Source organism: Vreelandella hamiltonii, from assembly GCF_014651795.1.
In the GTDB taxonomy this organism is placed as follows: domain Bacteria; phylum Pseudomonadota; class Gammaproteobacteria; order Pseudomonadales; family Halomonadaceae; genus Vreelandella; species Vreelandella hamiltonii.
Genome location: NZ_BMXO01000003.1, coordinates 57,672 through 266,887, shown reverse-complemented (window position 1 = coordinate 266,887; position 209,216 = coordinate 57,672). Strand labels below are relative to the sequence as shown.

The 209,216-nt window shown below is 61.5% G+C and carries 190 protein-coding genes, 1 tRNA gene, 1 other RNA gene and 1 riboswitch (1 of these 193 only partly in view); of the genes, 61 read left to right on the top strand and 131 right to left on the bottom strand.

Annotated features, from left to right (window positions below):
• On the bottom strand, positions 1–351 hold a 351-nt coding region (locus IE061_RS05780; RefSeq protein ID WP_193461212.1), incomplete at its 3' end, for an electron transfer flavoprotein subunit beta/FixA family protein.
• Positions 352–708: 357 nt separating this feature from the next.
• Here IE061_RS05780 and IE061_RS05775 point away from each other — a divergent pair.
• On the top strand, positions 709–2,373 hold the full coding sequence (locus IE061_RS05775) for an electron transfer flavoprotein-ubiquinone oxidoreductase (protein ID WP_144983600.1): 1,665 nt from the start codon (positions 709–711) through the stop codon (positions 2,371–2,373).
• A 55-nt stretch (positions 2,374–2,428) separates the two neighbouring features.
• Here the strand turns inward: IE061_RS05775 and IE061_RS05770 are convergent, their stop codons facing one another.
• The 18 genes from IE061_RS05770 to IE061_RS05685 form a co-directional block, all read right to left on the bottom strand.
• Positions 2,429–3,823 carry a diguanylate cyclase domain-containing protein gene (locus tag IE061_RS05770; protein ID WP_157779984.1) on the bottom strand — a complete coding sequence of 465 codons (1,395 nt, stop codon included), beginning with the start codon at positions 3,821–3,823 and terminating at the stop codon, positions 2,429–2,431.
• 103 nt (positions 3,824–3,926) lie between these two features.
• Positions 3,927–4,352 (bottom strand): hypothetical protein, encoded by a 426-nt coding sequence (locus IE061_RS05765; protein WP_039177248.1) that lies wholly within the window; start codon positions 4,350–4,352, stop codon positions 3,927–3,929.
• A gap of 11 nt (positions 4,353–4,363) precedes the next feature.
• Positions 4,364–5,593, bottom strand: a complete 1,230-nt coding sequence (locus IE061_RS05760) for a porin (protein WP_039177251.1) — start codon at positions 5,591–5,593, stop codon at positions 4,364–4,366.
• Between the two features lie 140 nt (positions 5,594–5,733).
• The gene (locus IE061_RS05755; protein WP_039177255.1) at positions 5,734–7,941 is read right to left on the bottom strand and encodes an ATP-dependent helicase; all 2,208 of its coding nucleotides are present in this window, start codon (positions 7,939–7,941) and stop codon (positions 5,734–5,736) included.
• Entirely contained in the window at positions 7,938–8,498 is a 561-nt protein-coding gene (locus IE061_RS05750; protein ID WP_096923148.1) for a DUF1285 domain-containing protein, read from the bottom strand. Before IE061_RS05750 ends, IE061_RS05755 begins: the two co-directional genes overlap by 4 nt.
• A gap of 27 nt (positions 8,499–8,525) precedes the next feature.
• A complete protein-coding gene (locus IE061_RS05745; RefSeq protein WP_039177263.1) occupies positions 8,526–9,359 on the bottom strand; it encodes a TatD family hydrolase in 834 nt (277 codons plus the stop codon).
• Between the two features lie 37 nt (positions 9,360–9,396).
• Positions 9,397–9,732 (bottom strand): PilZ domain-containing protein, encoded by a 336-nt coding sequence (locus tag IE061_RS05740; protein WP_193461211.1) that lies wholly within the window; start codon positions 9,730–9,732, stop codon positions 9,397–9,399.
• A 24-nt stretch (positions 9,733–9,756) separates the two neighbouring features.
• Positions 9,757–10,740: a DNA polymerase III subunit delta' gene (locus tag IE061_RS05735; RefSeq protein ID WP_039177270.1), complete on the bottom strand. Its 984-nt coding sequence runs from the start codon at positions 10,738–10,740 to the stop codon at positions 9,757–9,759.
• Positions 10,731–11,384, bottom strand: a complete 654-nt coding sequence (gene tmk / locus IE061_RS05730; protein WP_193461210.1) for a dTMP kinase — start codon at positions 11,382–11,384, stop codon at positions 10,731–10,733. The genes IE061_RS05735 and tmk overlap by 10 nt, the downstream gene beginning before the upstream one ends.
• Positions 11,385–11,438: 54 nt before the next feature.
• A complete protein-coding gene (gene mltG / locus IE061_RS05725) occupies positions 11,439–12,446 on the bottom strand; it encodes an endolytic transglycosylase MltG (protein ID WP_039177276.1) in 1,008 nt (335 codons plus the stop codon).
• Positions 12,447–12,481: 35 nt separating this feature from the next.
• Entirely contained in the window at positions 12,482–13,282 is an 801-nt protein-coding gene (gene pabC, locus IE061_RS05720) for an aminodeoxychorismate lyase (protein ID WP_144983591.1), read from the bottom strand.
• Positions 13,283–13,288: 6 nt separating this feature from the next.
• Complete coding sequence (gene fabF, locus IE061_RS05715) at positions 13,289–14,527, bottom strand: beta-ketoacyl-ACP synthase II (protein ID WP_039177283.1); 1,239 nt, start codon at positions 14,525–14,527, stop codon at positions 13,289–13,291.
• A 195-nt stretch (positions 14,528–14,722) separates the two neighbouring features.
• Positions 14,723–14,956 carry an acyl carrier protein gene (gene acpP, locus IE061_RS05710; RefSeq protein WP_008956801.1) on the bottom strand — a complete coding sequence of 78 codons (234 nt, stop codon included), beginning with the start codon at positions 14,954–14,956 and terminating at the stop codon, positions 14,723–14,725.
• Positions 14,957–15,080: 124 nt separating this feature from the next.
• Entirely contained in the window at positions 15,081–15,824 is a 744-nt protein-coding gene (gene fabG, locus IE061_RS05705; RefSeq protein ID WP_039177293.1) for a 3-oxoacyl-ACP reductase FabG, read from the bottom strand.
• A gap of 51 nt (positions 15,825–15,875) precedes the next feature.
• The gene (gene fabD / locus IE061_RS05700) at positions 15,876–16,835 is read right to left on the bottom strand and encodes an ACP S-malonyltransferase (protein ID WP_081137096.1); all 960 of its coding nucleotides are present in this window, start codon (positions 16,833–16,835) and stop codon (positions 15,876–15,878) included.
• 149 nt (positions 16,836–16,984) lie between these two features.
• Positions 16,985–17,995, bottom strand: a complete 1,011-nt coding sequence (gene plsX, locus IE061_RS05695) for a phosphate acyltransferase PlsX (RefSeq protein WP_193461222.1) — start codon at positions 17,993–17,995, stop codon at positions 16,985–16,987.
• Between the two features lie 41 nt (positions 17,996–18,036).
• Positions 18,037–18,207, bottom strand: a complete 171-nt coding sequence (gene rpmF, locus IE061_RS05690; protein WP_009099300.1) for a 50S ribosomal protein L32 — start codon at positions 18,205–18,207, stop codon at positions 18,037–18,039.
• 36 nt (positions 18,208–18,243) lie between these two features.
• Positions 18,244–18,792, bottom strand: coding sequence for a YceD family protein (locus IE061_RS05685; protein ID WP_039177300.1), 549 nt, complete (start codon positions 18,790–18,792; stop codon positions 18,244–18,246).
• Positions 18,793–18,966: 174 nt separating this feature from the next.
• On the opposite strand from IE061_RS05685, the gene IE061_RS05680 reads away from it, so the two are divergent.
• Complete coding sequence (locus IE061_RS05680; RefSeq protein ID WP_039177302.1) at positions 18,967–19,569, top strand: Maf family protein; 603 nt, start codon at positions 18,967–18,969, stop codon at positions 19,567–19,569.
• Positions 19,570–19,590: 21 nt separating this feature from the next.
• Here IE061_RS05680 and sppA read toward each other — a convergent pair whose 3' ends face one another.
• From sppA to IE061_RS05665, 3 genes are all read right to left on the bottom strand, one after another.
• On the bottom strand, positions 19,591–20,706 hold the full coding sequence (sppA, locus tag IE061_RS05675; RefSeq protein WP_193461209.1) for a signal peptide peptidase SppA: 1,116 nt from the start codon (positions 20,704–20,706) through the stop codon (positions 19,591–19,593).
• A 137-nt stretch (positions 20,707–20,843) separates the two neighbouring features.
• A complete protein-coding gene (locus IE061_RS05670; RefSeq protein WP_039177308.1) occupies positions 20,844–21,494 on the bottom strand; it encodes an HAD family hydrolase in 651 nt (216 codons plus the stop codon).
• Between the two features lie 10 nt (positions 21,495–21,504).
• Positions 21,505–22,455: an RluA family pseudouridine synthase gene (locus IE061_RS05665; protein ID WP_039177310.1), complete on the bottom strand. Its 951-nt coding sequence runs from the start codon at positions 22,453–22,455 to the stop codon at positions 21,505–21,507.
• 699 nt (positions 22,456–23,154) lie between these two features.
• Here IE061_RS05665 and rne point away from each other — a divergent pair.
• Entirely contained in the window at positions 23,155–26,469 is a 3,315-nt protein-coding gene (gene rne / locus IE061_RS05660; protein WP_193461208.1) for a ribonuclease E, read from the top strand.
• A gap of 53 nt (positions 26,470–26,522) precedes the next feature.
• Here rne and murB read toward each other — a convergent pair whose 3' ends face one another.
• The 7 genes from murB to IE061_RS05625 are packed head-to-tail and all read right to left on the bottom strand — an operon-like array spanning position 26,523 to position 34,092.
• Positions 26,523–27,518: a UDP-N-acetylmuramate dehydrogenase gene (gene murB, locus IE061_RS05655; RefSeq protein WP_193461207.1), complete on the bottom strand. Its 996-nt coding sequence runs from the start codon at positions 27,516–27,518 to the stop codon at positions 26,523–26,525.
• Between the two features lie 25 nt (positions 27,519–27,543).
• Positions 27,544–28,011 (bottom strand): low molecular weight protein-tyrosine-phosphatase, encoded by a 468-nt coding sequence (locus IE061_RS05650; RefSeq protein ID WP_081137080.1) that lies wholly within the window; start codon positions 28,009–28,011, stop codon positions 27,544–27,546.
• On the bottom strand, positions 28,008–28,790 hold the full coding sequence (kdsB, locus tag IE061_RS05645; RefSeq protein ID WP_096923157.1) for a 3-deoxy-manno-octulosonate cytidylyltransferase: 783 nt from the start codon (positions 28,788–28,790) through the stop codon (positions 28,008–28,010). Before kdsB ends, IE061_RS05650 begins: the two co-directional genes overlap by 4 nt.
• Entirely contained in the window at positions 28,790–28,999 is a 210-nt protein-coding gene (locus IE061_RS05640) for a Trm112 family protein (RefSeq protein ID WP_026001654.1), read from the bottom strand. Before IE061_RS05640 ends, kdsB begins: the two co-directional genes overlap by 1 nt.
• Positions 28,992–30,008, bottom strand: a complete 1,017-nt coding sequence (gene lpxK / locus IE061_RS05635) for a tetraacyldisaccharide 4'-kinase (protein ID WP_039177325.1) — start codon at positions 30,006–30,008, stop codon at positions 28,992–28,994. The genes IE061_RS05640 and lpxK overlap by 8 nt, the downstream gene beginning before the upstream one ends.
• Positions 30,005–31,741 (bottom strand): lipid A export permease/ATP-binding protein MsbA, encoded by a 1,737-nt coding sequence (gene msbA / locus IE061_RS05630; RefSeq protein ID WP_096923158.1) that lies wholly within the window; start codon positions 31,739–31,741, stop codon positions 30,005–30,007. The genes lpxK and msbA overlap by 4 nt, the downstream gene beginning before the upstream one ends.
• A gap of 56 nt (positions 31,742–31,797) precedes the next feature.
• On the bottom strand, positions 31,798–34,092 hold the full coding sequence (locus tag IE061_RS05625) for a DNA internalization-related competence protein ComEC/Rec2 (protein WP_193461206.1): 2,295 nt from the start codon (positions 34,090–34,092) through the stop codon (positions 31,798–31,800).
• Positions 34,093–34,187: 95 nt separating this feature from the next.
• Between IE061_RS05625 and IE061_RS05620 the strand changes: the two genes are divergently transcribed.
• The gene (locus tag IE061_RS05620) at positions 34,188–34,739 is read left to right on the top strand and encodes a DUF2062 domain-containing protein (protein WP_039177335.1); all 552 of its coding nucleotides are present in this window, start codon (positions 34,188–34,190) and stop codon (positions 34,737–34,739) included.
• A gap of 11 nt (positions 34,740–34,750) precedes the next feature.
• On the opposite strand, the gene IE061_RS05615 is transcribed toward IE061_RS05620, so the two are convergent.
• Both IE061_RS05615 and IE061_RS05610 read right to left on the bottom strand, forming a co-directional pair.
• Complete coding sequence (locus tag IE061_RS05615; protein ID WP_039177339.1) at positions 34,751–35,461, bottom strand: ABC transporter ATP-binding protein; 711 nt, start codon at positions 35,459–35,461, stop codon at positions 34,751–34,753.
• 10 nt (positions 35,462–35,471) lie between these two features.
• Positions 35,472–36,713, bottom strand: coding sequence for a lipoprotein-releasing ABC transporter permease subunit (locus IE061_RS05610; protein WP_016913533.1), 1,242 nt, complete (start codon positions 36,711–36,713; stop codon positions 35,472–35,474).
• A 198-nt stretch (positions 36,714–36,911) separates the two neighbouring features.
• On the opposite strand from IE061_RS05610, the gene IE061_RS05605 reads away from it, so the two are divergent.
• Positions 36,912–37,982 carry an agmatine deiminase family protein gene (locus tag IE061_RS05605; protein ID WP_039177343.1) on the top strand — a complete coding sequence of 357 codons (1,071 nt, stop codon included), beginning with the start codon at positions 36,912–36,914 and terminating at the stop codon, positions 37,980–37,982.
• A gap of 66 nt (positions 37,983–38,048) precedes the next feature.
• Positions 38,049–38,951, top strand: a complete 903-nt coding sequence (locus IE061_RS05600; RefSeq protein WP_193461205.1) for a carbon-nitrogen hydrolase — start codon at positions 38,049–38,051, stop codon at positions 38,949–38,951.
• A gap of 146 nt (positions 38,952–39,097) precedes the next feature.
• On the opposite strand, the gene IE061_RS05595 is transcribed toward IE061_RS05600, so the two are convergent.
• The 4 genes from IE061_RS05595 to IE061_RS05580 all read right to left on the bottom strand — a co-directional run bounded on the left by IE061_RS05595 (position 39,098) and on the right by IE061_RS05580 (position 44,559).
• On the bottom strand, positions 39,098–40,054 hold the full coding sequence (locus IE061_RS05595; protein WP_230478387.1) for a Nudix family hydrolase: 957 nt from the start codon (positions 40,052–40,054) through the stop codon (positions 39,098–39,100).
• A 77-nt stretch (positions 40,055–40,131) separates the two neighbouring features.
• Positions 40,132–41,361, bottom strand: a complete 1,230-nt coding sequence (gene argJ / locus IE061_RS05590) for a bifunctional glutamate N-acetyltransferase/amino-acid acetyltransferase ArgJ (protein WP_193461204.1) — start codon at positions 41,359–41,361, stop codon at positions 40,132–40,134.
• Between the two features lie 30 nt (positions 41,362–41,391).
• On the bottom strand, positions 41,392–44,115 hold the full coding sequence (gene secA, locus IE061_RS05585) for a preprotein translocase subunit SecA (protein WP_193461203.1): 2,724 nt from the start codon (positions 44,113–44,115) through the stop codon (positions 41,392–41,394).
• 93 nt (positions 44,116–44,208) lie between these two features.
• Positions 44,209–44,559: a hypothetical protein gene (locus IE061_RS05580; RefSeq protein ID WP_193461202.1), complete on the bottom strand. Its 351-nt coding sequence runs from the start codon at positions 44,557–44,559 to the stop codon at positions 44,209–44,211.
• A gap of 110 nt (positions 44,560–44,669) precedes the next feature.
• Between IE061_RS05580 and IE061_RS05575 the strand changes: the two genes are divergently transcribed.
• A complete protein-coding gene (locus IE061_RS05575) occupies positions 44,670–45,131 on the top strand; it encodes a DUF721 domain-containing protein (protein WP_193461201.1) in 462 nt (153 codons plus the stop codon).
• Positions 45,132–45,256: 125 nt separating this feature from the next.
• Here the strand turns inward: IE061_RS05575 and lpxC are convergent, their stop codons facing one another.
• The 17 genes from lpxC to rsmI all read right to left on the bottom strand — a co-directional run bounded on the left by lpxC (position 45,257) and on the right by rsmI (position 64,305).
• The gene (gene lpxC, locus IE061_RS05570) at positions 45,257–46,168 is read right to left on the bottom strand and encodes a UDP-3-O-acyl-N-acetylglucosamine deacetylase (protein WP_193461200.1); all 912 of its coding nucleotides are present in this window, start codon (positions 46,166–46,168) and stop codon (positions 45,257–45,259) included.
• A 156-nt stretch (positions 46,169–46,324) separates the two neighbouring features.
• Complete coding sequence (gene ftsZ, locus IE061_RS05565; protein ID WP_016913524.1) at positions 46,325–47,506, bottom strand: cell division protein FtsZ; 1,182 nt, start codon at positions 47,504–47,506, stop codon at positions 46,325–46,327.
• Between the two features lie 33 nt (positions 47,507–47,539).
• Positions 47,540–48,829 carry a cell division protein FtsA gene (ftsA, locus tag IE061_RS05560; RefSeq protein ID WP_016913523.1) on the bottom strand — a complete coding sequence of 430 codons (1,290 nt, stop codon included), beginning with the start codon at positions 48,827–48,829 and terminating at the stop codon, positions 47,540–47,542.
• 304 nt (positions 48,830–49,133) lie between these two features.
• On the bottom strand, positions 49,134–49,856 hold the full coding sequence (locus tag IE061_RS05555) for a cell division protein FtsQ/DivIB (protein ID WP_016913522.1): 723 nt from the start codon (positions 49,854–49,856) through the stop codon (positions 49,134–49,136).
• Positions 49,857–49,878: 22 nt separating this feature from the next.
• The gene (locus tag IE061_RS05550) at positions 49,879–50,814 is read right to left on the bottom strand and encodes a D-alanine--D-alanine ligase (RefSeq protein WP_016913521.1); all 936 of its coding nucleotides are present in this window, start codon (positions 50,812–50,814) and stop codon (positions 49,879–49,881) included.
• Positions 50,811–52,223: a UDP-N-acetylmuramate--L-alanine ligase gene (gene murC, locus IE061_RS05545; RefSeq protein WP_193461220.1), complete on the bottom strand. Its 1,413-nt coding sequence runs from the start codon at positions 52,221–52,223 to the stop codon at positions 50,811–50,813. Before murC ends, IE061_RS05550 begins: the two co-directional genes overlap by 4 nt.
• Before the next feature lie 53 nt (positions 52,224–52,276).
• The gene (gene murG / locus IE061_RS05540) at positions 52,277–53,341 is read right to left on the bottom strand and encodes an undecaprenyldiphospho-muramoylpentapeptide beta-N-acetylglucosaminyltransferase (RefSeq protein ID WP_040460716.1); all 1,065 of its coding nucleotides are present in this window, start codon (positions 53,339–53,341) and stop codon (positions 52,277–52,279) included.
• A gap of 51 nt (positions 53,342–53,392) precedes the next feature.
• Positions 53,393–54,574 (bottom strand): putative lipid II flippase FtsW, encoded by a 1,182-nt coding sequence (gene ftsW, locus IE061_RS05535; protein WP_026001648.1) that lies wholly within the window; start codon positions 54,572–54,574, stop codon positions 53,393–53,395.
• Positions 54,575–54,585: 11 nt separating this feature from the next.
• Complete coding sequence (gene murD / locus IE061_RS05530; protein WP_016913517.1) at positions 54,586–55,965, bottom strand: UDP-N-acetylmuramoyl-L-alanine--D-glutamate ligase; 1,380 nt, start codon at positions 55,963–55,965, stop codon at positions 54,586–54,588.
• 74 nt (positions 55,966–56,039) lie between these two features.
• Positions 56,040–57,122: a phospho-N-acetylmuramoyl-pentapeptide-transferase gene (gene mraY / locus IE061_RS05525; RefSeq protein ID WP_193461199.1), complete on the bottom strand. Its 1,083-nt coding sequence runs from the start codon at positions 57,120–57,122 to the stop codon at positions 56,040–56,042.
• Between the two features lie 9 nt (positions 57,123–57,131).
• Entirely contained in the window at positions 57,132–58,490 is a 1,359-nt protein-coding gene (locus IE061_RS05520) for a UDP-N-acetylmuramoyl-tripeptide--D-alanyl-D-alanine ligase (RefSeq protein WP_193461219.1), read from the bottom strand.
• Positions 58,487–59,977, bottom strand: coding sequence for a UDP-N-acetylmuramoyl-L-alanyl-D-glutamate--2,6-diaminopimelate ligase (locus IE061_RS05515; RefSeq protein ID WP_193461198.1), 1,491 nt, complete (start codon positions 59,975–59,977; stop codon positions 58,487–58,489). Before IE061_RS05515 ends, IE061_RS05520 begins: the two co-directional genes overlap by 4 nt.
• Before the next feature lie 16 nt (positions 59,978–59,993).
• Positions 59,994–61,700, bottom strand: coding sequence for a peptidoglycan D,D-transpeptidase FtsI family protein (locus tag IE061_RS05510; RefSeq protein ID WP_193461197.1), 1,707 nt, complete (start codon positions 61,698–61,700; stop codon positions 59,994–59,996).
• Positions 61,697–62,032 (bottom strand): cell division protein FtsL, encoded by a 336-nt coding sequence (gene ftsL, locus IE061_RS05505; RefSeq protein WP_193461196.1) that lies wholly within the window; start codon positions 62,030–62,032, stop codon positions 61,697–61,699. Before ftsL ends, IE061_RS05510 begins: the two co-directional genes overlap by 4 nt.
• A gap of 2 nt (positions 62,033–62,034) precedes the next feature.
• A complete protein-coding gene (gene rsmH / locus IE061_RS05500) occupies positions 62,035–62,991 on the bottom strand; it encodes a 16S rRNA (cytosine(1402)-N(4))-methyltransferase RsmH (protein WP_193461195.1) in 957 nt (318 codons plus the stop codon).
• Between the two features lie 52 nt (positions 62,992–63,043).
• An RNA gene (gene rnpB, locus IE061_RS05495) (RNase P RNA component class A) lies at positions 63,044–63,415 on the bottom strand.
• Positions 63,416–63,447: 32 nt separating this feature from the next.
• Positions 63,448–64,305, bottom strand: a complete 858-nt coding sequence (gene rsmI / locus IE061_RS05490; protein WP_193461194.1) for a 16S rRNA (cytidine(1402)-2'-O)-methyltransferase — start codon at positions 64,303–64,305, stop codon at positions 63,448–63,450.
• 112 nt (positions 64,306–64,417) lie between these two features.
• Here rsmI and IE061_RS05485 point away from each other — a divergent pair, with 112 nt between their 5' ends.
• The 4 genes from IE061_RS05485 to IE061_RS05470 are packed head-to-tail and all read left to right on the top strand — an operon-like array spanning position 64,418 to position 67,523.
• Positions 64,418–65,926: a penicillin-binding protein activator gene (locus tag IE061_RS05485; RefSeq protein WP_193461193.1), complete on the top strand. Its 1,509-nt coding sequence runs from the start codon at positions 64,418–64,420 to the stop codon at positions 65,924–65,926.
• Entirely contained in the window at positions 65,916–66,287 is a 372-nt protein-coding gene (locus IE061_RS05480) for a YraN family protein (protein WP_193461192.1), read from the top strand. The genes IE061_RS05485 and IE061_RS05480 overlap by 11 nt, the downstream gene beginning before the upstream one ends.
• A gap of 23 nt (positions 66,288–66,310) precedes the next feature.
• Positions 66,311–66,904: a phosphoheptose isomerase gene (locus IE061_RS05475; protein ID WP_016913507.1), complete on the top strand. Its 594-nt coding sequence runs from the start codon at positions 66,311–66,313 to the stop codon at positions 66,902–66,904.
• Between the two features lie 46 nt (positions 66,905–66,950).
• Positions 66,951–67,523: a BON domain-containing protein gene (locus tag IE061_RS05470; protein WP_193461191.1), complete on the top strand. Its 573-nt coding sequence runs from the start codon at positions 66,951–66,953 to the stop codon at positions 67,521–67,523.
• A gap of 91 nt (positions 67,524–67,614) precedes the next feature.
• On the opposite strand, the gene IE061_RS05465 is transcribed toward IE061_RS05470, so the two are convergent.
• The 8 genes from IE061_RS05465 to zapE all read right to left on the bottom strand — a co-directional run bounded on the left by IE061_RS05465 (position 67,615) and on the right by zapE (position 73,963).
• A complete protein-coding gene (locus IE061_RS05465) occupies positions 67,615–68,085 on the bottom strand; it encodes a ClpXP protease specificity-enhancing factor (RefSeq protein ID WP_193461190.1) in 471 nt (156 codons plus the stop codon).
• 59 nt (positions 68,086–68,144) lie between these two features.
• The gene (gene sspA / locus IE061_RS05460) at positions 68,145–68,771 is read right to left on the bottom strand and encodes a stringent starvation protein SspA (RefSeq protein WP_026001643.1); all 627 of its coding nucleotides are present in this window, start codon (positions 68,769–68,771) and stop codon (positions 68,145–68,147) included.
• A gap of 149 nt (positions 68,772–68,920) precedes the next feature.
• Positions 68,921–69,688, bottom strand: coding sequence for a cytochrome c1 (locus IE061_RS05455; RefSeq protein ID WP_193461189.1), 768 nt, complete (start codon positions 69,686–69,688; stop codon positions 68,921–68,923).
• Entirely contained in the window at positions 69,688–70,947 is a 1,260-nt protein-coding gene (locus tag IE061_RS05450; RefSeq protein WP_193461188.1) for a cytochrome b, read from the bottom strand. The genes IE061_RS05455 and IE061_RS05450 overlap by 1 nt, the downstream gene beginning before the upstream one ends.
• Positions 70,947–71,537 carry a ubiquinol-cytochrome c reductase iron-sulfur subunit gene (petA, locus tag IE061_RS05445; RefSeq protein WP_016913501.1) on the bottom strand — a complete coding sequence of 197 codons (591 nt, stop codon included), beginning with the start codon at positions 71,535–71,537 and terminating at the stop codon, positions 70,947–70,949. The genes IE061_RS05450 and petA overlap by 1 nt, the downstream gene beginning before the upstream one ends.
• A 208-nt stretch (positions 71,538–71,745) precedes the next feature.
• Positions 71,746–72,135 carry a 30S ribosomal protein S9 gene (rpsI, locus tag IE061_RS05440; RefSeq protein WP_016913500.1) on the bottom strand — a complete coding sequence of 130 codons (390 nt, stop codon included), beginning with the start codon at positions 72,133–72,135 and terminating at the stop codon, positions 71,746–71,748.
• Between the two features lie 13 nt (positions 72,136–72,148).
• Positions 72,149–72,577 carry a 50S ribosomal protein L13 gene (gene rplM / locus IE061_RS05435; protein WP_016913499.1) on the bottom strand — a complete coding sequence of 143 codons (429 nt, stop codon included), beginning with the start codon at positions 72,575–72,577 and terminating at the stop codon, positions 72,149–72,151.
• A gap of 201 nt (positions 72,578–72,778) precedes the next feature.
• A complete protein-coding gene (gene zapE / locus IE061_RS05430; protein WP_193461187.1) occupies positions 72,779–73,963 on the bottom strand; it encodes a cell division protein ZapE in 1,185 nt (394 codons plus the stop codon).
• A gap of 237 nt (positions 73,964–74,200) precedes the next feature.
• Here zapE and IE061_RS05425 point away from each other — a divergent pair, with 237 nt between their 5' ends.
• On the top strand, positions 74,201–74,644 hold the full coding sequence (locus IE061_RS05425) for a ZapG family protein (RefSeq protein ID WP_193461186.1): 444 nt from the start codon (positions 74,201–74,203) through the stop codon (positions 74,642–74,644).
• 56 nt (positions 74,645–74,700) lie between these two features.
• On the opposite strand, the gene IE061_RS05420 is transcribed toward IE061_RS05425, so the two are convergent.
• On the bottom strand, positions 74,701–75,462 hold the full coding sequence (locus tag IE061_RS05420; protein ID WP_193461185.1) for a Nif3-like dinuclear metal center hexameric protein: 762 nt from the start codon (positions 75,460–75,462) through the stop codon (positions 74,701–74,703).
• A gap of 139 nt (positions 75,463–75,601) precedes the next feature.
• On the opposite strand from IE061_RS05420, the gene IE061_RS05415 reads away from it, so the two are divergent.
• Positions 75,602–76,846: a Do family serine endopeptidase gene (locus IE061_RS05415; RefSeq protein ID WP_193461184.1), complete on the top strand. Its 1,245-nt coding sequence runs from the start codon at positions 75,602–75,604 to the stop codon at positions 76,844–76,846.
• An 18-nt stretch (positions 76,847–76,864) separates the two neighbouring features.
• Here IE061_RS05415 and hisD read toward each other — a convergent pair whose 3' ends face one another.
• From hisD to IE061_RS05370, 9 genes are all read right to left on the bottom strand, one after another.
• Positions 76,865–78,184 (bottom strand): histidinol dehydrogenase, encoded by a 1,320-nt coding sequence (gene hisD / locus IE061_RS05410; RefSeq protein WP_193461183.1) that lies wholly within the window; start codon positions 78,182–78,184, stop codon positions 76,865–76,867.
• Positions 78,185–78,197: 13 nt separating this feature from the next.
• Positions 78,198–78,851 carry an ATP phosphoribosyltransferase gene (hisG, locus tag IE061_RS05405; RefSeq protein ID WP_193461182.1) on the bottom strand — a complete coding sequence of 218 codons (654 nt, stop codon included), beginning with the start codon at positions 78,849–78,851 and terminating at the stop codon, positions 78,198–78,200.
• Between the two features lie 29 nt (positions 78,852–78,880).
• Positions 78,881–80,143: a UDP-N-acetylglucosamine 1-carboxyvinyltransferase gene (gene murA / locus IE061_RS05400; RefSeq protein WP_039177440.1), complete on the bottom strand. Its 1,263-nt coding sequence runs from the start codon at positions 80,141–80,143 to the stop codon at positions 78,881–78,883.
• Positions 80,144–80,153: 10 nt separating this feature from the next.
• Positions 80,154–80,405, bottom strand: a complete 252-nt coding sequence (locus IE061_RS05395; RefSeq protein ID WP_016913491.1) for a BolA family protein — start codon at positions 80,403–80,405, stop codon at positions 80,154–80,156.
• Positions 80,406–80,541: 136 nt separating this feature from the next.
• Positions 80,542–80,874 carry an STAS domain-containing protein gene (locus IE061_RS05390; RefSeq protein ID WP_039177443.1) on the bottom strand — a complete coding sequence of 111 codons (333 nt, stop codon included), beginning with the start codon at positions 80,872–80,874 and terminating at the stop codon, positions 80,542–80,544.
• Positions 80,871–81,524, bottom strand: a complete 654-nt coding sequence (locus tag IE061_RS05385) for an MlaC/ttg2D family ABC transporter substrate-binding protein (protein WP_193461181.1) — start codon at positions 81,522–81,524, stop codon at positions 80,871–80,873. The genes IE061_RS05390 and IE061_RS05385 overlap by 4 nt, the downstream gene beginning before the upstream one ends.
• 39 nt (positions 81,525–81,563) lie before the next feature.
• Positions 81,564–82,028 (bottom strand): outer membrane lipid asymmetry maintenance protein MlaD, encoded by a 465-nt coding sequence (gene mlaD / locus IE061_RS05380; RefSeq protein WP_193461180.1) that lies wholly within the window; start codon positions 82,026–82,028, stop codon positions 81,564–81,566.
• 13 nt (positions 82,029–82,041) lie between these two features.
• Positions 82,042–82,845: a lipid asymmetry maintenance ABC transporter permease subunit MlaE gene (mlaE, locus tag IE061_RS05375; RefSeq protein WP_039177449.1), complete on the bottom strand. Its 804-nt coding sequence runs from the start codon at positions 82,843–82,845 to the stop codon at positions 82,042–82,044.
• Positions 82,846–83,667 carry an ABC transporter ATP-binding protein gene (locus IE061_RS05370; RefSeq protein ID WP_040460708.1) on the bottom strand — a complete coding sequence of 274 codons (822 nt, stop codon included), beginning with the start codon at positions 83,665–83,667 and terminating at the stop codon, positions 82,846–82,848.
• A 232-nt stretch (positions 83,668–83,899) separates the two neighbouring features.
• Here IE061_RS05370 and IE061_RS05365 point away from each other — a divergent pair, with 232 nt between their 5' ends.
• The 10 genes from IE061_RS05365 (at position 83,900) to IE061_RS05320 (ending at position 91,013) form a co-directional block, all read left to right on the top strand.
• Positions 83,900–84,886 (top strand): KpsF/GutQ family sugar-phosphate isomerase, encoded by a 987-nt coding sequence (locus IE061_RS05365; RefSeq protein ID WP_193461179.1) that lies wholly within the window; start codon positions 83,900–83,902, stop codon positions 84,884–84,886.
• 34 nt (positions 84,887–84,920) lie between these two features.
• A complete protein-coding gene (locus IE061_RS05360) occupies positions 84,921–85,463 on the top strand; it encodes a KdsC family phosphatase (RefSeq protein ID WP_193461178.1) in 543 nt (180 codons plus the stop codon).
• Positions 85,464–86,048: an LPS export ABC transporter periplasmic protein LptC gene (gene lptC / locus IE061_RS05355; RefSeq protein ID WP_100730779.1), complete on the top strand. Its 585-nt coding sequence runs from the start codon at positions 85,464–85,466 to the stop codon at positions 86,046–86,048.
• Entirely contained in the window at positions 86,045–86,548 is a 504-nt protein-coding gene (lptA, locus tag IE061_RS05350; protein ID WP_193461177.1) for a lipopolysaccharide transport periplasmic protein LptA, read from the top strand. Before lptC ends, lptA begins: the two co-directional genes overlap by 4 nt.
• Positions 86,549–86,569: 21 nt before the next feature.
• Positions 86,570–87,316 (top strand): LPS export ABC transporter ATP-binding protein, encoded by a 747-nt coding sequence (gene lptB / locus IE061_RS05345; protein ID WP_193461218.1) that lies wholly within the window; start codon positions 86,570–86,572, stop codon positions 87,314–87,316.
• 105 nt (positions 87,317–87,421) lie between these two features.
• Positions 87,422–88,837, top strand: a complete 1,416-nt coding sequence (locus IE061_RS05340) for an RNA polymerase factor sigma-54 (protein ID WP_193461176.1) — start codon at positions 87,422–87,424, stop codon at positions 88,835–88,837.
• A gap of 97 nt (positions 88,838–88,934) precedes the next feature.
• The gene (gene hpf / locus IE061_RS05335) at positions 88,935–89,243 is read left to right on the top strand and encodes a ribosome hibernation-promoting factor, HPF/YfiA family (RefSeq protein ID WP_016913479.1); all 309 of its coding nucleotides are present in this window, start codon (positions 88,935–88,937) and stop codon (positions 89,241–89,243) included.
• A 4-nt stretch (positions 89,244–89,247) separates the two neighbouring features.
• Positions 89,248–89,715, top strand: a complete 468-nt coding sequence (ptsN, locus tag IE061_RS05330; RefSeq protein ID WP_016913478.1) for a PTS IIA-like nitrogen regulatory protein PtsN — start codon at positions 89,248–89,250, stop codon at positions 89,713–89,715.
• 70 nt (positions 89,716–89,785) lie between these two features.
• A complete protein-coding gene (rapZ, locus tag IE061_RS05325) occupies positions 89,786–90,718 on the top strand; it encodes an RNase adapter RapZ (RefSeq protein WP_193461175.1) in 933 nt (310 codons plus the stop codon).
• Positions 90,719–90,743: 25 nt separating this feature from the next.
• A complete protein-coding gene (locus IE061_RS05320) occupies positions 90,744–91,013 on the top strand; it encodes an HPr family phosphocarrier protein (RefSeq protein ID WP_016913476.1) in 270 nt (89 codons plus the stop codon).
• A gap of 6 nt (positions 91,014–91,019) precedes the next feature.
• Here IE061_RS05320 and pmbA read toward each other — a convergent pair whose 3' ends face one another.
• On the bottom strand, positions 91,020–92,360 hold the full coding sequence (gene pmbA / locus IE061_RS05315) for a metalloprotease PmbA (RefSeq protein ID WP_193461174.1): 1,341 nt from the start codon (positions 92,358–92,360) through the stop codon (positions 91,020–91,022).
• 96 nt (positions 92,361–92,456) lie between these two features.
• Between pmbA and yjgA the strand changes: the two genes are divergently transcribed.
• Positions 92,457–92,978 carry a ribosome biogenesis factor YjgA gene (yjgA, locus tag IE061_RS05310; protein WP_193461173.1) on the top strand — a complete coding sequence of 174 codons (522 nt, stop codon included), beginning with the start codon at positions 92,457–92,459 and terminating at the stop codon, positions 92,976–92,978.
• Between the two features lie 35 nt (positions 92,979–93,013).
• Here the strand turns inward: yjgA and tldD are convergent, their stop codons facing one another.
• The 7 genes from tldD to IE061_RS05275 form a co-directional block, all read right to left on the bottom strand.
• Positions 93,014–94,468, bottom strand: coding sequence for a metalloprotease TldD (gene tldD, locus IE061_RS05305; RefSeq protein ID WP_193461172.1), 1,455 nt, complete (start codon positions 94,466–94,468; stop codon positions 93,014–93,016).
• On the bottom strand, positions 94,465–98,346 hold the full coding sequence (locus IE061_RS05300; protein ID WP_193461171.1) for a YhdP family phospholipid transporter: 3,882 nt from the start codon (positions 98,344–98,346) through the stop codon (positions 94,465–94,467). Before IE061_RS05300 ends, tldD begins: the two co-directional genes overlap by 4 nt.
• A complete protein-coding gene (rng, locus tag IE061_RS05295; protein WP_016913471.1) occupies positions 98,346–99,809 on the bottom strand; it encodes a ribonuclease G in 1,464 nt (487 codons plus the stop codon). The genes IE061_RS05300 and rng overlap by 1 nt, the downstream gene beginning before the upstream one ends.
• 76 nt (positions 99,810–99,885) lie before the next feature.
• Positions 99,886–100,500: a Maf family protein gene (locus IE061_RS05290; RefSeq protein WP_193461170.1), complete on the bottom strand. Its 615-nt coding sequence runs from the start codon at positions 100,498–100,500 to the stop codon at positions 99,886–99,888.
• Positions 100,497–100,991, bottom strand: coding sequence for a rod shape-determining protein MreD (gene mreD, locus IE061_RS05285; RefSeq protein ID WP_081137005.1), 495 nt, complete (start codon positions 100,989–100,991; stop codon positions 100,497–100,499). The genes IE061_RS05290 and mreD overlap by 4 nt, the downstream gene beginning before the upstream one ends.
• On the bottom strand, positions 100,991–101,923 hold the full coding sequence (gene mreC, locus IE061_RS05280) for a rod shape-determining protein MreC (RefSeq protein WP_193461169.1): 933 nt from the start codon (positions 101,921–101,923) through the stop codon (positions 100,991–100,993). Before mreC ends, mreD begins: the two co-directional genes overlap by 1 nt.
• A gap of 23 nt (positions 101,924–101,946) precedes the next feature.
• Positions 101,947–102,984: a rod shape-determining protein gene (locus IE061_RS05275; protein WP_016913467.1), complete on the bottom strand. Its 1,038-nt coding sequence runs from the start codon at positions 102,982–102,984 to the stop codon at positions 101,947–101,949.
• A 229-nt stretch (positions 102,985–103,213) separates the two neighbouring features.
• Here IE061_RS05275 and gatC point away from each other — a divergent pair, with 229 nt between their 5' ends.
• Genes gatC through gatB form a run of 3 tightly spaced genes read left to right on the top strand, consistent with a single transcriptional unit; the run spans position 103,214 to position 106,475 of the window.
• Positions 103,214–103,501, top strand: coding sequence for an Asp-tRNA(Asn)/Glu-tRNA(Gln) amidotransferase subunit GatC (gatC, locus tag IE061_RS05270; RefSeq protein ID WP_016913466.1), 288 nt, complete (start codon positions 103,214–103,216; stop codon positions 103,499–103,501).
• A 59-nt stretch (positions 103,502–103,560) separates the two neighbouring features.
• Positions 103,561–105,021, top strand: coding sequence for an Asp-tRNA(Asn)/Glu-tRNA(Gln) amidotransferase subunit GatA (gene gatA, locus IE061_RS05265; protein WP_193461168.1), 1,461 nt, complete (start codon positions 103,561–103,563; stop codon positions 105,019–105,021).
• Complete coding sequence (gatB, locus tag IE061_RS05260; RefSeq protein WP_081194179.1) at positions 105,021–106,475, top strand: Asp-tRNA(Asn)/Glu-tRNA(Gln) amidotransferase subunit GatB; 1,455 nt, start codon at positions 105,021–105,023, stop codon at positions 106,473–106,475. The genes gatA and gatB overlap by 1 nt, the downstream gene beginning before the upstream one ends.
• 62 nt (positions 106,476–106,537) lie before the next feature.
• Here the strand turns inward: gatB and sixA are convergent, their stop codons facing one another.
• The 4 genes from sixA to IE061_RS05240 all read right to left on the bottom strand — a co-directional run bounded on the left by sixA (position 106,538) and on the right by IE061_RS05240 (position 110,655).
• A complete protein-coding gene (gene sixA, locus IE061_RS05255; RefSeq protein ID WP_193461167.1) occupies positions 106,538–107,056 on the bottom strand; it encodes a phosphohistidine phosphatase SixA in 519 nt (172 codons plus the stop codon).
• On the bottom strand, positions 107,049–108,149 hold the full coding sequence (locus tag IE061_RS05250; RefSeq protein ID WP_052196376.1) for an NAD(P)H-dependent glycerol-3-phosphate dehydrogenase: 1,101 nt from the start codon (positions 108,147–108,149) through the stop codon (positions 107,049–107,051). The genes sixA and IE061_RS05250 overlap by 8 nt, the downstream gene beginning before the upstream one ends.
• A gap of 138 nt (positions 108,150–108,287) precedes the next feature.
• Positions 108,288–110,192: a molecular chaperone HtpG gene (htpG, locus tag IE061_RS05245; protein WP_193461166.1), complete on the bottom strand. Its 1,905-nt coding sequence runs from the start codon at positions 110,190–110,192 to the stop codon at positions 108,288–108,290.
• Between the two features lie 127 nt (positions 110,193–110,319).
• The gene (locus tag IE061_RS05240; RefSeq protein WP_193461165.1) at positions 110,320–110,655 is read right to left on the bottom strand and encodes a YkvA family protein; all 336 of its coding nucleotides are present in this window, start codon (positions 110,653–110,655) and stop codon (positions 110,320–110,322) included.
• Positions 110,656–110,785: 130 nt separating this feature from the next.
• Here IE061_RS05240 and IE061_RS05235 point away from each other — a divergent pair, with 130 nt between their 5' ends.
• A complete protein-coding gene (locus tag IE061_RS05235) occupies positions 110,786–112,735 on the top strand; it encodes a transglycosylase SLT domain-containing protein (RefSeq protein WP_193461164.1) in 1,950 nt (649 codons plus the stop codon).
• A gap of 28 nt (positions 112,736–112,763) precedes the next feature.
• On the opposite strand, the gene IE061_RS05230 is transcribed toward IE061_RS05235, so the two are convergent.
• Positions 112,764–113,417: a LysE family translocator gene (locus IE061_RS05230; protein ID WP_081136993.1), complete on the bottom strand. Its 654-nt coding sequence runs from the start codon at positions 113,415–113,417 to the stop codon at positions 112,764–112,766.
• Positions 113,418–113,558: 141 nt separating this feature from the next.
• On the opposite strand from IE061_RS05230, the gene IE061_RS05225 reads away from it, so the two are divergent.
• Positions 113,559–113,762, top strand: a complete 204-nt coding sequence (locus tag IE061_RS05225) for a cold-shock protein (protein WP_016913457.1) — start codon at positions 113,559–113,561, stop codon at positions 113,760–113,762.
• Between the two features lie 79 nt (positions 113,763–113,841).
• Here IE061_RS05225 and IE061_RS05220 read toward each other — a convergent pair whose 3' ends face one another.
• From IE061_RS05220 to IE061_RS05205, 4 genes are all read right to left on the bottom strand, one after another.
• Positions 113,842–114,552, bottom strand: coding sequence for a hypothetical protein (locus tag IE061_RS05220; RefSeq protein ID WP_100730767.1), 711 nt, complete (start codon positions 114,550–114,552; stop codon positions 113,842–113,844).
• A gap of 49 nt (positions 114,553–114,601) precedes the next feature.
• The gene (gene yegS / locus IE061_RS05215) at positions 114,602–115,561 is read right to left on the bottom strand and encodes a lipid kinase YegS (protein WP_193461163.1); all 960 of its coding nucleotides are present in this window, start codon (positions 115,559–115,561) and stop codon (positions 114,602–114,604) included.
• 40 nt (positions 115,562–115,601) lie between these two features.
• The gene (gene pepN / locus IE061_RS05210) at positions 115,602–118,232 is read right to left on the bottom strand and encodes an aminopeptidase N (RefSeq protein WP_193461162.1); all 2,631 of its coding nucleotides are present in this window, start codon (positions 118,230–118,232) and stop codon (positions 115,602–115,604) included.
• Positions 118,233–118,310: 78 nt separating this feature from the next.
• On the bottom strand, positions 118,311–118,796 hold the full coding sequence (locus IE061_RS05205) for a YajQ family cyclic di-GMP-binding protein (RefSeq protein ID WP_193461161.1): 486 nt from the start codon (positions 118,794–118,796) through the stop codon (positions 118,311–118,313).
• Between the two features lie 130 nt (positions 118,797–118,926).
• On the opposite strand from IE061_RS05205, the gene cobO reads away from it, so the two are divergent.
• On the top strand, positions 118,927–119,526 hold the full coding sequence (gene cobO / locus IE061_RS05200; protein WP_100730764.1) for a cob(I)yrinic acid a,c-diamide adenosyltransferase: 600 nt from the start codon (positions 118,927–118,929) through the stop codon (positions 119,524–119,526).
• 70 nt (positions 119,527–119,596) lie between these two features.
• On the opposite strand, the gene IE061_RS05195 is transcribed toward cobO, so the two are convergent.
• The 11 genes from IE061_RS05195 to IE061_RS05145 all read right to left on the bottom strand — a co-directional run bounded on the left by IE061_RS05195 (position 119,597) and on the right by IE061_RS05145 (position 132,798).
• Positions 119,597–120,892, bottom strand: a complete 1,296-nt coding sequence (locus IE061_RS05195) for an adenylosuccinate synthase (protein ID WP_039177535.1) — start codon at positions 120,890–120,892, stop codon at positions 119,597–119,599.
• Entirely contained in the window at positions 120,892–122,085 is a 1,194-nt protein-coding gene (locus tag IE061_RS05190) for an ATP phosphoribosyltransferase regulatory subunit (protein WP_081194203.1), read from the bottom strand. Before IE061_RS05190 ends, IE061_RS05195 begins: the two co-directional genes overlap by 1 nt.
• 195 nt (positions 122,086–122,280) lie before the next feature.
• Complete coding sequence (hflC, locus tag IE061_RS05185; protein ID WP_016913449.1) at positions 122,281–123,165, bottom strand: protease modulator HflC; 885 nt, start codon at positions 123,163–123,165, stop codon at positions 122,281–122,283.
• Positions 123,166–124,446 (bottom strand): FtsH protease activity modulator HflK, encoded by a 1,281-nt coding sequence (gene hflK / locus IE061_RS05180; RefSeq protein WP_100730762.1) that lies wholly within the window; start codon positions 124,444–124,446, stop codon positions 123,166–123,168.
• A gap of 145 nt (positions 124,447–124,591) precedes the next feature.
• On the bottom strand, positions 124,592–125,902 hold the full coding sequence (gene hflX, locus IE061_RS05175) for a ribosome rescue GTPase HflX (protein WP_193461160.1): 1,311 nt from the start codon (positions 125,900–125,902) through the stop codon (positions 124,592–124,594).
• Positions 125,903–125,938: 36 nt separating this feature from the next.
• Entirely contained in the window at positions 125,939–126,187 is a 249-nt protein-coding gene (gene hfq, locus IE061_RS05170) for an RNA chaperone Hfq (RefSeq protein WP_016913446.1), read from the bottom strand.
• A gap of 161 nt (positions 126,188–126,348) precedes the next feature.
• Complete coding sequence (gene miaA / locus IE061_RS05165) at positions 126,349–127,287, bottom strand: tRNA (adenosine(37)-N6)-dimethylallyltransferase MiaA (RefSeq protein ID WP_193461159.1); 939 nt, start codon at positions 127,285–127,287, stop codon at positions 126,349–126,351.
• Between the two features lie 47 nt (positions 127,288–127,334).
• Positions 127,335–129,245, bottom strand: coding sequence for a DNA mismatch repair endonuclease MutL (gene mutL / locus IE061_RS05160; RefSeq protein ID WP_193461217.1), 1,911 nt, complete (start codon positions 129,243–129,245; stop codon positions 127,335–127,337).
• Between the two features lie 78 nt (positions 129,246–129,323).
• On the bottom strand, positions 129,324–130,805 hold the full coding sequence (locus IE061_RS05155) for an N-acetylmuramoyl-L-alanine amidase (RefSeq protein ID WP_193461158.1): 1,482 nt from the start codon (positions 130,803–130,805) through the stop codon (positions 129,324–129,326).
• A complete protein-coding gene (gene tsaE, locus IE061_RS05150; RefSeq protein WP_016913442.1) occupies positions 130,796–131,293 on the bottom strand; it encodes a tRNA (adenosine(37)-N6)-threonylcarbamoyltransferase complex ATPase subunit type 1 TsaE in 498 nt (165 codons plus the stop codon). Before tsaE ends, IE061_RS05155 begins: the two co-directional genes overlap by 10 nt.
• Before the next feature lie 11 nt (positions 131,294–131,304).
• Positions 131,305–132,798: an NAD(P)H-hydrate dehydratase gene (locus IE061_RS05145; RefSeq protein ID WP_193461157.1), complete on the bottom strand. Its 1,494-nt coding sequence runs from the start codon at positions 132,796–132,798 to the stop codon at positions 131,305–131,307.
• A 127-nt stretch (positions 132,799–132,925) separates the two neighbouring features.
• Between IE061_RS05145 and queG the strand changes: the two genes are divergently transcribed.
• Positions 132,926–134,035: a tRNA epoxyqueuosine(34) reductase QueG gene (queG, locus tag IE061_RS05140; protein WP_193461156.1), complete on the top strand. Its 1,110-nt coding sequence runs from the start codon at positions 132,926–132,928 to the stop codon at positions 134,033–134,035.
• A gap of 6 nt (positions 134,036–134,041) precedes the next feature.
• Here the strand turns inward: queG and orn are convergent, their stop codons facing one another.
• Complete coding sequence (gene orn / locus IE061_RS05135) at positions 134,042–134,635, bottom strand: oligoribonuclease (RefSeq protein WP_193461155.1); 594 nt, start codon at positions 134,633–134,635, stop codon at positions 134,042–134,044.
• A 146-nt stretch (positions 134,636–134,781) separates the two neighbouring features.
• On the opposite strand from orn, the gene rsgA reads away from it, so the two are divergent.
• The 3 genes from rsgA to asd are packed head-to-tail and all read left to right on the top strand — an operon-like array spanning position 134,782 to position 137,595.
• Positions 134,782–135,807, top strand: a complete 1,026-nt coding sequence (rsgA, locus tag IE061_RS05130) for a small ribosomal subunit biogenesis GTPase RsgA (protein ID WP_026001635.1) — start codon at positions 134,782–134,784, stop codon at positions 135,805–135,807.
• Between the two features lie 53 nt (positions 135,808–135,860).
• Positions 135,861–136,700 (top strand): sulfurtransferase, encoded by an 840-nt coding sequence (locus tag IE061_RS05125; RefSeq protein ID WP_193461154.1) that lies wholly within the window; start codon positions 135,861–135,863, stop codon positions 136,698–136,700.
• Between the two features lie 52 nt (positions 136,701–136,752).
• Positions 136,753–137,595: an archaetidylserine decarboxylase gene (gene asd, locus IE061_RS05120; RefSeq protein WP_016913436.1), complete on the top strand. Its 843-nt coding sequence runs from the start codon at positions 136,753–136,755 to the stop codon at positions 137,593–137,595.
• A 22-nt stretch (positions 137,596–137,617) separates the two neighbouring features.
• Here the strand turns inward: asd and epmA are convergent, their stop codons facing one another.
• Both epmA and efp read right to left on the bottom strand, forming a co-directional pair.
• Positions 137,618–138,598 carry an EF-P lysine aminoacylase EpmA gene (epmA, locus tag IE061_RS05115; RefSeq protein ID WP_016913435.1) on the bottom strand — a complete coding sequence of 327 codons (981 nt, stop codon included), beginning with the start codon at positions 138,596–138,598 and terminating at the stop codon, positions 137,618–137,620.
• Between the two features lie 70 nt (positions 138,599–138,668).
• Positions 138,669–139,235: an elongation factor P gene (efp, locus tag IE061_RS05110; RefSeq protein WP_193461153.1), complete on the bottom strand. Its 567-nt coding sequence runs from the start codon at positions 139,233–139,235 to the stop codon at positions 138,669–138,671.
• Positions 139,236–139,347: 112 nt separating this feature from the next.
• Here efp and epmB point away from each other — a divergent pair, with 112 nt between their 5' ends.
• The 10 genes from epmB to atzF all read left to right on the top strand — a co-directional run bounded on the left by epmB (position 139,348) and on the right by atzF (position 152,247).
• Positions 139,348–140,370 (top strand): EF-P beta-lysylation protein EpmB, encoded by a 1,023-nt coding sequence (gene epmB / locus IE061_RS05105; RefSeq protein WP_193461152.1) that lies wholly within the window; start codon positions 139,348–139,350, stop codon positions 140,368–140,370.
• 209 nt (positions 140,371–140,579) lie between these two features.
• Positions 140,580–140,698, top strand: a riboswitch (guanidine-I (ykkC/yxkD leader).
• A 58-nt stretch (positions 140,699–140,756) separates the two neighbouring features.
• Positions 140,757–141,830 carry a putative urea ABC transporter substrate-binding protein gene (locus tag IE061_RS05100; protein ID WP_193461151.1) on the top strand — a complete coding sequence of 358 codons (1,074 nt, stop codon included), beginning with the start codon at positions 140,757–140,759 and terminating at the stop codon, positions 141,828–141,830.
• Between the two features lie 73 nt (positions 141,831–141,903).
• Complete coding sequence (locus tag IE061_RS05095; RefSeq protein ID WP_081136957.1) at positions 141,904–142,731, top strand: ABC transporter permease; 828 nt, start codon at positions 141,904–141,906, stop codon at positions 142,729–142,731.
• On the top strand, positions 142,728–143,534 hold the full coding sequence (locus IE061_RS05090) for an ABC transporter ATP-binding protein (protein WP_193461150.1): 807 nt from the start codon (positions 142,728–142,730) through the stop codon (positions 143,532–143,534). The genes IE061_RS05095 and IE061_RS05090 overlap by 4 nt, the downstream gene beginning before the upstream one ends.
• Positions 143,531–144,253, top strand: coding sequence for an urea amidolyase associated protein UAAP1 (locus tag IE061_RS05085; protein ID WP_016913429.1), 723 nt, complete (start codon positions 143,531–143,533; stop codon positions 144,251–144,253). The genes IE061_RS05090 and IE061_RS05085 overlap by 4 nt, the downstream gene beginning before the upstream one ends.
• Positions 144,254–144,263: 10 nt before the next feature.
• Positions 144,264–144,902 (top strand): urea amidolyase associated protein UAAP2, encoded by a 639-nt coding sequence (locus tag IE061_RS05080; protein WP_193461149.1) that lies wholly within the window; start codon positions 144,264–144,266, stop codon positions 144,900–144,902.
• A 79-nt stretch (positions 144,903–144,981) separates the two neighbouring features.
• Positions 144,982–148,608 carry an urea carboxylase gene (uca, locus tag IE061_RS05075; RefSeq protein WP_193461148.1) on the top strand — a complete coding sequence of 1,209 codons (3,627 nt, stop codon included), beginning with the start codon at positions 144,982–144,984 and terminating at the stop codon, positions 148,606–148,608.
• The gene (locus IE061_RS05070; protein ID WP_193461147.1) at positions 148,605–149,684 is read left to right on the top strand and encodes an isopenicillin N synthase family dioxygenase; all 1,080 of its coding nucleotides are present in this window, start codon (positions 148,605–148,607) and stop codon (positions 149,682–149,684) included. The genes uca and IE061_RS05070 overlap by 4 nt, the downstream gene beginning before the upstream one ends.
• A complete protein-coding gene (locus IE061_RS05065; protein ID WP_096923192.1) occupies positions 149,681–150,397 on the top strand; it encodes a hypothetical protein in 717 nt (238 codons plus the stop codon). The genes IE061_RS05070 and IE061_RS05065 overlap by 4 nt, the downstream gene beginning before the upstream one ends.
• Positions 150,398–150,435: 38 nt before the next feature.
• Positions 150,436–152,247 carry an allophanate hydrolase gene (gene atzF, locus IE061_RS05060; protein ID WP_193461146.1) on the top strand — a complete coding sequence of 604 codons (1,812 nt, stop codon included), beginning with the start codon at positions 150,436–150,438 and terminating at the stop codon, positions 152,245–152,247.
• 38 nt (positions 152,248–152,285) lie between these two features.
• On the opposite strand, the gene IE061_RS05055 is transcribed toward atzF, so the two are convergent.
• From IE061_RS05055 to IE061_RS05035, 5 genes are all read right to left on the bottom strand, one after another.
• The gene (locus tag IE061_RS05055; RefSeq protein ID WP_193461145.1) at positions 152,286–153,338 is read right to left on the bottom strand and encodes a hypothetical protein; all 1,053 of its coding nucleotides are present in this window, start codon (positions 153,336–153,338) and stop codon (positions 152,286–152,288) included.
• Positions 153,339–153,443: 105 nt separating this feature from the next.
• Positions 153,444–153,854, bottom strand: a complete 411-nt coding sequence (gene vapC, locus IE061_RS05050) for a type II toxin-antitoxin system tRNA(fMet)-specific endonuclease VapC (protein ID WP_016913422.1) — start codon at positions 153,852–153,854, stop codon at positions 153,444–153,446.
• Positions 153,854–154,084, bottom strand: coding sequence for a type II toxin-antitoxin system VapB family antitoxin (gene vapB / locus IE061_RS05045; protein ID WP_016913421.1), 231 nt, complete (start codon positions 154,082–154,084; stop codon positions 153,854–153,856). Before vapB ends, vapC begins: the two co-directional genes overlap by 1 nt.
• Before the next feature lie 219 nt (positions 154,085–154,303).
• Positions 154,304–155,983: a 2-isopropylmalate synthase gene (gene leuA / locus IE061_RS05040; RefSeq protein WP_193461144.1), complete on the bottom strand. Its 1,680-nt coding sequence runs from the start codon at positions 155,981–155,983 to the stop codon at positions 154,304–154,306.
• Positions 155,984–156,034: 51 nt separating this feature from the next.
• Positions 156,035–156,877: an ion transporter gene (locus IE061_RS05035; protein ID WP_193461143.1), complete on the bottom strand. Its 843-nt coding sequence runs from the start codon at positions 156,875–156,877 to the stop codon at positions 156,035–156,037.
• A gap of 159 nt (positions 156,878–157,036) precedes the next feature.
• On the opposite strand from IE061_RS05035, the gene IE061_RS05030 reads away from it, so the two are divergent.
• Positions 157,037–157,879, top strand: coding sequence for a DUF6694 family lipoprotein (locus IE061_RS05030; RefSeq protein WP_230478386.1), 843 nt, complete (start codon positions 157,037–157,039; stop codon positions 157,877–157,879).
• Positions 157,880–157,952: 73 nt separating this feature from the next.
• Here IE061_RS05030 and serB read toward each other — a convergent pair whose 3' ends face one another.
• The 4 genes from serB to pgi form a co-directional block, all read right to left on the bottom strand.
• On the bottom strand, positions 157,953–158,897 hold the full coding sequence (serB, locus tag IE061_RS05025; protein ID WP_193461142.1) for a phosphoserine phosphatase SerB: 945 nt from the start codon (positions 158,895–158,897) through the stop codon (positions 157,953–157,955).
• A 3-nt stretch (positions 158,898–158,900) separates the two neighbouring features.
• Entirely contained in the window at positions 158,901–161,153 is a 2,253-nt protein-coding gene (parC, locus tag IE061_RS05020; RefSeq protein WP_016913416.1) for a DNA topoisomerase IV subunit A, read from the bottom strand.
• Positions 161,154–161,159: 6 nt separating this feature from the next.
• Positions 161,160–163,055, bottom strand: a complete 1,896-nt coding sequence (gene parE, locus IE061_RS05015) for a DNA topoisomerase IV subunit B (protein WP_193461141.1) — start codon at positions 163,053–163,055, stop codon at positions 161,160–161,162.
• Between the two features lie 121 nt (positions 163,056–163,176).
• The gene (pgi, locus tag IE061_RS05010; RefSeq protein ID WP_193461140.1) at positions 163,177–164,886 is read right to left on the bottom strand and encodes a glucose-6-phosphate isomerase; all 1,710 of its coding nucleotides are present in this window, start codon (positions 164,884–164,886) and stop codon (positions 163,177–163,179) included.
• A 114-nt stretch (positions 164,887–165,000) separates the two neighbouring features.
• Here pgi and cmoA point away from each other — a divergent pair, with 114 nt between their 5' ends.
• Positions 165,001–165,744: a carboxy-S-adenosyl-L-methionine synthase CmoA gene (cmoA, locus tag IE061_RS05005; protein WP_039177622.1), complete on the top strand. Its 744-nt coding sequence runs from the start codon at positions 165,001–165,003 to the stop codon at positions 165,742–165,744.
• Position 165,745: 1 nt separating this feature from the next.
• Positions 165,746–166,756: a tRNA 5-methoxyuridine(34)/uridine 5-oxyacetic acid(34) synthase CmoB gene (gene cmoB / locus IE061_RS05000; RefSeq protein WP_193461139.1), complete on the top strand. Its 1,011-nt coding sequence runs from the start codon at positions 165,746–165,748 to the stop codon at positions 166,754–166,756.
• Positions 166,757–166,763: 7 nt separating this feature from the next.
• Here the strand turns inward: cmoB and IE061_RS04995 are convergent, their stop codons facing one another.
• From IE061_RS04995 to IE061_RS04980, 4 genes are all read right to left on the bottom strand, one after another.
• A complete protein-coding gene (locus tag IE061_RS04995) occupies positions 166,764–167,438 on the bottom strand; it encodes a zinc metallopeptidase (protein ID WP_016913411.1) in 675 nt (224 codons plus the stop codon).
• 158 nt (positions 167,439–167,596) lie between these two features.
• Positions 167,597–168,715, bottom strand: coding sequence for an App1 family protein (locus IE061_RS04990; protein WP_016913410.1), 1,119 nt, complete (start codon positions 168,713–168,715; stop codon positions 167,597–167,599).
• Positions 168,715–169,278: a type 1 glutamine amidotransferase domain-containing protein gene (locus IE061_RS04985; protein ID WP_100730734.1), complete on the bottom strand. Its 564-nt coding sequence runs from the start codon at positions 169,276–169,278 to the stop codon at positions 168,715–168,717. Before IE061_RS04985 ends, IE061_RS04990 begins: the two co-directional genes overlap by 1 nt.
• Positions 169,279–169,347: 69 nt before the next feature.
• Positions 169,348–170,238: a helix-turn-helix transcriptional regulator gene (locus tag IE061_RS04980; RefSeq protein ID WP_040460695.1), complete on the bottom strand. Its 891-nt coding sequence runs from the start codon at positions 170,236–170,238 to the stop codon at positions 169,348–169,350.
• A gap of 216 nt (positions 170,239–170,454) precedes the next feature.
• Here IE061_RS04980 and IE061_RS04975 point away from each other — a divergent pair, with 216 nt between their 5' ends.
• The 3 genes from IE061_RS04975 to IE061_RS04965 all read left to right on the top strand — a co-directional run bounded on the left by IE061_RS04975 (position 170,455) and on the right by IE061_RS04965 (position 172,763).
• Positions 170,455–171,153, top strand: coding sequence for an ABC transporter permease (locus tag IE061_RS04975; protein ID WP_016913407.1), 699 nt, complete (start codon positions 170,455–170,457; stop codon positions 171,151–171,153).
• Positions 171,150–171,875: an ATP-binding cassette domain-containing protein gene (locus IE061_RS04970; protein WP_081136925.1), complete on the top strand. Its 726-nt coding sequence runs from the start codon at positions 171,150–171,152 to the stop codon at positions 171,873–171,875. Before IE061_RS04975 ends, IE061_RS04970 begins: the two co-directional genes overlap by 4 nt.
• 72 nt (positions 171,876–171,947) lie before the next feature.
• The gene (locus tag IE061_RS04965; RefSeq protein WP_193461137.1) at positions 171,948–172,763 is read left to right on the top strand and encodes an ABC transporter substrate-binding protein; all 816 of its coding nucleotides are present in this window, start codon (positions 171,948–171,950) and stop codon (positions 172,761–172,763) included.
• A gap of 64 nt (positions 172,764–172,827) precedes the next feature.
• On the opposite strand, the gene IE061_RS04960 is transcribed toward IE061_RS04965, so the two are convergent.
• The 8 genes from IE061_RS04960 to IE061_RS04925 form a co-directional block, all read right to left on the bottom strand.
• Positions 172,828–174,414 carry an ABC transporter substrate-binding protein gene (locus tag IE061_RS04960; RefSeq protein ID WP_096923203.1) on the bottom strand — a complete coding sequence of 529 codons (1,587 nt, stop codon included), beginning with the start codon at positions 174,412–174,414 and terminating at the stop codon, positions 172,828–172,830.
• 36 nt (positions 174,415–174,450) lie between these two features.
• Positions 174,451–175,353: a homocysteine S-methyltransferase family protein gene (locus IE061_RS04955; protein ID WP_193461136.1), complete on the bottom strand. Its 903-nt coding sequence runs from the start codon at positions 175,351–175,353 to the stop codon at positions 174,451–174,453.
• 189 nt (positions 175,354–175,542) lie between these two features.
• A complete protein-coding gene (cysN, locus tag IE061_RS04950) occupies positions 175,543–176,988 on the bottom strand; it encodes a sulfate adenylyltransferase subunit CysN (RefSeq protein WP_193461135.1) in 1,446 nt (481 codons plus the stop codon).
• Positions 176,988–177,944: a sulfate adenylyltransferase subunit CysD gene (gene cysD / locus IE061_RS04945; protein WP_193461134.1), complete on the bottom strand. Its 957-nt coding sequence runs from the start codon at positions 177,942–177,944 to the stop codon at positions 176,988–176,990. The genes cysN and cysD overlap by 1 nt, the downstream gene beginning before the upstream one ends.
• 195 nt (positions 177,945–178,139) lie before the next feature.
• Entirely contained in the window at positions 178,140–178,874 is a 735-nt protein-coding gene (locus IE061_RS04940; RefSeq protein ID WP_193461133.1) for a phosphodiesterase, read from the bottom strand.
• On the bottom strand, positions 178,874–179,320 hold the full coding sequence (locus IE061_RS04935) for a DUF1249 domain-containing protein (RefSeq protein WP_039177649.1): 447 nt from the start codon (positions 179,318–179,320) through the stop codon (positions 178,874–178,876). Before IE061_RS04935 ends, IE061_RS04940 begins: the two co-directional genes overlap by 1 nt.
• Positions 179,321–179,329: 9 nt before the next feature.
• Entirely contained in the window at positions 179,330–179,977 is a 648-nt protein-coding gene (locus IE061_RS04930; protein WP_193461132.1) for an NUDIX domain-containing protein, read from the bottom strand.
• Between the two features lie 90 nt (positions 179,978–180,067).
• The gene (locus tag IE061_RS04925; protein ID WP_193461131.1) at positions 180,068–180,712 is read right to left on the bottom strand and encodes a TRAP transporter TatT component family protein; all 645 of its coding nucleotides are present in this window, start codon (positions 180,710–180,712) and stop codon (positions 180,068–180,070) included.
• A 225-nt stretch (positions 180,713–180,937) separates the two neighbouring features.
• Here IE061_RS04925 and greB point away from each other — a divergent pair, with 225 nt between their 5' ends.
• Complete coding sequence (greB, locus tag IE061_RS04920) at positions 180,938–181,483, top strand: transcription elongation factor GreB (RefSeq protein WP_081136895.1); 546 nt, start codon at positions 180,938–180,940, stop codon at positions 181,481–181,483.
• A gap of 13 nt (positions 181,484–181,496) precedes the next feature.
• Here the strand turns inward: greB and IE061_RS04915 are convergent, their stop codons facing one another.
• From IE061_RS04915 to IE061_RS04890, 6 genes are all read right to left on the bottom strand, one after another.
• Complete coding sequence (locus IE061_RS04915) at positions 181,497–182,486, bottom strand: class I SAM-dependent methyltransferase (RefSeq protein WP_193461130.1); 990 nt, start codon at positions 182,484–182,486, stop codon at positions 181,497–181,499.
• Complete coding sequence (locus IE061_RS04910) at positions 182,483–183,301, bottom strand: methyltransferase domain-containing protein (RefSeq protein WP_193461129.1); 819 nt, start codon at positions 183,299–183,301, stop codon at positions 182,483–182,485. The genes IE061_RS04915 and IE061_RS04910 overlap by 4 nt, the downstream gene beginning before the upstream one ends.
• Positions 183,302–183,350: 49 nt before the next feature.
• Complete coding sequence (locus tag IE061_RS04905) at positions 183,351–184,868, bottom strand: amidase (protein WP_193461128.1); 1,518 nt, start codon at positions 184,866–184,868, stop codon at positions 183,351–183,353.
• A gap of 148 nt (positions 184,869–185,016) precedes the next feature.
• Positions 185,017–186,699, bottom strand: coding sequence for a methyl-accepting chemotaxis protein (locus IE061_RS04900; protein ID WP_230478388.1), 1,683 nt, complete (start codon positions 186,697–186,699; stop codon positions 185,017–185,019).
• A gap of 214 nt (positions 186,700–186,913) precedes the next feature.
• The gene (locus IE061_RS04895; protein ID WP_193461126.1) at positions 186,914–188,689 is read right to left on the bottom strand and encodes a GGDEF domain-containing protein; all 1,776 of its coding nucleotides are present in this window, start codon (positions 188,687–188,689) and stop codon (positions 186,914–186,916) included.
• Between the two features lie 31 nt (positions 188,690–188,720).
• Positions 188,721–188,969, bottom strand: a complete 249-nt coding sequence (locus IE061_RS04890) for a putative hemolysin (protein ID WP_230478385.1) — start codon at positions 188,967–188,969, stop codon at positions 188,721–188,723.
• A gap of 91 nt (positions 188,970–189,060) precedes the next feature.
• Here IE061_RS04890 and IE061_RS04885 point away from each other — a divergent pair, with 91 nt between their 5' ends.
• The 4 genes from IE061_RS04885 (at position 189,061) to IE061_RS04875 (ending at position 193,730) form a co-directional block, all read left to right on the top strand.
• The gene (locus tag IE061_RS04885) at positions 189,061–189,681 is read left to right on the top strand and encodes a DUF2201 family putative metallopeptidase (protein WP_230478384.1); all 621 of its coding nucleotides are present in this window, start codon (positions 189,061–189,063) and stop codon (positions 189,679–189,681) included.
• Positions 189,682–189,729: 48 nt separating this feature from the next.
• Positions 189,730–190,743 carry a helix-turn-helix transcriptional regulator gene (locus IE061_RS04880; protein WP_193461125.1) on the top strand — a complete coding sequence of 338 codons (1,014 nt, stop codon included), beginning with the start codon at positions 189,730–189,732 and terminating at the stop codon, positions 190,741–190,743.
• A gap of 146 nt (positions 190,744–190,889) precedes the next feature.
• Positions 190,890–191,258: a GAF domain-containing protein gene (locus tag IE061_RS18010; protein ID WP_230478383.1), complete on the top strand. Its 369-nt coding sequence runs from the start codon at positions 190,890–190,892 to the stop codon at positions 191,256–191,258.
• A 42-nt stretch (positions 191,259–191,300) separates the two neighbouring features.
• A complete protein-coding gene (locus IE061_RS04875; RefSeq protein ID WP_230478382.1) occupies positions 191,301–193,730 on the top strand; it encodes a PAS domain-containing protein in 2,430 nt (809 codons plus the stop codon).
• A gap of 164 nt (positions 193,731–193,894) precedes the next feature.
• Here the strand turns inward: IE061_RS04875 and IE061_RS04870 are convergent.
• Together IE061_RS04870 and IE061_RS04865 are read right to left on the bottom strand one after the other, a co-directional pair.
• Positions 193,895–193,971 (bottom strand) — tRNA-Arg (locus tag IE061_RS04870).
• Between the two features lie 52 nt (positions 193,972–194,023).
• A complete protein-coding gene (locus tag IE061_RS04865; protein WP_193461124.1) occupies positions 194,024–194,971 on the bottom strand; it encodes an AEC family transporter in 948 nt (315 codons plus the stop codon).
• 127 nt (positions 194,972–195,098) lie between these two features.
• Here IE061_RS04865 and IE061_RS04860 point away from each other — a divergent pair, with 127 nt between their 5' ends.
• Positions 195,099–198,173, top strand: a complete 3,075-nt coding sequence (locus tag IE061_RS04860; protein ID WP_193461123.1) for a bifunctional diguanylate cyclase/phosphodiesterase — start codon at positions 195,099–195,101, stop codon at positions 198,171–198,173.
• Here the strand turns inward: IE061_RS04860 and IE061_RS04855 are convergent.
• Positions 198,170–200,074: a sensor domain-containing diguanylate cyclase gene (locus IE061_RS04855; RefSeq protein ID WP_373294946.1), complete on the bottom strand. Its 1,905-nt coding sequence runs from the start codon at positions 200,072–200,074 to the stop codon at positions 198,170–198,172. The two genes, IE061_RS04860 and IE061_RS04855, sit on opposite strands and share 4 nt — an antisense overlap.
• A gap of 542 nt (positions 200,075–200,616) precedes the next feature.
• Here IE061_RS04855 and IE061_RS04850 point away from each other — a divergent pair.
• The 5 genes in view from IE061_RS04850 to IE061_RS04830 are tightly spaced (at most 1 nt apart) and all read left to right on the top strand, a layout consistent with a single transcriptional unit that may run on beyond the window.
• Positions 200,617–202,644: a capsular polysaccharide biosynthesis protein gene (locus tag IE061_RS04850; protein WP_193461122.1), complete on the top strand. Its 2,028-nt coding sequence runs from the start codon at positions 200,617–200,619 to the stop codon at positions 202,642–202,644.
• Position 202,645: 1 nt separating this feature from the next.
• Complete coding sequence (locus IE061_RS04845) at positions 202,646–203,881, top strand: capsule biosynthesis protein (protein WP_193461121.1); 1,236 nt, start codon at positions 202,646–202,648, stop codon at positions 203,879–203,881.
• Entirely contained in the window at positions 203,878–204,675 is a 798-nt protein-coding gene (locus IE061_RS04840; RefSeq protein WP_193461120.1) for an SDR family NAD(P)-dependent oxidoreductase, read from the top strand. Before IE061_RS04845 ends, IE061_RS04840 begins: the two co-directional genes overlap by 4 nt.
• Entirely contained in the window at positions 204,672–206,315 is a 1,644-nt protein-coding gene (locus IE061_RS04835) for an LTA synthase family protein (RefSeq protein ID WP_193461119.1), read from the top strand. The genes IE061_RS04840 and IE061_RS04835 overlap by 4 nt, the downstream gene beginning before the upstream one ends.
• Positions 206,312–209,216 carry the 5' portion of a type I polyketide synthase gene (locus tag IE061_RS04830; RefSeq protein ID WP_193461118.1) on the top strand. Its footprint extends 4,418 nt past the window's final position, so 2,905 of the gene's 7,323 nt are visible here — the first part of the coding sequence; it begins with the start codon at positions 206,312–206,314; its stop codon lies off the right edge, out of view. The genes IE061_RS04835 and IE061_RS04830 overlap by 4 nt, the downstream gene beginning before the upstream one ends.

The window sequence follows — 209,216 nt, the reverse complement described above, 5'->3', positions numbered from 1 at the left end:
CTTGCCAAGAATCACCAGACCAGGCTGCTCTTCATCCACCACCTTGGCCAGCAGTTTGGCCACCGCCAGCGATTCGACGCGCTCGTCGGTCTCGATGTGGATGGCCCGATCAGCACCCAGCGCCAGCGCGGTGCGCAGCTGCTCCTGAGCAGCCTTGGGGCCTACCGTCACGGCGACCACTTCACTGGCCGCTCCCTTCTCTTTCAAACGCACGGCCTCTTCCACGGCGATTTCGCAGAAGGGGTTCATGGCCATCTTGACGTTGGTCAGATCCACATAGGAGTGATCCGCCTTGACGCGGATCTTGACGTTATAGTCGATGACGCGTTTTACCGCGACCAATACTTTCATAGGTTCCTCGCTTGGCCTGGATGACAGCCGTTGACCTGAACAGACGCTGCTCGGATGGCAGCGTAAAAAAATTCATGCAAGCGTTTGATAGGCTAGTAAATGAAAAACCCTATCAATTTGCCACAGCCTACCTTTATGCAACAACACCTAATCACTGCGGCCTTGGTCGTAGTCGCTGCGGCTTTTACCGTAAAGTGCGCTTTTGCCATCGTAGGGGTTACCTGACACAGGTATTATGCCTATCATGGGAGACAACCAGAAGCAAACGACCGTTTTAAATTAAGGCCATCTTTTCATAAGCTAGTGCTCAATCGCTAGCATCGGCGGGTGGCGCTTATGAGAATAAGGAGAAACCAGGTGGAAACCGTTGAACGCGATGTAATGGATTTTGACGTGGTCATCGTGGGCGCAGGCCCCTCTGGCTTGGCCGCCGCCTGCCGTTTGATGCAGCAGGCCAACGAAGCGGAGCAAGAGCTGACCGTTTGCGTGGTCGAGAAAGGGTCTGAAGTGGGAGCGCATATTCTGTCTGGCGCGGTATTCGAACCCCGTGCCCTGGCGGAGCTGTTTCCCGACTGGGAAGAGCGCGGCGCTCCCCTGAATACGCCCGCCACGCGCGACGATGTCTATTTGCTGAAGGATGCCGAAAAGGCGCAGAAAATCCCCAATGCGCTGGTACCCAAGAGCATGCACAACACCGGCGGTGAACTGACTCGCTACGTGATCAGCGCAGGCAACCTGTGCCGCTGGCTGGGTGAGCAGGCAGAATCCTTGGGCGTCGAGATATTTCCGGGCTTCGCCGCCCAGGAAGTGATCATCGAGGATGACGTGGTGCGCGGCATCCTGATTGGTGACATGGGCATCGGTGCCGATGGCACACCCAAGGATGGCCATATGCCCGGCATGGAGCTGCGCGCCAAGTATACGCTCTTTGCCGAGGGTGCCAGAGGCCATCTAGGCAAACGTCTGATCAAGCAGTTCTCGCTGGATGCTGGCCGAGACCCCCAACACTACGGTATCGGGCTAAAAGAGCTGTGGGATGTACCCGCCGACAAGCACGAGCCCGGCCTGGTGGTTCACGGCTCTGGCTGGCCACTGGACAGCAAGACCCACGGCGGCTGGTTTCTCTACCACGCAGAAAACCAGCAGGTCGTGGTAGGGCTGATCATGGACCTTGGCTACCAGAACCCGTGGCTCTCGCCCTTCGACGAGTTCCAGCGCATGAAGCATCACCCGGTGCTCAGCCAATATCTGGAAGGCGGCAAGCGGGTGGCTTATGGCGCGCGCGCGATTGCCAAGGGAGGCTTCAACTGCCTGCCCAAGATGACCTTCCCTGGTGGCCTGCTGATTGGTTGTGACGCGGGCACGCTGAACTTTGCCAAGATCAAGGGGCTGCACACTGCCATGAAATCAGGCATGGTGGCGGCAGAAAGCGTCTTCGAAGCCATCAAGGGCGGCGACGAGGGTGGCCAGACGCTGGCCAGCTTCGAACGCTTGTGGGAGGCCAGCTGGGCTTACCAGGAGTTGAAAGAGAGCGCCAGCTTTGGTCCGGCGATCCATAAATATGGTACGGTCGGCGGCGGGGCTTATAACTTCGCGAACCAGCTGCTGGGCAACAAGCTGCCCAACGTGCACGACACCACCACCGACCACGGCGCCCTGAAACCGGCGGCTGAATTCGAGAAGATTCAGTATCCGAAGCCGGACGGCAAGCTGTCCTTCGACAAGTCCACCTCGGTATTTCTCTCGAACACCAACCATGAGGAAGACCAGCCCTGCCACCTGCGCCTGGCTGACCCGGCGTTGCCGATTCGCGACAACCTGCCGACATACGCCGAGCCCGCACAGCGCTACTGCCCAGCGGGTGTCTATGAAGTGGTGGAGGATGACCAGGGCCAGCCACGCTTCCAGATCAACTTCCAGAACTGCGTACACTGCAAGACCTGCGATATCAAGGACCCGGCCCAGAACATCACCTGGGTAGCCCCCGAAGGCGGTGGCGGCCCGAACTATCCGAACATGTAACGCTTGCCTGTCTCGTGCTGCCCCTTCAGGGGGCAGCACCGACTGCGAATCTTCGCTAAACCGATTCAGCGTAAAAAAATGCTGCGTTCTTGCCCGCCTGCTTGGCTCGATACATTGCTATATCGGCACACTTCATCAACGTTTGCTCATCGAGCCCATCGTCGGGAAAGAAGGCGACGCCAATACTGACCGAAATCGAGCACGTCTCTTGGTGAAGTATGAAAGGCTCCTGGATCGTTGCCACCAACTGATCGGCTATGCGAGCCACCGGCTCACGCTGGGTGACGCTTCTTACCAGAATGACAAACTCATCGCCGCCCAGGCGAGCGACGACATCCTGTTCACGCACTGCCGCCACCAAGCGCTTCGCCACGAGCTCCAGCAGCCTGTCCCCCGCCTCATGACCCAGTGAATCGTTGACGTTCTTGAAGCGATCCAGATCGAGGAACAGCAGGGCAAAGCCCCCCTCATCACGCTTTTGCTCCAGCGCTTTGCGCATCACAAAACTCAAATAGACTCTGTTGGGCAAATTGGTCAGCGTATCGTGAAACGCGAGGTGCTCGATATGATGGGCATGTCGCAAGCGTTCGTCTGTCGCCCGCTGTCGCTCGCGCTGCAGTTGCAGGCTCTGCCAGGTCAGCACCCCAAGGATCAACAGCGCCACCACACTCGCGATCACGGCGCGTAGCCAGTAACGACGTATCATCGGACTGGCACTGGCCAGCTTCTCATCAACGGAGATACCCACCACGACAGACAAGGGGAAGTTATACAGCGGCTTCACCAACGTCATTCGTTCGCTACCAAGCCAATGGGCAATAAAGGGCGCATCGCCGCTGCCCAAAGCGTCCTCATCGTTACTCAGTTCCATGGCAACGCCCGAATACAGGCGATCCCCACTTCGTGCAACACGAGTGACATGTGAGGCATCGACTAACGCCAAAACACCCCGCTCACCCAACGCGGCAGCGTCATAGCCACTGACAAAATAGTCTGCACTCACCGCCAAAATGCCCCATACGGGAGCATTGCCATATCCAACGTCGCTCAACAATCTTGCAAAGAGAAACAGCTCGCGCCCCTCGTCCGAAAAGGCCTCGATGAACAATCCAGGAGCCAACGACAAGGGAGGCAATACGATGCTCGCAGCTCCATCCCAGACACCGGAGCTCTCCATCACCTGCCCTTGCGCATCGACGATACCCACGGAAAAGATCAGCTCGGGCGGGAGCAAGGCATACTCTTGAAGCGCATCCAGGATGCCTGTTTGCTGCTGGCTGGCGACCAGGTCGACGAGCTTCAAGGTGGAATCAATTTCTCTCAGCGAGCGCAACACTCGCGCTTCATAAGTATCCGCAACGTCCAAAATGGACAGCTCGACCTGCCGCTTGATGGCAGCTTGCTCACGCGTGACCAGATAATGAGTACTGCTCCAGATGATGGCCAGCATGAGCATGACAACCGTTCCGAACAGCACACGAGGGTCGGCCAACCATTGGTGCCAAACACCCTCGCTCTGCTGAGTCGCCCTGCCGGGTTCCGGGCCTTTGAGGCTACTCAACCGTCACCACCTTGAGCCGCTCATCCAGAAAGCGGGCATCTATGTACCCCAAGGCTCTTGGATCACCAATCAGCCTATCCACGACGGCTTGGCTATCGGGCAATGTGAGCGGCGGCTGGCCGCGTCCGGTAAAAATCAACCTGGCCCAATGAGCCCGCAGCTGCGCGGGCGTTTTTTCAATATAACGACGATAAAACTCGCTATGCTCGGGTGTCCGCTCGGACTGATCTATAGGAACCATATGCGCCTGCCCTCGGAGCGGGGAGCGACTTTCCAAATAGAGATCTTTTAGCTCTTGGCGCTGTATGCGATCCAGCGTCGCCTCTGCGGCCACTACCACAAGAAGGTCAGCCATCACCGTGCAGGGAAGCACACAGAGCATGACAAGGTAACAGACCCGAGTTAACCGCTTAGTCATGTTCACGCCCCCTAAAATACAAAGTCGAGCGCAAGGCTGAACACGTTGACAGCGCCACCTGGCTGAAAGCCGGGCTGCTGGTTGATGAGCCCTCCTGGGGAGCCCGAGCGAAAATCCAGATGATCATATTGTGCGGTCAAGGCCATGCCGGGGCGAAAGTCCCAGCGTACCCCCAAGGTCTGGCTATCCTGCTGAAGCCCGGAGGCCAGCAACGCATTGAGCGTGCCGTTCAGCAATAGGGCCCCCTCTGCGAAAGGAGAGGGATAAAGCGCAGGATCCAGCCCCGGCTCGAAGGTGTCGCTCAATACGCGCGCGCTGCCAAACGCGGCAAAAGGCGTCCAGCTACCAAAACGATAACCTGCAGTGACATGAACACTTTCTCCACGCCCCACCAACGATGCTGAAGAGAGCCGGGCCCACTCTGCCTGAGCAAACCAGGGGCCAGGGTCATAGCCAACACCAATGCCAAGTACTCGCAACGCCTTGCCATCCACCTCGTAGCGATTGGCAAGCGATTCACCCGGTGGGCCAAAGAGCCGGTAGATGTCAAAAAACCGGGTCAACTCTTCAGCGCTGACGCTGAGCTCACCATAGCTGGCGAAGAGCGTGACATCGCCCCATTGGGTGCGTTGCGATATACCCCACGAGTCGGAGGCCTCGATATCGCCAGACGAATACTCCACGTTGCCGCCACCGTAGCTGAGCCGCAGATCATGCACGACCGTGCCTGTAGAGTAGCGGTAGCGCAGATCGACACCGTCAAAGTTGGCAACGGGCACGAGGCGATAAACCTCAGAGGGAGGCCTGACCCACGGCGTGGCGTAGTTGACCTTGCGGTATTCGGAGTTTAGAAAATTGCCCTGCACCATACGACCAGCGCGAAGGCTCAGCTGTGGCGTGGCATCAAACTGGAGATAAGCCCACTCGAACTCAGGCGCATAAGAGCCATCGAAGCGCTTTTCACTGACCACCTGTACGGTGGCGGAAAGCGTTGACGTCGCCGACACCATTGCCTGCAGGCCAAGGCGACTATCGACTTCGGCACTCCAGTGTCCACTGAAACCTGCCCCCGAAGAAGCGAGTGGGTCAGCAACAAAATCGGCATTGGAGATATCGGCATGCACTACTCCAAGAGTGCCAAAGCCGTTCAAGGTGGCGCTGGGTAGCGAGCCGTCAGCCGTCGTAGTGCTGCTGTATATCACGAGGAAGATGGCGAACGACCTGACGAAATGCCTTGGCATGCCGATTACCCGCAAGGTAAATAGTTAACTTCAAAGCATTTAATCGGCAGTATCAGGGTAAGTCAAACACCGGATGGAGACCTTGCGTCGTATACAGTTAAAGGTGGACTATTGACAAGGTCGGCAGGCACTCAAGAGCGTCAGCCAATGGCGCTGCCAGCAGGTTCCACGACTTCGATGGGCGCACGCCGTGCGATCAGCCGTCGACGCCCCGCTTGCACGAATCTCACGTCGATGACGGGGTCCGACGGGTTGCCCTCCACGGCCGCCACCTCCCCTTCCCCAAATACGGCATGTCGCAGACGCTGGCCCGGGTAGAACGACATGGTCACTTGATAGTCCGCAGGCGCTTCCTTGAGCTGCGCGGCGGCCAGAACGATATCACTGCGCCCCAACCGGTCGAGGTAGCGTCTCACCAGGCTAGGTGACGATACCTCCAGCGGCTCGGCGCTACCGCCCTCATCATGCAGGCATTCAGCAATACGCACGGCATCCTGCCAGGCGCTTTCACCAATGAACCGGCTGGGGCGATGAGCGCCACCGTCGTGCAGCACCAATAGCTGCTCTTTGGCGCGGGTGATGGCCACGTAAAACAGTCGCCGCTCCTCTTCCAGACGATCATCGCTGAGCGGGTTGTCACGGCTGTAGTGGGGAAAGTCCTCTTCATTGACGCCGGCCACTGCCACCAGCGGCCACTCCAGACCTTTGGCACCATGCACCGTGGTAATCAACACGCCCTGGGCCTGATTTTCCACTGGGCGCTCCAGCAGCTCGATGAAGGCATCAGGATCCTGGACGCTCTCCGCCTGTTCGATCAACACGTCCAGCAGACGCACGTCTTCCTCGCCTTTATCGCGCCGAGCAGCCGCGCGCTTGAGGGTTTTCTCGGCATCGATGGTATCCACTACGTGATGCAGCAGCCGAGCTGGCGGCCAGCCAGCCAAACGCGGCAGCTCGCACAGCAGTTCCCAGCGTTTTTTCAGCGTACGCCGCTGCAAGGGTTTGAGCGTTGACAGCACGGCATCATCTCGCTCTGGCCAGCGCTGGGTGGCCGCCAGCTGAGACGCCAGGCGCTGCAGGCGCTCACGGGCCACGAAGGGCGTGGGCTGGGACAGCAACAGCAGCAGATGCTCGGGATCGTGCAGCAGTTCGGCCCGCCGCGACAGCTTCAAATAGCCTGCCAGTGCCTGTACCAGCGGCAGGCGAAACACGAAGCGATCCTCACGCAGCAGCCGAAAAGGCACCCCGGCCTGAAGCAGCGCCAGCTGAAAAGGCACCGAAAGCGCCCAGCTGCGCACCAGCAGGCTGGCATCACTCAATGCCCGCCCCTGGGCCTGCCAGTCCATCAGGGCATCCAGCAACAGGCGGCTGCCCAGCCCCACGCGGACCTGAGTCTTCGGATTCTGGGCAGCCGCCAAGCATAGCTGGTCGGGGCGGCGCTGGTTCGCCATGATGGCGTGGTTGGCCGTCAGCGCCAGCGCGTGCCCATGGCGAAAGGTCGTGGAGAGCGGATAATCCGTGGCGGTGCCGAACGTGGCGGTAAAGTTTTCCAGCATGGTGTCCGGCCTGGCACCCCGCCATTCATAGATGCACTGATTGGCATCTCCCACTGCCATGACGCTGGCATCAGGGCCTGCCAGCACGGCCAGAAGCCGCTGTTGAACGGTATTGATATCCTGGTATTCATCTACGATGACGTGGTCGAGGAACCCTTCGACCCGCTGACGCAAAACAGGTTCGGCCTCCAGCGCTTGCAGCGGGCGGTAGAGCAAGTCCGCGTAAGTCATGACGCCTTCGGCTTCCAGCAGGCGCTCGGCCTCGCCGAAGGCCGCCGGAAAGTAATCAGTGTCAGGCTCGTAGCTCAGTTGCTCATACAGCGTGGCAGCAGGCAACATTTCTGCTTTGACCAGAGCACAAAAATGGGCCAGCGCTTCCAGGCGGTCCCCTTCCAGGGCGGCATCGCGTTGCTCGGCATCGTCCAGCACATTGAGGCTTGCCTGGCGCAGCAGACGCTCCATCTGCCACTCGGCAGAGAGCAGACGCCGCGGCGCCAGCGCCCCCCAACGACACAAACTTTGCGTGAGCCGATGCCCGAGCGAATGGAAGGTACGCACATCCGGCAGGGCTTGCCCCTGCGGTGCCATTTTGGCAAGGCGGCGCTGAAAATCATCCTTGGCCGAGCGGTTGAACATCAGCACCAGCATCCGACGTGGGGAGACTCCCTGCGCCAACAGGTGCAGCACGCGTGCGGCCATGGTGGTCGTCTTACCGGCTCCTGCTACCGCCGCCACCCGCGCATGCCCGGCACCATGACGAACGACGGCCTGCTGTTCGGCGGTCAGTTTCACGATACCTCACCCGCCACGCCGTTATCCCACATGCCCAACCGATGCCATTCACCCGCACTGTAGAGGCGGCATTCGCTGCGGCCACCGGCCAGCTCGTGTATCTGGGCCTGCTCGACCAGCCGATAGAACACGTTGCGATGCAGGCGCGCGGCCAGGCCAAAGCGCACCGCACACTCGGGGGCCAGCTCTCCGTCGGGGGTGGCGGTCAGCGTCAGCGGGTGCTGGTGGTCCAGCCGCACCACATCGTCGAACTGAGTCTTGAACCACCAGGCATCATCGTAGAAATCCGCTTCCACGATCAGCAGCGGACGATCCACTACTTGAACGCGCCAGCGCTCTGCAGGTGTCACCAGGCAGTACCCCTCATCGTCCAGGCGTAGCAGGCTTGCCAGCAGCTTCGCCACCGCCGGACGCGCAAACGGCTGCCCCTCGTGCTGCCAGGTGCCGTCTGGATGAATCACGATATCCATGTCGCCAGACAGCGCAGGGTGCCAGGTATCCAGCGGGGGAATATCTGCCGCGTCACCCCGTTGCTGCAGTAGCCGATCCAGCGTCATCGCCCTTCTCCTGAACTGCGCCGAGCGCTATACCAACAGACCCGACTGGGCCAGCGCTTCTTTGACATGAGGCGGTGCATCGGGAACGGCACCACGAAACAGATGGTAGAAATTGGCGGTGGTCTGCATGGCGACCTCGTCGGTGGTGATACCGCGCTGCTGAGCAATGCACTCGGCGACTTCGACGACCCAGGCAGGCTCATTGGGCTTACCGCGATGAGGCACGGGGGCCAGATAGGGACTATCGGTTTCAATCAGCAGCCTGTCGAGGGGCAGTTGTCGAGCCAACTCTCGCAATGGCGCGGCATTACGAAACGTGATGATTCCCGACAGCGAAATGTAAAAGCCGAGCCGAACCGCCTCTCGGGCCATGTCCAGATCTTCGGTGAAGCAGTGCAGTACCCCACCGACGTGAGGATCGGCATATTCACGCAGCAGGGCCAAGGTGTCCTCCTTGGCCTCTCGCGTATGCACGATGACCGGCAGCTCCAGCTCGGCAGCAGCCATCAGGTGACGCTTGAAGCGTTCGTGCTGAACGGCCTGAGGTACGCTCTCCTGATAGTGGTAATCCAGCCCGGTTTCCCCGATGGCCACCACGTCGTACTGCTGGGCGGCCTCCACGATCTGCTCCACGCTGGGCTCTACCGGAGCCTGATGCAGTGGATGCAGCCCTGCCGATATCACCACGTCCTCATGTTCTCTGGCGATGGCGGCCAGACCAGGCAACTCTTCCAGCGAGGTCGAGATGGCCAGAAACTGATGCACGTGAGCAGCACGCGCTGCTGCCAGCGTGGCAGCAACGTCGCCGCCGTGAGTAAGCTCGGATAGGCGGTCCAGATGACAGTGTGAATCAACGAACATGAAAATCTCGCAGGGGATGAGTGGCGTGACGACGATGTTACAACGTGAACGAAGGCGGCGCCTTGTCCAACTGACCGGCCAGCAAAGTCTCGATCCGGTCGCGAACGGGATAATCCTGTTGGCTGAAGTGCACCCCGATGCCCGGCATCCGCCGACCGCTGACACCTTCGGGCGAAATCCAGATGACCTGACTGCTGACAGAAAGGCGTTCGGTCTCTCCCGGCAGCGTCAACAGCAATACCATCGGCTGCCCGAGACGATAGAGCGAAGACGTGGGGACAAAGATCCCGCCGCGATCCAGAAAAGGCATATAGGCAGCGAGCAGCGTAGGCACATCCGGTATGGTCAAGGAGAGCGCTTTTTGAGCAGCCATCACCACCTCGTCAGAAACACGTTGTCATGAGCGCAGCAGGGCCGACCAACGTACCAGCCAGGCCTCCAGCACCAGTTGCGGATTGGGGTTGGCTCCCACGGCCAGTAGCCGACGTTGCTCGCGGGCGTAATCGAGCAGTCGAAACCAGTCCTGAACCCGGCCATTCTTGACGGCTTGTCGATACAATGGCGCAAGATCGGGATTGTGCAACGCGCTTTGCTCGCCCGACAGCCCCAGCCGGATCAAGTCTTCAAGCCAGGCGATACCGTACCACAAGATCGAATCGATCGCCTGACGATCCAACCTCGCCGCCTCCGCCACCGGTTCGGCACCCCTGACCAGCTGCTCGAAGCAGTCATGAATCTGATGGCGTAGTGCCCGCTCCTCCGGCGCCGCCAGCTCCACCGCCAGCAAGGGCAGTCCGCCTGAAACTTGCCACCAGAAGTGTGCCTCGTCACCGCCCAACTGCTGGGTCAGCCAGCCACGGCACTCGTCGAATGCCACGCTGGGTAGCGCCCACTGCTGGCAGCGCGAACGGATGGTGGGCAGCGTGCGAGAGGGTACATCGGAGAGCAGAATGAACAGCGTCTTTTCACCTGGCTCCTCGAGGCTCTTGAGCAGCGCATTGGCCGCCGCGATGTTCATGGCCTCCGCCGGTGACACGACGATGACTCGGTAGCCGCCCTGCTGCGCCGTTTGTGACACGAAACGGTTGACCTCGCGAATGGGGTCTATGCGAATTTGACGCTTGCCCTCCTCCGGCGACACCCTCAGCAGGTCGGGGTGATAGCCTGACGCCAGCATATGGCAGGCATGGCAATGACCACACGCCTGGTCACCGGGCTGCGCGCACAGCGTGCGTGCGATCAGCGCTTCGGCAAGCTGCTGCTTGCCCACCCCATGGGCGCCGCTGAGCAGCAGCGCATGGGGCATGCGACCGCTGTCGGACAGGCGCACCAGCTGCCGCCACGTCGCCTGGTGCCACGGCAAGACATCATTCACGACCATTGCGCCATCCGTGCTTCCAGTGCGCGCGCAATGGCCGCCTGCACGCCTTCGAGAGGCTGTGCCGCATCGACCACGGCAAAGCGCTGCGGTGCCGCCTGGGCCCGCGCCAGGTAAGCCTCACGCACGGCGCTGAAAAACGCGGCATGCTCCTGCTCGAAACGGTCGCGCTGGGTGTTGAGATCACGCAACCGCCCTTCCAGGCGTTGGCGGGCAGCCTCGACGGGCATGTCCAGCAGCAGCGTCAAATCCGGAGAAAGCCCTTGCTGAACGAAGCACTCCAACTGAGCAATGCGCGCCGGATCGATGCCACGCCCGCCACCCTGATACGCAAAGGTGGCATCGGTGAAGCGGTCACACACCACCCAGGCCCCGCGCTCCAGAGCCGGCACGATTTTTTCGGCCAGATGCTGTGCTCGGGCCGCGAAAACCAGCAGTAGCTCAGCGTCCACGCTCAGCGGCTCCTGAGGTGCAGGATCCAGCAGCAGCTCGCGAATGGCTTCGGCACGCGGCGTGCCACCGGGCTCACGGGTTCGCACTACGTCGAGCCCCTGCTCGTTCAGCCAGGCCTCCACGAACGCCACGTTGGTAGATTTTCCGACGCCCTCACCACCCTCCAGGGTGATGAAGCGACCACGCTTGCTCATTGCTGCCCCTTACGGAATAGATACGCCATGATAATGCTCGCCATGATCTGTGTGTCAGCGGTTGCGAATATAGCGATTCACCGCATTGTTGTGCTCGCGCAGGGTGCGCGAAAAGTGGTGCGTACCATCGCCACGGGAAACGAAATAGAGCGTTTCACCCGGCAACGGATTCACCGCCGCCTCCAGCGAGGCGCGCCCCGGCATGGCGATGGGCGTGGGCGGAAGGCCATCGATCACGTAAGTATTGTAGGGGGTTGCCTCGCGGATGTCGGCGCGAGTAATGCGCCCCTGATAACGCTCGCCCATGCCATAGATGATGGTCGGGTCGGTCTGCAGCCGCATGCCCTGCTCCATACGACGCTTGAATACTCCGGCGATTTCACGACGCTCTTCCGGCGCACCGGTTTCGCGTTCGATCAACGACGCCATGATCAACGCCTCGTAGGGGGTATCGATGGTCAGGTCGTCATCACGCTGCTCCCAGACCTCTTCCAGGATTCGCTCCATGCGGCTCAGCGACTGGCGCAGAATATCCACATCGCTCATGCCCAGGTGGTAGCGGTAGGTATCCGGAAAGAACCAACCCTCAGGAAACGTGCCTTCACGCCCCAATAAGGCCATGACCTCGTCATCGCTCATCTCGGCGGTACGATTTTCCAGCTTCGGGGCACTGTCCAGCAAAGCGCGCATCTGGCGGAAGGTCCACCCTTCCGGGATGGTCAACGGGTACGTCACCACGTTGTTGCTGCCCAGCAGTGCCACCAACTCCATACCGCTCATGCCCGGCACCAGCTGATATTCGCCTACCCGCAGACGCGGCACTTGCTCGGGCTCCAGCCGCGCCAGCAGTTGGAAGGGCCAGCGCGCCTGGATAATGCCTTCCGCTTCCAACTGACGAAGCACCTGATTGAAGCCTGCACCGGCAGGCACCTGGTAAAGCGCTGGCTCATCCAGCGCAATAGGCGCCGCCAGACGATGCTGCCAATAGGCGTAGCCACCGGCCACTGCGGCAACTCCTAGCGCAATGATCAGCCCCACGGCGATAAGAAACCGTTTCACGATGTCACCTCAGTGATTTCAAAGTCGTTGTTGGCTATTCAGGCTGGATAGCCCAATAGCGGATGGGCCACCCGCTGTAACGGGTCGGGGCCTTGCACCTCCGGCCAGGTACGCAAGATGCTGCCCTGCGGGTCATCCAACCGATGTACGGGCCACACGCCTTGCACAGAGTTGCCCACCCAAAGGCGCTCGACGCTGGAGAGCGCGCTCACAGGCAGCTTGCTCTCCCTGACATGTCCCAGCTCCAGTAGCGCAGCCCGCAGCGTTCCTGCGACGCCACAGCCATCGACGAAGGGCGTGAACAACGCCTGACCCGATTGCCAGAACAGGTTCATGCTGGTCGCTTCGATGACGTTATCGCTGTGATCGAGCAGCAGCCCTTCAGCAATGGCACTTGCCCGCCATTCTCGGCGGGCAAGCACGTTTTCGAGGCGGTTCAAGTGCTTGATGCCCGCCAACTGCGGCTGGTGACCCAGCCGCAGTTGGCATAAGCGCACGCGCACCCCCTGCTGCCAGCGCTCGGGGCTGGCAGCAAAGGGCGTTCTACGACTCAGCAGCCTTGGCGCTACTTGATCGGGGAGCGCGTAACCACGCCCCCCGCTGCCCCGGGTCACGATGACCTTGAGCACCTCCAGAGGTGCCTCTACTGGGGTTTTCCACGTATCGGCAAGTGCTGAATCAGCAGGCATCGGGATACCAAGCCGCTGGCACCCCGAGGCCAATCTTGCCTGATGGTATGACCACAGCACGGGCTGCCCTTCACGAAGCAGCACCGTTTCGAACAGACCATCCCCATACGCCAGCCCTCGGTCATCGAACGGCACCCAAGGCATGGTCATGACGCGCTATACCCGCTTGAACAGCAGCGAACCGTTGGTGCCACCAAACCCGAAGGAGTTGGAGAGCGTGATATCGATGCGCATGTCGCGGGCAGTGTGGGGCACGTAGTCGAGGCGACAGCCCTCCTGGGGGTTATCCAGGTTGATGGTGGGCGGTGCCACCTGGTCACGAATTGCCAGGATACTGAACACCGCCTCGACCGCACCGGCCGCGCCCAGCAGGTGGCCAATCATGGACTTGGTCGAACTGACCGCCACGTCTTGAGCAGCGCTCCCCAGCACCTTCTCGACGGCACGACTTTCGGCCAGATCGCCTGCGGCCGTCGAGGTACCATGGGCATTGATATAATCCACGTCGGAGGGGTCGATACCCGCGTCCTTGATGGCGTTGCTCATGGAAAGCGCAGCGCCTCGACCATCTTCCGGCGGGGCAGTCATATGATAAGCATCATCACTCATGCCAAAGCCCGCCAGCTCCGCATAGATATGCGCCCCGCGTGCCTTGGCGTGCTCATACTCTTCCAGCACCAGAATACCTGCCCCATCGGACAGCACGAAACCGTCCCGATCCCGATCCCAGGGGCGGCTGGCCGCTTGCGGATCGTCATTACGAGTGGACAGGGCACGCGCCGCTGAAAAGCCCCCCAGGCCCAAAGGCGTGGTGGCCATTTCCGCGCCACCACACACCATCACGTCGGCATCGCCATAGGCGATGGTACGCGCACTGTAGCCGATATTGTGAGTACCCGACGTACAGGCCGTGGTAATCGCGATATTGGGGCCCTTGAAGCCATGCTGAATGGCCATGTTGCCGGAAATCATGTTGATGATGGATCCCGGAACGAAGAACGGCGACACGCGACGAGCGCCCCCCTTGAGCAGCGCACTGTGGTTCTGCTCGATCATCGGCAGGCCGCCAATGCCCGAGCCTACCGCCACACCAATCCGCTCGGCATTCTCTTCGGTGCACTCGATGCCAGAATCCTTAATGGCCTGGGCTCCGGCTGCCATGCCGTACTGAATGAATAGATCCATCTTGCGGGCATCTTTCGGATTCAGATAAGGGCTGATATCGAAGTCCTTGACCGAACCGCCAAACCGCGTGTTGAAACCGCTGGTATCGAAATGCTCGATGGCTGCGATTCCACTTTTACCGGCGACGATATTCGCCCACGATTCAGCCACGTTGTTGCCCACTGGGGTCACCAGGCCTAACCCAGTTACCACTACCCTTCTTCGCGCCATCAGCTTTCCTCCAGGCATCCTTGGTGACACGACCCGTCCGGGTCATCTTGCAGCACAAAATTGGTGACTAGTATAACGGAGATTGCACGTTATATTCATTGTGACCGCAAAGCAAAAAAGCCGCCCCATATCAGGACGGCTTTTTTAACATGGGTGGACAGCTTGCCACCCTGGTTCACAGCGTCGACCGAGCCCTTACTGGTGGGCGTTCACGTAGTCGATGGCTTCCTGAACCGTGGTGATCTTCTCGGCTTCTTCGTCAGGAATTTCGGTGTCGAATTCCTCTTCCAACGCCATCACCAGTTCAACGGTGTCCAGAGAGTCAGCACCCAGGTCTTCTGTGAAAGAAGAGCTATTCTGGATATCTTCTTCTTTTACGTTCAGGCGCTCTGCCACAACTTTTTTAACGCGCTCTTCAATAGTACTCATCAACGTACTCCAGTCGTTCACATTAGCCGTTATAGATAACCAGCTATTTGGAAACCGCAAGCCAAAAGCTGCGGGGTAGTTTATAGACGCCCTCAAGCTGACGCAACCGCCAGTCTCAAGGCCATCAACGCATATTCATACCGCCGTTGACATGCAGGGTTTCACCCGTGATGTAACCTGCAGCATCACTGGTCAAGAACCCTACTGCGGCGGCGATCTCTTCCGGCCCACCCAGGCGAGCGAGCGGAATCTGCTTGAGCAGCATCTCGTGCTGCGCCTCCGGCAGCGCTTCGGTCATGTCGGTCGCGATGAAACCCGGTGCCACGGCATTGACCGTGATCGCACGCGAGGCAACTTCACGGGCCAGTGCACGACTGAACCCTTCCATGCCCGCCTTGGCAGCCGCGTAGTTGGCTTGCCCCAGGTTGCCCATGGTCGCCACCACCGAGCTGATCGACACGATACGACCAAAGCGTGCCTTGGTCATGCCGCGCAAACAAGCCTTGCTGACACGATAGACGGACTTGAGGTTGGTATCCATGACGGAATCCCACTCCTCTTCCTTCATGCGCATGAGCAGGTTATCACGAGTGATACCGGCATTGTTGACCAGAATGGTCGGCGCACCGAAACGCTCGGTAATGCTCTTCAACACCTCATCGATGCTGGACTGATCGGTCACGTTCAGACACAGGCCAGCGCCTTCGATACCATTGGCTTTGAGATCGGCATCGATTTTCTCGGCACCCGACTCACTGGTGGCGGTTCCCACCACGATGCGCCCTTGGCGACCCAGCTCGTGAGCAATGGCTCGCCCGATACCTCGGCTGGCGCCAGTGACCAGCGCCACTCGTTTTTCTTGCGTCATTACGTTTATCCTTTCACCAAACTAGCAAAGGTAGCAGAAAACAACCGCTGGTCACGCACCATCTGCCAACGCTTCGCGAGCCAACTCCAGCGCGGCATCCAGGCTATCCGGGTCATTGACCGCCAACCCCTTGGCACTGCGCACGATCCGCTTGTTCAAGCCGGTCAGCACCTTACCAGGACCACACTCGATAAACACGCTCGCCCCTTGCTCGGTCATCGCTTCGACGCAGGCAGACCAGCGCACCGGCTGATAAAGCTGTTCGATCAGCCGCGTGCGCAGCGTATCGATATCGGCATGCGCCTGGGCATCTACATTCTGAACCACCGTATAGCGAGGTGCACGCAGTTCAATCTTCTGCATGGCCTCGGCCAACTGCTCGGCCGCAGGCTTCATCAGCGCACAGTGCGAAGGCACAGAGACCGGCAGGGACAGAGCACGCTTGGCACCCGCCTCCTGGCAGGCAACGATAGCACGCTCTACGGCTGCCTTGCTGCCCGCGATGACCACCTGGCCAGGCGAATTGTAGTTGACCGCAGCGACCACGTCGCCCTGGGCTGCTTGCGCACAGGCGTCTTCTACCGCCTGATCATCCAGCCCGAGGATGGCCGCCATCCCCCCCTGACCAGCGGGCACCGCCTGCTGCATGGCTTCACCGCGCAGGCGTACCAGCTGCACACCCTCGGCAAACCCCATGACACCGGCACACACCATGGCACTGTACTCGCCCAGGCTGTGGCCAGCCATCATGTTGGGGCGCGGTCCTTCCAACTCCTGCCATACACGCCAGATGGCCACGCTGGAGGTCAGCAGCGCCGGCTGGGTGCACGCGGTCGCGTTCAATGCATCTTCAGGTCCTTCCTGGACTACTTTCCACAAATCGTAGCCCAACGCATCTGACGCTTCCTCAAAGGTCGTTCCCACTACGCTGTAGCGCTCGGCCAGCTCTCGCAGCATTCCAAGCTGCTGAGAGCCCTGCCCGGGAAAAATGAGGGCAAGGGGTTGAGACATGTCGTTCACCTTTGCTCTTGTAGGCATTTGCTCAATTGAGCGATAGGCGTAGCTATTGTCCCCGTTTGACAACGGGTGTCGGCATCTCCTGCTGCCTCCAATAACCCGCAAAGTCGTATATCGTTTATTGTCATACAATCACGGCGGCATCAGCAAAAACGCTTTGCCAATTGGGCAGGCAGGGCCTGCTCCACCTCATGCAGTGCCCGCAAAATGGCATAATAAAAGCCGTCTGCCTGGGCTCCGCCATGACTTTTCACCACGATATGCTTCAACCCAAGCAGGCTGGCTCCGTTATAGCGCACCGGATCCAGCTCTTGCTTGAGGCGCTTGAGTACAGGCTTGGCCAGTAGACTTGCCAGCCGCCCAGTGAGGCGCGATTCAAACGCCATCTGAACACGCTCGACCAGCATACGAGTCAAACCTTCACTTGCCTTGAGCATCACATTGCCGACAAAGCCATCACACACGACCACGTCCAGCTGGCCCTGAAAGACATCCCCCCCCTCAGCATAGCCACAATAGTCGAAACCAGGGTCTGCATGACGACGAATCAAGGCATCTGCCTCGCGCACCGTGGCACTGCCCTTGGTGGCTTCCGAGCCAACGTTCAATAACGCCACGCGCGGACGTTCGATACCGTCCATGCATTGCGCCATGGCCGCCCCCATGACGGCAAAATCTAGCAACCGTTCTGCGGGGGAATCGACGTTGGCACCCAGATCAAGCAGATAGCAACGCCCCCCTGATCGTGCAGGAATGGCGGTGCTGATCGCTGGCCTGGAAAACCCCGCCAGCATGCCCAGCTCACGCCTTGCAAGCGCCACCAGCGCTCCGGTATTGCCTGCGCTGACCCCCGCAACGGCGTGCCCAGCCGACACATGGCGCAGCATGGAGGCCATGCTGGTGTGCTGGCCGCGGCGCAACGCCCAGGCGGCGGTAGCGTCGGGCGCCACGCTATCAGGCGCGTCGATGACCGCCAAACGTGACACTGCCGCAGCCAAGGGCTGCGGCAAGCGCGAAAGCTCAGCGACAATGCGCTGATGCGGGCCAAACAGAGCAAGTTCGAGAACAGGATTTTCCACCACTGCCCTCGCAGAGCCTTCGACAATGGCACGGGGGCCTTGGTCACCCCCCATGACATCAATCGCCAGGCGCACTGCACTCACGCTGACTGGCCGCGCGAAAGGTCGAGAGAGGCTTAAACCTCAACCACCTTGCGACCACGGTAGAAACCGTCCGGAGAAACGTGGTGACGCAGGTGAGTCGTGCCGGTTTCCTTGTCCTGAGACAGGGTCGGGGCGCTCAGCGCATCGTGGCTACGACGCATACCGCGCTTGGAACGAGTTTTACGGTTCTGTTGAACTGCCATGGGTGTTTACTCCAAGGTATGTAGGGTAAGTGATGCTTACTTTTTGCCTTTCAAAGCGCCACTGCTTTTCAAAGCATTGAGCACCGCGAAAGGGTTTTTGGCAGGAGCGGACTCGTCCGCTGCGCCTTCGGTCTTGCTGACCAGCTGCTCCGCCGAGACATGGCATTCGGTCTCATCGTGATAGACCACCTGCGGCAAGCTGAGGATCAACTCATCCTCGATTACCGTCAGCAAGTCCAGCTGTTCGTTTTCCACCAGCACAGGCTCATGACTGGCAGGCAGCTCGGCAGCCAACGCTTCGTCTGAAATCATTCCCAGAAGGAATTCACTCGACACGTCTTGGCTCAGCGGCACCAGACAACGACGACAAGGCAGCGCCAAAGTCGCTTTCAGGGAACCACGAATTTCGCGACGACCTTGGGCATCGACACCAAACTCAAGAGTGACGTGGCAGTCACCCGTTTGGTCACCGGCTTCTTCAGCCAAACGAGGCAGCTTGTTCAACGCTACCAGGCCTTCGAGTCGTTCGCGGCGGGCTGCAAGCTTATAAGGCTCAACCCGGCTGGGGAGTTGTGAGGTCAACATAGGCGCGCAATGATAGGCACTCGCCCCGCCGGTGTCAAAGCCAGCGGCATATTTCTTGACAGTTTCTGTTCGCAGACAGCCTCTGCAGGCATGCGCCAAGGCTTTTCGCTACACTGTCCGCGATGCGTTTTTTCTTTTCGATCACCCAAATCTTGCCCTTCACAGGAGAGTATCGTGCCCCTCGCCCCCAATGCCACGCTGGTACTGGCCTCCAGCTCACGCTCGCGACAAGCCCTGCTCGACCGATTACAGCTACCCTATCAGTGCCAATCGCCGGATATCGATGAGACACCGCTGCCCCATGAAACACCAGAAGCCCTGGTGCATCGACTATCGCTGAGCAAGGCACACGCCGTCGCCGAATCGTTTCCGGCACACTGCATCATCGGGTCGGATCAAATTGCGCTGTTCGAAGGCGACGTGCTGGGCAAGCCTCATACCGCCGAGCGCGCCTGCGCCAACCTGAAACGCTTTTCAGGCCAGCGCGTCAGCTTCCTGACAGGCCTGGCACTACTGGATACCCGCCAGCAGCGCCACCTGGTGCATATCGAGACGTTCGATGTCGTGTTTCGCCACCTGCGCGATGCCGAAATCGAACGCTATGTCGCCCTGGAGCAACCGCTGGACAGTGCGGGCAGCTTTCGCATGGAAGGACTCGGCATCACGCTGTTCGAGCGCCTGGAAGGACGCGACCCCAATGCGCTCATCGGCCTGCCGTTGATCGCTCTTTGCGACATGCTGCGCCAGGCAGGCCTGGACCCGCTCGGTGCAGCATAGTCACGACCTGAAGGCTTACCACTAGGGGGCCTGGAAGCGCAGCGGCGAGCGGGCGCTTTCCACCCCCAGCACTTCCGCTGCCGCCTGGGTGAAACGACGCGTCAGGCGCTCGAAGGGGTCCAGCCGAGGCGTGTAATTCTCCCACTCGGCTTCTCCGATACGCGCTCGCGCCACTTGCTCGAGACTGGCCAGCTCATCCACCAGCCCCAGCGCCAGCGCCTGCTCACCGCTCCATACCAGCCCGGAAAAAATCTCAGGATTGCCACTCAATCGCTCGCCTCTCCCGGCCCGGACGTCTGCTATGAACTGCTCATGGGTCTGCGCCAGCACCGTTTGCCAGAACTGAACCACCTCCTCATCGAGCGGCTGAAACGGATCAAGAAACGCCTTGTTCTCCCCAGCGGTCATGACACGCCGCTCCACGCCCAGCCGACCGATCGCCTCCTGGAAACCAAAGCCTGCGTAGATGACGCCTATGGAGCCCACCAGGCTGGCGGGAGAGGCAATGATCTCATCCGCCGCCGACGCGATATAGTAGGCACCGCTGGCCCCCACGTCTTCGATGACCGCCAGGATGGGTTTGTCTCCCAGGTCACGCAGCCGCATGATTTCCGCATGGATGCGCTGGGATTGCACTGGGCTCCCGCCGGGGCTGTCGATATGCAGCACGACTGCCGCCGCGCTCTCGCTCTCCCAGGCACGATTCAAGCCGCGAATGATGCGTTCGGCATTGGCGGGCGCATCACTGGCAATGACGCCCTGCACCTCGACCAACGCCAGATGCTGCTGCTCCGGCACGCTTGAGGCCGGCTCTGCGACGAACACGCGGTAAAGCGTCGTGGTGATCGACACCAGCACCAGCGTCAAGACGACGAAACGGAAAAACAGCTTCCACCGCCGCGTCCGGCGCTGCTCGGTCAAGACGCCACCAATCCAGCGGTCCATCATTTCCAGCTGGGCCAGACGCTGACGTTCGCGCAGCGTTTCGGCATCGTCGCTCGGCTCACCTGCGGCCGATGCTTTCGATTCGGTCGCAGCGACTTGCGGGCCCTGTGTCCATGGATCCTGCGCGCTTCCCGACGACGCTTCGTGGGAGGGAACGCTTCGCTCTCTATCGCGTGACTGGTCGTCGCTCATGCTATCTCCCTCATATCGATTCCCCTCATACGACGTCTCTCATACTGTCTGTCTTCCTGACCCAAGCTTGAAAGTGGCCATGTACAAGTGGCTATACAGAGTAGCCATGCAGAACTCAGCCCCTTTGTCACCCAGCGTCAGCCATGCAACCATTCGAACAGCGCGGGAATGTCATCCGCCATCCACACAGGCTGGCACGCCGCCAGCCGCTCGGCAGAGTGCACCCCATAGGTCACACCGACACGATCCATGCCGATGGCACGTGCCATCTCCAGGTCGTATTCGGTATCACCCACCATCACCGCACGCTCTACCGGCGTATTCAGCTCGGCGAGCAGCTCCAGCAGCATCTGCGGATGGGGTTTGGAGCGGGTTTCGTCTGCGGTACGACTGGCATCGAACCACTGGCCGCTATCGGTTTCTCGAAAGACACGATCCAGGCCGCGACGACTCTTGCCCGTGGCCACGGCCAGCCGCTGCCGGGGACGCTGGCGCAGCTTGGCCAACTGCTCCTCGACACCGTTGAAAAAAGGCATGGGCGTCGTGTCGCCACTCACAAAGTGATGCGAGTAGCGCTGGCGCAAGCGCTCTGCCTGCTCCGGAGAGATGCCTGGGCACAGCGTTGCAATGGCTTCAGGCAGGCCAAGACCAATGATGTTTTCGATGGCGCTGTCTTCCAGGGGCGGCCAGCGTACATCCGCCGCAGCGGCATGCATGCACGACACGATCTTGGGCACCGAATTCATCAGCGTCCCATCCCAGTCGAAGATGATCAGTTCGTAACGCATCAGGCTCCCCCTACTTGCTCGGCTGACGCGCACGCGCCAGCGTCTCTTCCAGCGCTTCAGGCAGCGGCGCCTTGACCGTCACCGGACGACCGTTACCAGGCTCGGGAAAGGTCAATGAGCGCGCATGCAGGAACAAGCGCCCCAAACCCAGCTGCCTGGAGAGCAGTTCGCTTTCACGCGTCGCGTATTTGTCATCGCCCAGCAAAGCGTGCCCCGCGTGAGCAGCGTGCACACGAATCTGATGGGTACGCCCAGTCACCGGCTCGGCCTCGATGAGCGTCACTTTCTCGAAGGTTTCCACAACGGAAAAGTGAGTACGCGACACCTTGCCGTTGGGATCCACCCGTACACGGCGCTCGCCATTTCCAGCATCGAAACGGTCCAGCCGAGCACTTTCATAGGTCTTTCTGGCAGGCCAGCGCCCTGCCACCAACGCCAGGTAGCGCTTGTCCATACCGTGCTTCTTGAGCGCCTCGTTGAGGGTCACCAGCGCCTCACGCGACTTGGCCAACAGCAGGCATCCAGAGGTGTCACGATCCAGACGATGGACCAGCTCGAGAAAGCTCAAGTCGTCACGCACCTGACGCAATGCCTCGATCAGACCGATCTTGACGCCACTCCCACCATGCACCGCCAAGCCAGAAGGCTTGTTCAACACCATCCAGTCCGGCCCTTCCATGATGACACTCCCCACCAACACGTCGCGCAGGTTATCGCTGACCTCCTTGACCGCCTCCTTGGGCGCCAGGCGCAACGGCGGCACGCGAACGAGGTCTCCACCCTGCAGGCGATAGTCCACTTTCACGCGTTTCTTGTTCACTCGAACTTCACCCTTGCGCACGATACGGTAGATAAGCGCCCGTGGAGCGCCCTTCAATCGAGTCATGAGAAAATTGTCGATTCGTTGACCCGCCTGCTCCGGGGCGATTTCCACCCACTGTACTTCACGCCCTTCGGACATTACCGTGCACTCCTAGTGTCATCCACGCCACATGATGGCCAGTGACCTTGATTGAAAAGCGGCATTCTAGCGTAGACCTTACCCCATTGCGTCAATTGCTGGCGCTTCTCTTTACTGTTATATTCCAAGACGCTCATCGGCCAACGTGACTTGCTGATCTGAAACGCAATAAGCCGCCTTGCATGGCAAATTGTCGTCTAGCGAATTGTCCGTCACGTCAGCCTAGGCACCTGCCCGACCAACATGCAGGTCAGAGCAACGAAGCCTTCGGCAGTGTACGCATTGCCTGCTTCCTACGTAATGAAATGCAGCAACTCTGTCGCTTGACCGCGGCAGAGCGAAAAGAATATCGCCAGCCACGACTGGCAAAAAAACGTTACGCCCCTGCCAGGCAGTTACCTTATTCGTCACAAGGCGCTGTCATGCCGGGGCGCAAAGATCAACGCTGTGCCGACAGCCGGCGTTGACGAATCGATGAATGCCAGGTGTAGGCGGTGTCAGCAGAGCCGGATGGACGTGACAGCCACCGAAACACGTTCTGCCTCCGCCACGTACTCAACGCCCTATTTGGCCGGGTCGGCTACGATGCCTTCCCGGCTTGATGCGTCAGCATAGCCATGCGCCGAGCACAAGCACGCAGCACACAGCGGTTCGTCGACGACTCCTCGTTTGACGGCACGACATGCTACGTGAGACCACATGAAACGGATGCTTATTAATGCGACCCAGCCCGAAGAGCTGCGGGTCGCCCTGGTAGACGGACAGCGCCTTTACGATCTGGATATCGAGTCCGGCGCACGCGAACAGAAGAAAGCCAACATCTACCGGGGCAAAATCACCCGGGTAGAACCCTCACTCGAAGCCGCCTTCGTCGACTTTGGCGCCGAGCGCCACGGCTTTCTGCCGCTGAAAGAGATCTCTCGCGAATACTTCATCAAGGATGTTTCGGGCCGCCCCAACATCAAGGAAGTATTGAAAGAGGGCCAGGAAGTCATCGTCCAGGTAGACAAGGAAGAGCGTGGCAACAAGGGCGCTGCCCTGACCACCTTCATCAGCTTGGCCGGACGCTTTTTGGTACTGATGCCCAACAACCCTCGTGCCGGTGGCATATCGCGGCGTATCGAAGGCGATGACCGCAGCCAGCTCAAGGATGCCATGGGCCAGCTGACGGTACCCGACAAGATGGGCCTGATCGTGCGTACCGCCGGCATTGGCCGCAGCTCCGAGGAGCTGCAGTGGGACCTGGACTACCTGGTACAGGTGTGGGAATCGATCACCACCGAGTCCGCCAAGCGCCCTGCGCCTTTTTTGATCTACCGCGAATCCAACGTCATCATCCGCGCCATGCGCGACTACCTGCGCCAGGACATTGGCGAGGTGCTGATCGACAGTCCCGATATCCACGCCGAGGCGCTGGCGTTCATCCGCCAGGTGATGCCTTCCTACCAGCAAAAGATCAAGCTGTATGCCGATGAAGTGCCGCTGTTCTCGCGCTTCCAGATCGAATCTCAGATCGAAACGGCCTACCAGCGGGAAGTGAAGCTGCCCTCCGGCGGCTCCATCGTCATCGATCACACCGAAGCGCTGGTCTCCATCGACATCAACTCGGCCCGCGCCACCCGCGGCAGCGATATCGAAGAGACCGCCCTGCAGACCAACACCGAAGCCGCCGACGAGATTGCTCGCCAGCTCCGCCTGCGCGACATTGGTGGGCTAGTGGTCATCGATTTCATCGACATGGGCCCTGCCCGCAACCAGCGTGAAGTCGAAAACCGCATGCGTGATGCGCTCAAGCTGGATCGCGCCCGCGTACAGATCGGCCGCATTTCGCGCTTCGGCCTGATGGAAATGTCGCGCCAGCGCCTGCGCCCCTCGCTGGGTGAAACCAGCGGCGTGGTCTGCCCGCGCTGTAACGGCCAGGGCACCATCCGCGATGTGCGCTCGCTGTCGCTCTCCATCATGCGCCTGATCGAAGAAGAGGCCATGAAAGAGCGCAGCGCCCAGATCCGCGCCATCCTGCCCGTGCCGGTCGCCACTTATCTGCTCAACGAAAAGCGCAGCGTGCTGGCGGATATCGAATCACGCCAGGGCGTACGCGTGGTCATTCTGCCCAGCCCGGACATGGACACCCCGCACTACGACGTTCAGCGCCTGCGCGATGACCACCTGGACGAAGACGACAGCCACACCCTGTCGAGCTTCGAGCTTTCCACGGACACCGAGATTGGCAAAGAGCCGCCTCCCAGCTTCGCGGCTCCGGCTCAGCGGGCAGAAGCCGCGGTCAAGAGCATCGCTCACAACGCTCCGGCCCCCGAGTCGCTGCAAACCGAAGAAGCGCCTGCCAAACCAGCCCCAGCCGTGGCGCCCGCAGAACAGCCCAGCGTACTGGGCCGCTTCATTCGCGGTTTTGCCAAACTGCTGGGTGGCGATGAGACCAGCACGACAGCCTCTCAGGAAGCCAGCTCGACGAACCGCAAGCCCGAGCAGCCGGCAGCCCCAAGCCGCCCGCCGCGCAATGAGCGTCGCCAGAAGCCTGCGCAAGAGCGCCAGCCCCAGGAGCGTTCAGCACCCGAGCGTCAGGAAAACAGCGCCTCACGCGACCAGCGCAACGAGACCGCCAAGGCACCTGCTGCCCGCAACGACGATGCAAACGACAAGCGCAGCGGCCCTAGCCGCACACGCAACCGTCGCCGTCATCCGCAGCAGGACGACGGCCGGGCTCAGGAAAGCACGCCCCGCAACGCGCGTCAGAAAGAGACTGCCAAGGAGTCGTCGCAGAACGATGCTGCCAGCAGCGCCCCGCAGCCGGAACAGCGTCGCGAGAAACCCCGCGACAACAAACCCAAGCACGACGATAACCGCCCGGAGGCCGCTCAGCAGGACGAGCCGCAAAAGGATGACGGCAAGCCGAAGCGCACGCGCAACAACCCGCGCCAGCGTTCACGCAAGCAGGCACTGAGCCCACAGGCCGAAGCCGAGCAGTTGAAGCTCCAGGCAGAAGCCCAGCAGGCACCCGAGGAAGCTCCTGCCTCAGCGGCGGCAGACGCTGAAACACCTGCAAAGAAAGCCGCGTCAGCGCCAGAAACGGCGACTCAAGCAACCGCTGCTCAAGAGACAGCCACGCAAGAGCCAGCGGCTCAATCGCCAAACGACGCGGCAGAAGCGCACACTGACACACGTCAGGAGGCCACCGAAGAGACCGCGGCAGAAGACACCACGGCCACCGCTCGCGCCAGCAGTGCGGATAAAGCACGCAAGTCAACGCGCCAGCGCCGTCAACCTGCCATTCGCGACGAAGCGGCCAAGGAAGCCAACGCGTCTGGAGACGACAACGGCACCCCCGCCGCATCCGCCATGGAGCCTCAGACACCGGCGGCCACCCATGAGCAGCCCGCTGCGGCCACAGAAGAGCCGACAGCGCCACGCGAGGAACAACCAACCTCGGCGGCTGATCAAGAGCCTTCAGCGGCGGTTGAAGAGAAGCCCTCAGCGGTTTCTGAAGACAAGCCCTCAACGACCGTGGCAGAAGCACCTTCTGCCGATGAGAGCCAATCTTCCGCCACTATTGAAGAGCCCTCAGCAGTGGTTGAGAAAGAGCCCTCAGCGGCGCTAGAGAAAGAGCCTTCGGCGGTGGTTGAAGAAAAATCTTCTGCAGTAGTTGAAGAAAAAGTCTCAGCGGCCGTTGAGGAAGAGCCTTCAAAAGCGTCTTCCGCAGTAGCAGCAGAAGACACCTCAGCAGCCACTGAAGCGCAATCTTCCGTCACCTCTGAGGAAAAGCCCGCCACGGCCGAGGAGCAAGCGCCCACGGAAGCGACTCAGGAGCGCTCGACGCCTGCTGCACAAAACGCAGCAGCAGAGAAAGCCTCCGAAGCCCCTCAGGCAGCGGCCGACGCCAACGCCAGTGGCGAGCCTGCCGCTGACGAAGAGGCCTCCAAGCCACGTCGCCGCCGCCGGGCTCATAACGACCCGCGTGAACAGCGCAAGCAGCAGGCCCAGCAAAACTCACCCGAGTAATGCTGACAGCCGTAAAAAACCCCGCCTCGGCGGGGTTTTTTTATGCGCTAGCGTCAAGAGATCACTCGTGGCTCCGCTTCCAGCCTGACGCCAAAACGTTCGGCGACCGCATCTGCAACGACATCCGCAAACGCCAGCAGCTCTGCACGGTTACCGCCACCAAAGTGCACCAGCACCAGCGCCTGATGCTGGTGCACGCCAAACGCTCCCTGGCGGTGCCCTTTCAGGCCACACTGGTCGATCAGCCACCCGGCCGCCAGTTTCACCTGCCCATCGGGCTGGGGAAAATGCGGCATACCAGGATAGTCGTTCAACAGCCGCTGGGCATGGTCACCGCTCACGAGCGGGTTCTTGAAGAAGCTGCCGGCATTGGCCAGCACGGCGGGGTCCGGCAGTTTCTCCAGGCGAATGGCGCAGACGGCACGCGCCACCTCCAGCGGGTCAGGCGCGGCAGACACACGTGCGGCCAGGTCGCCATACCCCAATTGCGGATTGGGCGTTTCCGAGAGCCGCAAGACGAGCTGCGTAATGACCACCTTGCCTGCCAACTCACGTTTGAAGAGACTGTCTCGATAACCAAACTGACACGCCTCGGCATCCAGCCAGCGCACTTCCCCCGTGGCCAGCTCGACCACCTGCACCGCCGCCAGCACGTCGGCCAGTTCGACACCATAGGCACCTATGTTCTGCACCGGAGCGGCCCCACAGTCACCGGGGATCAGCGCCAGATTCTCACAGCCCCACAGGCCACGCGCCGCCAGCGCCATCACCAGGGCGTGCCAATTCACCCCCGCCCCTACGTAGGCCAGCACCTCCCGGCCACGCCGCTCCAACCACCACTGCCGGAGCGAAGGACGAATGACCACTCCTGACAACTGGCTCGGCAACAGGACGTTACTGCCCCCCCCGAGCAGCGTCATCGGCCTCCGCTGCTGCCGTGCCTGATGCAACACGTCCTGCAACGCCGCCAGCGTGGTCGGCGCCGCGTACTGTTCGGCCACACAGGGCAAGCGCAGCGTATTGGCCTGGGTCAGATCCCAGGATGCCATCAGAACCTCAGGGCGGGAGACAGCGCTAGCGTTCACGCTGCAACTCATCGAGCAGACCCTGCGATGCACGCTCGATCAAGTCCAGCACTTGCTCGAACCCGTCGTCGCCACCGTAATAGGGGTCAGGCACATCGCTCTGCGGCAGCCCGGCGTAATCGAGCAGCAGCCCTACTTGGGCCTGGCTATTGGCCGGTTGCAGAGCACGCATGGCGGCGAGGTTTTCGCGATCCATGCCCAGCACGTAGTCGAACTCGTGGAAGTCACTGACTTTCAATTGGCGAGCGCGAAGATGGCCAATCTCGATACCTCGTTGTCGCGCCGCCGCCTGGGAGCGGGGGTCCGGGGCTTTCCCTACGTGCCAGTCACCTACTCCGCAGGAGTCGATGGTGATGCGGTCATCCAGCCCTGCTCGCACCACGGCCTGCTGAAAAACGCCTTCCGCGGTGGGCGAGCGGCAAATATTGCCTAAACAGACGAACAGCACGCGCTTCATGCACGATCCTCCGATGACGTCAACAAGGCGCGCACCCGTGCCAGGTCCTCAGGGGTATCGACCCCCGCCGGGTTCGCCGCCGCGGCCAGCGCCACCTGAATGGCATGACCGTGCTGCAATACACGCAGCTGCTCGAGCTGTTCCAACTGCTCCAGGCTGGACGCCGTCAGATCACGGTAGGTGGCCAGAAAGCTGGCACGGTAAGCGTAGATGCCAATATGGCGCAGCCAGGCATCGGTGGTGAGCAAATCGGGCTGAGTCTTGAACTGCTCTCTGTCCCAGGGGATAGGCGCTCGGGAAAAATAGAGCGCGCGCCCTTGCAGTGAACGCACCACCTTGACCACGTTGGGGTTGAATAGCGTATCCACATCGCCGATGGGCTCGGCCAGGGTGGCCATGGCCGCCTCAGGATCGTCTGCCAGCCGCTGGGCTACCTGGTCGATCAACACGGGAGGGATCAATGGCTCGTCACCCTGCACGTTGACGACCAGCGTGTCGCCCGCCAGCGAGAGCTGTTCGGCCACTTCGGCCAGCCGGTCCGTGCCGGAGGGATGGTCGGCCCGAGTCATGACCACTTCCGCGCCGTAGGCCTGCATGGCGTCACGGATACGCTCGTCGTCAGTGGCCACGATGACTCGCTGCGCCTGGCTCTCGCAGGCACGCCGCCACACGTGGGCTACCATGGGCTCACCGGCGATATCCAGAAGCGGCTTGCCAGGCAGCCGTGAAGAGCCGAACCGCGCCGGGACGACCGCGATGAATTGCGCCGCAGAGCCCATCACACCTCCCCAGTACGGCCAGGTGAAGTGGCCAGCTTCTCATCGGCGTCCATCTGCCGCGCTTCTTCAGGCAGCATCACCGGAATCCCGTCTCGGATGGGATAGGCCAGACCATCATAGTGGCAGCACAGCTCCTGTGCATCGCGCTGATACTTCAGCTTGCCGTTGCAGAGCGGGCAAACCAGCATTGCCAACAGTTCCTTATCCATCGGTGCTTCCCCTTTGTGTCAGTTCTGCCAGCCTGGAAGCCAGCCAATCTTCAAACTCTTCTGGAAGCCGTGCTTCCACCTCCAGCACCCAGCTGTCCGCCGGGGCCAGCTCACGGCATTTGACCGCATCCTTGGCCGTCATGACCACCGGCCCGAAGGCCATGGGCTTGAAGGTTCGCTCATCGAAAGCGTGATGATCCGCCAAGGGGTGCTGTTCCCCATGGACCCCCAGCGTTTCGAGGGTCTTGAAAAAGCGTTGCGGATTGCCGATCCCCGCCAGCGCATGTGCTGGCAGCGTAAAGGGCAAGGGAGCCAGCGGGTAGTGCTGGCCACTGGCCAGCTTGCGCCAGCCCTGGGGTACCAGTTGCATGGCCACCGAAGGCACCGGCAAGGGAGCCGTCAGCGTGCCATTGACGATCACCGCATCCACTTGTTGCAAGCGAGCAACGCCTTCGCGCAGCGGTCCTGCAGGCAGGCAGCGCTGGTTGCCCAGCCCACGGCTGCCATCGACCACCACCAGTTCAATATCGCGCCCCAGTGCCAGGTGTTGCAAGCCGTCATCGCTGATCACGATATCGCAGCCCATCTCGACCAGCGCTCGGGCGCCCCGAGCACGCTGCGGGTCTGCGATGACGGGCAGCCCGGTCTGCTGAACCAGCATGAGCGGTTCGTCACCGCTATGCGCGGGGTCCGTGGTGGGCGTGACATGAAGCGGATAATGGGGTGCGGTGCCACCATACCCCCGGGTCACGATGCCTGGCGAGTAGCCCTGCGCGACCAGCCAGCGCCCCAACCAGGCCACCAGCGGTGACTTCCCGGTGCCGCCCAGGGTGATATTGCCCACCACGATCACCGGCACCTCCGCCCGCCAGACGGGCTTGTGCCCCCGTCGGTAATCGCGCGCTCGACGACACATGAGATAACGGTATAAATTACCTAGCGGAAACAGCGGCGCCAGCCACGGGCTTCCGCCGTAGGCGGCGTCGAGCCAGCGCTTCGCCAGGCTCACTCGTGCTCCTGAAACTGAAGCTGGTGCAGGGCCGCATAAGCACCTGACTTTTCCAACAGCGCCTGATGGGTGCCATGCTCCACGATACGCCCCTGGTCCATGACCAGAATGCGGTCGGCACGCTCGATGGTCGACAGGCGGTGGGCGATCACCAGCGTGGTGCGCCCCTCACAGACCCGCTCCAGGGCTTTCTGGATATAGCGTTCGGATTCGGTATCCAGCGCCGACGTGGCCTCGTCCAGAATCAGAATCGGCGCATCCTTGAAGATGGCTCGGGCAATCGCCAACCGCTGGCGCTGCCCGCCCGAGAGCATGACCCCATTTTCGCCTACCACGGTGAGATAGCCTTCCGGCAGTTTCTCGATGAACTCACTGGCGTAGGCGGCTTCTGCGGCAGCCTTCACGGCGGCCATGTCCGGATTTTCCACGCCATACGCGATATTGTCGGCGATAGTGGCATTGAACAGGGTGACCTGCTGGGAAACCAGCGCTATCTGCTGCCGCAGCGGCCCCAGCGCGTAGCGGTCGGCATCGATGCCATCAATCAGGATCTGGCCTTCGGTGGGTCGATAGAAGCGCGGCAGCAGGCTCACCAGGGTAGACTTGCCGCTTCCCGAGCGCCCTACGATAGCGACCAATTCGCCGGGAGCGACGCGCAGCTGAATATCGTGCAGCACGTTGGGCTGGTCGTCGGCGTAGCGGAAGCTGACATGGTCGATGACCACCTCGCCAGTTAAACGGCTCGGCACCACGTCGCCCTCATCGCGCTCTGGGGTCAGGTCCATGAGACCGAACAGCTCGGCAGCAGCAGCAATGCCCTTCTGAATCTCACTGTTCACTTCAGTGAGCTGACGTACCGGCTTGATCATCAGCGCAGCGGCAGTAATGAAGGCAACGAATTCACCGGGCGTCATGTTGGCCATCAGACGAGGGGCCATGGCCAGCCATACCAGCAGGGCCATGGAAATGGCCACCAGCATCAGAATCACCGGCGAGCTGACCGCCCGGGTCATGGCTTCTTTCATGCTTTGCCGACGATTCTCTTCGCTGACACGTTCGAAACGCTGCTTTTCATAGGCTTCGGCACCATGGGTGCGCACCACGCGATACCCCGAGAGGGCTTCCGAGGCCACGTGCGTCACATCGCCCATGGAGTGCTGGATGCGCTTGGAGATGCGCCGAAAGCGCTTGCTGACGTAACTCACCACACCGGCAATCAACGGCGTCACTCCCATGAACAGCAGAGTGAGCATCCAGTTGGTCCAGAACAGGTAGCCAATCAGGCCCACCACGAAGAGTCCTTCACGGAGAATGATGGTCACCGCGTTGGTCGCTGCCCCGGCAACCTGCTCGACATGGTAGGTCACCCGCGACACCAGATGCCCGCTGGAGTGGTGATCGAAGAAGCGCCCCGGCAGATGCAGCATGTGATCGAATACGTTACAGCGCAGCGTATGAATCACATAGCGCCCTACGTAGGCCATGAAGTAAGTACTGAGGAAAGTGCCCAACCCTCGGGCTGCGAACATCAGCACGACGAACAAGGGCAGGAAAAGCCGAAACGCGGCATCGGGATTCTGAATGCCATCGATGAGGCGCTTCATCATCTCGGCCAGCGCAGTGCTGGACGCGGCGTAAATCAGAAACCCGACCACGGCCAGCGAAAAAGCGCGCCAGTGTGGCTTCACATAACTCAACAAACGTTTATAGAGTACCCAACCTGAATCAGTCACACGCGCTCCCGGCAGTAGTGTGCAGTGGGGGCGATTCTACCCTATGGTGGCCCGCTTCAACACCGCTTCTGGCCACTGGGGACACGCCGCTGGGTATCTATCTGCACGGGCACCCCCGGTTCCAGGCGGATACGCACCGCGCCATCATGGGCGGTACTCCACAGGCAGCTGTGCTGGCGGCGGAAGCGCCGTACCACCTCATCGGCCGGGTGCTGGAAGGCATTATCGCGTCCGGCACTGAAGATGGCATGCCGAGGCATCGCTTCACGGACGAACTGCACACCGGAGCTGGTGTGACTGCCGTGATGGCCCGCCACCAGCACCGTGACGTCACCGGCCAACAAGGGCAGCAAGTGGCGTTCCACCTGACGCCCCACATCACCGGTGATCAGCAGCCGATGCTCTCCCACCTGAACTTCCAGCACGCAGGAGCGGTCATTGGAAGAGAGCTGCTGATGTTCTGCCGGGGGCCAGAGGAAACGATAAATGACCCCCTCCTGCTGCCACTGCTGGCCCTGCTCACAGGGCGTGCTGGCAACGATCAGCGGCTCGTCCAGCGGAGCACGCCAGTCCGCCACCTGATGTTCGTCCCGCAACGCTTCGACGCCGCCTGCGTGGTCGGTATCGGCATGGCTGACCACCACTAGGTCGAAGGCCTGACCAGGCGGCCAGAGCGTTTGCAAGGGCATGAAACCGCTGCGAAAACGCGGCCCCGTGTCGTAAAGCATCCGATAATCGGCGCTGCGCAGCTCGACCAGCTGGCCCTGCCCCACATCGTGCACGGTGACGACCAGCCGACGCTCTTCGACGCGTTCATTTGGCCACCAGGGAGCGCTCAGCGCCAATAGCGTGACCAGTATGCGCACCCCGCCAGGCGTGGCGGGCAATCCCCAGCCAAGCGCCAGCAGCAGCCAGGCCAGTGCCAACGGGTAAACGTGCTCGGGCGGTGGCTGCCACAGCGGTGCCAGGGCCAACGAGGCCTCCAGTAGATAATGGAACAGCGCCAGCGCCTGTGTGAACACCCACCAGGCTGCCAGCCCAATGCCCGGCAGCGGCGCGAGCAGCCACCCCAGCAGCGCCGAAGGCACCATGATCGAGCTGACCCAGGGTACGGCCAACAGGTTGACCAGCGGAGCCGCGGGCGCCACTCGGCCAAATGCCAACAGCACCGCCGCCGCCATCAGAGGGGCCAGCAACAGCTGGGAACGCAGCAGCGCCCAGCACCAGCCTTTGATACCCCGAGGGCGAGGGCGCCCCTGCCAGATCACGATCAGCCAGCCCACCGCCACGAACGACAGCCACAAGCCGGGCCGCCATAGAGAGAGCGGGTCGGCCACCACGATAACGGCGAGGGCCAACCACCAGGCCTGCCAGGGGCCTGGCGCATGGCGCCCGCTCAACACCCATAGCCCCAGCAGGGCCATGATCATGGCGCGCATGGCAGGAGGTGCCAGCCCTGCCAGCAGTGCATAGCCCACGGCAGCCGCCCCCGCCACCCACCAGGGCCAGACGCGCAGGCGCCAGTCACCGGGAGTCATCAGCCGTGCTGCCAAGCGGGCCAACAGCAGCGTAAAGGACGCCACCAGGCCAACGTGCAAACCGGAAATCACCACCAGGTGCGTGGTGCCGGTGGCATTCAACAGCGCCCAGTCCTGCTGCGTCAGCTGGTCGCTATCGCCCAGCGTCAGCGCGGCCAGCCAGCGCTGGGTACGCGCCTCTGGCGCACTACTCTCCAGGTAGGCCACCGCCTGCTGGCGTAGTTGGAAAGGCGCCTCCGACAAACGTTCGGGCGCAGGGTCGTTGCGTACATAGCCAGTGGCATGAATACCTTCACGCCACAGCCACTGGGCATAGTCAAAGCTGTTGGGGTTGGCAAAGCCTCTGGGTGGGCGCAGCCGAACGGTCAGCTGCCAGCGCTCGCCAACGGCGTAAACCGCACTGGACTGGGTGGCAGACGAGGGAAAAGCCGAGTAGGCGCTGACCCGCACTTGCTTCAGCCGATCACAGGGCAGCAGGGACTCCGGCGAGCGGCACGCTTCTACCGCCAGCCTCAAACGTTGGCTGCCGCCGTCCTCTCTTTGCACGTGGAGCACGCGGGCCTCCAGGGTCAGGTCCTGGCCGCTCAAGCCGTCGGGCAGTCGCTTGCCCCACTCCTGCTGAAGGGTCAGCACCATCAGTGCCACCAGCGCTAGCCATATCAACCCACGAGGGCGCGTCGTCGCCATGACTACGGCCGCCACCATCAGCAGTGCCAGCGCCAAGGTGGCGTCTCGCTCGGCCCCCAGCCAACCCGCCAGCGCACCGCCCAACAGCGCAGCCAAGGCCGCTGGCACCGCACTCCCTCGCCCCATTCCACCTCCCTGGCCGAGACTCTTCGCCTCAGTAACGTAGCCTAAGCCCTGCGCTATGTGGATAATAGCCTGCACCAATAGCAAGAGTACCTGACATGCCGCGCCGTTTCCTGCAGCGCTACATGCCTAAACCGGACACCATCCGACGCCAACGATCGCTACGTTTCATGGCGCCGTTGATTGCCGATCCAGGTTTGTGGCTACTCACTCGACGCAGCGTTGCCAACGCATTCAGTGTCGGGCTTTTTTGTGCCATGCTGCCCATTCCTTTTCAAATGGTCGTGGCCGCGCTGGGGGCACGGCTGGCTCGCTGCAATCTGGCGCTCTCGGTAGGCCTGGTGTGGGTCACCAATCCGCTGACCATGCCGCTGATCTTCTACATCAATTACCGGATCGGTACTTTTTTGCTGGGCGCTCCGGTACGCGAGGCGCCATCACGCATTTCGACCCGCTGGATAGCCGAGCAGATGCACGACATCCTGCCGCCCCTCCTGCTGGGCTCACTGATTACTGCCATCGCACTGGCCCTCATCGCCAACGTCGCAATTCGGCTCATCTGGCGCTGGCACGTCTCCCATAACTGGAAACGCCGCCGCCTGAAAAGGCGACGGCGCAGAGCCTGCATAGAATCGCAGTTCGACGATTAACCCCTGAGCGATTAACTCTGGAGCTGCTCGACGAGCCGCCCACCATCCAGCTTCATGACCCGATCCTGATGAGCTGCCAGGCTCACATCGTGAGTCACGATCACGAAGGCACAGGCGCTCTCCTTGGCCAGCTCATCCATCAAGTCCAGAATGGTGCTGGCGGTGGTCTGATCGAGATTGCCAGTGGGTTCATCCATCAACACCAGGCTCGGATCGGTCACCAGCGCCCTGGCAATGGCCACACGCTGGCGCTCGCCGCCCGAAAGCTCACCAGGCTTGTGGTCGGCACGCGCCTTCATGCCCACCCGGTCGAGCAGTTGCAAGGCGCGCTGTTCGGCGACCTTTTTCGCCTGGCCGCGAATGATCAGCGGCAGCGCGGCATTTTCCAGCGCAGTGAACTCGGCCAGCAGGTGGTGGAACTGGTAAACGAAGCCAATGTAGCGGTTGCGAAATTTGCCAAGTGCGGCTTCGTTCAGCTCCGACAGCGGTTCGCCAGCGATCACCACGCTGCCTTCGCTGGGGCGATCCAACCCTCCCAGCAGGTTCAACAGCGTGGTCTTGCCGGAACCGGAGCTGCCCACGATGGCCACGCGCTCTCCGGCATGTACCTGAAGGTCCAGCTGGTCCAGCACCGTCAAATCCTGCGGCCCTTCGCTATATACCCGTGTCAGGCCACGGCATTCCAGCATGACGGCGGGTGGTTGAGTAATCGTCGAAGTCATCGGAGCATCCTTATTCATAGCGCAGTACGTCAGCCGGTTGAACCCGAGCTGCTCGCCAGGCAGGGTAAAGTGTCGAGAGGAACGTCAGGCCGAAGGCGGCCAGCACGATGTCCCGCACATCGCTCCACTGCAAGCGCGAGGGCAAGTCGCTGATGAAGTAGACCCCGGCATCGAGGAACTGGATGCCGAAAGCACTCTCGAACCAGCCGATGATGTCGGAAATGGTCAGCGCCAGCGCAATGCCGACCGCTACGCCGACGGCAATGCCGATCAAGCCGATGGCCAACCCCTGGACGATGAAAATACCCATGATCGAACGCGGCGTGGCACCGATGGTGCGCAAGATGGCAATGTCGGCACGCTTGTCGGTCACTACCATGACCAGGGTGGACACGATGTTGAACGCCGCCACCGCAATGATCACCGTCAGCAGCAGCGCAATCATGCGCTTTTCCATCTGGATGGCCTGGAACAGGTTGCCGTGGGAGAACGTCCAGTCGGTGCCACGATAACCCGAGCCCAACTCCCTGACGATGGCCTGGGTTTCGCTCCCGGCCACGAACAGGTCATCCAGCTCGAGTCGCAGCCCACCTACGGCGTCGCCCATGCGCGCCAGGGTCTGCATGTCTTCGATGTTGGCATAGGCCAGATTGGCATCCAGATCCGCGCCCACGCTGAAGATTCCACTGACCGTGAAACGCTTCAGCCGGGGAAAGACCCCAGCGGGCGTAATCGACGCTTCGGGCACCAGCAGCGTGACGCGGTCACCCACCCCGACGCCAAGACGCCTGGCCAGCATGGAGCCCAGCACCACATTCCACTCGCCGGGCACCAGATCGGCCAGCTCACCTTCCCGCATGTGCTGGCCAATGATCGATACCTGGCCTTCCCAGTCGGGGTGGATGCCGTTCACCATGGCCCCCTGATTACGCCCACCCGACGAAAACATGCCCTGCTGTTCGACATAAGGCGCCGCGCCAATCACTCGCTCGCGCTGCGTCAGCCGGTTGGCCAAGGCCTCCCATTCGACCAGACCCTCCTGCGCTTCGATCTTGGTGTGTGGCACCATGCCGAGGATGCGCGTACGCAGCTCATGATCGAAGCCGTTCATGACCGACAACACCAGAATCAACACCGCCACGCCGAGCATCAATCCGAGCATCGAGGTCAGTGAAATGAACGAAATAAAATGGTTCCGGCGTTTAGCGCGCACATAGCGCAGCCCCACCAGGAAAGGCAAACGATCAAGCATGGCTTCATTCCTTAATAATGAGCGTCCATGGTACGGTTTTTTCAGCATGGCTGCATGTACAAACGCAGCCTTAGAGTAGCGAAAGCAGCGGCTGTTCCCTGGCACACGGTAACGCTTGCAAGTTGCGTGGCAACCCCCTAAATTGCGGCCGTTCCTCTTGCCCGCTGGGCGAGCCCTCTTACCTCGACACGAGTACCCGTGACATTGGCTATCAAGACGTATCGCTTGCTCCCCGAATGGCATCCACAGGATGGCCTACAGTTGACCTGGCCCCGCCCAGACGGCGACTGGGCGCCCATGCTATCGCGGATCGAAGCGACCCTTGAGCGCATTGTGTTGGCCACCGCACGCTATCAACGCGTCATCATCAGCGTGCCGGATGAGGCGACCCGGCTACGCCTGCTCGCCACGTTCAGCGCTTATGGCATCCCCGACGCGCAGCTGCAGCTGATTGTCGCACCCACCGACGATACCTGGGCACGCGACCACGGCCCCATCACGGTGCTGGACGAAGAGGATCAGCCCCTGCTGCTGGACTATACCTTTACCGGCTGGGGCGGCAAATTTCCTGCCGAGCACGACAACCAGCTCACCCAATGGCTGGCCGACGCCGGAGTATGGGACTGCCCCGTCGCCTCCCGGGCCATGGTGCTGGAAGGGGGTGGCATCGAGACCGACGGCGAAGGCACGCTGTTGACGACCGAAGCCTGCCTGCTGAACCCCAACCGCAACCCGACCCTCAGCCGCGCCGACGTGGAAGCCCGGCTGGCTGACGATTTCGGCGTGGACCGCTTTCTGTGGCTGGCTCATGGCCACCTGGAAGGCGACGACACCGACAGCCATGTGGACACGCTGGCACGCTTTTGTGACCCCTCCACCATTGCCTACGTGCGCTGCGACGATCCAACAGATCCGCATTATCCGGCATTGCAGGCCATGGAACAGGAGCTCAAGGCGTTCCGCCAGCGCAATGGCGAGCCCTACCGCCTGATCGCCCTGCCCTGGCCACAGGCCTGCTTCGACCCGGAAGATGGCCACCGGCTGCCGGCCACCTACGCCAACTTCCTGATCATCAACGAGGCGGTGCTGGTGCCCACCTATGGTGACCCCGCCGACGTGGTTGCCCTGCAAGCCCTGGCCACGGCGTTTCCGGAGCACACGCTGATCCCGATCGAGTGCGTCAGCGTGATTCGCCAGCACGGCAGCCTGCACTGCCTGACCATGCAGCTACCCAAAGGCACACTCGCCCCGCTTGTTTCCATGTCTTGAAGATAATGTCTTGAAGCTAATGTCTTCAAACTAACGTCTTGAAGTGAACGTCTTGAGGAGAACGGCATGTCACACACGCTGAACGTTGCGGTCATTCAACAGGCTGCCTGGCCTGACAAGGCGCGCAGCCTGGCAGAGAGCGAAGCCGGTATTCGCGAAGCAGCCCGTCAAGGTGCCCAGCTGGTGCTGCTGCAGGAGCTGCATGCTACCCACTACTTCTGCCAATACGAAGACCCGGCGCTGTTCGATCTGGCCGAGCCGCTGGATGGCCCCACCGGGCAGCGCCTGGCCGACCTGGCAAAAGAGCTGGATATCGTGCTGGTGGGCTCGCTGTTCGAGAAGCGCGCCGCAGGCCTCTACCACAATACCGCCGTGGTGTATGACCGCGCCCAGGGTCGCGTGGGCCAGTATCGCAAGATGCACATTCCCGACGATCCCGGCTTCTACGAGAAATTCTACTTCACCCCCGGCGACGCCGATGCCGCCCGTGGCGATGGTTTCACCCCCATCGACACCTCGGTGGGACGCTTGGGCATCCTGGTGTGTTGGGATCAGTGGTATCCGGAAGCCGCACGACTCATGGCCCTGGCGGGCGCGGAGCTGCTGCTCTACCCCACGGCGATTGGCTGGGACCCCAGCGACGACCCTGCCGAAAAAGCTCGCCAGAAGGAAGCCTGGACGCTGATTCAGCGAGCCCATGGCGTCGCCAATGGCCTGCCGGTACTGGTCGCCAACCGGGTGGGCTTCGAAGCCGACCACTCGGGCGTCGGCGCTGGTATCGAATTCTGGGGAGGCAGCTTCATCTGCGGCCCCCAGGGGGAACTGCTGGCCCACGCTGGCGAGCAGCGCGAGCAGTTGGTGGTGACCCTGGACATGGCGCGCAGTGAAAACACGCGACGCATCTGGCCTTATCTGCGCGACCGCCGTATCGATGCCTACGGTGACCTGACGCGCCGCTACCGGGATTGAGCCAAGCGTTCTTTCAACCACCGCCATCATAAAAAAACGCCTGCCCGGGTAACCCGAGCAGGCGTTTTCATTTGCATCACGAGGCGTCCCTTCCTCACGCCATGTCGCCCGTCGCCTGCCAGCAAGCAGGGCCGGACGTCACGGGCTCACTTCCAGAAATCGCGGATCGACGCGATCCCCTGAGCCCCCACGGCGCGGGCATGGTTGGCATCGAAGCGCGTCATGCCACCCAGCGCGAACACCCGCATGCCCGCCCGCTCGACCAACTGCTGGAAGTCGTGCCACCCCATGGGGGCCACTTCCGGGTGGGAGGGCGTGGTACGCAGGGGTGACAGCGTCACGAAATCGCAGCCCAGCACGGCGGCTTGAGACAGCTGCGTCTGGTCATGGGTCGAGGCAGAGAGCCACTTGTTTTCGGCAATGGGGCGGCGGTCCAGCGACATCAAACGCGCACTGGTGAGATGAATACCGTCGGCATCCACCTGCTCCAGCACTTCCGGTTCGGCATTGAGCAGCAGCTTGGCGCCGTACTGGCGGCACAGCGCCAACGCACGCTCTGCCCGCGCCAGGTAGGCCGCTTTATCCAGCGACTTGGCCCGCAGCTGCACCAGGCGAACACTATCCTCACGCAGGGCGCGCTCCAGCAGCGCTGCAAACCGCTCATCATCGGCCTCTTCACCGGTAATGAGGTATTCGGTAGGCAGCATCACTGCGCGCAGGATGGGCAGATTGGCGGCGGGGAACGGGTAGTTCACCAGCTCGTCCATGGGTACCCAGCGCACGGCCTGACCTTCACGCCCGAAAGGTTCACCGGCAAACTCATGCACTTGCCACACGTCCAGCAGAATGTGCTTGTCCGGGTACTCGTGGTGCACACGAATCAGAGGCTGGGCGCGCACGATCTCCACCCCCAGCTCTTCATGCAGCTCACGCTTCAGACCTTCCAGACCCGTTTCATAGGGCGCCAGCTTGCCGCCAGGAAACTCCCACAGGCCGCCATGATCGACATTGGACGGCCGACGCGCGATCAGCACGTGCTTCTGATCAGCGCTGATGATGGCCGCTGCCGCGACATGAACCCGTCGTTTTACCATTACACTCATTACGTCTAATCCACTCTGTGCGCGCCGCACGGGACAGGTACGGCGCTATCTGGCTTTGTTGAGCACGATGCCACAGCCTAGCTGCGGTAATCCGCATTGATGGACACATAGTCATGGGAAAGGTCGGAGGTCCACACGGTAGCCCCCTCCTCACCACGACCCAGCGTGATCCGAATGGTGATCTCCTCCTGCGCCATGACCGCACTGCCAGCGGCCTCGGTATAGCTGCTGGCGCGACCGCCCTGCTCCACCAGGCGCACGTCCCCGAGGTCGATGACCACTCGGCTGACGTCGAAGGCCTCAACTGGCGCACGGCCCACTGCGGCCAGAATACGCCCCCAGTTGGCATCCGAGGCATACAGCGCGGTTTTCACCAGCGGTGAGTGGGCGACGGTGAAGGCGACATCCAGTGCCTCCTGGCGGGTACGCGCCTCATCGACCTGCAAAGTGACGAACTTGGTCGCTCCTTCGCCATCACGAATGATGGCCTGTGCAAGCTCGGTCATCACGCGCTGCAGGCCGTTGCGGAAAATCGCCACCTGCTCATCGCTTTCGATGCGAACGCCGGTACCCGTGGCCGCCAGCATGCAGGCGTCGTTGGTGGAGGTGTCGCTATCCACCGTGATGCAGTTGAACGACCGGTCGACGGTCTCACGCAGCAGGGTTGCCAACAGCGTTTGCTCGATGGCCGCATCGGTGACCACGAACCCCAGCATGGTGGCCATGTTGGGCTTGATCATGCCCGACCCTTTGGTAATGCCGTTGATGGTGACCTGCTGGTCCCCCAGCGCTAGCGTCACCGTTGCCCCTTTGGCGCGGGTGTCCGTGGTCAGTATACCTTCGCCGGCGTGTTGCCAAGCCTGACTACTGGCCGCCAGGGTGTCCAGCGCTGGCGGCAGACCCGCCAACAGCCGCGCCATGGGCAGCGGCTCACCGATCACACCGGTCGAAAACGGCAGCACCTGCTCCGCCGAAACGCCTGCCTGCGCGGCCAGTGCCGCGCAGCTCTCACGCGCATCCTGCAGTCCCAAGTCGCCGGTACCCGCATTGGCATTACCGGTATTGATCAGCCAGTAACGAGGTGCCTTCCCCGCCGCCTGACACTGTGCCATATGCTCCTTGGCCACGATGACCGGCGCTGCGCAGAACGCATTGCGGGTAAACACGCCCGCCACACTGGCGCTTTCGGGCAGCTCGATCACCACCATATCGCGGCGGCCCGGTTTCTTGATGCCCGCCATTGCAGTGCCCAGACGCACCCCTTCAAGGGGTGGCAACTCCGGAAAGGGAAGGTTACCCACCGCCATGTTTCTCTCCTTAACGTGCGCTAACGATAATCAGCTTAGTTTGCCGCAGCACTGCTTGTATTTCTTGCCGGAACCACAGATACACGGATCGTTACGGCCGACTTTCGGCCCCTCACGGCGCAGCGGGCGCCCATCGGCACCAGGCGCGGTTGCCTCACCACTTTCGCTGGGCGCATCGTGGCGGCTGGCCGCCGTGGCCTTCTCACGCGCCAGCTCTTCGCGGCGCTTCTGCTCCAGCGCATCCACTTCTTCTGGTTGGCGCACCTGGACATGACTCAGGATGCGGGTGACATCGGCCTTGATGTTGGTCAGCAGATGCTGGAACAGTTCGAAGGACTCGCGCTTGTACTCCTGCTTGGGGTTCTTCTGGGCGTAGCCACGCAGATGGATACCGCGACGCAGGTGGTCCATGGATTGCAGGTGTTCTTTCCAGCGCGTATCCAACACCTGCAGCATGACCTGCTTCTCGAAGCGACGAATCAGTGCCGCGCCCGCCGTAGCAATCTTGGCTTCATAAGCTTCACGATGCATGGTCTGCAGGCGCTCACGCAGCTTCTCTTCACTGAAGCGCTCATCCTCTTCCGCCCACTGAACCACCGGTGCGTCCAGATTGAACTCGGTTTTCAGATGCGACTCCAGGCCATGCAGATCCCACTGCTCGGCCAGGCTCTGCGGCGGCACGTAGGTGCTGATGGCCTCTTCCATCACCTCCTCACGAATACCCAGCACGGCGCTCGATACGTCGTCAGAGGCGAGAATTTCGTTACGCTGCTCGTAAATGACGCGGCGCTGGTCGTTGGCGACGTCATCGTACTCGAGCAGCTGCTTACGAATATCGAAGTTGCGCCCCTCGACTTTCTTCTGGGCACGCTCGACGGCGTTGGACACCATCTTGTGCTCGATGGCTTCGCCACGCTCCAGACCCAGCGCCTGCATCAAGCGCTTCACTCGGTCCGAGCCGAACAGTCGCATCAGGCTGTCTTCCAGCGAGAGGAAGAAGCGCGTGGAGCCAGGGTCGCCCTGACGGCCCGCACGGCCACGCAGCTGATTGTCGATACGACGCGATTCGTGGCGTTCGGAACCGATCACGTGCAGCCCGCCAGCTGCCAGTACCGCATCATGACGCTCCTGCCACTCGGCTTTCAGGGCATCGAGCTGGGCCTGGGTCGGGTTCTGCAGCTTGGCGGCATCGGCTTCCCAGTTGCCGCCCAGCATGATATCGGTACCACGACCGGCCATGTTGGTGGCAATGGTGATGGCGCCAGGGCGCCCGGCCTGGGCAATGATTTCGGCTTCGCTCTGGTGCTGCTTGGCATTGAGCACGCTGAATTTGAGGCCCGCGTCACGCATCAGGCGTGCCAGATATTCGGAGGTCTCGATAGAAGCCGTACCGACCAGCACCGGTCGACCCGCCGCGGTCTCGGCAGAGACGTCCTTGATGATGGCTTCGTACTTCTCTTCGGCACTCAGGTAGACGAGATCGTTGAGATCCTTACGGGCCAGAGGCCGGTTGGTGGGAATGACGATAACGTCGAGGCCGTAGATCTGACGAAACTCGAAGGCCTCGGTATCTGCCGTACCGGTCATGCCCGCTAGTTTTTCATAAAGGCGGAAGTAGTTCTGGAAGGTGGTCGATGCCAGGGTCTGGCTTTCACGCTGAACGGTAACGCCCTCTTTGGCCTCGACCGCCTGGTGCAGGCCTTCCGACCAGCGGCGGCCAGGCATGGTGCGCCCAGTGTGTTCATCGACGATGACCACTTGCCCGTCGGCGACGATGTAGTCGACGTCAAGATGATAGAGGTGGCGCGCCCGCAGCGCCGAGTGCATGTGCTGCAACAGGTTGAGGTTTTGCGCCGCATAGAGCGAATCGCCTTCGCCCAGCAAGCCTTCGGCGCGCATCAACTCCTCGACCTTGTTATGGCCTTGCTCGGTGAGCTCGACCTGCTTCTGCTTCTCGTCCAGCACGAAGTCGCCTTCGACAGGCGCGTCTTCGTCTTCGGACACTTCCGCCTGCTCCAGCTGCTGGGCCAGACGGTTGACGATGGTGTACAGCTCGGTGTTCTCGTCCACCGCACCGGAGATGATCAGCGGCGTACGCGCTTCGTCGATCAGGATGGAGTCCACTTCGTCGACAATGGCATAGTGCAAACCGCGCTGTACCTTGTCCTCCAGCGAGAACGCCATGTTGTCGCGCAGGTAGTCGAAGCCAAACTCGTTGTTGGTGCCGTAGGTGATGTCACACTGGTAGGCGTGGCGCTTCTCTTCACCGGTCTGGCCAGCAAAAATCACCCCTATCGACAGCCCCAGGAACTCATACAGCGGGCGCATCCACTCGGCATCACGGCGGGCCAGATAGTCGTTCACCGTGACCACGTGTACCCCTTTGCCCGTCAAGGCATTCAGGTATACCGCCAGCGTGCCCACCAGGGTCTTGCCCTCGCCGGTTTTCATTTCGGCGATACGGCCGCGGTGCAGTGTCATGCCACCGACCATCTGCACATCGAAGTGACGCATGCCCATGACTCGCTTGCTGGCTTCGCGCACTACCGCAAAGGCCTCAGGCAGCAGTTTGTCCAGGCTTTCCCCAGCCTCCAGACGCTGGCGCAGCTCGGCCGTCTTGGCCTGCAGCTCGCCATCGCTCAAGCCGACCAGGGTCTCTTCCAGCACGTTGACACTCTGTACGCTCTTGAGCATGCGTTTGACTTCACGGTCGTTCTTGGAGCCAACGACTTTGCGTAACAAGGAATTAATCATGAAATATCCACATCAATAGGAGCGACCTCTTCAGGCGCACTCTTTCATAGGGTCAATTAACGTCGGGTAAATGAACGTACCGCTAGCGGCAGGTCAGCGGGCTGGCGGCCCCCGAGGAGAGCATACATCCAGAGCAACCGTCTGGCGGGGCATGACGGACAAGAAAGAGATAAAGCTTTTCAGAACAGGAAGTTGACGCTGCTGGCGTGCTACCCAGCGCCTTAGCGCGCGGCGCTTTTTGGCGATCCACTGCGACTGGGCACGCAGCATGGCGGGCACCCAAAAGCAGATACACACGCTCCGGTCGCTGCTGCGCAGATCGGAAGGGTGTAAACTGGCGGGCAGCAGACAGCTCACCAACAGGCCCGCAAGCCACCAACGCGCCAGCCCATGGCGACGATGTCGCCGAGGCAGAGCAGATAATGTATCGAGCGTTGATGGCATGCTGTGGCGTGGCTCCTGAGCGTGTTAGGCTCTGTCGATAGACGAAAAACATGGGTGCTGCGCGCACTCGTCAGCACGATACTATCCGCAACACCTCAGGAATCAGGTAAATGAGTATAAAGGTTAAGCGTTCCCGCGCACAGCCCATTACCCAATTGCTGAACACGTCCGCTGGCGCAGGCCAGCTGATGCGTCAGTCGCGCCTGATCGATCAAGCCCAGACCCATCTGCGCGCCCACCTGCCTGAAGAGATGCGCGAGCATGTCTTCGTAGGCGGCTTCAGCAACGGGCGGCTGACCCTGATCAGCAGCCAGGCCAGCTGGTTGACCTGGTTACGCTACGAGCAACCGCGCTTGTTGAACCTGCTGCACCAGCTCCCCGGCTTTACAGGGGTAACGGGGTTCACGTTAAAAGTGCGCCCGGTACGCACCGTGGCGCCACCAGCACGCTATGCGCGCACTCTTTCCAGCAGTGCTGGCACAACGCTCAAGGAGTGCGCCGAGGATACCGAACACCCCAGACTAAAGCAGGCCCTGGAGCGCCTTGCTTCGCACGCTCAGCGTACGACATGAACCCTACGCACAACAGGCCGCTCGCCCACCATTAGACCAAACGCAATAAAGCACCGCATGGCGGTGCTTTATCTTTAGTGGGGGGACACTACCCGATTTTCAAGCGGCGACCCTTAAAAACCACCTCAGGCCATGGCGGGTGCCGCATAGGAGATAGGCGCAACGGCCTTCTCTTCTTCGAAGGTCACGATTTCGTAGGCATCGGGCTGCGCCATGAGTTCACGACACAGACGATTGTTAAGGGCATGGCCGGATTTCACGCCACGGAACTCACCAATCAGGCTATAGCCCAGCTGATAGAGATCGCCGATGGCATCGAGCACCTTGTGCTTCACGAACTCGTCTTCGTAACGCAGGCCACCCTCATTCACGATACGGTAGTCATCCACCACGATGGCGTTGTCGAGACTGCCACCCAGCGCCAGATTGTTGGAGCGCAGGTACTCAAGGTCACGCATGAAGCCAAAGGTTCTGGCCCGCGAGACTTCCTTGACAAAGGATGTCGTGGAAAAGTCGATCAATGCCGTCTGCTTCTGTTGCTCGAAGACAGGGTGGTCGAAGTCGATGGCAAACGACACCTTGAAGCCTTGATGGGGCAGGAATACGGCCTCCTTCTCACCATCACTGACCGCCACACGACGCTTGATGCGAATGAATTTCTTGGCCGCGTCCTGCTCGAGAATACCCGCAGACTGAATCAGAAAAACGAACGGGCTAGCGCTACCGTCCATGATCGGCACTTCGGCAGCACTGATATCCACGTAGGCATTGTCGATGCCCAGCCCCGCAAAGGCCGACATGAGATGCTCGACGGTGGCTACCTTGACGCCTTCATGGGAAAGTGCCGTGCACAGGGTGGTGTCTTCCACCAGCTCGGCGCGGGCAGGCACGTGAACCACTGGGTCCAGATCGGTTCTGACAAACACAATACCCGTGTTGGCCGGCGCCGGGCGCAAAGCCAGATGGACTTTCTTGCCAGAGTGCAGACCCACTCCAGTGGCGCGGATGACGTTTTGTAGTGTGCGTTGTCTGATCATGGGCAGTGGTCAAGCTCTAATATCGGCGACGTGTAACAAGATGTTACCCAGTCGCAGGGGGGAGAAAAGTTATCAAACAGTGTTCACTTTAACAGCAAACGAGCGTTTTACCAATAAAACTCTCGTTTGCTACCTCAATAAACCTGATAGCGCAAGTCAATCTGCCTGGCGGCGCAGGAACGCGGGGATATCCAGATAGTCATCGGCATCGGCCGAACGACGTTTTTCAGGGCGTGGTTTGGCTGCTGCTTCCGGCGCTTCGGCACGCGCGGTAGCCTGTTGCCGCATGACGGTGGGCTGCTGCAATTTACGGTAGTCGGAGCCACCGGCGTCTGCAGCGGAGCGGCGCGCCGGTTCGCGAGACACGGCCTTGGCCTTGCTGCCATCCAGGCCAGCCGCCACAACGGTCACGCGCAGCTCGTCGGACATTTCCATATCGATGGAAGTACCCACGACGATAGTGGCTTCCTGGGAAGCGAACTCCTGCACCGTGGCACCCACGTCATTGAACTCGCCAATGGAAAGGTCGGGGCCAGCCGTGATGTTGACCAGAATGCCGCGTGCGCCGTGCAGGTCGATGTCTTCCAGCAGCGGGCTGCGGATGGCTTTTTCTGCAGCTTCTCGGGCACGGTTTTCACCAGTGGCACCGCCAGTGCCCATCATCGCCATACCCATTTCTGACATGACAGTACGCACGTCTGCGAAGTCGACGTTGATGATGCCCGGGCTGGTGATCAGCTCGGCAATGCCTTGCACCGCCCCCAGCAGGACGTCGTTGGCAGCACTGAACGCGGTCAGCAAGGTCGCGTTCTTGCCCAGCACCGACAGCAGCTTTTCGTTGGGGATGGTGATCAACGAGTCGACATGCTCGGAAAGCTCTTTCATGCCCTCCTCGGCCGCTCGCATGCGCTTTGGCCCTTCGAATGGGAAGGGGCGCGTGACCACGGCAACCGTCAGGATACCCAGCTCCTTGGCGACCTGAGCAACCACAGGCGCGCCTCCCGTCCCGGTACCGCCGCCCATGCCTGCCGTAATGAAGACCATATCGGCGCCATTGAGCAGCTCGGCGATGCGATCACGATCTTCCATCGCGGCCTGGCGGCCCACTTCAGGGTTGGCTCCCGCGCCAAGCCCCTTGGTGATTTCCCCACCCAGCTGAAGCACCGTTTTAGCCGATACGCGCTTGAGTGCTTGCGCATCGGTGTTGGCGCAGATGAACTCGACGCCTTCGATGTTGCTCTCGACCATGTGGTTGACTGCGTTACCGCCGCCACCGCCAACACCGACGACTTTAATGACCGCACTGCTCGAGGGTGCGTTATCTACCAATTCGAACATAAGCCCCGTCTCCTGAACCGCGTCGCGGCCCTATCAGAAATTTCCTTTTAACCAGCTTTTGATTCTTGCCAGCGTCGAATGGCCATCCTTGATATCACGTCGGACAAGCTCGCTGCGACCCTTGTGGCCCCCAGCACTTCCCACGTGGCTTTCCAGGCCTTGCCCATGACGCGTTTCCTGCAGTGCATAGTGGAGTAAACCCACGCCCGTCGCATAGATAGGATTGCGAACCACATCCGCCAGGCCTCTGACATTTTGTGGGCAGGCAATACGAACCGGCATATGAAAAATTTCTTCAGCCAGTTCGCTGACACCTTCCATGCGTGAGGTGCCACCGGTAAGCACCACACCCGCAGCCACCATATCTTCATAGCCACTGCGGCGTAATTCGTCTCTGACCAGCGTGAAGAGCTCTTCATAACGAGGCTCCACGACTTCCGCCAGTGCCTGGCGCGACAGATCTCGTGCCGCGCGATCACCCACGCTGGGCACCTTGATCATTTCATCGCTGGCCGCCAACTGCGTCAATGCGCAGGCGTATTTTACCTTGATTTCTTCCGCGTGCTGAGTGGGCGTACGCAGCGCCATGGCGATATCGTTGGTGACCTGATCACCGGCGATCGGAATCACTGCCGTATGGCGGATGGCGCCCTCACTGAAGATGGCCATGTCGGTGGTACCTCCACCGATATCGACCATACATACTCCCAGCTCGCGCTCGTCTTCGGTAAGCACTGCCATGCTGGACGCCAATTGCTCCAGGATAATGGCATCCACATCGAGACCGCACCGCCGCACGCACTTTTCGATGTTCTGTACGGCATTCAAGGCAGCCGTGACCAGATGCACTTGCGCCTCCAGACGAACCCCGGACATACCCAGCGGTTCGCGGATACCCCCTTGCGCATCGATGGAGAACTCCTGGGGCAAGACATGCAACACGCGTTGCCCTTCAGAGATAGCCCGAGCCCGTGCGGAATCGATGACCCGCTCGATATCGTAAGGAGTGACTTCACGCTCCTTGATGGCCACCACGCCGTCGGAGTTCATGGAGCTGATATGACTGCCTGCCACACCCACATAGACAGAGTGGATATCGCAGCCCGCCATCAGCTCTGCCTCTTCGACAGCACGCTGAATCGACTGCACCGTGGATTCGATATTGATGACCACTCCTCGCTTCATGCCGCGAGAAGGATGAGAACCGATACCGGCGATTTCAATCCCACCATCATCGGTGGGTTGACCGACTATCGCGACGACCTTGGACGTTCCAATGTCCAGCCCGACAACCATATTGGATGCGTTGGGTGAGCCTGCCATGAGTCGGTAAATCTCCTTGTCGTCGTTTTATAAGAGCGGGGATCGCCTTTTAACGCTTAAACGAAAAGCAGGCAAAACCCGAAGATAAAATAAATAAGTTGACTAAAACTGTATAACGCCGCTAACCGCGACCGAACAATAAATACTGACCCACAGCATCGTCTGGGACATAGTATAGAAACAATAGCCACAATACGACTAGCCCAAACCCACGATAATTGGCCAGGAAAGCATTTTATACCCCATAAGCGGTTTTTTTAGCGGGCCTGCCTGCCCATTTACCCGCTTTTTTGCACATTGCGCCTTATCGTGACTCGTCCTCCTCCTCCGGAACCTCGGTTTCACCATGCCAGGCCACTGCCACACCATTGGGGTAGCGCAGGTCGATGTAGCGGATATGCTCGCCCACGCTGCTCAGCTCACGCTGCCAGGAGGCCGATAGCCGGGCTAGTCGCTCCCCATGGTGACGACGCCCCAGCATTACCCAGGTACCCTGGTCGAGCTGAAGCCGCCAGGCGCCTCGGGGCTCCAAGCGCAATTGCGCCAGGGTCAACGACAGCCCGGCAAAGTGCGGCGTCAAACGCTGATAGTAGGCCAGCACTTCCGCACTGCTTTCCTGAGGCCCCGCCAGGTCGGGCAATCCGGCTGGCGCATCAAGGGGCGCGTAGGAGAAGGGTTCGCCTCTTGGGTTAAGCAGGAAATCATCATTCCAGCGGGCTACCGGCGTTTGCTCTATCAACTCGAAAACCAGCGCGTTGGGCCACTCTCGGGAAATTCGCACTTCATCCAGCCAACCAATCTCCAGCGCATCGCGGCGCAGCTCGCCCAAATCTGCCGACAGCCAAGTGATATTCTGGACCAGCGGGGCCAGCTGTGAGCGCAGATAGTCCGCGCTCAAATACTCCCACTCGCCTCGAATGGACACTCGCTCGATCGGGCGATCCAGCCAAAGCCATAGCGCTCGACTCCCCGCCCCCAGCAGCAATGCCAGTAGAACGATACCGAGCCACGCATTGCGCTTCTTCATAAAAAACTCATGCCATGCCCCGTCACGAATCGCGCGCCAGTGCCGTGGTTAAAATACGCATCACCAGCTGGTCGAAATCGATGCCAGCGTGGGCTGCTGCCTGTGGCACGAGGCTATGATCGGTCATCCCGGGCACGGTATTCACTTCGATCAGCCAGAAGTTGCCTGCAGCATCACGCATGACATCGATACGCCCCCAGCCTTCGCCACCCACGGCAAGGAAGGCCTCCTTGCACAGCGCAGCCAACGTCTGCTCGTCTTGTGCAGACAGGCCACAGGGCAAGTGGTACTGGGTGGTATTGGTCAGATACTTGGCTTCATAGTCATAAAACCCACCGGGCACCTCGACACGGATAGCAGGCAACACGTCATCGCCCAATAGTGCGACGGTGTATTCATCACCGGTAATAAAGCGCTCGGCCATGACCCTGGCATCGAAGGTAGCAGCCTGGGCATAGGCGGCTTTCAGCTCATCGAGACTGCGGACGATACTGATACCCAGAGTCGAGCCTTCGTGTACCGGCTTGACCATCATGGGTAGCCCTAACTGGGCTACCACCGCCTCCCAGTCCGAACCGGCATTCAGCATGATGCACTCCGGCGTGGGCAGGTCGACGGCTTGCCACACCTGCTTGGTACGCTGCTTGTCCATGCCCAACGCCGAGGCCAGCACGCCACTGCCGGTGTAAGGCAAACCAAGCAACTCCAATGCCCCCTGCAGCGCACCATCTTCACCGCCACGCCCATGCAGTGCGATGAACACCGCGGTGGGGTCGAGGCGCTCGAGGCCCGCTAGCCCACCCTCCTTGAGATCGTACCCCTGCGCCTTCACGCCTTGACGCTGCAAGGCATTCAGTACTGCAGCACCACTCTTGAGCGACACCTCGCGCTCGGCGGACGTGCCGCCGTAGATCACGACGACACGCTCCAGGCCTGCCTGCTGCGCTTGTCCTGTCATAGCACCACCTCTTTCATGGCCAGCCGGGCCTGGGCAAGGCGCAGTGAAATGCCACCGACGTCGCCCGCCCCCTGAGTGATCAGAATATCTCCCGGACGCAGCACGTTGTTGAGCAGGGCGGGCAGTTCGTGCTTGTGCTCCACGAACAGCGGATCGACATCGCCACGCTGACGGATAGAACCGGCCAATGTCTTGCCTTCGGCGCCCGGCACCACCGCCTCGCCAGCGCTGTACACATCGAGCAGCACCAGCGTATCCACCTGAGACAGTACGCGCACGAAGTCTTCGTAGAGATCGCGGGTCCGGCTGTAGCGGTGGGGCTGATAGAGCATCACCAGGCGGCGATCGGGCCAGCCGGCACGCACCGCCTGAATGACCATATCCACTTCCCGCGGGTGGTGGCCGTAATCGTCGACCAGCATGATCTCGCCTTCGCCGACCGGTGCCGGATAGTGGCCATGCACCTGAAAGCGCCGCCCTACGCCTGCAAACCCCATGAGACCGCGCTGGATGGCGTCATCACTGACCCCGGCGTCGGTCGCCACCACGATGGCCGCCATTGCGTTCAAGGCATTGTGGCGGCCCGGCATGGCCAGTCGAATGGCCAGCGGAGGCACGCCACCGGGCCGCAGTGCCGTGAAGGAGACTTCCCCGGCCTGCTGACTAAAATCCACGATGCGATAGTCAGCGTCTTCATCGAAGCCGTAGGTCACGAACTGGCGCTTGATACGCTCGCACAGCCCGCGCACGTGGGGATCATCGATACACAGCACCGCCAGGCCGTAGAAAGGCAGATTGTGCAAGAACTCGATGAAGGTGTTTTTCAAACGCTCGAAGTCACCCCCATAAGTGGCCATGTGGTCAGCATCGATATTGGTGACGATCGACACCATGGGCTGAAGGTGAAGAAACGACGCATCGGATTCGTCGGCCTCGGCCACCAGATAGTCGCCCTCCCCCAGGCGAGCATTGGCACCTGCGCTGGTGAGTTTTCCACCGATCACGAAAGTTGGGTCCAGGCCGCCCTCTGCCAACAGGGTAGCCGTCAGGCTGGTCGTGGTGGTCTTGCCGTGGGTACCAGCCACGGCAATGCCGTGACGAAAGCGCATCAGCTCGGCGAGCATTTCCGCACGCCGCACCACTGGCACGCGGTGGTCGTGCGCCCAGCGAATTTCAGGGTTGGCTTCATCGATGGCACTGGAGACGACGACCACATCCGCGCCTTCCACGTTCTCCTTGGCATGCCCAATGAATACATCGACGCCGCACTGACGCAAACGCTCCACCACACTGGACGCTTTCATGTCACTGCCGCTGACCTGGTACCCCTGGTTAGCGAGCACCTCGGCAATGCCGCACATGCCGGCACCGCCAATACCGACGAAATGAAGCCGCTGGATACGGCGCATACCCGGCCCGCTCGGGCCACTCAGCTGCGGCGACGTATGGTTGACTGACTCGGTCACGCAGTTTCTCCTTGCTTCACCAGCGAGAGGCAGCCTTGGGCCAGGCGCTCGGTCGCGTTCAAGGACGCCGCTTGACGCGCCTTGGCGGCCATCTCTGCCAGGGTCTCTGGGTAAAGTAATTGGTCCAAAAGTTCACTTAAATAGTCAGCCGTCAGCTCAGCCTGTACGACACATAGCGCCGCACCCGCCCGGACCAGCACCTCGGCATTCACCCGCTGATGGTCATCCACGGCAAAAGGAAACGGCACCAGCAACGCGGGCTTGGCCGCCGCCGCCAGTTCGGCAATCGTCAGCGCACCGGCTCGGCAAACGACCAGATCCGCCCAGGCATAGGCCGCGGCCATATCATCGATGAACGGCGAAACCTCGGCGACCACCGCCTGCTGAGCATAGGCGTCTGCCGTGGCGATATCGCGCTCCTTGCCTGCCTGATGACGCACCTCGGGACGTCGCTCCGGCGGCAGCGCAGCCAAGGCCACAGGCAGGCGCTCGTTCAGCGCTACCGCGCCCAGTGAGCCGCCTACCACCAACAGGCGCAGCGGCCTGCCCTGCATGTCGGCCACCTGCCGGGGCTGCTCGCCCAGCGCGGCGATCTCTTCACGTACCGGGTTGCCAATCACCTCGGCACGCGTGCCAAATGCATTCTCGAACGCGGCATAGGTACGCGTGGCCAAGCGCGACAGCACCTTGTTGGTCAGCCCTGCCACGGCATTCTGTTCATGAATGACCAGCGGAATACCGGATAGCCGGGCCGCTAGACCGCCAGGCCCGCTGGCGAATCCACCCAGCCCTACCACCACATCCGGCTTGAAACGCTTGATGACGCCACGTGCCTGGAGCACCGCCCGCGACAGGTTGAGCGGCGCCTTGAGCCAGCCATCGGCGCCATTGCCGCGCAAGCCACTGATCGCAATGGTATGTAGCACGATGCTCGCCTCGGGCACCAAGCGGTTTTCAATTCCCCGCGGGCTGCCCAGCCACTCCACGGCAACCCCTTGGGACTGGAGAGCACGCGCCAGCGAGAGCGCAGGAATGACGTGCCCTCCCGTTCCTCCCGCCATGACCAAAACCCGTCGACCCGCATGTATCGCCACAAACAGCTCCTTGAATAATTACGTCAACCGCGGCTCTCGGCGAGCACGATAAGGCGTCGACAAACGACGCGGGCGATGCCGAGTTTCTGCATCCACCCGGAGCAACAGCCCCACCATCATGCCAGTGACCAGCAGACTGGAGCCTCCGTAGCTGATCAGCGGCAGGGTCAGCCCTTTGGTCGGCAGCAAGCCAGCACTCACCGCCATATTGATAAACGCCTGAGCCGCCACGATAAAGCCGATCCCGTAGCTCACGTAGGCACCGAACAGATGCCCAGCCAGCTCTGCCCGTCGACCCACCCACATGGCCCGCACGATGAACAGGGTGAACAGCAGCACCACGGCTATCGCTCCAATCATGCCCAGCTCTTCGGCCACCACCGCAAAAATGAAGTCCGTATGGGCTTCGGGAAGATAGTGCAGCTTCTGCACGCTGTTGCCCAATCCGGTGCCAGTCACATGGCCACGTCCAAACGCGATCAATGCCTGCGTCAGCTGATACCCGGTGGCGAACTGGTCGGCCCAGGGGTCCAGGAAGCTGGTCCAGCGCGCCAGTCGATACGGCTCCATGACGACCATCATCACGGCACCAAACCCCAGCACCCCGCCACTGCCCAGCAACAGCGTCAGCGAAGCGCCGCTCATCATCAGCATGCCGATCACACACACGGCATATACGACCATGCCGCCGAAATCCGGGGCAAGAAACAGCAGGAAGGCAGGAATGGCCAGTACCGCCAAGGGGCGCCACATGGTAAAGGCGCGCTGGCGCAGTTCATAAGTGAATCGCGACATGAAGGCGGCCATGTAAAAGATCAGCCCCAGCTTGCCAAATTCCGAGACTTGCAGGCTGGGAAGCGGCCCTGGCAGGGCAATCCAACGCTTGCTGCCGTTGACCTCCTGGCCTACGGCCAGTACCACGACCAGCATGACAATGCTCAGCAACAACAGCAACGCCGCATTCTGGCGCCATAGCTCCAGCGGCACGCACACCATGAACAGGCATGCCAATATCGCCAGCAGCAAAAAAATGCCGTGCTGGCGAGCATAGTGATAGCTGTTTTCCAGTAGCCCTATCGACGCGGAGCTGACCATGACCCAGCCCAGTCCTGCCAACGCGACGGCGGCGACAATCAGCCAGACATCGCAAGGCAGGTGGCGGGTCGCCAGCGCTTCACGCAGTCGCTGCATCCTACTCATGGTTTCGTCGCTCATGGGGCACTCTCACGCTGTTTCTGCTCGATCCAGTCGCGAAACAGGTCGCCCCGCGCCTGGTAGTTGGCGAATTGGTCCAGGCTGGCACACGCTGGCGAGAGCAACACACAATCCCCTCGCTCGGCCAGCTGCCATGCGGCTTCCATCGCCTGTGTCAGCGTTTCGACACGCTGAGTGTGAAGGCAAGGGCCAAGCACGTTGTCGAGACGCTCGGCGTCTGCGCCGTAGAGCAGCGCGGCTTTTCCATGGTCCGCCAACGGCCCGGCCAGCGGCGTAAAGTCGGCTCCCTTACCCACGCCTCCCGCCAACAGAATGATCTTGCCAGTGAGCGCGACGCCAATACCATTGATGGCGGCCAGGGTCGCACCCACGTTGGTCCCTTTGGAGTCGTTGACCCAGCGAACCCCGTTCACCTCAGCAACGGTTTCGCTACGGTGCGGCAGCCCCTTGAACGTGGTCAACACCTCACACATGGCCTGACGATCAAACCCCAGCGCCCGGCCCATGGCCAACGCTGCCAGCGCGTTCAACTGATTGTGCTGACCAGTAATGGCCAGCTCATCCACCGCCAGCCACGGCGTCTCGCCGTGCATCAAATAGCGGCGTCCATCGATATCGGCCAGCCCCCAGTCACTACCGGCCGGAACACCCACACCAAAACGCTCGACACGGTCGAGGGCATCCAGAGGCCAGGTCATGGGGTCATCGGCGTTGACCACCGCGTGCTCGGCGCCCATGAAAATGCGCTGCTTGGCCTGACGGTAACCCGCCAAATCGCCATGACGGTCCAGATGATCATCGCATAAATTGAGAAACGCAGCCGACGCCGCTCCGAGGCGAGGCGTCGTTTCCAGTTGAAAGCTGGAGAGTTCGAGGATGAAGAGCTCGGCACCGGGATGGTCGGCCAACAGATCCAGAGCCGCCGTGCCCAGATTGCCCCCCACGGCGGCATTCACCCCCGAGGCCTTGGCCATTGCACCTAATAGCGTGGTCACCGTGGACTTGGCATTGGAGCCCGTAATCGCCGCCACCGGGGCACGCACCAGACGCCTGAACAGTGCCGTTTCACCCACCAGCATCGGCTCGCCGGTGGCAGGGTTGACTCGCTCCAACAGCCCGTCGAGGCCTGCCAAATGCGGGTCGACCCCCGGACTGACCACCACCTCGTACGCATCGCTGAAATCCAGCTCATTCAGCGGCCCACAGTGGCAATCAATCGCCGGATAACGCTGCTGGAACGCGGCGAGTCCAGGCGGCATCTCGCGGGTATCGGCCACCATGAAAGGCACTCCATGGCGGTCCAAATGGCGACAGATCGCCTGACCGGAAATGCCCAGTCCAACAACAACGGTAACACCCTGAGGTACCTTCACCATGAACGACTCCTTGGCCCGGGCTAGAGCGGCCTTGGCCACCGTGACACGACTACCCTGACACGACTACCCAATGACTAACGCACTTTCAGTGTGGCCAGTCCCAGCAGAACGAGGACAACGGTGATGATCCAGAAACGCACGATCACGCGCGGCTCAGGCCATCCCTTGAGTTCGTAATGGTGATGCAGCGGAGCCATGCGGAAGATACGGCGCCCCGTCAGCTTGTAGGAGCCGACCTGCAGAATGACCGATACGGTTTCCAGCACGAAAATACCGCCCATGATGAACAGCACGATCTCCTGGCGCACGATGACCGCCACCACGCCCAGGGCGGCCCCTAACGCCAGCGCACCCACATCGCCCATGAACACCTGGGCGGGATAGGTGTTGAACCACAGAAAGCCCAGGCCAGCACCGGCAATCGTGGCACAGAAAATGGCCAGCTCGCCGGTTCCCTGAATGAAGGGAATATGCAGGTAGTTGGCAAATACGGCATTGCCGCTGGCATAGGCAAACACCGCCAGCCCCATGGCTACCAGCACGGTGGGCATGATGGCCAGACCATCCAGGCCATCGGTCAGGTTGACGGCATTGGAGCTACCGACAATCACAAAATAGCTCAACACGATGTAGAACAAGCCCAACGGCAGCGCAACGTCCTTGAACAGCGGAATGAGCAGGCTGGTTTCGGCGGGCGTGGTGGCCGTGGCGTACAGAATGATGGCGGCTCCCAGGCCGACCACCGACTGCCAGAAATATTTCCAACGTGCTGGCAGCCCGCGGGGATTCTTTTCGACCACTTTGCGATAATCGTCGACCCACCCGATGGCGCCAAAGCCCAGCGTCACCAGCAGCACGATCCAGACGTAATAGTTGGTCAGGTCACCCCACAGCAAGGTGCTGATCGCAATCGCCAGCAGGATCATGGCGCCGCCCATGGTCGGCGTACCTGCCTTGGAAAGATGCGACTGTGGGCCGTCATCGCGAACGGCCTGGCCAATCTGCCCTTCGACCAGACGACGTATCACCCAGGGCCCCAGCCAAAGGCACAGCATCAGCGCGGTGAGCGCGGCGAGAATGACGCGTAGCGTCAAATAATTGAACACCTGAAACGCAGATTGAAATTGAGTTAGAAAATTCGCCAAATGAAGTAACATGAACGGCGCTTACCTTGTGTCATCCGCACGCAGCGCAGCAATGACTCTTTCCATGCCGGCACTGCGCGATCCTTTCGCCAGCAGCGTGGCGTCGGGTGGCAGAGAATTAATAACATGACGCACTAGCGTCTCGTGGTCGTCGAAGTGCAGCCCGCGACCAAAGGCATCCGAGGCAGCCCTGGCTGCCTCGCCAACCGTCAACAGCATGTCCAGCCCCAGCGACGCAGCATAAGCGCCCACGTCAGCATGTAGCCGGTCGGATTCATCCCCCAGCTCCCCCATCGCGCCCAGGGCGCACCAGCGAGGGGCAGGAAAGCTCGCCAGGGCATCCAGAGCAGCCTTGACCGCGCCAGGGTTGGCGTTGTAAGTATCGTCCAGCAGCGTCGTGCCACGAATACCGGGCACCACGCTCAAGCGGCCCTGCAGTGCCGACAACCGATTCAGCCCAGCCACGACCTGCGAGGCAGGGACACTCAGCGCCAGGGCGGCGGCGGCGGCGGCCAAGGCGTTACTGACGTTATGCTTGCCGATCAGAGGTAGCGCTACGCGCCCCAACGGCTCACCTCCGACAACGAGCGTGAAAGCATAACGCCCCTGTGAGTCGCAGGAAAGAGCCGAAGCGTTTACGTCCGCATTGCCCTGCACCCCGTAGCTGACCACTCGGCGGGGGGCCGCACAGGCCGCCCAGAAAGGGAAGTAGCGATCATCGGCATTGATGATGGCCACGCCATCCTGATCGAGCCCTGACAGAATTTCGCTCTTGGCCTGGGCAATCTGACCCATGCCACCAAACTCACCTACATGAGCGCCCGTCACGTTGGTGATGATGACCACCCTGGGGGCCGCCAAACCAACGGTCCAGGCGATTTCACCCAAATGATTGGCCCCCAGTTCGATGACACCCGCCTGGTGCTGCGGCCCAAGACGCAACAGCGTCAGCGGTGCCCCAATATCGTTATTGAGGTTGCCGATGGTCGCCAACACCTCACCGAGTGGCGCCAACAGGGCTGCCACCATCTCCTTGACCGTGGTTTTTCCGCTATTCCCCGTGACCGCCACCAGCGGCAGTGTAAAGCGTCGCCGCCATGCGCCCGCCAACAGCCCCAGCCCCAAGCGCGTATCCGGGTAGCGCAATTGCGCCAGCGGGCTATCCACGGGGTGCTCCACCAGGGCCGCTACGGCGCCCTGCTCTCGGGCTTGCTCGACGAAATCGTGGCCATCGAAGCGTGGGCCCTTCAAGGCAATGAACAGGCAACCCGGCACGATCTGGCGAGTGTCCGTCACTACCTGGCTGATCGACACGTCAGTCGCATCGTCTGCCAACGGAACACCCAGCGCCGCAGCCACTCCGCCAAGGGTCCACATCAGCAGCCACCTCGTGCCCGAATGGCTTGCTGCACCTGCTCGTCATCCTGGTAGGCGTGTCGAACACCCTCGACTTCCTGATAAGCTTCATGGCCCTTGCCAGCCACCAGCACCACATCCTGAGGACCTGCCTGAGCCACGGCATGCAGGATGGCCTGACGCCGATCACCAATCTCTTTCACCCGCTGCAGCTCGTGAAAACCCGCCAAAATTTGCTGACGAATCTGGGCGGCAGATTCACGGCGAGGATTGTCGTCGGTCACCACCACACGGTCGGCCAGCCGCTCGGCTACCTTGGCCATTTCCGCGCGCTTGCCGGTATCGCGCTCACCACCACAGCCAAACAGGCACCAGAGCTTTCCTTGGTTGCCCAAGTGATCACGCAGTGCTTCCAGCGCATTTTGCAGCGCGTCAGGGGTGTGGGCATAGTCCACCACCACACAAGGTGCTTCGCCCCCGCCAAAGCGCGTCATACGACCCGGCACCGGGCTCAACTTGGCTGCCGCCTCGAATAGCGCGTCCAGCGACTCGCCCAGCCCGTACAACACGCTGATGGCCAGCAGCACGTTATCCAGGTTGAAGCGCCCCAGCAGCGGTAATTCGAGCGCTTTCTCGCCCTCGGGCGTGGCAATCAGAGCCTGCTGACCGGCTTCCAACGGATGCCAATCGAGGATACGCAGCGTTACCGCCTCATCGCTGCCCGTCGCCAGCACACGCACATGGGATTCGCACCCTGCCAGCATCAGCCGAGCCAGGGGGTCGTCACCGTTGACCACCGCCAGGGTCAGCTCAGGACGACGGAACAGCTTGGCCTTGGCGGCAGCATAGGCCGCCATGCTGCCGTGATAGTCCAGATGATCTCGGGTCAGATTGGTGAACACGCCGACCGTCACGTTCACTGACTCCAGACGGTGCTGGTCCAGCGCGTGGGAGGAAGCCTCCAGCGCCACGCGCTGGACACCTTGGCGGCCTAACTGCCCCAGAGTAGCCTGCAACGCCAGCGGCCCGGGCGTGGTCAGCCCGGTATCCATTAGCTGCCCCGGGCGTCCAACGCCCAGAGTACCTATCACTCCAGCCGGAGTGCCCAGGAGCTCACTCAATGCCGCGATATAATGCGTGACCGAGCTTTTGCCGTTGGTTCCCGTAACTGCGATTACCTCCAGGCCATCAGACACTTGATAAAGCGAGCGCCCCAGCTCACCCAGCCGCAGTGCCAGATGAGGCAACGAAAGCACCCTGCCCTGCAGCGTCAACTCGGCCTGCCGCGTATGCGCCAGCACCAGCGAGGCACCTCTCTCCAGGGCTTGCTCGACATACTCGCGGCCATCCCCTTGACTACCGGGCACCGCCACGAAGACACTCCCTTCTGCCACCTTGCGCGAATCGGTCACCAGATCGAGCGACACGGGCAGCGGCGGTAGATCTGGCAACCCGGCATCTGGCCACACCACCTTCAGGGCGGCCCGAAACTGGTCGAGGCTCACAGTCATGCCTACTCCTTGAAAGCTATTCAACGTCATGATCGGGCGGCACATCCAGCAAACGTAGCGCGTTGCCAGTGACACTGGAAAATACGGGGGCCGCCACCGCCCCGCCATAAAACTGCCCCGCCTGGGGGTTATCGATCATCACCACCGTGACGATGCGCGGATCAGAGATAGGGGCAATGCCAGCAAAGACGCTGCGGTAGGCATCCGTGGCGTAACCCTGCTGGCCGCTCTTGCGCACCGTACCGGTCTTGCCACCCACCCGATAGCCCTCGACCCGCGCACGCCGCCCACCAGAGTAGGCTCCCACGGACGTTTCCAACACGTCCAGAAGATCATCTGCAACGCTGGGCGAAATAGCCGGAATACCAGGAGGAGGTTCGGACAACCTCAATAGCGAGGGCGGCAGGCGCTCACCGCCGTTGGCCAATGCCGTGTAGGCACTGGCGATCTGTAGCGCAGAAGTCGATAAGCCATAGCCATAGGAGAGCGCCGCACGCTCACTGCGCGACCACCGCACCGGCGCCGGGAGGCTGCCCGTGGACTCGCCAGGAAAACCGGTGCCCGGTCCCTGCCCAAAGCCCAACTGATTGTACTTTTCCCAGATCGCCGTATCGCTGAGCTGAAGCGCCAGCCGCGACATGCCGATATTGGAGGACTTTTCCAGAATACCCGCCAGATCCAACTGCCCGTAATTACGGATATCACGGATGGTGAACTGGTCGATACGCATCCAGCCAGGTGAGGTATCGACCACCACATCGCGGTCGAACACGCCGCTTTCGAGAATGGCTGCCATGGCCAGTGGCTTCATGACCGAGCCAGGCTCGAAGACATCCACCAGAGCCTGATTACGCAGCCCCCGAGGGTCGAGTCCGGCGCGGTTGTTGGGGTTGTAGGAGGGCAGGTTGGCCATGGCCAGCACCTCGCCCGTGCGTGCATCCATCATGACCAGCACGCCGCCGTCTGCCTCATGTTCGGTCACGGCAGCGCGCAGCTCACGATAGGCCATGTACTGAATGCGCTGGTCGATGGAAAGCGTCAGCTCGCCCCCTGGCTGGGCATCACGGATCACCCCCAGCTCACGCACCAAACGACCCCGCCGATCCTTGATGACGCGCCGCTGGCCGGGGTGACCTGCCAGGTAAGGCTGGTAGGCAAGCTCCAGCCCCTCCTGGCCCACGTCATCGACGTTGGTGACGCCCAGCAGTTGGGCCACCACTTCCCCTGCCGGGTAATAGCGCTTGTACTCCCGCTGCTGATACACCCCGGGGGTACGCAGATCCAGCACTCGCTGAGCAGCTTCCGGGGTCATATGGCGACGCAGATACATGAACTCTCGACTGGCAAAGCGCGCGACCCGGGCATCGAAATCATCCAACGACATCCCCAGCGCCTGGGCCAGCATGACTCGCTGAATGGCATCGCCAGGCAGCTCTTGCGGATTGGCCCACAGGGTCACCACAGGCGTGGAGATGGCCAATGGCTCCCCATTGCGGTCGGTGATCATGCCGCGGTGTGCTGGAATGGCTTCATGACGCAGGGTGCGCGCGTCACCTTGGCTTTGCAAAAAGGGTCGGTCGATGACCTGGAGCAGCGTGATACGGCCAATCAGAATGGCAGAGGCCAGCCCTACCACCAGCAAGATGAAAAAGAAACGACCGCCAGCCAAGGGCGGTGCAATGGGATATTGACGGGACTTCCCTCCCCGACCTTCGCGTCTCATGGACGAATAACCTCAACATCGTTGACGTCTGGAATACGCATTTCTAGCCGTTCCGTGGCAATTTGCTCGATGCGTGCCGGTGTCGACCAGGCACCCTCTTCCAATAACAGCTGCCCCCACTCGGTTTGCAGCTGGTTCTTCTCCTGTTCCAGACGCTGCAACTCGGCAAACTGCACCCGAGTCATGTGGGTGGTCATCACCACCGACAACGCCGTCAGCAGACATAAGGCAAACAGGGCGAGCAACAACAGCGGCCAGAGGCGCAGACGCACTTGAAATGGCCACTCGGCCTGCAACGTGGACAGCCATCGTTCGAAGCGATCAAGGCTCATGGTCACGCTCGCTTACGGGCGGCACGCATGACGGCACTGCGGGCCCGGGGATTGGCATCCACCTCTTCATCGCTGGGACGGCTCCCCTTGCCCAAGGCCTCGAGGCGGCGATTCAACTGATCATCACGGATGGGAACACCACGCGGCAGATGGGTATCTCCGCGGACATGGTGGCGAATGAAGTGCTTGACGCGACGGTCTTCCAGCGAATGAAAGCTGATGACCACCAGATGCCCACCCGGCGCCAAGGCCTCCAGGGCCGCCTCCAAAGCGCCATCCAGCTGTTCCAGCTCGCCGTTGAGGTAAATACGCAGCCCCTGAAACGCCTTGGTCGCCGGGTGCTTGCCCTTTTCCCAGGCGGGATGGGCTGCCTTGAGGACGTCGGCCAGATCCACGGTGTGCGTGAAAGGTTGCTCGACGCGCCGCTTGACCACGGCATTGGCCAACCGCCTGGCGTAGCGCTCTTCGCCATAGGTCTTGAAGACGCTGGCTATCTCGGATTCGCTGGCACGGGCCAGAAAGCTTGCTGCACTCTCGCCTTGCGTGGGGTCCATGCGCATGTCCAACGGGCCATTGCGCATGAAGCTGAAACCACGCTCGGGATCGTCCAACTGCGGCGACGACACGCCGATATCCAGCAGGATGCCCGACAACCGGCCATGGACGCCCTGCTCTTGGGCGAACTCCGCCAACCGCGCAAATTCACGCCGAGTGATCTCAAAACGCGAGTCGGTGATTTCCGCAGCGGCGGCAATGGCCTGTGGGTCGCGGTCCATGGCCAACAAGCGGCCCTGTTCACTCAACCGCGACAGGATGAGACGCGAGTGCCCCCCGCGGCCGAACGTGCCGTCCAGATAGACACCGTCGGGATCATGGATCAACGCATCGACGGCCCCGTCCAATAACACGCTGGTATGACGAAAACGGGAAGCGACCTGATCGGCGTCGGCAGAAGGCATGTTACTCTCACACAAAATTTGGGAAGGCGTGCCCTGCACGCCTTTCATGGAAATGGGGAGTCGGCCGATAAGCCGGGTTCTGTCGTGGACAGTCATTCCTCTAGGCGCTGCGTCACCACAGCGCTCAAGCAACCTACCCGGACCCAGCGCGGGCCACGCCATTGGGTCCCTATTTGGTCTTGCTCCGAGTGGGGTTTACCATGCCACGCACTGTTGCCAGGCGCGCGGTGCGCTCTTACCGCACCCTTTCACCCTTACCGGTTCCTGAGGTTGATGTCAGAAACTTAGGCGGTCTACTCTCTGCTGCACTTTCCGTCGGCTCTCGCCGCCCAGGCGTTACCTGGCACTCTGCCCTGTGGAGCCCGGACTTTCCTCCCCCAACGGCTCTTGCGAGCATATTAGCGGCGACTGTCTGGCCAACTCCGGCGGCAAGCATACCAGCGCCCCGCCCTGGCCTCAATGCTCGCCTTTGATTGCCTGCAATCTGGCATACCACTGCTGCTTGCGCCCCCCCATCAATCGCGTCGCCACCGCCGCTCCCTGCTTGACCCCGACCCCTTCGGCCAATAGCGCCGCCAGCAGAGCATCTGCCTCCACGGACTGCTCATCACCCCGCTCGACGGGCGCCGCTCCGGCAATGACGATCACGAACTCACCACGCGCCTGATTGGCATCCTGCTCCATCTGTTCCAGCAGCTGCGCAGGCGTTCCCTGCAAAAACGTCTCGAAAGTCTTGGTCAGCTCCCTGGCCAGCACCACGCTGCGCTCGGGCATCTGCTCTGCCAGCGCCTCCAACGTCGCCAGGATATGATGAGGCGACTCGTAAAACACCAGCGTCTCCTCCCGGGCCACCCACCGCTCCAGCGCCTGGCGCCTGCCACTGGACCTGGCAGGCAAGAAACCGCCAAAAGTGAAGCGATCCGTGGGCAGGCCAGCCGCCGACAGCGCCGCGATCAAGGCACAAGGACCGGGCAAGGGCACCACATGACGGCCACGCGCACGCAGCTCGCGCACCAGCACGAATCCCGGATCACAGATCAGCGGCGTGCCGGCATCACTGATCAGAGCGATGTCCTCCCCCGCCATGAGATAACGATCCAGGCTATCCACGCGCTGCGCCTCGTTATGCTCATGCAGTGATATCATGGGCGTATTGACCCCCAGATGGGCCAACAAACGCCCGCTATGCCGCGTATCCTCAGCGGCGATGCGTGCCACACTGGCAAGTATCCGAGCGGCGCGAGGCGACAGATCGTCCAAATTCCCAATTGGCGTAGCAACCACGTACAATGTGCCCGGAGGTTGGTGTGTCATCGTGACTCCCGATTTATTAATAGCTTGCCCTGACGGTGCGCTATGCTTACTCAACGTGAGATCAACCTGCTCATAGGCCGCGACAGCGCAAATGGAAACTAAGGAAGGATACATGAAACAGTCACTTCGTGGCCTGTTGGCCACTGCCTTCATGGCACTTCTCATCACCGGGTGTGCCATGCAGCCGCCCAGCGTCGTTGACCGAGCCCCCGACCAGGACGCAGGACGACTGCTCAGCCAGGCAGAGCAGCAGGCTCCCGAACAGGCTGCCCAAACGCGCCTGGAAGCGGCCAACATCCTGGCCCGCCAGGGTCAGCGAGAGAGCGCTTTCGAGGCCGCCAGCAGCATCGATGAAGCCCAACTGGGCGATACCGATCGCTTGCGCTGGGCCATGCTGTTCTCGGAACTGGCCCGCGGCATGAACGACCCCCAAGCGGTCCTGCGCGCCACGCAAGTACTGGATGACGAACTGCCCATGCAGGCCAATCAGCAGCAAACGCTGGCAGAGCGCCGTCAATGGGCCCAGGAAGCGCTGGACCAACGCCCTGACGACGTGCAAGTCGCGCTGCCGGAGCTGGAAGGCACCGACGTGCGACGCATCGCCGTAGCCCTGCCGGAATCCGGCCCTCTGAGCAGCGTGGCCGGCACGCTGACCACTGCCATGCGCCGCCACAACGAAATCAGCAATGATGGCGTACAGCTGACCTTCATCGACGCCTCCCAGTACTCTCTGGATGAAATCTACAGCCGTGCCGAACAAATGAACGCACAGCTATTGATCGGCCCACTCGACAAGGAGCAGGTGACCCAGCTGGAGGAGCGCGACAGCGTTCCACTTCCTACGCTGGCGCTCAACTATGGGCACAACTCCAGTAACCAGGCCCAGCGCCTGCTGCAGTATGGCCTGTCAGCGGAAGACGAAGCGCGCCAGGCAGCTCGCCGTGCTTATCAGGACGGGCACCGCCAGGTAGCCGTCATGGTGCCGGATAATGACTGGGGCCGCCGAGTAGGCGAAGCCTTCTGGAACGAGTACCAGCGTCTGGGCGGCGAAGTCACCAACGCCGTGCGCTACAACCCGAGCAGCCCGGTGTCCAATGCGGTACAAACAGCGCTGAATGTCAGCGGCGAACGGGCTCGCCTGGGCAACATCGACGCCCTGTTCCTACTCGCCCTACCTGACTATGCACGCCAGGTACCGCCCACCATGGATTACTACTACGCCCCTGACCTGCCGATCTACGCCACCTCGCACCTGCATGAAGGCCGCCGGCAAACGCGCCTGGACCAGGACCTCAACGACGTCATGTTCATGGACATCCCCTGGCAGATTCCTGACGCAGCCGTCGGCGGAGAAGAAGCCCTGCCCTTCTACACCACCTACCAACAGCTGCGCGACGAGTCCGACGCCTCCATGTTCCGTCTCATGGCCATGGGCGTCGATGCCTACGAGCTGGCCAAACGCATGTCGGATCTGGCTGACATCAACGGCCTGAACGGCAGCACCGGTCGCATGTCATTGGCCAGCGACGGCCGCATCCACCGTGAACTCCCGTGGGCAAAATTCCAGAACGGCACGCCCGCGCCCATCCTGACCCCTGGCCTCTTGGGCAATGCGCCGTAGCCCGCAAAGCGCACGCTACCGAGGAGCAGCCATTGAGCGAATCGCCGCTCAATGGCTGCAGGAGAAAGGCCTTCGGCTGGTGGCCAGCAACCACCACGTGAAGGGCGGCGAACTGGACCTGATCATGTATGATCGGGATATTCTGGTGTTCATCGAGGTCAAACACCGCGCCACCACGGAGCACGGGCATCCACTGGAGACCGTGACGGCACAGAAACGTCGCCGCCTGGTAAAGGCTGCCACGCTTTATATTGCAAGGCATGGCCTCGACTGCCCCTGCCGCTTTGATATTCTAGCGATCACAGGCATGCCACCCGAGCTGACGTTCGAATGGGAACAAGCGGCTTTTGACGCTTATTAACACTCTATAACCGGGAAGCCCTGATGGACTTTCAATCTCGCATTCTCAACCACTTCAATGCCAGCATTGACACCAAAACCTATGCCAGCGAGGTGCTACCACCGTTTATCGAAGTGGCCAGCCAAATGATGGTTCAGTGCCTGGTCAATGAAGGCAAGATCCTGGCCTGCGGCAATGGCGGCAGCGCAGGCGACAGCCAGCACTTCTCTTCGGAACTGCTCAACCGCTTCGAGCGCGAGCGCCCCAGCCTGCCTGCGCTGGCATTGACCACCGACACGTCGACGCTTACCTCCATCGCCAACGACTACAGCTACAACGAAGTATTTTCCAAACAGATTCGTGCGCTGGGTCAACCAGGCGATGTCCTGCTGGCCATCTCGACCAGCGGCAACTCCGCCAATATCGTGCAAGCCATCCAGGCCGCCCATGATCGCGACATGACAGTGGTGGCTCTCACAGGGCGTGACGGTGGCAACATGGCGTCGCTGCTTGGCCAGGATGACTGTGAAATACGCGTGCCCGCCACCTCGACGGCCCGCATACAGGAAGTCCATCTACTGGTCATTCACTGTCTGTGTGATTTAATTGACGAACAGCTGTTTGGCGGCGCTGCCTGACAGCGCGCTCAGGTCAACGAATTATATCGATAAAGGAGTCATCTCAATGGCCCTACGTTTTTCTTCTCGCTCCCTCCTGGTCGCTACGCTGTGCGGCGCGGTTCTGCTCAGCGGCTGTGCCAACAACAGCGGCTCCAACCCCTCCAACTACGGCCAGCGCAGCAGCGATGTCCAGGCCGTGGATGCCACCATCGAACGCGAAGTGGAGCGCTCTCTGTCACGCTCCGATGCTCGGCTGGGCGACGCGCGGATTCGTGCCCATAGCTACAACGGCACCTTGCTGCTGGTCGGCCAGGTACCTAGCGATGAACTGAAAACCATGGCAGGCAACGTGGCCTCCAATTTGCGCGGCGTCAATCAGCTGCACAACGAACTGACCATTGCAGCCAACCTGCCCGCCAGCCAACGTCTGGTCGACACCTGGTTGACCACCAATGTCATCAGCCACCTTGCCACCAATGATCAGATCGACTCTTCCAAGCTGAAAGTCACCACTGAGAATGCCACCGTGTACCTGATGGGCATGGTCACTCGTGAGGAAGCCGACCGAATCGTCAATGCGGTGTCCGGCGTCGCCGGCATTCAGCGCATCGTCAAGGTCTTCGATTACCTGAACTGAGCTTCATCCTGGCAATAAAAAGCCTCGCCAGCGTGACTGGCGAGGCTTTTTTAGTCATGGCCACTTAGCCATAACCAGGCTAAAAGCCCGGCTACTTGACCACTCTGAGAGCCGGTTTCTTCCTGGGCTTTTCAGTTTCAGCCGGTGCATCTGACACCTCTTTGGAAGGCGCTTCCGTCAAGGTCAGCTCGGGCCGTGCAGCCTCATCAGCAGAGGATTCGTCACCCCCCTCCAGCTCGTCGGCATCCAGTTCCGGCTCATGGCCAAAGACCATGCCCGCCCCGTTTTCACGGGCGTAGATAGCGATGAGCGCAGGGATGGGGATCATCACCTGCATGGGCTGACCCCCAAAGCGAGCGCTGAAACCAATCGCCTGGTTCTCCATGAACAGATCGCGCACCGCCGTTGGCGCTGCATTGAGCACGATCTGACCGTTCTGAACGAACTGACGCGGCACTTCCACGCCCGGCTGCGTGGCATCCACCACCAGGTAAGGCGTTAGCTCGTTATCCAGAAGCCATTCGTACAAGGCTCGGGCGAGATAGGGACGGCTCGACTTCATAAGTCTCCCTCCTCCTGACAAGTGAGGCCCCTGCCCATCAGGCTAGGGGCCATATGAATTCAGGCGCGCATCTCTTTTTCACGCTCGTTCAAGGAGGCCTTGAACGCTTCACGCTCGAATACGCGCGACATGTAGTTCAGCAGCGGCTTCACCTGCTTCTCCGGCAGCTCGATATTGAGCTCGGGCAGACGCCAAAGGATGGGCGCCAGACAGCAATCCACCAGCGTAAACTCTTCGCTCATGAAATACGGCATATCTTCGAAGATGGGCGAAATGCCGATCAGGCTTTCGCGCAGCTCTTTACGCGCCTTGTCTGCCTCTTTCTTGCCACCCGTGCGGATCAGCTCGAGCATCGGGCACCATTCGCGTTCGATACGGTGCATCCACAGCCGACTTTGAGCACGTGCCACTGGGTAGACGGGCAACAGCGGCGGATGAGGAAAGCGCTCATCCAGATACTCCATCATGACCTTGGACTCATAGAGAACCAGATCACGATCCAGCAGCGTGGGAACACTGTTGTACGGGTTGAGGTCCGCTAACTCTTCAGGTGGCTGTTCCTCAGCAACATCGACGATATCGACCGCCACTCCCTTTTCAGCCAGAACAATGCGCACACGATGACTGAAATGATCATCATTACCTGAGTAAAAGATCATTGACGACCGCTTGGCCACAACACCCATGAAAGCATCCTCGCATCAAAACAATAGACGATAGTAACACGCCCGCCGCCTTTTATGGTAAAGCGACGCAAAGCCCCTGGGGGCACATAAACAAACAAAGGGCGCACGGCTTTCGCCGTGCGCCCCGCCCACCAAGCATAGGCTAATGCTTAGTGAACATCCCGCCAGTACTCACGCTTGAGCAGGTAGGCGATCACACCAAAGATAAAGATGAAGATCAGCACCTTGGGCGCCAGTGCCTGAGCCTGCAGCTTGGAAGGCTCACCGACGTAGGCCAGGAAGTTGGTCAGGTCATAGACGGCTTCCTCGAACTCGGCAGGCTCCATGGAACCTGGCTGAGTGACTTGCAGCACTTCACAAGACTGGTACTTGCCAGATAGCGGGTCGGGCGACTGCCCTGCTACCGGCTGGTCGGTTTCCGAGCAGACCATCTCCTGAACACCCTGCAGCGGCTCCAGCACGTTGGGCATGGCCACCAGATCAAATACCGCGTTATTGACGCCCAGTGGACGGCTCGGGTCACGGTAGAAGCTCAGCAGGTAGGAGTAGATCCAGTCGGGACCGCGCAGACGACCATGCAGCGTCAGATCAGGCGGCGCAGCGCCGAACCAGCTTTCACCATCTTCCGGCAGCATGGCGATGTGCATCAGGTCGTTGTAACCCAGCGATGAAGAGAAAATCAGGTTCTCTTCGACCAGGTCCTGCGGCATGCCCAGATCATTTGCTGCACGGGAGAAGCGCTGATGCTCCAGCGAGTGACATCCCATGCAGTAGTTGACGTAGAGCTGCATACCACGCTGCAGAGACTCCTGATCATGCAGATCCGGCGTCATGGAGTAAGGCACATCAGGCCCTGGCGCTGCGACCGCCATCAAAGGCAGCAGCGCGAACAGCAGTGCGAACAGTTGCTTTTTCATTAGCCAGTCACCCTTTCAGGAACGGGTTTAGTCTTCTCGATACTGGTGTACACCGGCATCAGAATGAAGAAGGCGAAGTAGAGCACCGTACAGATCTGGGCAACCAGCGTACGCAGCGGAGTCGCCGGAATGGCACCCAGAACCCCCAGGATCACAAAGCTGATCGCAAAGATGATGAGCGCAATACGCGACAACCAACCTTTGTAACGCATGGACTTGACCGGACTACGATCCAACCAGGGCAGTACGAACAGGATGGCGATAGCGCCACCCATGGCCAGCACGCCCAGGAACTCGGCACGCAACCCCAGGAAGTCGAAGGTAATGGCTCGCAAGATGGCATAGAACGGCGTGAAGTACCACACCGGCGCAATGTGATCAGGCGTTACCATCGGGTTCGCAGGCTCGAAGTTGGGACGCTCGATGAAGTAACCACCCCCTTCCGGGAAGTAGAACAGCACCACCGCAAAAACGAACAGGAAGACCGCCACACCCACCAGATCTTTCACGGTGTAGTACGGATGGAAAGGAATGCCGTCCAGCGGTTTGCCGGTTTCGTCTTTCTTTTCCTTGATCTCGATGCCATCGGGGTTGTTGGAGCCAACTTCATGCAGGGCAATGATATGCAGCACGACCAGCGCCAGAATTACGATAGGCAGCGCCACCACGTGCAGGGCAAAGAAGCGGTTCAACGTGATACCGGAAATCAGGAAGTCACCGCGAATCCACTGTGCCAGATCCGGGCCAATGCCGGGAATGGTCGCGAACAGCGAGATGATGACCTGAGCCCCCCAGTAGGACATCTGCCCCCAGGGCAACAGATAGCCCATGAAGGCCTCTGCCATCAGCAGCAGATAGATGGCCATGCCGAAGATCCAGACCAGCTCACGCGGAGCCTTGTAAGATCCGTACATCAATGCACGGAACATATGCATGTAAATGACGACAAAGAAGGCAGAGGCGCCGGTCGAGTGCATATAGCGGATGATCCAGCCGTACTCGACGTCACGCATGATGTATTCCACGGAGCGGAAAGCGCCTTCCGCCGTGGGGTTGTAGCTCATGGTCAGCCAGACACCGGTTAGAATCTGGTTGACCAGCACCAGCAACGCCAATACACCAAAGATGTAGAGGAAGTTGAAGTTCTTCGGTGCGTAGTACTTGGTGAGGTGGTCTTGCATCATTTGCGTTGCGGGGAAGCGGTCGTCCACCCAGCGCATGATGCCGCGTTCAGCCTTGACTCGATTAGGATTACCCATTACGCGGCCTCCTCGTCTTCACCAACGATGATGTCCTCACCCTCGAAACGATAGGGCGGCACTTCAAGGTTGGTGGGTGCAGGTACGTTATTGAAGACGCGTCCGGCGAGATCGAAGTACGAACCATGGCAAGGACAGAAGAAACCGCCCGGCCAGTTGTCGGTAACTGCGGCCTCGGGCTCGGGACGGTACAGCGGAGAACAACCCAGGTGGGTACATACACCAACCATGACACCGACCTCGGGGCGCACAGAGCGCAACGGACCGGTGATATAAGCAGGCTGCTGCTCCTCCTCGGAATCCGGGTCCCGCAAGCGAGACGGGTCCAGACTCTCTGTACGCTCAATCATCTCAGGCGTACGGTTGATGATCCATACCGGCCGCCCGCGCCACTCGATGGTGACACGCTGCCCCGGTTCGAGCTTGGAAAAGTTAGCTCGAACCGGCGCACCGGCCGCCAACGCACTGGCACTAGGCTGCCAGGATGCCACAAAGGGGACCGCAACCCCGACAGCGCCCACCGCCCCCACAACGGAGGTGGCGCCCACGAGGAAACGGCGCCGGCCTTTGTTTACGCCGTTATCTGCCATTTCTGGTTTCTCCCATCAGCTTACCCGTTTCGCCGCAAAGGCGTCTTGCGGCGACGAATATCAAATACGCCCTATGTTAAAAAAACAAAGCGCTCTGCACAAGAACAACCGCCCCGGACCATGGTGGTACAGGTACTATAATTTTTTGATATTCCAATAAAAAACGCCCAGGTCCTGGACCTGGGCGTTTTTGCCACATAGCGTAAAATTAACGCTTGGAGAACTGCGGACGACGACGCGCCTTGCGCAGACCGACTTTCTTACGCTCCACCTGACGTGCGTCACGGGTGACGTAGCCAGCGGCGCGCAGAGTCGGGCGCAGGTCTTCGTTGTAGTTCATCAGGGCACGCGTAATGCCGTGACGGATGGCGCCAGCTTGTGAAGAGCCACCACCACCTTCGACGGTCACATACACGTCGAACTGGTTGAGAGTCTCGGTCAGCTCGAGGGGCTGACGAACAACCATGCGACCGGTAACGCGACCGAAGTACTCGTCGAGCTCACGGTTGTTGACGGTGATTTTGCCGGAGCCCGGCTTCAGGAACACACGAGCGGTGGAAGTCTTGCGGCGCCCGGTACCGTAATACTGCTGTGTCATGGCGAAGATTTCCTCAGATGTTCAGTTCAAGCGGCTGCTGGGCAGCATGCGGATGCTCGGCACCGGCGTACACTTTCAACTTGGAATACATGGCGCGACCCAGCGGGCCTTTCGGCAGCATGCCCTTGACAGCAGACTCGATGATGCGCTCGGGAGCGTGATCCAGCATCTTGTCGAAGGTCATGGAGCGCAGACCGCCCGGGTAGCCAGTGTGGCGGTAGTAGGTCTTGGCCTTCGCCTTGTTACCGGTCACCTGGACTTTCTCGGCATTGATGACAACGATGTAGTCGCCGGTATCAACGTGAGGGGTAAATTCGGGCTTATGCTTGCCACGCAGGCGGCGAGCAATCTCGGTTGCCAGACGACCGAGCGTTTTGTCCGTAGCGTCGACAACATACCAGTCGCGCTGGACGGACTGCGGCTTAGCACTGAACGTCTTCATGGATGAAATCACCAGATTAAGTGTGTTGGGCAACTTGCGCCACTTGATAGCGAAGCACCATCCCTATTCTTTTTGGTTGCAGCCAGAAAAAGACTACAACGTACAGCGAGGCGGCATTCTACAGCAAGTGAGTGGACAAGTTAAGTGCCATCTTCACTTTTCTCGCACGCCCTTGGCATCGCACTCAGGCAACAGAGGCGCTCAGGGTTTGTGCGGCAGCGCCAGATACTCCCGCGACTGCATCTCCTGCAGGCGAGACAGCGTCCGCTGAAATTCGAAGGTCAGCTTGCCGTCACTGTAAAGCGACTCGACGGGCACTTCTGCCGACATCAAGAGCTTGACGCCCCGATCATAAAACTCGTCCACCATATTGATGAAGCGGCGCGCCTGGTCGTCGCGCTTGGCATCCATGCGCGGCACATTGGCCACCAGCACGGTATGAAACTCTCGAGCAAGCTCGATATAGTCGTTCTGACTACGCGGCCCGTCACACAGTTCGGCAAATTCGAACCAGACGACATCCTCATGCAGTCGACGCGTTTTCAGCACACGGCGGTTGATTTCCAGCGGCGCGCCCTCTTCTCCCGCCTGACCGGCAATCTCCTTGAAGCTGCGCGCCAGCTCTTTGTCGGCAGCCTCATCCAGCGGCGCATGGAAGATCTCCGCACGCTCCAGCGCCCGTAACCGATAATCGATGCCGGAGTCTACATTCACGACGTCACAGTGGCGATTGACCAGTTCGATGGCGGGCAGGAACCGAGCGCGCTGCAGACCATCCTTGTAGAGATCGTCGGGCACGATATTGGAGGTCGCCACCAGCACGACACCACGCTCGAACAGCGCCTCCATGAGATTGGCCAGGATCATGGCATCCGTGATGTCCTTGACGAAAAATTCGTCGAAGCAGATCACCCTGGCTTCGGTTGCAAACTTGCCGGCAATCAGCGTCAGCGGGTTCTTCTCGCCCTTGTAGTGCGTCAGCTCGTTATGCACCCGCTGCATGAACCGATGAAAGTGCGTGCGCATTTTTTCAGGGAAGGGCAAGGCGTCATAAAACGTATCCACCAGGTAGGTCTTGCCACGTCCGACCCCACCCCAAAAGTAGAGCCCCTTCACCTGGGGCACCGGGGGCTTGTCTGGCTCGCTGCGCTTGCCCAGCAGCCCCGCCATCTTCGCCTTCAAGCCTTTACTGGCGACCACTGCTTTGGGCACGGTGGTGGTGGTGGTCGACAGCAGGTCATCGTAAAGACGCTGAAGATGCTTGACCGCCTGCTCCTGAGCCGGGTCGTATTGAAAGTCACTGCGCGTCAAATCCTGCTGATAACGCTCCAGTGGCGTCAGGCGACGGGGGTGTTCAGACGCCTGACGTGCAGATACTGATGACATGAAGATGCTCCCGCAGCGCGTAGCCAGGCGTATGCATCGACGCGCACCTGCACATCCGCCGAGCACCGGCCTGACCGATAAAAAGAGCCTAATTATACGCCGACTGAGCGCTAAGCGCATGAGCGGATTGACCCAACCAGCCGTGACGCGCCTATAATGGGGCTGACCATGCAGCCATGCGATCGGTGACGCCATGCCATCGATGACATGGCGCGCACCACTATCAGGGAGAATACCGTGGAAGCAAGCTCGCCAATCATTTTTGCCGTTGTAGGTCTCGTCGTTGGCTTTCTCATTGGCCTTGCCTGCTATCGCCTGTTCAGCAAGAGCGAGAAAGACATGGCTGCGCTGAAGCAAACGCTACTGGAGCGCGAGCACAAGATCGCGGAACTGAAAAAAGCCATGGGCAGCAGCCTGACGGGCATCCAGCAACGTCTTGACAGCATTCGTCAGGAGGCGGACCAAATCGAAGTCCGGATCGCCGACGAGGCGGCTCAATGGCAGCTCACCAGCGTCAAGGCCTCCCATCACAAAGCAGCGGCCACGGCAGAAAACGATGCCGACCTTGCCATGCCCCGCGATTACGCGGCTGGCAAGAACGGCACGCTTTCCGAAGACTTCGGGCTGAAAGAGCATCAGAAATCAGACAGCGATACACTGGTGCAACCTCCACGCTACTGATCTACGCTCACCAGGGCGCCCCTGAGCGCCCTGGTCGCACGTCACTTTTCTCCGAGTCAGGCCGGGTTGTCGATATCCACGAAACGATGCTCGATATCGAACTGGCCCGCCAACCACTCGCCCAAGGCCTGCACCCCGTAGCGCTCAGTGGCATGGTGCCCTGCCGCGATGTAATGAATACCCAGCTCACGCGCCAGATGCGTAGTGCGTTCGGAAATCTCCCCTGATACGAATACCTGAGCACCCGCCTCGTGGGCAGCAGTGATCATGTCCTGCGCCCCACCCGTGCACCAGGCAATTCGCTCCACCGGCCCCGCCAGCGGTGCCTCGACGACCAGCGCCTGACGCTGCAGGGTATGGCTCAACTGATCGGCCAACGTGGTCAGCGGCTGCGGCGTCACCAGACGCCCGGACCACAGCAACCCTTCGCCCAGCTCGCCGTCCAGACACCCCTCGACCTTCCATCCCAGGCGCCGCGCCAATTCGGCGTTATTGCCCAGCTCTGCATGGGCATCCAGCGGCAGGTGATACGCCAGCAAACTCATGTCGTGGGCCATCAGCGTCTTGATGCGCTTCTGCTTCATCCCGGTAATCGCTACTGGCTCGTTCTTCCAGAAATAGCCGTGATGTACCAGTACCAGATCCGCCTGCCAGGCCACCGCCTCGTCGAGCAACGCCTGGCAGGCCGTCACGCCGGTCATGACCCGCCGCACTTCCTCTCGCCCTTCGACTTGCAGGCCATTGATGGTGTAATCCTTGAATTGGCCAGCGCGGAGCTGGTGGTCACAAGCAGCGACGAGTTGATCGCGATGGTTCACGTGGTCTCCTTAATAGTTGCCGCTGCCCCGTGGGGAAGCGCAGCGTAAAGTGTTACCATATCGTCTATTGTAAACTCGCTGCACGTTATCGCGAACCTCGCGACCTGCTGAAGACCGCCATCCGCTGAGGAATGCTTGCATGCACCGCTTTGTGCTGCCCTATCTCTGGCCCATTACCACGGGCCTTCTGCTGGCCGCAGTCATTCTGCTGGCCTTCCCCCAGCAGATTCCCAACCCGTTTCGTCAGGCGACGCCCACCACCGTCGAGCCACAGCCTGCACTGGTCGCGACTGGCAACCAACCAACGGCCAACCGCCCTGCCCCAGATATCCGTCAGGCAGCACCGCTCTCTCGCAGCCAGGGTCCGGCCAGCTACGCCAACGCTGTCAATCAGGCCGCGCCAGCGGTGGTCAACATCTACTCGTCGCGCATCGTGTCACGGGACCAGCACCCGCTGATGTCCGACCCATTCTTCCAGCAATTTTTCGGCGGCGACGATGCGACGACCCACCAGCGCATGCTGTCCAGCCTGGGCTCCGGGGTCATCGTCAGTGACGACGGCTATGTGCTTACCAATCATCACGTGATCAGCGGCGCCGACCAGATACAAGTGGCGCTGCGCGATGGCCGCGAAACCCTGGCCCAAGTGATTGGCACCGACCCGGAAAGCGATCTGGCAGTGTTGCGCATTCAACTGGACAACCTGCCCGTGATCGAACTGGCCGACTCGAAGGAAGTGGCCGTGGGCGATGTGGCGCTGGCAATAGGCAACCCCTTCGGCGTGGGGCAGACGGTGACCATGGGCATCATCAGCGCCACGGGACGCAGCCACCTAGGGCTGAATGCCTACGAAGATTTCATTCAAACCGACGCGGCCATCAATCCGGGCAACTCGGGCGGGGCGCTGGTCAATCCTGACGGCGCACTGGTGGGCATCAATACGGCGATCTTTTCACGCTCGGGAGGCTCACAGGGAATCGGTTTCGCCATTCCGGCCAACCTTGCCCACAGCATCCTCGACGAACTGGTCACCCGCGGCCGGGTGATTCGCGGCTGGCTGGGCATCGAGGCTCAGGCGTTATCGCGGGAACTGGCCGCCTCGTTTGGGTTACGCACTCCCCAAGGCGTCATCGTGGCTGGCGTGGTCAGCGGTGGGCCAGCAGCAGAGGCAGGGCTGCAGCCCGGCGATGTGCTGCTTTCCATCGACGACCAGGTCATCATGGATGCACGCGCCACCATGAGCGAGATTGCCTCTATCCCACCGGGTACCAAGCTACCGCTGACCATCGTGCGCAGCGGTGAGCGCATGGAAGTCACCCTGGAAGTGGGCGAGCGCCCCGTGCCCACCAATGCGACGTCCGAAGATCGGCAGAGCGGCTCCTGAAGCCGCTCCACCCATACCTCACTTGCTGCGAATACGATACTCGGCCGAGCGTGCATGCGCCGTCAGGTATTCGCCTCGGGCGAGGATCGACGCCACTTTGCCCAGTTCGGACGCTCCTTCAGGAGAGCAGTGAATGATCGAAGAGCGCTTCTGGAAGTCATAAACCCCCAGCGGTGACGAGAAACGCGCCGTGCCGGACGTCGGCAGCACGTGATTGGGACCCGCGCAGTAGTCGCCCAAGGCCTCCGACGTATGACGCCCCATGAAGATGGCGCCTGCATGGCGGATCTCCTCTAGCCACGCCTCGGGCTCGGCCACGGAGAGCTCCAGGTGCTCCGGCGCTATGCGATTGATCATCTCGACGGCGTCGGCCGAGTGCTGACAGAGAATCAGCGCCCCCCGGCGCTTGAGCGAAGCACGCGCAATCTCCTCGCGCTCCAGCGTAGGCAGCAGCCGTTCGATGGAAGCCGCGACGGCATCCAGATGCTCGGCGTCCCAACTGACCAGAATCGCCTGGGCATCTTCATCATGCTCGGCCTGGGAGAACAGATCCATGGCCAACCAATCAGGGTCGGTCTGCCCATCGGAGACCACCATGATTTCTGACGGCCCGGCAATCATGTCGATGCCTACCTGCCCGAATACCGCACGCTTGGCGGTGGCCACGTAAATGTTGCCAGGGCCCACGATCTTGTCGACACGGGGTACGCTCTGGGTGCCATAAGCCAATGCTGCAACGGCCTGCGCCCCACCGATGGTGAAGACATGATCGACACCGGCCAAGTGTGCCGCCGCCAGCACCAGATCGTTCAGCACACCGTCAGGGGTCGGCACCACCATGACGATCTCACGCACGCCAGCCACGTGGGCGGGTATCGCATTCATCAGTACCGAAGAAGGATAGGCCGCCTTGCCGCCCGGCACATAGATACCAGCGCGGTCCAGTGGCGTCACCTTTTGTCCCAGCACCGTGCCATCGGCCTCTTGATACTGCCAGGACTCCGGCTTCTGCCGCTCGTGGTAGCGACGAATGCGCTCCGCTGCCACGGCCAGCGCTTCACGCTGTTCCGACGGCAGGCCCTCATACGCCGTTTTCAACTGCTCGGGCGACAGGCGCAATTGCTCCATGGAATCGACGGCCAGCCGATCGAAGCGGTTGGTGGCATCGATGACGGCCTGATCACCGCGCTGTTTGACGTCCGCCAGTATTTCATCGACACGCGCCTGCACGGCGCTATCGGACACGCCCTCCCAGTCCAGCAGCGTATCCAGCTGACGATGGAAGCCCGGCTCAGTGGTAGAGAGCCGAGCAATGGTGGCAGTGGTTGTCTCACTCATGGCAAACCTCGTGTCATTCGGCAGGCTGCAATTGACGTTGCTTTACGGCACTTTCCAAACGCGCCAACAGCGGCTTGATACGATCATGCTTCATGGTCATGGCCGCCTTGTTGACCACCAGACGGGTACTGATATGGGCAATCAATTCCCTTGGCTCCATGCCATTGGCACGCAGCGTATTGCCGGTATCGACGATATCGACGATTTCATCGGCGAGGTTCATCAACGGCGCCAGCTCCATGGCGCCGTACAGCTTGATCACCTCTGCCTGAATGCCCTGCTCGGCGTAGTAGCGGCGCGCCACGTTGACGAACTTGGTCGCCACCCGGCGACGAGCTCGTGCCGGTGGTTGCCCGGTCACGCCTGCCGTCATCAGCTTGCAGCGAGCAATGTCCAGATCCAGCGGCTCGTACAGCCCATCGGCACCGTGCTCCAGCAGCACATCCTTGCCCGCCACGCCCACATCGGCAGCTCCTAACTGCACATAGGTAGGCACATCGGTGGCGCGAATGATGACCAGTTTCACATCCGGCAGGTTGGTATCGAACAGCAGCTTGCGACTCTTGCTCAAATCTTCTGCGGGCGTTATGCCCGCATCTGCCAACAGCGGCAGCGTTTCGTCCAGAATACGCCCTTTCGAAAGGGCCAGGATCAGTTGCTTACTCATGATGTAAGGCCAATGGTTGGTCACATGGCTTAGCCGGGAATGCGACGAATCTTCGCCCCCAGCAGCTGAAGTTTTTCCTCGATACACTCATAACCGCGATCGATATGATAAATACGATCCACCAGCGTCTCGCCTTCGGCCATCATGGCCGCAATCACCAGAGACGCCGAGGCACGCAGATCCGTCGCCATGACCGGTGCACCGGACAGCTTGTCGACGCCCTGGATGAGCGCAGCGTTACCTTCCAGCACGATATTGGCGCCCATGCGATTGAGCTCCTGCACATGCATGAAGCGGTTCTCGAAGATCGTTTCCACGACACGCGAGTGCCCTTCTGCCACCGCGTTCATGGCCACGAACTGCGCCTGCATGTCGGTGGGAAATGCCGGATACGGCGCCGTGCGAATGTTGACGGCCTTGGGGCGCTTGCCGTGCATATCCAGCGCGATCCAGTCGTCACCACTGGTGATCTCGGCACCGGCCTCTTCCAGCTTGGCCAACACCGCTTCGAGGATATCGGCGCGAGTGCGCTTGACCTTGACACGCCCACCGGTCATGGCGGCCGCCACCAGAAACGTTCCGGTTTCGATACGGTCCGGCATCACATCGTGTTCACAGCCGTGCAGGGAAGGCACCCCATCGATGATGATGGTATCGGTGCCATGCCCCTTGATCTTCGCGCCCATCTTGATCAGGCACTCGGCAAGGTCCACGACCTCGGGCTCACGAGCAGCATTTTCAAGAATGGTACGGCCATCGGCCAGGGTCGCGGCCATCAGCAGGTTCTCGGTGCCTGTCACGGTCACCGTATCGAAGAAGATCGTGGCACCCTTGAGGCGTCCATCTACGCGCGCACGAATATAGCCCGCTTCCACGTGGATTTCGGCACCCATGGCCTCCAGACCACGCAGATGCAGATCCACCGGGCGCGAACCAATGGCACACCCGCCAGGCAGCGAGACGTCGGCCTTGCCGAAGTGCGCCAACAACGGACCCAGCACCAGGATCGAGGCGCGCATTTTCTTGACCAGCTCGTAAGGCGCATGGCACTGGGTCACTTGAGAGCCATCCAACTGAATGCTCAGCTTCTCGCCCATGACGGGCTCGACGCCCATCCGGCCCAACAGCTCCAGCGTCGTGGTGATATCCTGCAAGTGCGGCAAATTACCGATCACGACGGGGCCATCGGCCAACAGGCTGGCACACAGAATGGGCAGCGCCGCGTTCTTGGCGCCACTGGCCCACACTTCTCCGTCAACGCAACCGTTGCCGGTAATAATCAGCTTATCCATGGGCAGGCCGTTACTCAGCGCTTTGCGATGCAGTTTGCCACTGCGTCGGGGTAAACGTTTTGATGCTGATAGCGTGGAGGGCACCGGACGCGATTTCATCACTCAGCGCGGCGTAGACCAGTTGCTGGCGCTTTACGGGTGAAAGACCTTCAAAGGCTTCGCCAACCGCAATAACCTGAAAATTGCAGCCTTCTCCCTGGATGTGAAACTCACACCCATCGATGCGGGATTCAAGCAGTGCTTTGACCTCGTTGGGTTGCATAAGCCAGGAAACTCCTTTGGGGTCATGAAAAGAATGTGCGGAAAGGCCACATGATAAAGAAAAGCATCACGCTTGGCGATGTTGGCAGCATGACGGATAGAAGAAAGCAGCCCGTAGGCTGCTTTATGGAGAAGGATTACTGTACGGGGCTGTGCTGAGCTATCAAGGGCTCCAGCTCTGCCAGCGTCGCCAGACGCTGGAGCGGCGGCGATAGCACGATCGCGCTCACCGGCAACTGCCTGACCTGGCTCGCTCTCAGCCACTCGAACATCACGCTCAAGGCAGCACTACTGGCTCCATCGACACCGCTGAAGTCGAACTGAACCGACGTGGCTCGGGTGGTTCGCAGCCAGCTTACTCCTGCCGCCGCCACATCGGCGGCGGCGTTCATGCTCAAGTCACCGGACACCACCAGCCCATCCGGTTGCTCGGCCAGTGAGACATTCGGGCGGTCGAGCAGCGTGCTCACGCATCGCCCCCTTGCTCCAGCTCTTCGACGCCGATATCCGGCGACCAGCCGCGAATGACCGCATCGTAATCGCGATTGTTTTCACGCATGGCCTGATCGAACTGATTGCGGAACGTGAGGCCCAGGTTGATACCATTGACGATCACGTTGACCACGCGCCATTCACCATTGGCCAGGCGCAGGCTGTAGCTGACCGGGTAGACCTGACCATTGTTGGCCACCACTTCCATATCGACGCTGGCCTGATCTTCGTGACGCTGGGCACGCTGTTGGCTCAACACACGCAGCTCGTCGTAGTCGAAGGTCACCAGACCACGCGTGTAGGTATCGATCAGCGTCTGACGGAAGACATCCGCAAAGCGGCTGCGCTGCTCTGGCGTGGCATTGCGGAAATAGCTGCCCATGACGCTGGCACCGATATAACGGAAATCGGCAATGTCATCCAGGCTATCGTTGACCAGCGCCTTCAGCTCATCGAGATTGTTGGCATAGTAGTCTTCACGCCCTTCGATTTGCGCCATGAACCCTTCGATGTTGTCGCGAATCATCTGTTCGGGCGACTGAGACTGCGCCTTGGCCAAGGCAGGCAAAGCCATCAATAGCAGGGCCAGGGCAAACCAGCGGGAAAAAGTTGCTGCCATCTTTTGCATCGTTACACCTCTGTAATCACGCACCATCACCATGGATGCTTAGTTGCTGACCATATTGGACACAAACTGCTGAATAAGTTCTTCCAGCACCAGGGCCGATTGCGTGTCGCGAATCGTGTCACCGTCTTCCAGCACCTCAGGGGCACCGCCCACACTCAAACCAATATACTGCTCACCCAGCAGCCCAGCCGTCAGAATGGCCGCCGTGGTATCCTGCGAAAGCTGGCCTTCCAGGTCACTGTTCAGGCTCAGCACCACGCGTGCGTCGTACCACTCCCGGTCCAGCTCGATGGCCTCGACACGTCCAACGGTCACGCCCGCCATGGTGACACGGGCACGCGGCTTGAGGCCGCCGATATTGGAGAAGTTGGCTTCCAGGCGGAACGTGTCAGACGCGCCCGAAAGCGTCAAACCGCTGACTCTCAGCCCCAGAAAGACCAGGCCGATGATCCCCGCCAACATGAACAGACCAACGCCAAACTCCATGGTTTTACTGCGCTTCATGACACCACCCCAGCTATTGAAGGCCGCCGAACATGACGGCGGTTAAAACGAAATCCAGCCCCAACACCGCCAGCGATGAGTACACCACCGTACGGGTGGTCGCCCGAGAAATGCCTTCGGACGTGGGAATCAGATCATACCCTTGGAAAACGGCGATCCAGGTCACCACCAGGGCAAACACCAGACTCTTGATCATGCCGTTACCGACATCATTGATGAACGAGACGCTGGACTGCATGTTGCTCCAGTAAGAGCCTTCGAAAACGCCCAGCCACTCGACGCCGACCAGATAGCCGCCCCAGATACCGACCACACTGAACCCCACCGTGAGGATCGGCAGCGCCACGAATCCGGCCCAAAGCCTCGGGGCCACTACGCGACGCAGCGGGTCAACGCCAATCATTTCCATGCTGGTCAACTGTTCAGTGGCCTTCATCAAACCAATTTCGGCAGTCAACGCCGAACCGGCCCGCCCTGCAAAAAGCAGCGCTGCCACCACCGGGGCCAGCTCTCGCAGCAAGGACAGCGCCACCATCTGCCCCAATGCCTGCTCGGCACCAAAGTCCACCAGAATGGTGTAGCCCTGAAGCGCCAGCACCATGCCGATGAACAGTCCAGACACCAGCACGATAGCCAGAGAAAGCACGCCGACAAAATGCATTTGACGAAGCCACAGAGCCCACCCTTCACGGGAAGGCACCCCGACCGCCGACTGCGCGAGAAACACTGCCGCGCGCCCCAGCGCTTCCACCATCTCGCATCCCTTGCGCCCCAATCGCGTGATAGGCGCTACCCACTGTAAGAGTCTTGACTGCATTTACCCTGCCCCGCTTGCTGGATCGTGACCGAGAATGTCTCGGTAAAGGGTGTTGCCAGGATAGTGAAACGGCACAGGGCCGTCCGGCTCACCATGCATGAACTGACTGACTCTGGGGTCCTCATTGACATCCAGTGACGCCGGCGTGCCATGCGCCACCACCTGGCCATCGGCGATCAGGTAGAGATAGTCGGCAATGCTCAAGGTCTCCTTGATGTCATGGGAAACCACTACAGAGGTCAGCGACATGGCCTGGTTCAAGCGCTTGATAAGCTGCACCAGTACGCCCATGGAAATAGGGTCCTGGCCCACAAAGGGCTCATCATAGAGAATCAGCTCCGGGTCCAGCGCCACGGCCCGTGCCAGCGCCACCCGGCGGGCCATGCCCCCTGAAAGCTCGGCGGGCGACAGATGACGCGCGCCGCGCAGGCCCACGGCCTGCAGCTTCATCAACACCAGATCTCGAATCATGGTATCGGGCAGGTCGGTATGCACGCGTAGTGGAAAAGCCACGTTCTCGAAGACATCCAGATCGGAAAACAGCGCGCCACTCTGAAACAGCATGCCCATTCGCTTGCGCAGCGCAAACAGCGCTTTGCGAGACAGCCGATGCACATCCTGCCCATCAATCAGCACGCGCCCCCGGTCAGGCACCAGTTGCCCGCCGATCAATTTCAACAGGGTGGTCTTGCCGGTTCCGCTGGGCCCCATGATGGCAGTGACTTTGCCACGCGGAATGCTCATGCTCACGCCACGAAAGATATCGTGGTCGCCGCGGGAAAAGTACACATCCTCCACCTGGATAAAGGGCATATCCGTCATGGGCATCACACCCCTCGTTCGCTCGCTGACGCGGGCATGTCAAGCCCGGATCGGCGGTTTAAAAAAACAGTGTTTTCGAAATATTATCGAACATCGTATCCTAACGCTACCCACAGGAACAGCCACGCGCACCTGGCCTGCTGCCCAGCGCCTGCCCGCAGTTTGGCTAAAAGCCGCCGCAAGGTGTTATTCTTGAAGGCTATCAACCGTGATGACGAGAACGAGACCGATCATGCCCCAATCTCCCACCCCACCCAGCTTACTGCGTGAAAGCGCGCTGCGGACACTGCAGATAGAGCAAGCGGCCATTGGTGGTTTGCAAGCCAAGCTGGACGAGAGCTTCGACCGCGCCTGCCAGCTTATCCTGGCTTGCAAGGGTCGCGTGGTGGTGACCGGCATGGGCAAATCCGGCCATATCGCCGGCAAGCTGGCAGCCACCCTGGCCAGTACCGGCACGCCCGCGTTCTTCGTTCACCCCGGCGAAGCCAGCCACGGCGACCTCGGCATGATTACCCGGGGCGATGTGGTGCTGGCCCTGTCGAACTCGGGTGAAACCGGCGAAGTCACCGCCCTGCTGCCGCTGCTCAAGCGCCTGGGAACCCCCTTGATCAGCATGACGGGGCGCCCGGACTCCACCCTGGCACGCCATGCCGAGGCCCACCTGGACAGCGGCGTCGAGCGAGAAGCCTGCCCTCTGGATCTGGCCCCCACCAGCTCGACGACGGCAGCGCTTGCGCTGGGTGACGCGCTGGCGGTCGCACTGCTGGAAGCACGTGGCTTCACAGCCGAAGACTTCGCCCTGTCACACCCCGGCGGCAGCCTGGGCAAACGCCTGCTGCTAAGGGTACGCGACCTGATGCACGACGGCGCGCGGCTGCCTCGGGTGGCGCTGGGCAGCCCGCTGCGCGATGCCCTGCTGGAAATTACCCGCCAGGGGCTCGGCTTTACCTGTGTCATCGACAATGAGGGTCGGCTTGCCGGGGTCTATACCGACGGCGACCTGCGCCGCACGCTGGACCAGTTTCACGACCTGCGCAACGTCAAGGTAGACGACGTCATGACGCGGCCCGGCAAACGCATCGGCCCCGACGTCCTGGCGGCCGAAGCCGTGCGTATAATGGAAGATAGTCGTATCACGGCGCTGGCCGTGGTCGATGAACAGCAGCGCCCGATTGGCGCGCTACATATGCATGACCTGCTGGCAAGCGGCGTTATCTAACCCATGATCCCATGATGAATGATACGGAGGCTCTATGGCCCTACCTGACGCGCTTTTAGATCGTATACGCCGTGTAAAACTGCTGGCCCTGGACGTGGACGGCGTGCTGACCGATGGTCGCCTTTACTTCCAGGCCGACGGCGTCGAAATCAAGGCCTTTCATACCCAGGATGGCCACGGCTTGAAGCTGCTCAAGCGCGCCGGCATCCATGTCGCGCTGATTACCGGCCGTGACTCGCCCATGGTGAGCCAGCGCGCCGCAGCGCTGGGCATCAGCCATGTTCATCAAGGCTGTGAAGATAAGCTCGCCACCCTGCGTGGGCTCTGCCAGCGGCTCGGCATCACCCTGGAGCAGGTCGCCTTCTGCGGCGATGACCTCCCGGACCTGGCGCCGATCAAACGCTCGGGCGTCGGCATCACCGTCCCCAACGCACCGGACTACATGCATACCCACGCCGATTGGATTACCGACCGTCTGGGCGGGCATGGCGCCGTTCGCGAAATTTGCGACACGCTGCTGACCAACCAGGGGCACTGGGACGCCGTGCTCGACACTTACCTACACGGCTCCACCTGAATGGGCATCAGGGTGAAAAAGCGCGTCTGGCTGACGGGGCTGGTCATCACCCTGGGGGGACTGCTGGTTTGGCTGGACCCCCGCGCGCCCCAGCAGCGCGAGGTAGATCCTGAGGCTCAGGCTCAGGAGCCCGGACACGTGCTGGAGAGTGCCGAGATCACTCTGTTTGGTGAAGATGGCACTCTGCAACAGTCGCTGGTCGCGCCGCGACTGGTACATACCCCGCAAGCGGCGATGACCAACGTCACGTCACCGCGCGCCACGCTGTTCGATAGTGAACAGCGTGAGTGGTTGGCGGTTGCCGATACCGGCACCCTGAACACGGACACCCAGGCGCTGACGCTGGCCGGATCGGCACGGCTATTGGCACCAGACGAAGGCTGGCAGCTGGATACCGACCTGCTGCATTATGATGGCCTGGCACGTCATGCCTGGAGCGACACCCCCGTAGTGCTGCAGCAGCCACCCCAGCGTATCGAGGCATCCCGTATGGATGTCTGGCTGGACGATAGTCGTGTCAGCTTGATCAATAACGTGCGCGGCGTGCACCCGCCCGCCCCCCACCCTTCTCAGGAGTCGCCATGAACGCCCTGCTTCGTACGGCACTGCTCGCCCTTGCCGTCCCCATGGTGGTAGGCGTACTGCCTGCTACTGCTCAACAACAGGCCCCTATCGAAGTAGAGGCCGACCGCCTGGACCTGGACCAGCGCGCGGGCACGGCGGTTTACTCTGGCAATGTCGATATTCGTCAGGGTGAAATGCAGCTGCGCGGAGAGCGTGTCGAAATTCACCGCAACCAGGCCGGCGAACTCTCCCGGGCCGTCGCCACGGGCGAGCGTGCCTACCTGCGCAATCAACTGGAAGACCAGACGACGCCCATGGAAGGCTGGGCGCGACGCATCGTCTACCATGTGTCCGAGCGGCGTGTAGAGCTGATCGACCAGGCCGAACTGACCCAGCAAGGGGACCGCTTCCAGGGGGGACGGCTCGAATACTTCATCGACCGCGGGGTGGTCCAAGCACGCTCCGATGTCAGCGGCAGCGCACCGCAACGCATCCGCATGACCTTACAGCCCGAGCAATAGAGAGAGCCCCTCGTGACAGCCATCAGCCCCGACACTGCAGCGGTCAAGACGCTCCATGCACAGCATCTGGCCAAGAGTTACAAGCGCCGCCGCGTGGTCAAGGATATCAACCTGGAAATTGCCCAAGGCAGTGTCGTTGGCCTGCTCGGCCCCAACGGCGCAGGCAAGACCACCTCGTTCTACATGATCGTCGGCCTGGTGAAATCCGATGCTGGCAAGGTGGGCATCGACGATCTCGACCTGACCCGGGCGCCGATGCATGAACGCGCGCTGGCGGGTATCGGCTACCTGCCCCAGGAAGCATCGATCTTTCGCAAGCTGTCGGTGGCCGACAACATCATGGCCATTCTGGAAACGCGCCGGGAGCTGGACCGCAGTAGCCGAGAAGCGAAGCTCGAATCCCTGCTGGAAGACTTCCACATCACCCACATTCGCGACAACCTGGGCATGAGCCTGTCGGGCGGCGAGCGGCGACGAGTGGAAATTGCCCGCTCGCTGGCCACCGAGCCCGCTTTCATTCTACTGGACGAACCTTTTGCTGGCGTCGACCCCATTTCCGTGGGCGATATCAAGTCGATCATACGCGCGCTCAAGAAGCGCCATATTGGCGTGCTGATTACCGACCACAACGTGCGTGAAACCCTGGATATCTGCGATATTGCCTATATTGTTGGCGACGGACACATCATAGCCAGTGGAAACCCCCAGGAAATTCTCAATAACCAGAAGGTGCGCGACGTCTACCTGGGCGCCGACTTCCGCCTTTAAATAATGGCCCACGAAGGCATTTTATTTAGTGGCATGCTTATTGCACTTGCACCAAACGGAGAGTCGCTCTAGGGTGGAGCTTTCTGATTAACGAGTGGTTCTCAGATGGTCATGAAAGCTTCTCTTCAACTGCGTATCGGCACACAGCTGACCATGACACCTCAGCTGCAGCAGGCCATTGCGCTGCTTCAGCTATCGACGCTGGACCTTCGTCAAGAAATTCAGCAGGCGCTGGATGGCAACCCCATGCTCGAACAGGAGGATGAGTTTGGCGAACAGGCGGTCAGCGAGCCTCAGGAAGCCGAGTGGGCAGACAGCATTCCCAACGAGCTCTCCGTGGACAGCGACTGGTCCGACACCTACCAGGACATGGGCAGCGCGGGCGGCAGTAGCGAAGGCCCGGACTTCGAGCGCCAGGCGGCCGGTCAGAGCCTTCATGGGCACTTGCTCTGGCAACTGGCCATGACCGACTTCTCTGCGCGTGAGCATGCCATTGCCGAGAGCCTCATCGATGCGCTGGATGCCAACGGCTATCTGACCCAGCCGCTCAACGACATCCGCGAGGGGCTCAAGGCGCAGGGCCACGATGGCCTGAGCCAACGCGAGGTCGAAAACACCTTGCTGCGCCTGCAGCAGTTCGAGCCTACTGGCGTGTTCGCCCGTGACCTGCGCGAGTGCCTGATGCTGCAGCTGGCCGCGCTACCCGAAGACACTCCGCTGTTGATGCCCGCCAAGCGCCTGGTACGCCAGTTTCTCGAAGCGCTGGGCAAGGACGACATGCGCCTGCTGAAACGACGCCTGAGCCTCGATGACGAGCAGTTGGACGATGTCATCCGTTTAATCCGCAGCCTTGACCCTCGCCCCGGAAGCGCCTACGGCGTCACCGACGACAGCTATGTGACGCCGGACCTGGTGGTACGTCACAATCACGAGGGCTGGCATCTGGAGCTCAACCCGGAAGCGCTGCCTCGGCTACGTATCCAACCCGACTACGCCAGCCTGATCAAGCGCGCCGACAAGAGCCAGGACAACCAGTTTTTGAAAGAGCACCTCCAGGAGGCTCGCTGGCTGATCAAGAGCCTGTCGAGCCGCAACGACACGCTGCTGCGCGTGGGGCGCGAGATCATTGCCCGCCAGATAGGCTTCCTCGAGCAGGGTGAAGAGGCCATGAAACCGCTGATTCTGGCCGATATCGCCGAAGCGGTAGAGATGCATGAATCGACTATCTCCCGAGTCACCACCCAGAAATACATTCATACCCCGCGCGGGGTCTTCGAGCTCAAGTACTTCTTCTCCAGCCAGGTCAGCGGCCAGGAGGGCGGCGACAGCCACTCCAGCACGGCCATTCGAGCGCGTATCAAGAAACTGATTCAGGACGAGCCGCCAGGCAAGCCACTCTCCGACAGTCGCCTGGTCACCCTGCTGGAAGAGGGTGGCATTACCGTGGCACGCCGCACCGTCGCCAAGTACCGAGAGTCGATGGGTATACCTTCGTCGAGCGAGCGACGCCGTTTGCGCTAGTTAAACGCTCTTGCCCAACAAACTCGCGGCGAGGGCTTTGCAATGGCCCAAAAAGGGTTACAATCGAAGTACAGTCCGATGGATAAGGAGCACGTCAATGCAAGTAAACATCACTGGTCATCACGTTGAACTGACTGACGCCTTGCGTGACTACGTAAACGAAAAGCTGGAACGCGTTGAGCGTCACTACGACAACATCACGACCGTCCAGGTCACCTTATCTGTCGAAAAGGAGCGCCAGCAAGCGGCTTGCACGCTGCATGCCGCAGGAGCAGACCTGCATGCGGAAGCGCAGGATAATGACATGTACGCGGCCATTGACGCCCTGGCGGACAAAATCGACCGTCAGCTGGTAAAACACAAGGAAAAAGCACAAGCCCGCGCCCAAGGCGCTGGCGTGCGTTAAACCGATGACGTTGGAAACCATACTCCCCCCGGAGCGCGTGCTGTACGACGTGCCCGGGGGCAGCAAAAAAAGGGTGCTGGAGTTTTTCAGCACCTTTATCGCTCAGAACACGCCCAGCCTGGACAGTCAGGAAGTCTTTAGCCGCCTGATTGGCCGTGAACGGCTGGGCAGCACTGGTATCGGCAATGGCGTAGCCATCCCCCATGCACGCAGCCCTCACTGCAGCACGCCCATTGCTGGCTTTCTCAAGCTGGCCGAGCCCGTCGACTTCGACGCCATCGATGGTGACCCGGTCGATCTGGTCTTCGTGCTGTTGGTTCCCGAAGAAGCCGATGACACGCACCTGGCCCTGCTGGGTCAGGTGGCTACGATCATGAACGACGCTGCCACGCGCCAACAGCTGCGCAATGTCAGTAGCCAGCGCGCATTGCTCGAGCTGCTGACCGACAAGATTCGCGAGCAGGCTGCCTAGCGCAGCCATTGCCAGGCAGCAAGGCACACGGCAAGCCCTCTATCCCTTTGATACCCAAGAGAGATGCGCTATGCAGCTGGTGATCATTAGCGGCCGCTCAGGGTCCGGCAAGTCCATCGCCCTACAGGCGTTGGAGGATCTTGGCTATTACGCCATCGACAACCTGCCCGCCATGCTGCTGGGCTCGCTGGTCGATGAATTGCGCGAGCAAGGGGGGCGAACTCACCTGGCGGTCAGCATCGATGCGCGCAACCTGCCCACGGCGCTGGAGCAGTTGCCTGCGCTACTGGGAGAGCTACGTCAACGCCAAATCCGTTTTCAGGTCATCTACCTGACCACGGACGCGCGCATTCTGCTGGAGCGCTACTCGGCCACCCGGCGGCGCCACCCGCTGACCCGGGATAGTGACATGACCCTGGAAGAAGCCATCGACAAGGAAGAGCAGACGCTGCTCGACATTCGCGATCTGGCCGACCTGCTGATCGACACGTCACGCCTCTCGGTGCACGATCTTCGCCGTCGCATCACCGATCAGGTCGCTCACCAACGGCGTGACCAGCTGACCCTGACGTTTGAATCCTTCGGCTATAAGCGGGGCGTGCCCATGGATGCCGATATCGTGTTTGACGTGCGCTGCCTGCCTAACCCTTATTGGGATCCCAGCCTGCGGCAGTTCACCGGACGCGATGCCAATATTCAGGCCTTCCTGGGCGGCTACCCCATCGTCGATGACATGCGTGACGATATTCATGCCTGGTTGGACAAGTGGCTGCCCGCCTACCAAAGCAGTCAACGTAGCTATATGACCGTGGCCATTGGCTGCACTGGCGGCCAGCATCGCTCTGTCTACATGGTGGAACAACTGGCGCAGGCGCTGGTCAAGCGCACTGGCGCCATTCAGCTCAGGCATCGGGAATTGGGCTTGCAGTACACGCTAAGCGAATTACCCGCTACCGTCGATGCCACTTCTTCCACCCCCCCCAGCGACACGACGTCGCCCTGATCTCACTCGGCAAAAAGGAACCAGAGTGCCTGAAAGAACCTTAACGCTGACCAATCAACGCGGCCTTCATGCCCGCGCTGCCACCAAGCTGGTCACGTGCGGCCAGCAGTTTTCAGCCCGTATTCATGTTTACAAACAGCAGCAGAAAGCCGATGCCGCCAACATCATGTCGCTGCTGATGCTGGCGGCCCCTTGCGGCACTTCGCTGACCATCACCGCAGAGGGCGAAGATGCCGACCAGGCCCTGGATGCCATCCAGGCCCTGTTCGACGCACGTTTCGACGAGGATCAGTAACCCTCGTTAGCTGCCCGCCACCGTCATGGCATCCACCAGCCAGCTGCCGGTATGGATGCTGCCCCGCGTATCGGTATCGTCGCCAATGCCCACCAGGCCAGCGAACATGGTGTTGAGATTGCTGGCAATGGTGAACTCTTCGATGGGGTACTGCACCTCGCCATTTTCTACCCAGAATCCGGCGGCACCGCGAGAGTAGTCCCCCGTTACGCCATTGACCCCCTGCCCCATCAGCTCGGTCACCCAAATGCCCTGCCCCATTTGCTGCAGCAGCTCATCACGCGATGTCAGCGGGGCCAGAAGACGCAGGTTGCGCGCTCCTCCGGCGTTTCCGGTCGACTGCATGCCCAGGCGGCGGGCACTGTAGGCAGACAGCATGTAGCTGGCGACCCTGCCCTGCTCGATGAAACGGTTATCCCGGGTCTGCACGCCCTCGGCATCGAAGGGCGAACTGGCGGTGGCACCGACTTCCATGGGGCGTTCTTCCAGTCCCATCCACTCCGGGAAAAGCGGGCTACCCAGACGATCACACAAGAACGATGCTTCACGGTATAGTGCGCCACCCGCCAACGCGCCCATCAGGTGCCCTATCAGGCCAGCGGCCAGGCTGGGGTCGAACAGCACGGGAAAGGTACCGGTAGGCGGTTTGCGCGAACCCAGCCGTCGCAGGGTGCGTGCAGCCGCTTCGCGCCCGACCTCCTCCGGGTCACGCAACTGTAGAGGGTTACGCGCCGACGTGTAGTCATAATCGCGCTGCATACCCTTGCCATCCTGGGCAATCAACATGCATGACAACGAATGGCTACTGCCCTTTTGGGTGCCTAGAAAGCCATGGCTATTGGCATAGACCCGAACGCCCTCGCCACTGGACAACGAGGCACCTTCCGACTGGTGAATACCGTCCACGCTGCGCCCCGCCTGTTCACAGCGCAGCGCCAGCTCGATGGCCTGTTCGGTCGAGAGCGCCCACGGGTGATGCACCTTGAGATCCGGCAGCCGGGTCGCCATCAGCGCAGCATCTGCCAACCCGGCAGCAGGGTCTTCACCGGTATAACGCGCAATTGCCAGAGCCTTTTCCACCGTGGCGCGCAGCGAGGCGCTGCTGGCATCCGTGGAGGAGGCGCTCCCCTTGCGCTGGCCAACGTAGACCGTAATGGCGATTCCCTGGTCACGGGAAAGCTCGACGGTCTCGACCTCGCCGAGCCGTACGCTGACGCCCACCCCCTGGTCGACACTGGCGCCTACTTCAGCGGCATCGGCGCCCAGCGTTTTCGCCAGGCCAAGGGCTTCTTCCGCCCGCTGCGCCAGTAGCGCCTGTTGCGCTGCTGCATCAAATGCCTGTGCCATGTGGTCTCCTTTTCGCCTCAATTGCATTGGCGAATCAATGTTATGGTCGCAGCCTGATATAATGCTGCCGACGAATCCAAATCAGTGAGTGTCTGTATGCCTAAGCAACGCCCCGAGCCCCTCGATATTGACGAGCAGGAAGAGCGTCCCAGTAAATCCCAGCTCAAGCGTGAAATGCATGCTCTTCAGGCGCTTGGCGAAACCTTGATTGCCATGAAACCCGCCGAACGGTCGCGTTTTCCGCTGTCTGACGACATGCTGCGGGCCATCGAGGAAACCTCGCGCATCCGCTCCCATGAAGGCCGCCGCCGCCACATGCAGTACGTGGGCAAGTTGATCCGCAAGGAGGATCTAGCCGCCATCCAGGGGGTATTCGATGCCATCGAGCAAGAGAAAGAGCAGCGCGACCATGCCTTTCATCGTCTGGAAAAATGGCGTGATCGGCTGGTCGACGAGGGTGATGACGCCGTCGACCTGTTCCTTGCCGACTACCCCGGTGCCGACCGCCAGACCCTGCGTCAGCTGGTGCGTAACGCCCGCAAGGAGCGTGAGCAGGGCAAACCGCCGACCAGCGCGCGCAAGCTGTTCAAGCACTTGCGCGATACGCTGGCGCTCTGACCCCCACACCAACGATGACGAGCTGCGCTGTCTGACTAGCCGGATTGCGTGCCACCGACGGTCAGCTCGTCCAGCTTGAGGGTAGGCTGCCCAACGCCTACCGGCACGCCCTGGCCCTCCTTGCCGCATACGCCAATCCCGGTATCCATGGCCAGGTCATGGCCAATCATGGACACTCGTCCCATCGCCTCAGGGCCATTGCCGATCAGCGTGGCGCCCTTGACTGGCGAGGTGATGCGGCCATCTTCGATCAGGTAGGCTTCGCTGGCTGAAAACACGAACTTGCCCGACGTGATATCTACCTGCCCGCCACCGAAGCTGACCGCGTAAAGGCCGCGTTTGACGCTCTTGATGATGTCTTCCGGCGCATCTTGCCCGGCCAGCATCACCGTGTTGGTCATACGTGGCATCGGCAGGTGGGCAAAGGACTCACGCCGCGCGTTCCCGGTTGGCGCCATGTTCATCAATCGCGCGTTCAGCTTGTCCTGCATGTAGCCGGTGAGAACGCCATCCTCGATCAGAGGGGTGTACTGGCCCGGCGTGCCCTCGTCATCGACGCTGAGCGCCCCGCGGCTATCCATGACCGTGGCATCGTCTACCACAGTGACGCCCTTGGCCGCCACGCGCTGGCCCATTCGCCCGGCGAAAGCCGAGCTGCCCTTGCGATTGAAGTCACCCTCCAGGCCGTGCCCGACCGCCTCGTGCAAGAGGATGCCAGGCCATCCAGCGCCAAGCACCACGGGCATCTGTCCAGCAGGTGCATCCACCGCTTCCAGGTTGACCAGCGCCTGACGCACGGCCTCTTGGGCATAGCGCTCGGCCACCCCCTCATCGCGCAGGCGAGCCATGGAGTAGCGCCCACCGCCACCGGCGCTACCCCGCTCCCGACGGCCATTCTTGGCCGCGATCACGCTGACATTGAAACGTACCAGCGGTCGCACGTCCGCCGCCAGGGTACCGTCGCTAGCGCGTACCAGCACGACTTCGTAGGTGCCGGACAGCGAGGCACTGACCTGGCTGATGCTGGGGTCGGCAGCGCGCGCGACGCGGTCGGCCTGCTTCAGCATGGCCACCTTCTCCTCGGCGCTCAGCCCTGCCAGCGGGTCGATACCTGCATAGCGCGCCGCTGCGCTTACCGGCACGACACGCTGGCCAGGTAACTGCTTGCCACTGCGCACGATGCCCGACGCGGTGCGTCCGGTATCCATCAGAGCATCGGCAGTAATCTGGTTAGAGTAGGCAAAGCCGGTTTTTTCGCCTGCCAGCGCCCGCACACCGACCCCGCCATCGATGTTGTAGCTCGCCTCCTTGACTTCGCCATCTTCCAGCACCCACCCCTCCTGCCAGGTACGCTGGAAGTAGAGATCGGCATAATCGATGCCTGCGCCCATGGCGTAGCCAAGGCCCGTCTCCAGGGCTTCCAGATCGAGGCCACCCGGCGTTAGCAAAATGGCAACTGCAGACTCTATATCGCTTGTGTGTGCGGTCATTGAGGGCCTTCTAAAGTAACCTGCGGCGAGGTCCAGGGACCCCGCACGCGATAATGGATGGTGGTGGCCTGCGCCAGTGCATCACCAAAAAGTCGGTCGGCAATGAAGAGCGCCCCGCCGACGATGGGGGCACCCACCGCGAGTGCCGCGATAGGCAGACTTTGGCTCACTGGCAGTGTGACGCCAAGACGCTGATTGAGTTCGCGCTGCAAGAGGTTAACATTTCCTGTCAGCGTAAAGGTCGTGGCAGGGGCATCAATTTGTAGGGGGCCACGCAGCAATAGCTGCCCCTGGGCCACGTCCGCCGTGCCATGCACCCGATCGAACGCCGTTCCCTGCCCGGTGACATCCGAAAAATCCAACCGCAGCCTGCGCAGAATGTTATCGAAATTGAGTAGCCCCACCAGCCGTGCAGGTGCCGAGTCGAGCATCACGAAGCGCCCGTCACGAATATCCGTGCTCAATTCTCCGCCTGCGCGGGCCAGCGCAAACTGCCAGGGCGTCCCCGGCCAGGCAAGCTCAGCGGCAACGTTGGTGGTACGGCTGCGCATGGCCACGGGTTGGCCCAGGCGCTCCAGGGCGGTGCCCAGATCGCCGCCCTGAATCGTCAGGTCAGCGCGGGTGCGACTGGTCACCGGATTACCCTCCCAATGCAGCTCCCCACGCGCTGAGAGCTGCCCCAGGGTCAGGCCCACCGGCGCAATGGAAAGCCCCTGAGCGCTGGTCTGCCAATAAGCGGTCAGGGGGCCATAAAGCCCGTCACCCACACTGAGCTCGGCCAGTCGCAGCCGTCCATTGGGTACGGATGCCAGCCAATCGGGGATAGCGGCTGGGGCGGCGTATTCGGTAGTGATCTCGTCGACCCAGGAGCCCGGCGTGGGCACCTCTCTCGACGACGCCTCGCTCGCGGCCTCTTCGCTGGGCAAATCAAGCAAACGGTCAGCGGCCAGATAGCTCACTACCACATCCAGTGGGCGCGACTCCCGTGGCTGATAGTGCACACGACCGGAGAGCAGCTCACCGTTGATTTGCAGCTGTGCCCGATCCGTCTCGGCGCTACCGGAAGCCGTCATGGCGCCCAGACACTCGTCGCGATAACGCAAGCAGGAGGTTCTCAGCACGGCTTCGAGGGTCGGCAACGCCCCGGACGTCGGCGGACCACCCGCCCCATTGTCGAACAGCGGCGACAAGGCCTGCTGCCAGGCCAAGGGATCAATGGTGTTTAGAGACGCATCGATTTTCCAGCCTGGCTGCTGGGGCCATTCCACCAGCGGTGCCACGCTGCCCAGCGCGACCTCGCCCATCAGACCTTCTGGCTCTCTGAGCGCCAGACGCATGGCCAGCAGATCAGCTATCCGCACCTCTCCTCTGGCACTGGAAAAATCAGCGCGCACCCGTAACGGCCAGGGCTGCTCGGCGCGTTTATCGAACGGCTCGGGCAGCTGACTGGTCAGCCCAACCAGCTGGCTTTGCACACTCAAGGTCGGGGTGTCTTCCCAGTTCACCACGCCTTCCCAGGCCGTGCGCCCGCGCAGCACCTCTTGTGCCGTGTCCGGCATACCCGCCAGCGCCCAGAGCGCCGCGCTATCCACCTCACCACTGAGCCGCACCCGCTGCTGACCTTCATCAAAGTCGGCGCGGATCCCCCCACCTTGCCAACGCCCCTGCAGATTGCCCAGCAGCGCCCGCTGCTCACCCGACTGCTGCCAGCTCACCTCGCCTTCGACCTGGCGCAGTGACACAGGCATCGGTTGGTAGCGCACGACCTCCAGAGAAGGCACCACGTTGATATCCAGCGACAGCCCTTCTGGATGCTCCAAAGGCACCGCCGCCGCCAGGCTGCCGTCGACCACGCCTTCAGCGCTGAGCTCGTCGAGCGGCAGCTCGCCCGCTTCTGGCATGGCCTTGAGAAAGCGCAACAGGGAGGCGCCATCGCTGTGCAATTGCCCCGACAGCCGCAGCATGTTGTCTTCACCCAGCTGGACGGCTCCATCAGACAGCTGGACCCCTTGACTCTGGGCACTCGCCACCTGCGCCTTCAGCTCTCCCCCCTGCCATATCAAGCGGCCATCGATCTCTTCCAGCAGCGGCCAACCGTCAGCTATCGGCAAGTAGCCCTCGCGCACCAGCAGTGCCAGCGTGGCAGAGAATGGCGGCGCGCTACCGGGCTCTCCAAACGGCAGACTCATTTTGAGCGCCCCCTGCGGCACTCGGCCACCGATGTCTTTTTGCAACCATTCCCGCAACTCCGGCCCCAACACACCCAGCGGCAACCATTGCCCTAACGGGCGCTCCACGGCATCGACATTCTCGAAGGCGAGGTCGAGACCAAATTGACCACGCTGCTGCCCCGTGATCAGGCCAAAGCCACCCTCGATTCGGGCGCCATCCCAATCGACTTTAAGCTCACGCCCGCTGATCATGGTACGTGGGCCATCGTAGACCCACTCCACCACCCCCTCGGCATGCCCCAGCTGCATGGGCGCTTCGAAGAGCTGCGGGAAGTAGAGTTCGCTGCTGCCCGCACTGCTGAAGGTCACCCGGCCACGCAGGTCACGCGCCTGCACCCAGGCATCCAGAGGGCCTCCACCGGGTGCCTGCTGCCACGGGTCGACCGCGACGTTGGTCAGCGCGGCATCGACCCCCCAGCGCCCTTCACGCTGTCCTAGCCGCAGCCCCTGCACCTGCCCTCTGGGGGCCAGGGTTTGCAGCACCCGCGTCAGCGACTCGGGTAACAGGGCGTACTCGCGCCAGGCGGCCAGCGAGGCCAGTTCGAAGGCGCTGGTGCGCAGTTCCCAACGGCCGGGCTCGTGGGCCAGATACCAGTGGTAAGGTAGGGCAGGACCGTCACTGATGCCCTCTGGCTGTGCCCACTCGACGCTTTCTGCGTTGCCGCTCAGCCAGGCTTCACCGCCCTCCCCGTTGCGCTGCCACTGCCCGGAGGCCTGGATGTTGCGCAGCACGGCATACTCCACATCCCGGCGCAGGGTCAGCTCGGGCATATCGACCGCAAGTCGGGCATCCTCAAGGCGCCCTTCTCGCCAGCGTCCCCATAGCTGCACCTGACCGCCCGCCTGCTCCAGATACGGCATCTGCTCGGGTCGAAACAGCGCTGCCAGCACCACCAGATGATCCAGCTGCATATTCATCTGCAGCGCGGCCGAAAAATCACTCAAGCCACGCGCACCTGGCTGCATCTCGGCGCCCATGGTGATGGCAGGCAGCGCCGCGGCTTGCTGGTCGGGGTCTTCCACCACCGTCAGCTCGCCAGAGAGCCGCGTCCGACGCTCATCGCCATCCAGCACCAGCGACGGTGCATGCAACAGCACCGTCTGCTCACGCCCATGCAGCAGCACGCGGCTGTTGTCTACCCATAGACGCTGCCGGAGCAACAACCCTGCCCAGGCGTCGATCAACGCCAGATCGATATCCGGCTGCGGGGCCATGCCCAAGGGAAGCCTGGCGGGCGCCGGCCATCCCCAAGTGGTTCCAGGGGTTTGATAGAGGTGGAACTCGAGGCCCGCCATGCGGGCATCGCTGAAAATGGGTGCCCAATGGCGCAGGCTCGCCAAACCATCCAGGCGTAAATGCACGCGCTCGACGGCAGCCAGCGGGTCGCCTTGAGGGGTATCGATACGCAGGTCTTCGAGCAGGAAACGCAGATCATTGCGCGCCAACGAGAGCGATACTTGCCCGATACTCACCGGCGCACCGATTCTGGCTTCCAGCACGGCTTCGATGCGTGGCGCGAGTGCATCGCTCTGGCTGAGGGCCACGCGCAGCGTCACCAGCAGTAACGCCAGCAGGCCCAGCAGTACTGCCAGCGTCACCAGTACGACGCGAAGCAAGAGGCGGAGTAAGGAGCTTGACGCAGCCATCACATGAGTACGATATCGTACTGCTCTTGGGAGTAGTGCGCCTCGACCTGAAAGCGAATGGTTTTATTGATGAAGGTTTCCAAGTCAGCCACGGCCGCCGACTCCTCATCCAACAAACGATCCACCACCGGCTGAGAGGCCAGCACCATGTAGGTTTCTGCACTGTAGGCACGCTCTTCACGGAGGATTTCTCGGAAGATTTCATAACAGATGGTTTCGGGGGTCTTTAGCGTCCCGCGCCCGGCACAGGTCGGGCAGGCTTCACACAGGGTTTGTTCGAGACTTTCTCGGGTGCGCTTACGGGTCAACTGCACGAGCCCCAGCTCGGTTACCCCGGTACATTTGGTTTTTGCATGGTCACGCTCCAGCGCCTTTTCCAGTACGCGAAGTACCTGACGCTGATGCTCGACATCCACCATGTCGATGAAGTCGATAATGATGATACCGCCCAGGTTGCGCAGCCGTAGCTGACGGGCAATGGCCGTCGCGGCTTCCAGGTTGGTCTTGAAGATGGTTTCTTCCAGATTGCGATGCCCAACGTACCCACCGGTATTGACGTCAATGGTGGTCATGGCCTCGGTAGGATCGATGACCAGATACCCACCAGACTTGAGCTGCACCTTGCGCCCCAGGGCTTTCTGAATCTCGTCTTCGACGCTGTAGAGATCAAAAATCGGTCGCTCGCCCGGGTAGTACTCGATACGGTCCACCGCATCAGGCATGAACTCTTCGGCAAACTCGACCAGCTTGATGAAGTTTTCCCGGGAGTCGATGCGTACTTTTTCGATATCATCACACATGACGTCACGCAGGGTGCGCATGAACAGCGGCAAGTCGTCGTAGATCACGCTAGGCGGGGAAGCGGTGATCTTGCGCTCGCTGACCTTGCGCCAGATACGCAGCAGAAAGTACATGTCGCTGGCCAGCTCTTCATCGCCCACGCCTTCTGCCGCCGTGCGCACGATGAAGCCACCCGTCACGTCGATGGTCTGTTCTGCGATGCTCTTGTCCAGCAGCGCTTTCAGCCGCTCACGCTCGCGTTCGTCTTCGATGCGCTGGGAAACACCATGGTGAGGCGAGTCCGGCATGTAGACCAGGTAACGCGAAGGAATCGAGAGATGGGTAGTCAGCCGCGCCCCTTTCGTGCCGATAGGGTCCTTGGTGACCTGCACGACCAAGGCCTGGCCTTCGTGCAGCAACTGCCCGATGGTCTGCTGCTCATCGCTGGGGGTGCCGGGCGGCATCACTTCATGGGCATGAATGAAAGCGGCGCGTTCAAGGCCAATATCGACAAAGGCAGCCTGCATGCCAGGCAGTACGCGAACCACTTTGCCTTTGTAGATATTACCCACGATCCCACGTCGGCGGGAGCGCTCGATGAGCGCCTCCTGCAACACGCCATTTTCTACCAGCGCAACGCGGGTCTCCATGGGCGTCAAATTGATGAGGACTTCACCGCTCATGCACAATTCCTTATTGAATATCCGGTTCCTTGCCAGCGCAGCGGTCGTCGCTCGGTAGCCAGTGCAGGCCCAATGACTACGTCGGGTAGTGTCCCGTCCAGACGGGCACACCCTGCTGGACAAGCAAGCGCGTGGTTTCAAATAGCGGCAGCCCCACGACGGCAGAGTGGCTGCCCTGAATCTCTTCGACGAACACCGACGCAAGCCCCTGTATGGCATAGCCACCGGCCTTGTCCACGGGCTCCCCGGTCTGCCAGTAACAGGCGATCTCCTCGCGGCTCAGTGACCGCATGGTGACATGCGTCGTGACACAACATGAGAGTATACCCAGCGGCCCACTCACCGCCACTGCGGTCAGCACTTGATGCGTGCCCCCTGAAAGCCGCCTCAGCATCTCGGCAGCGTGCTGTTGGTCCCGAGGTTTGCCCAGAATCTCTCCTGCTACCACGACCGCCGTGTCCGAGCCGAGCACCGGCAAGGAGGTGCGGTCCATGGCCGCGCTGGCCTTGGCCACGGCCAGCCGCTCCACGTAGGCGCGAGCCGACTCGTCGGCCAGCGGCGTTTCATCGATATCGCTGGGCAGCACGCTCACCGGCACGCCAATCGACGCCAGCAGCGCCTTGCGACGCGGCGACGCAGACGCCAGACAAAGCACCGGCGGGGAGGATGCACCGCAAATCACCTCGCTCATGATCCACTGCTCATCATACGCCGCTCCAGAGCCACCAGCATGGTGGCCAGCCAGGGCCACAGCAACGCGCTCATCAGCGAGGGAATCAGGAAAGAGAGGTGGATCGAAAACTCGCCGGTCAAGGTACGCAACCACTGCTCGACCAGCTGCACCAGCCCCAGCAGCACCAGCACCAGCACGGCCTGCTGCACCAGCGAGTAAGCGCGAAAACGTGGATAGACCATGGCAGCCAGAAACGCCAACAGCGACAAGATGAGCGCGTGTTGGCCCAGCGCGGTCCCTTCGATCAGGTCCAGCAGCAGACCCACCACGAAGCCGTGAAAGACCCCCACTCGATCCGGTGAGCGCATGCTCCAGTAGATGAGCATCAAGCCAACCCACTCGGGGCGAAACACCTGCCAGCCATCCGCCAAGGGCATGACCTGCAAGCATAGGGCCAACAACAGGCTAAGCCAAACGGCCAACAACGGCACAACGGGAACCCTGGCCATCAAGGCGCCTCCTGTGAATGAGACTCAGCCAGACGCTGAGCGGCATGCACGGCCTGCGCCGAAATATCCATGGACTCATCCCAGCCCAACGCGTCGAACTCTTCGCGGGGCGTTGGAAAGAGCATCAGGAAATGCCGTGAGCGCTGCAACTGCGCAGCAGGTTCGGCCATGACACGAGCAAAAGGCTGGCCGGGGTCGTGATACACCTCGGTGACGCGCGCCACGGGATACCCTGGCGGAAAACGGCCCGCCAACCCGGAGGTGGTCAACAAATCCCCTTCACGAATGTCGGCGGTATCCGGCACGTGCAGCACGCTGACGCTGCCATAGCGCCCAGTGCCTTGCACGATGAAACGCAGGCCGTTGCGGTTTACCTGCACGGGTAAGGCGTGACTGGCATCGGCCAACAACAGCACGCGGCTGGAGTAGGCCGATACCGCGGTCACCTGCCCCACCAGCCCAGAGGCATCGATCACCGGCTGCCCGACGTAGGCGCCATTACGATGCCCTCGGTCGACCACCATTTGATGAGTAAAGGGGTCATTGTCCAGCGACAGCAATTCGGCCGTGATATAAGGAATCTCACGACGCTCGGCCGCCTTAAGCAGCGTGCGCAGTTCGGCGTTTTCGGCGGTCAGGTTGGCGAGCCGCTGCCCACGATGGGACAGCGTCAGGATCTGCTCACGCAGGCGGCGATTCTCATCCACCAGCGCTTGCTGGTCGGAGAGCGCCAGCGCCCCCCAGTTCAAGACGTCGCTGGGCACGCTCACCACCCACTGAATGGGGGCAACGACCATGGTCATCTGGGCGCGGATATCTTCCATGCGCGTGAAACGCTGGTCGACAAACATCAGCACGCTTGCCGCCAGCACACAGAAGAAAAGCCGATAACCGGGTAACGGCCCATGTGAAAACAGCGGTTTAATAGGCAATCCCCCGCGTCAAACCGCTGCGATCAATCGCTCGACAGTAACTCAAAGGTATGCTGGTCAATCATCTCCAGCGCCTTGCCACCGCCACGCGCCACGCAGGTCAGCGGATCTTCGGCCACGATGACCGGCAGGCCCGTCTCTTCGGCGATCAGCTTGTCGAGGTCACGCAGCAGCGCGCCACCGCCGGTCAGCACCAAGCCGCGTTCGGCGATGTCCGAGGCAAGCTCAGGGGGCGACTGCTCCAGTGCGCTCTTGACGGCAGATACGATAGAGCCCAGCGTTTCCTGGAGCGCCTCGAGAATCTCGTGGGAGTTGAGCGTGAAGCTGCGCGGGATGCCCTCCGCCAGGTTACGGCCGCGCACGTCGATCTCGCGCAGCTCGCCACCCGGGTAGGCACACCCGATCTCTTCCTTGATGCGCTCGGCCGTGGCTTCGCCGATCAGGCTACCGTAATGGCGGCGCACGTACGCGGTGATCGCCTCGTCAAAACGGTCACCGCCTACGCGGATCGATTCGGAATAGACCACCCCGTTGAGCGAGATGATGGCGATCTCGGTGGTACCGCCACCAATGTCCACCACCATCGACCCCTGCGCTTCTTCTACCGGCAGGCCTGCGCCGATGGCCGCAGCCATGGGTTCTTCGATCAGGAAGACTTCCCGGGCACCCGCCCCTTCGGCGGACTCACGGATGGCGCGGCGCTCCACCTGGGTCGACATGCAAGGCACGCAGACCAGCACACGCGGACTGGGCGTCAGAAACGTGCTCTGGTGCACCTTGCGAATGAAGTGCTGGAGCATCTGCTCGGTAACGGTGAAGTCGGCAATGACGCCGTCCTTCATGGGTCGGATAGCCGTGATATTGCCAGGCGTTCGGCCCAGCATGCGTTTGGCATCGGCACCTACCGAAGCGACGCTACGCATGTTGCCCGACTGGCGGATGGCGACAACGGACGGTTCATCGAGCACGATGCCACGACCGCGTACATAAATCAGTGTGTTGGCCGTACCCAAGTCGATCGACAGATCGCTGGAAAACAGCCCCCTCAAACGTTTGAACATGGATGTTGTTACCTAGTGCAGACCGGGAACCCTGTGCGGATGCAAACGGTATCACCGCAACCCCTTGGCAGCAAGCACGAGTCGTGCCCAATGGTGCCCGTGGGGCGCAATATGTGGTACCTTTTGCGGCTATTTTCCACGTCTGTTCCACAAGACGAATTCAAGATGACCGTATGTATACCGCTCAAAGCGGAATATGTTCCATCACGTTTGCGAGGAAACCTCGATCATGGCGCTTGAAGAATCTCATGTGCGCCGGGCCGCGCATCTGGCCCGACTCGCCGTCAGCGATGACCAAGCCAGTGGCTTCGTCGACGACCTCAGCCGCATTCTGGACATGGTCGACCAGCTCCAGAGCGTGGATACCGAAGGTGTGGCGCCATTGGCCCACCCGCTGGATGCCACGCAGCGCCTGCGCGCCGACGAAGTCACCGAAACCAACCAGCGCGACGCTTTCCAGCGCTGTGCTCCGGCAGTGGAAAACGGCCTGTACCTGGTGCCTCGGGTGGTTGAGTAACCGCCGCACCCCGCTCGTTTCTGCTTATTTCATTCGCCCCCGAACGGAGCTTCCGGGTCATGCACGATAAAACCGTAACGCAGCTCGCCGCCGCCCTGGGTAGCGGTGACCTCTCCAGCCGAGAGCTGACCTCCCATTTTTTACAGCGCATCGAAAAAACCGATGACAAGCTCAACAGCTTTATCACGGTGACCGCCGAACAAGCGCTGAATCAGGCCGAAGCCGCCGACCAGGCACGGGCGGCAGGCACAGCAAGCAAGCTGGCAGGCATCCCCCTGGCGCTGAAAGACATCTTCTGCACCCAGGGTGTCAAAACCACCTGCGGCTCCAGAATGCTCGATAATTTCATCGCGCCTTACGATGCCACCGTGGTGGAAAAACTGGCGGCCGCAGGCACCATCAGCCTCGGCAAGACCAACATGGACGAGTTCGCCATGGGCTCGTCCAACGAAAACAGCCACTATGGCGCGGTCAAGAACCCCTGGGACCTGTCGGCCGTTCCCGGCGGCAGCTCAGGCGGCAGCGCGGCAGCGGTAGCGGCAGGGCTAGTACCCGCAGCCATGGGCACCGACACCGGTGGCTCCATTCGTCAGCCGGCCGCGTTCTGCGGCATCACCGGATTGAAGCCCACCTATGGGCGCGTCTCCCGTTACGGCATGATTGCCTATGCCTCCAGCCTCGACCAGGCAGGCCCGATGGCACGTACGGCTGAAGATTGCGCCCTGCTGCTCAACGTGGTTGCCGGGCACGACCTGCGCGACTCCACCAGCGTCGCCCGTGGCGTGCCTGACTACACCGAAACCCTCAACGCGCCGCTGTCAGGCCTGAAAATCGGTCTGCCCAGGGAGTATTTTGGCGACGGCCTCGACCCGGGCGTCGAGCAAGCCGTGCGTGACGCCATCAAGGTCTACGAATCGCTGGGTGCCACGGTGCGCGAAGTCAGCCTGCCGCACACGCACTACGCCATCCCGGCCTATTACGTGATTGCCCCCGCCGAAGCTTCCTCCAACCTGTCGCGCTTCGACGGCGTGCGCTTCGGCCACCGCTGCAAGGCGCCTGCCGACCTGATCGATCTTTACACCCGCTCGCGGGCCGAAGGGTTTGGCGAGGAGGTCAAGCGGCGTATCCTGATTGGCACCCACACTCTGTCGGAAGGCTTCTTCGACGCTTATTACACCAAGGCCCAGAAGGTGCGTCGCCTGATTCGTCAGGACTTCCTCGACGCCTTCGAAGATGTCGATGTGCTGATGGGACCCGCATCGCCCACGCCCGCCTTCGACCTGGGCGCGAAGAAGGACCCGGTGTCGATGTACCTGCAGGATATCTACACCATTGCCGTGAACCTGGCGGGCATTCCCGGCATCAGCGTTCCGGCCGGATTTGCGGGCGGCCGCCCGGTGGGCCTGCAAATTCTCGGCACGCACTTTGCCGAAGCGCAGCTACTCAACGTCGCTCACCAGTTCCAGCAAGCCACCGACTGGCATCTCAAACAGCCTGCCTTTGCCGAGGAGAACGCCTGATGCAATGGGAAACCGTGATTGGGCTCGAGGTCCACGTTCAGCTCGCAACGCGTTCCAAGATATTTTCCGGCGCCTCGACGGCGTTTGGCGCCGAGCCGAACACCCAGGCCTGCGCCGTTGATCTGGGCCTACCTGGCGTACTGCCCGTCTTGAACGAACAGGCGGTCGCCATGGCCGTTCAGTTCGGCCTGGCCGTCCATGCCGAGATCCCGGAAGTATCGGTCTTCGACCGCAAGAACTACTTCTACCCTGACTTGCCCAAGGGCTACCAGACTAGCCAGATGTATCACCCCATCGTGGGCGCTGGCGAGGTGGAAATCACCCTGGACGACGACACCACCAAGCGCATCCGCATCCACCATGCCCACCTGGAAGAAGATGCAGGCAAGTCGCTGCATGAAGACTTCCACGGCATGACCGGCATCGACCTGAACCGCGCAGGCACCCCGCTGCTGGAGATCGTCTCCGAACCGGACATGCGCAACGCCAAGGAAGCGGCGGCCTATCTGAAGGCCATCCACTCCATCGTGACCTACCTGGGCATTTCCGACGGCAACATGGCCGAAGGCTCGATGCGCTGTGATGTCAACGTCTCGGTGCGCCCCAAAGGGCAGGAAGCGTTCGGCACGCGTGCGGAAATCAAGAACGTCAACTCGTTCCGCTTCGTGGAACGCGCCATCGCCTTCGAAGTCGAGCGTCAGATTGAGCTGATCGAAGATGGCGGCAGCGTGGTGCAGGAAACCCGCCTGTACGACCCGGAGCGCGATGAGACCCGCAGCATGCGCACCAAGGAAGAAGCCAACGATTACCGCTACTTCCCCTGCCCTGACCTGCTGCCCGTGGTTCTCGATGAAGCCTACCTGGAGCATCTGCGCAGCCAGCTGCCGGAACTGCCCGCCGACAAGCGCGCTCGCTTCCAGGACGCGCTGGGGCTATCGGCTTACGATGCCAACGTACTCTCGGCCAGCCGCGAAATGGCGGAGTTCTTCGAGGAAGTCCACCGGGTGTGTGGCGATGCCAAGCAGGCGGCCAACTGGGTTCAGGGCGAGCTGTCCGGCGCCTTGAACCGGGAAAACCTGAGCATTCAGAACAGCCCCGTCTCGGCCCAGCAGTTAGGCGAAGTGGTACGCCGCGTGCTCGATGGGACCATCAACGGCAAGGCTGCCAAGCAGGTCTTCCAGGCACTGTGGAATGGCCAGGGGGAGAGCGCCGACGCCATCATCGATGCCAAAGGGCTGAAGCAGGTGACCGACACTGGCGCCATCGAAGGCATGATCGATCAAGTCATCGCCGAGAGCCCGGCCCAGGTCGCCCAGTACCGCGATTCGGAGCCCGAGAAGCGCGGCAAGATGATAGGCTACTTCGTGGGCCAGGTCATGAAGGCCTCTCGCGGCACCGCCAATCCTCAACAAGTGAACGACCTGCTCAAGACCAAGCTGGACGCTCTGCTGTAACGCGCGCCCATTGCCAGCGCATCAACATGAGCGGCTGCTTCGGCAGCCGCTACAACCAGCCGCTACAGCTGGCTGGGCTGGGTGAAGCGCTGCAGCTGAGCGCATCCTGCCGCCCAGACATCGGCCTCCAGCTCGGCAATGGCCGCCGTGGGGAAACCCAGCCCCTGGCTCGGCGCACCTTCGACCAATAATCCTGCCAACTCGCCCACCAGCGGCATATGGCTGACCAGCATGATGGGCCCTTGGGACTGTTGTGCCATCAGCCACTCGGCCACGTCGCTGGCGGAATCGTCTGGCGTGATGAACGTCAATGTATTCAAGGGAATGCCCAAGGCATCACGGATATGCTCAGCGGTTTGCTGCGCACGCACATACGGGCTGGCATACAGCACGGGGGTGGCAAGCTCCCCCTCACTGACCCGCGCTGCCAGCCAGCGCGCCATGGCGCCCGCTTCCTGTTCGCCGCGGCGAGTCAGCGCACGCACCGGGTCTGGAAAGCCAGGAACGGCCTCACCATGCCGCATGATCAGCAGAGGGCTCGCGCCGCCATGGCGCAGCGCCTGATTTCCCTGGTCACTCATGAACATCTCCTTTGCTGACCGCCACCCGAGGGGGCGATGTCTGTTCCCGGTGCGCCTGCTGTACGGCCTCACGGGGCAGAATGAATTCGACGTCGCTGCTTTGCTCACCCAGCATCAGCGTGCGCGCCATTTCCTGGGCGGGCACGCCATCGAACAGCACCCGCTTCAGCCCTTCCGCCAGCGGCATGTAAACGCCCAACTCCTCAGCCTTGGCGCACACCAGCTTGACGGTATTGACCCCTTCCGCGACCTGCCCCAGCGCTTCTACCGCAGCCTCCAGGTCACGCCCCTCGCCCAGCGCATACCCCACCCGATAGTTACGCGACAGATTCGAGGAGCAGGTCACGATCAAGTCACCGACTCCCGCCAACCCCAGAAACGTCATCGGATTGGCCCCCTGGGCCACGGCAAATCGGCTCATCTCCGCCAGTGCACGGGTCATCAGCATGCTGCGGGTGTTTTCACCCATGCCCAGTGCCGCTGCCATGCCTGCGGCGATGGCATAGATATTCTTGAGTGCCCCGCCCAGCTCGACGCCGTGCCGGTCATTACTGGCGTAAACGCGGAAATAGCGACACCCCAGCACCTGCTGCACCCGAGTACGCGTCAGGGCGTCGGCGCTGGCAATCACGGTCGCGGTCAGCTGTTTATCGGCAATCTCGGAGGCCAGATTAGGGCCCGCAATCACGCCAATATGGCTAAAGCCGGTCTCCTGCTCCAGCACCTGGCTCATCAGCAGAAAACTCTCCTGCTCGATCCCCTTGGTGGTACTGACGAGAATCTGCTGGGCGGTCAGCCACGGTTTGGCCGCCTGCACCACGCTGCGAAACGCCTTGGAGGGAATGGCGATCAGCACCAGCTCCGCGCCCACCAGGACGGCTTCCAGGTCAGTGGACGCCTCGACGGCAGGGTTGATCGGATAATCGGGCAGGTAGCGGCCATTACGGTGCTCCTGATTGATCTGCGCCACCAGCGCTTCGTCACGCATCCACTGGCGCACCTGGGCACCGTTGTCTGCCGCAATGCTGGCCAGGGCGGTACCAAAACTCCCCCCGCCCAGCACGGCGACCTTAATCTGTTGCTCATCCGCCATGAGGATATCCTGATCGTTTAGCATTCATAGTGATCACCTACTTTATCACCAACGGCCGCCTGCGCCGTTCAAAACAGGCCGAAAAACAAACGGCCCGCCTGGCAGGCCAGGCGGGCCGCATCCCTCAACGGATGGGCATCACGCGGTCAGCACGCTGTTCAGCCGCTTCACGTAAGCCGCCGGGTCGTCCAGGTGGCCACCTTCGGCGATGATCGCCTGATCGAGCAGAATATGCGCCAGCTGGGCAAACAGCTCGCCTTCGCTGCCTTCGAGTCTTGCCACCAGCGGATGATCGGGGTTGAGCTCGAGAATGGGCTTCACGTCGGGCAGTTTCTGCCCCGCGGCCTCCATGATGCGCCGCATCTGATAGCCCATCTCATGCTCCGGCAGCACCACACAGGCAGGCGAGTCGGTCAGACGGTGAGTGACCTTCACCGACTGCACGTGCTCGCCCAGCGCCTCCTGAACGCGCTTGACCAGCGCCTCTTTTGCCTTGGCGGTCTCTTCTTGAGCCTGCTTCTCGGCTTCGTCTTCGACATCGCCCAGGTCCAGCTCGCCTTTGGCCACGTCGGCGAAAGACTTGCCGTCGAACTCGGTCAGGTGGCTCATCAGCCACTCATCGATACGATCGGAGAGTAGCAGCACCTCGATACCTTTCTTGCGGAAGATCTCCAGGTGAGGGCTGTTCTTCGCGGCATTGAAGCTGTCGGCCACCACGTAATAGATCTTCTTCTGACCTTCCTTCATGCGCTCGACGTATTCGGCCAGAGAATGCTCCTGGGCGGACGTGTCGGTATGCGTGGAAGCAAAGCGCAGCAGACCGGCGATTTTCTCGCGGTTGGCGAAGTCTTCACCCGGCCCTTCTTTCAGCACGCTGCCAAAGGTGTTCCAGAACGTCTGGTACTGCTCGCTATCCTTGGAAAGCTTCTTGAGCATGTCCAGGGCACGCTTGGTCAAGGCGCCCTTGATCTTGTCGACCTTGGGATCCTGCTGCAGCAGCTCACGAGAGACGTTCAGCGACAAATCGCGGGTGTCCAGCACGCCCTTGATGAAACGCAGGTAGAGCGGCAGGAACTGTTCGGCGTCATCCATGATGAATACCCGCTGAACGTACAGTTTGACGCCCCGGGAACCGTCACGGTCGAACATGTCGAACGGTGCACGGCCCGGCACGTAGAGCAGGCTGGTGTACTCCAGCTTGCCCTCGACCTTGTTGTGGCTCCAGGTCAGCGGATCACTGAAGTCGTGGGCCACGTGCTTGTAGAACGCCTTGTACTCGTCGTCCGACACGTCGCTCTTGGGACGTGCCCACAGCGCCGTGGCTTCGTTGACGGTTTCCCAGGTGGTGACTTCACTGCCTTCGATCTCGTTACCCTCGTCGTCACGAGCGGACTCGGTCTTGGGCATGCGCACCGGCACCTCGATGTGATCGGAGTACTTGCGCACCAGGCTTTGCAGGCGGTAGTCGTCGGCAAACTCCTTGGCATCTTCTTTCAGGTGCAGGGTGATCTCGGTGCCGTGCACCTCGCGCTCGATATCGGCCACGGTGAACTCACCTTCGCCCCGCGAGCGCCACTCGACGCCTTCCGAAGTGGCGGTACCCGCCTTGCGAGTGCGTACGGCGACTTCGTCTGCCACAATGAAGCCAGAGTAGAAACCGACACCGAACTGACCGATCAGCTTGGCATCCTTCTGCTGTTCACCGGAAAGCTGCTTGAGAAACTCGGCGGTGCCTGAACGCGCGATGGTCCCCAGGTTGGCGATGACATCTTCGCGGTTCATGCCGATACCGTTGTCACGCAAGGTGATGGTATTGGCATCACGGTCGTGCTCGATTTCGATGCGCAGCTCGCTGTCACCTTCGTACAGGGCGTCGTTGTCCAGGGCTGCATAGCGCAGCTTGTCGCAGGCATCCGCTGCGTTGGAAATCAGCTCACGCAGGAATATCTCCCGGTTGGAATACAGGGAGTGGATCATCAGGTTCAGAAGCTGCTTGACTTCGGTTTGAAAGCCAAGAGTTTCTTCGTGGGTCGCCGTGGTCATGCGCTTAGCCCTCATCTATTTCGTGTGGCGTGTCGCCTCTGCCAGCCAGGCAGAGGCGTAGAACAGGATGAAGGCAATATGGGGATAAGTGATGGGATTTCAAGCGCTAGCCAACCAGCTGCGCCGATCAGGCAGCCGTCGACGCTGCCTCGTTCTCGGCCTTCCAGGCGCGATATTCGGCCAGGTGGCGATCCACACGATTCAACAGCCAACCGACGATCAGCACATCGTCGACCAGGCCGATGATGACCAGGAAATCAGGAATAAGATCAAAGGGCATGACCAGATAGGCCAGTGCCAAGGCCATGGTACCGAAGGCAGCCCAGGGCACCGGCCTGAAGCTGCCTCGTAGTACGTCGCGGGTCATGGGCATGAAAAGCGTGAGTGCACGGGCCACTCGCTTGATGGCCCAGGCCCGACCTTTCAAGCGACGAAACAACCACCAGCTAGATAATCGTGCCATCGTCAGGGAATCCTCTCAGGGTACAATGGTCAGAACGTCATTTGGCCAAATAGTTCATGATCGCGGCTGCCACGCGACGGTGGCCATCATCCACTCGACCGTCATATCCGCCAGTTAAAGAGGGAGTGCCATGCAGGCAACGCCATTTCGTTCTACCCTTCGCACGCTGTGTGCCGCGGCACTGATCGGCCTGCCATCTGCGTCCTGGGCCGCCTCGGACGAGGCCATGCGCGATGCGCTGAACGCCGCCCGTCAGCAGCAGTGGCAGCAAATCGACCAGAGCGCCATCGACGGGCATATCCTCAGCGGCTATGTGGAGTATCACCGGCTACGCCAGCAGCTGCCCAACGTCTCTGTCAGCCAGGTACTGCAATTCATCGAGCGGCACAATGACTCCCCCCTGGGCGAGTGGCTGCGCGGCCAGGCCATTGCCAACTACGGCTATGCGGGCCGTTTCAGCGACCTGCTGGCCGTTGCCGATGGCGAGCCTGCCGGGACGGCACGGCAGTGCTACTACTACACGGCGCTCCTCGATCGCGCCCCCGAACAGGCACGCACGGCAGGCCTGGCGCTGTGGCGTGTGGGCAGCTCACAGCCGGACGCCTGCAACGCCCTGTTCAGCCGCCTGCGCGCGGATGGCACCATCGATGCTACCGCCATCTGGGAGCGCAAGATGCTGGCCTGGCAAGCAGGCGAGCAGCGTTTGAGCACTTACCTGGGAGGGTTGCTCAGCGGCCAGTGGCAAACGGCCATCGATACGGCGGAGCGGGCCAACACAAGCCTCGGCAGCCTGACCACGGCCCCTACTTGCCTGGGGCCTGAATGCGCCGCCACGGCAGCGTTCTATCAGGCGGCCATGCAGCGCTATACCCGCGAAGACACACCCCGCGCCTTTGCCGCCTGGCAACAGATCGCCCCGCGCCTGACGCTGGCGCCCAGCGACCAGCAGGTCATCGAGGAGGAGCTGGCCTTCTACGCCCTGGTGCGCGACGTGCCGGGTACACTGAGCTGGGTAGACAGCGTGCTGCCCTCCTTGCAGAGCGAGCGGGTGCTGGAGCTTCGGGTGCGCCGCGCCCTGGCGGAGCGCCAATGGACCGACGTCATCCACTGGATTGCAGAGATGCCCGCCAGCCAGCAGGAGAGCAGCCGCTGGCAGTACTGGCTGGGACGCGCCAACGAACAGCTGGGTAATCAGGAAGCCGCTCAGGCACGCTACCAGCAGGCTGCCCAGGACCGTAGTTTCTATGGCTTTGCCGCCGCTGAGAAAATCGGCCAGCCGTACCGGCTCAACCACGAACGCCACCACTTCGACGAAGCCACCCGTGAGGATATCGCGCGACTGCCCGCCGTACAGCGCACGCAAGCGCTGCTGCGGATTGGTGAAGAGGGCCTGGCCAACAGCGAGTGGCTGCATGCCGTGCGCGAAGCGTCGCCTTACCAGGCTCGCGCCCTCGCCGACTACGCTGCCCAGCAGCAGTGGCATGCCCGGCTGGTACAAACCACGATTGCCGGTGAGATGTGGGATGCCCTGGAGTGGCGCTTCCCACCCGCCTACCGGGACAGCTTTCTGCATTGGGGCCGCATGACCGGCGTAGACCCCTTCCTGCTGATGGCGATCACCCGTCGGGAGAGCGCCTACAACCCCGTGGCGCTGTCACCGGCTGGCGCGCGCGGCCTGATGCAGCTGATGCCCGGCACCGCCACGCAGGTCAGTCGCCAATTGGGACTCAGCGACCCCGGGCCTTACGGCGTACTCGACCCCGAACTGAACATTCGCCTGGGCAGCACCTACCTGCGTGACAAGCTCGACCGTTACCGTGGCAACCGCCTTGCCGCGACGGCAGCTTACAATGCCGGCCCTGGTCGCGTAGACCAGTGGCTGGGCAGTAACAGCATGGAGTCGTTCGACCTGTTCGTGGAGAGCATCCCCTTCCGCGAAACCCGCGATTACGTGCAGGCCGTGCTGAGCTATCGGGTCATCTTCGAGAGCCTGGCCAACGGCGGTAGCAGCGAAGGCGTCTCGCTATTGAACGACAGCGAGCAGAGCGTTCGCTACGACCGCGCGCTGGTTCAACGCTAAGCCTGTCTCCGCCCCCTCCCGCGCCCGGTCACACCGGGCGCTGCTCCAGCGCCAGCCGCAGCCCGAACATGACCAGCACCGCCCCCGTGGCCGCATTCAGGGTTTGTGCAAAGCGCGCGCTGGCCAGCCATTTGCTGGCGCCCCCGACCATCAATACCACGCTGATCTGCCACACATTGGCAATCACGAAGTGAATGCTTGCCAGCCACAGCGACTTCAGCAGGGCGGGGTCGGTGGGCGCGATGAACTGCGGCAGAAAGGCCATGTAAAACACCACGGTCTTGGGGTTCAGCACGTTCGACAGCAACCCTTCCTTGATGGGCTGCCAGAGCGGGACAGGCGCAGCGTTCTGCATGACGCCTTTGACGGGCAGCGGCGTTCCTCTACGGGCGGCCATCAAACTGGAAACCCCCAGCCAGATCAGATAGGCCGCCCCGGCCAGCTTGAGCGCATTGAATGCCCAAGCCGATTGCAGAAGAATCAGCGAAATGCCCAGCGCCGACACCGTTGCGTGCACGAAGAGGCCGCAGCAGATGGCCACGCTGGTGGCAATACCGTCGCGCAGGCCACCGCGTGCCGTATTGCGAATCACCAGCAGGGTGTCCACCCCAGGGCTGATAGAGAGCAGCGTAATGGCCACCAGAAACGGGATGAACTGCGCGTCGATCAAGGTAAAAGGCATGCGTATCAGGCTCGCGAAAAGGCGTTATCGGGAAGGGCTTCGGGGCCACTGGACGACCCGGCTATTTGCTTCTAAAGTGAATTTGGCGGGCAAACACCGTGAATGTCCGCCTAATCATCAAGCACGTTAAGGATATGAATGATGGCAACTGGTACTGTCAAGTGGTTCAACGATACGAAAGGTTACGGCTTCATCTCTCCCGATGACGGCGGTGACGATCTCTTTGCCCACTTCTCCGAAATTCAGGCTGAAGGCTTCAAGACCTTGCAGGATGGTCAAAAGGTCAGCTTCGAAGTGACTCAGGGTAAGAAAGGCCTTCAGGCGTCCAACATTCGCCCGGTATAACCCAGGCCAATGTAGAAGGCCCGCTCCGGCGGGCCTTCTTTTATGCGCTGCCATGAAGCCAGCTTGATCAGAGGTAGTATCAGGGCGACGTGGTATCGTTGCCAGCGCCTGATGTCTCCAGCCGTTCCCGCTCCAGCTCTTCGAACTGCTCTTCCAGGCGGCGCTGGGCTTCTTCAAAACGGCGCTCGGTATCTTCGATCAGGGCATCCACGTCGGTCACTTCCAGACCATCGTCCAGCGGCGCTCCCTCCGTAATGGCGCTGTCCGTTTCCCAGTCGCTCGATGAGGTCTCGCTCTCCATGGGCTCCAGCTCGGGACGCTGCTGCTCCACCTCCTGAAACTGCTCTTCGAGCTGGCGCTGGGCCTCTTCGAAGCGGCGCTCGGTTTCGGCGATCATGTCGTCTACGTCAGAACGCGTGGTTTCCCCCGGCATGGCACTGGCTTCATCCAGAGCGTCGTCGGGGTCGGCCCCCAGCGTCTCTTCACCGGCCTGCAGCTCGCTGGCTTCCGGCACGCCGGGTTCTTGCTCATCGCCCTCGCGCATCGCTTCGGCGGCTTCCAACTGCTCCGCGGCCTGACGCGCTTCAATATCGTCCTCGACCTCCTGCGGGTCCGGCACCTCGTCCTCCCCGTCGTCCTGCGCCGCCTCCGTGGTGGCAGCCCCCTCCTCCTCAGTCAGCGTGGCAGGGGTCTCTTCCGGGGAAACGTTGGCTTCTTCCTGGCTGTCGCCACAGGCACTGAGTAACAGCGCCATGCTGGCCAACACAGGCATCCAGAGTCGATTCACCATTGCGTGTAGCTCCTTAAAACATCGTATTCAATGACTCAATTATGACAGGCTAGTGGCGTTCATTGGCCGACAACAGCGCACACCCTTCGGGTAGCAGCACCTTGAGCGCCAGCGGCACCACTTCGGCCGTAAAGCGCTCGTAGCGCTTTGCTTCGCCGTCCAGGGTCAGCGGCCAGGGGTCATCGTCCGGCCTGGTGGTCACGGTCAATTGGCTGGCCGTGAAGTAGCGCACGTAGCGGCCGTCCGGCGGAAAATGCTGCAGCTCTCCTAACAAGGCAGGCAGTTCCAGCACCGAACGGAAATCCTTGACCAGCAGGACATCCAGACGCCCATCATCCAACCGGGCCCTGGGTGCCAGCACCTGACCGCCCCCCGATTGACGCCCGTTGCCCAGCGCCAGCAGCAGCAGCGAAGCGACCTGTTCGCTGTCGGCCCAATGCAGCGTGCCGCGATAACTGCGGTGCCGCCACGCCTTGAGCGCGCCCATCAGCGAGTAGGCACCCCCGCCCAACATGCGTTTGAGGGTTTTCGGGGTCGAAGAGGTAATTTCGGCCCCAAAGCCACCGGTGGTCATGTTGACGTAGTAGCTGACCGACTGCTCGCCGTTGGCTTCCGCCGTCATGCGAATCACGTCGATGGGCGCCGCTGCGAGCGAGATAGCCGCTTGCAGCGCAGGTCCGGGCTCCAGAGGCAGCCCTACCGACGTGGCGAAATCATTGGCACTACCCAACGGCACGATACCCAGCGGGGGGCGGTGGTCATGGGGTAGGCGCATCAATCCATTGACCACCTCGTTGACCGTGCCATCACCGCCACAGGCCACCACGTGGGTCGCCCCCAAAGCCTCTGCGTCGGCCGCAAAGTCGGCGGCATCGCCCCCTTCCCAGGTGGCACGTACCGTGATGGCAACGCCTGCCTTGCGCTGGGCGGCTACCGCCTCGCGCAGCTCAGGGTCGCCCGCTGATTTTCCGTTGATGATCAGTAGATAGTGCTTGTTCGGATCTGTCACTGGCGCGTTTCCTTTCCCTGGTTAAACCGCAAGAACGATCTTAAGCCAATGCTTTTTCGACCACCTCGTAGACGTTCGCCGAAAGCGGCTCCTGGCGAATGCGCATCAGCTCCTGGCGCATCAGCTCCTGGCGAGCCTCGTCAAAGCGCTGCCAGCGGGTCAACGGCGTGATCAGCCGTGCAGCAATTTCCGGGTTGAGTCGATTCAACTCGATCACCACATCGGCCAGTAAAACATAGCCCTGCCCGTCCAGGCGATGGAAGTTCACCCGGTTCTGAGCAAATGCCCCCACCAGCGCACGCACCTTGTTGGGGTTCTTGATCGAGAAGGCCGGGTGCTGCATCAAGTAGCGTACCCGCTCCAACACATCCGCCTGAGGCCGTGTAACCTGGATGGTAAACCACTGGTCCATGACCAGCGGGTCGTGGGCCCACTTTTCGCCAAACGTTTTCAGGGCAGGTGCCGCCAGGTCGTCACGGTCGCTGTGCGCCAGCAGCGTCAGGGCGTGCCGAACATCGGTCATGTTGTGTCCCGCCGTGAACTGCGCTTCGCACAGCGCCACGGCTTCGTCATCCTCGATCGACATCAGATAGGAGAGCGCCACGTTTTTGAGGCTGCGCTGGGCAATTTGTTCAGCCGAAGGTGCATAGGCCGCATCACTGAGATTATCCTGGTAGACCGCCAGGAACTCCTCGCGTAGGGCCAGCGCCAACGACTGGCGAACGAATTCTCGCGCCGCATGGATGGCATCCACATCGACGATCGGCTGCAGCTCGGCAATGTAGGCCTCGGAGGGCAGCGTGAGCATCTCGGCCAGCACGGCCTTGTCCTGCATGGGGCCCGTCAACAGGGTTCTGAAGGCCTCCACCACGCGACCGTCCATGACTTTTTCGACCCCATTGCGATGAGCGGCGATCAGATCGTCCAGCGCCAGCATGGCCAGCCGCTGACCGGCATCCCAGCGATTGAAGCCATCGCTGTCGTGGGTCAGCAAAAATGCCAGCTCTTCCCGTGAATAGGGGAAGTGCAGCTTCACCGGGGCCGAGAAATCGCGCAGCAGCGAGGGTACTGGCGCTTCAGGAACGTCGGTGAACACAAACGTCTGCTCATCGTCGGTCAAGTGCACCACGGCATCCTTGCCCAGCGACTCGCCGTTCAGCGTCAGGGTCAGGTCATGGCCCGACTTGGTGCCGACCAACCCCATACGCACGGGGATGTGCAGCGGCTGCTTCACCGGCTGGCCGGGCGTCGCCGGGGTACGCTGGCGCAGCGTCAGGCGGTACACGGCATTGGCATAGTCGTATTCGCCGTTGGCGTCTATCTCGGGGGTGCCTGCCTGGGCGTACCAGCGCATGAACTGCTCCAGATCCAGCCCCGAGACCTCGGCCATGCAGCCGACGAAGTCTTCGATGGTCACGGCCTGACCGTCGAAGCGCTCGAAGTAAAGGTCGGCACCGCGACGGAACGCCTCCCAGCCCAGCAGATTGCGCAGCATCCGCACGATCTCAGCACCCTTTTCGTAAATGGTCAGGGTGTAGAAATTGGTGATTTCGATATAGTGGTCTGGGCGTACGGGGTGAGCCGTGGGGCCTGCATCTTCAGCAAACTGCGCCGTACGGAAAAACGACACGTCCTGAATACGCTTGACCGGCGCCGAGTTGACGTCCGCCGAAAAGCACTGGTCCCGGAAGACCGTGAAGCCCTCTTTCAGCGACAGCTGAAACCAGTCCCGACAAGTGACCCGGTTACCCGACCAGTTGTGGAAGTATTCGTGGGCCACGATGCCTTCCACGTTCTGGAAAGCCGCGTCGGTAGCCGTATCCGGGTGGGTCAACACGGCTGCCGAATTGAAGATGTTCAGCCCTTTGTTCTCCATGGCCCCCATGTTGAAATCGTTCACCGCCACGATCATGAACAGGTCCAGGTCATACTCACGCCCGTAGGTCTGCTCATCCCAGGCCATGGAGCGCTTCAGCGATGCCATGGCGTGATCGGTCTTGTTCAGGTTTTCCTGCTCCACCCACAGCTGAAGGGTCACGCGACGACCGCTCAGGGTCGTGAAGTGATCCTCGACCTTGTGCAGATTGCCCGCCACCATGGCAAACAGGTAGCAGGGTTTGGGATGCGGATCTTCCCAAGTGACGAAGTGACGCCCGCCAGGCAGCTCGCCACGCTCGACGGGGTTGCCGTTGGCCAGCAGCACTGGCTCGCTTTCGGCATCGCCCACCACCGTGACTCTGTAAGTGGCCATGACGTCGGGGCGGTCAGGATAAAAGGTGATACGCCGAAACCCCTCAGCCTCGCACTGGGTACAGTACATGCCGTTGGATTGATAGAGCCCTTCCAGAGCGGTGTTGGTGCTGGGTGAAATCTCGACCTCACTCTCCAGCACGAACGCTTCGGGCACCTCACCAATGGTGAGCTGGGTATCGCTCAACTGGTAATCGCTCTCTGCCAGCGAGCGACCGTCGAGTTCAAGCGAGCGCAGGGTCAAATGCTCGCCATTGAGCACTAGCGGCGCCTGCGGCGCGGCCTGGGCATGGCGCTCAATGGTCAAACGTGCCTTGACACGGGTCGCGGTGGGGTCAAGATCAAACGTCAGCTCGGTATGGGTGACCTGATAGTCGGGCGGCTGGTAGTCGCTTAAATAGACCGGCTGCGGATCAGACATGATTCGTGACTCCTGTGGGCAATAAAGTGAACGCGCCATGGCAGCCTTCGGCTGCACGACGCGGCTATGCGGTTGTGATCAGTCGCGGAAATTATCGAACTGAAGCGGCAGGTCGGGCCCCTCTTCGCCTCGCAGCAGGGCCATTACGCTTTGCAGGTCGTCGCGCTTCTTGCCCGTCACGCGCACCTTTTCACCCTGAATCTGGGCCTGCACCTTGAGCTTGCTGGCCTTGATACGCTTGACGACGTCCTTGGCTTCGGCCTGGTCGAGCCCCTGCTTGAGCACTACTTCCTGACGAGCTTTCACTCCGGAAAGCACCGGCTCCTTGACGTCCATGCAGCGCGCATCGATACCCCGTGCGATCAGCCGACTGCGCATCACATCGAGCATCTGCTTGAGCTGGAAGTCGACTTCGGCTTCCAGCTGTACCTTGTCGCCTTCCAGCGCAAAACTGGCATCCACGCCTTTAAAATCAAAGCGCGACTGCACTTCGCGGTTCGCCTGATCCACCGCATTGGCGGCTTCGTGTTGATCGAACTCTGACACAATATCAAAAGATGGCATGACCTGTTTCCTATCGAGACATAGCCTCCTATTCTAGAGCAGCAAGGCACTCAGCGGCCAATTCTGTTACCCGAAGTTTTTACTCAGCGTAAATTCGACAGGGCACGACACCCCATCACGAGGAGATTCGATGAGCGATCGCGAGACGCGCCACAAGGCGGCCATGGAAAAACTCAAGGCCCGTGTGGACGAGAAAGTCGCCAAGGCCACCGAGCAGCGTGGCCTGCTGCTGGTCAATACGGGCAACGGCAAAGGCAAGACCACGGCTGCCTGGGGCACCGTGACCCGGGCGCTGGGCTACGGCTATAAAGTCGGCGTCGTGCAGTTCATCAAGGGGCTATGGGAGTGTGGCGAGCGCAATCGCCTGGAAGAAGACCCGCACTTGAGCGTTGCCATCATGGCCACCGGCTTCACCTGGGATACCCAAAACCGCGAGGCCGACACCGCCGCCTGCCAGGCCGTATGGCAGCAGGCCGAGGCCATGATGAGCGACCCCGACACCTACCTGGTGGTGCTCGATGAAATCACCTACATGCTCAAGTTCGGCTATCTCGACATCGCCACGGTCAAACAGGCCTTGGCCAATCGACCGAGAGAGCAAACCGTCATCATCACGGGGCGCAACGCCCATCGCGAGCTTGTGGCCATGGCCGACACGGTGACGGAAATGCAGGAGGTGCGTCACGCCTTCAATAACGGCCTGCAGGCGCGGCGCGGCATCGACTTTTGAGCGTGCGCCAGGGCTGCAAACAAAACGGGGCGACGTCACCGTCGCCCCGTTTGGCTGGCATCGGCAGGTATTAGCTGTCGAAGGGATTGCGCAGCACGATGGTTTCCACGCGGTCAGGGCCGGTAGAGATGATATCGATGCTGGTGCCTACCTGCTCTTCCAGGTAGCTGATGTAGGCACGGGCGTTGGCGGGAAGATCTTCGACCTTCTTGGCGCCCAGGGTCGACTCTTTCCAACCCGGCAGGTCGTGATAGACCGGCTCGACGGCTTCGTAGCCCTCTGAGTCCACCGGATTGTCGAGCACTTCACCGTCCTTGCTGCGATAGCCGACACAGACGCGAATGTTCTCCAGGCCATCGAGCACGTCCAGCTTGGTCAAGCAGATACCCGAGACCGAGTTGATCTGCACGGCGTGGCGCAGGGCCACGGCGTCGAACCAGCCACAGCGACGCGGACGCCCGGTGGTAGCGCCGAACTCATGGCCGCGCTCGGCCAGGTGGCGGCCGTGGTCGTCGAACAGCTCAGTGGGGAACGGGCCAGAGCCTACACGCGTGGTGTACGCCTTGGTGATACCCAGCACGTAATCCAGGTACAGCGGACCCACGCCAGAGCCGGTGGCGGTACCACCGGCCGTGGTGTTGGAGCTGGTCACGTAGGGGTAGGTACCGTGGTCGATATCCAGCAGCGAGCCTTGAGCCCCTTCGAACAGAATGTTCTCACCGGCCTTGCGCAGGTCGTGGACCATGCTGACGGTATCGCTGACCATGGGGCGCAGCTCTTCGGCCATCTGCATGGCGCTGTCGAGCACTTCCTGGAAATCCACCGCCGGTTCGCCGTGGTAATTCACCAGGACGAAGTTGTGGTAATCGAGGACTTCGCCCAGCTTGGAGGCAAAACGCTCGCGATGCAGCATATCGCCCAGGCGCAGGCCACGACGGGCGACCTTGTCTTCATAAGCCGGGCCGATGCCACGACCGGTAGTGCCGATCTTGGCCACGCCGCGGGCCTTTTCACGCGCCTGATCCAGGCGCACGTGGTACGGCAGGATCAGCGGGCAGGCTGGCGACAGGCGCAGACGCTCACGCACCGGCACGCCCTTGGCTTCCAGCTCGCGAATCTCCTTGATCAAGGCTTCCGGAGAGAGCACGACGCCATTGCCGATGACGCAGGTCTTGCCCGGACGCAGCACGCCGGACGGAATCAGGTGAAGAACGGTTTTCTCACCATCGATGACCAGCGTATGGCCAGCATTGTGGCCACCTTGAAAACGAACCACGGCAGAGGCGGATTCGGTCAACAGATCGACGATCTTGCCTTTGCCTTCATCGCCCCACTGAGTCCCTAGGACTACGACATTCTTACCCATTATGCACTCGTCTCTTGTGTCAGGGCCGCTGTCTGCCAACGGCCGTCGATAAACTCAAGACGGCGGTCACAGTTGTGTTCCGCCGGCCCAGTACGCTGCCCAGGCAGCGCTTGAATTACGCGTTCACCCTGCTCGCGCAGTGCCACGATGGCAGCATTGAGCGACTCATCCTCCTGGGCTGGCGCCCACACCGCTTTGCGGTCAGGAGACGCTGGCGCCAGGGAGGCCAGCTGTTTCAGATCCATCGAAAAGCCCGTCGCCGGGCGGGCACGCCCAAAGGCACGCCCGGTATCATCATAGCGCCCCCCTTTGGCCAATGCGTAACCATAACCGGGAACATAGGCCGCAAACATCATGCCGGTGTGATACTGATAGCCACGCAGCTCGGCCAGGTCGAAGTACAGGGCCACGTCGAAACGCGCCAACACCCCTTTGTACAGCGCTTCCAGCTGATCTAGCGCGGCGTTGACCGGCGCCGGTGCGCCCGCAAACCGCTCACGCGCTTCGCTCAGCACGTCGGCATTACCGTGCAGTTCGCCAAGCGCCATCAGCATATCCGCCAATACCGGATCCTTGACGCTGGCCGCCACTTGCTCGGCCAACTGCCCAGGCGATTTGAGCGCCAGCGCCTCGAACAGCGCCCGCTCCTGCTCTTCGCTGAGCGCAGCGGCTTCGACCAGGCTGCGATAAATACCGATATGCCCCAGCGCCAAGTGGATCTCACTGGCACCGGCGGCATGCAGGCTGGCAAGCGCCAGGTGAATGATTTCGCTGTCGGCTTCAAGCCCCGCATGGCCAAACAGCTCGACACCCACCTGCACGGGGCTGCGCCCCCCTTGATGCTGGTCGGCCTTGGCACGCAGCACGTTGGTGCAATAGCACAGGCGTACCGGCCCCTGACGCTTCAGCGAGTGCGCATCCATTCGCGCTACCTGGGGCGTGACGTCTGCCGAGGCGCCCATCATGCGCCCCGTCAGCTGGTCGGTCAGCTTGAAGGTTTGGAGGTCGAGGTCGGTACCGGTACCGGTCAGCAGCGAGTCGAGAAATTCTACCGGTGGCGGCATTACCTGGTCATAGCCCCAGGCGTGATAAAGATCGAGCAGCGCACGGCGCAGCTCTTCCATGCGGCTTGCCTGAGGCGGCAGCACCTCATCCATGCCGTCGGGCAGTAGCCAGCGGTCAGCGATGGTCATGTGAACAATCCTGCAAGACGATGAAGGCCCGGCCGACGGCACCAGGTGGGCATCTTGACCTGCCCGGCCTGATAACGCACGTAACATGGGGCCACAAAAAAACCGGGCGACGCCCGGTTGATAAAGTCTACCACGTTTGGAGCCCAGTTGAACCCCGCCGGGCGCATCGCCCAGCGGGAAACCAGCATCCTTCGCTTACTCGTCGCTGGCCGGCATGGCGCTGCGCAGGTAGCGGAAGAAGTCGCTGTCTGGCTCCAGTACCAGCAGGTTGCCGTCGCCGGAAAAGCTCTGGCGATAGGCGTTCAGGCTACGCCAGAAGGCGAAGAATTCCTGATCCTGGCTGTAAGCCTGGGAGAAGATCGCGGCGGCTTCGGCATCCCCTTCACCACGCAGGGTCTCGGAACGCTCGTTGGCTTGCGCCAGCAAGACCTGACGACGACGGTCGGCGTTGGCGCGAATACGCTCGGCCTCTTCCTGACCCTGGGCACGCCACTCGCGCGCTTCACGCTCACGTTCTGAGCGCATCCGCTCGAAGACGGCAGCGGATACGTCTTCCGGCAGGTCGATCCGCTTGATACGAATATCACGAATCGCCACGCCCAACTCTTCACGCATCAGCTCGTCGAGTTCGCCGGTGGGTCCGGTCATCAGGTCATCACGGCGTTCGGCAATGATTTCCTGAAGATTGAGACGACCGAACTCATTACGCAGGCTTTCGTCGACACGGGGCTGAATCAGGCGCACCGCCATCATCTCGTCACCCGCAGTGGCCTCGTAGTAACGGGTGGGGTTGACCACCTGCCACTTGACGTAGGAGTCGACGATGACCGCTTTCTGCTCGAGGGTCAGATAACGGCTGGTATCGGTATCGAGGGTCAACAGACGCACGTCGAACTTGCGCACGGTCTGGGCAATCGGAATCTTGACGTGAAGCCCGGGCTGAATGTTCTCTTCGATGACTTCACCAAAGCGCAGCTTGACGGCACGCTCGGTCTCATCCACCACGTACAGGCTGTTGCTGGCCAGCCAGGCAACTGCGGCCAGACCACCCACGATCAGCAGGGAACGGTTATTAATCATTTAGCGACCCTCCCTGCGAATGGACGAACTACTGGATGATGACGAAGCGCCACCCTGACTGGTACGCAGCGAATCGAGCACGCGCGGGTCGATGGCGTCACTGCTGTTACTGCTGCTGTCGCTGCTGCTGGAGCTGCTCGAACCGCTGCTGCTTCCACTGCGCATCTGATCCAGCGGCAGGTACATCAAGGGCGCATTGTCGCTGATATCCAGCAGCACCTTGGGCGTGTTCCCAAAGACTTCTTCGATGGCATCCAGGTACATACGCTCGCGCATCACTTCCGGTGAGTTCTGGTATTCGGTCAACAGCGCATTGAAGCGGTTGGCCTGACCCTGTGCTTCGGCAACGACCGATTCACGGTAACCCTGCCCCTGCTCTACCACGCGCTGAGCCTGACCTTGTGCAGCCGGGATGATCGCGTTGGCATAAGCCATACCTTCGTTGATGGTCCGCTGGCGATCTTCGCGGGCACGGATAACGTCATCGAAAGCATCGATCACTGGCGCGGGCGCCGAGGTGGACTCGATGTTGATGGTCTGCAGACGAATACCGGCACCATAGGCATCCAGATAGGTCTGCAGGCGGCTGGCCACAGAGCTACCGAGAATTTCACGACCCGAGGTCAGGATGTCGATCATGTCGGTGCCGCCCACCACGTGACGCAGAGCCGAGTCCAGCGCATTCTCGATGGAGAGTGCCGGATCGCGCACATTCAGTACGAAATCACGCGGATTGGCCACCTGATACTGGGCAGAGATTTCGACTTCGACGATGTTTTCATCGCGAGTCAGCATCGACTGGGTCTGTGCAACGGAGCGAACGCGGGTGACGTTCACCATACGCACATCGTCGATCAGCGGCGGATTCCACTGCAGACCGGGACTAACAATGCCCTGGAACTCACCAAAACGCAGCACGACGCCACGCTCGGACTGATCGACCAGATAGAAACCGGACGCACCCCAAATGGCCAGCGCCACGATCAGCAGCAAGCCGGGCAGTGCAAACGAGTTGCGCGGCTTGCCGCCGCCCTTGTTGCCGCCGCTACCGCCACCGCTCTTCTTGCCGCCGCCCAGCATGCCGTTCAGCTTGTCTTGAAACTTCTTGAGCGCTTCATCAAGGTCGGGAGGCCCCTGGTTGTTACCACCGTTCCCACCATTGCCTCCGCCGTTGTTGCCGCCGTTATTACCACCACGGTCACCGCCGTTATTGTTGCCACGACGCCCCCCGCTGCTCCAGGGGTCGTGCTGGTTGCCACCACCGGGCTCATTCCAGGCCATACTTCGTCTCCACTAAGGTGTTCACCTGCACCGTACCTTACGCTCAGGCAAGGCCGAGTGCTTTTGATATTATTGCTATATCAATCTTGTACCACACTTCCACAATACTGCACCATGGGCAGCAAGGGAGTCGGCACTTGAAGGGCTACCATTCGTCAGATTCGCGTAATGCTTCTGGTAAATAGGTATTGGCGCGCTCGCCCAGCTGGGCCATCAGCTGATTGAAATCACGCCGCGGCAGGCGCACGTCCAGTACGGAACGCCCCTGCTCGTCGAAACTCTCTTCGCGTACGGCATTCAGCTCGTGTAGACCAGCGCGCAGCCTGCCCTGCTCTGGCGCCAGGGTCAACGAGAAGCCGATCACGTCATTGGCCAGACGCTCTGACAGCGCCTCGTGCAGCAGCTCCAGACCCTGCCCCTGCTGAGCAGATAGCCATACCGCGCTCGGCACGCCGTGACCGTCGTACTCGATGCGCGGCGCGCTATCCAGCTTGTCGATCTTGTTCATGACCTTGAGCACCGGCACGCCGTCAGCGCCGATCTCCTTGAGCACTTCGTCCACCTGCGCCACGTTCAGTTCGCGGTCCGGGTCAGCGGCATCGATCACGTGGACCAGCAGCGTGGCTTCGGAAGCCTCTTGCAGAGTCGCCTGAAACGCCTCCACCAGCTTGTGGGGAAGATGGCGAATGAAGCCTACGGTATCGGCCAGCACCACAGGACCGACATCCTCTATCTCCAGCCGTCTCAGCGTCGGATCCAGCGTCGCGAACAGCTGGTCGGCGGCATACACCTCTGCGCTGGTCAGCGCGTTGAATAGCGTCGATTTACCCGCGTTGGTGTACCCCACCAGCGACACGCTATGGATTTCGGCCCTGGCTCGGGCGCGGCGATTCTGCTCACGCTGGCTGCGCACCTTGTCCAAACGCTTGTGGATGGACTTGATGCGGCCACGCAGCAAACGCCGGTCGGTCTCCAGCTGTGTTTCGCCAGGACCGCGCAAGCCAATGCCACCTTTTTGACGCTCAAGGTGGGTCCATCCGCGTATCAGGCGGGTGGACATGTATTCTAGCTGGGCAAGCTCGACTTGCAGCTTGCCCTCATGGGTTCGTGCCCGCTGAGCAAAAATATCGAGAATCAGCCCAGTGCGATCCAACACACGGCACTTGAGTTCCTTCTCAAGATTACGCTGCTGGGAAGGGCTTAAACTGTGGTTGAAGATCACCAGTTCTGCTTCATGGGCTGCGAGCATTGCCCGCAGCTCCTCCAGCTTCCCGGTTCCGATGAAGGTTCGGGAATCGGGTCGCTGGCGGCTGGCTGTGAGCAATGTCGCGGGCTCTGCACCGGCAGAGCGCACAAGTTCCAGGAACTCACCCGGGTCTTCTCGTGCCTGTTCATCATAAAAATCTACGTGAACAAGGACTGCCGTTTCACCGGCTTCAGGGCGTTCAAAAAACAATCAATACCTCATGGACTCTCTTGCCATCCAGCCGTCTCAGATGTCAGCGTCTGCCGCTGAGGGATCCTGTGCTGGCAGGCGCACATTGCGCGAGGGCACGACGGTGGAAATGGCGTGTTTATAAACCATCTGACTGACGGTATTGCGCAACAAGATGACAAACTGGTCAAACGATTCAATCTGGCCCTGCAGCTTAATGCCGTTTACCAGGAAAATAGAGACCGGAATGCGCTCCTTGCGCAAAATATTCAGGTACGGGTCTTGAAGGGACTGCCCTTTGGACATGTTGCTCTCCCTAAACTGTCGTTGGGGTTGGTTATCAAATGGCGCGCCCTACTGGTGCTGCGCCGCAATCTTGTTGCCCGAAAGGCCTAGTGTCGATTCGAGAGCCAGAGGCCACTCTAACACTCACTCTAAAACACTTGTTACGAAATCACTATCTTACGCTAAGCACCGCTTTCACGCACGAATTTCAGCAGCTTATCCAGCGCATCCGGCTGCTGCGTATCTATCCAGCGCAGTGCTGGCCAGCTACGCAGCCACGTCAGCTGCCGCTTGGCCAGTTGACGTGTAGCGATCACTCCCCGGGACACCAGCTCGTCCCGGTCATACTCACCATCCAGATATTCCCATACTTGACGGTAGCCAACACTTTTCATCGAGGGCAAGCCCGCATGAATATCTTTACGCTTTTTGAGGGCGGCGACCTCATCAATCAAGCCCTCATCCAGCATGGCGTCAAATCGCTGGGCAATACGCCGGTGCAATACCGAGCGATCGAGCGGCGACAAGGCTATCGACAGCACCCGCCAGGGAAAGGTTTCCGTTTCCTGTTCAGCCCACAGCTCGCTCATGGGCCTGCCGCTGGCATGGAACACTTCCAGAGCACGCATTAGCCGCTGCGGGTCGTTGGGATGAATGCGCGCCGCCGAGACCGGATCCACGCTGGCCAGTTCGCGATGCAGCGCTGCCAGCCCTTGCTCTGCCTGCATGGCCGCCAGCCGCTCACGAATGAGTGGGTCTGCGGCGGGCAGATTGGCCACCCCTTCCACCAGGCGTTTGAAGTAGAGCATGGTACCGCCCACCAACAGGGGGACTTTGCCTGCCGCGCTGATTTGCCGCATCTCGCGCAGCGCATCTTCACGAAAATCAGCGGCGGAATAGGGGTCTGCCGGGTCCCGCAGGTCGATCAGCCGATGGGGCGCGCGGGCCAGCTCCGCAGCACTCGGTTTGGCGCTGCCGACATCCATGCCACGGTACACCATGGCAGAATCGACGCTGATCAGTTCGTGCCCCAGGGTTTCGTGCAGCGCAATGGCCGCATCGGTCTTGCCTGCTGCGGTAGGCCCCATCAAGAAAATCGCCAAAGGGCGCTGGTCAACCATCGGTCTGGCCTGCTTCACGGAATAGGTTCATAGGGGGTGTCTCAAGGCTACTGGCCACGCAAGAACAGACGATCGAGCGCCTTCATGTTCATTTGCGTCCAGGTGGGGCGACCATGGTTACACTGGTCGCTACGCTCGGTGCGCTCCATGTCGCGCAGCAGCGCATTCATTTCATCCAGAGTCAGGCGGCGATTGGCGCGCACGCTGCCATGGCAAGCCATGGTGGAGAGCAGCTCGTGAATGCGCGCCTCTACCTGATGAGTGCGGCCAAAGCGCGACAGCTCCTCCAGCATTTCACGCACCAGTGCCTCGGGGTCTGCCTGGGCCAGCAGGGCTGGCAACTGGCGAACAAGCAGCGTTTCCGGCCCTGCCACGTCCAGCTCGATACCTAGCTGAGCAATGGCCTCGCGCTCGCTTTCGGCCGTCGCCACTTCGCTGCGGCTGGCGGCCAGCGACACCGGCACCAGCAGCGGCTGAGCATCGATCCCCTGCGCGGCAGACCACTGCTGCTTCATGCGCTCATAGACGATGCGCTCATGGGCCGCATGCATATCCACCAGCACCAGCCCCTGGGCGTTCTGAGCCAGAATATAAACACCATGCAGCTGACCCAGCGCGAACCCGAGCGGCGGCGCGGCCGTGGCATCCTCCTGGGGCATGACGGGCGGCGCCTCGCGCACCTGATGGGCTTCAGGCATCGTGGCCGATGGCGGGCTGGGCTGAGGCGTCAGTAGCGTCTCTTCATGGTCGGGGTGAAGCGCCTGGTAGCCCTGCATGAACCGCCGCACCCGCTCGGCTCCTGGGTGGCGACCCTCACTCTCCGCTAACGCCATGCCCTGCTGCTGCCAGCGTGGCGCCGGGGCCGCAGGCGGCTCGGCATCAGACGTAATCGACTCGGCTTGCGGGGCTTGGTCAACCTCGGGCTCGGCACCTTCACTGGGCCGAGACACTGCCAGGCAGTGATGCAGGCTGGAGTAGAGAAAATCGTGCACCATGCGCCCATCGCGAAAGCGCACTTCATGCTTGGTGGGGTGAACGTTGACGTCCACCACGTCCGGGTCCAGCTCCAGGTAGAGCACGAAGACCGGATGCCGACCGTTGTAGAGCACGTCTCGGTAGGCCTGACGCACCGCGTGGGCCACCAGCCGGTCGCGCACGACGCGCCCATTGACGAAGAAGTACTGCTGGTCCGCCTGGGAGCGCGAGTGCGTCGGCAGGCCCACCCAGCCACTGAGTCTTAGCCCACCGGCTTCCCGCTCGATATAGCGGGCATGCTCGATGAAGTTCTTGCCCAGCAGCGAAGCGATGCGCCGCTCTCGCGCGGCGGCGGTATCCCCGGGCGGCAGTTGATGCACCACTTTCTGATTATGGCGCAGCACCCAGCCAATATCGTAACGCGACAAGGCCTGGCGGCGGAACGCCTCTTCCACATGGGCGAACTCGGTCTTCTCGGTGCGCAGAAACTTGCGTCTGGCCGGCGTGTTGAAGAACAAATCACGCACCGCCACGCTGGTACCACGCGGGTGCGGCGCAGGCGTCACTCTGGCCTCCATGCCACGCCCTTCCGCCACCACCCGCCACCCTTGGCGAGGATCGTCTTCAGCATTGGATACCAGCTCCAGCCGGGAGACCGAGCTGATGGAGGCCAGCGCCTCCCCACGAAACCCCAGCGAACTGACGCCTTCGAGATCTTCCAGGCTGGTGATCTTGCTGGTGGCATGACGCGCCAGGGCCAGCGGCAGGTCCTGCTCGCCGATACCGATGCCGTCGTCGCGGATCTTGATCAAACGGGCGCCGCCCTGCTCGATATCCACCTCGATGCGCTGGCTGCCCGCATCGATGGCGTTTTCGATCAACTCCTTGGCCACCGACGAAGGCCGCTCGACTACTTCTCCGGCCGCAATCTGGTTCGCCAGACGGGGGTCCAGTACCTGTATCCGCCCAGCGGCAGAAGTCAATTCAGCCAACCTTCACCTCACCTGTTTCCGTTGCTTCGTTTCCATAGCGCTGTTGCCTCGGCCTGCTCGTCATCCGTTTCAAGAGCTGGGAATGCGCAGCACCTGACCCACACGAATCACGTCGCCGTTCAGGTCATTGGCCTGCTTGAGCTGGTTCACCGGCACGCCATGGCGAATCGCGATGGCCGACAGGGTATCGCCAGACTGGATACGATACTCGTTGCCCGTGGGGCGGCGCTGATTGTCGCGCTGCCAGGCCAGCAGGCTGGCCGGTGGCGGGTTGCTCTGAAAATGCTCGCGCAGGCCGCTGAAAATCGCCGTCGACAGGCCTTGCTGATGCACCGGGTCGCGTAGCCGTCGCTCTTCGTCGGGATTGGAAATGAAGCCCACCTCGATCAACAGCGACGGAATGTCCGGCGACTTGAGCACCATGAAACCGGCCTGCTCCACACGACTCTTGTGGAGTCGATTCACCCGGCCTAACTGCTCCAGCACCTGCCCACCGATGGAGAGCGAGTCGTTGAGCGTGGCGGTCATGGTCAAGTCGAGCAGTACGCCACGCAGCACCTGGTCCTTGTCGCGCAGCGACAGACTGCCGTCGACACCGCCTATCAGGTCGGCGCGGTTTTCGCTGTCGGCCAGCCACTGAGCGGTTTCCGAGGTGGCCCCCCGCTGAGAAAGCGCATACACCGAGCTGCCTTGCGGCCGGGGGCTGGTGAAGGCATCCGCATGGATGGAGACGAAGAAATCGGCTTTCTGCTCTCGGGCCAGCTGGGTACGCTGGCGCAAGCCAAGATAGTAGTCACCGTCACGAATCAGCACGGCCTTGAAGCCTTCGGTTCGATTGACATCAGCGGCCAGGCGACGGGCTATCTCCAGCACCACGTCCTTCTCCCGAGTACCGGCAGGCCCGATGGCACCGGGGTCTTCCCCTCCGTGCCCGGCATCGATGGCGATGATGATGTCGCGACGCGGGTGGGGCTGCGCAGGCTGAACATCGACCGGCTGGGTGGGTGCTTCGGGCACATCGGCCACCGCACTGGGCACATCTGCCTGCTGGGCCTGGGCACTACGCTGGGCCATGATCTCCTGGTCGCGGATCATCGCCTCGATGGGGTCGATGGGGTTTTCGACGGCACTTTCACCGGGGTACTCCAGATCCACCACCAGCCGATGACCGTACTGGTCGTTGGGCGGCAGGGTAAAATGACGCGGGGAAATATCGCGATTGAGCTCCAGTACCACGCGCAGGCCGCCACCATCTCGGGAGCCCGCGCGCACGGCGGAAATCGCGCTGCCCTCCAGGGGCAGCGTCGAGACATCGGTATCGAGCTGGCTGTCGTCGAGGTCGATGACCAACCGCGCCGGATTGTCCAGGGTAAACACATTGGCCTGCGCAGCGGCACTCAAATCGAACACCAGCCGCGCATGATCGGGGGCCGCCCACAGGCGCATGCTCTCGATGGTCGCCGCCTGCAACGATGCACCGCTCATCAAGAGCAGCGCGCACCCGGTGGCCAACCTGCCGGCCCAGGCAGCCAATGACTGTCTCATGTCCATTGAACCACACCACACTCCTGTTGCTGTTCGGCCGCCAGCGTTTCGAGCTGAGCCAACGCCGCAACTCCATGCGGCGTCTCGGCACTTAATGTCAGCAAGCGGCCGGGTGACGCCACCTGCAAGCGTATCCATAGATCGGGCGCAGGCAGCCAGCCAGCGCCCTGGCTGGGCCACTCCACCAGGCACAAGGCCTGGTCGGACAGCACCTCTCGCCCGCCGATGAACTCCAGCTCTTCCGGGTCGGCAAGGCGGTAAAGATCCAGGTGATAAATCCGCTGCTCGCCTAGCTCGTAGGGCTCTACCAGCGTGTACGTGGGACTTTTGACCGCCCCCTGATAACCATAGGCACGCAAGATGCCTCGCGTCAGCGTCGTCTTGCCTGCCCCCAGGTCGCCTTCGAGATACACTCGCCCGCGACCTTCCAGCGCCTTGCCCAACGCTTCTCCAAAGGCAACGTGGGCCATTTCGTCACTTGATTGCACCTGCATGTGGGCTGCCTTCACGGGTTGATAAACGCTCGTGCATAGGATGCCAGATCACTTGCCAACAGGCCACGCTCTCCGCTGGCTTTCGCGGCGGCATCGCCCGCCAGGCCGTGTACCATGACGCCCAGCCAGGCGCTCCACTCCAGACGATCGTGCTGGCCTGCCAGGGCTCCCAGCATGCCGCTCAGCACGTCACCCATGCCGCCGCTGGCCATGCCGGGATTCCCATACGGGCATACCACCAGCCCACTGGGGCCGACGATCAGGCTGCCTGCGCCTTTCAGGACCACCACGCCGCCACGGGCACGCTGCAAGGCCCGCGCCGCCTCAGGGCGGTCTGCCTGTACCTCGGCCACCGTGCACCCCAGCAGCCGCGCGGCTTCCCCCGGGTGCGGGGTCAGTATCCAGTCATCGCGGCGCACGTCAGGCCAGCGGCTGGCCAGCAGGTTCAGGGCATCGGCATCCACCACCAGCGGCGTCGCCCCCTGCAGCGCACTTTGCAACAGCGCCTGACCCCAGGCGTCCTGCCCCAGCCCCGGGCCAATCACCACCACGTCGGCGGTGTCGGGCAACCCGGCGGCCTCCGCCCCGCCGCGCACGGCTCGGGCCATGACTTCCGGGCAGCGTACCAAACTCGCGGTAATGTGCTCCTCGGCCGTCGCCAGGCTGACCTTGCCCGCGCCTAGCCGCGCCGCGGCCTGGGCGGCCAGCAAGGCGGCTCCACCAAAGCCGGGCGCGCCGCCCATGACCAGTACATGCCCCAGGTTGCCCTTGTGGCTGATCCGCGAACGCGGTGCAAAGGCGTCGGCCAGCAGCGCTTCATCCAGCCGCCAAGCCGTGGGCGGAATATCGAAAAAGGCCTGAGCCTTCACGCCCAACGGGCGAAAATCGATCTCGCCGGTATAGGCTGGCGCGTCGCCGGTATGCAGCCCGATCTTGTCGCCAATGAAGGTAACGGTGCCATCCGCCACCACCGCACTGCCCAGCACGGCCCCGCTATCCGCCGACAGACCCGAAGGAATGTCCAGCGCCAGCACCGGCTGGTGCGCACCATTGATGGCCTCGATGGCCTGGCGGATGTTGCATTGGGGCTCACCGGCAAGCCCGGTACCCAGCAGGGCATCGACGATCACTTCCCCCACCAGCGTCGTGGCGGGCTGCCACTCGTCGAATCCCACCCCGGCGGCCGATGCCAACCCCGCCGCCTTGGCAACGTCCCCCGTGAGCGCCTCCAGGGGTTTGCTCGAAAGCCGCTGAACCTTGAGCCCTGCCTGCATGGCCAGGGCCGCCAGCACATGGCCATCGCCCCCGTTATTACCGCTTCCACATAGCACCGTGACGCTGCGGGCCTGGGGCCAACGCGAGCGAAAGCTGTGCCAGGCGCTGGAGGCCGCACGCTGCATCAGCGCGAAGCTGTCGATGCCACTGGCAATGGTGCGTCGATCCAGCTCACGCACCTGGGCTGCCTTGTACAAAGGGCGTAACGATGAGGTACTCAGTGTGGACACGGTCTCTCCTTAGCGGTTGCCATGGGCCGAGGCACCGCCGTATTCATTGACACGGCAGCACCGTGGATATCGTATGAAAGCGTAATGGGTTAGCATAGCGCGCCTGTCGCGCCAACGTTGATCAACCATGCCACCTTCCTCTGATTTTTCACTCTCTGCCGAGCGACTCCAGCAACTCGCCGTGCTGATCAAGCGCTGGGGGCGCGAGCTGGGCTTTCAGCAGGTCGGCATCACCGACACCGATCTTGCCGTCCACGAGCGCCATCTCGAGCGCTGGCTGGAACAGGGCTATCACGGCGACATGGGCTTCATGGCCAAGCATGGCACCAAGCGCACCCGCCCGGCCGAGCTGGAGCCCGGCACACAGCGGGTGATCAGCGTGCGCATGGACTACCTGCCCGCCGACGTTGCCACCACCAAAGTGCTGGGGCAGCCCCAGCGTGCCTATGTATCGCGCTATGCGCTGGGGCGCGACTACCACAAACTGATGCGCAAACGGCTGGCCCAGCTGGCGCGGCAGATCGAGCAAGAGGTGGGTGCCTTTGGCTTTCGCGCTTTCGTCGACTCGGCCCCGGTCATGGAGCGTGCCCTGGCCCAGAAGGCAGGGCTTGGCTGGTTCGGCAAGAACGCCATGCTGCTCAACCCCCAGGCTGGCTCGCTGTTCTTTCTCGGCGAGCTGTATACCGACCTGCCCCTGCCCGTGGATCCGCCCTTCGAGCGAGAGCACTGCGGCAGCTGCAGCGCCTGCCGCACGGCCTGCCCCACCGGCGCCATCGTCGATGACAAGGTGGTCGATTCGCGCAAATGCGTCTCCTACCTGACCATCGAACTGCACGGCGCGATCCCCGTGGAGTACCGTCGGGCCATGGGCAACCGTGTCTATGGGTGCGATGACTGCCAGCTGGTCTGCCCGTTTACCCGCTTCACACGCCCGACCCAGGAGCAGGATTTTGCCCCGCGCCACGATCTCGACCGCGCCTCGCTCGTCACCCTGTTCGGCTGGAGCGAGGCGGAGTTTCTCGACAAGACCGCCGGGAGCCCGATACGCCGCATCGGCTACGAGCGCTGGCTACGCAACCTGGCGGTGGGCCTGGGCAATGCGCCCTGGAGCCGTGATGTCGAAACCGCCCTGTGGGCACGCCGCGCCTACCCCAGCGTGCTGGTCCGCGAGCACGTGGTCTGGGCACTGGCAGAGCAGCACCAGAAGCGTGCAGCGCGCATCGCGACGCAAGGCTGAAAAACGTCAGCGCGGATCAATGCTGCTGTCGCTGCCGGGCGCCACGCGCAGAAAAGTGCTGCGATAGTGGGCAAGCTCGGCAATCGACTCCTTGATGTCGTCCATCGCCAAATGTACGTTGCGCTTCTTGAACCCTTCCAGCGCGCTCGGGTTCCAGCGCTTGGCCAGTTCCTTGACGCTGGACACATCCAGGTTGCGGTAGTGGAAGAAGCTCCACAGGGCGGGCATCTCGCGCTCCAGAAAGCGGCGATCCTGATGGATGCTGTTGCCACACATGGGCGATGAGCCGGGTACCACGTAGCGGCTCAAAAACGCCAGCGTCTGCTGCTCGGCCTCTTCGGTACTCACCTGGCTGGCCTTGACCCGCGCCACGAGCCCCGACTCACCGTGGGTTTTCTGGTTCCACTCATCCATGGCGGCCAGCAGGCTGTCCGGCTGCTTGACGGCAATCACCGGCCCTTCGGCCACCACGCTGAGATGCGCATCGGTGATCAGCGTGGCCACTTCGATGATGCGCTCCTTGTCCGGCTCCAGGCCGGTCATCTCCAGGTCGATCCATACCAGCAGGTCGCTGCGCGGGGTGACGGCTTGCTCACTCATTCGTCTCATTCCTTGGCCAAAGTCGCTCCAACACGAGCGATGTGCATAAAAGTGTCGCTTATATTGCCTTGCACCGCACCCCATAGGGGACAGTGGGTGGCTCAGGTGGTTACAATGCCTGCTATTGTAACGATCATCGGGTGGTCATGAGCAAACGTAAATTAAGCCGTCAGCAGCAGTGGCGCGTCGAAAAAATTCAGGCCGAGCGCGCTCAGCGGGCGGAAAAACGCGACGCGCGGGATGCCGAAAAGCTCTCCGCCGGGGAGTATGGTCCCGAACAGCCAGGCCGTGTGATGGCCCACTTCGGCCGTACCCTGGAAGTTCGCGATGCCGACGGCACCCCGGTACGCTGCCATCTGCGCGCCAACCTGGAAGGGCTGGTGACCGGCGACCGGGTGATCTGGCGAGCGGGTCAGGATGGCTCTGGCGTCGTGGTGGCCCGAGAGGAGCGCGACACCATCCTCAAACGCCCGGATGCCAGAGGGCAGCTCAAGCCGGTGGCCGCCAACATCGACCAGCTGCTGATCGTCTTTGCGGTGGAGCCCGCGCCGCACCCCAACCTGATCGACCGCTACCTGGTCGCCGCCGAGGCCACCGGCATCACGCCCGTACTGGTGCTCAACAAGACCGACCTGCTGCCGGAAGGCGGTGGCGAACTCGGCCAACTGCTGGAGCGTTACCGCCAACTGGGCTATCGGGTGGTGCGTACCACCACGGCCAACCCTGACGGCCTGAACGCCCTGCGTCAGCAGTTGGAGGGCCGTACCTCGGTGTTCGTCGGCCAGAGCGGGGTAGGCAAATCCTCACTGATCGATCTGCTGCTGCCGGACGAGACCCTGCGCATCGGCGCCCTCTCGGAAGATTCGCGCAAGGGCACTCACACCACCACCACCGCCAGGCTTTACGCCATGCGCAGCGACGAAGTGCACGACGGCGAGCTGATCGACTCCCCCGGCATCCGCGAATTCGGGCTGGTGCACCTCGATGAACAGGAAGTGACCAACGGCTTCATCGAGTTTCACCCTTACCTGGGCCAATGCCGCTTCAGGGATTGCCGCCATCGCAATGAGCCCGGCTGTGCTTTACTCAATGCCGTCGAGGCGGGCAAGATTCACCCAGAGCGCTTTACCAGCTACCGACGCATACTGGATAGCCTGAACACCCAGGCCTGACGGCTGACGCCGATGGCTCAGATTACTTTCATTGCAGGGACAGGGAGCCGACCATGACCAACAGCCACTCCTCCGAAACCAACGTGCTGCCACTGATCGTCGAACCAGAACAGCTCGTCGAGCATCTGGGCGACCCTCAGCTCTTGATCGTCGATGTGCCACTGAATGGCGACAGCTACCGGCAGGGGCACGTGCCCGGCGCCATTTACCTCGACTACCGCTATCTGATGCGCGGCGAGGGCCCGGTCCCCAACGACGTGCCTTCCGTGGCGTTTCTCTCGCAGCTGTTCAGCGCCATGGGCCTGACCCGTGATACCCACGTGGTGGCCTACGATGACGAGGGTGGCGGCTGGGCCGCTCGCCTGCTGTGGACGCTGGAGCTGATTGGCCATACCCGCTACTCCTACCTGAATGGCGGCATTCATGCGTGGCGCGACGCGGGCCTCGAAGAGAGCACCGAGCCCACGGCCCCCACGCCCAGTGACTATCAGGCCGACATTCTCAATCCTCAGGCCGCCATCAGCCGCGACGAGATTCTCGACAAGCTGAACGACAAGCAGTTCGCCATCTGGGATGCCCGTTCGAAGGCCGAGTACGACGGTGAGCGTGGCAACAACAAGCACCTGGGCCACATCCCCGGCGCGGTGAACATGGATTGGGTAGATGCCATGGATCGTCAACGCGCGCTGCGCATTCGCGACTACGCCGAACTGATCACCGAACTGGGCGCGCTGGGCCTGACACCGGACATGGAGATCGCCACCCACTGCCAAAGCCACCACCGCAGCAGCTTTACCTGGCTGGTGGGCAAGGCCCTGGGCTTCAACATTCGTGGCTACGCGGGCTCCTGGGCCGAATGGGGCAATCGCGACGATACCCCCATCGAACGCTGATGCCTGCCATGCGCCAACGACACTCAACCGACATCGAGACAAAGACACCACTGTGACCGTTTCTCAAAAAGCCTTTTCGCTACTGCAGTACCCACTGCCCCATCACGCGCTTTCCCGGCTGACGGGCAAGGTCGCCGCGTGCGATCAACCACGGGTCAAGAACGCCGTCATCAAGGCGTTCATCAAACGCTTCGACGTGGACATGAGCCAGGCACTGGAACCGGACCCTACCGCCTACGCCACGTTCAACGACTTCTTCACCCGGGCGCTGAAGCCCGATGCCCGCCCCCTGGGCGACGGCATTCTCAGCCCGGCCGACGGCACCCTTTCGCAGTTTGGCCGCCTGTGCGCAGGCGACATCGTGCAAGCCAAGGGGCATCGCTATTCGGTGCATACATTGCTGGGGGGGGACGATGCGCTGGCCCAGGAGTTCATGGCAGGCAGCTTTGCCACCGTGTACCTCTCCCCACGGGATTACCATCGCGTGCACATGCCGGTGACCGGCACATTGCGCGAAATGATCTACGTGCCGGGGCGGCTGTTCTCCGTCAATCAGGCCACCGCCAACTACGTGCCTGGCCTGTTTGCGCGCAATGAGCGTCTGGTCTGTATCTTCGATACCGAGCACGGCCCGATGGCCATGGTGCTGGTGGGTGCCATGATCGTGGCCGCCATCGAGACCGTCTGGGCAGGCCAGGTGACCCCGCTGGCGGGCACGCCCCAGCGGATGGTCTTCGGCCAGCCCATCGTGATCGAAAAAGGCGCCGAGATGGGCCGCTTCAAGCTGGGCTCCACGGTGGTCACCTGCTTCGCCAAGCCGATCACCTTTGCCGAGCATGAGCTGGGCGCCAAGGTGGCCATGGGCCAATCCCTGGCAACACCGCAGGCGTCATAGCCAACGCCCGGCACAGCCAACCTCAACAGGCAGGGGTAGCAAACGCCAGTACTTCCTCCAGCTTCCCCTTACCCAAGGCCTGCTGTATCAACCGGTCGATGCCCAGCGCGACACCGGAGGCAGCAGGCATTCCATGGGCCAGCGCGGCCAGCAGCCGCTCGTCCACGTCCACTTCGCTCAGCCCCAACCGACGACGCTCCTCGTTATCGCGGGCAAACCGCTGGCGCTGTTCATCGGCATCGGTCAGCTCATGGTAGCCGTTCGCCAGCTCAACCCCGTTCAGATAGAGCTCGAACCGCGACGCCACCCACTCCCCATCGCTATCCTGATGGCGCTGCGCGAGTGCCGCCTGGCTGGCCGGATAATCCACCACCACGCTCAGCTCCTGCTGGCCCAGGCGCGGCTCGATGACCATGCCCATGAGCAGATCGAGGCACGTATCACGCCCCTCCTCGGCCAGCGCCTTGGCGGGCATGCTGCCCCGCTCGGCCGCCACCAGACGCAAGGTGTCCAGCGAGGTGGTGAAAGGGTCCACTTCCAGATGCGTATGAAACAGCTCACGGTAGCGGTAGTGCACCACCGGCCCAGGGGCATTGGGCATCACATGGGCGACCAGCGCCGTGGTCTCTTCGATCAGCTGGGCGAGCGAATAGCCCGGCTGATACCACTCCAGCATGGTGAATTCGATATTGTGCCGCGACCCCACCTCTCCATCACGAAAGCTGCGAGCCAGCTGAAAGATCGGCCCACTTCCCGCCGCCAAAAGCCGCTTCATGTGAAATTCCGGCGAGGTTTGTAGCCACAACTTGCGCTGGCCCTTGTCCGTGCGTGCCCGGGTCGCCAGCGACACGAGGTTGACATCGGTACTGCCCCCTTGCCCGAGGACGGGGGTCTCTACTTCCATGACATCGCGTGATACGAAAAAATGGCGCACTGCCGCCAGCAGGCGCGCACGCTCACGTAGCGTCTCCATGGATGCTGTTGGCTGCCAACTGGCCGTCATTCCCTTCTCCCTGACAACATAAAGCCACGCAGAGTGCGTGGCTTTGCTTACCGCTTGCAAGTGACGCCGATCAAGCGCGTGATACGTACTCGCCGGAGCGGGTGTCGATCTTCAACACTTCGCCCTGGTTGATGAACAGCGGTACACGTACCACGGCACCCGAGGAAAGCGTAGCAGGCTTTGAGCCGCCCTGAGCAGTATCGCCTTTCAGGCCGGGGTCGGTTTCGACGACTTCCAGCTCGATGAAGTTGGGCGGCGTGACCGAGATCGCCTTGTCGTTCCACAGCGTCAGAGTGTAGGGCACCTGCTCCTTGAGCCACTTTTCGGCCTCGCCCAGTGCTTTTTTCTCTACCGCGTACTGCTCGAAAGAGCCGTCGGTCTTCATGAAGTACCACATGTCACCGTCGGTGTAGAGGTACTCCATCTCCAGATCCATGACGTCAGCGCCTTCCAGCGAGTCGCCAGACTTGAACGTGCGCTCACCGACACGGCCAGTCATCAGGTTGCGCAGCTTGACGCGGTTGAACGCTTGACCCTTGCCAGGCTTGACCAGCTCGTTCTCGACGATCGAACAAGGATCGCCATCAAGCATTACTTTCAAACCCGCTTTGAATTCATTGGTAGAATAGTTCGCCATACTGCCTCTCAATGGTTCTATGGTGTGTTTCAGTCGGTGACGCGCGCTGCCCTGCTTCGCCGTCGTTAACCTTGTAGCCAAGTGCGCGCATGATAACCCGAAGGAGGGCTTTTTGCAGGAGAACATCATCATTGCCGATCACTCGATATCCGACGAGGCACCCGCCTCCTGGCAACGGCAACTATCCCACGCCATTCGCGACCCGCAAACCCTCTGCCAGCGCCTTGGCCTGGACGCCCAGTGGCAGCAAGAAGCCCAGGCGGGGCATCGCCTGTTCGATATCTGCGTGCCCGAGGCGTACCTGTCACGCATCGCGCCCAACGACCCCAGCGACCCGCTGCTGCGCCAGGTCCTGCCGCTGGCCGAAGAAGCCCTGTCGCCGCCCGGCTATGTCACCGACCCGCTGGAAGAAGCCGAGCACCGTCCGGCCAAAGGCCTGATCCATAAATACACCAACCGCGTGCTGTTGATCGCCAGCCCAGCCTGCGCCATCAACTGCCGCTACTGCTTTCGCCGCCACTTTCCCTACCAGGAGCACGCGCCTTCGCGAGCCCAGTGGCAGGAGGCCCTTGGCTATATCCGCCAGGACAGTGCCATTCGGGAAGTGATTCTCTCCGGCGGCGACCCGCTGGCCGCCAACGACAGGCAATTGAGCTGGCTGGTCGCGCAGCTGGAAGAGATTCCCCACCTGCAGCGACTGCGGCTGCATACGCGCCTGCCGGTGGTCATCCCGGACCGGGTGGATGACCACCTGCTGGGCTGGCTTGGCAACACTCGGCTGAAAAAGGTAATGGTGCTGCACATCAACCACGCCAACGAGATCGACCAGGCCGTGGTCGCAGCCTGCGCGCGCCTCAAGCAGGCGGGCGTCACGCTGCTCAATCAGAGCGTCCTGCTGCGCGACATCAACGATGACGTCACGACCCTGGCCACGCTCTCCGAACGGCTGTTCGAGGCGGGGATACTGCCCTATTACCTGCACGCCTTCGACCCCGTACAAGGCGCAGCCCACTACGACGTCACCGACGAACGCGCCAAAGCGCTGGTCCAGCAGTTGCTCGAACACCTGCCCGGCTTCCTGATGCCCAGGCTGGTGCGAGAAGTACCGGGCAGGATGAGCAAGACGCCGCTGTAAGCGCTGACAACCGATACAGCCTGGTGCAAGCCCAATGATAACGCACCAAAAAAATGCGCAGACAAAAGCGACGCTGCATGCCCTGTTCGTCAGAAACGTCGCCAAACGCATGACTCACCGTCATTTTTAAGCAAGCGGCCAATATTTTGCTGTGTTCATGGTGTTACACACGGGGTATTGGCCGCTATCGCAGCCGCACAATCGAGTTTCCAATAGATCGCTAGGGTTCCGACACCATCAACGAAACGCCCCTGATGGCTGTGGCTGGTCCGAGAGCGATCGACCTTGCAAGCGCAAGGTTACACGGCGGGATAAAAGCCCGGGAGGATAAGGCACAGTGATGCGCCGATGCCCCCTGAGTTTTTACTTAGCCGCTGGAGGCTCTCATGACCCGTTCCATCCGCACCCCTGGTAAATATCTGCTGGCCCCGCTCTCTGCCGCCCTGCTGGCCACCTCGCTGGCCCCCTCTTTCGTGCATGCCCAGGAGCGTGACCAATTCAGCGTCTGCTGGTCCATTTATGCAGGCTGGATGCCTTGGGCCTATGCCGATGTCGAAGGCATCGTCGACAAATGGGCCGAGCAGCACGACATCGCTATCGACGTGATACAGGTCAATGACTACGTCGAGTCCATCAACCAGTTCACCTCGGGCAACGTCGATGGCTGCGCCATGACCAACATGGACGCTCTGACCATTCCTGCCGCCAGCGGCGTCGACTCCACCGCGCTGATCATCAACGACTACTCCAACGGCAATGACGGCATCGTGCTCAAAGGGGGCAATGAGCTGGCGGATATCGAAGGCCGCCGAGTCAATCTGGTGCAGTTCAGCGTGTCTCACTACTTTCTGGCACGCGCCCTGGAGAGCGTTGGGCTGACCGAGCGCGACATCGAAACGGTCAATACCTCCGACGCCGATATCGTCGGCCTGTTTTCCAGCAGCAGTACCGAAGCCGTAGCCGCCTGGAATCCGCAGCTCAGCATCATCGCCGAAATACCGGACAGCCAAGTGGTATACACCTCGGCGGAAATCCCCGGTGAAATTCTCGACATGATGGTGGTGAATACCCAAACCCTGGCCGACTACCCCGCCCTGGGTCACGCCCTGGTGGGCGCCTGGTACGAGGTCATGGCGCTTGTCGAGGCCAATGACGAGCACGCGCTGACGATCATGGCCGACGCCGCTGGCACCGATCTGGAGGGTTACCGTGCCCAGCTAGAGGCAACCTACCTGTATACCGACCCCGCCGAAGCCGTAGCGCTGATGGAAAGCCCCGAGCTGTTGGACACCATGGAGCGAGTGGCCGACTTCAGCTTTACCCACGGGCTGTTGGGCGACATGGCACCCAGCGCGGGCGTGGTGGGCATCGAAACGCCCAGCGGTATCTTCGGTGACGAGAGCAACGTGCAGCTGCGCTTCGATCCTTCCTTTACTCAGGCGTACCTCGACGCGCAGTAACGAGGCCACGGTATTCGCCCCATGAAGCGGCGGCTCGCCGCTTCTGCCCCTTACTTACCTGGTGGACCCTGCCATGAAGCGCTTGATTAACCTGTCGCCCTCGCGCGGCGGCCGCTGGCTGCTGGGACTGGTGCCGTTTCTGGTACTGGGCATGCTCTACCTGAGCGCCTCCAGTGCTCGCCTGGCTGACAACCCCAACGACCGCCTGCTGCCTTCCCCTGGCAGCATGGCGCAGACCTTTCATCACCTGGCCACGGCCGAAAACGTGCGCACCGGCCAGATCGTATTGTGGACCGACACTTTCGCCAGCCTCGAAAGGCTGCTGATCGGTGTCGGCATCAGCGCGCTGATCGGCCTGGTGGTGGGCATCTTGAGTGGCGGCATTCCGCTGCTGCGCGCCAAGCTCTCGCCGCTGATCACGGTAACGTCGCTGATACCGCCCATGGCCATTCTGCCGATCCTGTTCATCGCCTTTGGCACCGGGGAAGCGGCCAAGATCGCGTTGATCGTGATGGGCGTGACGCCCTTTCTGATTCGTGACCTGCAGGGCCACGCCCTGCGCCTGCCAGACGAACAGTTGATCAAGGCCCAGACCCTGGGCGCCAGCTCCTGGCAAGTGCTGCTGCGAGTGCTGTTGCCTCAATTGACGCCTCGGCTGCTCAATGCCACACGGCTGGCGCTGGGCAGCGCCTGGCTGTTCCTGATTGCAGCAGAAGCAATTGCCGCCCAAGAGGGCCTTGGCTATCGCATCTTTCTGGTGCGCCGCTACCTCTCCATGGACGTGATTCTGCCCTACGTGGCCTGGATCACCCTGCTGGCCTTCGTGCTGGATCAACTGCTGGCCTGGGTATCACGGCTGGCCTTCCCCTGGTATCACGCCGATGAAGGAGACAAATCATGAGCCTGCTCTCCGCCCACCGGTTGGAAAAGCATTATGGCCAGCACGTGGTGCTGGAAAACCTCAACTTCTCCGTCGAGGAAGGCGAGTTCGTGACGCTGGTGGGCGCGTCAGGTTGCGGCAAGACCACCTTCCTGAAAATGCTGCTGGGCACCGAAAAGCGCTCCAAAGGCAGCCTGCTGCTGGATGGACAGCCCATTCCTGACGAACCCGGCCCTGACCGAGGCGTCGTGTTTCAAAAGTACTCGGTCTTCCCCCACCTGACCGTCCTGGGCAACGTCATGATCGCCGAAGAGCTGCGGATTGCCCCGCTGCTGGGCAAGCGCTTTGGTGCATCCCGGCGGCGCGCCATCGAAGTGGCCACGGCGCGCATCGAAGAGGTGGGCCTGGGCCATGCGCTGCACAAGTACCCTCACGAGCTCTCCGGCGGCATGCAGCAACGCCTCGCCATTGCCCAGGCGCTGATGATGAAACCTCGGCTACTGCTGCTGGACGAGCCGTTCGGCGCGCTCGACCCCGGCATTCGCCAGGACATGCACGCGCTGATCACGCGGCTTTGGCAAGAACAGTCGCTGACCATTTTCATGATCACCCACGACCTCACGGAAGCCTTCGCCCTCGGCACGCGGCTGTGGGTCTTCGACAAGACTCGCCACGACCCCCAGGCCCCCGAGGCCTATGGCGCCACCATCACCTACGACCTGCCCATCGGCAAACAGGCCAACCGCGCACACTCCGCCCAGGCACTGAGTGACACGCTGGCGGAACGCGGTCTGACCACCCACGTACAGGAGACGCTGTCATGACAACCCACGCGGACTACGCCACGCACCTGCCCGGCGGCCATCACTGGTCCCTGCGCCTGCGCCGCGGCACCACGCTGACCCTGTCAGCCCAGCAGGCCAACAGCAACGTAGGGCTGCTCTGCTACAACCCGGAAAACCTGCTGGAGCGCCTCAACCTCCCGGACACCCTGAAGTGCCAGCACACTTTCAAACTCACCCAGGGCCACTGCCTCTATTCCGACATGGGCCGCATCTTTGCGTCGATCACCCACGACACCCTGGGCTGGCACGATAGCGTGGGCGGCAACCTGATGCCCCACCACCTTCTGGCCAAGGGCTGGCAGCCGGTGAGCTACCAGCAGGCTCACAATGACTGGACCCGCACCGGCCACGATGCCTTTCTCGTCGAGCTGGCGAAATACGGCCTGGGCCGACGCGATCTGGCGGCCAACCTCAACCTTTTTTCACGGGTCGAGAGCGATGACGCAGGCAAGCTGCGCTATGTCGACAACCACTGCCAGCCGGGCAGCCGCGTCACGCTGCGTTTCGAGATGGATACGCTGGTGCTGCTGCACACCTGCCCGCACCCCCTCGACCCCAGCCCGCACTACCCCCGTCGCGGCGTCGATATCGCGCTAGGCACGGCGGAGCCTCCCACCGAGGAAGACCCCTGCTACCGCTCACGGCCCGAAAACGCACGTGGCTTTGCCAACAATCGCCTCTACCACCTCGGCCTCTAAGGGGGACACCATGATCATCGAAAGCACCTTACGCCCTGAAAACGCCGTCCGCCGCACCACCGTCGAGGCCGGTGACCACTACATCGGCACCGTGAAGCGCGGCCAGACCCTGCGCATTCTGGACCTGGAGGGCAACCAGGCCGCCGACACCTTGTTCTTCAATGCCGACGATACCGCCGAACGCTACAGCGCCATGGATACCGTGCGCGAACAGTGCGCGGTTTACCTGACGGCGGGCACCCGGCTGATGTCCAGTGAAGGCCGCACCATGCTGACCATCACCGCCGATACCTGTGGCCGCCACGACACCCTGGGCGGTGCCTGCGCCAGCGAAAGCAATACCGTGCGTTACGATCTCGAAAAGCGCCACATGCACTCCTGCCGCGACAACTGGATGCAGGCCATTGCCCGCTATCCCGAGTTCGGGCTGACCAAACGCGACATCACCCACAACATCAACTTTTTCATGAACGTGCCGGTGACGGCCGACGGCGGGCTGACCTTTGCCGACGGTATTTCGGCCCCCGGCAAGTACGTCGAGATGGAAGCCAACATGGATGTCATCGTACTGGTCTCCAACTGCCCTCAGCTCAACAACCCCTGTAACGGCTACCACCCGACGCCCATCGAGCTGCTGGTCTGGGAGTGAGGTCACTTTTCCTCCTGGGGACGACCCCAAGGGGCTGATTCATCTGCGGGACGGCCCGCCCTTCTTTGCAGGCACCACCATGTCCACGACACCGTTATTGTCCAAGGTACTGATTGCCAATCGCGGGGCCATTGCCGCGCGTATCCTGCGAACGCTGAACGCCCTCGGCATCCAGAGCGTCGTGGTATACGCCGACGCCGACCGCGATGCGCCCTACGTGCACCAGGCCGACGAAGCCTATTCGCTGGGTGAAGGCGGCGCCAGCGAGACCTATCTGAACATCGACAAGCTCATCGCCATTGCGCAGCAAAGCGGCGCCCAGGCGGTTCACCCAGGCTACGGCTTCCTGTCGGAAAACACCCGCTTCATCAGCGCCTGCGATACGGCCGGGCTGGTCTTCCTGGGCCCGACCGCCGAGCAGATCCGCCAATTTGGCTTGAAGCACGAAGCCCGCGCGCTGGCCGAACAGGCCGGTGTGCCGCTGGTCCCCGGTTCACCGCTGTTGGCCTCGCTGGAAGACGCCAAGGCTCACGCCGAGCGTATCGGCTACCCGGTAATGCTCAAGTCCACCGCTGGCGGTGGCGGCATCGGCATGCAGGTCTGCCACTCCCAGGCAGAGCTGGCCCGCGCTTTTGATTCGGTGAAAGGTCTGGGCGAGCGCAACTTCGGCGATGGCGGCGTCTTTCTCGAAGCCTACATCGCCCGTGCTCGCCATCTGGAAGTGCAGCTGTTCGGCGATGGCCAGGGGCAGGTGATTGCCCTTGGCGAGCGGGACTGCTCCACCCAGCGGCGCCATCAGAAAGTCCTTGAGGAGTGCCCTGCTCCCAACCTGCCTGATGCCGTGCGGCGCTCCCTGCACGCCACGGCGGTGCAGCTTGGCCAGGCGGTCAACTACCGCAGTGCGGGCACCGTCGAATTCATCTACGATGCCGAACGCGAGGCGTTCTACTTTCTGGAGGTCAATACCCGCCTGCAGGTCGAGCACGGGGTGACCGAACTGGTCTACGGAGTCGATATTGTCGAGTGGATGGTACGCCTCGGTAGCCAGGCACTCCCCCCGCTGGCAAACCTGGCAGAGGGCCTGCAACCCCGTGGCCATGCCGTGCAGGCCAGGCTATATGCCGAAGACCCAGCGCACGATTTCCGCCCCAGCGCGGGGCTGCTGACCGAAGTCACCTTCCCCGAAGCCCAGGGCCTGCGTATCGACCACGCCCTCGAAGCAGGCCTGGAAGTCACCCCATTGTTCGACCCCATGCTGGCCAAAGTGATGGTCCATGCCGACACTCGCCAACAGGCCATTGCCCGGCTGGCCACGGCCCTGGAAGACGCCACGGTATATGGCATTGCCACCAATCGCCGCTGGCTGGCCCATGTGCTGAGGGACGCCCGCTTCGACGCCGCCCAGATCGACACGCACTGGCTCACCCAGCTGGCATGGGCCCCTCCCGCCATGGAAGTGCTCAGCCCGGGCACGCTGACCACTGTGCAGGATTACCCGGGGCGTCAAGGCCACTGGGACGTGGGTGTTCCCCCATCCGGTCCCTTCGACGACTGGTCGTTTCGCTTGGGCAATCGGCTGCTGGACAACCCCGACGAGGCCGCCGGGCTCGAAATCACCCTGAATGGCCCCACGCTGCGCTTTCATCGCGCCACCCAGATCGTGCTGGCGGGCGCCGAGCTGCCTGCCACCCTCGATGGCACCGCCATCCCTGGCTGGCAGGTCATCGACGTGCCAGCCGGCGCCACCCTGACCCTGGGCAAGGCTGCCGTGGGCGCCCGCGCGTACCTGCTGGTGCGGGGCGGCATCGACTGCCCCCGCTACCTGGGCTCACGCAGCACCTTCACGCTGGGCCAGTTTGGTGGTCACGGTGGTCGCGCCCTGCGCAGTGGCGACATGCTGGACCTGCCCGCGTTTTCAGCTGCGCCCGTCAAGACGCTGGACCCAGCGCTGATCCCCACCTTTGGCGGCCCGGAGGTGACCCGCATTGCGGTTCTCTACGGCCCCCACGGCGCCCCGGACTTCTTTACCGACGAGGATATCGAGCGCTTTTTCGACCATGAGTGGGAAGTCCACTACAACTCCAGCCGCACCGGCGTCAGGCTCATCGGCCCTCGGCCCACCTGGGCACGCGCCGATGGCGGCGAGGCGGGGCTTCACCCCTCCAATATTCATGACAACGCCTACGCCTTCGGCACCATCGACTTCACCGGCGACATGCCGGTCATCCTGGGCCCCGACGGCCCCTCACTGGGCGGCTTCGTCTGCCCGGCCACGGTCGTGCGCGCCGAACGCTGGAAGCTGGGCCAACTGACGGCAGGCGACAAGGTGCGCTTCGTGCCGATCCGCCTGGAAGATGCCCGCGCCCTGGAGGCGCATCAGTTGACGCAGTTGCAGCAGCTGTCCGCCTCCGCCCAGCCCGCGCCCGTTTGTGAGGCCGAGCGCGGCTCGCCGCTGCTCCGCGAGGTCGATGCTGCTCAGGCAGGCGAGCGCATCGTCTACCGCCGCGCAGGTGACGACTTCCTGCTGATCGAATTCGGCCCCATGGAGCTGGATATCGCGCTGCGCTTTCGGGTCCACGCCTGGATGCTGTGGCTACGCGAGCACCCGGTGGTGGGGCTGCGCGAGCTGACGCCGGGCATTCGCTCCCTGCAGCTCCACTACGAGCCCCGCGAGCTAAGCCTCGACCAGCTGCTCGACCACCTGCGCCAGGCCGAACAGGCGCTGGTGGATGTCGAGTCGCTGGAAGTGGAGTCCCGCGTGGTGCACCTGCCGCTCTCCTGGGACGACCCTGCCTGTCAGGAAGCGGTGGACAAGTACCAGCGCAGCGTGCGACCCGACGCCCCCTGGTGCCCCAGCAACCTGGACTTCATACGCCGCATCAATGCGCTGGAAAGCGAGCAGCAGGTGCGCGATATCGTCTTCAACGCCCGCTATCTCGTCATGGGGCTAGGGGACGTCTACCTCGGCGCACCGGTCGCCACGCCCCTCGACCCGCACCAGCGGCTGGTTACCACCAAATACAACCCGGCCCGCACCTGGACCGCCGAAAACTCGGTGGGTATCGGCGGCGCCTACCTGTGCGTCTACGGTATGGAAGGCCCTGGCGGCTACCAGTTCGTGGGGCGCACCCTGCAGATGTGGAACCGCTATCGCACCACGGCCCACTTCGAGAACCCCTGGCTGCTGCGCTTTTTTGATCAACTGCGTTTTCATGAGGTCAGCCACGAGGAGCTGGCGCAAATTCGCCGCGACTTCCCCCATGGTCGTTACGAGTTGTCCATTGAAACGACTCGCTTTCGCTTGGCGGACTACCAGGCCGACATCGACAAACATGCCTCGGCAATTGAGACCTTCCGCTCAAAACGTGAAGCCGCCTTCCAGGCCGAAATGGCCGCCTGGCGTGCCAATGGCCAGTTCACCTTTGAAGATCAGGCCCCGGAAGCCACCGAAGTCACCGCGTTGGATGATCACGAAATAGGCATCGAAAGCCCCGTCACCGGCAGTCTGTGGAAATTGCTGGTGGAAGAAGGTGATCTGGTAACGGCTGGCCAGCCAGTGGCACTGGTGGAGTCGATGAAAATGGAAGTTGAGATCACCGTCCACTGCGCTGGCCGTGTTGCTCGCTTACCCCTTTCTGAGGGCGCTTCCATTGCGCCGGGGCAACCACTTGTGGTGCTCACCAGTGAACAGGAGGTAAACGCATGAGCCAGATCACCGCCGACCAGCGCTTAGCTGACTTTCAAGCAATCCCCGTTATCGACATTAGCGGTTTACTCCATGGTGATGCCGCTGCACGCCAAGCGGTTGCGGATAACCTTGGTCGCGCCGCACGAGACGTGGGGTTCTTTCAAATGGTGGGCCACGGAATCGACCTCCCACTTCGCGAGGGTTTGATTACTCAAGCCAAACGCTTCTTTGCCCAACCTGAAGCCATCAAAATGGAGCGCTACATCGGCCTCTATCACCACCACCGAGGCTATGTTCCTCCTGGTGAAGAGTCGCCAGACCCTAACAAGCCGGACATGAAAGAGGCGTTTGATCTTGCCTTTGAACTGCCCAGTGACGACCCAGAGGTGTTGGCAGGTACGCCACTCCTCGGCCCCAACCCCTGGCCCGACCTTGACGGTTTCCGCGAGCCTATCGCCGCCTACTACGAGGCTGCCTACCAAGTGGGCCGGGCACTCATGGGCGGCTTTGCCCGAGCATTGGGTCTTGATGAGCAGCAGCTACTGCGCCACGTCACCAAGCCGCCCAGCCAACTGCGATTGATCCACTATCCGTATAACCCTGATGCCGAAGACGCCCAAGGCATCGGTGCCCATACCGACTACGAGTGCTTCACGCTGCTGCTACCCACTGCACCGGGGCTCGAGGTAATGAATGGTGCAGGCAAATGGATCGATGTCCCCTATCAAGAGGATACATTAGTCGTCAATATTGGCGACATGCTGGAAATTTGGAGCAACGGCGAATTTGTGGCGACCTCCCACCGAGTGCGCAAAGTTAAACAGGAGCGCTACTCTTTCCCGCTGTTTTTCGCCTGCGATTACCATACTGAAGTGGCACCGCTGCCTGAATTGGTCGAGCGCCACGGCAAAGCTCATTACGCACCGCTCAAAGCGGGCGATCACCTCTACGCCCAAACGATCCAGACCTTCCGCTACCTCCGCGAGCGTTTGGCAAAGGGTGAGATTACGCTTCCCGAAGGTGCCCGAGAAGTGGGTAGCCTGGGCCAGCACGGCAAGCACTCGGCTGCCCAAGACGGGAAGCCCGCCTCATGACCCTACCACTCCCCGCCACACCAACCGAGTTTCGGGGCGTCTGGAAGCGCACGCTCTATGCCGAGCCCGCTCAGCCGCCCTACCAGTACACGGATACCGGCACCCAGGTGGTCTGGCTTCAGGGCGCTCAGTGGCATGCCGACCTGCGCCTTCCCGCCCGTCACGATGCGCTGGCAGGCATCGAGCACCTGGGGGCGTGCAGTCGAGCGCAGCTCGAATGGCTCGCCCACCTGACCGGATTCGTCGGCATCACCCAGATCGACGGGCCGGTATGCACCTGGCACCGCCTGCAGGACCTGAACCCCAGCCTGGAGAAAGACGTCGGCCAGCTGGCCTGGCTCGATGAACACCTGCTCGAAGAACAGCACCCCCACGGGCGCTACGTCGAACACTGGCAACGCCAATGCACCCCCGACCAACGCGAGCTAGTGCGCACCGACGCCCAAGGGCGGCTACGCTGGTTACAGATTGGTGACCATGCCATGGCCATCACTCCGCGCCCAGCACCAGGCCACCAGAACTCGCTATACACGCCACTGGAAAAGGCCAGCGACGACGCCCTGCGCTGGCGAGCCAGCCTGTGCATGGACTATCTGGAGCGCGATGGGCAAGGGTGGCAGATTCGTCTTTCGACCCACCCCTGGCGCATAGGTCACCCAGCCACGCCAATGAACGACACGCCACTCAAGCTCGACACGACCCAGAACGGCTAGGTAAGACCACTAGCTCAGAACTAGATTAGGAGACCACCATGGCACTCACCCAAGCGCTGGATATCGCCAGCCTGCACAGCGCCTATCGGCAGGGCAACCTGACACCTGCACGACTGGTAGAACACCTGCTCGATACACACGGCCATGACCCTGCCTGGATCACCCGGCTGACGCGTGAGCAATTAGCGCCCTACCTCCAACGCCTGGAAGGCGAATCGCCGGAGACCCTGCCCCTGTACGGCATTCCGTTTGCGATCAAGGACAATATCGACCTGGCGGGCGTTCCGACCACGGCGGGGTGTCCTGCTTTTGCCTACACGCCCAGCGAACACGCTTTCGTCGTGCAGCGGTTGATCGATGCGGGGGCGATCCCCATGGGCAAAACCAACCTGGACCAGTTTGCCACGGGGCTGGTCGGTGAACGGGCGTTGGAGGTTTACGGCACGCCCGCCAATGCCTTCGACCCGACGCGGGTGCCGGGTGGCTCCAGCAGCGGCTCGGCGGTGGTCACGGCGGCGGGCATGGTCAGCTTTGCTCTCGGTACCGATACGGCGGGCTCAGGCCGTGTGCCGGCCTGTTTTCACAACTTGTACGGGGTCAAGCCAAGCCTGGGCCTGCTCAGCGCCCGCGGCGTAGTACCCGCCTGCGCAACGCTGGACACCATCAGCCTGTTTACCTTCACCGCCGACGATGCCGCGAAAGTGCTCAGCATTACCGCTGCCTATGATGATCAGTGCGCCTGGTCGCGAAAGCACGATTTTGCCGTGCACGCCAGACGCTATGGAAAGGCCCCTTCCGCGTTCCGCTTTGGCGTACCGCCCGAAACCCAATGGCAAACGGATGCGGCCTACACCCAGGGCATGCACCAGGCCATTGCCCACCTTGAAGCGCTGGGCGGTGAAAAGGTCGAGCTGGACTGCGCGCCCCTGTTGGCGGCGGCGCGCCTGCTTTACGAAGGCCCCTGGGTGGCCGAGCGCTACCACGTGATTCGTGAGCTGATGGCCAGCCACCCCGAAGCCGTTCACCCTGTGACGTTTCAGATCACGCAAGGCGGGGCCACCCCGCTGGCGGTCGATGCCTTCGATGCGCGCTATCAGCTCGCCGAATTCAAGCGCCAGGCCGATGCGCTCATCGCCCAGGTAGATGTGATGCTCAGCCCCACCACGGTGACCCACCCCACCAAGGCAGATGTCGCCGCTGACCCGATTGGCGTGAACTCACGGCTGGGGACCTGGACCAACTTCATGAACCTGCTCGATTACAGCGCCCTGGCGGTACCTGTGGCATTGCCCGAAAGCGGCCTGCCTGCCGGGGTCACCCTGTTCGGCCCGGCGTTTGCCGACCTGATGCTGCTGTCGTTGGCGCGGGCGCTGGAGGCACGCGTGATGCTGCCACTGGGGGCAACCGGCATTGCACATCCGCCACTCGCTGATTTGGCAACCACCGCCCAGGACGGCCACATGGAGATCGTGGTGTGCGGCGCTCACCTGAGCGGCTTACCCCTCAACCACCAACTGACGGAGCGCGGCGGCGTGCTGCACGAAGCGAGCCAGACGGCTCCTTGCTACAAGCTGTTCGCGCTGGCGGGCGGGCCGCCTTCGCGTCCGGCGCTGCTGCGCGATGCGGGGGGCCAGGCCATTGACGTCGAGGTATGGCGGCTGCCCGTGGAGACCGTGGGCAGCTTTCTGGCCGGGATTCCCGCGCCGCTGGGGCTGGGGCAGGTGGAGCTGGCCAGCGGCCGCTGGGCGTGTGGATTCATCTGCACTGCCGGGGCGCTGAACGAAAGCGGTACCGCCAGGGACATTACCGAATTCGGCAGTTGGCGAAAGTGGCTGGCCAGCCACGCCTGACACCGCCCGCCGCTCTGAGCAATGACCTCAGAGCGGCGCTACCCACGCTGCCTCGGCGCGTGCGCAAGCGTCCTGGCGCACAGGCGCGCCACCGGCAGTAGCAGCCAGAGCAAGGGGGAAATCAACCAGCGATATAGCCAGCGGGCCATGATCAGCAGCGGCAGCAAGACCAAGCACCACAGCAGCCACTGCCCCAACCAGGTGGGCCAGCCAAGCCAGTTGGCCAGATTGGCGCCTAGCGCGCTCACCAGGCTGGGGTGGCGTACCACCACGTAGGCCGTGCCCGCCACTGCCGCCACGCGCGCCATGCGGGGCAGCGCTGCGAAACGTCCCGTGCTGGCCGCGACGCCCACACGGGCACCCTGCGCCTCCAGCGCGCCGACTCGGCCTGCCCGGGCGGCTCTTCCCGCTCGCAGCACCTTGACCGTGCTGGCCATCACCAGCAGGTCCACCCCTGCCCACCCGAGATCGCTGGCACGCACGCCGTCGCCGCTGCGCCACTGGCTCTCCAGTTGACGAATCCCACTGGTGAAAAAGTCGCCCACCCCGGTCACGACGCGCTCGCCTTGCAGCCAATTCACCTGGCCTTCACGGTCGATGACGAACTGGTTCAACAGTGCGTGCCCCTCGGCATCGAGGAATGCAATGCCCATCAGCCCGCGCTGCTGGGCCGACCATTGCGCCGGGGCAGGCATCTCTTCATCGCTCCACCATCGGCTCAGCTGCTGGTAGCGCTCACCCAGCCAGTGCTGTGCACGCAGCGTGGCGCTGTCGTGATGATGAAAATAGCTGACTGGCAGCACCGCATCGGCACCATAACGCACCAATACGTCCTGCCACTGGGGTGAGAGCCCGTACGCGAGCAGTACCTCCCGGGCGAGATCGCCATGCTGCATGACAGCCAGCCAGGCGCTCATCCACAGCGCCTGATCAGAAGCATAGTGCAGCATCAGCGCGTTGATCTCAGGAGACTCTTGCTCAAGGGGCAATGCAGGCAGTGCCTTATGGGCTTCCAGCCGCACCAGCCGTGGCTCGAAGGGCTCGCGGGAGGCAGCCGAGGTCAATATTGCAGCTGCCAAGGCAATCAGCACGAAGACCCACCCAACCCGTGTTACCCATCCTCTGCACATTGACGGCTATCCTGCTGTTCTATGCTGGAATAATCGCTCTGACACTAGGTCTCCCGCCATAGAGCGTCACTGCCCCGAGCCTACCCAATCTTCTACACGCAAGCCCGGCACTGCTTTGAACTCGCGCATATTGTTGGTGACCAGTATCAGCCCTCGTGAGCGCGCGTGACCGGCGATCATTTGATCGTAAGGGCCTATGGGCTTGCCCACCTTGGCTTGTTCAGCGCGCAGCTGCCCTGTATGCGATGCCGCTGCCTCGTCGTACATCAACACGTCCAGCCTGGCTGCAAACCCTTCGATGGTGGCTAAATTACGTTCAGGGAAAGCAGATTTTTCTGCACCATACACCAACTCCATCAGTGTGACAGTACTGATGCACAGCTGCCCATGATGCTGTTTGAATGCCTCACGAACCTCTTGCGGACGATTTTTAATCGTGAAAATGCAGATATTGGTATCGAGCATGAACTTGAGCATCAAAACATGTCTCGTTCCTGTTCGGGGGGCTGCTCACGTGACGACATGAAGTCATCGCTCACGCCTTCACCCTCAAACCAGCTATCCCAGGCCTCCCCGGCTGGCGATATAACCCGGGTACGACCAATGGCCACGATGTCGACTCGCTTTACACCTTCTGGCAGAGCCAACGCTTTGGGCAGTCGAACCGCCTGGCTTCGATTACTCTGAAAGACTGCGCCTTGTTCCATGATCAGACTCCTGTGCCAAGACCATCGGGAGATACCGTACATGGAACTCATGTTAGCCAACGCAATGGATATGTCAAAGGGATATACACCCTAATGAGCCTACCCAATCCTGTAGCTGGCGATGCACTTCCTCCATGGGCAGATAGGCCTGCTCCATGCTGATCTCTGAGTCAGTGCATCTTGTAAACCGTGTTTACTCCAACGTTGCCGCCTAAACGTTTACTGTTGGGAACGAGCCACATGATAACGATTGATGGCACTCAGCACGCCTTTCATGGAGGCGCTGGTGATGCTCTCGTCACTGCCGACGCCAAACACGGCCTGGCCGTCGATACGGACTTCGACATAGGCAATGGCTTCCGCATCGGCGCCCTGGCCTCGGGAGTGCTCGTGGTAGTCGATGATCTCCACGTCGTGACCATGGGCGTGCAGCGCTTTGACGAAGGCGGCCAGCGGGCCGTTGCCCTGACCGCTCAACAGATGACGTTCGCCCTGCTGCTCCACGACGGCTTCCAGGGTGACGCGAGGGCTATCCGGCTCGGAGGCCAGGCGGTGGTTGACCAGCGCCAGCGGTGCCTGCTGCTCCAGGTACTCTTCCAGGAAGGCCTGATAGATCATCCGGGAAGTGATCTCGCGGCCCGTACGGTCCGCCACTTCCTGCACCACCTGGCTGAATTCGATGGAGAGCCTGCGCGGTAGCTCGATGCCGTGCTCCTGCTCCAGCAGGTAGGAGATGCCGCCCTTGCCCGACTGGCTGTTGACGCGAATCACGGCTTCGTAGCTGCGCCCGACATCCATGGGGTCAATGGGCAGGTACGGCACGTCCCAGGGGGCTTCGGGGTTGGCGCGACGCTCGGCCATGCCCTTCTTGATGGCGTCCTGATGCGAACCGGAAAACGCCGTGAACACCAGGTCGCCCACGTAAGGATGGCGCGGATGAACCGGCAGCTGGTTGCAGTACTCCACTTCGCGCATGATCGGCGTGATATTGGAGAAATCGAGCTGGGGGTGCACGCCCTGAGTGTACATGTTCATGGCCAGCGTCACGATATCGACATTGCCGGTACGCTCGCCATTACCGAACAGGGTGCCCTCGATTCGGTCGGCACCCGCCATCAGCGTCAACTCCGCCGCCGCCACGCCGGTGCCGCGGTCGTTGTGCGGGTGCACGCTGACGATCAGCGTATCGCGCTTTTTCACATGGCGGCAGAACCACTCGATCTGGTCGGCGTAATTGTTGGGCGTGGCCACTTCGACCGTGGCCGGCAGGTTGACGATCATCCGGTTGTCCACGCTGGGGCCGAAGGTGTCCATCACGGCTTCGACGATCTCCACGGCGAAAGGCATTTCCGTGGTCGTGAACAGCTCCGGCGAGTACTGGAAGGTCCACTGGGTCTCCGGGTTGGCGGCCATCAGGTCACGTATCTGCGCCGTGGCGTCCACGGCAATTTGCACGCACTCTGCCTTGTCGACGTTGAACACCACCCGTCGAAACATCGGGTCGGTGGCATTGTAGACGTGCACGATGGCGCGCTTGGCGCCCTTCAGCGCCTCGAAGGTGCGCTCGATCAGATGCGGCCGTGCCTGGGTCAGCACCTGGATGGTGACGTCGTCGGGAATCTTGTCCTGCTCGATCAACGAGCGCACGAAATCGAAATCGGTTTGCGACGCAGAAGGAAAGCCCACTTCGATCTCTTTGAAACCGATCTTCAGCAGCATGTCGAACAACCGCTGCTTGCGCTCCTGATCCATGGGGTCGATCAGCGACTGGTTGCCATCGCGCAGGTCGACGCTGCACCAGATGGGCGGCGTGTCGATACGCTGGCCGGGCCACTGACGGTCGGGCAGGTCCACCGCCACGAAAGGGCGATACTTTTTCGAAGGGTCCTTCATCATCATCGTGGCTCTCCTGTTATTCGTCGCGGTCAGGCTTTGCTTGCCCAGGCGGTGCTAGCCAGGCTTTGCTTGCGCGGCCGCCTGCAGGGCGGATTCCATGCGATCCAACTGGCTGCGCAGTGCGCGCACGTCGTCACGCAAGCCCTGTATCTCTGCAGCTTCGCCTTCTCCGCTTTCTAAATCAATCTGTGCGCTCTCTTTCTGCATCACGTCCAGCACGATACCGATCATCATATTCAGGAAAATGAACGCATTCAAAAAGATGAAGGTCAGAAAGTAGATCCAGGCGTAGGGGTACTGCTCCATGGTGGGATACAGCACCGCCGTGGCCCAGCTCTCGAAGGTGGCCACCTGGAACAGCGTCAGCATGGCCAGCGCAATGTTGCCCCACAGCTGCTCATCCACGGTATGGAAGATGAAGCTGCCCACCGCCGCGTAGATATAGAAGATGATGAACATCAGCAGCGCCACGTAGCCCATCCGTGGAATGGACTTGATCAACGCCACCAAGAGCAGGCGCAGCTCGGGAATCATCGACACCAGACGCAGCACCCGGAAGATGCGCAGCAGGCGTGCCAGCAGCACCATCTCAGAGTCGTCCATGGGGATAAGGCTGGCCGTGACGATCAGGAAGTCGAAGATGTTCCAACCCTTCTTGAAGAAGTTGGTCAGATTGCGTTCGGCGGCCATGCGAATCAGCAGTTCCACCAGAAAGAAGATGGTGACGGCGACGTCCAGATAGATCAGCCACTGCTCGAACTGACTGACCTCATCGTAGGTGCGGGCACCGATGGTCAGGGCAGACAGCACGATGATGGCGATCACCACGGTCTCGAACAGCTTGTTGCTGCGCAGCTTTTCAAAGCGCGCCTGCCAGGTAGTAAAGGATGCACTCATGGAACGGGGCTTCTCGGAAACGTTGAATCGGCACACTTTATACCAAAAAGAGCCGCCTTCCACCTGCTGGATACAGGGGAGTTTTGCTGCTCCGGCTAGTGGTCGATACCACTTTCGGGTAAGCTCCCTGTCGGTTTTTTGGCCTAACGAGGTACAACTATGCGGCGCCTGACAAGGCTATCGATACTGTCGCTGACGGCCCTGCTGATAGCGGGCTGTGCTGACCCCAAAATTGATACGAGTTCGATGCCCGCAGCCGTGGTGTCCATCGAGAAAGTCCGCGATTCGCTGCCCACCTACAAACGCGACGAGTTCGACCAGGCGCTGAAGATCATCGCCATGTCGTCTTTCAGCGGTATCAGCGTGCTGCAGCCCGGGCGCATGAACGCGGCTGAAATCGCCGAGTCGGCCAACGCCTACATGCATGGGCTCACCGGCGACCAGGTCATCGAGCGAGCCGACGAGATGCTGCGCCAGCGCCGTGCCCGAGAGCGTGACCAGGCCCTGCGCACCTTGAGCCGCCTGGAAGAAAAAGAGGCCAACGCCGAAGCCGCCCAGCAGCAGCTGGCGCGGGTAAGTATCGACAGGGCGCGCTACTATCTTGCTTCCAGCCCATTCGGGGCGCTGGAGCCGGTCATCGAACTGGACGTCAGCAACGATTCTGATGCAGCCATTGCCGAGCTGCAGCTGCGCGGCGTACTGCGCAGCGCCAACCGCGACGTTGCCTGGGTAGACGAGACGTTCTACTACGTGATTTCCGGCGGCCTGGCGCCGGGTGAACGCGCCACCTGGAGCCTGGCACCCAACCGTTTTGGCCCCTGGGGCAACGATCAGATACCCCGGGATGTCCAGCTCACCCTCACGCTGAAGGGCGTGAAGGATGCCCAGGGCCAACGGCTGTGGCACGCGCCTACGCTGACGGAGGCCGAAACCGAACGGCTGGAAGCCCTGCGGGCCGAGTACGGTAGCCTGACGCCCAGCACCGAGAGTCCTTCGAGCTGAACAGGGCGGCCAAACGCCGCCCCGTCAGTCACTGGATAGGGTCGAAGATAGGGTCGAACTGGATAGGGTCGAACTAGACAGGATCGATCAGCTCGGCCTGGGAATAGCCCAGCAGATAGAGCACGCCATCCAGCCCCGCCACGCCCAGCGCCTGACGCGCCTCGGCACGCACCAGCGGTTTGGCGCGAAACGCTACGCCCACTCCCGCCTTGGCCAACATCTTCAGGTCGTTGGCCCCGTCACCTACCGCTACCGTCTGCGCCAGGTCGATACCTTCACGCTGGGCAATCTGCTCCAGCAGCAGCGCCTTGCGCTCGGCATCGACGATGGGCTCCTGGACTTCGCCTGTGACCTTGCCCTGCTGAATCACCAGCTCATTGGCGTGGATCTCATCGAAGCCAAGCCGCGCCTGCAGGCCACGGGCAAAATAGGTAAAGCCACCAGAAAGGATGGCAGTGCGGATCCCCTGGTGGCGAAGATTGGCCATCAGCCGCTCGACGCCGTCCATCAGCGGCAGCTCGGCCGCAATGCTGGCCAACACCGACTCATCCAGCCCCGCCAGCTTGCTCATCCGCTCCCGGAAGCTGGCCTGAAAGTCCAGCTCGCCGCGCATCGCCCGCTCGGTGACTTCGGCCACTTCGTCGCCTACCCCGTGGCGGCGCGCCAGCTCATCGATCACCTCGGCCTTGATCAGGGTGGAATCCATATCGAAACAGACTAGCCTGGGAGCCCCCAGGTGGCGCCGGTCGGGTTGCACCACCACGTCGGCCCCCAGCGTTTCCCCCAGCGCCAGCGCCGCCTGACGCAGCTCCCGCCACTCGGCGGGAGCGCCAGCCAGATGCAGCTCCAGGCAATCCAGCGGCGCGCCTTCTGCCACCTGGGCCAACGGCGTGCGCTGCTGCTCCTGCAGGCCGAACTGCGCCAGCAGTGCCGCCAGGGGCGGCTCCATGTCGGGTGTCCAGCGTGGTGACAGTACACTCATCACCATATCGGCTACTGCTTCATCACCGCGTGCCATCGGTCACTCCCCTGCTTCTAGTCGTTCAACTTTTTGAAAACCGCGCGGCAACTTGCTGCCCCGACGCCCACGTTCACCCCGGTAATAAGCAAGGTCATCGGCCTTGAGCGTCAGCTTGCGCTTGCCCGCATGAATGATCAGCTCACCGCCTTCCGGCACAATGGCGATATCACGCAGGAACTCTTCGCGCCGCGCCGCCCGAGGGCCGGGGATATCGAGCATCTTGTTGCCCTTGCCCTTGGCCATCTCGGGCAACTGGTCCAGCGGGAAGAGCAGCAGCCGCCCTTCGTTGGAAACCGACGCCACCCACAGCGATTCGCCTTCCGGCACCTCCACGGGCGCCATGACGCTGCAGCCCTTCGGCACGCTGAGTACCGCCTTGCCCGCCTTGTTCTTGCCGGTCAGCGCCTCCAGGGGCGCGACGAAGCCATAGCCACCATCGCTGGCCAGCAAAAAGCGTCGCGTGGGCGGCGCCAGCATCAAGCCCGCCATCTGGGCGCCCGCCGAGACATTGGCGCGGCCGGTGACCGGCTCGCCCTGCCCTCGGGCGCTGGGCAGGTTGTGCGCTGGCAGCGTGTAGGCACGGCCAGTATCGTCCAGCAGCACCAGCGGCTGATTGGTCTTGCCCCGGGCAGCCAGGCGGAAGCTGTCGCCCGCCTTGTACGATAGCCCTTCAGGGTCGATGTCATGGCCCTTGGCCGCACGGATCCAGCCCTTGTCGGACAGCACCACGGTAATCGGGTCGGCTCCCAGCAGCTCCACTTCCGAGAGCGCTTTCGCTTCGCTGCGCTCGACCAGCGGCGAACGGCGCGCATCGCCGTGCTCCTTGCCCGCCGCGCGAATCTCTTTTTCGATCAGCGTAGTGAGCTTGGCGTCGCTGCCCAGCAGGCCTTGCAGGGTCTTGCGCTCTTTCTCCAGCTCGTCCTGCTCGCCGCGAATCTTCATCTCCTCCAGCTTGGCCAGGTGGCGCAGGCGCAGCTCCAGAATCGCCTCGGCCTGCCGCTCGGAGAGGCCAAAAGCGCTCATCAGGGCAGGTTTGGGCTCGTCCTCCTCGCGGATGATACGAATCACTTCATCGATGTTCAGGTAAGCCGTCAGCAGGCCTTCCAGAATGTGCAGGCGATCTTCCACCTTGCCCAGCCGATGCTCCAGGCGACGGCGCACCGTGGCACGACGAAAGCGCAGCCACTCGCCCAGCATGTCATTCAGCGGCATGACCCGTGGCCGACCGTCCAGGCCAATCACGTTCATGTTCACCCGCACGTTCTTTTCGAGGTCCGTGGTGGCGAACAGGTGGGCCATCAGCGACTCCACGTCCACTCGGCTGGAGCGCGGCTCGATCACCAGGCGGGTGGGCTCTTCATGGGTCGACTCGTCACGCAGGTCGGCCACCATGGGCAGCTTCTTCGCCTGCATCTGCGCGGCGATCTGCTCCAGCACCTTGGCACCGCTGACCTGGTAAGGCAGCGCGGTGATCACCACGTTGGCCTCTTCTCGCACGTAGCGAGCGCGCAGCTTCACCGAGCCACGGCCGCTTTCATAGAGCTTTTGCAGGTCCGCTTTGGGGGTGATGATCTCGGCATCGGTGGGGAAGTCCGGTGCGGGCACGAACGCCATCAGCTCGGCCGTGGTGGCCTTGGGGTTGCGCAGCAGATGGCAGGTGGCATCGACCACTTCCGATACGTTGTGCGGCGGAATGTCCGTGGCCATGCCCACGGCAATGCCGGTGCCGCCATTGAGCAGCACATGGGGCAGACGAGCCGGCAGTACCACCGGCTCCTGCATGGTGCCATCGAAATTGGGCGCCCACTCCACGGTGCCCTGGCCCAGTTCGCTGAGCAGCACGTCGGCGAATTTGGAGAGCTTGGCCTCGGTGTAGCGCATTGCCGCGAAGGATTTGGGGTCGTCCGGGCTACCCCAGTTGCCCTGGCCATCCACCAGCGGGTAGCGGTAGCTGAACGGCTGGGCCATCAGCACCATGGCTTCGTAGCAGGCGCTGTCGCCGTGGGGGTGGAACTTGCCCAGCACGTCGCCCACGGTACGCGCCGACTTCTTGTACTTGGCGTTGGCGTGCAGCGCCAGTTCACGCATGGCATAAATGATGCGCCGCTGCACGGGCTTCATGCCGTCACCGATGTTGGGCAACGCGCGGTCGAGAATGACGTACATCGAGTAGTCGAGGTACGCTTTTTCGGTGTAGTCGCGCAGGGACAGACGCTCGACGTCGCCCTCCGCCACCTGAATATCCATGGTCATCGGAGGTTATACCTCAATGTCTGCGAGGTTGCCGTAATCTTCCAGCCACTTCTTGCGGTCGCTGGCACGTTTTTTCGCCAGCAGCATGTCCATCATCTCCAGCGTGCCGTCCCCCTCGCTCAGCGTGAGCTGCACCAGCCGGCGGGTCTCCACGGCCATGGTGGTTTCACGCAGCTGTAGCGGGCTCATTTCGCCCAGCCCCTTGAAGCGCTGCACGTTGGGGGTGCCGCGCTTGCTGGCCAGTTGCTTGAGGATGGCGGCCTTTTCGCTCTCGTCCAGGGCGTAGTGCACTTCCTTGCCCAGATCGATCCGGTAGAGCGGCGGCATGGCCACGAACACATGGCCTGCATCCACCAGGGCGGGGAAGTGCCTCACGAACAGGGCACACAGCAGCGTGGCGATGTGCAGACCATCCGAATCGGCATCGGCCAGGATGCAGATCTTGTGGTAGCGCAGCTTTTCCAGGTCGGCACTGCCGGGGTCGGCGCCAATGGCCTCCGCGATGTCGTGGACTTCCTGGGAGCCGTAGATATCGTGGGTCTCGACCTCCCAGGTGTTCAGAATCTTGCCGCGCAGCGGCAGGATGGCCTGGGTTTCGCGGTTGCGCGCCTGCTTGGCGCTGCCCCCGGCCGAGTCCCCTTCCACCAGAAACAGCTCGCTCTGGGCCGGGTCCTGGCCCGAACAGTCGGCCAGCTTGCCCGGCAGCGCGGGGCCCGAGGTGACCTTCTTGCGCGCCACTTTCTTCGATTTCCGCTGACGCTGCTGGGCAGCGCTGATCACCAGCTCGGCCAACTGCTCGGCCTGCTCCACGTGGTGGTTCAGCCACAGCGAGAACGCGTCTTTCACCACGCCGGACACGAATCCGGCGATGGTACGCGACGACAGCCGCTCCTTGGTCTGCCCGGCAAACTGAGGGTCGAGCATCTTGACCGACAGCACGAAGGATGCGCGCTCCCACAGGTCTTCGGCGGTGAGTTTGATGCCCCTGGGCAGCAGGTTGCGGAATTCGCAGAACTCCCTCAGGGCATCCAGCAACCCCGCCCGGAAACCGTTCACATGGGTGCCGCCCTGGGGCGTGGGAATCAGGTTGACGTAGCTCTCCAGCAGCGCTTCGCCACCTTCCGGCAGCCACTGAATCGCCCAGTCCACGCCATGCTCGTCATCATTGAAGTGGCCAACGAAAGGCTCCTTGGGAAGCACCTCGTAGCCATCGGTGGCTTCGGCCAGGTAGTCGCGCAGGCCATCGGCGTACGCCCACTCGGTTTTGGTGCCGTCCGGCTCCACCAGCGTGACCGCCAGCCCCGGACACAGCACCGTCTTGGCCCGCAGCAGGTGCTTCAATCGTGAGAGCGCAAGTTTGGGGCTGTCGAAGTAGCTTTCGTCCGGCCAGAAGCGCACCAGTGTTCCGGTGGCACGCTTGGCGGCTTTGCCGATCTCCTTGAGCTCTTCGATCTTTTCGCCGTGTTCGAAGGCAATGGCGTGGCGCGCGCCGTCACGGGTGACCTCGACCTCCAGCCGCCGCGACAGCGCATTGACCACCGACACGCCCACGCCGTGCAAGCCGCCGGAGAAGCGGTAGCTCGACGAGGAGAATTTACCCCCCGCGTGGAGCTTGGTCAGAATCAGCTCGACCCCCGAGACGCCGTGCTCGGGATGCAGGTCGATGGGCATGCCGCGCCCGTTGTCCTGCACTTCGATGGCGCCATCGCCGTGCAGCACGACGCTGATGGCCGTGGCATGCCCAGCCAGCGCTTCATCGACACTGTTGTCGATGACCTCCTGCGCCAGGTGATTGGGCCGCGAGGTATCGGTATACATTCCAGGGCGCTTGCGCACCGGCTCAAGCCCGGAGAGAACCTCGATGGAACTCGCGCCGTACTGAGAAGCATCAAACTGGGTCATGTAACGTCAGTTCCTAAAAATACGTACTGTCGGCGGCGTGCGCCGCCGACAAAAGGGCACAGGATAGCGGAAAAGCAAAAAGCTGTATATCCAGCCATGAAAAACGGGCGCCACGCATCTCTTAGCCGCGCGGCGTCTGCTCCGCCGCCCAGAACGCTTCGATCAGCCCACGGCTGGAAGCGTCCAAACGCGCCAGCTCGCCGTCACCTTCGATGATGGCCTGGGTATCGGTGGCAATCTGCTTGCCCAGCTCGACGCCCCACTGGTCGAAAGGATTGATGTCCCAGATCACCGCCTGCACGAACACCTTGTGCTCGTAGAGCGCAATCAGCGCCCCCAGGGTGGCGGGCGTGAGCTTGTCCAGCAGCACCGTGGTCGAGGGCTGATTACCGCGATAGCGCTTGTGTTCGGGGCGCGGGCCGTCCTCCTCCAGCGCATCGTCCCCCAGCATCAGCACCCGCGACTGGGCGAAGCAGTTGGCCAGCGCCAGCCGATGCTGGGCCTTCAGGTGGCGGCGAGTGTCCGGGTCTTCGACCTCGTCGTAGCGCTTGAGCGGGGCAATGAAGTCGCAGACCACCGGCTGGGTGCCCTGGTGCAGCAGCTGATAGAACGCATGCTGAGCATTGGGACCCAACTGCCCCCAAAGCACCGGGCAGGTAGAGTAACTCACCGCCTGGCCCTGGCGGGTCACGGATTTACCGTTGGACTCCATTTCCAGCTGTTCCAGATAGGCGGCAAAATATTCCAGACGCCCGTCATAGGGCAGAATCGAATGGGCGCGAATGTCCAGGAAATTCACGTTCCAAATACCCGCCAGGCCCAGCAGCACGGGCAGGTTATCGGCCATGGGCGCCGTCTTGAAGTGGGTATCCATGGCGTGCGCGCCCGACAGCAGCGCACGGAAGTTCTCCATGCCGATCACCAGGGCAATCGGCAGGCCAATGGTGCCCCAGAGCGAATAGCGCCCCCCCACCCACTCCCAGAACATCAGCTGGTGGTCCGGGGTGATGCCCCACTCGCTCATTTTTTCCGGACTTGCCGAGACGCCAATGAAGTGCTGACGCACGACCAGTTCGGCACTGATGGTGTGCGCCTGAGGGGCTTCGCCAGCTTCCGCATGCCGGGACAGCCGTCCCAGCAGCCAGTCACGGGCGGTGTTGGCGTTGGACAGCGTATCGATGGTGGTGAACGACTTCGAAGAGAGCACGAACAGCGTCGTTTCCGGGTTGAAACGCGTCAGGTAGTCGGCCAGCTGCGAGCCATCCATGGTCGAGGCAAAGTGCACCTCGACGGGGTGAATGTCGCTGGGGCGATAATCGGCCAGCGCGTGGGTCACCATCAGCGGGCCCAAATCCGAACCGCCTACCCCCAGATTCACCACGTGACGAATCGGCTTACCGGTGGCACCACGCCACTGGCCCGCGTGCAGGCGCTGCACCAGGCACTCCATCTGCGCCAGGCTGTCGTGCACGGCCCCAACGATGTCTTCACCCTCCACCTCCAGCTGGGCATCGGCGGGCAAGCGCAAGGCGGTGTGCAGCGCCGGGCGGTTTTCGCTGACGTTGACCCGCTTGCCGCTCAACAGCGCTTCGATGGCCCCCGGCACGCCCGCCTCTTCCGCCAGGCCCAGCAAATGCTCCAGGGTGTCGTCATCCCAGCGCTGTTTGGAGAGGTCCAGCGTCAGCCCCGCTACTTGACGGGTGAAGTGTGACCAGCGCTCGGGGTCGTCACCAAACAGGTTCTTCAGATGGATGTGACGAATCGCCTGGGCATGCTGGGTAAGCGTTTGCCAAGCGGGTAGCGTATCGGGAGTTGCCTTTGCTGAAGCCATGTGCCCTCTCCTGTGGCGTCGTTCCGTGAGGCAGGAATCTGTGATCGACGGGCCTGTTCTGGATTAACAAGGGCGCGTAAACTAGCGAGCCTCATTAACCAGCCTGGCTTGCCCATGAGTGATGCATCTTACCGCGACGCTATCTTTTCAACACCCCTGGATAAGGTGGCAAGGTTCTCTTTCGATGAACAGGTCGTCGCCTGCTTTCCCGACATGATCCGCCGCTCGGTGCCCGGCTATGGCCAGATCCTGGGCATGCTGAGCCTGATCGCCCAGCGCCATTTGCGCCACGGCGCCCATGTCTACGACCTGGGCTGCTCGCTGGGGGCCTCGGGCCTGGCGCTGGCCGGGGCCATGCCCGCCGACGCTTTCCGCTATACTGGCATCGATCTCTCGCCTGCCATGGTCGAGCGTGCTCGCCAGACCTTTCTCGACGAGAGCCCCGATCACGCCATGCAGGTGGAAGAAGCCGACATCCGCACCTACGCGTACGCGCCGTCGGGGATGATCATTCTCAACTTCACGCTGCAGTTTCTGCCTCCCGCCGACCGAGATGCCCTGCTCAAGCGGCTGTATGCAGCCCTGGAGCCCGGCGGCGTGCTGATTCTCTCGGAAAAGACCATCGACGCCGACGAGCGCGACAATGCCTGGCGAGTAGAGCGCTACCACGACTTCAAGCGTGCCAACGGCTACAGCGACATGGAAATCAGCCAGAAACGCACGGCGCTGGAGAACGTGCTGATTCCCGACACCCTGGATGCCTTGCACGAGCGGTTGTCGCAGGCGGGCTTTCCGCGCTCGATGACCTGGTTTCAGTACCTGAACTTCACCTCGCTGATCGCGTTCAAGGAGGGCTGACGTGGCGCTGCTTCCCGACGATCATCGTGTGCTGTATCAAGCGTTTCTGGATCAGGCCACGCAGGACGCTTCACTGACGCCGTGGCTGGCCAAGCTGCCCGAGCAGCTGGCCAGTGGGCTGGACCGCCAGCGCCACGGCGACCTTTCCGCCTGGGAAAAGGCCGTGGCCAAGCTGCCCCCGCTGCCCGAAGAGCGCCACGTCGACCTCAACAGCGACACGCTGACGGTAGAGCTGGCACTTACCGAGAGCCAGCAGCGCCAGTGTTTCAACCTGCTGCGCAAGCTGGCCCCCTGGCGCAAGGGGCCGTTTTGCCTGGGCGGTATTCATATCGACACCGAGTGGCGCTCCGACTGGAAATGGCAGCGCGTCGCGCCGCATCTTGCCCCGCTCAAGTATCGCAAAGTGCTGGATGTCGGCGGCGGCAGCGGCTACCACGCCTGGCGCATGGCAGGCGCAGGCGCCGCCTTCGTGCTGGTGATCGACCCTTCCCCGCGCTTCTACTGGCAGTTTCAGGCCGTGCGCCACTTCGTGGGTGACGCCGATGAAGGCCGCACGCACTTCCTGCCCGTGGGTATCGAGGACGTACCGGAAAACCTGGGCTTCTTCGATACGGTGTTCTCCATGGGGGTGCTCTACCATCGCCCTTCGCCCCTTGAGCACCTGCAACAGCTCAAGGGCGCGCTGGCCCCCGGCGGCGAGCTGGTGCTGGAAACCCTGGTAGTGGAAGGCGACGAGCAGACCGTGTTCGTGCCCGGCGAGCGCTACGCCGCCATGCCCAACGTCTACTTCCTGCCCTCATCCCGCGCCCTGTGCCACTGGCTGGAGCGCTGCGGCTTCACCAACGTGCGCGTAGTGGATGAAGCCGTCACCACGCTGGACGAGCAGCGCTCCACCGAGTGGATGACCTACCAGTCACTGGCCGACTTTTTGGATCCCCACGACCGCACCCGCACCATAGAAGGCTACCCCGCCCCCCGCCGCGCGGTGATTCTGGCGAACAAGCCGGCGTAAGCCAGGCTCAGCGCCGCAAAATCACCAGCCAGCGCCCCAGGTTCATGACGCTGGCCAGGGAGGCGGCCACGTAGGTGAAGGCGCAGGCGGTCAGGACGTGGCGGGCACCGGGCATGTCGTAGGGGGGCACGTAGTCTTTCAGCAGCGGCAGGGCCCGGTTGAAGCTGGCATCGAACTCGACCGGTAGCGTGACCAGATGCACCAGTGCCGCAGTGCCAAAACTGATCACGGCCATGGCCACCACCGCTGCCAGGCCGCCGGGCAAGCGGGTCAGCAGGAACAGGAAGGGTGCCAGCATCATCAGCACCGCCCCCAGCTTTTCCGCTCTTTGTGCCAGCTGTACCAGGCGGCTGCGGGCCAGCAGCGGCGCATAGCCTTCATGGTGCTGCAGGGCATGGCCCACTTCGTGAGCCGCCACGGTGACGGCGGTGAGCGAGCGGCCGTCGTAATGGTCTGGCGTCAAGCGCACACAGCGGGCTTCCGGGTCGTAGTGGTCGCCATGCTCGGTACGCTCTACCTTGACCCCTTCTACGCCCAGGCGGCGCAACAGGTGCTCGGCCAGTTCGGCCCCGGTGCCCGGGTAGTCGTCACGGCCACGGGTGTGACGCTTCAGCACCCATTTCGCCCAAACGTTGGGCAGTACGAAGATTGCCAGCATGATGGCAATGACCAGAATCCACATAACTCCACCGCTGCGTTCACAGGTAATTCAGAGAGGCTTCGACAAGCCGTGGGGGCACTGACGGCGGCAAAGCAAGCTGCTCGCGACGGCCAGTGCCTACGTAAAAAGACCCGCAAGCGGGCCATTAGTTTTACCATGATACGCGCGGGGGCGCAGCGTCAGTCGGGGTCGTTGTGATGTGCGGCGACATCACGCTTGACGGCCTGCAGCCCGCGGGCAGATATATCGCCCTGCCCGTGGGCATGTTCGGCCATCAGCACGCTGTCAGCGGCCAACACCAGTTCGCACTGAGTGTGCGCCAACTGCTCACGCAGGCGTTGAATGGCTTCTTCGCGTTTGGGGTCACTGTCCACCCGTCGGATGTAGATCGCCTTGATGCGCTCCGGGTAGGCTTTGACGACCTCGGTATACACCTCCGGGTCGTGCTGGCCGCTGTCGCCGATCAGGATGCAGGGCATGTCCTGATAGAGCGCCAGCATGCGGTCGATCAGGTCGCGCTTGTGGGCTTCTGCCCGGCGCGGCCAGGGCTTGCGCCAGGAGATACCCCATTCGCGCAGAAACAGGATCGGCCCCACCGGAATACGGTTGAGCTGAAAGAAGGCTTCGAGCATTTCATAGATGGCCCAGGGGCCACGGGACACGTACAGAATGGGACGCTCTGCCTTTTCGGTCTGGCCACGGTAGAGCGCCTGGTACAGCGATGCCACGCCGGGAAACGCGGTGCGTCGATGGGGTTTGCGCACGAACAGCCGATAGAGCATCTTCAGCTTTTCGGCCACCCCGGTGAACATCACGGTGTCGTCGATATCACTGATCACCAGCAGGTCGGCCTCGGGGGGCGGCACGTAGACTTCCACACTGGTGCGCACCGTAGGCTGGCCGCTGGCACGTACGACGATATCGGCACGGTGCCAGGAAACGTCCACTGGCAGCGTCGAGGTGATGGGCAAATGGGCGTCGAAATAACCGTCGCGGTCGGTGGTCAGCGTCAGCTGATTTTCGCCCACGCGGATCTCTACCTGGGCATCGGCCAGGCCACGGCGAAAGATGCGCCGGGCCACGTCGGCCGTGTCACGCAATATGCCGCGCCGCGGGATGGCACGCCCAAGGGCCGCCTGTCGAAACACGCGGCCCATGACGAAAATTTCCTGTTGAGAGCCGTAGCCACGATAAGGGTGCACCATCATGCCACCCCGGCCACGATCCTTTTTCATGGGTTTGGCAACGACATGGGCAAGCCTTTTGGCAAAGCTTGCCCACTGGTGATACCACGCCATTAAGCGTGCTGACCCGAGTGACGCCCTTCCTGCAGCTCTTCCAGCAGCTTGGCGTTGAAGGCATCCAGGTCCTTGGGGGTGCGGCTGGTCACGAGCCCACTATCGACCACCACCGGCTCGTCTACCCAGTTCACGCCCGCATTGCGCAAATCCTGAGCGACACTGGCGACCGAGGTCATCTTGCGCCCTTCCACCACGTCTGCATTGATCAGAATCCACGGGGCGTGACAGATGGCCGCCACCGGCTTGCCTGCCTGAAAGAAGGCTTTGACGAAGCTCAGCGCCTCATCGTTCATGCGCAGCTCGTCCGGGTTGAACAGGCCACCGGGAAGCACCAGGGCGTGATAGTCCGCCTCGCTGGCTTGGGCAAGCGACTTGTCGGCGGGGTAGTTATCGCCCCACTCGGTCTCTGCCCAGGCGCGGATCTCCTTGCCTTCCGGGGAGATCACATGCACATCGACGCCTTCTTTTTGCAGCGCGGCGCGAGGTACGCTCAGCTCGGACTCTTCGAAACCATCCGTTGCCAGAATAGCAACGCGTTTACTATTTAGTGCTTGATTCATCATGCTCTCCATTTCGTGATGAGTAGTCGTGTACAGCACCTAACCAGTGTGGCGCATCTTATACCATCGTCAAGCATTGTATAAAACGCGACCCAGCTGGCTGATGTCGTAACCTTTCAGCGCCTCGGCCCGCTGATGAAAGCGCGGCTGCCGGGCAAAGGCCATCAGCGCTTGCATTGTGGGCTCGAAAGCGCTGCGTCGATGCAGGACCAGATCGAACGACTCCTCCACCAGGGGAATGAAATGAAGCTGCTGGCGATGCGCCGCCGCCTCCATGCCCACCCCGACATCCGCCTCTCCCTGAGCAATGGCCAGGCCGAGATCCTCCTCGCTGAGCGCCATGTGATCGGCCCAGCGCAGCGCGTCAGACGCGATGGACGCTTGCGTCAACAAGCCTCGCAGCAAATGCGCAGCCCCGGCATCGGGCTGGCGATGAGCACACACCACGTCTGGGCGGGCAAGATCCTTGATCGTCTTCAGGCCCAGCGGGTTGCCCGGCGCCACTATCAGACCCTGACGGCGCTTGGCCCAGTGCAGCACCACCAGATCCTTGACCCCACCCAACCCCAGCACGGTCGGTTCGTTGTAGCGGCCGCTGTCAGGGTCCCGCAAGTGGATACCCGCCACCATGGCCTTGCCTTCGAGCAAGCGCCGAATGCCGTCGCCACTCCCATGGCACAGCGATGCCAGGTCGCAGCCACTCTCACGAATCGCCCACTCCAGCAGCGGATCGAGGCTTCCGGCCAGCACCTGAGGGGGCGGCAACCGTTGGGCCTGGTCGCCTTCCAGGTGGCTCAACACCCACATGTCGATGTGCTGACGAGGAAACAGCAGTTTCCCGGTCGCACGGCTACAAGGGATCTGCCCCTGGCGCACCAGGTCATACACCTTGCGCTCCTTGAGCCGCAGATACTCCGCCACTTCCGCCGTCGTAAGGTACTCTTTTGAATACTCTTTCAAAGACTCTCTCACCCGCCCACCTTCAAATACTGCATGAGACTGCATAGTAGCGCATATTTTTCAGCGCACCGTGCATCCCGAGAAATTTACGTACACTATGCACCTACCTGATGCTCCTACCAGCATCGTGACTTTTCAAATACATCATGACCTTACAACGACACCCTACCAACACAATGAACCTGCCGCTATCAGCAACCCTGGCCACGGAACGTCATGTCGGATAACCCATTCAGCACCGCGATAGCGCTCATTCTGGGCATGGACCCTGCGCTCGTGGCCATCGTGACGCTATCGCTTCAGGTGTCGCTGATCGCCGTCACCCTGGCCAGCCTGTTGGCACTGCCCCTGGGAGCGGCGCTGGCACTGTGGCAGTTCCCCGGGCGGAACGCTCTGATCGTGGTGCTCAATGCTCTCATGGGACTACCTCCCGTGGTCGCGGGCCTGTGCGTCTACCTCCTGCTTTCCCGTGCGGGGCCATTGGGTCAGTTCGGGCTGCTGTTCTCGCCCACCGCCATGGTCATTGCCCAGGTGATTCTCGTCTTTCCGATCATTGCTGCCCTGACACGCCAGCAGGTGGAAGCCCTGCACAGCGAGTACGCCGAACAGCTGCGTTCGCTCGGGCTTGGCCAACTGCGCATGATGCCCACGCTGCTGTGGGATGCGCGCTTTGGCCTGCTGACCGTGATCCTGGCGGGCTTTGGCCGCGCCAGTGCGGAAGTGGGCGCAGTGATGATCGTGGGGGGTAATATCGACGGCGTGACCAGGGTCATGACCACCAGCATCGTGCTGGAAACCAGCAAGGGTAACCTGGCGATGGCCTTGGGGCTGGGCATCATTCTGCTCAGTCTGGTCACCTTGATCAATGCACTGGCCCACTGGGTCAGTGAAACGGCAAAACGGCGGTTAGGATGAACGTACCCCTCAGCCCCGCGGCTTCCACCGTCCCCAGCCTGCATTTTCAGCAGGTCAGCTTCTGCCACCGTGGCGACACGCTGCTGGCACCGACCACGTTGGCGCTGCACGGCTGCCGCCGGACGCTGGTAATGGGCCCCAACGGGGCTGGTAAAAGCCTGCTCATGCGCTTGGCGCATGGGCTGCTGCGCCCCAGCAGTGGCCAGGTGACCTGGGAAGGCAAGCCGCCGGTGCAGGCCATGGTCTTTCAGCGCCCGGTGCTGCTGCGCCGTTCGGCGCTGGACAACCTCACCTACGCGCTGGCCGTGCATAGGGTGCCTCGCCGCCAGCGCAAGGCACTGGCCTTGCAAGCATTGGAAAAATTCGGCCTGACCAGCCTGGCCAAACGCCCCGCCCGGGTGCTTTCCGGAGGCGAGCAGCAACGTCTCACGCTGGCACGGGCCTGGCTGCTCAAGCCTGCCGTCCTGTTTCTGGATGAACCCACCTCCGCCCTGGACCCGGCGGCCATCAAGGCCGTGGAAGACGCGGTCAATGAGTTCCATCAGGCAGGCACGCGTATCGTCATGACCACCCACGATTTGCACCAGGCCCGGCGTCTGGCCGACGACGTGCTGTTCATGTACAGCGGTCAGTTGATCGAACACACCTCGGCAGAAGACTTTTTTGACACCCCGGCAACAGCGCAAGCCAGGGCGTTCATACGGGGCGAGCTGGTCTGGTAAGCCCTACTCTGGCAAGCCCTACTCTAGCAAGCCCCACCACGACGCTTGAACAATACCCAAAGGAGCAGGACCGTGAACAAGACCACTACCCTCGTTACCGCCAGCCTATGCACCACGGCACTGGCCTGGAGCGCCTCGCTGCTGGCCAATGATGACTACATTACCCTGGCTTCCACCACTTCTACCGAGAACTCGGGGCTGTTTGGAGCCATCCTGCCGGTCTTTACCGAAGCGACCGGGATCGATGTGCGCGTGGTGGCCGTCGGCACTGGCCAGGCCTTCGAAATCGCTCGTCGTGGCGATGCCGATAGCCTGCTGGTTCACGATACCGCAGGCGAAGAGCAGTTCGTTGCCGATGGCTATGCCACCGAGCGGCTGGATGTGATGTACAACGACTTCGTGATCGTGGGACCCAGCGATGACCCCGCCAACATCGCCGATAGTGACAGCGTCAGCGACGCCTTCGCGCGGATCGCCGACAGCGAGTCGCCCTTCGCCTCACGGGGTGACGACAGCGGCACTCACCGCGCCGAACTGCGCCTTTGGGAAGATGCAGGCGTCACACCGCAAGGAGATTGGTACCGTGAGCTGGGCAGCGGCATGGGGCCGACCCTGAATACCGCCGCAGGCATGAACGCCTACAGCTTCACCGACCGCGCCACCTGGGTGGCCTTTGAAAACCCGCAGGACCTGACCCTGCTGTTCGAGGGCGACGAAGCGCTGTTCAACCAATACGGTTCGCTGCTGCTGTCACAGGAGCAGCACCCGCACCTGAAACATGAGCTGGCGGGCCAATGGCACGAGTGGCTGGTGTCCGACGAAGGCCAGCAAGCGATTGCCGACTTCAAGGTCAACGACCAGCAGCTGTTCTTCCCCAACGCGGAATAACCCAAACAGGCGCGCCCCCACTGACGTGGGGGCGCGCTGGCGACACGGCGAGATTTGACGGGCGCTAGCCCACCAGCCACATCTTCTCAACGGAGCGGGTCGCTACCTCTCCCGGCACGTCCACGTACCCACGCACATTCGCACTCGTCGCGGAAATGGAGTCCATGTACAGCGGCGCGACGGTGCTGCCTTCCTGTTGATACAGCACCTGAATATCGTGGTACATCTGGCGGCGGGTGGCTTCGTCCTGTTCGCCACGGGCGGCGATGATCAGTTGATCCAGCTGCTCGTTGGCCCAACGCGACTCGTTCCAGGGCGCATTGGAGAGGTTGACCATCGACAGGTAGGCATCGGCCGTGGGACGGCTGGACCAGCCCGAGGCACAGAACTCATGCTGACGCCACACTTCCGACCAGTAACCATCCGCCGGTACACGGTTGATCTCCAGCGGAATGCCCGCCCGCTGGGCCGACTGCTGATACAGCTCTGCCGCCGACACCGCCCCTTCGAACGTCGCCCCATCGGCCACGCTCAAGCGAATGGGCCGCTCTACCCCTGCCTTGCGCCAGTGGTGCAGTGCCTTGTCTGGGTCGAAGGCATGGCTGGGCAGGTCGGTGGTGAAGTAAGCGTTGCTGGGGAACAGCGGCGAATCGTTGCCCACCTGCCCATACCCCTGCACCAGCATCTTGAGCAGCTGTTCACGGTCCAGCGCGTGCTTCATGGCCAGCCGCACATCCAGGTTATCGAAGGGCGCACGATCGGCCAATCCCGGGAAGGTGACCTGGAAACTGCCCGAGTTACGGTTGATCTGCACCGACGAGGCGCTCTCCAGGCGACTGACGATACTGGGCGTGACGCGGTTGATGAAGTGGACCGAGCCGCTCATCAGGGCCGCCACACGGGCCGATGCGTCGTTGAAGGCGCGGGTTTCCACGCTATCCACGAAGGCACGATCACTTTTCCAGTAGTTGTCGTTGCGCCTGACCAGCGTGCGCACGCCCGGCTCGAAGCGTTCCAGCACGAACGGTCCGGTGCCGATACCATCATCGAAATTGGCGCCTTCGGGCGTGATCGCAAAGTTCACCTCGCCCAGCAGCGAAGGCAGGTCCATGTTGGGTCCCGTCAGCGTGATATGCACCTCACGCTCACCGTGGGCTGCCACTTCCGCGACCTGCTCCATGTACCCCTTGACCGCCGAGGGAGAATCCTCGGCCCGGTGATGGTTCAGCGAGTAGACCACATCCGCCGCCGTCAGGGTCTTGCCGTTGTGGAACGTCACCCCTTGGCGCAATTGAAAGACCCACTGCACCGCATCCTGGGTATCCCAGGATTCAGCCAAACCCGGCGCCAGCGAGCCGTCGTCGTTCAGCTCGGTCAAGGTATTAAACAGCTGACGACCAATGTGGTACATGTACTGCTCGAAATAGTAGGCCGGGTCCAGCCGATCACTGCTGGACGCGTTGTCGATGGCCAGAATCAAGTGCCCACCGCGCTGAGGCACGGCGGCGTCCTGTGCGCTTGCCCAGCGGGGCAGCACCAGCCCCCCGACCGCACTGGCGCTTACCGAAAGCGCCGCCGTATGCTGCAAGAACTGACGTCGTGTAAGCCCTGCCGATGCAGGCCGACCCGCCTGCCATTGGTCATTCGCCATGTCGATTGCTCATCTGCAATGCACTTGCGTGCAAGTTTAAACGCTCTGGCGCAGGGCCTGCGCCAGCTGTTGAATATGCTCTGGGCCAATGCCGCAGCAGCCGCCAATCAGGCTGGCGCCCGCCGCCTGCCAGCGCTGTGCAAACGCGGCATACGCCTCTGGCCCCAGGTCATCACGCATGTCGCTGACCCCGGAGTTGGCCGCCATGCGATTGCTCTGAGGAACGAAGCTATTGGCGTAAACGCCCAACCGCAGCGAAGCGCCCTGCTCTGCGACGGCAGCCGCCGCCTGGCGTAGTGCTTCCTCCATCACCTCGGCCTGACTGCAGTTGAACAGCAGCGCCTCGCCCTGGGCGGCCAGAACGGCGTTCACGGCGGTGGCAATGGACTCGCCCGAGCGCAGCTCGCAGGGCAAAGCGCCATGTTCATCGGCATCTTTCAAGGTGAAAGAGAACCACCTTGGCCGCGTGTCGTCGGCCAGCGCCTGGGCCACCGCCGCGGCTTCTTCGGTAGCGCCCAGGGTCTCGGCCAGCCAGACATCCACATAAGGCGCCTGCCCTTCGATCAGCGTCTTCAGCAGCGCCGGGGCGCGCTGTGCGTCGAACAGCTCCGGCTGATAAGAGCCAAACAGCGGCGGCAAGGAACCCGCCACCACCACCGGCTGTGGCTGATTGGCAGTGCTCTCACGGGCCAGCTTGCCTGCCAGAGTGGCCAGCTCCAGGCCACGCTCTTCGAAGCACTCTTCGCCAATGTGAAAGGGCACCACGGCATAGGCATTGGTGGTAATCACTTCTGCCCCGGCCTGGATGAACGCCTGGTGCGCCTGGGTCACGCACTCGGGGGCTTCCATCAGCGCCAGCGCCGACCACTCCGGTTGACGAAACGGCGCGCCCAAACGTTTCAACTCACGCCCCAGGCCACCGTCCAGTAGGGTTAACATCGACCTTCACTCCTTGGTGTCTCGATTCAGCCATCATTAAGACTTCATCTATCATTAAAAACAGCGGGCAACCCAACCGCTGTCTCCATATAGAAAACCTGCTGCAGCGTCTCGCGCCAACAGCAGGTCCAGTGTGCGTTGCCAACGGCTAAGCGTCTACTCGGTTATCTCGATAACGTCATCAAGCCGTTAGCGCAGAAGGTCACGAATGTCCTTCGCGCCCCAGTGCGGAAAATGCTTGCGCACCAGGGCGTTCAGGTCACGTTCGAAGGCGGCCCAGTCGGTGGTGCCGGCCTGCTCACGGGCATCCGCGACCCGCCGAATCATACCGGCGCCCACGGTCACGTTGCTCAGCCGGTCGATGATGATGAAACTGCCCGTGCCGGGGCTGGTACGGTAGTCGTCCACCGGAATCGATGCCGTCAGTTCCACTTCACAGCGAGCAATGGCATTCAGCCCCAGGCGCTGGGTCGGGTGTTTCTCCAGCGTGTTGACGTCCACCTGATACTCGATGGCGCTGATCTGGCCCGCCAGATCACGAGTGGCCAGCTTGATATCGTAGAGCTTGCCCGGCTCCAGGGGCTCTTCGTGCATCCAGACCACATCGGCATTGAACACGTTAGAAAGCGGCACCTGGGCTTCGGCGCTGACCAGCCAATCGCCACGGGAGATATCGATCTCGTCTTCCAGAGTCACGGTGATGGCCTGACCAGGGTAAGCAGCGTCGAGATCCCCGTCGAAAGTGACGATGCGCGCCACGCGGGAGGTCTTGCCCGACGGCAGCGTCTTCACCTCTTGGCCTGGGCGCAGCACACCGGCCGCCAGGGTGCCGCAATAGCCTCGGAAGTCCAGGTTGGGGCGATTGACATACTGCACCGGCAGGCGCAGGTCGCTCAGGTTCTGGTCACGGGTGACTTCGACGTTTTCCAGCAGCTCGATCAGGGTCTTGCCTTCGTAGCCTTCACTGCCCGCCGCAAAGTACCAGGGCGTGTGCTCGCTGGCGTTGACCACGTTGTCGCCATTGAGCGCCGACATCGGCACGAAGCGAATGTCCGGGGCCTGCAAGTTGGCCGCAAAGGCGCGGTACTCCGCCACGATCTCGTTGAAGCGTGCCTCCGAGAAGCCCACCAGATCCATCTTGTTGACCGCGATGACCAGATGCTGAATGCCCAGCAGGTCGGCAATGAAGCTGTGCCGACGGGTTTGGGTCTGCACACCGTAGCGCGCGTCGATCAGGATGATCGCCAGGCTGGCAGTGGAAGCGCCGGTGGCCATGTTGCGCGTGTACTGCTCGTGCCCCGGCGTATCGGCAATGATGAACTTGCGCTTGTCGGTGGAGAAAAAGCGGTACGCCACGTCGATGGTGATGCCCTGCTCGCGCTCCGATTGCAGGCCGTCTACCAACAGGGCGAGGTCCACCGTATCACCGGTGGTGCCACTGGTCTTGGAAGCCTTGGTGATCGCGGCGAGCTGATCTTCGAAGATCATCTTGGAGTCGTGGAGCAGCCGTCCAATGAGCGTGGACTTGCCGTCGTCGACGCTGCCGCAGGTGATGAAACGCAGCAGATCCTTGTTTTCGTGCTCGTGCAGGTATTGCTCGATGTTATCGGCAATCAACGTTGATTGGTGCGCCATTAGAAATACCCCTCACGCTTTTTCTTCTCCATGGAACCGGCCTGATCGTGATCGATGGCGCGGCCACTGCGCTCGCTGGTCCTGGTCAGCAGCATCTCCTGAATGATCTCCGGCAGCGTGGCGGCGGTGGACTCCACCGCCCCCGTCAGCGGGTAGCAGCCCAGGGTTCTGAAACGCACCCACTTCTCTTCCGGCACTTCGCCCTGGGCCAGCGGCAGGCGCTCGTCGTCCACCATGATCTGCATGCCGTCGCGCTGCACTACCGGACGCTTGGCGGAGTAGTACAACGGCACGATGGGAATCGACTCCAGATAGATGTACTGCCAGATATCCAGCTCGGTCCAGTTGGAGAGCGGGAACACGCGAATCGATTCGCCCTTGTTGATCTTGGCGTTATAAACGCTCCACAGCTCCGGACGCTGATTTTTCGGGTCCCAGCGGTGGTACTTGTCGCGGAAGGAGTAGACGCGCTCCTTGGCACGGGAGGCTTCCTCGTCGCGCCGCGCGCCGCCAAAGGCAGCATCGAAACCGTGCTTGCTCAGGGCCTGCTTGAGGGCCTGGGTCTTCATGATATCGGTGTACTTGGCACTGCCGTGATCGAAGGGGTTGATGTTGGCGGCGCGACCCTCTTCGTTGGTGTGCACGATCAGCTCCATGCCCGCCTCTTCCGCCATGCGATTGCGGAAAGCGATCATCTCGCGGAACTTCCAGGTGGTATCGATATGCATCAGCGGGAACGGCGGCGTGCCGGGATAGAAGGCCTTCCGCGCCAGATGCAGCATCACCGAGGAGTCCTTGCCGATGGAGTACATCATCACCGGGTTGCTGAACTCGGCAGCCACTTCCCGGATGATATGGATCGACTCGGCTTCGAGCTGCTTCAGGTGGGTCAATCGAGCGGCATCCGGTGCGATGGGCACCTGTTGCGTCGCCGACGGCGCAGAAAACTGGTTCATTACCTACTCCCTCACAAAACGGTGCTTGCTTTTATCGAGACGGCTTTTCAAGGAAGCCTGTGCAAACATGGTGTGCCGCCCGGCGCGCATGAATCGCAAGGCGGGCATTTGTGGGTAGGGTAACGCCAGGTCAATAATAACCCAAAAGAATTAATAACTATCTTTTTATATCTTTATCAACTAAACAGAAAAGCATCAGAGGTCGATACGCTCGACCCAGGTCTGCCACTCCTCCCCGTGCAGCTCCACCACGCGATAACCCGGCCGCGACGCTTCATCCACTGCAAAGGTTTCCGCACCGGACAGAAACTGGTCTGACGTGGCGGGGCAACCATAAGTGCCTATCGCCGAGCCCGCCAGCGGCTGATGCTGGGCAAAGGCCTGATGGGCATGCCCAAACAGAATGATCTTGACCTGGGGGTAAGCGCTCAACAGCTGCCAGAACGCATCGCGGTCCTGCAAGCCAATCGCATCCATCCAGGCCGCCCCGACATCCACCGGCGGGTGGTGCATGACGATGGCCACCGGCCGCTCGTCCTGCTCCAGCCGTTCGGCCAGGGCGGTGAGTTTGCTCGCTCCCAGCTCGCCATGGGGCTTGCCCGGCACATGGGTATCCAGCAGCAACAGGCGCCACTGTTCCAGGTCGACTTCATCCAGCATCGGGCGTTCTGCGGCCATCAGCTCGGGCTGGTCGTGGTTGCCCGGTATCCAGAACCAGGGGCACGGCAGGCGGTTCAAGGCCTCGCAGGCGTGAACGTAAGACGCGCTGGTTTCATCCTGGCTGATATCACCACTCACCACCACCACGTCCGGGCGTTCGGCCACCACGGCGTCCAGCACGGCTTCGAACTGCTGCCAGGGAATGGCCGCCCGAGAGCGTGCCTGCTTGTCGGCGTGCAGATGCGCATCGGTAATCTGTATCAACCGCATCAGGGTAGCTCCGGCAAATCGACGACATGACCATGGGCCAGCCCATGGGCCAACCACTCTCCTAAAAAGCAGTTCAACTGCAGCTTTTCATCCGGTTGATGCATGCGCGCATTGGGGTAGCGATAGCGTCCGCTGAAATGACGCTCGCGCTGAAAGTCGATGACTTCCGCCATGCGCACATCATGGTAAAGGTGCACGCGCATGCGCGGCCCTTCGATGACCGCATCCAGCGGGCCGCGCTGGGAGATCTCCACCAGCGTGGTGTAAGGGGCCTGTTGAAGAATGGCCAGCTTGAGGTCGCCAAAGTGCCGGTTATCACCGCGCAAGGCGATATCGCGCCGCTGGCCGCTCTGCAGGTCACCCACCAGGCGCACCAGGCGCAGATAGTTGGCGCTGCACTCCCCTTGCAAGGTTTTCAAATCGGTTACGTAGGCGGCTCTTGCCATGATGACTCCTTACCGGGTGTTGGCCTCGACGGCTGACACGGCCGCGCGCCGGGAAGCCGCCCGCAGCGATGCCCGCTGCCCGGCCAACCAGTGCATGCCGATCAAACACATGGCGTTGTCGAGTCGGCCCTGCTCCAGGAGTTCCCAGGCGGCGGGAAAAGAGACGACATGAACACGGATGTCTTCATTCTCGTCCTCGACGCCATGCACGCCTCCCACGCCCTGGCTATCGACCAGCCCGCAAAATAGCGTGACCCGCTCGTTGCAGGCGCCAGGGCTTGGGTAGTAGGTATGCAATCGGGTCAGTTGGCCCACCTGGCAACCGGCTTCCTCCTGGGCCTCACGGCGCGCCACGTTTTCCAGGGTCTCGTCCTTGTCGACGAGGCCCGCCACCAGTTCCAACTTCCAGGGGGAGTGAGGGTCGTCGATGGCGCCAGCGCGAAACTGCTCGACGAGGATCAGCGCATCGCGCTCGGGGTCATACAACAGCACACCCACCGCATCGTGGCGGTTGTGCACTTCTCGGCGCATGGTGGCGCTCCAGCCGCCCTCGAAAAGTCGATGACGCAGCTCTAGCGCTTCCAGGCGAAAAAACCCCTTGTAAAGGGTGTCACGCGTGATGAGTTCCACATCGTCGCGATTGAGTGTGGGGCCCATACGGCACTCCCGGTGAACATGATCGTACCATTATCAATGCTGGCCACCGGGAATGCCAATCGGATCATCAACCGCGTGATTTGACGGCCATTACAGCTCGCGCAGCAGCGCCTCGGCATCACGGCGAAGGGCTTCGTCGGAACGTTGGCGGCTCTCCCGCGCCGTGCCGTTCACGGCTCGCTGAGCATGCTCCCGCGCCGCCTGGGTGTTGCCCTCTTCCTTCAGGAAAGCGGCATAGTAGTAGTTCACATCGATACCGTCCGGGCGAATTTCCAATGCCCGCTGGAACATCCGCTCGGCAGTGGCACTATTGCCAAACCCCAGCGGGCGACCCGGGGCACGGTCATACAGCGCCCCCAGGGTCACATACGCAGAGCCATTGCCCCCCATGGGGTCGATCTCGACGGCGCGTTCCAGCACCGTGCGCGCATCACCGGCGGTACCCAGCGCCCCCAACCCACCCCGCTCTCGAGCATAGGAAGCCAGCACGATGCCTTGCCATACCAGCACCTCGGCCTCGTTGGGGTTCTGCTGGGCCAGTCGCTCCGCCTCGCCCGCCAATGCCCTCAAGGTCGACTCCCGTTGGTTGGCGGGCATCTCGGTCACCGTATGCTCCCAGCGGTTCTTCAGGGAGAACAGCTCGCTTTCGAAGGCCGACGCGCTCAGTGGCGACAGTACCAGGGCACCGCCCAACGCCGCCGCCATGAAGAGTCTAGAAAATGGAATTGTACGCATGGAAAACTCCTGCTTGTTGTTATGAAGAATGAGTCATGAGGAATGAGCCATGAGTCATGACTGTTGAGTTATCACTATCGAATTAGACCTGCTCAAGGCATGGCGATATCTCGTCCACACTGACAATGTAACGAACGTTTGAATGATTCGCCAGAGAATCGCCGCTTTGTTGCCCTGCACCTTGGTAGCGTAAGCTAGACACTTTTCCGGGAAGGTAACGACACCATGAAAGGCCGCAACATGACGCGCTGGCGCGATCCGGCAAAAGACCCGCGCCAGGCACCCAAGAGCAATCTGATTACCGCCGAGGGCGCGGCCCGCCTGCGGGGCATTCTGGACCACCTTTCCCGCGTCAAGCGCCCTGAGCTGTCGGCTAAGGTAGGGGAAGCCGCTGCGCTGGGGGACCGCAGTGAGAACGCCGACTACACCTACAACAAGAAAGAGTTGAACCGGGTCATCGCCCGCATCCGCTATCTGACCCAGCGGCTGGACGAACTACAGGTGGTGGACAGGCTGCCCGCCAACACCGACAAGGTGTTTTTCGGCGCGTTCGTGAGCCTGGAAGACGACGCGGGGGAAGCCCTGCATATCCGCCTGGTGGGCCATGACGAAATCGACACCCGGAAGCACTGGATCAGTGTCGATGCCCCCATGGCCAAGGCGCTGCTGGGCAAGGAAGTGGACGACGAGATCACGGTGATCACGCCAAACGGCGAGGCGTTCTACACCATTACCGACATTCGCTATGCCGGTGCCTCACCTAGCCCCTGAGCCAGCGGCACCTTCACGACTGCCCGCGATACACCCGGAAACGCCGATTGTCGGCCAGCGTCTCGAAGCTTCCAAACGCACGCTCCAGCCGCTCGGGATAAGGCAGGAAGGCATTGGCCACCAGCACCAGTTGGCCTTTGGGGGTCAGGTGCTGACGCGCTTCGTCGATGAGTCGCGCACTCGGTCCGTAGCTGATCTCGCGCTCCTGGTGAAACGGTGGATTGCTGACGATCAGGTCGAAGCGCGTATCGCCCAGCGCACGGTAGACATCGCTTTCGCACACGCTGCCCGTCAGCTGGTTGGCCGCCAGGGTCTGGCGACACGCCTCGACGGCAAAGGCGTTGACGTCCACCGCTGTCACCGTATGGCCACGGCTGGCCAGCCAGGCGCTGATGATGCCGTCACCACAGCCCATGTCCAGCACGCTCAGCGGGCGCCTGGGCAAGTGCGCTTCCAGGGTGTCGAGGAGTAGCAAGGTTCCTTCGTCGACCTTGCCATGGCCAAACACACCAGGGTGGCTCACCAGCGTCATGCCCAACGCTTCGAAGCGCTGCCACTCATCCGGCTGCTCGGGCAGCGCCACGGTGCGGCTGGCAAACAGTGAACAGCGGCGTGCGTTGTCCAGCTTGTCACACCCCATGCCCAGCGCTGCCAGCAGCTTCGGCACACGCTTGATCCCGCCCTGGTGCTCCCCCACGATCTCGAAAGGCGTGTTCTCGGGGAGCCATTGGCACAGCCAGCGCAGCCACCACGTGCCCAAGGCATGCGCCTTGGGCCAGAACAGCACCACGCGGCCAGCGGGCTCTGCATTCATGGGCGCCAGCGGGCTACTGGCCAGCTTTCCAGCGTCCTGCCACTGCTGGCGCAGCGCCACATCACCACTGATCATTGCGGTAGAGCGCTCCACCAGCCAGCCGTCGGCAGGCGGAGCGATGGGCAGCAGTTGAGCCGCTGGGCCATGGTAACGTTCGAGAAGTTGGCTGGCGGGCAGTTGAGCGCTCATGCATCGGCCTCGGGTCTGGTGAAGGTGTAAAGTAGATAGCGGCCCAGCCGCCAATGGGGCTCCTGGCGGCAGTACTGGCGTTCCAGCGCCATGAGCGCGGCCTGGTCGTCAGCGCTGGCAGGGGCCTGGCGCAGGTAGTCCTGAAAGATACGAATGCCCGCCACGTCGACCATCTCCAGGCCGCAGATGTCGGCCCAGCCCAGAACTTGCGCGTGGGTCATGGGTGAAATGGGGGTCAAGCGCTGGCGACGCCCCTTGCCTGCCAACTGGTCGCCCAGCGCCTTGTTCAAGTTGCCCTTCACCACGTTGGAGAAGCGCAGCGCATCGCGGTTGAACACCATCAGGCTCAGCTGGCCACCGGGGGCCAGCAGGCTGGCCAGGGTAGCCAGCGCCTGGGCCGGGTCGCCCAGCCACTCCAGCACCGCATGACAAATGATCAGCGGCCAAGGCCCGGGGGCTTGAACGGGCAACGCTTGCAGCGGTGCCGCAACGTAGTGCAGCGCGTCGGCATTGAAAGCACCTTCGCTGACCCGCTGGCCATGCCATGCCTGGGCGTGTACCAACATATCCTGGGAAGGCTCTGCCATGGTCACCGCATGCCCCCGCTCGGCCAGCCAGGCCGACAGCTGACCCAGGCCGCCGCCTACATCCAGTACCGGCTGGGCGTTCAGGTTCAGCATCTGAGGCAGCAGGTAATCCAGCATGGCCAAGCGCAGCTCTCCACGCGGGGCCTGATACAGCGAGCGGGAAAATTTCTCCGCCAGACCATCGAAATAACGGTCGCCCGCCTCGGTCAGTTCGTAGGATGGGTGCATGCAGCAAGCTCTAGATAGAATCACGTTCGTCGATTGACGGGGGCGTAGTTTACCCTGCCTGAGCTGCAAACGCTTGCCGAGGCAGCCTCGCCTGCCAGTTTTCCTGCTGCTCCAGGGCGGCGGCCAACTGCAGCAACTGGCGGTCTTCCCCCAGCCGCCCAACCACTTGCACCCCCACGGGCAAGCCGCTTTGCGCCACGTGCATCGGCAGCGACATGGCAGGCTGGCCGGTCAGGTTGGCCAACTGGGTAAAGGGCGTACGGCTCAGGGCATCGACGGCCAGTCGCTTCAACAGCCCCGCCTTCAGGGCCAGCGCGGGCAGGCCCGGCACCGCCAGCAGCGCCATCAACCGTTCGCGCAGGGCCGACGGGTACAGCTCCCCCAACCTAGGCGCGGTGTCTGCGGCCACGGGCAGCACCAGCACATCATGACGCTGATGAAACTGGCTCATCTGCTCGGCGGCCACGTGCCAGTAGCGCTTGGCCGTCTCGTACTCCCAGGCAGAGAGTTTGGCGCCCAGGCGGCCAATGGCTCGGGTAGAAGGCTCCAGGGGCAGGCGGCCGAGCGGCACGCCGGTTTGCTGACTGATCCAGCGCAGGTCTGCCGCCAGATGGCCCAGGTAGAGCGTCAGGTAACTGTCGGCAAGCGCCTCACCGTCGACCGGCGGGTCGCACCACGCTACCGTGTGCCCCATCTCCTCCAGCCGCTGGGCGGTTTTCTCGATGGCCGTTTTCACCTCTGGATTCAACCGTGTACCCACACTGCGCCCCAAAGGCTCCCCCAGAGAGATCGCCACCCGCAAGGGTGGACAGGGTTTCGACAGCGCCTCCACATAGCCGCGCTCCGCAAGCACCGGGTAAGGGCCCGAAGGCGCCATGCCGTTGACCTCTTCCAGCAGGGCCGCACTGTCACGCACGCTCCGCGTGATCGCATGCTCCACGACCGCCCCCTGCCACACTTCACCATGGGCTGGCGCCAGCGGCACGCGGCCCCTGGAAGGCTTGAACCCGAACAGCCCGCAATAGCTGGCAGGAATACGAATGGAACCGCCGCCATCGCCTGCCAGCGCCAAGGGCACCATGCCCCCGGCCACCGCGGCCGCCGCTCCACCGCTGGAACCACCGGGCGAATAGCCTGCGCACCACGGGTTTTCAGGGTGGGCAAATGCCTTGGGCTCCGTGATGCCCATCAAGCCAAGCTCCGGCGTGGCCGTTTGGCCCACCACCACCAGCCCCGCCCTGCGCGAGCGCTGGATGAACAGCGAATCCTCGGCAGGCCGCCAGTCGCGTAACGCAGCACTGCCGAATGCCAAGGGCTCCCCTTTGAGCGCCATCAACAAATCCTTGCTCAAGGTGGGCACACCGGCAAAACAGGCCGAACTTTCTACCTGCTGGCTTTCACGACGCGCCTGCTCGACCCGCATGCGCACCACGGCCTGCAGCGCCGGGTTAGCCCGCTCGATGGCCACCAGCGCGGCTTCCAGCACCTCTTCCCGGCTCACCTGCCCGCCACGAATCAGCGCTGCCAGCCCCGTTGCGTCGTACTGTTGATACTCGTGCACGTGCATCGCCACCCTCCCGGTTTTCTTTCAGCGTAGCAAAGGCCAGGCGGCGACACTGCTCCTCCCCTGGACAGCGTGATAGGCAAAACGCCCTCTAAACAAAAAAACCAGCCGCCCAAGCGGCTGGTGTCAGGACCAGGAGAAAGGAGTGAACTCAGAACTGCTCCCAGTCGCCTGCCGTAGCGTGCTTCGCGGGTAGCGCAGGCTTACCCTTGATGCTATCGAGGCGAAGCGAATCGGGTCGACGAAGCCCAGGCAGCTGGTGGGTATTAGCGCTGCGGCTGGAGGTCCTGAACGCATTTACGCTGTTATTCAGAGAAGCGGCTTCTCCACTGAGCGCATCGGCGACTCGGCGGTAGCTCTCCATGTCGGAAGCACTGGCTTGCGTCGTGCTGTCGATCTCGGCAATGGCCAGCCCGATCTGGGCGACTCCATCGCTCTGCTCGCTGGCGGCGCGGCTAATTTCTCCCATCAGGTCGTTGACCCGCTGGCTGGCCTGCTTGATGCGCAGCGTGGCCGCCTGGGTTTCACGGGTGTGGGCCACGCTTTCCAGAACACTCTGGTTGGTGTCCACGATCATGTGCTGTACTTCCTTGGCCGCTTCGGCAGTCTGGTTGGACAGCTTGCGCACCTCTTGCGCCACCACCGCAAAACCACGCCCATGCTCCCCTGCCCGGGCGGCTTCCACGGAAGCATTCAAGGCCAGGATATTGGTCTGGAAGGCAATCGAATCGATGGTTTGCACCATGTGCTTCATACGTTCCGACTGCTTGGCCAGCACCTCCATTGCCTGCGCCAGCTCATCGGTCAATCGCGACGCCGTACTGACCTCTGTCAGGTTGGTATCTGCCGCCTTGCTCGCCAGCTCCGCGTTGGACGCGCTTTGGCGCACGGTACTGGAGATCTCTTCCATACTGGCTGCGGTTTGCTGAACAGCGGATGCCTGTTGCTCCAGACGATCAGCCATGTTGCTGTTGTTATTAAGAATCTGGTCCACCACCGGGCTGATGACTTCCATATTGCGCTGGATATCACTGGCCGTGGAGAGTAGCGAGCGCCGCATCAGTTGCAGTGCTTCCAGCGTTTGGCGAAGCGACTGCCGCTGGTGGGAGGGAATAGTGGCATTCAGGTTACCTGCCGCCAACTGCAGCGCGATATCCTTTAGTGAGAGCACCGAGCGATTCAGCGAGCCAAGCAGCAAGGCATTGACACCACACACCAACCCGGCCAACACCAGCGCCAATACACCCAGCTGCCAGCCCCCCAGCGCAAAGTGCTGAGTGACCGCCAGGCCCCCGCCCAACAGCATCACGCTAGCAAAGCTGGCGACCATCAAACGCGTCTTGACCCCTTCCCACTGAATGGAAGGCAACTTGCCCCGCAAGCCACGCCGCTTAAGCTGCCCGCGTTTCACATAGTAAGGGCAGGTCTTTTCGCGCATTTGGCGATAAATGTTTTCGAAATAGCGGACCTTTTCTTCGCTTGCGAAAGAACGCAGCGAGGCATACCCCTGCAGCTCGCCCTTGTCCATCACCGGCACGACATTGGCATGCACCCAGTAGTGGTCACCGTTTTTGCGACGGTTCTTGACGTAGCCCTGCCAGGAGGAGCCTTCGCGCAGGGTTGCCCACATATCGCGGTATACTTCCGGCGGCATATCCGGGTGACGCACCACGTTGTGAGGTTCGTTCATTAGCTCTTCGATCTCAAAGCCACTGACCTCAATAAACCGAGGGTTCGCGTATGTGATGTAACCGTTGACATCGGTACGCGAAATCAAAAAATCATCAGGATCAATAGGATAGTTCACCTGGGAGACATAGCCATTGTTTCTCATCACACACCCCCTCGTTATTGACTGCTTAGGCAACACCCATGACTGGGCTAATGAAATAACTATGGCATGAAAGATTAAAAAAGTAACCAGGAAAACATTGAATGTGACATTTATTGACAATCAAACAAGTGGCTAAAAGAATGGTTTAAACGAGCGTTTACAACTAGCACAGTTGCTAATGTGAAACAGCAATTCGACAATCCTTGATTAACATTTAAACAGCATCGCAAGATGCCTGACCCTCTTGAGGCGACTGCCAGACCACGCAGCGGTCACGGCCGCTGTTTTTGGCTTGGTAAAGCGCCTGGTCCGCCAATTTGATCAACGCATGCCGACTCTCGGTATGGTGGGGACAGGCCGCAATGCCACAAGACAACGTGATGTAACCCAATGGCTGCTGTTGATAGAACAAGGGGTAGGAGCGCAACGTCTGCAATAGCTCCTGGGCACGCCGTTCGGCTTCTACCAGGTCGGTCTCCGGCAGCAACGCCACGAACTCTTCCCCGCCCAGACGGCACACCACATCGCTGCCGCGAAAGCAGCGTGTCAGCAGGTTGGCGACTTCGATCAGCACGGCATCGCCCACATCATGGCCAAAGCTATCGTTGACGTTCTTGAAGTGATCGATGTCGATCATCAGCAGGGAAAGCGGCTGCCCGCTCTGCGCAGCGCGCTCGATTTCGTCGTCCAGCAGCGTATCGAAGTGACGCCGATTGGGCAGCCCCGTCAAGGCATCCTGAAGCGACAGCCCTTTCAGTTGATCCACCAGCTGATCCAGCTCTGCCGTGCGCGATTTCACCTGTGCCTCCAGCGTCAGGTTCGCCAGCGCCAGCTGCCGCTGCGTGAAGCGGTAATGCCACAGCGAGATTCCCACGATCATCAGCGAAAAGCCCAATGCACCAAAGCTCAAGGGCACTTGCCGTAGCGCCACCAGCCCGTGGGCCACCAACATATCGAGCACCAGCAAAGGCGCGAACATGATAAAGCTGACCACCAGCCAGCGTTGCTCCAGCGCCAGTCGGCGCCATGCCAGCAGGGCGATCAGCAGCATGCAGGGCAACGTTAGCAGCAGCAGCACGTCAAATACAGGAAAGGTCAAGGCCAGGTTCAAGAACCCAAACTGCACCAACCCCATGGTGACCACCAGATACCCCAGATGAAGCTGCCAGAAACGCGCCATCCAGCGCTTGGCCGACCCCACCAACCAGTGGCTCAACAGCAGCCCCATGGCAATGGGCAAGGTAAAATAACTGGCGGCGCGCAGCATGTCCCAGGCCAAGGGGGCATCGGCAATCAGCTGCCTGGCAGGCGTTTCGGCCAACAGCATCAATCCGGAAGCACAGGCGAACAGCGCCGTGGCACCAAAGCCTCGCCGGTCAGGGCCCATCAGCGCAAAAATACCCGCAAGCGTTGCCAACAACAGGCTGAATGCACTGACCGCCAGGTCTTTTGCTGACGCCTTCAGCATCGCCTTGAGGGCGCCCAGGCGGTCCATGACCCGAACATCGCCCCATAAACCAATGCTGGTGTAGTCCGAATAGATGCGTATTGACAGGGTCTGGCCCGCAAAATCGTCGGGCAGCGGAATCAAATGCCACGGCCAACCAATGAAGCGCGGCTGCTGCATATCGCCGTGCTCATAAATCAGCTCATCTCCCAAAAACACCTGCCCGACCAGATTGATGCTGGTGATGTGGATCACCGGATCACGCCAGTTTCCTTCAGGCAGTACGGTCCTGAACCAGACATATTGCCGCCCCTCGCGCTCGGGCGGGTTCGATGGAAAGGCAATGGCCTGCCAATCGCGGCTCGGCTCCGATAACCAGAGTGGCTCCCCTTCGCTGCCCAATGGCGAGTCCCCCCAACGGTACTCCCACTCCCCCAATGGAGAAGGGCCCTGGTAGCCGTGAGCCAGCCCAGAAAGTGCCAGCAAGGCACACAGAGCAGGCCACCCCGCCAGGGTACGCCATCGAGAAAGAAGCATCGCCATGACCACGTGCACTATCAGCCACCCAATAGGATTAGAAGTTATCCAGCCGTTCCGTACGGTAAAGATGCCATTCATTCTCTACCCGGCCATCTGGCAAGCGGCAATAACGCCCCGTCCCCAAACGGCTTTCACGGGTGATACGCTCGCCTCCCCGTGCCTCACAATGTTCAGCCGCCGCCGCTTGCATGCTCGGCGCCTGCTCACCCCCCGCCGTGGCACATCCCGCCAACAGTGCGGTCATCCCTGCCGCTACCCACAGCGGCCAATAACGTAATCTCATGTCATTTTCCTCAACGCAATGTCAGCCGTGCGACCTGCAGTGTCGCACCTTGCCAGTACGCTGCCTTCATCGACACAAAGGAGGCAGCGCAATGGATCCTATGACGCCAACGGCAGTACAGCAGCAACTGGCCCAACAAGAGCAACGAAAGTGGGAGCAAGACCGTCTCGAATGGGCAGACTCACATCCAATGATGGCACTGCTCAGCGAATGCCTGACGCTTAGCCCACTGATCAGCCAGCGGTTCGATACCGCCAGCACCGATGGCCGTCATCTCTATTTTTCACCCGACTATAGCGCTTCTTTGACGAACGAGTCGCGACGTTTTTTACACGCACACCTCATCTGGCACTGCATGGCCGGCCACCTGAGTGCCCCACTGGTAGCGCATCGTCATCGCTGGCACCTGGCCTGCGACCATGAAGTCAACGCCCTGCTGCTGGCACTGGACTTCCCGCTGCCCAGTAACGCGCTCCTCTTCCCCGTCTGCGTAGGTCGCAGCGCCCTGGACGTATACCAATGGCTGGAAGGACACCCCGACACATCGCTGGAGTCCACCATCGACGTGCATCCCGCCGCCCTTTGGAGTCATCTGCCGGGCACGGCGCCTGATGAACGTGTTCTTGCCCTGTGGCGTCGGCGCGCGCACATGGCCGCCCGTGAAACAGGCACGCTGCCCGAAAGTGTCGCTAAGTTTTGTGAGGCGCGATAAACTAACGGTTCACTAACGAACGCTTTCTTTTTGCCAGGGTTGGCCGTCATGTCCGATGCACGCGATACGCTCTTTCGTCATATCACCATGCTTCAGCTGATACCGCGCTACCCTGGCTGGATATCGACCCCGGCCCTCAAGGAAAAGCTGGCCGAACATGGCTTTTTGGTCGATATCCGCTCACTGCAACGCGACCTGGGCCAAAAGCTCTCCAGCCAATTTCCGATTGGTTGCGACGACAGCCAAAAACCCTACCGCTGGTATTTCGACCGCGATTACCAATGCCAATTGCCCGCCCTCGACGTACCCGGCGCGCTTACCCTGGTGCTGGCTGAAGAGTACCTCAAGGGCCTGCTGCCGCCAGTGGTCATCAGCCAGCTCGACCCCCATTTCAACGACGCCCGCCAACTGCTCGAACAGCTGGCCGCCAACGGTTTGAGCAACTGGGCACGGCGAGTTCGCGCCATTCCCAATGGCAAGGCCCTGATTCCTGCCGCGCTCGATGAAGCCACTTGGCAAACGGTTGCCCAAGCACTGCTCGAACAGAAAGCCATCGACGTGCAGTACCTCTCACGCTCTGCCGAATCCGAAAAAGCCTTCACGCTACACCCACAAGGGATCGTCAGCCGCCACAGCGTTACCTATCTGCTGGCCCATGTAGACGGCTTTGACGACCTGAGGCAATTCGCGCTACACCGCGTCAAGCACGCTGCCCTGAGCGACCGAGCCTGGCAAGCACAAGAAGGTTTCGACATCGACCATTACATCCAGCAAGGCGCCTTTGGCTACCGCCAAGGCATCGAAGACATCGAACTGGAAGCAGAGATCAGCCCTTCTGCGGCCTGGCTACTGCAAGAAACCCCGCTATCGGAACAGCAAAGCATCACCCCGGGGCCTCAGGAAGGCTGGTATCGGCTGAACGTAACCGTCCCCAACGACCAGCAGACGCTCTGGTGGCTAATGGGCATGGGGGCCAACATCAAAGTGCTCGCCCCCCGTGAATGGCAAGACGAGCTGAAAGCCACGGCACAGAAAGTCCTTGCCCACTACACCACTCACTGAGCCACTCACTGAGCCCGGCCCCTACATTCCACAATTTTTCACATCCGCGCTAGATACCGCGATACCGCCTGTATTTACACTATGGGGAGGTCAGGCATGCCCCTTGATGGCGTGCCAATGCATTTCAGAGAGTGGTGGGTCACGCCATGAAAGAGCCAACGATTCAACGCAATCCCGCAACGCCACCCCTCGTGCGAGCCATCAGCGAGCTACTGGATGACCGTGCCGACGCACGCTTCGACCGCGTGACTCGGCTGGCCCAGCAAACCTTCGGCGTTTCGATGGCGGTGATCTCTTTCATTCACCAGGCCAAGCTCCTGTTCAAGTCCTGCCAAGGAATCGACCTGCCCTCCCTGCCCCTCGACCAGACGTTTTGTGGCCATGCCGAGCTGGACGACGCGCCGCTGATCGTCGAAGACGCTCGGCAAGACGCCCGCTTCGCTCGACTGCCCGTTGTCACCGCCGCCCCGTTTCTACGCTTCTATGCAGGCGTACCGCTGCGTATTCATGGCTAGCGCATTGGCACACTCTGCCTGCTGGACCCCGAACCCAAGCAGTTGAGTAGCGAGCAGCTCAGCCTGCTATGCGACATGGCCGCCATGGTAGAGGAGCTGGTGCAGAGAGACATCGACTACGGCACCTCGCGCTCCGGGCTGGTTCAGGAACTGCAAGCCAGCCGTGACGAATTCGCCTCGCTGCTCAGCAACATGCCCGGCGTCACGTTCCGCTGCTTGCCCGACGACAACTGGACCATGCTTTACATCAGCGGCCAAATCGACCAGATCAGCGGCTACCCCGCCGAAGAGCTGCTGAACAACAAATCCACCAGCTACGCCGAGCTGGTACACCCCGACGACGGCCCCATGCTGACCGAACAGGTCAACCTGGCGCTGGAACGCAAGGAAGGCTGGCATTTCGAGTACCGCGTTCGCCACCGAGACGGCAGCTGGCGCTGGGTCGAAGAGCGCGGCAACTGGGTACCCGGCAATGCGCAATACCCGCTCATCATGGAAGGCTTCATTGTCGATATCACCCGCGAGCACGAAGCCCGCAGCCAACTGCGCAAGCACCACGACGCCCTCAATCTGCTCAACGATATCGCCTTTCAGCCCGCCGACACACTCGATGCCAAAATCCAATACGCCCTGGCCCGTGCCAAGGCCTATCTCGGGCTGGACCTGGCGGTGATCAGCCAGATCGAAAGCGACGTGTACACCGTGCGCTGGGTCGATGCGCCCGACACCCTGCCCATACCGGCCGGCTACAGCCTCCCCGTCGACCAGACCTGGTGCCAACTGCTGCTTTCCGACCAGCAGCACGAGCTGTTCATTGCCAACGTCTCCGACAGCCGCTACCACCATCATCCATGTAACCAGAGCTTTCCCATCGGCACCTACGCAGGCATTACCCTGAACGTAGAGGGCCAAATATTCGGCACCCTGAACTTCACCTCCAGCCACTCCCGGCTGGGAGAGTTCGATGAAAGCGAGACCCTGTTCATGCGCCTGCTCGCCCGCTGGCTCTCGGACACGCTCACCAACAGCCTGAGCAACGAACGGGTCACCAAACTGATGGCCCAATTGCCCGGCACGATCTACCAATACCGGCTATTTCCCGATGGTCGCGCCACTTTCCCGTTCAGCTCTCCTCAGATCGAGGCGCTCTACGGTATTACGCCAGAAGAAGCCGCCCAGGATGCAGGGCCCGCGTTGGCCACCATCCACCCCGACGACCTCGAGAGCGTCGCGGCCAGTATCGTGCACTCCGCCAACACCCTCGATTACTGGGAAGCCACCTACCGCGTCAAGCAACCCGACGGCCACTACCGCTGGACCACCGGCCAAGCCCGCCCAGAACGCCTGGCCGATGGCAGCGTGCTGTGGCACGGCTACCTGTACGATATTCATGAACAAGAGCTGGCCCGCCTGGCCATGGAACGCAACGAAAGCCGCCTGCGCGGCCTGTTCGAATTTGCCCCCATCGGCATTGCCCTGAACGATTACGAAACCGGACGCTTCATCGACCTCAACGACGCCCTCATCCAGCCCTCCGGCTTCACGCGAGAAGAGTTCGTCAACCTCAGCTACTGGGACCTGACCCCCAAAGAGTACCAACCCGAAGAAGAGCTGGTGCTGACCAGCCTGGCCTCCCATGGCCGGTACGGCCCGTTCGAAAAAGAGTATTACCGCAAGGACGGCAGCCGCTACCCGGTGCGCCTGCAAGGCATGCTCAGCCAGGACCCGGATGGCAAATGGGTCATCTGGTCGCTCATCGAAGACATCACCGAACGGCGTCGTCTGGATAAAATGAAGAACCAGTTCATCGCCACGGTGAGCCATGAACTGCGTACCCCGCTCACCTCCATCAACGGTGCGCTAGGGCTGCTGGCCGGGGGTGCACTGGGAGTCTTTCCACCCCAGGCCGCCACCCTGCTCGACACCGCCTTGCGCAACGGCCAGCGCCTGACCACGCTCATCAACGACCTGCTGGACATGGAAAAACTGGTGGCCGGAAAAATGCCCATGCAGCTCGCCGAACAGCCCCTAGCCCCCTTGGTCACGGAAGCCATCGAATCCATGGGCAGCTATGGCGACCAGCACCAGGTCAGCCTGCAACTGCTGGCCAACGACACCACCCTGAACGTCAACGTGGATGGCCAGCGGCTCATCCAGGCACTGACCAACCTGATCTCCAACGCCATCAAGTTCACCCCCGCAGGAGCAGCCGTCAGCATCACCGCCCACGCCCAGCAAGGCCGCGCAGAAATCCGCGTGCGCGACCACGGCCCCGGCGTGCCCGAAGCCTTCCAGGCACAGCTCTTTCAACGCTTCTCGCAAGCCGACAGCAGCGACACCCGCAAACTCCCCGGCACCGGCCTGGGCCTGGCCATCACCCGAGAAATCTGCCGCCAGCTAGGCGGCGACGTACACTACCAGGGCGCCCCCGGCGGCGGCAGCGAGTTTGTGATTGAGTTGCCGATGGTGTGAGGGGAACGCGAGTAAGTCTCGGAGCGAGAGGTATACCACACGGTATTCCTCTGATTGTAAGGGTGGAATGTATAGAGGAACATGCAATAGAGCTGAAAGATTAGAAATTTCAGCGCACTAGCTCTGTTTCTAGGCTTTTGAGGACTTCCCGAGAAGCCCCTCAATGGCGTCCCTGGCAGGAGTCGAACCTGCGACCTGCCGCTTAGGAGGCGGCTGCTCTATCCTACTGAGCTACAGGGACTTACGGGGCGCGTAGTATAGCGCGTTGCTGCGCCCCGGCCAACCGCCGCGCTTTAAATCCACCCGGCCAGGCGTAGGGCGAAAATGCCCAACGTCACGGTGATGCTGGCCATCAGCGTGGTAAGGGCGATGATATTGGCGGCCAGGGCCACGTTGCCGTTGATGGCCTTCACCATCACGAAGCTGGCAGCGGCGGTGGGGCTGGCGAAGAACAGGAACAACAGCCCCAGCTGCGCGCCGGAGAACCCCATCAGCCATGCCGCCAGTGTGGCCAACGCGGGCAGCACGACCATCTTCATCAGGCTGGCACTCATGGCCACCTGACTGCCTTCACGCATGCTGGAGACCGAAAGCGTGGCGCCAATGCAGATCAACGCCAGGGGCAGCGTCAGCGAGGCAAAGTAGTTGCCCGAGGTCATCACCCAGCTGGGCAGCCCTACCGAGAACGCCGTGAACGGCAACGCCGCGAACACGGAAAGAATCAGCGGGTTCTTGACGATATGCCCCAGCAGGCTGCGCCAGTCGGTAGATTGGCCAGGCTGGTACGCCGCTAGGGCCACCACGGAAAGCGCGTTGTACATCACGATCACCACGCCCAGCAGCAGGCTTCCCGCCGAAAGCCCGTAATTGCCATACATGCCCGCCGCCAAGGCCAGCCCCACCACGCCGCAGTTACCGCGAAAGGCTCCCTGCACGTATATCCCTCTGTCTGCCTGGGGCACACGTAGATGCGCCCAGCCCCAGCTCAGGGCGAACTGCGCCAGGGTGGCCACAGCGAAGAACAGCAGCAGCGGAATGTCCAACGCGACACTGAGGTCGGCCTTGACTAGACTCAGAAAGATAAGCGTGGGCAGCGTTGCCTTGAACACCAGCGTCGAGGCCGTACTGATAAAGGCGCTGTCGATCCAGCCCAGGCGTTTCAAGCCAATGCCGATGAACACCATGGCAAACACGGGTAGCGTCACGTCTAGCGTGCGGGTAAACAGTTCCAGTAGATCCACAGCAGCTCTCTCAGTTGGATAAGCGGCGTCTTATACTCTACCGTTGACCAGGATTTGTCGACTGGCTAGACAGCCACCCCGGCATAAGGGAAAGTAGCCCTAAACGCGCATCACGGATACGTTACGTATGGTACAGCCCGCCGTCCCTGAACACGAAGCACAGCGGCTTCTCACCCTGAAGCGGTACACACTGGGGGATCTTTCGGCTGACCAGGAGTTTGACCGCATCACTCGTCTAGCGGCTGCTTACTGCGAAACCCCCATAGCCTTGATCACGCTGGTGGATGCCAGTCACGTCTGGGTCAAAAGTGGCGTGGGTGAATACAGCCCCACGGTATTGCGTCAGCTCTCATTATGCGGGGAAGCCATCCTCGAACCCAAGCTGTTCGAAGTATCGGATGCACGCCTGGATGCGCGGCTCCATAAGTTGCCCATGGTCAGCGAGGCGCCCCATGTCGTGTTCTATGCTGGCATGCCGCTGGTCGCCGACAATGGCGACATCCTCGGCACGCTGTGCGTCATGGATCACAAGCCCCGCCAACTGAGCCCTACCCAGCGGGAACTGCTACAGCAACTGGCCAGCAGCACCGTGCTGCAGTTCGAGCACTACCTGAGCCAACGCGCCTATCAAGCCATTGGCAATGCCGCCATCGGCCTCTGGGAGATGGATGTCGCCACCCGCACCACCCACTGGAACGACGTGGTCGATGCGCTCTATCAAACCGATGCTCGGCAAGCCAACACCTTCGAAGCGCGCATGCAGGCGTACACCTCGGCTGACCGCGCCCGGCTCGTCGAAGCCATCGACACCGCCATCGCCCACGGAGCGCCCTTCAACGATATCTTCGAGATGCAGACCCCCTCGGGCGAGCCGCTCTGGGTCAGAATCACCGGCAACCCCTTGGCCGTGGATGGCCAAGTGGTGCAGATCATCGGCACCATGCTGGATGTCACTCCCCGCAAGAAGGTCGAAACACAGCTACTGCGCCAGCAGGCACTGGAGCAGGCCATCATGCGGGCGCAAGCCAGCTTTATCGACGAACAGGGCAATGCCAAGGCGCTCAACCCATTGCTCGACGACCTGCTCACCCTCACCGGCAGCGAATACGGCTTCATCGGCGAAGTGCTTTACCACCCCGACAAGACACCCTATCTGGTGACCCATGCCATCACCGACATCAGTTGGGATGAGCCCTCGCGGCAATTCTACGCTCAGCACGCCCCCAGCGGCATGGTGTTCAGCAACCTGGATACGCTGTTCGGCCATGTGATGCGCCACGAAGAAGTGGTCATTGCCAACGACCCCGCCCATGACCCCAGGCGCGGCGGCCTGCCACCGGGGCATCCACCGCTCGATGCGTTTCTGGGGGCACCGATTCACTTCCACGGTCGTTGCATCGCCATGATTGGCCTGGCCAATCGCCCCGGGGGCTATCATCCCGACCTGGTGGAGTACCTGGCCCCGCTGCTGGGCAGTATCGGGCAGTTCATCAACACTCTGCGCCACTACCGTCAGCAGCAGCAAGATCAACAGGCCATCGCACGGCTTTCATTGGTGGCCAGGAACACCAGCAACGGCGTGGTGATCACCGATGCACGCGGCAACATCGAATGGATCAACGATGGCTTTACCCGGCTCAGTGGCTACACCTTCGCAGAAGCGGTCGGCAAGAAGCCAGGGCAGTTGGTCCAAGGCAAAGCCACCGACCGCGCCACGGTACTGCGCATTGCCCATGCCCTGCGCCACCGCCAGCACTTCGAAGAAGAGCTGCTCAACTACCGCAAGGATGGCACCCCGTACTGGGTGCATATAAGCTGTAACCCGCTGCCTGCCAATGAGCAAACCGGCGGCGGCTTCATTGCCATTCAGTCGGACATTACCGACACCAAGCTGCATGAAGAGGCGCTTTACAAGGCTGCCAATATCGATGAGCTGACCCAGCTGCCCAATCAGCGGCTAGCCCGTACGCAGTTGGAAGCACTGGTGCAGCATCATGCGCCACTGACCATCTCAGTGCTCAATATCGATGACTTCAAACGCCTTAACGACCTGTTTGGCTACGCCACTGGCAATAGCATACTCAGACGGGTAGCCAAACGGCTGGAAGCCCTGGTCAGCCCCTTCAAGGCCCAGGGCATCACGGCACGGCTCAGTGGCGATGAATTTGTGCTGGCAGGGCCAACCCAACGCCTCACCCCGTCCACCATCCAGCACGCCCTACAGCAGCCGCTGCACGTCAACGGGCAAAAGTTGAAGCTCACTGCCTGTATCGGTATGACCACCTACCCCAACGACAACGTCGACCCCGACGCCCTGTTTCGCCATGCCTATCAGGCACTCTATCAGGCCAAGACCCAAGGGGTTGCCCAGTGCGTACGCTACAGCACTGATCAGGAGTACCTGGTCAAACTGCGCCAGCAGGAGCGCAGCGCCATTCAGCACGGCCTGGCCAATGACGAATTTCGTCTCTACTATCAGCCCCAGGTCGATCTCAAATCGCACACCGTGGTCGGGGCTGAGGCGCTGATTCGCTGGATCCACCCGCAACACGGGCTGCGCAACCCCGCGGAATTTCTACCCCTGCTGGAAGGCAGCGAGCTGGAGTTTCATCTGGGCGAGTGGGTCATCGAAGCCGCCTTGAAGCAGCTGCAAAGCTGGCTGGCCATGGGCATCGAACTGCAGGTGAGTGTCAACATCAGCCCGCAACACCTGCTGCACCCCGGCTTTCTGCCGCAGTTGGAACAGCTGCTGCTGTACTACCCGCAAGTCCCCTCGCGACTGCTCGCCATCGAGATTCTGGAATCGGCCACGCTGGATGACATGCAGGCCGCCCTGCACGTGCTGGAAGAGTGCCAGCGGCTAGGTATTAAAATTGCCCTCGACGACTTCGGCACCGGCTACTCTTCATTGGCCTACTTCCGTCGCCTGCCCGTGCAGTTGATCAAGGTAGACCGCGATTTCGTGCGCGACATGCTGGAAAGTGAGGACGACAGAGCCATCGTGGAAAGCATTATCTTCATGGCAAGAAAGTTCTCACGGCCGGTGCTGGCAGAAGGGGTCGAGACCATGGAGCATGCCCAAGCCTTGCTGAACATGGGCTGCCATTTGGCGCAAGGCTACGGTATTGCTCGCCCGATGCCCGCCGACGCACTACCAGGCTGGCTGGAAACCTGGCAGGCAGAAGGATTTGCACTACCTTAATCGAACAACGCCATCGGGTCGCTTTCCCCCGTCAGCTTGACCATCACGCCATCGCGCCCTTGGCCTTTGACGTCATAGCTGGCGGCATCGGCACGTGCCAGGGCGACTTCCACGGCGTCATCGCTCTCATCGAAGACGGTCACGCCAATACTCAAGGTAACGGTATATTCCTTATCCTCGTGGGTCACCGACACCTCGCTCACCGCCTTGCGCAGTGAATCTGCAATCACCCTGGCTTGGCTAAGGGTGCAGCTGGGCAACAGCACTCCAAACTCATCCCCCCCCTGGCGGGCCACATGGTCGCTGCGGCGTACCTCCCAGGCCACCACCTGAGCAATACGGCGCAGCATCTCGTCACCCAAGGCATGGCCGCCTTCGTCATTGATCGGCTTGAAGTGATCAAGATCGAACAACAGCAGCGCCGAAGGCGTGCTGGTTTTCTGGAAGTCAGCAAACGCTTCTTCCAGGCGGCGTTCGAAACCACGTCGATTCAGCAGCCCGGTCAAGGGGTCATGTTCGGCTTCCCAACGCTGCAACGCCTCTTGCTGGCGCCGCTCGGTAATGTCCTTCACCACACCGACCAACCTCAAGGAGTGGCCGCCTTGGGTCAACATCACCACTCGGGCGTGAATATCCAGCCACAGCGTTTCGCCGTCGCTGCGCAGAAAACGCAGCTGGCGCACGAAATCACTGCCGCTATTCAAGCTGTGTACCCACATGTCCCGTGCACCCTCACGGTCATCCGCGTGAATCTGTGTCAGCCACTGCTCCATTTGGGTATCTGCAGGAATATCCAGAATTTGCAAAAGCGCAGGATTCATATAAGTAATCTTGCCGCCGAAGTTGGCCACGAACATTCCCTGAGGCGTGGCACTCAGCACCGAATCGAGAAACGCCTCACGCTCCTGCAAATGCCCCACCAGCTGCTGGCGCTCGTCTTCCACACGATTGAAGGTATTGGCGACTTGCTGCAGCTCCTGCATCCCCGTGGCCAGGGCCAACTGCGAACGCCGCCCAGCCCCCACTTCGCCAATCTGGCGTTCAAGATGATCGAGAGGCTTGAGGATACGCGCCAATAACCACCACAATAACGGCATCATCAGCAGGGAAATCACCAGCCAGATACCAAACAGCTTGGAGATGAAGCCCGAAAGCGGAAGCTGCGCCTGCTCGGTGGGCAAATGGAGCCCAACGACCCAGTTGGCCGGCCACACCTGCGCATACGCCTGAAGGCTGGAACGACCGTCGGCCAGACTGCTGACCCCTTCTCCCTGCCAGCCGTCCAGGGCCAGGTCCAGCAGTGCATTGCGCTGAGCGCGGTTGATCTGAGCATTCACGAGCTCATAATCGGGATGGTAAAGAATCTTGCCTGACGCCGTCGCTACCGCCGCGAACCCCTGATCGCCCAAACGAATGGTTGCCAGTCGATTGAACAGGCCGCTACGGTCGAGGCTGACCATACCCGCCACGAACCCGGCAAAACGACGCTCCTCGTCCAGCCGAGGCACGATCATCAGCACCATGGGCGCGCCGCTTGCACGGCCAACAAAAGGCTCGCTCACATAAGGGCGACGTGTGCCACGTACCATCCTGAAATACTCGAGTTCTGACGTATCGAGTCCCACCCGTCCCACGATGCTGGGCCAATCAGCGACAATCTCACCGTGCTCATCACTCACCACTAGCCCATCGAACCAGGCGAGCAAAGCATCGTTTTTCTGCAGCTCATACGATAACCAACTCGTTTCGTTGGCGGACCCCATGGCGCTGCTCAACAGCTCCAGCGCCCTGATGCGCTGATTCACCTGCTGAGTAATTTCATCAGACAGCAAATCGGCCTCATAGCGCAAATGAGCCATATTGGTCTCGTGCACCATGGTCTTGCCCACCTGCCATGCCATACTCAGTACTGCGCCCGCCAGAATCGCCAGAGCACAAGATAGGCCCAACAGTAGCCGCCCTTTCAAGGAGCGTAACGTCAACAGCCTGTTGATGATGGGGGCTCGTCGCACCAGAAGTTCCTATTTCGTGAGCATTCCCTGAAAAAAATGAGGGACAGGCCTCATGCCTACTTACTAAAACCAACTTATCAAAAAGAGCAGCAAGTTGCGCGTTGATTTAATTCGCATTAGTAACGTTGCCGGAACCCCGGTTATGCGACATGCTCTGCATGGCAATGTAACCTGTTCGTAAAGCGCGTGCTGCTGAATTGATAACCCTGCCCAATTCACGTATGTTCGCCGCCTACCAGGGCTTGGTGTGAAAAGTCAGCGAGCGCAGACCAGACAAGGCAAACATGGGCGAAAAGGCATCCTTTACAAGCTATTAATGAGCGCATTGAGCGAATTCACTCACAAGCCCATGCTTAACGCCGTATGGTCAAGCCTACCCCCTTTTCAGACAGCGCCTAACACTTTGAACGACATGGACTGCAGCCTCAACCATGGCAAAACGTACGGCGGGTTATATTTCAAAAGGTATCGGCAAACTTGCCACTTTGGCAACGCTGCTCCCCGAGTTTGACCGTTTTATGCGCATCGGCGCATTTACCGCCAAGCCTGCGGCGGTCATAGGATGGGGATTCAAGCCGACCGCAAAGCGCGCCAGAGATTATGCCAAACGTCATGGGTTGACCTATGTCGCGCTTGAAGATGGCTTCATCAGATCACTCGGCCTGGGAGTCCATGGCTACCAGCCCCACAGCATGGTCGTCGATCATACCGGCATTTACTATGATGCCTCACGTCCCAGTGACCTGGAACACTGCCTGAACGATGCCACGTTCACGGCCGAAGAGCTAAGTCACGCCACTACCTGCATGCACCTTCTAACTCAATGCCGCCTATCAAAATACAATCATGCTCCTGACAAGCGGTTGGTAGGCTCTAAAGGTAAGGTATTAGTAGTCGATCAGACCGCAGGGGATGCCTCCATTACGCATGGTGGAGCCAGCGCAGAAAGCTTTTCATCCATGTTAGAGGAAGCCCTGGCCAATCACCCCACTGAGCATGTTCTGGTCAAGATTCACCCGGACGTCATCGCAGGCAAGAAAAAAGGCCACCTCACACAAGCGCTTGATCATCCTCGCTGTCATGTCGTGAGCGAAGACATCAACCCTTGGGCCCTGTTCGACCAGGTAGACACCGTCTATGTGGTTACCAGCCAGTTGGGGTTCGAGGCATTGTTGGCAGGAAAGCAAGTGCACTGCTTTGGCCTGCCATTTTATGCAGGATGGGGACTCACCCATGATCGGCTTTCATGCGCTCGCAGGCGCACGACCAGGACGCTCACCGAAGTGTTTGCCGCAGCCTACCTGCGCTATACCCGCTACGTTAACCCATATACGCAAGAAGCTTGCACACTAGAAGAAACGATCCATTTGATTGCCGACCAGAAGCGTCAGCAAGAGCACCTGCGCGGCGAGTGGCTAGCCTGCGGTTTTTCATTTTGGAAACGACGCTTTGTTGGCCATTTCCTTGGGCCTGCATCAAATATCAAGCACATCAAGGAATTACCCAAACACTTACCAAACAACCGTGCCCAACCACGCATATTGGTATGGTCAAGCCGCATCGACGCAGCATTCAAAACGCGTCATGCGGAATATTTGCCTCATATTTGGCGCATGGAAGACGGGTTTATTCGCTCAGTAGGGCTAGGCGTTGACTTATCCCAACCCCTCTCATTGGTGATCGATGCATCGGGCATTTACTACGACCCGAACCAGCCAAGCGATCTGGAGCGTTTGCTCAACACACATCCCATGGAGGCATCTCTGCTGGAAAGAGCAGCACAGCTACGAAAACGACTGGTCGCGCTGAAGCTGTCAAAATATAACGTGCAAGGCAATACGGATATCCAGTTACCCGATGACAAAGTCATCATCCTGGTACCCGGCCAAGTGGAAAGCGATGCCTCTATCGCAGCAGGGTCACCCAACATCAACACCAACAGCGCCCTGCTGCGCACCGTACGCCAAAACCAGCCTGATGCCTTCATCATTTACAAGGCTCATCCCGATGTCGTCAGCGGCGCACGCGTTGGCAAACTCGATAGTGAAGCCAAACAGCTGTATGATCTTGATGGCAGTGACATGGAGATCACCGCTCTACTGGAACGTGTCGACGCCGTGCATACCATGAGTTCTTTGACCGGTTTTGAGGCGCTGCTACGTGATCGTCAGGTACATACCTACGGCTTACCCTTTTATGCGGGCTGGGGGCTGACACACGATGCCATGCACTCTCCTGGCCGAACTCGCACGTTGACATTGGATGAGTTGGTAGCAGGCACCCTGCTGTTGTATCCCGGCTATGTAGATCCTGCTACAGGCCAGCTATGTAACGCTGAAACGGTCGTTAGCCTGCTGGAGCAGGCCAGAGCGCGCCAAGTCCACTCACCTCAACACCAGCTTACATGGAAGCAGCGCCTGTATCGCTGCTATCGTAATGCATTGATTGGAAGTCATTGAGTTGAAGCAAAAACGCGCATTTTTATTTCTTCAAGGCGTTTGTTCGCCCTTTTATCAGCGTCTGGCCCGTCGTCTAAGCAACGATGGACACCGTGTAGTAAAGGTCAACTTCAACGCGGGGGACATTCTCTATTGGCAGCGCACCCATAGCAAAAGCCATTTATTTCGCGGACCATTATCGGCACTCCCGGAATACATCACATCGCTTTGGCAACGCTACGAGATCACCGATCAGGTCATGTTCGGCGACCAGCGGCCGGTACATCGCCAAGCCATCGAGCAAGCTGCCCAGGCAGGGGTACGCACCCACGTTTTCGAGGAGGGCTACTTTCGCCCCTTCTGGGTAACACTCGAGCGCGATGGCGTTAACGGACGCTCGCTTCTTCCGCGAGACCCCGCCTGGTTTTACGAAGCGGGCAAGGCATTACCTGCGTTGCCAAAACCGGTGCGCTTTCGCTCATCCTTCAAAATTCGCGCTCTGCACGATGTGGCTTACCATGCCGCCGGGTTAGCCAACCCCCTGGTAGCGCACCGGTATGAAAACCACTCCCCCATCAAAGCGCCCATCGAGTATGCAGGCTACCTAAAGCGTTTCGCACAGCTGAAAAAATGGAAAAAGCGCGACGCCCAGCGCATCAAAACGCTCATCGACAGCGGCCAACCCTATTTCATGTTGCCGCTACAGCTCAACACCGACGCGCAGATACTCCATCACTCTTCTTACAAAAACATGGAAGAGGTCATGGATCATGTGATGGGCTCCTTTGCCGCACATGCCCCACAAGAGGCTCTGCTATGTATCAAGAACCACCCGCTGGACATGGGCCTGGTCGACTACCCGGCCATCATCCAGCGGCTGGAAAATTTCTACGACCTGAAGGGGCGTATCGTCTACCTGGAGTCGGGCGATCTCAACCAACTGCTCAAATATGCAGCAGGCACGGTGACGGTCAATAGCACCGTGGGCATCGTCTCCCTGGAGCATCAGTGCCCCACTTTTGCACTGAGCAAGCCCATCTACCATATGGCGGGCCTGACCTACCAGGGCAGCCTGGAGGAGTTCTGGCACCAGCCACCGCCGCCCAGCGCCCAGCTGTTCGACTATTTCCGTAACACCGTTATGTATGCCACCCAGCTCAACGGAGGGTTTTACTGCCAGCCCGGGATCGATCTCGCGGTCAATAATGCCGCCCAGGTGCTCGAAGCCTGCCCCTCGCCACTGGAGAGGCTGCTGTGAGCACCCCACCCCAAACAGGCCACCGCTGCGTGCTGATCACCGGCGCCACCGGATCCATCGGCAGCGCGCTGGCCAACGAATATGCCAACCACGACACCCACCTGATCCTCCACGGCCGCAATCTCGCCGCCCTGGAACAGGTAGGCGAAAACTGCCGCGCCCAAGGGGCCCAGGTCACGCTGTCGAGCATCGACCTCGGTGATGAGACCGCGCTGGCCAACTGGCTGGCCGAGCTATGCACCCACCACCTGCCCAATATCGTGATCGCCAATGCGGGCAAGAACACCCACCCGCCCCAGGCGGGCGAACTGGAAGCCTGGCCAGACGTTCAGGCGCTGCTGGACATCAACCTGACCACCCCCATCGCCATGGCCCACCATCTGGTGCCCGCCATGCGCGCACGGGGCAGCGGCCAACTGGTGTTCATCAGCTCCCTGGCCGCCTGGCACGGGCTGCCCAGCACGCCCACCTACAGCGCCAGCAAAGCGGCCATCAAAGCCTACGGGGAAGGCCTGCGCGGGCTGCTCGCCCCGGCCGGTATCGGCGTCACCGTGGTCATGCCCGGCTATGTCACCTCGCCCATGTGCAACGCCATGCCCGGCCCCAAACCCTGGGAGTGGCCACCTGAGCGTGCCGCCCGCGTCATTGCCCGGGGCATTGCAGCCAACCGGCCACGGGTCAGCTTTCCGTTTCCGCTCAATTTCGGCACCTGGTGGCTGGCCGTTCTGCCCGCTGCGGTGTCCCAATGGCTGATCAAGCGGCTGGGGTTCGACCACCTGGAGGGCGGCTCATGATGCTCTTCTCCGCTACCGCGCTCACCGCCATGGCGCCCGCACTGTTCACCGGGCTGCTCGGTAGCCTGCTGATTGAAGCGCTGCTACGCCCCCGGCCACGCCCCTTCTGGCAACGCCGCCTGGCAGCCAATGCCGTGCACCTGGGCAGCTGGCTGCTGCTGTTTGGCGTGTTCACACTGCTGCTACAGCGCCCCTGGTTTGCCGTGGTGTTCATCCTCTCGCTGCAGCTGGTGGTGGTACAGTCGAGCAACACTAAATCAGCCACGCTCAACGAGCCCTTCATCTGCCACGATTTCGAATACTTCTGGGATGCCATCCTGCACCCCAGGCTCTACGTGCCCTTCTTCGGCATCGGGCTTGCCATCGCCGCCAGCAGCGCTGGGGCCGTGGCCATCGGCAGTTTCTTCTATTTCGAGCCATCCCTGGTGGGCCAGTGGGGCTTTATGCCTTGGCTCTTCAGTTGCCTACTGCTGATACTGGCGGGTGCACTGCTGCTGGCGGCCAGCCTGAAACGCTTGCCCCCGCCCACGCTAGCGCCCAAACACGACCTGCATGAAGCGGGGCTATACACCAGCCTGTGGAGCTACGGCGTCGCGCTGATGCGCTCACCCGCGCCCGCCCCGGAAAGCTCACCGTTCCAGCCCTTTAGCCAGCCCCTACACCGAACAGAACCCTCCGCAGCCACGCTTCCAGGACAAACACTGCCCAACGTGGTGCTGGTGCAAAGTGAGTCTTTTTTCGACCCCCGCCCTTGGTGCAAGGACGTAGCACCGGGGCTACTTGACCAATTCGACGCCACCGCCGCCGAAGCCATCGAGCAGGGCGAACTGCATGTACCCGCCTGGGGAGCCAACACCGTGCGCACCGAATGCGCCGTGCTGACCGGACTAGCCCCCAGCGACTGGGGGCCGCGTCAATTCAACCCCTACCGCACGCTGTCACGCCACCCTCTCGCCAGCGTGGCCAGCGCATTCAAGGCCCAGGGGTACCGCACCGTATGTATTCACCCGTACCCGGCCACGTTCTATCTGCGCGACAAGGTCATCCCGCTGTTGGGCTTCGACACCTTTCTGGATCTCAGCGCCTTCGAAACCCAGGAAAAGCACGGCCAATACATCGGCGACCAGGCGGTAGCACGAAAGGTTGGACGCCTGCTGAAAGATGACGATAATAGGCCGCTATTCGTGTTCGTGATCACCATGGAAAATCACGGCCCGCTGCACTTGGAAGCCCCCCAGCAGCAGCGTCTCGCCGAGACGCTGCCCAACGCCCCGTGGCCGCTGCCAAATCACTTGCGGGATTTGGCGGTCTATCTCTACCACCTTGGCGAGGCAGACAAAATGCTGGGTAGCATCAAAGCGGCATTAGGCGCAACCCCCCGTGAGGGGCTACTGGGATGGTACGGCGACCATGTGCCCATCCTGCCCGCCGCGTATGGATATTTTGGCGCCCCTACGGGCCGCACGCCATACATGATATGGTCAACGCAACGGCAACCGTCTGACCCACCGCCTGCCGAGCACAGGCCGCAGGGAATAGCAGCAAACGAACTTGGCGTCCGACTATTTAAACAAGTGTTTGGACGCGATATAAGTAGTGATGTGATCAAGGCAGAACCAGAACCTCAGGAGCAAGAATGACTAAACGCGTGGCCATTATTGGTGCCGCCCATCGTTTCCCAGGCACCACCCCTGAAACGTTCTGGCAAGACCTGCAAGCCGAAAAAGACCTCGTCACCCAGGTAGCGCCCGACCGCTGGAGCCACGAGGCGTTCTGGCACCCCGACAAGCGCCACCCCGGCACCAGCGTGACGTTCGCCGCTGGTAGCCTGGGCGATATCAGCGGGTTCGACGCAGCGTTTTTCGGCATCTCCCCCAGGGAAGCCGCCAACATGGACCCCCAGCAGCGCATGCTGCTGGAGCTGGCCTGGGAAACCATGGAAAGCGCCGGCATCGTGCCCAGCACGCTGCGTGGCAGCCAGTGCGGTGTGTTCGTGGGCGTTGCCAGCCTGGACTACTCCTATCGGCTGGCCGACGACATGGCCGCCATCGACGCCTCCACGGCCACGGGCAACACGTCCAGCATTGCCTCCAACCGGCTCTCCTATATTTTCGACCTGCACGGCCCCAGCATGTCGCTGGATACCGCCTGCTCGTCTTCCATGGTGGCGTTCCACCAGGCCTGCCAATCCATTCGCAGCGGTGAAACCTCCATGGCGCTGGCAGGGGGCATCAGCCTGCACCTGCACCCCTACGGCTTCATTATTTTCTCCAAGGCCAGCATGCTGTCGCCCACCGGGCGCTGCCAGGTCTTCGACGAAGCCGGCAATGGCTACGTGCGCTCTGAAGGCGCAGGCCTGTTTCTGCTCAAGGATTACGACCTGGCCGTCGCCGATGGCGACAACATCCTGGCGGTGGTCGCGGGCTCGGCAGTCAACACCGATGGGTACAAAACCGGGCTCACCGTGCCCAACCCCAGCGCCCAGATTGCCCTGATGCGCAGCGCCTACGAACAGGCAGGCATCTCCCCCGACGAAATCGACTACCTGGAAGCCCATGGCACCGGCACCGCCGTGGGCGACCCCATCGAAACACGCGCCATCGGTGAAGCCCTTGGTCAGCATCGCAAAACGCCGCTACTCATCGGCTCGGTGAAGAGTAACGTCGGCCACCTGGAAACCGCCTCCGGCGTGGCGGGCCTGGCCAAAGCGCTGTACAGCCTGCAGCACCGCGAAGTGCCTGCCACCATCGGCATTCGCAAGCTGAACCCGCGCATCAAGTTCGACGAATGGAACCTGCACGTGGTCACCAAAGCCCAGCCCCTCAAGCCCGAGGGCAAGCTGGTCATTGGCGTCAACTCCTTCGGTTTTGGCGGCGCCAACGCCCACGTCATTCTGGAAAGTGCCCCGGAAACGCCCGCCGCTGAGCGTCAGGTGCCGGATGCCCCGCTGCCCATTCGGATCAGTGCACGCAGTGAAGCCGCCCTGGCCGCCAGTGCTCAGGCGTTGGCCACCCACCTGCAGACCACCGAGCAGCCGTTTTACGACATTGCCCACACCCTGTTTCACCACCGTGAGCAGCACAGCCACGGGGCGCTCTGCTTTGCCAGCAGCGCAGCAGAAGCCGCTGCCGCGCTTGGCCAGTTTGCGGAAGGCGATACCAGTCAGTTCACCATGCTGGAGCGCCTCACTAACGCCAAGGGCCCGGTGTTCGTCTACGACGGCAACGGCTGCCAGTGGGCCACCATGGGCCACGACCTGCTCGACACCGCCCCGGCCTTCAGCGACGCCATCGACCGCGTCGATGCGCTGTTCCAGCGCCACGGCAACTTCTCACTGCGCGCCGAGCTGGCAGGCCTGAACCAGCAAGCCGGCGAAGAAGAACGCTTCGTCAGCACCGAAATTGCCCAGCCAGCGCTATTTGCCCTGCAAGTGGCGCTCACCGAATGGCTCAAGGAGCAAGGCATTACCCCCGCTGCCGTGTTTGGCCATAGCGTGGGTGAAGTGGCCGCCGCCTGGGCCTCAGGCGCCTTGAGCCTGGAAGACGCGGTGAAGGTGATCTACTACCGCAGCGACTTCCAGGGCAAGACCCGTGGCTTGGGCGAAATGACCGCTGTGGCCATGAGCGCCGACGACATCGCCCCCTGGCTGGCCAAGCCTGAGTTCGACCGGGTCAGCCTGGCCGGCATCAATAGCCCCAAAGGCATTACCCTGGCAGGCGACAAGGACCAGCTCAGCAAACTGGAAGGCGCCCTCAGCGCCGAAGAAGTGTTTGCCAAACGCCTACCGCTGGATTACGCCTTCCACAGCCCCGCCATGGACAGCATTCAGGAAGGCGTGGTGGAAGCGCTGGCCGATATTCAGCCACAGCCCACCCGCATTCCGTATGTATCCACCGTGACAGGGGCCGTGGCGGCAGGTGACACGCTGGACGCCCACTACTGGTGGCTGAACATTCGCGAGCCGGTACGGTTCGACGACGCCGCCACGCACCTGATACAGCAGGGTTATAACGTCTTTGTCGAGGTCGGCGCGCACCCCATTTTGCGCCGCTACCTCAACGAGTCGCTGCGCCAGCAAGCGCAAAGCGGTTTGGTGCTGGGCACTCTCGAACGCCACAAACCCGGTCTCGATGGCCTACAGCGTACGCTGAGCCAACTGCTGCTCAGCGGGCTTACCCTACCCAGCGGACACTACTTCCCCGTGGAAGGTCAGCGCGTGCTGCTGCCTCGTTACCCGTGGCAACGTACCCAACTCTGGGTGCAAGGCACCCGGGATGGCCAAGGCCTACTGTCGCGCTACTACCAGCACCCACTTCTGGGCTACCCGCTAGCCCAGCAAGAGCACACCTGGGAAAGCCAGCTGGACACCAAGCGCCAGCCCTGGCTGGCCGATCACGTGGTGGGCGAAGGGGCTGTCTTCCCCGGCGCAGGCTTCATCGAACTGGCCCTGGCCGCGGCCATGCAGCAAAAAGACACCCCGCTGCTGGATATCGAAGAGCTGGAAATCCGCGCGCCGCTGCTACTGGATGGCCCCAACGGGC

What these genes read in the sequence shown, in the direction of transcription:
- cmoA (WP_039177622.1), top strand. Translation starts at nt 165,001, where the DNA reads ATGAGTGATGCATCTTACCGCGACGCTATCTTTTCAACACCCCTGGAT.
- IE061_RS04880 (WP_193461125.1), top strand. Translation starts at nt 189,730, where the DNA reads ATGTCCGATGCACGCGATACGCTCTTTCGTCATATCACCATGCTTCAG.
- IE061_RS05620 (WP_039177335.1), top strand. Translation starts at nt 34,188, where the DNA reads ATGCCGCGCCGTTTCCTGCAGCGCTACATGCCTAAACCGGACACCATC.
- IE061_RS04930 (WP_193461132.1), bottom strand. Translation starts at nt 179,977, where the DNA reads ATGGGCCCCACACTCAATCGCGACGATGTGGAACTCATCACGCGTGAC.
- acpP (WP_008956801.1), bottom strand. Translation starts at nt 14,956, where the DNA reads ATGAGTACTATTGAAGAGCGCGTTAAAAAAGTTGTGGCAGAGCGCCTG.
- IE061_RS05745 (WP_039177263.1), bottom strand. Translation starts at nt 9,359, where the DNA reads ATGTTCGTTGATTCACACTGTCATCTGGACCGCCTATCCGAGCTTACT.
- murG (WP_040460716.1), bottom strand. Translation starts at nt 53,341, where the DNA reads ATGGCGGGAGGAACGGGAGGGCACGTCATTCCTGCGCTCTCGCTGGCG.
- petA (WP_016913501.1), bottom strand. Translation starts at nt 71,537, where the DNA reads ATGGCAGATAACGGCGTAAACAAAGGCCGGCGCCGTTTCCTCGTGGGC.
- IE061_RS05205 (WP_193461161.1), bottom strand. Translation starts at nt 118,796, where the DNA reads ATGCCATCTTTTGATATTGTGTCAGAGTTCGATCAACACGAAGCCGCC.
- IE061_RS05275 (WP_016913467.1), bottom strand. Translation starts at nt 102,984, where the DNA reads ATGTTCAAACGTTTGAGGGGGCTGTTTTCCAGCGATCTGTCGATCGAC.
- hpf (WP_016913479.1), top strand. Translation starts at nt 88,935, where the DNA reads ATGCAAGTAAACATCACTGGTCATCACGTTGAACTGACTGACGCCTTG.
- IE061_RS05455 (WP_193461189.1), bottom strand. Translation starts at nt 69,688, where the DNA reads ATGAAAAAGCAACTGTTCGCACTGCTGTTCGCGCTGCTGCCTTTGATG.
- IE061_RS05065 (WP_096923192.1), top strand. Translation starts at nt 149,681, where the DNA reads ATGACCCTACCACTCCCCGCCACACCAACCGAGTTTCGGGGCGTCTGG.
- zapE (WP_193461187.1), bottom strand. Translation starts at nt 73,963, where the DNA reads ATGTCATCAGTATCTGCACGTCAGGCGTCTGAACACCCCCGTCGCCTG.
- IE061_RS04915 (WP_193461130.1), bottom strand. Translation starts at nt 182,486, where the DNA reads ATGAGCGCTCAACTGCCCGCCAGCCAACTTCTCGAACGTTACCATGGC.
- IE061_RS04885 (WP_230478384.1), top strand. Translation starts at nt 189,061, where the DNA reads ATGGATCCTATGACGCCAACGGCAGTACAGCAGCAACTGGCCCAACAA.
- IE061_RS05035 (WP_193461143.1), bottom strand. Translation starts at nt 156,877, where the DNA reads ATGAGTGCATCCTTTACTACCTGGCAGGCGCGCTTTGAAAAGCTGCGC.
- IE061_RS04860 (WP_193461123.1), top strand. Translation starts at nt 195,099, where the DNA reads ATGGTACAGCCCGCCGTCCCTGAACACGAAGCACAGCGGCTTCTCACC.
- IE061_RS04835 (WP_193461119.1), top strand. Translation starts at nt 204,672, where the DNA reads ATGATGCTCTTCTCCGCTACCGCGCTCACCGCCATGGCGCCCGCACTG.
- fabD (WP_081137096.1), bottom strand. Translation starts at nt 16,835, where the DNA reads ATGTCTCAACCCCTTGCCCTCATTTTTCCCGGGCAGGGCTCTCAGCAG.
- parE (WP_193461141.1), bottom strand. Translation starts at nt 163,055, where the DNA reads ATGACCCAGTTTGATGCTTCTCAGTACGGCGCGAGTTCCATCGAGGTT.
- argJ (WP_193461204.1), bottom strand. Translation starts at nt 41,361, where the DNA reads ATGGCGGTGGGTAACCTTCCCTTTCCGGAGTTGCCACCCCTTGAAGGG.
- hflK (WP_100730762.1), bottom strand. Translation starts at nt 124,446, where the DNA reads ATGGCCTGGAATGAGCCCGGTGGTGGCAACCAGCACGACCCCTGGAGC.
- IE061_RS05610 (WP_016913533.1), bottom strand. Translation starts at nt 36,713, where the DNA reads ATGCTTGATCGTTTGCCTTTCCTGGTGGGGCTGCGCTATGTGCGCGCT.
- IE061_RS05125 (WP_193461154.1), top strand. Translation starts at nt 135,861, where the DNA reads ATGACCAACAGCCACTCCTCCGAAACCAACGTGCTGCCACTGATCGTC.
- IE061_RS05480 (WP_193461192.1), top strand. Translation starts at nt 65,916, where the DNA reads ATGCGCCGTAGCCCGCAAAGCGCACGCTACCGAGGAGCAGCCATTGAG.
- IE061_RS04905 (WP_193461128.1), bottom strand. Translation starts at nt 184,868, where the DNA reads ATGCACGTGCACGAGTATCAACAGTACGACGCAACGGGGCTGGCAGCG.
- ftsZ (WP_016913524.1), bottom strand. Translation starts at nt 47,506, where the DNA reads ATGTTCGAATTGGTAGATAACGCACCCTCGAGCAGTGCGGTCATTAAA.
- yjgA (WP_193461173.1), top strand. Translation starts at nt 92,457, where the DNA reads ATGCCTAAGCAACGCCCCGAGCCCCTCGATATTGACGAGCAGGAAGAG.
- atzF (WP_193461146.1), top strand. Translation starts at nt 150,436, where the DNA reads ATGGCACTCACCCAAGCGCTGGATATCGCCAGCCTGCACAGCGCCTAT.
- kdsB (WP_096923157.1), bottom strand. Translation starts at nt 28,790, where the DNA reads ATGGGCTCTGCGGCGCAATTCATCGCGGTCGTCCCGGCGCGGTTCGGC.
- hfq (WP_016913446.1), bottom strand. Translation starts at nt 126,187, where the DNA reads ATGTCCAAAGGGCAGTCCCTTCAAGACCCGTACCTGAATATTTTGCGC.
- IE061_RS05450 (WP_193461188.1), bottom strand. Translation starts at nt 70,947, where the DNA reads ATGGGTAATCCTAATCGAGTCAAGGCTGAACGCGGCATCATGCGCTGG.
- IE061_RS04900 (WP_230478388.1), bottom strand. Translation starts at nt 186,699, where the DNA reads ATGAGAAACAATGGCTATGTCTCCCAGGTGAACTATCCTATTGATCCT.
- IE061_RS05640 (WP_026001654.1), bottom strand. Translation starts at nt 28,999, where the DNA reads ATGGATAAGGAACTGTTGGCAATGCTGGTTTGCCCGCTCTGCAACGGC.
- IE061_RS05095 (WP_081136957.1), top strand. Translation starts at nt 141,904, where the DNA reads ATGAAGCGCTTGATTAACCTGTCGCCCTCGCGCGGCGGCCGCTGGCTG.
- IE061_RS04895 (WP_193461126.1), bottom strand. Translation starts at nt 188,689, where the DNA reads ATGGCGATGCTTCTTTCTCGATGGCGTACCCTGGCGGGGTGGCCTGCT.
- IE061_RS05360 (WP_193461178.1), top strand. Translation starts at nt 84,921, where the DNA reads ATGGCCCTACCTGACGCGCTTTTAGATCGTATACGCCGTGTAAAACTG.
- IE061_RS05760 (WP_039177251.1), bottom strand. Translation starts at nt 5,593, where the DNA reads ATGCCAAGGCATTTCGTCAGGTCGTTCGCCATCTTCCTCGTGATATAC.
- fabF (WP_039177283.1), bottom strand. Translation starts at nt 14,527, where the DNA reads ATGGCGCGAAGAAGGGTAGTGGTAACTGGGTTAGGCCTGGTGACCCCA.
- IE061_RS05070 (WP_193461147.1), top strand. Translation starts at nt 148,605, where the DNA reads ATGAGCCAGATCACCGCCGACCAGCGCTTAGCTGACTTTCAAGCAATC.
- tmk (WP_193461210.1), bottom strand. Translation starts at nt 11,384, where the DNA reads ATGAGCAAGCGTGGTCGCTTCATCACCCTGGAGGGTGGTGAGGGCGTC.
- hisG (WP_193461182.1), bottom strand. Translation starts at nt 78,851, where the DNA reads ATGAGTAAGCAACTGATCCTGGCCCTTTCGAAAGGGCGTATTCTGGAC.
- hflC (WP_016913449.1), bottom strand. Translation starts at nt 123,165, where the DNA reads ATGATTAATAACCGTTCCCTGCTGATCGTGGGTGGTCTGGCCGCAGTT.
- IE061_RS05550 (WP_016913521.1), bottom strand. Translation starts at nt 50,814, where the DNA reads ATGACAGGACAAGCGCAGCAGGCAGGCCTGGAGCGTGTCGTCGTGATC.
- IE061_RS05300 (WP_193461171.1), bottom strand. Translation starts at nt 98,346, where the DNA reads ATGGCTGCGTCAAGCTCCTTACTCCGCCTCTTGCTTCGCGTCGTACTG.
- orn (WP_193461155.1), bottom strand. Translation starts at nt 134,635, where the DNA reads ATGAGTGAGCAAGCCGTCACCCCGCGCAGCGACCTGCTGGTATGGATC.
- pabC (WP_144983591.1), bottom strand. Translation starts at nt 13,282, where the DNA reads ATGACCATGCCTTGGGTGCCGTTCGATGACCGAGGGCTGGCGTATGGG.
- IE061_RS05195 (WP_039177535.1), bottom strand. Translation starts at nt 120,892, where the DNA reads ATGGGTAAGAATGTCGTAGTCCTAGGGACTCAGTGGGGCGATGAAGGC.
- murD (WP_016913517.1), bottom strand. Translation starts at nt 55,965, where the DNA reads ATGGTGAAGGTACCTCAGGGTGTTACCGTTGTTGTTGGACTGGGCATT.
- tsaE (WP_016913442.1), bottom strand. Translation starts at nt 131,293, where the DNA reads ATGCAGGTGCAATCAAGTGACGAAATGGCCCACGTTGCCTTTGGAGAA.
- IE061_RS04940 (WP_193461133.1), bottom strand. Translation starts at nt 178,874, where the DNA reads ATGCGGTTGATACAGATTACCGATGCGCATCTGCACGCCGACAAGCAG.
- tldD (WP_193461172.1), bottom strand. Translation starts at nt 94,468, where the DNA reads ATGACCGCACACACAAGCGATATAGAGTCTGCAGTTGCCATTTTGCTA.
- IE061_RS05080 (WP_193461149.1), top strand. Translation starts at nt 144,264, where the DNA reads ATGATCATCGAAAGCACCTTACGCCCTGAAAACGCCGTCCGCCGCACC.
- IE061_RS05750 (WP_096923148.1), bottom strand. Translation starts at nt 8,498, where the DNA reads ATGACGCTGGATCGGCTACTGCAGCAACGGGGTGACGCGGCAGATATT.
- IE061_RS04985 (WP_100730734.1), bottom strand. Translation starts at nt 169,278, where the DNA reads ATGAATCAAGCACTAAATAGTAAACGCGTTGCTATTCTGGCAACGGAT.
- IE061_RS18010 (WP_230478383.1), top strand. Translation starts at nt 190,890, where the DNA reads ATGAAAGAGCCAACGATTCAACGCAATCCCGCAACGCCACCCCTCGTG.
- IE061_RS05340 (WP_193461176.1), top strand. Translation starts at nt 87,422, where the DNA reads ATGGTCATGAAAGCTTCTCTTCAACTGCGTATCGGCACACAGCTGACC.
- IE061_RS05365 (WP_193461179.1), top strand. Translation starts at nt 83,900, where the DNA reads ATGCCCCAATCTCCCACCCCACCCAGCTTACTGCGTGAAAGCGCGCTG.
- rapZ (WP_193461175.1), top strand. Translation starts at nt 89,786, where the DNA reads ATGCAGCTGGTGATCATTAGCGGCCGCTCAGGGTCCGGCAAGTCCATC.
- mlaD (WP_193461180.1), bottom strand. Translation starts at nt 82,028, where the DNA reads ATGAAGCGCAGTAAAACCATGGAGTTTGGCGTTGGTCTGTTCATGTTG.
- fabG (WP_039177293.1), bottom strand. Translation starts at nt 15,824, where the DNA reads ATGACGCAAGAAAAACGAGTGGCGCTGGTCACTGGCGCCAGCCGAGGT.
- ftsA (WP_016913523.1), bottom strand. Translation starts at nt 48,829, where the DNA reads ATGGCAGGCTCACCCAACGCATCCAATATGGTTGTCGGGCTGGACATT.
- cobO (WP_100730764.1), top strand. Translation starts at nt 118,927, where the DNA reads ATGAGCGATCGCGAGACGCGCCACAAGGCGGCCATGGAAAAACTCAAG.
- IE061_RS05670 (WP_039177308.1), bottom strand. Translation starts at nt 21,494, where the DNA reads ATGCGTTACGAACTGATCATCTTCGACTGGGATGGGACGCTGATGAAT.
- IE061_RS05155 (WP_193461158.1), bottom strand. Translation starts at nt 130,805, where the DNA reads ATGGACATGAGACAGTCATTGGCTGCCTGGGCCGGCAGGTTGGCCACC.
- IE061_RS05230 (WP_081136993.1), bottom strand. Translation starts at nt 113,417, where the DNA reads ATGCCTTTTACCTTGATCGACGCGCAGTTCATCCCGTTTCTGGTGGCC.
- IE061_RS05685 (WP_039177300.1), bottom strand. Translation starts at nt 18,792, where the DNA reads ATGTTGACCTCACAACTCCCCAGCCGGGTTGAGCCTTATAAGCTTGCA.
- IE061_RS05290 (WP_193461170.1), bottom strand. Translation starts at nt 100,500, where the DNA reads ATGAGCGAGGTGATTTGCGGTGCATCCTCCCCGCCGGTGCTTTGTCTG.
- sspA (WP_026001643.1), bottom strand. Translation starts at nt 68,771, where the DNA reads ATGGGTGTTGTGGCCAAGCGGTCGTCAATGATCTTTTACTCAGGTAAT.
- IE061_RS05475 (WP_016913507.1), top strand. Translation starts at nt 66,311, where the DNA reads ATGGACTTTCAATCTCGCATTCTCAACCACTTCAATGCCAGCATTGAC.
- rsmI (WP_193461194.1), bottom strand. Translation starts at nt 64,305, where the DNA reads ATGACACACCAACCTCCGGGCACATTGTACGTGGTTGCTACGCCAATT.
- uca (WP_193461148.1), top strand. Translation starts at nt 144,982, where the DNA reads ATGTCCACGACACCGTTATTGTCCAAGGTACTGATTGCCAATCGCGGG.
- lptA (WP_193461177.1), top strand. Translation starts at nt 86,045, where the DNA reads ATGAACGCCCTGCTTCGTACGGCACTGCTCGCCCTTGCCGTCCCCATG.
- IE061_RS05740 (WP_193461211.1), bottom strand. Translation starts at nt 9,732, where the DNA reads ATGGCTGCTCAAAAAGCGCTCTCCTTGACCATACCGGATGTGCCTACG.
- IE061_RS05575 (WP_193461201.1), top strand. Translation starts at nt 44,670, where the DNA reads ATGAGTATAAAGGTTAAGCGTTCCCGCGCACAGCCCATTACCCAATTG.
- IE061_RS04960 (WP_096923203.1), bottom strand. Translation starts at nt 174,414, where the DNA reads ATGGCGAATGACCAATGGCAGGCGGGTCGGCCTGCATCGGCAGGGCTT.
- IE061_RS04855 (WP_373294946.1), bottom strand. Translation starts at nt 200,074, where the DNA reads ATGGCATGGCAGGTGGGCAAGACCATGGTGCACGAGACCAATATGGCT.
- rpmF (WP_009099300.1), bottom strand. Translation starts at nt 18,207, where the DNA reads ATGGCAGTTCAACAGAACCGTAAAACTCGTTCCAAGCGCGGTATGCGT.
- IE061_RS05600 (WP_193461205.1), top strand. Translation starts at nt 38,049, where the DNA reads ATGTCACACACGCTGAACGTTGCGGTCATTCAACAGGCTGCCTGGCCT.
- epmA (WP_016913435.1), bottom strand. Translation starts at nt 138,598, where the DNA reads ATGACGGCCAGTTGGCAGCCAACAGCATCCATGGAGACGCTACGTGAG.
- mlaE (WP_039177449.1), bottom strand. Translation starts at nt 82,845, where the DNA reads ATGCAGTCAAGACTCTTACAGTGGGTAGCGCCTATCACGCGATTGGGG.
- IE061_RS05625 (WP_193461206.1), bottom strand. Translation starts at nt 34,092, where the DNA reads ATGGGGCGAGGGAGTGCGGTGCCAGCGGCCTTGGCTGCGCTGTTGGGC.
- IE061_RS05385 (WP_193461181.1), bottom strand. Translation starts at nt 81,524, where the DNA reads ATGCAAAAGATGGCAGCAACTTTTTCCCGCTGGTTTGCCCTGGCCCTG.
- IE061_RS05240 (WP_193461165.1), bottom strand. Translation starts at nt 110,655, where the DNA reads ATGGCACGATTATCTAGCTGGTGGTTGTTTCGTCGCTTGAAAGGTCGG.
- gatA (WP_193461168.1), top strand. Translation starts at nt 103,561, where the DNA reads ATGCACGATAAAACCGTAACGCAGCTCGCCGCCGCCCTGGGTAGCGGT.
- IE061_RS04990 (WP_016913410.1), bottom strand. Translation starts at nt 168,715, where the DNA reads ATGGCGTGGTATCACCAGTGGGCAAGCTTTGCCAAAAGGCTTGCCCAT.
- rpsI (WP_016913500.1), bottom strand. Translation starts at nt 72,135, where the DNA reads ATGACACAGCAGTATTACGGTACCGGGCGCCGCAAGACTTCCACCGCT.
- IE061_RS05765 (WP_039177248.1), bottom strand. Translation starts at nt 4,352, where the DNA reads ATGACTAAGCGGTTAACTCGGGTCTGTTACCTTGTCATGCTCTGTGTG.
- ftsL (WP_193461196.1), bottom strand. Translation starts at nt 62,032, where the DNA reads ATGAGCCTTGATCGCTTCGAACGATGGCTGTCCACGTTGCAGGCCGAG.
- IE061_RS05665 (WP_039177310.1), bottom strand. Translation starts at nt 22,455, where the DNA reads ATGTCCGAAGGGCGTGAAGTACAGTGGGTGGAAATCGCCCCGGAGCAG.
- IE061_RS05370 (WP_040460708.1), bottom strand. Translation starts at nt 83,667, where the DNA reads ATGACGGATATGCCCTTTATCCAGGTGGAGGATGTGTACTTTTCCCGC.
- efp (WP_193461153.1), bottom strand. Translation starts at nt 139,235, where the DNA reads ATGGCGAACTATTCTACCAATGAATTCAAAGCGGGTTTGAAAGTAATG.
- IE061_RS05470 (WP_193461191.1), top strand. Translation starts at nt 66,951, where the DNA reads ATGGCCCTACGTTTTTCTTCTCGCTCCCTCCTGGTCGCTACGCTGTGC.
- IE061_RS04935 (WP_039177649.1), bottom strand. Translation starts at nt 179,320, where the DNA reads ATGGCAAGAGCCGCCTACGTAACCGATTTGAAAACCTTGCAAGGGGAG.
- IE061_RS05580 (WP_193461202.1), bottom strand. Translation starts at nt 44,559, where the DNA reads ATGCCATCAACGCTCGATACATTATCTGCTCTGCCTCGGCGACATCGT.
- IE061_RS05395 (WP_016913491.1), bottom strand. Translation starts at nt 80,405, where the DNA reads ATGCAACCCAACGAGGTCAAAGCACTGCTTGAATCCCGCATCGATGGG.
- vapB (WP_016913421.1), bottom strand. Translation starts at nt 154,084, where the DNA reads ATGGAACAAGGCGCAGTCTTTCAGAGTAATCGAAGCCAGGCGGTTCGA.
- IE061_RS05220 (WP_100730767.1), bottom strand. Translation starts at nt 114,552, where the DNA reads ATGGTGAATCGACTCTGGATGCCTGTGTTGGCCAGCATGGCGCTGTTA.
- IE061_RS05465 (WP_193461190.1), bottom strand. Translation starts at nt 68,085, where the DNA reads ATGAAGTCGAGCCGTCCCTATCTCGCCCGAGCCTTGTACGAATGGCTT.
- IE061_RS04955 (WP_193461136.1), bottom strand. Translation starts at nt 175,353, where the DNA reads ATGTTAACCCTACTGGACGGTGGCCTGGGGCGTGAGTTGAAACGTTTG.
- hisD (WP_193461183.1), bottom strand. Translation starts at nt 78,184, where the DNA reads ATGAGTGAGACAACCACTGCCACCATTGCTCGGCTCTCTACCACTGAG.
- IE061_RS05030 (WP_230478386.1), top strand. Translation starts at nt 157,037, where the DNA reads ATGCGGCGCCTGACAAGGCTATCGATACTGTCGCTGACGGCCCTGCTG.
- murC (WP_193461220.1), bottom strand. Translation starts at nt 52,223, where the DNA reads ATGCGCCGTATCCAGCGGCTTCATTTCGTCGGTATTGGCGGTGCCGGC.
- IE061_RS05190 (WP_081194203.1), bottom strand. Translation starts at nt 122,085, where the DNA reads ATGACCATCGCTGACCGCTGGCTACTGCCCGACGGCATGGATGAGGTG.
- IE061_RS04925 (WP_193461131.1), bottom strand. Translation starts at nt 180,712, where the DNA reads ATGCGTACAATTCCATTTTCTAGACTCTTCATGGCGGCGGCGTTGGGC.
- leuA (WP_193461144.1), bottom strand. Translation starts at nt 155,983, where the DNA reads ATGATGATGAAGGACCCTTCGAAAAAGTATCGCCCTTTCGTGGCGGTG.
- IE061_RS05515 (WP_193461198.1), bottom strand. Translation starts at nt 59,977, where the DNA reads ATGACTGTGAGCCTCGACCAGTTTCGGGCCGCCCTGAAGGTGGTGTGG.
- ftsW (WP_026001648.1), bottom strand. Translation starts at nt 54,574, where the DNA reads ATGAGTAGGATGCAGCGACTGCGTGAAGCGCTGGCGACCCGCCACCTG.
- lptC (WP_100730779.1), top strand. Translation starts at nt 85,464, where the DNA reads ATGGGCATCAGGGTGAAAAAGCGCGTCTGGCTGACGGGGCTGGTCATC.
- IE061_RS05090 (WP_193461150.1), top strand. Translation starts at nt 142,728, where the DNA reads ATGAGCCTGCTCTCCGCCCACCGGTTGGAAAAGCATTATGGCCAGCAC.
- rsmH (WP_193461195.1), bottom strand. Translation starts at nt 62,991, where the DNA reads ATGCCTTCTGCCGACGCCGATCAGGTCGCTTCCCGTTTTCGTCATACC.
- greB (WP_081136895.1), top strand. Translation starts at nt 180,938, where the DNA reads ATGAAAGGCCGCAACATGACGCGCTGGCGCGATCCGGCAAAAGACCCG.
- rng (WP_016913471.1), bottom strand. Translation starts at nt 99,809, where the DNA reads ATGAGCGGTGAAGTCCTCATCAATTTGACGCCCATGGAGACCCGCGTT.
- pmbA (WP_193461174.1), bottom strand. Translation starts at nt 92,360, where the DNA reads ATGGCACAGGCATTTGATGCAGCAGCGCAACAGGCGCTACTGGCGCAG.
- IE061_RS04975 (WP_016913407.1), top strand. Translation starts at nt 170,455, where the DNA reads ATGTCGGATAACCCATTCAGCACCGCGATAGCGCTCATTCTGGGCATG.
- IE061_RS05615 (WP_039177339.1), bottom strand. Translation starts at nt 35,461, where the DNA reads ATGACTTCGACGATTACTCAACCACCCGCCGTCATGCTGGAATGCCGT.
- lpxC (WP_193461200.1), bottom strand. Translation starts at nt 46,168, where the DNA reads ATGATCAGACAACGCACACTACAAAACGTCATCCGCGCCACTGGAGTG.
- IE061_RS05770 (WP_157779984.1), bottom strand. Translation starts at nt 3,823, where the DNA reads ATGCTGGCCATCATCTGGAGCAGTACTCATTATCTGGTCACGCGTGAG.
- IE061_RS05415 (WP_193461184.1), top strand. Translation starts at nt 75,602, where the DNA reads ATGCACCGCTTTGTGCTGCCCTATCTCTGGCCCATTACCACGGGCCTT.
- cysD (WP_193461134.1), bottom strand. Translation starts at nt 177,944, where the DNA reads ATGAACCAGTTTTCTGCGCCGTCGGCGACGCAACAGGTGCCCATCGCA.
- mreD (WP_081137005.1), bottom strand. Translation starts at nt 100,991, where the DNA reads ATGGCCAGGGTTCCCGTTGTGCCGTTGTTGGCCGTTTGGCTTAGCCTG.
- parC (WP_016913416.1), bottom strand. Translation starts at nt 161,153, where the DNA reads ATGACCATGGATATTCAGGTGGCGGAGGGCGACGTCGAGCGTCTGTCC.
- IE061_RS05250 (WP_052196376.1), bottom strand. Translation starts at nt 108,149, where the DNA reads ATGGCGGATGAGCAACAGATTAAGGTCGCCGTGCTGGGCGGGGGGAGT.
- htpG (WP_193461166.1), bottom strand. Translation starts at nt 110,192, where the DNA reads ATGACCACGGCGACCCACGAAGAAACTCTTGGCTTTCAAACCGAAGTC.
- sppA (WP_193461209.1), bottom strand. Translation starts at nt 20,706, where the DNA reads ATGAGCGACGACCAGTCACGCGATAGAGAGCGAAGCGTTCCCTCCCAC.
- gatC (WP_016913466.1), top strand. Translation starts at nt 103,214, where the DNA reads ATGGCGCTTGAAGAATCTCATGTGCGCCGGGCCGCGCATCTGGCCCGA.
- IE061_RS05595 (WP_230478387.1), bottom strand. Translation starts at nt 40,054, where the DNA reads ATGAGTGTAATGGTAAAACGACGGGTTCATGTCGCGGCAGCGGCCATC.
- IE061_RS05555 (WP_016913522.1), bottom strand. Translation starts at nt 49,856, where the DNA reads ATGAAGAAGCGCAATGCGTGGCTCGGTATCGTTCTACTGGCATTGCTG.
- IE061_RS05650 (WP_081137080.1), bottom strand. Translation starts at nt 28,011, where the DNA reads ATGAAGCGCGTGCTGTTCGTCTGTTTAGGCAATATTTGCCGCTCGCCC.
- murB (WP_193461207.1), bottom strand. Translation starts at nt 27,518, where the DNA reads ATGGCATCCTGGGATCTGACCCAGGCCAATACGCTGCGCTTGCCCTGT.
- sixA (WP_193461167.1), bottom strand. Translation starts at nt 107,056, where the DNA reads ATGAGTGACCAGGGAAATCAGGCGCTGCGCCATGGCGGCGCGAGCCCT.
- IE061_RS04850 (WP_193461122.1), top strand. Translation starts at nt 200,617, where the DNA reads ATGGCAAAACGTACGGCGGGTTATATTTCAAAAGGTATCGGCAAACTT.
- IE061_RS05485 (WP_193461193.1), top strand. Translation starts at nt 64,418, where the DNA reads ATGAAACAGTCACTTCGTGGCCTGTTGGCCACTGCCTTCATGGCACTT.
- ptsN (WP_016913478.1), top strand. Translation starts at nt 89,248, where the DNA reads ATGACGTTGGAAACCATACTCCCCCCGGAGCGCGTGCTGTACGACGTG.
- queG (WP_193461156.1), top strand. Translation starts at nt 132,926, where the DNA reads ATGCCACCTTCCTCTGATTTTTCACTCTCTGCCGAGCGACTCCAGCAA.
- IE061_RS05085 (WP_016913429.1), top strand. Translation starts at nt 143,531, where the DNA reads ATGACAACCCACGCGGACTACGCCACGCACCTGCCCGGCGGCCATCAC.
- pgi (WP_193461140.1), bottom strand. Translation starts at nt 164,886, where the DNA reads ATGGCTTCAGCAAAGGCAACTCCCGATACGCTACCCGCTTGGCAAACG.
- IE061_RS05735 (WP_039177270.1), bottom strand. Translation starts at nt 10,740, where the DNA reads ATGGTCGTGAATGATGTCTTGCCGTGGCACCAGGCGACGTGGCGGCAG.
- IE061_RS04890 (WP_230478385.1), bottom strand. Translation starts at nt 188,969, where the DNA reads ATGAGATTACGTTATTGGCCGCTGTGGGTAGCGGCAGGGATGACCGCA.
- IE061_RS05100 (WP_193461151.1), top strand. Translation starts at nt 140,757, where the DNA reads ATGACCCGTTCCATCCGCACCCCTGGTAAATATCTGCTGGCCCCGCTC.
- miaA (WP_193461159.1), bottom strand. Translation starts at nt 127,287, where the DNA reads ATGGTTGACCAGCGCCCTTTGGCGATTTTCTTGATGGGGCCTACCGCA.
- cysN (WP_193461135.1), bottom strand. Translation starts at nt 176,988, where the DNA reads ATGGCGCACCAATCAACGTTGATTGCCGATAACATCGAGCAATACCTG.
- murA (WP_039177440.1), bottom strand. Translation starts at nt 80,143, where the DNA reads ATGGATAAGCTGATTATTACCGGCAACGGTTGCGTTGACGGAGAAGTG.
- secA (WP_193461203.1), bottom strand. Translation starts at nt 44,115, where the DNA reads ATGATTAATTCCTTGTTACGCAAAGTCGTTGGCTCCAAGAACGACCGT.
- rsgA (WP_026001635.1), top strand. Translation starts at nt 134,782, where the DNA reads ATGAGCAAACGTAAATTAAGCCGTCAGCAGCAGTGGCGCGTCGAAAAA.
- IE061_RS05235 (WP_193461164.1), top strand. Translation starts at nt 110,786, where the DNA reads ATGCAGGCAACGCCATTTCGTTCTACCCTTCGCACGCTGTGTGCCGCG.
- IE061_RS04970 (WP_081136925.1), top strand. Translation starts at nt 171,150, where the DNA reads ATGAACGTACCCCTCAGCCCCGCGGCTTCCACCGTCCCCAGCCTGCAT.
- IE061_RS05510 (WP_193461197.1), bottom strand. Translation starts at nt 61,700, where the DNA reads ATGAGACGCGAAGGTCGGGGAGGGAAGTCCCGTCAATATCCCATTGCA.
- serB (WP_193461142.1), bottom strand. Translation starts at nt 158,897, where the DNA reads ATGGCACGCGGTGATGAAGCAGTAGCCGATATGGTGATGAGTGTACTG.
- IE061_RS04910 (WP_193461129.1), bottom strand. Translation starts at nt 183,301, where the DNA reads ATGCACCCATCCTACGAACTGACCGAGGCGGGCGACCGTTATTTCGAT.
- IE061_RS05225 (WP_016913457.1), top strand. Translation starts at nt 113,559, where the DNA reads ATGGCAACTGGTACTGTCAAGTGGTTCAACGATACGAAAGGTTACGGC.
- mraY (WP_193461199.1), bottom strand. Translation starts at nt 57,122, where the DNA reads ATGTTACTTCATTTGGCGAATTTTCTAACTCAATTTCAATCTGCGTTT.
- rne (WP_193461208.1), top strand. Translation starts at nt 23,155, where the DNA reads ATGAAACGGATGCTTATTAATGCGACCCAGCCCGAAGAGCTGCGGGTC.
- IE061_RS04995 (WP_016913411.1), bottom strand. Translation starts at nt 167,438, where the DNA reads ATGTGGATTCTGGTCATTGCCATCATGCTGGCAATCTTCGTACTGCCC.
- rplM (WP_016913499.1), bottom strand. Translation starts at nt 72,577, where the DNA reads ATGAAGACGTTCAGTGCTAAGCCGCAGTCCGTCCAGCGCGACTGGTAT.
- vapC (WP_016913422.1), bottom strand. Translation starts at nt 153,854, where the DNA reads ATGCTCAAGTTCATGCTCGATACCAATATCTGCATTTTCACGATTAAA.
- gatB (WP_081194179.1), top strand. Translation starts at nt 105,021, where the DNA reads ATGCAATGGGAAACCGTGATTGGGCTCGAGGTCCACGTTCAGCTCGCA.
- pepN (WP_193461162.1), bottom strand. Translation starts at nt 118,232, where the DNA reads ATGTCTGATCCGCAGCCGGTCTATTTAAGCGACTACCAGCCGCCCGAC.